We start from the raw sequence: 230,686 nt of genomic DNA on the forward strand, positions 1-230,686 counted from the left end.
AAAAAAGCGCCCTAAAGGCGCTTTTTTGCTATCTGCGATATTAATGATTCGAACCTGCCGCAGGTTCGGGTCGAACGAAGTGAGACAACGGAGCCGCTTGCGGCGACGGCCCGAAGGGCGAGCGAAGCGAGTCATCCTGCACGACCCACCAATGCAAAAAAGCGCCCTAAAGGCGCTTTTTTGCTATCTGCGATATTAATGATTCGAACCTGCCGCAGGTTCGGGTCGAACGAAGTGAGACAACGGAGCCGCTTGCGGCGACGGCCCGAAGGGCGAGCGAAGCGAGTCATCCTGCACGACCCACCAATGCAAAAAAGCGCCCTAAAGGCGCTTTTTTGCTATCTGCGATATTAATGATTCGAACCTGCCGCAGGTTCGGGTCGAACGAAGTGAGACAACGGAGCCGCTTGCGGCGACGGCCCGAAGGGCGAGCGAAGCGAGTCATCCTGCACGACCCACCAATGCAAAAAAGCGCCCTAAAGGCGCTTTTTTGCTATCTGAAGCAGCGTAAACCGATCAGAAGCGGTAACCCACGCCCACGTTAAAGCCGTTGATTGAGCGGCTGCCTTCCAGATCCGCATTCGTGCCTTCATAGCCGACGTTAACCGAGAAGTTTTCCACCGGGTTAAAAATCACCCCTGCGCCATAAGCAAATGAGGTGGATTTCTCAGAAATGCTGTCGCGTCCCACATAGCCGTCACCGGCATTATGCCAGGTGGTATTGCCTTCCGCTTTTGAACGCGCCACGCCGCCCAGCGCATACAGAGAAACATACTCATTGATGCGGTAAGCCGGGCCGACCAGCAGGGAATAATATTTGGCTTCGACGTGGTTTTGAACATAGTCAGAGGCGAGATAATAATTCTGGTCATCATCGCCTTTCATATAAGTGAAAGATCCCAGGAAGCTTACTGGCGAATCAAATTCATAACGGTACTGAACATTAACGCCACGGATGTTTTTAAAATCCTCTACTTTACTTTGCGCGTAACCTACTGAAACAGTGTGGTTATCCGCCAGTGCCGCGCCACTTGCCATCCCGCCCGCGAGTAAAATCGCCAGAGATACCTTTTTCATTGTTGTTAATCCTTTTAGTTTTCCGTTCATATTTTTCCCTGGATGAGCCGATCCGATACTCAGTAAAATATGCCACCTCATCCTGGGCGGCTAAAATTGTTACTTTTATGTTTAAATGTTTAAACACAGAACATTCTTAAAGGGCTTGAAATCGCCTTTTCAGGCATCCCCAAATATGGTGGGTAACAAAATAAACCCGCCATCGCTCTGAAAAATGGCTGATTTTCATACTGGCGCATTTTCCCCACGACTTTTGCCGCACGATCGGCTATCTTGTTTAGCATATAAAACAATCCTGCCATTTTATGCGGGAATCAGGCTTTGTAACCGCTAAATGGTTCAGCCAGCAAAACGAGATTGCATGATGAGCGTAATGTTTAGACCCGAAGATGCCATTTACCCGTTTCCGCCTAAGCCACGCCCTTTAAGCGGTGACGAAAAGATTTTCTATAAAGAGAAAATCAAACGCCTGCTAAAAGAGCGCGACGCGGTAATGGTGGCCCATTACTACACCGACCCGGAAATCCAGGCGCTGGCGGAAGAGACCGGCGGCTGCATTTCGGATTCGCTGGAAATGGCGCGCTTTGGCGCAAATCATCAAGCCTCCACGTTGCTGGTCGCCGGCGTACGTTTTATGGGGGAAACCGCCAAAATCCTCAGCCCGGAAAAAACCATTCTGATGCCGACACTTCAGGCCGAATGCTCGCTGGATCTTGGCTGCCCGATTGAGGAATTTAGCGCGTTCTGCGATGCGCACCCCGATCGCACCGTGGTGGTGTATGCCAATACCTCTGCCGCCGTGAAAGCGCGCGCCGACTGGGTGGTAACGTCCAGCATCGCGGTAGAGTTAATTGAGCATCTCGACAGCCTCGGCGAAAAAATCATTTGGGCGCCGGATCGCCATCTCGGCAACTACGTTCAGAAGCAGACCGGCGCAGATGTACTGTGCTGGCAGGGTGCGTGTATCGTTCACGATGAGTTTAAAACTCAGGCGCTGGCGCGCATGAAAGCACTTTATCCGCAGGCTGCGGTGCTGGTTCACCCGGAGTCACCGCAGGCGATTGTCGATATGGCTGATGCGGTGGGCTCAACCAGCCAGCTTATCGCCGCTGCCAAAACGCTGCCGCATCCGCAGCTCATCGTCGCGACCGATCGCGGCATTTTTTACAAAATGCAGCAGGCCTGCCCGGAAAAAGAGCTGCTGGAAGCGCCGACGGCGGGAGAGGGGGCAACCTGTCGTAGTTGCGCCCATTGCCCGTGGATGGCGATGAACGGCCTGCAAGCCATCGCTGAAGGGTTGGAAGCGGGCGGAAGCGCCCACGAGATCCATGTGGATGCCGCGCTGCGGGAAGGAGCATTAGTGCCGCTTAACCGCATGTTGGATTTTGCGGCTACACTTCGTCGTTAATACCAAATAACGAACGTCGCGTAACACACTACGCTCTGGGGAGAATATGGACTTTTTTAGCGTGCAGAATATCCTGGTTCACATTCCAATTGGGACCGGCGGTTATTCTCTGTCATGGATCGAAGCGATTGGCACTATTGCCGGGCTGCTGTGCATCTGGCTGGCGAGCCTGGAAAAAATCATCAACTACTTCTTCGGGCTGATTAACGTCACGCTGTTCGCGGTGATTTTCTTCCAGATCCAGCTGTACGCCAGCCTGCTGCTGCAACTTTTCTTCTTCGTTGCCAACATTTACGGCTGGTATGCCTGGTCGCGGCAAACGAACAACAACGAAGCGCTGCTGAAAATCCGCTGGCTGCCAATGCCGAAAGCCATGGGCTGGTTAGCCGCCTGTGTGGTAGCAATTGGTTTGATGACCGTGTATATCGATCCGGTGTTTGGATTCCTGACCCGGGTTGCGGTTTCGATCATGCAGGCGCTGGGCCTGAACGTGACCCAACCGGAACTCCAGCCGGACGCCTTCCCGTTCTGGGATTCCTGCATGATGGTGCTGTCGATTGTGGCGATGATCCTGATGACCCGCAAATACGTTGAAAACTGGCTGCTGTGGGTCATTATCAACGTTATCAGCGTCGTGATTTTCGCGTTGCAGGGTGTACTGGCGATGTCGCTGGAATACCTGATCCTGACGTTTATCGCGTTGAATGGCAGCCGGATGTGGATTAAATCGGCCCGCGAGCATGGCTCACGGGCGCTGAATTAATGATGATGGTGATGCGCGTCAGGCGTTGACTGGTAAAGATGGCAATCCGGCCCGTTGCAGGGCTGGTATTCCATCTGCACCGTGGCGTGTTCCACGTGGTATTCATGCTCAAGGAAGTAATGGATGCGGCCTAACAGCGCGTCATGATCGTGGGGCGGGATCACCTGAACGTGCAGCGTCATGACCGGTTTTTCTCCCACCAGCCAGATATGTATATGATGTACGTCGCGTACTTCAGGAATCGAACGGCTAAGGTTGCGCTTCAGCGCTGCGATATCCAGCGCTTTCGGCGCGCCTTCCAGCAGTTCATTCACGCTTTCCTTAAGCAATCGCCATGCGCTGCGCAAAACCAGGCAGGAAACCAGCACCGATAAAATCGGGTCGACAGGCGTCCAGCCGGTCCACAGGATCACCAGCGCGGCAATAATCGCGCCCACTGAACCCAGCAAATCCCCCAGCACATGCAGTGCCGCAGCGCGGACGTTCATGTTTTTCTCTTCACTGCCCCGGTGCAGTATCCAGAACGCCAGAAGATTGGCAAACAGCCCCGCGACGGCGATGACCATCATCGTTTTCCCGGCTACCGGTTGCGGATGCCAGAAACGCACAAACGCCTCGTACACGATCAGTACAGTGATCAGCACCAGCGCGATGGCATTGATAAACGCGGCAAGCGTCGTCAGGCGCAGCCAGCCAAAAGTATGCTGGTTATTCGGTGGACGACGGGCGAAATACACGGCAAGAAAGGCAAACAGCAGCGCGGCGGCATCGGTGAGCATATGTCCGGCATCAGCGAGCAGGGCCAGGGAGCCGGAAATCAAACCACCGATGACTTCCAGCACCATAAACGCCGCGGTAACGACAAAGGCGGTCAACAGCCTTTTGCTGTTACCGTTATTTTCGGAAGCGGGTGAATGAGAATGCGAGTGTGAGTGGGCCATAGCTACCTGATTTCTTGTTAGCATCCATGAATGATCAGGTTAAGTTACCAAAAATAAAGGAGAGCGAAAGCTCTCCTTTGTCTCATTCACTATTAATTAGTGAGTGGTACCGTCAGTGTTAGGGTTGACGTTGTCGCCACCCTGACCGGTTTCGACTTTGTCGTTGATGTCAGGACATTTACCGTCCTTACACTGGGTATTTTTATGGATCTCATCGGCTGAATTTGGGCCGGTGGACGTGGCACTGTTGGTGTTGCTGGTGTCAGGATGCAGCATGGTGCCGCCTGTGCCAGTACCGGTGGTGCCAGTGCCGGAAGTCCCCATATTGGTGCCAGTGGTCCCTGAGTTGCTCATGTTTTTATTGCCGGTATTGATGTCATTGCTATCAACACCTTTCGGAGCGATGTTTTGGTTCGCTTCCGGTGTGCCTACTCCTGCGCTGGCAGCGGCGTTGGCCGGGCCGTTATTATCAGTGGAGTTGGCGTTAGTTTCTGCGGCTAACGCCGCGCCACTGGCTAAAGAGAGCGTTGCGCTAAGAATTAATGCAGTCAGTTTGTTCATCGTCATGCTCCTGTTTTAGTCATCGTGCTGGAAAGTTTTCTTCCAACGTTACGTCAGATTGTGCTGGCAATAATCTGAAGCTAAGTTAAAAAATTTGCAGCCAAGGCATAAGTCAGCATGCAATTTCGTAAAAAAGCAAAAACAGAGTGGTTACAAGTAAAAATTGTAGACTCGATCGCGCTTTTCGCTACTTTCTGGCGTTTATTAGGTCATTTCCAGGAATTTTCTGCCCGAAGTGTAAAAGCGCGTTTACACTTCGAACGCGACGAGATAGATTGGAGGGATTGCACTTACTCGAAATTGTTGGGCCCCACTGGAAAGATCATGAATTATCAGAACGACGACTTACGAATCAACACCATCAATGAATTATTACCCCCTGTAGCGCTGTTAGAGAAGTTTCCCGCCACGGAAAAAGCGGCTGAAACCGTTTCTCAGTCACGCCAGGCCATTCATCAGATCCTGAAAGGCCAGGACGATCGCCTGCTGGTGGTGATTGGTCCGTGCTCGATTCACGATCCTAAAGCCGCAAAAGAATACGCCGCTCGTCTGCTGAACCTACGCGAAAGCCTTAAAGGTGAGCTGGAAGTGGTCATGCGCGTTTATTTTGAAAAACCGCGTACCACGGTGGGCTGGAAAGGGCTGATTAACGATCCGCATATGGATAACTCTTTCCAGATCAATGACGGCCTGCGTATCGCCCGTAAACTGCTGCTGGACATCAACGACTCAGGCTTACCGGCTGCCGGCGAATTCCTCGACATGATCACCCCGCAATACGTTGCCGATCTGATGAGCTGGGGCGCCATTGGCGCGCGCACCACCGAATCTCAGGTACACCGCGAGCTGGCGTCGGGTCTTTCCTGCCCGGTGGGGTTCAAAAACGGCACTGACGGCACCATCAAAGTGGCGATCGACGCCATCAATGCCGCCAGCGCGCCGCACTGTTTCCTGTCTGTGACCAAATGGGGCCACTCGGCAATTGTGAACACTAGCGGTAACGGCGACTGCCACATCATTCTGCGCGGCGGCAAAGAGCCGAACTACAGCGCGGCGCATGTGGCTGAGGTAAAAACCGGCCTGACTAAAGCGGGCATAACGCCGCAGGTGATGATCGATTTCAGCCATGCCAACTCCAGCAAGCAGTTCCACAAGCAGATGGAAGTGGGTACAGACGTCTGCAATCAGATTGCTAACGGTGAAAAAGCGATTATGGGCGTGATGATTGAAAGCCATCTGGTAGAAGGTAATCAGAGCCTGGAAAGCGGCGAGCCGCTGGTTTATGGCAAGAGCGTGACCGACGCCTGCATCGGCTGGGATGACACCGAAACCCTGCTGAACCAACTGGCCGCAGCGGTGAAAGCGCGTCGCGGATAAGCGAAGCGCGGAAATAAAAAAGGCGTGGTTGCTACCACGCCTTTTTTGTATTCAGTAGCGGATTACTTCGCTTTACCCTGGTTAGCAACGGCAGCGGCTTTCGCAGCGATCTCGTCAGCGTTACCCAGGTAGTAGTGTTTAATCGGTTTGAAGTTTTCATCGAACTCATACACCAACGGCACGCCGGTCGGGATGTTCAATTCAAGAATTTCGTCTTCGCCCATGTTGTCGAGGTATTTCACCAGCGCACGCAGGGAGTTGCCGTGTGCCGCGATAATCACGCGCTCACCGCTTTTCAGGCGTGGCAAAATGGTTTCGTTCCAGTAGGGAATGACGCGGTCGATGGTCAGCGCCAGGCTTTCGGTCAGCGGCAGCTCTTTCTCGGTCAGTTTCGCGTAACGCGGATCGTGGCCTGGATAACGTTCGTCGTCACGGGTCAGTTCCGGCGGGGTTACCGCAAAGCCGCGACGCCACTGTTTCACCTGCTCGTCGCCGTATTTTTCTGCGGTTTCTGCTTTGTTCAGGCCTTGCAGCGCACCGTAATGACGCTCGTTCAGTTTCCAGGATTTCTCAACCGGCAACCACGCCTGATCCAGCTCATCCAGTACATTCCACAGAGTATGGATGGCACGTTTCAGCACGGAGGTATAAGCAAAATCAAAGCTGAAGCCTTCTTCTTTCAGCAGTTTGCCCGCCGCTTTCGCTTCGCCAACGCCTTTTTCAGACAGGTCAACGTCGTACCAACCGGTGAAGCGGTTTTCGTTGTTCCACTGACTTTCACCGTGACGAACCAGTACCAGCTTAGTTACAGCCATAGATTTACTCCTGGGTTAAATGATAACGATAATCATTATATTGCCGTGTTTGCGACAGCGGCAACGCTAATTCTCTAACATAGCGAAAATAGCGGCGGAGTGTAAGGCGGATGTGACGTCAGGGTTATGATTTTGTCTCGCAAAGAACAGAATATCAGCGATATGGCGAAAAAAAGCCCTCCGGGTTTGGAGGGCTCAGCGGTTATTGCGCCCTGAACTGATAAATCGTGACGCTGCGGTACTCTTCGCCGGGGCGCAGAACGCAGTCCGGCTGCGGCCATTCCGGGTGGTTTGGGCTATCCGGCAGGAATTCACTTTCCAGCGCCAGGCCTTGCCAGGCGGAATAATTCCCTTGCTCGCGCGCCGGCGTGCCGTCGAGGAAATTCCCGGAATAAAACTGCAAAGCCGGGGCGGTGGTATACACCGTCATTTGCAGCTTTTCATCACTTGACCAGAGATGCGCCGCTGGGTGGGACAGGTCGCCTTTGGCCTGCAATAAAAACGCGTGATCGTAGCCTTTGACCTGCTGCTGATCGGCATCGCTCATAAACGCCTGGGCGATAACTTTCGGCTGGCGGAAATCAAAACTGGTCAGCGCGACTTTGGTGAGATCGCGTGTCGGAATGCCCATGCTGTCTACCGGCAGATACGCGTCGGCAAACAGTTGCAGGCGATGATTGCGCACATCGCCCTGCGCGCCATCCAGGTTGAAATAGGCGTGATTAGTCAGGTTTACCGGGCAGGGCTTATCCACCGTGGCGCGGTATTCAATCACCAGTTGGTTTTCCTGCGTCAGGGTGTAGTGCGCCCAGGCGCGCGCTTCGCCAGGGAAACCCTGATCACCATCCGGGGAGGTAAGGGTATACACCACTTCCGATTCATTCTTGCGCTCGATCAGCCAGCGGCGTTTATCAAAACCTTCCGGCCCGCCATGCAGCTGGTTCTCGCCCTGGCTTGGGGTCAGCGTGACGGTTTCACCCTCCAGGGTAAAGGTCGATTTGGCTATACGGTTGGCGTAGCGGCCAATGCTGGCACCTAAAAACGCGGTCTGGTTTTGCCACTCTTCCGGGGAAGGGCAGCCCAGCAGGGTCTCACGCACCGTACCGTCGCTCATCGGCACCCGCGCGGACAGCAGCGTCGCGCCCCAGTCCATTAATGTCACCACCATTCCCGCGCTGTTACGCAGGGTGGTAAGCCGATAAGGCAGCCCGTCAGGGGCGAGCGCCGTGGTTTCTCTTAACACTGTCCGGCTCCTTCTGAGGCTTTGCACACATAAAAGGTTTCTTTGATGCCTGTTTTCGCTTCGTATTGATTGGCTACCGCCTCTTTAACCGCAGGCACTAACGCTTCCGGCATCAGGGCCACGATGCAGCCGCCGAAGCCGCCGCCGGTCATACGCACGCCGCCTTCGTCGCCGATCTCCGCTTTAACGATATCTACCAGGGTGTCGATCTGCGGCACGGTGATTTCGAAATCGTCACGCATCGAGGCGTGGGATTCCGCCATCAGCACGCCCATTCGTTTCAGGTCGCCGCGCGCCAGTGCGTCTGCGGCTTCAACAGTACGGGCGTTTTCGGTCAGTACGTGACGCACACGTTTCGCAACAACCGGGTCCAGCTCATTCGCCACCGCGTTAAATTGCTCAATCTTCACATCGCGCAGCGCTTTTTGGGTGAAGAAGCGCGCGCCGGTTTCGCACTGCTCGCGGCGGGTATTGTATTCGCTGCCCACCAGAGTACGTTTGAAATTACTGTTGATGATCACCACCGCCACGCCTTCCGGCATCGGCACCGCTTTGGTGCCCAGAGAACGGCAGTCGATCAGCAGGGCATGATCTTTTTTACCCAGCGCGGAAATCAGCTGATCCATGATGCCGCAGTTACAGCCAACAAACTGGTTTTCCGCTTCCTGGCCGTTAAGGGCGATTTGCGCGCCATCCAGCGGCAGGTGATAAAGCTGCTGGAACACGGTGCCCACCGCCACTTCCAGCGAAGCCGATGAACTTAAACCCGCGCCCTGCGGCACATTGCCGCTGACCACCAGGTCCGCCCCGCCAAAACTGCGGTCACGCTGTTGCAGGTGCTTCACCACGCCGCGCACATAGTTCGACCACTGTTGAGAATCATGGCTGAGGATCGGCGCATCCAGAGAAAATTCGTCGATTTGGTTGTCATAATCGGCGGCAATCACCCGCACCGTGCGGTCATCCCGCGCCGCGCAGCTAATCACGGTTTGATAATCAATGGCGCAAGGCAGCACAAAACCGTCGTTATAGTCGGTGTGCTCGCCGATCAGGTTGACGCGCCCCGGTGCCTGAAGGGTATGGGTTGCAGGGTAGCCGAACGCATCAGCAAACAGAGATTGGGTTTTATCTTTCAGACTCATTATTAAACTCCGGACTCGCGAAAGTGAATGTCGCTTACCGCACGCAGGCGCTCGGCAGCTTGCTCAGCGGTTAAATCACGCTGGGTTTCGGCCAGCATTTCATAGCCCACCATAAATTTACGCACCGTGGCGGAACGCAGCAGCGGCGGGTAGAAATGGGCATGCAACTGCCAGGGCGTGGGGTCGTCTTCGGTAAACGGTGCGCCATGCCACCCCATAGAATAGGGGAAGGAGCACTGGAACAGGTTGTCATAGCGGCTGGTGAGTTTCTTCAGCGCCAGCGCCAGGTCGCGGCGCTGTTCGTCGCTCAGTTCGGTAATACGCGTGACGTGCGCTTTTGGCAGCAGCAGCGTTTCAAACGGCCAGGCCGCCCAGTAAGGTACCACCGCCAGCCAGTGCTCAGTTTCAACCACCGTACGGCTACCGTCCGCCTGTTCACGCTGAACGTAGTCCACCAGCATCGCACGGCCTTGCTCGGCGAAATACTCACGGTGAAGCTTATCTTCCCGCGCCGCTTCGTTCGGCAGGAAGCTATTCGCCCAGACCTGGCCATGCGGATGCGGGTTGGAGCAGCCCATCGCCGCGCCTTTGTTCTCAAATACCTGCACCCACGGGTAGGTTTTACCCAGTTCTTCGGTTTGCGCCTGCCAGGTGCTGACCACTTCTTCCAGCGCAGGCAGCGTCATTTCCGGCAGCGTTTTGCTGTGATCCGGTGAGAAGCAAATTACCCGGCTAGTGCCGCGCGCGCTTTCCAGCCGCATCAGCGGATCCTGGCTTTGCGGCGCGTCCGGCGTGTCGGTCATCAGCGCCGCAAAATCGTTGGTAAAGACGTACGTGCTGGTGTAATCCGGATTTTTATCGCCTGTGACCCGGACGTTACCGGGGCACAGGAAACAGTCGGGATCGTGGGACGGCAGCAGCGTGCTGGATGGCGTCTCCTGCGCGCCCTGCCACGGGCGCTTGGCGCGGTGCGGCGACACCAGGATCCATTGACCGCTCAGCGGGTTATAACGGCGATGTGGATGATCGACCGGGTTAAACTTTTCCATCTGCGTTCCTTAATCTGCATAGCCCTGGGGATGGCGCGACTGCCAGCGCCAGGTATCCTGTGCCATTTCATCCAGCGTGCGCGTCACGCGCCAGTTCAGCTCTTTGTCTGCTTTGCTGGCATCGGCCCAGTAGGCCGGGAGATCGCCGTCACGGCGCGGCGCAAAGTGATAATTCACCGGCTTGCCACAGGCTTTGCTGAAGGCGTTGACCACGTCCAGCACGCTGCTGCCGACGCCCGCGCCGAGGTTGTAAATATGCACGCCCGGTTTGCCCGCCAGTTGCTGCATCGCGGCGACGTGGCCGTCGGCCAGATCCATCACGTGGATATAATCGCGCACGCCGGTGCCGTCTTCGGTCGGATAGTCGTTGCCGAAAATCGCCAGCGAATCGCGGCGGCCCACCGCCACCTGGGCGATGTACGGCATCAAGTTATTCGGGATGCCCTGTGGATCTTCGCCCATATCCCCTGACGGATGCGCGCCGACCGGATTGAAGTAGCGCAGCAGCGCGATGCTCCATTGCGGATTGGCTTTCTGAAGGTCGGTAAGTATTTGCTCGACCATCAGCTTGCTCTTGCCATACGGGCTTTGCGGTGTGCCGGTCGGGAAGCTTTCAACATAGGGGATTTTCGGCTGGTCGCCGTACACCGTGGCAGAAGAACTGAAAATGAAATTGGTTACGTTAGCGGCGCGCATGGCGGAAATCAGGCGCAGCGTGCCGTTGACGTTGTTATCGTAATATTCGAGTGGCTTAGCGACGGATTCGCCCACGGCTTTCAGACCGGCAAAATGGATCACGGTATCAATGGCGTGGTCGTGGAGGATTTCGGTCAGCAGGCTTTCATTGCGGATATCCCCTTCGATAAACATTGGCTGTTTGCCGCCCAGGGTTTCAATAACCGGTAACACGCTGCGTTTACTGTTGCAGAGATTATCAAGGATGATGACGTCATGGCCATTTTGCAGCAGTTGCACGCAGGTATGACTGCCTATGTAACCGCTACCACCTGTTACTAAAACTCTCATATTTGGCTCCATTACGCTTATGGTATGTGTTAACCATAGCATAACAGACCGCGGTAAACTGTGATATCGGATAAAATAGTGGAATCGTTTACACTAAAATATCATGCGGATTCATTCCGTTAATAAATGATTTTAAAACAGGGGATTAGCCGTTGATAGATGCGGCTAGTCTGAAAAGGGGGCGCAAACCCCCTGTAGCGGCTATTTCAGTGTGTCGAATTGATAACGGTAGATTTCACCGTCCGGCATGAAAGTCAGGCGATGGGTAATACAGTCCGGCGCGTCTTCTGCATGGTGTGAAACAAACAGCAGCTGCGTTGCGCCTTCGCCGATCAGGACATCGACAAAGCGCCTTATCAGCTGGCGGTTGAGCGGGTCCAGCCCCTGTAACGGCTCATCGAGGATCAGCAAGGTGGGGTGCTTGACCAGCGCACGGGCGATCAGGGCCAGCCGCTGTTGCCCCCAGGAGAGGCTCTGGAATGGCGCATCGGCCACTTTATCGCTGATGCCAAGAATATCCAGCCACTGGCGGGTGAGTTTGTGCTGGCGGTCCGACACAGCCTGGTAGATCCCAATCGAATCAAAATAGCCGGACAGGATCACATTGCGCACCGTGGTGCTGACCCGGTAATCAAGATGCAAACTGCTGCTGACATAGCCGATATGCTTTTTGATATCCCAGATGGTTTCGCCGCTGCCGCGACGGCGGCCAAACAGCGTTAAATCATTGCTGTAGCCCTGAGGGTGATCGCCGGTGATCAGGCTTAGCAAGGTGGATTTCCCCGCACCGTTCGGCCCGACGATTTGCCAGTGCTCGCCGGGATTCACCGTCCAGCTCAGCTTATGCAGAATAGGGCGATCGTTATACGACACCACGCCATCGCGCAGGATAATACGCGGGGCGTCAGGGGCCAGCGTCACCGGCGTGGCCACATCCGGCTCAGGAAGGGTGGTACCCGCCAGTTTTTCGCTGTGCGCCAGTTGGGCGATCAGCGCCTGCTCGAGCAACTGCGCTTTGTTGCCCACTTCTGTCAATATGCAGTCCGCCAGCACCCCGGCGTTTTGCACAAACGCCGGGATCTCATCAAAGCGGTTTAACACCAACGCCAGGGTATGGCCTTCCTGACTTAACTGGCCCAGCAGTTGGGCAAGCTGTTCCCGGGAGTTCACGTCCAGGCCATCGAAAGGCTCATCGAGGATCAACAGATCGGGCCTGGGCATCAGCGCCTGGCACAACAAGGTTTTGCGGGTTTCACCGGTAGAGAGATATTTAAAGCGCCGTTCCAGCAAATGCGTAATGCCGAAGCGTTCCGCGAGCGCCTGGCAGCGGGCAGGATCGTGAATGTCTTCCTGAATGATTTGCGCGGTGGTGCGTCCGGTATCGTCTTCGCCAGGGCCCAGCAAATCGGTGTTATTGCGCTGCCACTCCTCGCTGACCAGCTTTTGTAGCTGCTCGAACGACAGCCGCACGATGCGCTGGAAACTGCATTCGCGCAGGCCTTTCAATAGCGGCAGCTCGCCGGAGAGCGCCTTTGCCAGCGCCGATTTACCGCTGCCGTTGGCCCCGACAAACGCCCAGCTTTCGCCAGCGCGTAGCGTGATATCGGCAAGCTGTAGGGTGCGGGTATCGCTAATGCGAAACGTGCCTTGCGAAATTTGCAATACTGACATGTGTTATCCCATTTTTTGCAGCAAATAAGCATCAGGGATACGTTGCGCGCCCGGAATTGTCAACCAGGCATTGTGTTTTAGCAGAGCGTGGCAACGATTAATGAATCGGCATTAAAATAGGCAATCACCTCAGCGCCTTCTTCCGGATTAAGCTCGGCTACCTGTTGCGCCGTCAGCGTGGCGCATACCCGTTGCCCACCCGCTACGGTCACCACCACTTCACTTTGGTCGTCAGCGTGTTCAACGGCGCCGATTGTGCCCGCGAGCTGATTGTCTGCGTTCGCAGCCTGCGCTGGATCGCGGGTAATTTGCACCCAGGGCGCTTTCAGCAGCACCAGCACTTCCCGGCCAGTCTCCAGCCCGAGACGTTGCGCGCTGCGGGCGGTAATCGCCGCGTTCAGGCGGGTTACGCCATCCGCCAGCAAAATGATGAGATGTTCTTGCACCGAATGACCCTCGCGGTGCGTCACGGTGCCAAACCACTGGTTGCGGGCGCTGGTTTGCAGAGAAAACCGAGAGATTGCCGCCAGCAGGCTGTCCAGCGGCAGGCTGTCGTCGCTCAGTACATCGAAGGCTTTTTGCTGGATTTGCCCCAGCAGATCGTAGAGCTGGATCAGGCGCTTGCCATACGTTGTCACCACTGCGCCGCCGCCGCCTTTGCCGCCGGTCGCCCGGTCCACCAGCGGTTGGTCGCTGAGCTGGTTCATCTCGTTAACGGCATCCCAGGCGCTCTTATAACTGATGTTGGCGAGCTTCGCGCCCTGGCTAATTGATCCGGTATGTTCTATTTGTTTAAGCAGCGCGATGCGTCGCGGGTCAGCAAACAGGCGTTGCTGGAGTTTAAGAGTAAGAAGAATTTCCGCTTGCATATCCGGCTCCGGGTAAAACGGCTATTGTGACTGAAAGCCCGACGGCGACGCAAATGGCACAAAAAGGAGAGTGCGTTTTTTATGAGGGACGTTAAAATAACGCTCCCTGTATTCTGGAGGCTACCATGTTCGAGTTGTTGAAAAGTCTGGTGTTTGCCGTAATCATGGTGCCCGTGGTGATGGCCATCATCCTGGGTTTGATTTATGGCCTGGGCGAAGTCTTTAACGTCTTCTCCACTATTGGTCACAAAGACCGCTCAAAGCAGCAGCACTGATTCCCCCCAACGCCCGGTTTATCCGGGCGTTTTCTCTCAAGTCCCTTCACATTTTGCCGATTAATGCTTTGATAATCTGATGTGCACCGTTATATTGCTGGCTACATAACGATGCTCAATGGAGAAGCACATGGCAAATAAATGGTTGAAACTGACGACGGGTATTGCACTGTCTCTGGGGCTGGCGACACAAGCGCTGGCGGCTGACGGAAAAATCACCGTGTTTGCAGCGGCGTCCCTGACCAACGCGATGCAGGACATTGCGGCCCAATATAAAAAAGAGAAGCAGGTGGAGGTGGTTTCCTCGTTTGCTTCGTCGTCGACCCTGGCGCGTCAGATTGAAGCGGGCGCACCGGCGGATCTGTTTATCTCCGCCGATCAGAAGTGGATGGACTACGCCAGCGATAAAAAATCCATCGACGCCGCCACTCGCGAAACGCTGCTGGGCAACAGCCTGGTGGTGGTTGCGCCAAAAGAGAGCAAGCAGGGCGATATTGCGATTAACGACAAAACCGACTGGCAGAGCCTGCTGAAAGGTGGCCGTCTGGCGGTGGGTGATCCTGAGCACGTCCCGGCTGGCATTTACGCCAAAGAAGCGCTGCAAAAGCTCGGCGCGTGGAATAACGTCAGCCCGAGCCTGGCCCCTGCGGAAGACGTGCGCGGCGCGCTGGCGCTGGTTGAGCGTAACGAAGCGCCGCTCGGCATCGTTTACGGCTCTGACGCGGTCGCCGGTAAAGGCGTTAAAGTGGTAGGCACCTTCCCGGAGAATTCCCACAAAAAAGTGGAATACCCCATGGCTATCATCGACGGGCATAATAACGCCCAGGTAAACGCATTTTACGATTACCTGAAAGGGCCGCAGGCAGCGGCAATCTTTAAACAATACGGATTTACCACTCACTAATGATGTTAACGGAACCCGAATGGCAGGCCGTGTTGCTGAGCCTCAAAGTCTCATCGATTGCAGTATTAATTAGTTTGCCCTTCGGGATCTTGTGTGCCTGGGTGCTGGTAAGATGCAGCTTCCCGGGCAAATCGCTGTTCGACAGCCTGATCCATCTGCCGCTGGTGCTCCCGCCCGTCGTGGTCGGGTATTTATTGCTGGTGGCGATGGGACGGCGCGGTTTTATCGGCCAATGGCTGTACGACTGGTTTGGACTGACGTTCGCCTTTAGCTGGCGCGGCGCGGTGCTGGCGGCGGGCGTGATGTCATTCCCGCTGATGGTACGCGCGATCCGCCTGGCGCTGGAAGCGGTAGATTTAAAACTTGAGCAGGCGGCGCGCACCCTCGGCGCGGGCCGCTGGCGGGTATTTTTCACTATCACGTTACCGCTGACTTTACCCGGCATTATTGCCGGTACCGTGCTGGCTTTTGCCCGTTCGCTCGGCGAGTTCGGCGCGACCATCACCTTTGTTTCCAACATCCCTGGCGAAACCCGCACCATTCCTTCCGCCATGTATACCCTGATCCAGACGCCGGGCGGTGAAAGCGCGGCGGCGCGGCTGTGCCTGATTTCCATCGTGCTGGCGGTGATGTCGCTGATGATCGCCGAATGGCTGGCCCGCATTAGCCGTAAGCGGATGGGGAACTGATTATGCTGGAACTTAACTTTCGCCAGACCCTGGGCTGCCACCACCTGAACGTCAACGAAACCCTGCCGGGCCAGGACGTGACGGCGATTTTCGGCGTTTCCGGCGCGGGCAAAACCTCGCTGATTAACGCCATCTGCGGGCTGACTCGCCCTGAATCCGGGCGGATTGTGCTTAACGACCGGGTATTGAGCGACGCGGAACAAAAAATATTTCTGCCGCCGGAAAAGCGCCGGGTCGGCTATGTATTTCAGGATGCGCGCCTTTTTCCGCACTATAAAGTGAGCGGCAATCTGCGCTACGGCATGGCAAAATCCATGGCCGGGCAGTTCGATAAGCTGGTGGCGCTGCTGGGCATTGAACAGCTTCTGGAGCGCTTGCCGGGCTCGCTGTCCGGCGGTGAAAAACAGCGGGTAGCGATTGGCCGCGCGCTGTTAACCGCACCGGAATTGCTGCTGCTGGACGAGCCGCTGGCCTCGCTGGATATCCCGCGCAAACGCGAACTGTTGGCCTATCTTCAGCGGCTGGCGCGGGAAATCCAGACGCCGATGCTCTATGTCAGCCACTCGCTGGAAGAGATTGTCCAGCTTGCTGATAACGTGCTGGTGCTGGATAACGGCAGCGTGAAAGCCTTCGGTAGCCTGGAGTCGGTGTGGGGCAGCGCGGTAATGCATCCGTGGCTGCCGCGCGAGCAGCAGAGCAGCGTGCTGAAAGTCAGCGTGCTGGAGCACCATCCCCATTACGCGATGACCGCCCTGGCGCTGGGCGATCAGCATATCTGGGTCAACCGCATTGATAAGCCGTTGCAGTCAACCTTGCGCATTCGCATTCAGGCGTCGGACGTGTCTTTAGTGCTGCAACCGCCGGTCAACAGCAGTATTCGCAACGTGTTGCGGGCCAAAGTGGTGAATTTGCTGGATGATGACGGGCAGGTGGAAGTGCAACTGGATGTTGGCACCCGGACGCTGTGGGCGCGCATCAGCCCCTGGGCGCGGGATGAATTGAGTATCAAACCGGGCCAGTGGCTGTACGCGCAGATTAAAAGCGTGTCGATTACCGCCTGATCACAGCAGATGCTGATAAATCGCTTCGGCGATACTCGGCTCGGTATTGAGGCCAATTACCGTGCTCACGCGATCTTTAATGGCCTGGTCGGCATTGCCCATCGCGATGCCGAGCCCGGCATGCTCCAGCATACTTAAGTCGTTATAGTTGTCGCCGAACGCGACCACGTCCTGCATGCTCATGCCCTGGGATCCCACCCATTCCGCCAGGCGGTTGCCTTTGCTGTTGCCCGCCAGCGCAACGTCTACCTGATCGTGCCATGACCATTCGCAGGCAAAGCCGAACTTTTCTTCGATATGCGCCACCACTTCATGCAGTCTGCCGAGATCGTGATCGGTGAGGGCGAATTTCCAGATAGCGTCGGCCTGCTGTGCCGCTTCACGCAGGGAAGGCACCTGCAAAAACACCGGACGCTGGTGTTCCGGTAAACTGCGCGCCCAGTTTTCGGTGCGTAACACGTGGCCGGTCGGCAACTGGTAAAGCATGGCGTTATCGACATACATCAGGCCATGAACCTGGTGTTGCTCCAGCACATCAATCAGTTGCTGGGCTGCAACGGCGGGCATGGGGTTGGAAGAAATGACATTTTTTGCATGATAATCATACAAATAAGTGCCATTACAACAAATAGCAGGTGTATCCAGCGCCAGCGCCTGATAAAAAGGATGGATGGCGACATGATGGCGACCGGTGACAATCAGCACCTGATAACCTGCTTCACGGGCGCGCTTTAGCGCCTCCAGCGATTCCGGCAAAATGGTCTTTTGCGGCGTGAGCAGGGTTCCGTCTAAATCAAGGGCGATGACACGATAACGCATGGGCAAATTCCCGTCAGGTATTGTTCAGAAAAGGTTCGGTTGATGGTACACCGCAACCGCCCAGGGTCAAAATCACCGTTTCGCCTTCGGCACATTGCGACAAAACACGCTACCCTTTTGAAGACTTAACGCTCACGTGAGGAAAGGAGTATTCATGAAACAAACCGTTTATACCGCCAGCCCGGAAAGCCAGCAGATCCACGTCTGGCGTCTTAACCCAACGGGCGAGCTCACGCTGTTGCAGGTGGTCGATGTGCCAGGCCAGGTGCAGCCGATGGTCATCAGCCCGGATAAGCGTTACCTCTACGTTGGCGTGCGCCCGGAATTTCGCGTCATCGCTTACCGCATCTCCCCGGACGAGGGCACATTAAACGTTGAAGCGGAAGCGTCACTGCCCGGTAGCCCGACCCATATTTCTACCGATCACCACGGCAAATTCCTGTTCAGCGGCTCCTACGGCGCAGGTTGTGTCAGCGTAACGCCGCTTAACGACGGCATTCCTGGCGAGGTGGTTGACGTGGTGGAAGGGCTGGACGGTTGCCACTCGGCGAACATTTCCCCGGATAACCGCACCCTGCTGGTGCCGGCGCTGAAACAGGACCGTATTTGCCTGTTCACCGTGAGCGATGATGGTAATCTCACCGCGCAAACCCCGCCGGAACTGACTACCGTAGAAGGCGCAGGCCCGCGCCATATGGCGTTCCATCCGAATCATCAGTTTGCCTACAGCGTAAACGAGCTGAACGGCACCGTAGACGTCTGGGCGCTACAGTCGCCGAACGGCAAAATTGAATGTATCCAGACGCTGGACATTATGCCGCCAGACTTTGCCGATACCCGCTGGGCGGCAGATATTCATATCACCCCGGATGGCCGCCACCTCTACACCTGCGACCGTACCGCCAGCATTGTGACGGTGTTCAGCGTATCCGAAGACGGCAGCGTGCTGGCGGTGGAAGGTTTCCACCCGACCGAAACCCAGCCGCGCGGTTTCAATATCGATCACAGCGGTAAATACCTGATCGCTGCCGGGCAAAAGTCGCACCATATTTCTGTGCATGCGATTGAAGGCGCGCAGGGGCTGCTGCGCGATGTCGGGCGCTATGCCGTGGGCCAGGGCCCGATGTGGGTAGTGATCGACGCGCGCTAAAGGCATAAAAAAAAGCGGACAGGCCTGTGGCGTGTCCGCTTGATAATCAGGCGCATTTATCATGCGCCTTTTTTGTTACTGTTTCGGCTCGGCAACCACCTGGCTACCCAGGCCGCGGTTGTTGAATTCCCACATGCGGTTGAAGTTGTTGTCATTCAACTCGCGCTGCAGTTTGTCATCCGCCATCGTGCCGGTGTTGCCCGCGAACGGACGTTTGGAACCCAGCGCATCGCCCCACGGCTTCGCTTTGTTAAAGCCTTCGTTAATCACGCTGTCGCGGATAACCACCTGACCGTTGGCCGTCTGGTTAGCGGTATAGCCGTTTTCAGACGCTTCGATATCCCATGCGCGGCCCAGTTGCGCCACGCCGTCGCCGTTCGCCACGAAGCGGCTGTTGGTCGCCAGGAAGCCGTACCAGATGTTCGGCTGAGTCGCCGGAGCAAACACGTAGCCTTCCTGCTGGGTACGGGAATTCACTACCCGGAATTCGGTGTTATCGAACACCACCGCGCCGCGACCGGCAACCAGATCCACGTCGCCTTCCACGTAGCTGTTAGTCACCAGCGTGCGGGTCTGGCGGTTGTTCACGATGCGGTTTTGCAGATCGCTGTTGGTCACAAAGAAGGTGTTCTGACGGCCCAGAATGTTCACCTTATCGATCTGCACTTTGTCGCCATCGCTACGCAGCGCCACCGCCTGGTGATTACCGGCATCCACGCTGTCGCCCAGATTGTTTTCGATAGTCAGATTATGCAGTTGCAGCCCGTTGTTCTGGGACCACACCACGGCGGAACACATCAGGCCAACCGTGGCCTCGCGGCGGTTCTGGCAGTTATCGAACATATACCAGGCCGGTTTGCCCGGCATGTATTTGCCTGACGGGTTAACCGTGTGACGCCAGGTCGCGCGATCCATTTCGGAATCCAGCGCCGCGCCAATTTTCACATCCGCCGGGTTTTCGCCCAGGCCGTACAGCGTCACGCTGCCGGACGCAGCAGGAATATACACGGTGCCTTCATAAGTGCCCGGCATAATCGCGATGTACTGACGGTTGCTGGTGTGCTTAATAATCGCCGCATCCACCGCCGCCTGAATGGAGGTGTGGGTCACGCCTGCGGTGCCTGCCGGGCCAACCACGAAGTCAGGCTGGGCGGGAACGGTGATTTTCGCTGGCGACCACGGAGCCGCGTTCGGGTCCATCGCGGAGAAATAACGCGCCGCGACGAAGTTCTGCGCTTCGTTAGCCGACAGGATCGGGCGAGAGGCGGTACCTGGCGCTACCTGCTCGGACGGACGCTGGTCCGGCGGCGTTGAGCTACAGGCGGTCAGTGTCACGCCAACGGCAAAAGCCAGCGCCAGACGAGAAACCGAAAATCTGTTCAAGGGATGCTCCTTGCTGAGTAAAAAAGGATGAGTGCTGAAATAGCCTGCTTTTTTAACCTAACTTGATTAAAACGGGAAGCTAAAGCGCGAAAAAGTTAATTTTATCCGCGCTTTCGTGAACTGTGAACGGCGGCGCGGTTGACAAGTTCTTAAGGTTGCCAATAAATGTATAGACAACCCATGACAAGCGATCATTATGACCTTATCCCTTCTTCCCGGTGATGTTATCTGGCGCAACGGCCGGATCGCGACGCTCAACCCGTCAGTCGATACGCCTTATGGCCTGCTGGAACAGCACGATCTCATCGTGCGTGGCGGCTCGATCCTGGCCGTCACGCCCGCGTTGCATAACCCCACTGGCGAAATCATCGACCTGCAAGGGCGGCTGGTCACGCCAGGGCTGATCGACTGCCATACCCATCTGGTCTACGGTGGTAACCGCGCCCAGGAGTGGGAACAGCGGTTGAACGGCGTTTCCTACCAGCAAATCAGCGCCCAGGGCGGCGGCATCAACGCCACCGTCAGCGCCACCCGCGCCGCGTCTGCCGAACAGTTGCAGTACACGGCGCAGCAGCGGCTGAATGCGCTAATGCGTGAAGGGGTGACGACGATTGAGGTGAAGTCGGGTTACGGCTTGAATCTGGAGGCCGAGCAGAAAATGCTGCAAGTGGCGCAACGGCTGGCGGCAGCCAACCCGGTTGAGATCAGCGCCACTCTGCTGGCGGCGCACGCCACGCCGCCGGAGTATAAAGGCGATCCCGACGGCTATATCGATCGCGTTTGCGAGACGATTTTGCCCGCGCTGTGGGAGCAAAAACTGTTCGACGCCGTAGATGCGTTTTGTGAAAACGTCGGTTTTAGCGTGGCGCAGACTGAACGGGTGTTCGCCGCCGCGCAGGCGCTGGGCATCCCGGTGAAAGGGCACGTTGAGCAGCTTTCTAATCTGGGCGGTGCGGCGCTGGTGGGCAAATACCACGGCCTGTCCGCCGATCATATTGAGTATCTGGATGAGCAGGGCGTAATGGCCCTCCAACTGGCGGGCACGGTGGCGGTGCTGCTGCCTGGCGCGTTTTACTTTCTGCGTGAAACCCAGCGCCCGCCGGTGGATCTGCTGCGCCAGCACAACGTGCCGATGGCGGTCGCTACCGATATCAATCCCGGCACCAGCCCGTTCGCCAGCCTGCATCTGGCGATGAACATGGCGTGCGTGCAGTTTGGCCTGACGCCGGAAGAGGCGTGGGCTGGCGTGACGCGCCATGCCGCAAGGGCTTTAGGAAAACAACACACTCACGGCCAACTTGCTGCCGGGTTCGTCGCCGACTTTATTGTCTGGGATGTCGAACAGCCGGTGGAAATGGTCTACGAACCCTGCCGCAATCCGCTGCACTGCCGGGTTTATCGCGGCGAGGCACAATTTTTAGAGGGGAAATCCCTGTGACGCTCTGGCAACCCGCTTCCGCCGCGCTATGGCAGGGGCGCAACGATCTGGCGGAAGCCGACAACGCGCTGCGCGTATTTCAAACCGTCCAACACCGCACGGTATTCGAACCTGAAGCCGAAGGCATCGCCCTGCTGGGCTTCGCCTGCGATGAAGGCGTAAAGCGCAATCACGGTCGGCCCGGCGCACAAAAGGGGCCAGATGTGTTACGCAGCGCGCTGGCGAACATGGCCAGCCATCGCGGCCACGACCGTCTGGTGGATCTGGGGAACATTCACGCTGAGCCGGATGCGCTCGAAGCCGCACAGGATGCCTTAAGCGACGCGGTAAAACGGTGCCAGCAAGCCGGGATGCGCACGCTGGTGTTCGGCGGCGGTCACGAAACCGCATTCGGCCACGGGCGCGGCGTGCTCGACGCCTGGCCCGACGCGCGCATCGCCATTATCAATATCGATGCCCATCTCGATTTACGCCGCGCCGCCCAGGCGACCTCCGGCACGCCGTTCCGCCAGTTGGCGCTGCACTGCGAGCAACAGGGGCGTGAGTTTAATTACACCTGTATCGGCGTTAATCCCGCTGCCAATACCCAGGCGCTGTTGGATGAAGCCGCCCGGCTTAACGTCAACATCATCCGGGACACGGACTGCCAGCGCCCGGAACAAACCCAGGCGGCGACGCAGATTGCCGCTCGGGTAGACTGGGCCGACAAACTCTATTTAACCGTCGATCTGGATGCGCTGCCAGGCTGGCAAATGCCTGCGGTATCGGCACCCGCCGGGCTCGGCATTCCGCTGGACAGACTGTTAACCCTGCTGGAACCGCTGTGTCGCAGCCCGAAGCTCCAGGCCGTCGACCTGGTAGAATTTAACCCGGAATTTGACCGCGACAGTCTCGGCGCAAAAGTGGCGGCGCGGCTGGCGTGGCAAATCGTCCACCAGTGGTCTGATGCTGACCATCACCCATAAGGAACCTGCTTTCGCTATGTTTTCATCTCAACCCCGACTGGCTGCGTCGCAGGAACCGGTGCCGTTTTACGAAAAAGTGAAACAGGCCATTAGCGGCAATATTCACGCCGGTGTCTGGAAGCCCCACGACCGCATTCCCTCCGAAGCGGAGCTGGTGCAGCAGTTTGGTTTCAGCCGCATGACCATCAACCGGGCGCTGCGCGAGCTGACCGATGAAGGGCTGCTGGTGCGTTTGCAAGGCGTTGGGACCTTCGTCGCCGAGCCCAAAGGCCAGTCGGCGCTGTTTGAAATCCGCAGCATTGCCGACGAAATTACCGCGCGTAACCATCACCACCGCAGCGAGGTGCTGTTGCTGGAACGGATTATCGCCGATACCCGTCAGGCGGCGGCGCTGGGCCTGGCGGAAGGTACGCCGGTGTTTCACTCGCTGCTGGTGCATTATGAAAACGACATACCGGTGCAAATTGAGGATCGGGTAGTGAATACCCACGCGGCCCCGGATTATCTGGCGCAGGATTTCACCCTCACCACGCCGCATGCCTATCTGTCGCAGGCCGCGCCGCTCACCGAAGGCGAGCATATCGTCGAGGCGGTGCGCGCCAGCCAGCAGGAGCGCGACTGGCTTGGCATTGATGCCGACGAGCCGTGCCTACTTATCCGCCGCCGCACCTGGTCGGTAAACCATATTGTCTCCCATGCGCGGCTGTTGTTCCCCGGTTCCCGCTACCGCCTGCAAGGGCGATTCATGTCCTGATGATGTAACCATTTTGTTAATTATGTGATGACCTGCACAGGGTCATCACACAAGTACGGCTAAGGTTTGAATTTGTCTATACAAGTATAGTCCTCTACATTCTGTCACCCTGTTTAAGGAGCTGGTCATGCAGCACGATAAATACCGCGAAGGTGAAATTCGCGCCCCACGAGGCACCACGTTGAATGCCAAAAGCTGGCTGACCGAAGCCCCGCTGCGCATGTTGATGAACAACCTCGATCCCGACGTCGCGGAAAACCCTCACGCGCTGGTGGTGTATGGCGGTATTGGTCGTGCGGCGCGTAACTGGGAATGCTATGACGCCATCGTGAAAGCGCTAAAAGAGCTGGAAGATGACCAGACCCTGTTGGTGCAGTCCGGCAAACCGGTGGGGGTGTTTACCACCCACAGCAACGCGCCGCGTGTGCTGATTGCCAACTCTAACCTGGTCCCGCGCTGGGCCTCCTGGGAACACTTCAACGAACTCGACGCTAAAGGTCTGGCGATGTACGGGCAAATGACCGCCGGTAGCTGGATCTACATCGGCAGCCAGGGCATTGTGCAGGGCACGTACGAAACCTTTGTTGAGGCCGGACGCCAGCACTACAACGGTAATTTGCAGGGCCGCTGGGTATTAACCGCCGGTCTGGGCGGCATGGGCGGCGCGCAGCCGCTGGCCGCGACCCTGGCGGGTGCCTGCTCGCTGACCATTGAATGCCAGCAAAGCCGTATCGATTTCCGCCTGCGCACCCGCTATGTGGATGAACAGGCCGATTCGCTTGACGACGCGCTGGCGCGTATCAAACGCTACACCGGCGAAGGCAAAGCGGTTTCTATCGCCCTGTGCGGCAACGCGGCGGAAATCCTGCCGGAACTGGTGGCTCGCGGCGTGCGCCCGGATATGGTGACCGACCAGACCAGCGCCCACGATCCGCTGCGCGGTTATCTGCCGGCGGGCTGGACGTGGGAAGCGTATCAGCAGGCTGGCACCCAGGAGCCGGAGCGGGTGATCAAGGCGGCGAAGCAGTCTATGGCGCAACATGTGGAAGCGATGCTGGCCTTCCATCAGCAGGGCGTCCCGACTTTCGACTACGGCAATAACCTGCGCCAGATGGCCAAAGAGAGCGGGGTAGAAAACGCGTTTGATTTCCCCGGTTTCGTCCCGGCGTTTATTCGCCCGCTGTTCTGTCGCGGCATCGGCCCGTTCCGCTGGGTGGCGCTGTCCGGCGACCCGGAGGATATCTATAAAACCGACGCCAAAGTTAAAGAACTGATCACCGACGATGTGCATCTTCATCGCTGGCTGGATATGGCCCGCGAACGCATCAGCTTCCAGGGCTTACCGGCGCGTATCTGCTGGGTCGGGCTGGAGTGGCGGCAGAAGCTCGGGCTGGCATTTAATGAAATGGTGCGCAGCGGCGAAGTCAGCGCGCCGATTGTCATTGGCCGCGACCATCTGGATTCCGGCTCGGTCGCCAGCCCCAACCGGGAAACCGAAGCCATGCGCGACGGTTCTGACGCGGTCTCCGACTGGCCGCTGCTTAACGCCCTGTTAAACACCGCCAGCGGCGCGACCTGGGTATCGCTGCACCACGGCGGCGGCGTGGGGATGGGCTTTTCGCAACACGCGGGCATGGTGATTGTCTGCGACGGCACCGACGAAGCCGCCCAGCGTATCGCCCGCGTCCTGCACAACGATCCGGCTACCGGCGTGATGCGCCATGCGGATGCGGGCTACCCGAGCGCCATTGACTGCGCTGTCGGGCAGGGCCTGAATTTACCGATGGTTCCGGCAACCCAGGAGAAAAAATAATGCGTACTCTTCGACTGACGCCGGGCCAACTGAGCCTGGCGGATCTGCGCCAGATTTACAGCGCGCCCGTTACGCTGGCGCTGGACGACGGCGCGTTTGACGACATCAACCGCAGCGTGCAGTGCGTTAACGATATTCTCGCCGAGGGCCGCACGGCGTACGGCATCAATACCGGTTTTGGCTTGCTGGCATCGACCCGCATCGCCAGCGAAGATCTGGAAAATCTCCAGCGTTCACTGGTGTTGTCCCATGCGGCGGGCGTGGGCGAGGCGCTGGACGATGCGCTGGTGCGCCTGATCATGGTGCTGAAGATCAACAGCCTGGCGCGCGGCTATTCCGGCATCCGGCTGGAGGTGATCCAGGCGCTACAGGCGCTGGTGAATGCTGAGGTCTACCCACGTATCCCGGCAAAAGGCTCGGTGGGCGCCAGCGGCGATTTGGCCCCGCTGGCGCATATGTCCCTGACGCTGTTAGGCGAAGGGCAGGCGCGGGTTAACGGCGAATGGCTGCCCGCAGTCGAGGCGCTCTCCAAAGCCGGATTAACGCCGATTACTCTGGCGGCGAAAGAGGGCCTGGCGCTGCTCAACGGCACCCAGGCGTCCACGGCATTCGCTCTGCGCGGCCTGTTCGAAGCCGAAGATTTGTTTGCCTCCGCGGTGGTCAGCGGCGCATTAACCACCGAAGCGGTGCTCGGCTCGCGCCGTCCGTTTGATGCTCGCATTCACGCGGTGCGCGGTCAGAAAGGGCAAATCGACAGTGCGGCGCTGTTCCGCCATGTGCTAACCGACGACAGTGACATCTCCCGGTCCCATCACAACTGTGAAAAAGTGCAGGACCCGTACTCGCTGCGCTGCCAGCCCCAGGTGATGGGCGCGTGCCTGACGCAAATGCGCCAGGCGGCGGAAGTGCTGCTGATAGAGGCCAACGCGGTATCCGATAACCCGCTGGTGTTTGCCGAGGAACAAGAGGTAATTTCCGGCGGCAATTTCCACGCCGAACCGGTGGCGATGGCCGCCGACAACCTGGCGCTGGCGCTGGCAGAAATCGGCGCGCTGTCTGAGCGGCGCATCGCGCTGATGATGGATAAACATATGTCGCAATTGCCGCCGTTCCTGGTGAAAAACGGCGGGGTCAATTCCGGGTTTATGATCGCTCAGGTTACCGCAGCGGCGCTGGCCAGCGAAAACAAAGCGCTGGCGCATCCGTCGAGCGTGGACAGCCTGCCGACCTCGGCGAACCAGGAGGATCACGTCTCAATGGCCCCCGCCGCCGGGCGTCGGCTGTGGGAGATGGCCAGCAACACCCGAGGCGTATTAGCAGTGGAGTGGCTGGCGGCCTGCCAGGGAATTGATTTGCGTGAGGGACTGAAATCCAGCCCGATTCTGGAAAAGGCGCGCCATATTCTGCGTGATAAAGTGACCTATTACGCTCAGGATCGCTACTTCGCGCCGGATATCGAAGCGGCCATAACCCTGCTGAGCCAGCGGCGGCTGGCGGCGTTACTGCCTGATTTCTTTTAAAGCTCACGGCGGCGCAAGGCCCTGTTTGTAAAGAGACAGATAGATTCTGCCGCTGTGGAAAAATCCGTAATCTCTCGGGATTACGGATTTTTATCTCACAGCACCAAATTGCCACTACGCTCTTGCGAAATTATTAAATAATCATATTCTGTCACATAATATTTCGAGTTAATCTGGCTTCTAAAATAAGTCGCTTTTAATATAGACTTTATCAAAATTGATAATATTGGATATGCTATGCCTTTACACGGAAAGTTAATATTAAATGGTGCCGATTACGCACCTTTTAACCTGTATGGTGTTGGGGTATTAATGGCGCGCTCGGGAAAAGGCGCTTACAGAAATAAAGGAGCTTGTGGCTCAGTCCCCCACGATGGTCCATTACCGCCAGGTAAATACTGGATCGTTGATCGTGGTGAAGGTAACTGGTTCTCCCAAAAGAAAGAAGAATTTCATGACGGAGTAAATAGACTTATTGGTAGACGGGATTTTGGTAAGTCGGATTGGTTTGCTTTATGGCGAGACGATTGGGGCATTGATGATTATACATGGGTTAAAGGCGTCATGAGAGGTAATTTCCGTTTGCATCCCGGGACTGTTTCAGAAGGTTGCATCACCATCGCCCATCATTCAGATTTCGCAATGATTCGTAATGCGCTGATGAATACTTCGCTAATACAAGTTCCTTGTATGCGCACTCTTATGGCGCGTGGCTGGGTTGAGGTGGTTGCTGATGGTTCAAACAATTGCCTGTAGCGTTATTAAGGTTTGTTACTTCATTATGTTACTCGTTATTATGGGGCATCTTTTCCCTCAATCTGAATTGTATATTGACAACGATATTGCAAGACAATTAGCCAGATTTATTAGCGGTGATATTAATGCGGAATCCGTTTACGATGCTTATTCATATATTGATTGGCTTATAATGTTAGCAATTATCACCCCTGTTTATATTTTGACGATGAAGTTAATCAGTAGAGTAAGGAGTAAATAAATGCCAATCCCACCCTATATGTGGCTAAAAGATGACGGCGGCGCGGATGTTAAAGGATCGGTAGACGTAAAAGACCGCGAAGGAAGCATTGAGATCATAGGAATGAGCCACGGTATTAATCTGCCTGTAGATAGCGCTACCGGAAAAATAACGGGAACACGCCAGCATTCATCAATGATGTTTGAAAAAGAAGTGGATAGCTCAACGCCTTATTTGTACAAGGCTGCGGCAACGGGGCAGACATTGAAAAGCGCGGAGATGCGTTTCTATCATATTAATGATGCAGGGCAGGAAGTTTGCTATTACACCGTATTAATGGAAAATGTCAGGGTGACTGGCGTTAACTGCGGTGTGCCAAATGTGAAGTTAGCTGGCAATGATAAAATGAACCATATTGAAAGTGTTAGCTTGCAGTATGAAAAATCACCTGGCGCATTGTAGATGGGAATATTCAGTATACGGATGCCTGGAACGAGCGCGCCACAGGGTAATATTATCGAAAAGCCGGCCACGCTTAAGGTAACCGGCTTTTTTTACGGAATATTTTAGCTGCTTTTTACACAGTAATAAGCGTTTTCCTACACGTAAATCGCCGTCAGCGAGGCGCTGCCCAGGCTATGAAAATGGACATTAAAGCCCACCATTGCGCCGCTGGCCTCTTCATCTACCTCAATTCGTTCCACATCCAGCGCATACACGGTGAAAATATAGCGGTGGGATTCGCCTTTCGGCGGAGCCGCGCCGCCGTAGCACGCGTTGCCGAAATCGGTGCGCGTCTGCACGGCGCCTTCCGGCAACGCCGCCTGGCCCGAACCCGACCCCTGGGGCAGCACCAGCGTATCCGCCGGTAAATTCGCCACCACCCAGTGCCACCAGCCGGAACCGGTCGGCGCGTCGGGATCGTAACAGGTCACCACAAAACTTTTGGTGCCCGGCGGGACGTCATCCCATGCCAGGTGCGGCGAAATATTATCGCCTTCGTATCCCATGCCGTTAAACACGTGGCGGAGCGGGAGCTTATCGCCATCCGTAATGTCCCGACTGAATAATTTCATAGGGGTTCCTTAAGCGGTTTTGAATGAAATTTCACTTCACGAAGTGTAGTGCATTCGGCCCGAGATCAGCGAAACAGCGTCGGGTCGTTAACAGCTTTCACCACGGCGACAGTTAACCGACTTAGCTGTTCTGGGCTAATCACATACGGCGGCATCAGATAAATCAGCCGGCCAAACGGCCTGATCCACACCCCGTGTTCAACAAAGAATTTCTGAAGCCGCGCCATATCAACCGGGGAGTGGGTCTCCACCACGCCAATTGCGCCCAGTATCCGCACATCCGCCACCTGCGGCGATTCCCGACAGGGGGCCAGCTCCGCGTTTAACTGCGCTTCAATCGCAGCGACCTGGCCGCGCCATGCGCCGGTTTCCAGGATTGCCAGGCTTTCTGCGGCTACCGCGCAGGCCAGCGGGTTGCCCATAAACGTCGGGCCGTGCATAAAACAACCTGCTGCGCCGTCGCTGATGGTGTTAGCGACGTGGCGTGTAGTGAGCGTGGCGGAGAGCGTCATGGTGCCGCCAGTAATGGCTTTACCGAGGCATAAAATATCCGGCGCGATACCCGCATGTTCACAGGCGAACAGTTTGCCGCTGCGGCCAAAGCCGGTGGCGATCTCATCGGCAATCAGCAGAATGCCTTCCCGGTCGCACATCTTGCGGATGCGCCGCAGCCATTCAGGATGGTAAAAGCGCATTCCGCCCGCGCCCTGAACGATCGGCTCAACGATAATGGCGGCGATGTCGTGGCGATGGGCCGCCATCAGCCGGGCGAACGGGGCGATATCCCGCTCGTCGAATTCCCCGTCGAAACGGCTGGATGGCGCCGGGGCAAACAGGTTTTCCGGCAGGTAGCCTTTCCACAAACTGTGCATTGAATTATCGGGATCGCACACCGACATCGCACCGAACGTGTCGCCATGATAGCCGTGGCGGAAGGTCAGAAAACGCTGGCGCGGTTCATCCTTTGCGTGCCAGTACTGCAACGCCATCTTCATTGCCACTTCTACCGCCACCGAACCTGAATCCGCCAGGAATACGCACTCCAGCGCGGCAGGCGTCATCTCAACCAGCTTGCGGCACAGCGCAATGGCGGAAGGATGCGTGATGCCGCCAAACATCACGTGCGACATCTGGTCAATCTGGCGCTTCATCGCCGCGTTCAGACGCGGATGGTTGTAGCCGTGGATCGCCGCCCACCAGGATGACATGCCGTCCACAAGCCGCTCGCCGCTCGCCAGCTCCAGTTCGCATCCGTCGGCCCGCACCACCGGATACACCGGCAGCGGCTGGGTCATCGAGGTGTACGGATGCCAAATATGCTGTTGGTCAAAGGCAAGGTCCTGTTGCGTTATCATGACTTGTAAACCATTTTAAAAAGAATTAGGTTTACGAGTATAAACCGAACCGATAAGAAGCAACACCCCTTTTGGAGAAGCAACATGGCTGATTCCCCTCGCTGGACACTGTCGCAAGTCACTGCATTATTTGAGAAACCGCTCCTCGATCTGCTGTTCGACGCGCAGACCGTCCATCGTCAGCATTTCGATCCGCGCCAGGTGCAGGTCAGTACGCTGCTGTCGATCAAAACCGGAGCCTGTCCGGAAGACTGCAAATATTGCCCGCAAAGCTCGCGCTACAAAACCGGCCTGGAAGCCGAAAAACTGATGGAAGTGGAACAGGTGCTGGACTCGGCGCGCAAAGCCAAAGCCGCGGGATCGACCCGTTTTTGCATGGGCGCGGCCTGGAAAAACCCCCACGAGCGCGATATGCCATATCTGGAGCAAATGGTGCAGGGCGTGAAATCAATGGGCCTGGAGGCCTGTATGACGCTCGGTACGCTGTCGGAGACGCAGGCACAGCGCCTGGCCTCGGCGGGGCTGGATTACTACAACCACAACCTCGACACCTCGCCGGAGTTTTACGGCAACATCATCACCACCCGCAGCTATCAGGAGCGTCTGGATACCCTGGATAAAGTACGTGACGCCGGGATCAAAGTCTGTTCCGGCGGCATCGTCGGGCTGGGGGAAACTGTCACCGATCGCGCCGGGTTATTACTGCAACTGGCGAATCTGCCCACCCCGCCGGAAAGCGTGCCAATCAACATGCTGGTGAAGGTGAAAGGTACGCCGCTGGCGGACAACGACGACGTCGACGCGTTTGATTTTATCCGCACCATCGCGGTGGCGCGCATCATGATGCCGAGCTCGTTTGTGCGTCTTTCCGCCGGGCGCGAGCAGATGAACGAGCAGACTCAGGCGATGTGCTTTATGGCGGGCGCCAACTCGATTTTCTACGGCTGCAAACTGCTGACCACGCCGAACCCGGAAGAGGACAAAGATCTGCAACTGTTCCGTAAGTTGGGGATTAACCCGGAGCAAACGGCGGTGCTGTTGGGGGATAACGAGCAGCAACAGCGGCTGGAAGCGCAGCTCCAGACGCCGGATACCGATGATTACTACAACGCGGCGGTGGTATGAGCTGGCAACAGCGCATCGCAGCCGCCCTTGACGAACGCCGGGCGGCGAACGCCTTTCGCACCCGCATGGTAGGGGAAAGCGACGCCACGGGGTTTATCCACCAGGGGCAGCGTTACCGCAATTTTTCCGGTAACGACTATCTGGGACTAAGCCGCCATCCGGCACTCGTTGAGGCCTGGCGGCAGGGCGCGCAGCGCTACGGCGTGGGCAGCGGCGGCTCCGGGCACGTGACAGGTTTTCATCAGGCGCACCACCAACTGGAACAAACCCTGGCGTCGTGGCTGGGCTATCCGCGCACGCTGTTGTTTATCTCCGGATTTTCGGCAAACCAGGCGGTGATTAGCGCGTTAATGCAAAAAGAGGATCGCATCGTCGCCGACCGGCTAAGCCACGCTTCGCTGCTGGAAGCCGCCAGCTTAAGCCCGGCGGACCTGCGCCGTTTTCACCACAATGATGTTGCTTCCCTGCAAACGTTGCTGGGCAAACCGCTTAGCGGCCAGCAACTGGTGGTCACGGAAGGCGTGTTCAGTATGGATGGCGACAGCGCGCCGCTGGCGGAAATCGCGGCGGCAAAGCGCAACGCGCTGTTGATGGTGGATGACGCCCACGGTATCGGCGTGGTGGGCGAGGGCGGGCGCGGTAGCTGTGCGGCGGCGAACGTCAAACCGGATATTCTGGTGGTGACCTTTGGCAAAGCCTTTGGCCTGAGCGGCGCGGCGGTGTTGTGCAGCGACAATCTGGCGGATTATTTATTGCAGTTCGCCCGCCACCTGATTTACAGCACCGCGATGCCCCCCGCCCAGGCGCATGCGCTGCAAACTGCGGTGGCGGTGATCCAGCAAGCGGATGCGCAGCGCGCCACGCTTTATCGCCATATCGCGCATTTTCGCCGTGAGATGGCGGCCATTCCGCTCCGGTTAGCCGATTCTGATACGGCTATTCAGCCCATTATCGTCGGCGATAATCAACGCACCCTGCAACTTGCCGCCAGCCTGCGCGAACGCGGTTTGTGGGTGACGGCCATTCGCCCGCCGACGGTGCCGGCAGGCAGTGCCCGGCTACGTATTACCCTGACGGCGGCCCATTCCGAAAGTGATATCGACACACTGCTGGAGGCGCTCCATGACGTCACTCGTGAATAAAACCGCCGTCGCCGCCGCCTTTAGCCGCGCTGCCGCGCATTATGACAAGCATGCAGCGTTTCAACGGGAAAGCGGCGAACGGCTCATGGGTTTGCTGGATCAGGCATCGTTTGCTCAGGTGCTTGATGCCGGTTGCGGCACCGGTTATTTCAGCCGCTACTGGCAGCAACGGGGCAGTTGCGTGACGGCGTTGGATCTGTCTGAGGAGATGCTGCGTACCGCTCAGGGGAATCAGGCGGCGCAGCGTTATCTCCAGGGAGATATTGAAAACCTGCCGCTGGCGTCAGAAAGCGTCGATTTAGCCTGGAGCAACCTGGCGGTGCAGTGGTGCAGCGATCTTGCCGGTGGGCTACGTGAACTGTGGCGCGTGACGCGCCCCGGCGGACGCATCGCCTTTACCACGTTGGTTGCCGGATCGCTCAACGAGCTACACCAGGCGTGGCGCGGGGTGGATGATGCCAGCCATGCAAATACTTTCTTACCCGTTGACGCGGTGCTGGACGCCTGTGCGCCGTTCCCACTGCACTGGCAGCTAAGCCCGCTGACGCTGCATTTTACCGACCCGCTCAGCGCCATGCAGTCCCTGAAGGGCATTGGCGCGACCCACCTGCACCACGGGCGTGAAAACCGGGTATTGACCCGCAGCCAGTTGCAACAACTGGCGCTGGCCTGGCCGCAGCAGAGCGGACGCTATCCCCTGACCTATCAACTTTTTTGTGGAGTAATAAGCCGTGAGTAAACGCTGGTTCGTCGCCGGAACCGACACCGAAGTGGGCAAAACCGTCGCCAGTTGCGCATTATTGCAGGCAGCCAACCGGGCGGGCTACCGCAGCGCCGGGTTTAAGCCCGTGGCGTCGGGCAGCGACATTACCCCTGAGGGCGTGCGCAACAGCGATGCGCTGGCGCTCCAGCGCAACAGTTCACTGGCGTTGGGGTATGACGAAGTCAATCCCTACGTGTTTGAGGAACCGACGTCGCCGCATCTGGTAAGCCGTTCTACGGGCGTGGCGATTGAACGCGCGGTGATGTCGCAGGGGCTGGCAGCGCTCGAACAAAGAGCCGACTGGGTGCAGGTTGAAGGCGCAGGCGGCTGGTTTACCCCGCTTGGCGAAACCTGGACCTTTGCCGACTGGGTGGTAGAAGAACAACTGCCAGTGATCCTGGTGGTGGGCGTTAAATTGGGCTGCATCAATCACGCCATGCTGACTGCCGCTGCCGTACAAGCTGCCGGGTTACGTTTAGCGGGCTGGATCGCCAACGACGTGACGCCGCCCGGCGCGCGTCATCAGGATTATTTAGCCTCGCTACAGGCGCGTATTCCTGCGCCGCTGCTCGGCGAAATTCCCTGGCTTAACGACCCGTTTACCCAGGATACAGGCCGTTTTCTGGATATTTTCCTGCTCGATTAACAGTGAATCAAGGGCAGCAGGCGCGGGTTATCGAGTTGCGCCACGCTGCCCTGCGCCACGCTTCTCCCTTTGTGCAGCAGGCAAAAACGCTCGGCCACTCGGCGGATAAACGACATCCGCTGCTCTACCATCAAAATCGACAGGCCGAACTCGCGGTTTAGCCGCAGTAACACATCCCCCAGCTTGTGAATAAACCCGGCGCTGTTGCCGCGCGTGGGTTCATCCAGAATCAATAATGCCGGCTGGATCACCAGTGCATTGGCCAGCGCCAGCCGCTGCTGGTTCTCATCGCTCAGCGCCGCGCCGCGCGTGTGGCGCAGCGGATACAGTTCGGGAAACAGCGTAAAGGTCGATTCAGGGATCGTTCCGTGGTTCTCTCCGGCGGCGCGCAGGGCGATGAGCAGGTTCTCTTCCACCGTTAACCCGGAAAAAATCCGCCGGTCGTGAGGCACGTAACCGATGCCCAGCGCGGCGCGCATATCGGCGCTGGCGTCAGTGAGCTGTTGCGGCGCAAATCCGGCATGTCGCCAGACGATAGTGCCGCTCTGGACTGGCAGATGCCCGGTAATGCAGTTTAGCAACGTGGTTTTTCCCATCCCCTGTGCGCCGGTAATGCAGATGCACTCCCCGGGGAGCATCTCCAGATCCACATTCCATAAAACATGGCGTTCGCCATAAAACTGATTCACTGAATGCAAACTCAACATAAATGCTCCTGGGTTGTACCGCGACGGATTCAGGAATACTGCAATTCCTCTGCCAGTGCGGCTGCGGATGAGCAGCGAGAAGTAAAATTAAGAATAAACTCACACATTCGGCGTATTCCTGCGCTTGCGGGTAATAGCGCAAGATAGCGCTGCACTTTAACAGTGCTTTAACATTCTCCGCTGGTGCAGCGGTGCGACCAGTAGCGGTACGGTTGCGCAACGGATCCGCCAGGCATGTCAGTTTTGGCAAAAAACCACCAAAATTAGCGATAAATTTTTTTTTACCCGACCGGCCCACCAAAAGCAGGGTTTGTCCTGGGCGGCGAGGCTTCAGGGCTGCACCCACTTATCCACTATTCCTGTGGATAACCTTGTGCATTAGAGTTAGAAAACTGGTGGGAAGCGAGAGAATACGCGGGTTGCGCATGAATTGGCGCGAAAGGCGGCTCATAAAAATTTAGTTTATTTTACAACAGATTATATAAAATCAATGGTTGTCAAAAAAGTGTCACGGGTTGCCACAAAACTTTCATTACCTTGCTTGACAAATGTTAAAAAACCGGTTCGTTTGGGGATAACCGGCTATTGCGCACCAATATATCCTGTTTATACTTTTGCCGGCGGTTGACCGCAAAATTTTGGTGTTAAATCAAGTGTATCCTGTACTGTGTTTTTATCCAGTCTTTTGCGTTGGCAAATTGACCGTGAGGGAGTAAAATTATCCATTCCCCCCGCAACGCGCCAGGTATCCAATGAGTAAACCGTTCAAACTCAATTCCGCTTTTACGCCCTCCGGTGACCAACCCGAGGCGATCCGCCGTCTGAAAGAGGGGCTTGAGGATGGCCTTGCCCATCAAACGCTGCTGGGGGTTACCGGCTCGGGGAAAACGTTCACCGTGGCGAATGTCATTGCCGATTTGCAGCGCCCAACCATGGTGCTGGCGCCCAACAAAACGCTGGCGGCACAGCTGTATGGCGAGATGAAAGAGTTCTTCCCGGATAACGCCGTAGAGTATTTCGTCTCGTACTACGATTACTACCAGCCTGAAGCCTACGTGCCGAGCTCAGACACCTTTATCGAGAAAGACGCCTCGGTGAACGAACACATTGAGCAGATGCGTTTATCCGCCACCAAAGCGCTATTAGAGCGCCGGGACGTGGTGGTGGTGGCATCGGTGTCCGCTATTTACGGTCTGGGCGACCCGGATCTGTATCTCAAGATGATGCTGCACCTCACCAACGGCATGATTATCGACCAGCGCGCCATTCTGCGCCGCCTGGCGGAGTTGCAGTACACCCGCAACGATCAGGCGTTCCAGCGCGGCACCTTCCGGGTGCGCGGCGAAGTGATCGACATCTTCCCGGCAGAATCGGATGACGTGGCGCTGCGCGTGGAGCTGTTCGATGAAGAAGTCGAGCGCCTGTCGCTGTTCGATCCGCTTACCGGCCAGGTTGAAGGGGTGATCCCACGTTTTACTATCTACCCGAAAACCCACTACGTGACGCCGCGCGAGCGCATTGTGCAGGCGATGGAAGAGATCAAAGTGGAACTGGCCGATCGCCGCAAGGTGCTGCTGGCCAACAATAAGCTGCTGGAAGAGCAGCGCCTGACCCAGCGTACCCAGTTCGATTTAGAGATGATGAACGAGCTGGGCTACTGCTCCGGCATCGAGAACTACTCGCGCTATCTGTCCGGGCGCGGTCCGGGCGAAGCGCCGCCGACCCTGTTTGACTACCTGCCTGCCGACGGCCTGCTGGTGGTGGACGAATCCCACGTCACTATTCCGCAAATCGGCGGGATGTACCGTGGCGACCGGGCGCGTAAAGAAACTCTGGTGGAGTACGGCTTCCGACTGCCGTCAGCGCTGGATAACCGCCCGATGAAGTTTGAAGAATTCGAAGCGCTGGCCCCGCAAACTATCTATGTCTCGGCCACGCCGGGCAATTATGAACTGGAAAAATCCGGTAGCGAGATTATTGACCAGGTGGTGCGCCCGACCGGGCTCCTCGATCCGGTTATCGAAGTGCGTCCGGTGGCGACCCAGGTGGACGATCTGCTGTCGGAAATCCGCAAGCGCGCCGCCATCAACGAGCGCGTACTGGTCACCACGCTGACTAAACGCATGGCGGAAGACCTTACCGAGTATCTCGAAGAGCACGGCGAGAAGGTGCGTTATCTGCACTCGGATATTGATACCGTGGAGCGTATGGAAATCATCCGCGACCTGCGTCTGGGCGAGTTTGACGTGCTGGTGGGCATCAACTTACTGCGTGAGGGCCTGGATATGCCGGAAGTGTCGCTGGTGGCGATTCTGGATGCCGATAAAGAGGGCTTCCTGCGTTCCGAGCGTTCGCTTATCCAGACCATTGGCCGCGCGGCGCGTAACGTTAACGGCAAGGCGATCCTGTACGGCGACAAGATCACCCCGTCAATGGCGAAAGCCATTGGCGAGACTGAGCGCCGTCGCGAGAAGCAGCAACGCTATAACGAAGAAAATGGCATTGTGCCGCAGGGGCTTAACAAGAAGGTGGTGGATATTCTGTCTCTGGGCAGCGGTCTCGCCAAAACCCGTAGTAAAGGGCGTGGTAAAACCCGCAGTGCTGCTGAGGTTGAAGCCGCGGAACTGGCGCTTACGCCAAAAGCGCTCCAGCAGAAAATCCATCAGCTGGAAGCACAGATGCTGCAACATGCGCAGAATCTGGAGTTCGAAGAGGCTGCCGCAATCCGCGACCAGTTGCATCAGCTGCGCGAACTGTTTATCGCTGCCTCCTGATACGCCGGTTATCCCATCTTCTGGACCACTTTATCCAGTGCCGCCCGCAGCAAATGCCTGTCGTGGCGGTAGGGGATATCTTCCGCTTCCAGCGGCTCCTGAATAATCACCTTCTCTGTTAGCCCGGAAATATCGACTTTCGGGCCGACCACCACCGCATCCACCAGTGGTTTCCCGACGTAGCGTTCCATAATGGCCAATTTTTCTGGTATCGACAGTTGCGCAGCGGGAACGCTCAGTTCACGGGCTAAATTGCCGATATACACCACCGGGGCGGGGGTGCGTCTCAGCGCCTGGGCGAGATCGGGCAGTAACAGCAGCGGCATCAGGCTGGTGTAAAAGCTGCCGGGCCCCATCAGGATCAAATCCGCTTCACCAATCGCCTGTAACGCTTCGCGGGTTGCCGGGGCGTTGGGGTAGAGCGACAGTTGCTGCGGCGGCTCGCGCAGTTGATCAATATTCACTTCACCATAAACATCATGCCCATCGGCGTCGGTCGCCATTAAATCCACCGGTTGCTCAGACATGGGGATTAAAAACGCGTCTACTTTCAGCAGGTTTCTTATTAAATTAATCGCTTCTAAGGGCCTGACGCTTAAGTGATCTAACGCCTTTAACATCAGATTTCCGAGGTTATGACCGGATAATTCACCGTTACCGCCAAAACGGTACTCAAACATTGCGGAAGCAACGCTCGGCTCGGTAATTAACTGGTTTAAACAGTTACGCATATCGCCCCAGGCTATACCCCCTTCGGAGCGGCGGATACGGCCGGTCGATCCCCCGTTATCGGTAGTGGTGACGATGCCGGTCAGGCGTGAACCCAGGGAGGAGAGCGAAGACATCACACGGCCTAAACCATGCCCGCCGCCGAGCGCCACCACCCGGTCCAAATCCGCTAAGGTGCGATTACGCATAGATGTTCCTTCATTCTGTTGATAAGCAATACGTTAGCTCAATCCATAAAAAAGACGAACCTTGCGGATTAAAATGATGCATGTCAAAACAAAACCGTCAGTTTTACGTATTCTGTAACGAAATCGCAGAATAACATCGTTATATACAATTTTATACAGCGAAATTGAACATGGCAGGGGCGTTTAATCCACGCTACTATGCCATTAACCCGCTTCATAATGTGAAGCATACACTCAAGCCTCTTTGCCTACGTCGATGATAGGGCAGTTTGGCCGTGACAAACGTCACCAGGGTGCAGAAAGAAATGCCTGCATCTCCCGTATCTGGAAAGGTGTACATGGTCTCTCAACTTACCGATGCCTTCGCGCGTAAGTTTTTTTACTTACGTTTGTCGATTACCGATGTGTGTAACTTCCGTTGCACCTACTGCCTGCCGGATGGCTACAAACCTGCCGGGCACACCAATAAAAGCTTCCTCAGCGTGGAAGAGATCCGCCGCGTGGCGCGCGCGTTCGCCAATATGGGCACCGAGAAAGTGCGCCTGACCGGCGGTGAACCGTCTTTACGCCGCGACTTCACTGACATCATCGCCGCTATCCGTGAAAACGATAATATTCGCCAGATTGCCGTGACCACTAACGGCTACCGGTTAGCGCGCGACGTCGTCGCCTGGCGCGATGCCGGGCTAACGGCAATCAACGTCAGCGTAGACAGCCTTGACGCGCGCCAGTTTCATGCCATCACCGGCCAGGATAAATTCCATCAGGTGATGGAAGGCATCGACGCCGCCTTTGACGCGGGTTTCAGCAAAGTTAAAGTGAATACCGTGCTGATGCGCGACGTAAATCACCATCAGCTCGACACCTTCCTCAACTGGATCCAACCGCGCCCCATCCAATTACGCTTTATCGAGCTGATGGAAACCGGCGAGGGCAGCGACCTGTTCAGAAAACACCATATCTCCGGCATGACGTTGCGCGAAGAGCTGTTAAAACGCGGTTGGATCCACCAGATCCGCCAGCGCAGCGACGGCCCGGCCCAGGTGTTCTGCCACCCGGATTACGCGGGCGAAATTGGCCTGATCATGCCCTACGAGAAAGATTTCTGCGCCAGTTGCAACCGGCTGCGCGTCTCGTCGCTGGGTAAACTGCACTTATGCCTGTTTGGCGAAGGCGGCGTGGATCTGCGTGATTTGCTGGAAGAAGATAACCAGCAGGCGGCGCTGGAAGCCCGTATCGCCGAGGCGCTGCACCATAAAAAACAGACGCATTTCCTGCATCAGGGAAATACCGGGATCACTCAGAATCTGTCATATATCGGCGGCTAAGCCGGTCTTCAGGAGAACACTATGAGCCAGGTGAGCGCAGAATTCATTGCGACGCGTATCGCTATTCTTACCGTTTCCAGCCGTCGCGGCGAAGAGGACGATACTTCGGGCCACTATTTACGCGATGCGGCACACGATGCCGGGCACCATATCGTGGATAAAGCGATTGTTAAAGAGAACCGCTACGCCATCAGAGCCCAGGTTTCCACCTGGATTGCCGATGACAATGTGCAGGTGGTGCTGATTAATGGTGGTACCGGTTTTACCGACGGCGACCAGGTGCCGGAAGCGCTGCTGCCGCTGTTCGATCGCGAAGTGGAAGGCTATGGCGAACTGTTCCGGATGCTCTCCTTTGAAGAGATCGGCACTGCGATGATGCAGTCCCGCGCGGTGGCGGGCATCGCCAACCGCACCCTGATTTTCGCGATGCCGGGTTCAACGCGCGCCTGCCAGACCGCCTGGGAACATATTATCTCCGGCCAACTGGACGCCCGTAACCGCCCCTGCAACTTCCACCCTCATTTGAAGAAATAACCATGTCGCAACTTACTCATCTTAACGCCGCTGGCGAAGCCCATATGGTGGATGTTAGCGCCAAAGCGGAAACCGTGCGGGAAGCGCGCGCCGAAGCCTTTGTCACCCTGCGCGCCGACACGCTCGCCATGATCGTCGACGGCAGCCACCATAAAGGCGATGTGTTCGCCACGGCGCGTATCGCCGGCATTCAGGCCGCGAAACGCACCTGGGAACTGATCCCGCTGTGCCATCCGCTGCTGCTCAGCAAAGTGGAAGTGCAGCTTGAAGCCGAACCGGAACACAATCGCGTGCGCATCGAAGCGGTGTGCCGCCTGAGCGGCAAAACCGGCGTGGAGATGGAAGCGCTGACGGCGGCGTCAGTGGCGGCGTTGACCATTTATGACATGTGCAAAGCGGTGCAAAAAGACATGGTAATCGGCCCGGTGCGTTTACTGGCGAAAAGCGGCGGTAAATCCGGCGATTTCAGCGTGGAGGAGTGATGATTAACGTTCTGTTTTTTGCTCAGGTGCGGGAACTGGTCGGCTGCGACCGGCTGGAAATCGCGGAAGCCTTCCCGACGGTGGAATCGCTGCGTCAGCATCTGGAAAGCCGGGGAGAGCGCTGGGAGCTGGCGCTGGAATCCGGCAAACTGCTGGCGGCGGTGAATCAGACGCTGGTGGCTTTCGACCATCCGCTGAGCGAAGGCGATGAAGTGGCCTTTTTCCCGCCAGTCACCGGAGGCTGAAATGCAGGACACTAAAATTCGCGTGGGCCACGAGGGCTTTAACGTTGGCGACGAATACCAGTGGCTGGCGGCCTGTGATGAAGACGGCGCGGTAGTCACCTTTACCGGTAAAGTACGCAACCATAATCTGGGCGACAGCGTTAGCGCGTTAACCCTCGAACATTATCCGGGCATGACCGAAAAAGCGCTGGCGGAAATCGTCGCAGAAGCCCGTGAGCGCTGGCCGCTACAGCGCGTCTCGGTTGTCCATCGCATTGGTGAACTGTGGCCCGGCGACGAAATTGTTTTTGTCGGCGTAACGGGCGCGCATCGCAGCCAGGCCTTTGAGGCGGCGCAATTTATTATGGATTATCTGAAAACACGCGCGCCGTTCTGGAAGCGTGAAGCCACGCCGGAAGGCGACCGCTGGGTAGAATCCCGCGACAGCGACCATCAGGCGGCGGAGCGCTGGTAAGACGGTTTTTCCAGGATCTGTTACCCTTTAGGTAAGGTACTTAGCCAAAGGAGGCATCATGGATAGATTTGAACGTCCCGAACAAACCATCGTTCAACAGACCCGCACAGGGTTACAAACTTTTATGGCCCAGGTTTATGGTTGGATGACCTGCGGCCTGTTACTGACCGCATTTATCGCCTGGTACGCCGCCAACACGCCTGCGGTAATGATGTTTGTGTTTCAAAGCCAGATTACCTTTTTTGGTTTGATCATCGCCCAGCTCGCGCTGGTGTTTATCCTGTCGGGTTTAGTGCATAAGATGAGCGGCGCGCTGGCGACTACGCTGTTTATGCTCTATTCGGCGCTCACCGGCCTGACGATGGCGAGTATCTTCCTGGTCTACACTTCCAGCTCCATTGCCAGCACTTTTGTGGTGGCAGGCGGGATGTTTGGCGTGATGAGTCTGTATGGCTACACCACCAAACGCGACCTGAGCGGTTTCGGCAATATGCTGTTTATGGCGCTGATCGGGATTATTATTGCCTCGCTGGTTAACTTCTGGTTGAAGAGCGAAGCGCTGATGTGGGTAGTGACCTATATCGGTGTGATCGTGTTTGTCGGGCTGACGGCATATGATACCCAGAAGCTGAAAAACATCGGCCAGCAAATTGACATATCCCATCGCGAGAATCTGCGCAAATATTCAATTCTCGGCGCGCTGACGTTGTATCTGGACTTTATTAACCTGTTCCTGATGCTGCTGCGTATCTTTGGCAACCGGCGCTAAACTTATAAAAAAAACCGCATCGGCTCTCAACCTGATGCGGTTTTTTTTATTCTCGTACTGTCAACTCGTCCCCATCTTCTGCTCATTCTTCGCGCGTAATTTCTTAGCGCGGCTCTCCAGCCACAGATAGCAAATCAGCGCCAGCAGTAGCGGGATAAAGAAATAGAGCACACGATAGGCCAGCAGGGCGGCGATGATTTTCCCCTGGCTGGTGTGTTCCCCCGCCAGCAGCGCGATAAATACCGCTTCCAGAACGCCAATCCCCGCAGGAATGTGGACAATCGCCCCGGCAATACTGCTCACCAGCAACACGCCCAGCACGAAGAAATAATTCACGTCCTGGCCGAGCAGGATCCAGATAATCGCCCCCATCGCCATCCAGTTCAGGCTGGAAATCCCCATTTGCATCAGCGCGAAACGCCAGCCGGGCAGCACCAGTTTCTGGCCTTTAATGGTGACATGACGGCGTTTAGCGAAGGCGCAGGCCCAGAGATAGACCGCGCTCAGCACCAGCAGCACCGCGCCGATAATACGCAGCGTGCTGTCTTCGATATACCAGTGCGAGGGCAGTTCCACCACGCCAAAGCTGAAAATCACCCCGCCGAGGAGCACATAGCCCAGCCAGTTGGTGGTAATGCTCAGGGAAAAGATGCGCGTGATAGTGGCGCTGGGCAGCCCTAACCGGGAATAGAGCCGGTAACGCATCCCGATGCCGCCCACCCAGGTGCTGAGCGTCAGGTTAAAGGCATAGCAGATAAACGACACCAGCATCACCTGGCGCTTCGCCAGCTTATGCCCGCAGTAAAGCCGCCCAAGCAGATCATAGCAGCCGTAAACCAGATAGCTGACAATCACCAGCGCCAGCGCGGTCAGCAGCGCGGTGTGGTTATAGTTGCGGATGACTTTCCACACTTCCTCCCAGTCGACATTGCGCGCATACACCACCAGCAGCACCGCGACCGCAATAAAGAAAACCCAGGTGAGGATCTTTTTGGCTTTACGCCACTTCGGATGAGATTTCGCCATGTTGTGTCCTTAAGCCTTATCCGTGGTTTCAACCCGATCCTGGGTTTCAATTTCGGGCTGTACGGGCGGCTTTACCTGGGAAAGCCGCGGAGTATGCGCGGGCAACCAGCCCACCAGCGCAGGGAAATGACGCAGGAAGTGGAACGCCAGCACGCTCTTGGTCAGGTTCCACCAGGTGCGTTTCGGCACCATCGTTTCATCAACCTGGCGGCACTCTTCGGTGATCAAGCGGGTGAGGTTTTCATACAGTGTCTGGTTGAAATTGCGGTCGTGAATTAACACGTTGGCTTCCAGATTCAGCGACAGGCTCAGCGGATCGAGGTTGCTGGAGCCCACTGTCGCCCAGTGGTCGTCCATCACCGCCACTTTGCCGTGTAGCGGGCGCGTCAGGTATTCGTACACCTCCACGCCGCCTTTTAGCAGATAGTTGTACAGCAGCCGCGCGCCGACCCGCACAATCGGCATATCCGGTTCGCCCTGTACGATTAAACGCACCTTCACGCCGCGCCGCGCCGCATTACGCATGGCGTGCAGCAGCCGGTAGCCGGGGAAAAAGTAGGCGTTGGCGATAATCACTTCCTGACGGGCATTGGCCAGCATTTTCAGGTAATGGCGTTCAATATCATCGCGGTGCTCTTCGTTATCGCGCCAGATAAACAGGGCCTGTGCTTCACCCGGCGTGGCGTTATCGCTGGCACGGGTGCGTCGACGCCACCAGCGGCGCGGCGTTTCATTTTCCGGCAGATTAGATATGACAAACTGGCGAATATCCTCTACCACGGGCCCTTCGATACGCACCGAATAGTCCTGTTTGGCTTCCGGGCCGTAGTCGATCATGTGTTCAGCGGAGTAGTTGATCCCGCCGACAAAGGCGATGCGATCGTCGATCAGCACGATCTTGCGGTGCATCCGGCGGAACAAATTGGTGCGCATCCCGAAAATCTTCGGGCGCGGATCGTAATAGCGGAAGATCACGCCCGCCGTAGTCAGTTCGGTAACAAACTCATCGCTCAGATCCGGCGAACCGTAGCCATCAAGCAGCACTTCCACGTTAACGCCGCGCGTTGCCGCCGCCAGTATCGCGCGGTGTAATTGTCGCCCGACGTTGTCTTCGAACCAGATAAAAGTCTCTAAGTAAACCTTATGCTGCGCCTCTTCGATGGCGCTAAACACAGCGGGGAAAAACATGTCGCCGTTTTCCAGTAACTCAATCTGATTACCATCACGCCAGTTGGTTTTCATAAATGGATCTCCACTGCCAAAGGGGCATGATCGGAAAGGTGTCGCCATTCACGCAGCGGTAACGCGGTTGGGCTGCTGGCCGAGGCATTTTTGACATAAATGCGATCGAGGCGTAGCAGCGGCATCACCGCCGGGAAGGTACGTGCCGGACGGCCTCTGGCGCGGGTAAACACCTCATCAAGCCCGGCTTTTGTTTTAAGAATAGTGTTGGCTTTTTGACGCCAGTCGTTAAAATCGCCCGCCACCACGATAGGCTCGCCGCCGGGCAGGCTGTTGACCAGATCGCACAGCATTTCAAGCTGGTCATGGCGATGCGCTTCCTGGAGGCCAAGATGAACGCAGATCACGTGCAGCGTTTTATTCACTTCGGCCAGATTAATACGGCAGTGCAGTAGCCCGCGTTTCTCATGACCGTTGTGCGAGACATCGAGATTTTCATATTCATTAATGGGAAAGCGCGACAGCACCGCGTTGCCGTGATGCCCTTCGGGATAAACCGCGTTGCGCCCATAGGCGTAATCGTTCCACATGGTGTCGGCGATAAATTCGTAGTGGGTGGTATCCGGCCAGTTTTCGAAGTGCAGCGGATGCACTTCATGGGCGCCCATCACCTCCTGAAGACAAACGATATCGGCTGAAACGGTGCGCACGGCGTCACGCAGCTCCGGCAAAATAAAGCGCCGGTTCAATGCGGTAAAACCTTTGTGTGTATTGATTGTGAGCAGTTTGAATGAAAATGCAGCAGTCTTACTGGCCATGTTCCCCCTGCCTGTGTTTTTCCAATGAAAATAAAGTGTAGTCTTAGTCACAAAAAGGTGCGGGGTTACGGAATTTTCCGTAAAGTGCGGTACTCTCAGTTACAGCGAGAAATTCCGAAGGAGAGAATTCATGAAGTGGCAACAACGTATTCGTGTTGCAACCGGCCTTAGCTGCTGGCAGATCGTGCTGCATTTGGCCGTTATCGCGCTCCTGGTGATGGGATGGATGAGCGGCGCGCTGGTGAAAGTGGGCATTGGTTTATGCCTGCTTTACGGCGTAACGGTAGTAATGATGTTCGCCCTGCAACGCGTCCACCAAGGGCGTCTGCGCGAACTGGGCGACTTCCTTGAAGAGCTCACCACCACCTGGTATTTCGGCAATGCGATTATCGCGCTGTGGTTGCTGTCGCGCATCGTGCACAACAACCTGATCCTGGCGGTCGCCGGGCTCGCCATTCTTGCTGGCCCGGCATTAGTGTCGCTGCTGGCGAAAGAGCGTAAACCGCGTTTAAGCGATCTTTCTTCTAAACATAGCGTACGCCGCTGACCCCGTCGTGGCCGCGATCACCAGTAGCGGCCACAAACTCCCCCAAACAATATCGAAACTGGCATCCTTCAGGTAAATCTGCTTGGTGATATCGGTGAAATGCCGAATCGGGTTCACCCAGGTCAGGTTTTGCAGCCACACCGGCATGTTCTCTACCGGCGACACATACCCCGACAGCAGTATCGCGGGCATCATAAAGACAAACACCCCGATAAACGCCTGCTGCTGGGTTGAGCAGAGCGAGGAAATCAGCAATCCGAAGCCGACCAGCGACAGGCCGTAAATCAGCATGGTGAAATAGAACAGGCTGAGCGAGCCGGAGAACGGAATATCGTAGCCCCAAATCCCCACGCCCAACACGATGCTGGCCTGGAACGTCGCCACGATCAGCGCCGGGACCGCTTTACCGACAAAAATCTGCCAGGTCGCCAGCGGCGAAACTAATAGCTGATCCAGCGTGCCCTGTTCCCGTTCGCGCGCCACCGACAGCGACGTCACAATCATCACCCCGATGGTGGTGATCATGGCGATCAGCGATGGCACCACGAACCACTTGTAATCCAGATTCGGGTTGTACCAGTTGCGCACCACCAGTTCGCTGTTGTTCGGCTTTGGTTTGCCATCCATCAGATCCTGCTGGTACTCCTTCACTATCTGCTGAATATAGTTGGCAGCAATCTGGGCGCTGTTGGAGTTACGCCCGTCGAGAATTAATTGCAGCGGGGCGGTTTCAAAGGTATCCAGCTTGCGCGAAAAGTCGGCCGGAAAGCGGATCAGCAACAGCACTTTCTGGGTATCGATAGTGGGGCGGATCTCCGCCGAGCTCTTCAGCAGGGTGATATGGCTGAACGCGGTGGCCTTAGCGAAGCGCTGGGTCAGCTCAACGGAGTGTTTGCCGTTGTCCTCGTTATAAATCGCGATGCTGGCGTTGGTGACTTCCAGGGTGGCGGCGAACGGGAACAGCAGCACCTGGATCACCACCGGTAAAATCAGAATGGCGCGGGTTTGCGGTTCGCGCAGCAGCGACTGTAGCTCTTTGCGGATCAGCGTCCAGAGACGATGTAGCATTTCAATCTCCCTAGTCCAGCCGACGTTTGGTTTTCAGCCACGTCAGGCCGATAAACATCACGGCGGAAGCAATCAAAAACAGCACATTAACGATCAGCACCGCCGGAATGGTGCCGGCCAGGAACAGGCTTTGTAGCGTAGTGACGAAATAGCGCGCCGGAATAATGTAGGTCACGGCGCGGATCACCGCAGGCATACTGTCGATCTGGAAAATAAAACCCGACAACATCACCGACGGCAAAAACGCGGCGTTCAGCGCCACTTGGGCGGCGTTAAACTGGTTGCGGGTAATCGTGGAGATCAACAGCCCCATGCCGAGCGTACTGAGCAAAAACAGGCTGGTGATAAAAAACAGCAGCCACAGCGAGCCGCGATACGGCACGCCAAGAATAAATACCGACACCAGCATGCACAGCAGCATCGCCAGCATACCGAGGAAGTAATAGGGGATTAACTTGCACAGCAGCAGCTCGCTGCGCGTCACTTCGGTGGAGAGTAGCGCCTCCATGGTGCCGCGCTCCCATTCGCGGGCCACCACCAGCGAGGTTAAAATCGCGCCGATCACCGTCATGATAATGGTCACCGCGCCGGGGATAATAAAGTGCTGGCTAATCGCGGCGGGATTAAACCAGTAGCGCGTCTGCACGTCGATCAGCGGCTCGAAGCTTTGGCCATTATCCTCCGCGCGCTGCATCTGCCAGATTTGCCAGATGCCTTCGATATACCCCTGCACAAAATTGGCGGTGTTAGGCTCACTGCCGTCGGTGATCACCTGAACCGGCGCGGTGTCGCCGCTGCGCGCCATCCGCTGGTCGAAATCCACCGGGATCACCACGATGCCGCGCACTTTCCCGGCCTGCATCCGCTGGATTAAATCCTGCCGGTCAGTGCTGATTTTCGGGTCAATAAACGGCGAGGCGCTGATGGTATGGGCAAAGTCCAGCGCCTCAGCGCTCTGCTGTTCCAGCAGAATCCCCACCCGCAGGCGGCTGGAGTCGAGGTTGATGCCGTAACCGAAAATAAACAGCAGCAGCAGCGGGATCACCACCGCAATCAGCCAACTGCTGGGGTCGCGAATAATTTGCCGCGTCTCTTTGACGCACAGCGCCCGCACGCGCCGCCAGGAGAGGTGCGAACTCATGATTCATGCTCCTTATCCCATTGCTGGATCAGCGTAATAAACGCGTGCTCCATGGTGGGGTCCGGGTGGTCATCGTCGGCGGTTTTTTGCTTCAGGTCATCCGGCGTGCCGCTGGCAATCAGCTTGCCGCGATACACCAGCCCGATGCGGTCACAGTATTCCGCCTCATCCATAAAGTGGGTAGTGACCATCACTGTGACGCCTTTTTCCACCATGCTGTTGATATGCAGCCAGAATTCGCGACGGGTTAGCGGGTCGACGCCGGAGGTGGGTTCATCAAGAAACAGAATATCCGGCTCATGCATGAGCGCGCAGGCCAGCGCCAGCCGCTGCTTATAGCCCAGCGGCAGGGAATCGGTGGGCTGGTTGAAAATAGCTTTAAGGCTGAACGCCTCGCTCATGCGGCTGATTTTGTCGTTCTGGGCGCTGCCGCGCAGCCCGTAGACGCCAGAGAAAAAGCGCAGGTTCTGCTCTACCGTCAGGTTGCCGTATAGCGAAAACTTCTGGGCCATATAGCCCAGATGCTGGCGGGCCTTGCCGGAGCCGGTTTTTAAATCCATATCCAGCACCAGCGCTTTGCCCGATGTCGGCACCAGCAGGCCGCACATCATTTTAAAGGTGGTGGATTTGCCCGCGCCGTTTGGGCCGAGCAGGCCGAAAATCTCTCCGCGCTGCACGGTAAAGTTCACGTCATCGGTAGCGGCAAAATCACCGAATTTTTTGGTGAGCGACCGCGCTTCAATCACCGTTTCGCCGGGTGTACCTTCCACGGTATGCAGGATCGCACCGAGGGGCGATTCGTTGGTGGACGCGCCGCCCAGCAGGTCAATAAAGGCATCCTCAAAACGCGGCGCGGTTTCGTTAACCTCGATGTCCGCCAGTTCCTGTTGCTGGCGCAGGGTATCGGCGCTGGCGTCCTTGCGGAGGATCAGGCGCACCGAACGGCCCTGGATCATCCCATCACTGACGGCATGGGTTTTCAGCGCCTTCTGCAATAGTTGACGGTTGTTCAGGGAAGGGCTGGTCGCCAGCACGCTGCGCCCGGCCATTTGCCGGGTCAGGGCTTTCGGCTCGCCCTGGTACAGCAGCTCGCCTTCGTTCATTAACAAGACTTCCCGGCACTGTTCCGCTTCATCCAGATAAGAGGTGCTCCACAGGATCAGCATCCCTTCACCCGCCAGTTCATGAACCATTTGCCACAGCTCGCGGCGCGAAATCGGGTCAACGCCGACGCCGGGTTCATCCAGCAGCAGGACTTTCGGCTGGCCGACCAGGGTGCAGGCCAGACCGAGCTTTTGCTTCATCCCTCCGGAGAGTTTGCCTGCCAGACGATCGGTAAACGGGCCCAGGGCGGTGAACTCCAGTAGCCGCTCGAAGGTGGTGCGGCGCGTTTCCCCTGTGACGCTGCGCAAATCGGCATACAGATTGAGGTTCTCCATCACGGTGAGATCTTCATACAGGCCGAATTTTTGCGGCATATAGCCCAAAATAGCGTGTAGCGCCCGGTCGTCATTGACCGGATCGAGACCGTTAACCCGCGCCGCGCCGTCGTCCGGGCGCAGCAGTCCCGCCAGCATCCGCATCAGCGTGGTTTTGCCCGCGCCGTCCGGCCCGACTAAACCCGTGACCGCGCCCGCGCGGATCTCACTATGCAGGCTGGCGACCGCCGGTTTATCCATGCCGGGGAAGCGTTTCATCAGCCCGTCCAGGCGGATGATGCCGTCTTCAGCGCTCATTGCGCGCCTCGTTATCAAACTGCACGGTGACAGGCATGCCCTGACGCAGCGAGGTGTCGGCATCGGTAACGATAATCCGCAGGCGGTACACCAGGTCGGTACGCAGATCCGGGGTTTCCACGGTTTTTGGGGTAAATTCCGCCGTCGGCGAGACAAACCCGATCTGGCCTTTATACGGACGATCCGGGCGGCCATCGGTATACAGCAGCACCTGCTGGCCCGGCTTCGCTTCACCGAGGTGGCTTTCATCAATATAGGCGCGCACCCACACCGGATGGGTAAGGGAAAGGGTAAACACGGTGCCGCCTGCGTTCAGCATGGTGCCAGGCTCTACGGCGCGGGTCAGGATGGTGCCGTCAGAGGGGGACAGCAGGGTGGTATCCTGCAAATCCAGCGTTGACTGCGCCAGTTGCGCCTGCGCCTGTTCCAGCGCAGCCTTCGCCTGGGCAATTTCCTGCGGGCGGTTCCCGGCTTTGAACTGGCTCAGCTTATCCTGAGCCGCCTTCAGGTTCGCCACCGCCTGGTCGCGGGACGAACGGGCGTTTTCCAGGTCATTAGCGGAAATGGTGCGGCTTTTCCACAGCCCCTGCTGGCGGTTATAGAAATTCTGGGCGTAGTCGGCGGCGGCCTGGGATTGTTTCACTGCCGCCGCCGCCTGGGCGATTTCTTCCGAACGGTAACCGTCCATGACCAAATCGTATTTGGCCTGCGCCGCCGCCACGTTGGCTTGCGCCTGGCGCAGCGCGTTTTCATAGGGCGCTTTATCAATCAGCCCCAGCGTTGCGCCCGCTTTCACCGCATCGCCTTCATCGACATTCAGGCTGGCAAGACGCCCGCCCACCCGAAAACTCAAATTCACGGTACGGATATCGACGTTGCCATACAGGGTCAGCGCCCCATCCTGACGGCTCTGATACCACTTCCAGCCGCCAAAACAGGCCGCCAGCACCAGCACGACGATAACCACTAACAGTACCGGTTTTTTGTTTTTCATTAATCGCCACTCCTTACAGATAAGCCCTGCAAAATAAAATCAATATGGCTGGAAACCACCTGATGAATGCATTCACTTTTTTGCGGGTCGAACGCCGTCCAGCCGGTACGCACCAGAATGGTTTCGCGCCCCAGGCGGAAGGCGAGGATTTCGCCGATCAGCGCATGGGTGTGCAAAATGGTGGTGACATCGCCCGGATCGCGCCCGGTATAGCTGGCGACCAGGTGGGTGAGGTGGGTGTGCAGCGGCTCAATCACCTTGTCATGAATGAGCTGATAGGCCGGGGTCGGGGAAAGCTGCTCGCGTGAGATAAATTTGCTCAGATTCAACGTCTCATCGGCGGTCATCAGCGTGACCATATGGCGGCTGGCGTCGTCGATCAAACGGCGGATGTCGGCTTTGTCCGGCTTCGGCTGGGCTAAGATTAACTGGGCGGCTTCGGCGTGGGCCTGAAATTGGCTGCCGATAAAATCCGCCAGCGCCTGGGCGCAGGCGAGGTACAAATCCTCTTTTGAGCCAAAATAATAGGTAATGGCCGCGATGTTTTGCCCGGCGGCGGCGGCAATATCCCGCGTCGTGGCGTGCAAACCGTATTCGCCGAACTGAGCCGTAGCGGCCTGGATGAGCTGGCTTTTGGCGTGTTCGCCCCGGCTGGTCAACGGACTGGTGATGTTAATCATCACTGTCACCCATAAAGTTAATCAATCGATTGATTGACTTTATGGTTAAACGTTGAGCTTGTCCAGTCGGGGAGTGAAAATGAAACCGGCAGCAGGGCGACAATTTATGCGCCACGTCACAAAAACTGCTACACTCCGCCCCCTTATGACATTGTGGTTTTGTCTCTGATTAGTGATAACTCCCCCTGAAACTACACCTTATCGGGTCGGGGCGAGTCTGGAGTTGTTATGTCTTTTGATTCGCTTGGTTTGAACCCTGATATTTTACGTGCCGTGACCGAACAGGGTTACACCGAACCTACCCCGATTCAACGCCAGGCTATCCCTGTGGTATTGCAGGGGCGCGACCTGATGGCCAGCGCACAAACCGGCACCGGCAAAACCGCCGGTTTTACCTTGCCGCTGTTACAGTTACTGACTGATAAAGCGCATCAGGCCAAGGGCAACCGTCCGGTGCGCGCGTTGATTTTAACCCCGACCCGCGAACTGGCGGCCCAGGTGGGCGAGAACGTCCGCGAGTACAGTCAATATCTGAATATCCGTTCGCTGGTGGTATTCGGTGGCGTGAGCATCAACCCGCAGATGATGAAACTGCGCGGCGGCGTGGATGTGCTGATTGCCACCCCTGGCCGTCTGCTCGATCTGGAACACCAGAACGCCGTTAAGCTCGACAAAGTAGAGATTTTGGTGCTCGACGAAGCGGACCGGATGCTCGATATGGGCTTTATCCACGATATCCGCCGCGTGCTGGCGAAGCTGCCGCCGCGCCGCCAGAACCTGCTGTTCTCTGCGACCTTCTCTGACGACATTAAATCGCTGGCGGAAAAACTGCTGCATAACCCGGCGGAAGTAGAAGTGGCGCGCCGCAACACCGCGTCCGAGCAGATCACCCAGTACGTTCACTTTGTGGATAAAAAACGCAAGCGTGAGCTGCTGTCACAGATGATCGGCAAAGAAAACTGGCAGCAGGTGCTGGTATTTACCCGTACCAAGCACGGTGCCAACCATCTGGCGGAGCAGTTGAATAAAGACGGCATCCGCAGCGCCGCCATTCACGGCAACAAGAGCCAGGGCGCGCGTACCCGTGCGTTAGCTGATTTTAAATCCGGCGATCTGCGTGTGCTGGTAGCGACCGATATCGCTGCGCGCGGCCTGGATATTGAAGAACTGCCGCACGTAGTGAACTATGAGCTGCCGAACGTACCGGAAGATTATGTGCACCGCATTGGCCGTACTGGCCGCGCTGCTGCGACCGGTCAGGCGCTGTCGCTGGTGTGCGTCGACGAGCATAAACTGCTGCGCGACATTGAACGTTTGCTGAAGCGCGAAGTACCGCGTATGGCGATCCCAGGTTTTGAACCGGACCCGAGCATCCCGGCAGAGCCGATCCAGAATGGTCGCGACAGCCGTGGCGGCGGTCGTGGTCGTGGTCAGGCACCGCGCGGCGGCCAGTCTTCCGGTCGCGGCCAGCAGCAGGGCCAGCGCCGTAGCGAAGGCGGTGCGCCGAAAGGCGATCGCCGTACCGGTGGCGATGCCGCGAAAGGCGAAAAACCGTCGCGCCGTCTCGGCGATGCGGCAAAACCGGCAGGCGACCGTCCGCGCCGTCCGCGCCCGAGAAAACCGGCCAGCGCGCAGTAACATCAAATGGGAGCCCACGTGGCTCCCTTGTTATTTCTGCGCGGCGTCTCGCGTAACCGCGGGCTTTTGCTTTGCGGCAGCGGGATGAAGATGTCACAATAGTGGCTGTTTATACAGTATTTATGGTTCTGCTATGGCGTTATCCAGCGCACAAAAAACGCAAATCGCAGCGTGGTACAAGGCGTTGCAACTGCAAATCCCCGACTTTATTCCCCGTGCCCCGCAGCGGCAGATGATTGCGGAAGTCGCCAAAACCCTGGCGGGGGATGAAGGGCGGCATCTGGCGATTGAAGCGCCCACCGGCGTGGGGAAAACCCTGTCGTACCTGATCCCCGGTATCGCCATTGCCCGCGATGAACAAAAAACGCTGGTGGTGAGCACCGCCAACGTCGCGTTGCAGGACCAGATCTTCAGCAAGGATTTGCCGCTGCTGAAAAAAATCATCCCGGATTTGCGCTTTACCGCCGCGTTTGGCCGGGGGCGCTACGTCTGCCCGCGCAACCTCAGCGCGCTGGCCAGCACCGAACCTTCCCAGCAGGATTTACTGGCGTTTCTCGATGACGAACTGACGCCTAACAGCCAGGAAGAACAGAAGTTCTGCGCTACGCTGAAAACCGAACTCGACAGCTATAAATGGGATGGCCTGCGCGATCACAGCCACAAGGCCATTGACGACGACCTATGGCGGCGGTTAAGCACCGATAAAGCCAGCTGCCTGAACCGCAACTGCCATTACTACCGCGAATGCCCGTTTTTTGTGGCGCGCCGGGAGATCCAGGAAGCGGAAGTGGTGGTGGCTAACCACGCGCTGGTGATGGCGGCGTTGGAGAGCGAATCGGTATTGCCGGAGCCAAAGAACCTGCTGCTGGTGCTGGATGAAGGCCATCACTTGCCGGATGTGGCGCGCGATGCGCTGGAGATGAGCGCGGAAATCACCGCGCCCTGGTATCGGCTACAGCTTGACCTGTTCTGTAAGTTAATCGCCACCTGTCTGGAACAGTTCCGCCCGAAAACCACGCCGCCGCTGGCGACGCCGGAGCGGCTGAACGCCCATTGCGAAGAGCTTTATGAGCATATCGCTTCGCTGAATAACATCCTCAATCTTTATCTGCCACCGTCCCAGGCGGCGGAGCACCGCTTCGCAATGGGCGAGCTGCCAACGGAGATTATGGAGATTTGCCAGCGGCTGGCGAAGCTCACCGAGCAACTGCGCGGCCTGGCGGAGCTGTTTTTAAACGATCTCAGCGAGAAAACTGCCAGCCACGACGCGGTGCGCCTGCATCGGGTGCTGTTGCAAATGAACCGCGCGCTGGGCATGTTTGAGAGCCAGAGCAAACTGTGGCGGCTGTCGGCAATGGCGCAGGCCTCCGGCGCGCCAGTCACCAAATGGGCGACCCGCGAGGTGCGCGAAGGCCAGCTGCATCTGTTCTTCCACTGCGTGGGAATACGGGTCAGCGATCAACTGGAGAAACTGCTGTGGCGCAGCGTGCCGCATATTGTGGTGACCTCCGCCACCCTGCGTTCCCTGAACAGCTTTTCGCGCCTCCAGGAGATGAGCGGCCTGAAAGACAAAGCGGGGGATCGCTTTGTGGCGCTGGACTCGCCGTTTAATCACGTCGAGCAGGGCAAAATTATCATCCCCCAGATGCACTATGAACCGCTTATCGATAATGAAGAGCAGCATCTGGCAGAGATGGCGGCGTTTTTCCGTCAGGAAGTCGAGAGCAAAAAGCATCTCGGTATGTTGGTGCTGTTTGCCAGCGGGCGCGCCATGCTGCGTTTTCTCGACCATGTTGCTGACCTGCGGCTGTTACTGCTGGTACAGGGCGATAAACCGCGTTCCCGGCTGATCCAACTGCACCGCCAGCGGGTGGAAAACGGCGAGCGCAGTGTGCTGATTGGTCTGCAATCCTTCGCTGAAGGCCTGGATTTAAAAGGCGATCTGCTGACTCAGGTGCATATTCATAAAATTGCCTTCCCGCCCATCGACAGCCCGGTGGTGATCACCGAAGGGGAGTGGCTGAAAAGCCTGAACCGCTATCCGTTTGAAGTACAGAGCCTGCCGAGTGCGTCCTTTAACCTGATCCAACAGGTAGGGCGCCTGATCCGCAGCCATGAATGCCGGGGCGAAGTGATCATTTACGATAAGCGGCTGCTGACCAAAAATTACGGCAAACGGCTGCTGGGTGCGCTACCGGTATTCCCGATTGAACGGCCTGAGGTGCCAGGGGTGAAGCCCCTGAAACCCGCAGCGGACAAAGCGCGGCGGACCAAAGGCGGGGCGTACAGTCGGCGGCGGCGCGCCGGTAAATAGCTTTCTCTGGTATAACGATAAGAAATCAGGCACTAATAGTGATTTGGTGTCCTCAACCCATCGCGAGGAGAACTGTCGTGGACTACCGCAAAATTATTAAAGAAGTCGGACGGGGCAAAAATCACGCCCGGGATCTGGATCGCGAGACTGCCCGCGAGCTGTATAGCGCGATGCTGAACGGCGAAGTGCCTGACCTGGAAATGGGCGGCATCCTGATCGCGCTGCGTATTAAAGGCGAAGGCGAGGCGGAAATGCTCGGCTTTTATGAAGCGATGCAGCAGCAAACCATCCAGTTGACGCCGCCGGTTGCTAAACCAATGCCGATAGTCATCCCCAGCTACAACGGCGCGCGCAAACAGGCCAACCTGACGCCGCTTTTGGCCGTTTTGCTGAATAAACTCGGTTTCCCGGTGGTGGTGCATGGCGTGAGCGAAGATCCGACGCGCGTTCTGACACAAACTATTTTTGAGCTAATGGGTATTGAGCCGACGCTCCATACCGGACAGGCGCAGGCCAAACTTGAAGGCCATCATCCGGTATTTATTCCGGTAAGCGCCCTGTGCCCGCCGCTGGAAAACCAGCTAAATATGCGCTGGCGGATGGGGGTGCGTAACAGCGCCCATACGCTGGCGAAACTGGCGACACCGTTCGCTGAAGACGCGGCGCTGCGCCTGTCGAGCGTGTCGCATCCTGAGTACATCACCCGAGTGGCGAAATTTTTCAGCGATATCGGCGGGCGCGGCCTGTTGATGCACGGCACCGAAGGGGAAGTGTATGCCAACCCGCAGGGCTGCCCGCAAATCAACCTGATTGATGGCCAGGGCGTGCAGATAGTGACTGAACGCCAGAGCGTACAGGGAGAGGAGCCGATTACGCTCCCGGCGGCGAAAGATCCAGAAACCACCGCGCGCTGGATTGAGCGCTGCATCGCGGGGAGCGAACCGGTTCCGGCGGCAATTAAACGCCAGCTCGCCTGCTGCCTGGTGGCGACCGGTGAAGCGCAGACTCTCGATGACGCGCTGGTGCGCGTCGCGCAAAGCTATTAATCCGCGTCCAGCCCGTCATCATGACGGGCTTTTTACTTATCGACCTCGAGCGCGGTAAAACAGAAATTCTCGCCGTCAAACAGCCCCTGGCTGGTGAGCTTCAGCGCCGGGATCACCGGCAGCGACAAAAATCCCATCTGAATAAACGGCTCGTCGAGTATCACGCCGCACTGCCGACAGGCGGTTTTTAAGCGATCGATTTGCTGCGCCAGCTCATCCGCCGTGTTGGTACTCATCAATCCGGCGATGGGTAACGGGAGATGGCTGACGACCGCCCCGTGCTGCGCCACGCACAGCCCGCCGCCGTCGTGAATGACCTGATTCACTGCGCAAGCCATATCAAACGGGTTACGGCCAATCACCACCAGATTATGGCTGTCGTGACTGACCGTCGAGGCCAGCGCGCCGTCGCGTAAGCCAAAGCCCATCAGCAGGCCCAGCGCGGCAGGGGTTTGGTGACCGTAACGCTCCAGCACGGCGATATAGCAGATATCATCCCGATCGAAGGCGCTTTCCGACCACTGATACTCCCGTGCATGGGTAATTAGCTCATTGGGAATGGCTTCAATGGCCCGGTAACGCGCGCCTGGCGTAAGCCTGAGTGTGAGTTCTGTAGGCGTAACCGTTGCCCGTTGTACCGTATTGCCCAGCGGCGGCGCGGAACGGTTTAATCGCGCTGCTTCATTTGCCTGCAATAGCTGCCCGCAAACCGGTTTACCTTTCACAAATACGCTCTGCACATTGACCTGACGGGCATCGCTGAGCAACACAATATCCGCCTGTTTGCCGGGGGCGATCAGGCCCAGATGTTTAAAACCAAAATGACGCGCGGGCGACCAGGATGCCACACGGTACGCCACATGCAGCGGCACGTTGTGCTGATTGATTAACCGACGGATCAGCGCGTCAATATGGCCCTCGTGGGCGATTTCCCACGGGTTGCGATCGTCGGTGCACAACATGCACTGTGGGCTATTGAACGCTGAAATTAATGGTGCAAGGGCGTTAAGATTGCGGGCGGCGGACCCTTCGCGGATCATTAACCCCATACCGGCGGCCAGTTTCTCGCGGCCCTCCGCCAGGGTGTGGCTTTCATGGCAGTTTTCGATGCCTGCGGCGACATAGGCGTTAAGCGCTTTGCCCGATACGCCGGGGCAGTGGCCGTCCAGAGTGAGAGGGCGAAAGGCGTCCAGCTTAGCGAGAATGGCGTCATTCCCCTGGATCACGCCCGGATAATCCATCATTTCACCCAGCCCGGTAATCAGCGGATGGTCGCGCCATTTTTCCATTTCGCCGAGCGGGAATTCCGCGCCGTTAATATCGCTGCCCGCCAGCGCCGGAACACAGGAGCTCACCTGGATGTACTGGTTTTGCTGGGCCTTTTCCGCGCAGCGTACAAACCATTCGAAACCGGCTTCCCCCATTACGTTGACGATTTCATGGGGATCGCACACCAGCGTAGTAAGCCCGCGCGGCAGGGTGGCGGATTCGAATGTGACGGGCGTCATCATGCTCGATTCAATATGCAGATGGGCGTCGATAAAACCGGGCACCGCCACGGCGTTTTGAGCGTCGATGCGCCGCAGGGCAGGCGCATCCCGATAGTCGGGCCCGATACCGGCGATGGTTTTGCCTTTGATCGCTATCGGCCCTGGCAGAATGCCGCCGTTGATTAAATCGAGAACGGCGACATTATCAATAATATAATCCGCTGCAAGTTCACCCCGCGCCACGGCTAATACTTCCTGCAACGCTTCACGGGTAATTGCATGAAATCCAGAAATTAAATTTGCATTCATTTATTTTCTCATTTTGATTTTATTAAAATGATACGGTCATGATCATTTTTAATTGGCCGGTTAATTTTAGTTTAGCGAGAGAACAGCAATCAGGTTGTGATTAATATCACTGAATAAACACAGATGAATGGATTACAAATAAGCGCAGCGCTGCAAATAATAAACGCTAATCCATCATCTCTTTTGGGATATAAAAAATGAATAATACGCTGGATGAAATTAAACACGCCGAATCCGGTGGGCTGGCTGGTTATTTTAAATTTAACCAGCATGGCACCACGGCGCGCACCGAAATCATTGCAGGATTTACCACCTTTCTGACGATGGTCTATATCGTGTTTGTAAACCCGCAAATTTTGGGCGCAGCCCAGATGGACACCAAAGTGGTGTTCGTCACCACCTGCCTGATTGCCGGCGTTGGCAGCATTGCCATGGGGTTCATTGCTAACCTTCCGGTGGCGCTGGCTCCGGCGATGGGGCTTAACGCATTTTTCGCCTTCGTGGTGGTGGGTGCAATCGGCGTAAGTTGGCAGGTAGGGATGGGGGCGATTTTTTGGGGAGCGGTCGGGTTGTTTTTATTAACGCTGTTCCGGGTCCGCTACTGGATGATTGCCAATATTCCCATCAGCTTACGTATCGGCATCACCAGCGGAATAGGGCTGTTTATCGCCATGATGGGGTTGAAAAACGCGGGGGTAATCGTCGCTAATAAAGATACCCTGGTAGCGATTGGCGATCTCAGTTCCCACGGCGTGTTATTAGGTATTGCCGGGTTCTTTATTATTGCAGTCCTGTCGTCACGTAATTTTCATGCGGCGGTGCTGGTCTCAATCGTCATTACTTCACTGTGCGGGCTATTTTTTGGCGACGTCCATTTCAGTGGTATTTATTCCGTGCCGCCCAGCGTGATGAGCGTGATGGGGCAGGTGGATTTATCCGGCGCGTTATCTCTCGATCTGGCAGGGATTATTTTCTCATTCATGTTGATTAACTTATTTGATTCCTCGGGAACGTTAATTGGCGTAACGGATAAAGCCGGTTTAATCGACAGCGAAGGCAAATTCCCGAATATGAATAAAGCGCTGTACGTTGATAGCTTAAGCTCGGTCGCCGGGGCGTTTATCGGTACCTCATCAGTGACTGCCTATATTGAAAGCACCTCAGGTGTAGCGGTGGGAGGCAGAACCGGGTTAACCGCCGTGGTGGTCGGCGCGCTGTTTTTACTGGTGATGTTCTTTTCGCCGCTGGCGGAAATGGTGCCGGGTTACGCCACCGCCGGCGCGCTGATCTTTGTTGGCGTATTAATGACCGCCAGCCTTGCGCGCGTTGACTGGAATGACTATACCGAATCGGTGCCGACTTTTATCACGACCGTGATGATGCCGTTCAGTTTTTCAATTACCGAAGGGATCGCGTTGGGGTTTATGAGCTATTGCGTGATGAAGGTGTTCACCGGACGCTGGCGGGAGCTGAACTTATGCGTGGTGGTCGTCGCGCTGTTGTTTGCCCTGAAAATCGCGTTTATCGATTAAAAAAAAAAGCCCGTCCAGGGCCGGACGGGCAAACAAGGGTAACAGCAGAGTCAAAGATTGAGGGTAATAAGTCAGAAGCCTGAATTATTTGTAGATAACCGCAGTACCGCTGATTTTGTTGTTGGTGTTCGCAGAGGTAATGGCGTAGCTGGTGGCGCCCGCAGCTTCTGCTTTAGCAGCCAGTTTCGCTTCCAGGCCATCCAGGGTCATTGCGCCGTCAGCAGAAACCACGCCAATTTTGTTTAAACCGCTGGTATCAGCCGGGTTGATGGATTGCGCAGCGAAAGCACCGAAAGATAAAGTAGAAAAAATCAGAGCGGCAGCAGCATATTTAGTGGTTTTCATCAGATATTCCTCGTAAGTTATTCTGTAAATGTGACGTTGTTCCGTCGATGTGATAAGTATCACGGTTTTTTACGAGAGAGAAAATCTAAACAAATTGACGGCGTCGTTCTAAAAATTTGAACATCTGATAATATATTGATTTATATAAAATATTGTCTGTAAATTGTCCCTTTTATCTCAGCGATTCGTCATTGGCACTCAAGAGGGCATTAATTGCCAATATCTTTTCAAATATTGGTGCGCTGAATAGCAATCGCTTGCCTGGCTGTATAAAAAAAGCCCGCTACGTCGTCGGGCTTAGGCGGAAGGGACATTGCTCTGAAATCGACAGGTGCGGGTGATTTCAGAGCTAACTGCATTCACGGAGACGCTAAGGCAAGCGACGTAGCGGGCTGCGGGAAAGTTATTTGTAAATCGTGGCGGTGCCAAACATGGTGTTATCACCGCTGGCGGAATTAACGATGTACCCTTTCGCTCCCTCTTCACGGGCTTTCTCAGCCAGTTTATCTTCCAGATCGCTGAGGTCACGCGCGCCGCTTGCCGAAACGGTACCGGCCGGGCGGAGTTGATTTGAGCTACTGTCCAGCATGACAGGCGCAGCGTGCGTCACAAAGGCGAAAGAAGAAAGGGCAAGGGCGGTGGATAACGCGAGCAATTTTTTCATAATTACATCCTCTGGGGTGTCACAGCGCTGATTTAATGATTCAGCTTTTTAAGTGTAGGAGGCTAATTATGTGATACAACGCAAAAAATTGACGGTCTTGTGCTTATTTTTTGAACAACATATCTTGACGAAGCATGACACTACGATGAAATTTAACCCCATGATTTTAAGTCTCTTTTTTCGGTTTATCCCGCGTACTCGGTGAAACGCACCGTCAGTGTGCAATTTTCTTTCGCGAACTTTGCATTTTCTGAACGTTGACGCGGCGGTTATGCGCCCATTCCGCACTTTTTCGCCACCCGGAGCGGGAAAATAGTGCGGCGATATTTACCCTGGGCCAGCGAGCGGGTATTGTACGCGCCCACCAGGGAGAAACATGATGACGACCAAACCCGGCCTGCACCCGCGCAACCGCCACCAAAACCGTTATGACTTTACCGCTCTGCAACAGGCAAGCCCTGCGCTGACGGCGTTTGTGCGCCGCTCGCCCGCCGGGGAGCCGACGATTGATTTTGCCGATCCGCTGGCGGTCAAAGCGCTTAACCGGGCGCTGCTGGCCCATCATTATCAGGTCAAAAACTGGGACATCCCTGACGGCTTTCTCTGCCCGCCCGTGCCGGGGCGTGCGGATTATGTGCATCATCTGGCGGATTTGCTGGCGCAAAGCAACAACGGCGTGGTGCCGCGTGATGCCACAGTGCTCGACATCGGGGTTGGCGCAAACTGCATTTATCCGCTGATTGGTCATCATGAATACGGCTGGCGATTCACCGGCAGCGAAGTAAATGACGAGGCGTTAAAAAGCGCGAATGCGATTATTCTCGCCAATCCTGGGTTGAATAAAGCCATTCGCCTGCGCCGCCAGAAAACGCCGGGGACGATCCTTAACGGCATCATCCATAAAAATGAGTTTTACGATGCCACGATGTGTAACCCGCCGTTCCATGATTCCCAGGCGACCGCGGCGGCCAGCAGCGAGCGTAAACGCCGCAATCTGGGGCTTAATGACAACCCGCAACTGAATTTCGGCGGTCAGCAGCAGGAGTTGTGGTGCGAAGGCGGAGAAGTGGCATTTATCACAACGCTTATCCAGGAAAGCAAAACTTTTGCCCGCCAGGTGATGTGGTTTACCACCCTGGTGTCGAAAGGGGACAATCTGCCGGGGCTGTATCGCGTACTGCAACAGGTGGGCGTGGAAAAAGTGGTGAAGGTAGAAATGGCGCAGGGGCAAAAACAGAGCCGTTTTATCGCCTGGACTTTCCAGAATGACGCCCAACGTTCCCGCCGGGCGTCGTCCGTTTCCCGCTAATTAAACCGTAGGGTTAGCAGGCGGCAAGGCGCTGCCTGCCGCCGCATCACTGTTAATCGCCGTCGCATCGGGCCCTGGCTGCATCACTTGTACCGTCTGCACTGGCGGGCGTATCCCGGCTTTATCAAAGTGTTTTTTCACCATGCTGTCGAGCGCAAACCGCACCGTCCACTGCTTCAGCGGCTGGGTGGTGAAGGTCACGCGGAGAGTAAACGCGGTATTGGTCAAGCCGACGATCCCGGCAAATGACGGCTGACCAATCACCAGCGGGCGAATATCATCGTTTTCCAGCACCTCTTCCACCGCATCGCGCAGAGCCCGGTTGGCCTTTTCAGCGTCCTCGCCACGATCGACATCATAGTTGGCGACAAACGAGCCAATCCCGCGCACAAAGTTAGCGAAGGTGGTAATCGATGACCACGGGATAATATGGTAGGCCCCGGTATCCTGGCGCACCCCGACGGAGCGAATCGACATCCGCTCCACGGTGCCGGTAATCGGCCCGATTGTGACCAAATCGCCGGTATTCATCCCATTTTCAAACTGGATAAAGATCCCGGTAATAATATCCTTCACCAGCGTTTGCGAACCGAACGACACCGCCAGCCCCAGCGCGCCCGCGCCCGCCAGCAGCGGCGCGATATTCACGCCGATTTCCGACAGCACAATCATTATGGTGATAGTGCTGATCACCACCGCCAGGGCGTTACGAAACAGGGTCAACAAGGTGCGGGTACGGGCGCTGGGCATCGGGCGGCCATGAATATCCGACGACAGCCGGTTTTCGATAAGGCTTGCCAGAATGGTCCAGCCCACGGCGGAGAAGAACAGGATCAGCAGGATGCGGATCAGGATATCGACGGTTTTCTCGCCGGGGCCCTGGGTGAGCCATCGCCACATATCAAACAATCCCCAGGCGTTGAGCAGCAACAGCATCGCCACGACGACCGTCAGAATACGCGCCAGTTTTAATGACGCTGACAGCCAGCCGTTAATGCGTTTTTGCAGTTCCGGGTAGTTGCGCTGCACCTCTGGCGACAGAGTGATGCGTTTAGCGATCCAACGCGACAGCATACCGGAGATAAATGCCGCCACGCTGATAATCGCCAGGCTTTTCAGCGTGGCACCCATCATAAACTTCAGGCTGTTGCCCGGATCGAACAGCGAAAAAAACATCAGCACAATAAAGTAGGCGCTGGCGATCCAGTGCCAGACCAGCGCAAAGGCGCGGATAAACAGACTAAAAAACGCCAGCGAACGATCCGCCAGATGAATCAAATCATCCTGAATAAGGCGTTTATTTTTAAAGATCAACATCAGCGCCCAAACCGTGATGGTCAGCATGATCGCCACGTTAGCCAGCGCGCCCGCCTGCACATTGATCTGGTTCGAGATAATCGGCACCGCCACCAGCAGACCGTAGCCGATCAGGCTGCTCAGTGCGCTCAGGCGCAAATTCCAGTAGCGGGCGCTTTCATCATTGATATTAAACGGGCGCAGTTGGGGAAAGCGCGGGCAGAAAATCAGTCTCAGGATGGCCTTAAAGAATTCGATTAACGCAAAAGCGTTGAGGAATAAACCTTGCTGACGCGCGATAGTGCGGTTCCCGGCGTTCATCACATCGCTAAGGATTTGCCCGACGAACAGGGTTAGCGACAGCAGCGCCAGGTCGATAATAAACGCGCCGATAATCATCAACGGTAAATGGAACCAACTGCTGCGGTCACGATTTCTGCGCCGTCCCCAGTCGCCCATTTTGCGGTACAGCGGGCTGACGGTCATCCGTACCAGCCAGTAAAACGCGAACACCGCCATCGCCAGGCCGATAAAGTGAGTAAACGCATTGATAAAGGTTTGCTGGTTAAAGGCTTTGTGCGGCGAGCCGGTGATATTGCGATGCAACTGGGCGAAACGCGACGCCAGTTCACCGCCATAATGGCGAGTGATATCGGTGACGTTTTCCAGAACTGTTTTCTCTTCTTCCTCAATCGGCGGCGGTGTGAGCGTGGGAACGGGGTCCGGTGGCGGCGTGGCGGCTACCTGGCGCAGCTGATCGATAAGCTCAGCGCGTGACTGCTCGTTATCCAGCACATCGGCCAGCGCGCCGTAGGCGGCTTTCTTTTCAGCCAAATCGGGTTCAGGAGCAGGCGTATCGGTTTTGGTTTCGGTGGTTGCTGTCGCGCCCACCGCTGCGGCGGGTAGCGAAACGGCCTGTAAGGGGGCGCACACCAGCATCAGCATCAGCAAAAAAATTCGCGACACAGGCTCCTCCGGATTGAGAAAGTGACACAAAAAACCTAAGTATAGTGTCCGGGACGGGCCTGGCTTGAAATGGGGATTAATCCGGGGTAATAAAAAACCCCTCGCTTGAGGGGGTTAGTATCAGGAGACGTGCTGCAAAAATTCCTGCAGACGTTGGCTGGGCGGGTTCTCGATCAGCGTCTGCGGATTGCCGTCTTCAGCGATCCGGCCTTTATCGATAAAGATCAGACGTGAGGCCACTTTTTCAGCAAAGCCGATTTCGTGGGTCACGATCACCATCGTCATGCCTTCTTCTGCCAGATCCTGCATCACTTTTAATACTTCGTGGCGCAGTTCCGGGTCGAGTGCCGAGGTCGGCTCATCAAACAGCATCATTTTCGGTTTTACCGCCAGCGCACGGGCAATCGCCACGCGCTGCTGCTGGCCGCCAGACAGCTCGGAAGGGTAGTGGTGCGCACGCTCCGCAAGCCCCACTTTCGCCAGCAGCGACTGGGCCAGTTTCTCTGCTTCCGCTTTCGACGCGCCGCGCACTCGCAGCGGGCCGAACATCACGTTCTCAAGGGCGGTCAGATGCGGGAACAGATAAAACTGCTGGAACACCATGCCCGCTTCCTGGCGGATCAGGCGTTCATCGACTTTCGGGTCGTTAACTTTCAGCCCGTCGACAATCAAATCGCCGCTGGTGATCTCTTCCAGTTTGTTGATGCAGCGCAGCAGGGTCGATTTACCGGAGCCGGACGGCCCGATAATCACCACCACTTCACCTTGGGTAATGTGTAAATCGATATTGTGCAGCACCTGGGTTGCGCCAAAGTGCTTGGAAACGTTTTTAAATTCAATCACAGGATTTTCATCCTTCTTTCAAGACGACGCAGTACGAAACTCAACACCAGGGTGATGATCAGATAGAACACCGCAACGGCGCTCCAGATTTCCAGCGCGCGGAAGTTACCGGCGATGATTTCCTGGCCCTGGCGGGTTAGTTCGGCAACGCCGATAACAATAAACAGCGAGGTATCTTTGATGCTGATAATCCACTGGTTGCCCAGCGGCGGCAGCATACGGCGTAGCGCCAGCGGTAAAATCACGTGGCGAATGGTTTCACGACGCGACAGCCCGAGCGCCAGGCCTGCTTCCTTAAATCCTTTATGGATAGACAGCACCGCGCCACGGGTGATTTCCGCAATATATGCGCCGGAGTTAATCATGATGGTCACCACCGCCGCGCTGAACGGGTCGATGCGCAGATCGCTAAACGCCATGGGCAGGGCGAAGTAGATAAACATCACCTGCACCACAATGGGCGTGCCGCGAATCACTTCAATAAACACCAGGGCGATGTGGTTGGCGATCCAGCCACCGTAAGTGCGGGCGAAGCCTGCAACCAGGCCGATAATCAGGCCGCCAATCAGACCGAGGATCGAAATCCACAAGGTCATTTTGGCGCCTTCAATCAGGAGGGGAATGGCGGGCCAGATGGCGCTCCAGTCAAACTGCATGATGATATCCTGTGTACCGTGGTTCAAAATGAGAGGGGCGAATGGTCGCCCCTCAGAGTCGCGCCAACGAATCGACGCTGTTATTAAGTCTACGTTTTATTATTTTGGTTCAGTGCCGAACCATTTTTTATAAATTTCGTTATAGGTGCCGTTGTCGCGCAGGGTTTTCAGCGCGCCGTTCACTTTCTCACGCAGTTCGTCGCTGCCTTTCGGGAACGCGATACCGTACTGTTGTGCTTCCAGTGAGTCACCTACCGCTTTGAACTGGCCGTTGCCTGCGGTTTTGATGAAGTAAAGAATGTTCGGGGTATCGTGCAGTACCGCGTCAGCCCGGTTAGTGCCGAGTTCCATGTACGCGTTGTCGATGTTCGGGAACTGGCGCAGGTCTTTGGTTTTGATGTTCGCTTTCGCGTAATCAACAGAACCGGTGCCGCCCTTCACCGCCACCACTTTACCGTCCAGATCTTTCACGCTTTTCACGTCGTTGTTGTTGGCTTTCACCATCACCAGCAGACCGCTTTTGTAGTAGCCGTCAGAGAAATCGATCGCTTTTTTACGCTCGTCAGTGATCGTGATGCCCGCCAGCGCCAGGTCGACGTTTTTGGTTTGCAGAGCCGGGATAATGCCGCTGAAATCCATCGGTTTCAGTTCATAGTCCAGCTTCAGTTCTTTCGCAACGGCTGCCCAAAGGTCCACGTCAAAGCCCACATACTTATCGCCTTGCTTGAATTCAAAGGGAACGAATGCGGTATCGGTCGCCACGACCAATTTTTTATCAGCAGCCTGAGAAGAGACGGCGAAAGCCAGGGTAAGTGCAGCAAGTGACACTTTCAAAATCGACTTCATAGCTTTTCCTTTTTTAAATCCACGGGACGATCCCCAGCGAGACAGCCTTAGTATGAAAAATTCGTGCCAACATTACAACCTGCTGTTTTGAAAGGAGTTCAAAAAGTCGCCTTGCACAATAAACGTGGCAATGCGCCCGCATTGCACCATTTTGGTGCTCCATAAAGGTGCAGTCGCAGGCCGTAACGTTGAGAACTTCTATTAAGCGGTCAATTTGCCCAGAAAACAATCTTTCATTAACGATTGTGTGAGGTGATTATTACAAAAAAATAACGTTTGGCCGGGAATGCCGGGAGAGGGGTGCGCTAAAACGGTGCAAAAGCCCCCTCGTAAGAGAGGGGGTGGAATAAGAAAAACGTCTGGCTTATTCGATGTTGGATTCAATAAACCACAGGAATTTATCCAGGTCACGTGATGCTGCGGTAAAAATGTCAGCGGTGTCTTCGTCTTTGGCTTCTTCAATAGCTTTACGCACGTCGTTAGCCACTACCGCGTAGCGATCGGCCAGCTCTTTCAGGTGGTCCTGCACGCTGTGAATGTCCAGCGGATAACTTTTCAGTGCAGTTTTGCTATTGATAACCTGGGTAGTCCCCAGGGCAACGCCACCCAGCTGTACGGCACGTTCTGCGATGGTGTCGAGGTGATCGGTCAGCGCTGTGCGGAAGCCATCAAGCATTTCATGAACGCCGATAAAGTTTGCGCCGCGCATGTTCCAGTGGGCCTGTTTGGTGATTAACGACAGGTCAATAAACTGGACTAACTGGCGGTTTAGCAACTCAATAGTCGCTTTCTTATCGCTATCTGCCACATCGTTGCGGGTATATAGCAGATTAGAAGTTTTCGTTTTAACCAATTTAGCGGTACTCATAATCTCATATCCTCTTGATGTTATGTCCCAATTGAATTACCGGAAATAAGTATAGCACCGGGTTTGGAGTCTGCTGTTTTGAATATACCTATCAGTCAAATAGCGAGAGACGCATTGAAGGTTGCGATTTCTTTAAAATCAGCTAGTTAGTTGGTTTTATAAAGTTTGGATATAAGACGTAAATAAATATATAGCTGCCGGATAATTATTCTCAGTCGCAATCAGAGCCGTAAACACAATATTGCCTCAAAAAAACTAAGATTATTCCGCACCCTAATTTAACGGTGCGGAAGAGGAGCAATTAATTTATATCGACACTTTTTATCTGCGGTTCACGCTTGATGGTAAGCGTGGAACCAATAGAGGCAATAACGATTGAACACAGCGCCAGTAGCTGTGTCCCGGTCAGGGTCTCGCCAAGGAAAATCATCCCGGAAAATGCGGCTAGCGCGGGCTCCATGCTCATTAAAGTGCCGAAGGTGCGGGTAGGGAGACGCGTCAGGGCCACCATTTCAAGCGAGTAAGGAAGGGCGGTCGACAGAATTGCGACCCCGATCCCCAGCGGTAGCAATGACCAGTGCCACAACGCTTCGCCTGCCTGCCAGGCACCAATCGGCACAAAGACAATGGCGGCGATTAACGAGCCCAGCGCGACGGTGGCCGGGCCGTGGTCTGCTCCGGCGCGCTGGCCGGTAACGATATATAACGCCCAGCAGGCACCGGCACCTAAAGCACAGGCTGCACCCAGCGGATCGACGTGCGCAACGTCCTGGCCGAGTGGCAGCAGAAACCACATTCCCAGCACCGCCAGGATCACCCAGATAAAATCCACCGCGCGGCGCGAGGAAAACAGCGCCAGCGCCAGCGGACCCGTGAACTCCAGCGCGACGGCAATCCCCAGCGGAACGGTGCGAATAGACAAATAGAACAGGTAATTCATCCCGCCTAACGCCAGGCCATACATTAATAATGGGATGCGTTGTTCAGGCGTAAAGCGCAACCGCCATGGCTTAAAAATGATGATAAGAATAAGGGTTCCCAGCGCCAGGCGCAGCGCCGTAACGCCCGGCGCACCCACCAGCGGGAAAAGCGTTTTAGCCAGAGAGGCGCCGCTCTGAATCGAAATCATGGCGATGAGTAGGGTTACAACCGGAACCCAGATAGGGGTCTTACGGGACAACGTTGGCATCCTGCACCTGTCAGTTTGTGTCAGCTCTCAGTAAAGCTGGCAGTGTAATGTAAATAATGCGTAATGGTTGAGGGTTTGTTGAAAAAAAACCAAGAGCTCAGCCTTAGAATGTAGGGATATCGATAGGAAAAGCTACAGAATGTTTTAAGAATTATCTGGATGTCTGGTAGATTCTTTGGGGCCCATAATGAGGCGGTTACGTTAACTAATTGTTTTATTAGTGAGATACCGGGGAGTGGAAATGTTCTGTTACATGACGGAGTGCTTAGACAATCCGAATCGCAAAGAGTTTCCCATATAATTTTGGTATATTTAATACTTTAGTTTTACTTGAAGCACATTTGAGGTGGTTATGAAAAAAATTGCATGTCTTTCAGCACTGGCTTGTGTTCTGGCCGTTTCCGTTGGTACAGCTAGCGCCGCAACCAGCACCGTGACCGGTGGTTATGCTCAGAGTGATTATCAGGGCGTAATGAACAAAGCTAACGGTTTCAACCTGAAATATCGTTACGAAAATGACACCCCGCTGGGTTACATCGGTTCTTTCACCTATACCGAGAAAGACCGTTCAGACAGCGATGCTTACCGTAAAGGTCAGTACTATGGCATCACCGCAGGCCCGGCTTACCGTCTGAACGACTGGGCGAGCATCTACGGCGTTGTCGGTGTTGGCTACGGTAAATACCAGGATCGTAACTACACCACCGCTGACAACAACACCAGCGACTACGGTTTCTCTTACGGTGCAGGTATGCAGTTCAACCCGATGGAAAACGTTGCACTGGACGTGTCCTACGAGCAGAGCCGCATCCGTAACGTTGATGTTGGCACCTGGATCGCAGGCGTGGGTTACCGCTTCTAATCACTTCGGTGATAATAAAAAATCCGCCTTCTGGGCGGATTTTTTTTGCCTGCTAAAGACGCTCAGCGGGTGCGCGTCTCAAACACATCCGTACCTAAGTGATCGTAGTCGACTTTATTGAGTTTGAAATTAGTGATGAATACCGGCCCGGCCTTCTGTTCTGATATGAACGTGTAACGGCTGGAAATTTCTTTGGTTTTTATTCCCGTCCACTGCGAGAAAAACGCCAGGAAATCATTGGCGCTGCGGCGCGCTTTAATCCGCCGATGCGCTTTGTCATCGCTGGACAGCACCATAAACGGGACCTGGAAATTCTGTTGGAACTGGTCGTCGTGGGCCAGATACTGCACCTCTTTGCCGCGCTCTTTAAACGCCAGACCGTGGTCGGAGAAATAGACCATTGAGAAACTTTTGCCGCTGTTCTGAAGTTGGCCGTAGAGTTGCTTCAATAACTCATCGGTTTGCGTCACGGTGTAGAGATAGCAGGACGTTTCTTTCGACTGTACGAAATCCGCGTATTTCCCCTGGGTCCGATCGCAGGCCTGCGGGTGCGAGCCCATCAGATGCAGAACAATCAGCTGCGGCTGGGTGCGCTCGGTTTCCAGCACCTGGGCTGTCATCTTCAGTAGCGCTTCATCACGGGTATTTTTATCCGCTTCGAAGTCACCGTTTTTCAGGAAATGCACTTCGTCGGCGCGTTTAGCGATGCTGGCGATGGCGGTATCGTATTCACCGATTTGCCCCTGGTTGGAAAACCACCAGGTCTGAAAGCCGGCGCGGTTGGCTAGGGTAACAACGTTATCCTGGAACTGTGGTTTGCCATCTACCACGCGGTTTAACGTCAATCCCAGCGATTTTTGGGTAGAGCCGCTGGCAGCAATGTAATCAGTGAATAGAGTGCCGTTGACTGAACTGGCGAACGGGCTGTTATTCCAGTGGCCGCCGAAAGCGCCTACCGCGTCGCGCCGTACGCTTTCGCCAATCACCACCACGTAGGTGTGGTACTTCGGCTTAACCGCCAGCACATTCCAGGAGTCTTTAATTTGCGACAACTGCGCCATGCGTTGTTGTTCATCAATGACTTCCTGATTATTAACGACCACGTCTTTAACGAAGCGAAACACCGGATACCCGGTGTCTTTCAGTTTGAACACGCCGCCCCAGGCGAGGTTCTGCAAGGGTGTAACAAACACCGCCGCTACGCTAATAGCCAGGCACAAACTGTCGAAATGCCGCCAGGATGTGGGTTTGGCAAGCGGTTTGCGGCGCAGCGCAATGACCCCAAGCGCGAAAATAAATACTGACACCAGGTAGCTGTACCACGGGAAGATGGTCAGGATCTCGGTGGACTCTTCCATATTGGTCGAGTGCATCGCCAGCAGGGTGTTGAAATTCGGCGCGCCATAGGCCTGGCCGAAGGGATAATACATTGCTGCCACCAGCGAACAGGTGCCAATCAGGACTTTTTGCCCAACCGGCATTGCCCGCCACAGCAGTAATAAGATGCAGGTAAACGCCACCGCATACAGCAGGCTGAACGGATACCCCAGCGCGTAATTAATCAGCAGGGATTGCAGGAAATAGAAAGCCATCCACGGATCGGGCATGAATCCACGGGCGGTTAAGGAATTTTTCAGCGTTACATTCATATCGCAACTTCAACAAAACGCCATGCGTGAACCCTGGCGTTAAGGGTATGAGAGCCTGCCTGAGAGCTGGATAGAAGAGGGCGTGACCGCATCTGCGAGCCGCTTTGATTGCAGGGCTGCAAGAAGATAGAGCCTTGTCATAAGAAGATCAACTGGCGCTAACGGTTTGTTTTGCGAGACAGATTACAAAATAACTAAACGACAGGGAGTAAAGCCGATACGGCAACAAAGGGGGCAATAAATTAGACAAAAATTTTTACAAAATGATGACAGTTCCCTCATAAGGGATGCTGCCAGATAACAGCCTGACGCCGTTATTTGGCAGGAGATTTTGGTGCAGGGCGCTTGAAATAATCACAGAGTAAATCAATCAGCAGCAAGCGAACCTGGAAAGGGGAGTGGCTAAACACGGATATGCACCTCTTAAATTCGTTCATGGGCTACCTCCTCGATTCCGACATCGGTAAATCCATCACTGATGCGAATACATACAGATATAGCATAGGCTATATTCTATAGCTATGGCTAATTCGTTAATTTTTTGTGCTGGCGAGGCTGTGGTTTACAATGAGCGTTACGATCGAGAAAACCGTATCGCGCCACAGTAACGAGGAAGCACAATGAGTCGTCGCGCAGGTAAGCAAAGCAGTAAAAAAGTGACGCAAATGGTCAATGTCGAAGAGCATGTTGAAGGGTTTCGCCAGGTTCGCGAAGCCCACCGCCGTGAACTTATTGATGATTATGTCGAATTAATCTCGGATCTTATCCGGGAAGTGGGGGAGGCCCGCCAGGTGGATATGGCGGCGCGATTAGGCGTATCGCAGCCAACGGTGGCGAAAATGCTCAAGCGGCTGGCAACGGTCGGATTGATTGAGCAGATCCCCTGGCGTGGGGTGTTTTTAACACCGGAAGGGGAAAAACTCGCCCAGGCGAGCCGCGAACGGCACCACATCGTCGAGCAATTTTTGCTGAATATCGGCGTTAGCCCGGATACCGCCCGGCGTGATGCCGAAGGCATGGAACATCACGTCAGTGAAGAGACCCTCGGGGTATTCCAGCGTTTCAATGAACAACACGGTCAGGGACACTAAATGCTGCGGCAATTTTTCCGTCCTTTTTTACGCGACCGTTTCTTACACCTTCTATTACTGATTGGCCTGATTGTTAGCTTTTTTGTTCCCTTTACCCCATCGCGTTGGCCTGAGGTGATTGACTGGCACACCCTTATTACCCTGAGCGGATTAATGATGCTGACCAAGGGCGTCGAGCTCAGCGGTTATTTTGATGTGCTGGGACGACGCATGGTGAAAGGCTTTGCCAGCGAGCGCCAGTTAGCCATGTTTATGGTCTTCGGCGCGGCGCTGCTTTCTACCTTTTTAACCAATGATGTGGCGCTATTTATCGTGGTGCCGCTAACCATCACCCTGAAAAAGCTGTGTGGCATACCGGTCACCCGGCTGATCATTTTCGAAGCGCTGGCCGTCAACGCCGGTTCACTGTTAACCCCTATCGGCAACCCGCAAAATATTTTGCTGTGGGGGCGCTCAGGCATGTCCTTTGCGGGGTTTATCTGGCAGATGCTGCCGCTCGGCGCGGTACTGGTGCTTAGCCTGCTGGTGCTGTGCGGGTTCTTTTTCCCGGCAAAGGCGCTGCATTACCAGGCGCGTGAGCAGCAGCACGCCTGGAAGCCGCGCCTGGTGTGGAGTTGCCTGGTACTGTACCTGGTGTTTCTGGCTTCGCTGGAGTTTCACGTCGAGCGCTGGGGGCTATTGCTGGTGGCGGTGGGCTTTTTGATCATGGCGCGCAACGTGCTGGTGAACATCGACTGGAGCCTGCTACTGGTGTTTATCGTGATGTTTATCGATGTGCATCTATTAATCCAGCTACCGGCGCTGCGCGATAACCTGCCTGCGGTGACGCAATTCTCTTCCGGTGGGCTATTTTTGCTCGGCGTCGGGCTGTCGCAGTTTATCAGCAATGTGCCCTCCACCATTCTGCTGCTGAACTATGTTCCTCCGTCGATGCTGCTGGCCTATGCGGTCAATATCGGCGGGTTTGGCCTGCTGCCGGGCTCGCTGGCGAACCTGATCGCACTGCGGATGGCGGGGGATCGCCGTATCTGGTGGCGCTTCCATATTTGGTCATTGCCGCTGCTGGCGTGGGGGATGCTGGTAGGATGGGGGTTACTAAATCTGATGTGCTAACGCAGGGCATAAAAAGAGCGGCTGATAAGCCGCTCTTTTTGGTTCCAGACCGATTAGTTCAAACGTACCGGCATACCGGAACGGTTTTGCAGCGCTTGTTCAACGATGCTCTGGTCGGAATCCGGCTGGGTGGTCACCGTCTGAACCGCCTGGGTCAACGTGATTGGCACCACTTCGTTATTCTCAATCTGCGCTTCGCTGGTGGAGAGCGGGTTGTGAACCTCGATATAACGGCTGCCGTCCGGCTCAACGGTGGCTTTCACCGGCTCGTTGATAAACTGAACGCGAGTCCCGACCGGCACGTTCTCAAACAGGAATTTGATGTCGTCGTTACGCAGACGCACACAGCCGTGGCTCACGCGCAGGCCGATACCGAAATCGGCATTGGTGCCGTGGATGGCATACAGACGGCCAATATACAGGGCATACAGGCCCATCGGGTTATCCGGGCCAGCCGGAACTACTGCCGGAAGCGGCTCGCCCGCAGCAGCGTATTCGGCATGCATCTTGGCGGTTGGCGTCCAGGTCGGGCCCGCTTTCTTACGTTCCACTTTGGTGATCCAGTTGATCGGGGTGTCTTTACCCAACTGGCCGATACCGATCGGCAGAACGATCACGGTATTGGAGCCTTTCGGGTAGTAATACAGACGCATTTCGGCACTGTTGATGACAATCCCTTCATGCGGGGTATCCGGCAGGATCAGTTGCTGTGGGATATTTAAAATCGTACCGCCTTTAGGCAGGTAAGGGTCCACGCCAGGGTTGGCTTCCGTCATATTGGAAAAACCCATCTGGTACTGCGCGGCGAAATATTCCAGCGGCTCGGTGTTGCCTTCTGGGATCGTGATGACCTGGTTTTGCCCGACAACACGGCTGCCGTCAGTCGGCAAAGGGTAGGTCACAGCATTGGCGGTTTTGCAAAAACCGATCACAGCGAAAGCTGCTACTAAAAGCGTGCGTAATTTCATGTTCATCTTGTGCAGTGTAGTCGAGCCTTTCTCGGCGGTAGATTAACGATTTCGGGGCGCATTATAGGTGGATTATTGCGCGCTGGGAAATCAGATGTGGATGATATCACGTTTTTTTACTTACCCTGCTAAGCATAGCCTGGCGGTTGCGGGGCGATTTAAATTCGGACTTATGGCATAATGCGGCGTTTATCACAATTTCTTGCAGGATATCGTCGTGTTAGTTACCAGCAACGTCACTATGCAGTTTGGCAGTAAGCCGCTGTTTGAAAATATTTCCGTCAAATTTGGCGGCGGCAACCGTTACGGCCTGATTGGCGCCAACGGTAGCGGAAAATCCACGTTTATGAAAATCCTCGGCGGGGATCTGGAACCGTCACTGGGCAACGTTTCTCTCGATCCTAACGAGCGTATCGGTAAGCTGCGCCAGGATCAGTTCGCCTTTGAAGAGTTTACCGTGTTGGATACGGTGATCATGGGGCACGGCGAGCTGTGGGAAGTGAAGCAGGAACGTGACCGCATCTATTCTCTGCCAGAAATGAGCGAGGAAGACGGCTATAAAGTGGCCGACCTGGAAGTTCTTTATGGCGAGATGGACGGTTACTCCGCCGAAGCCCGCGCCGGTGAACTGCTGCTGGGTGTCGGTATCCCGGTTGAACAGCATTACGGCCCGATGAGCGAAGTTGCCCCTGGCTGGAAACTGCGTGTGTTGCTGGCTCAGGCGCTGTTTGCCGACCCGGACATTCTGCTGCTCGATGAACCCACCAACAACCTGGACATCGATACCATTCGCTGGCTGGAGCAGGTGCTGAACGAGCGTAACAGCACCATGATCATCATTTCGCACGACCGGCACTTCCTGAATATGGTGTGCACCCACATGGCGGATCTGGATTATGGCGAACTGCGCGTGTATCCGGGCAACTATGATGAGTACATGACGGCGGCGACTCAGGCTCGCGAGCGCCTGCTGGCGGACAACGCCAAGAAGAAAGCCCAGATTGCCGATCTGCAATCGTTCGTGAGCCGCTTTAGCGCCAACGCCTCTAAATCTCGCCAGGCGACCTCGCGCGCCCGTCAGATTGACAAAATCAAGCTGGAAGAAGTGAAAGCCTCCAGCCGTCAGAACCCGTTCATTCGCTTCGAACAAGACAAGAAGCTGTTCCGTAACGCGCTGGAAGTAGAAGCGTTGACCAAAGGTTTCGACCAGGGCCCGCTGTTTAAGCAAGTTAACCTGCTGATGGAAGTCGGGGAAAAACTGGCAGTTCTGGGGACCAACGGCGTGGGTAAATCGACCCTGCTGAAAACTCTGGTGGGCGAACTGGAGCCGGATCACGGCACCCTCAAATGGTCGGAAAACGCGCGTATTGGCTATTACGCTCAGGACCACGCCGCAGAATTCGACAACGATCTGACGGTATTCGACTGGATGAGCCAGTGGAAGCAGGAAGGTGATGATGAGCAGGCGGTGCGCAGCATCCTTGGCCGTCTGCTGTTCAGCCAGGACGATATCAAAAAACCGGCTAAGGTGCTGTCCGGTGGTGAGAAGGGCCGTATGCTGTTCGGCAAGCTGATGATGGAAAAACCGAATATTCTGGTGATGGACGAACCGACCAACCACCTGGATATGGAATCCATCGAATCCCTGAACGCCGCGCTGGAAATGTACCAGGGCACGTTGATTTTCGTTTCTCACGACCGTGAGTTTGTTAGCTCGCTGGCAACCCGCGTGATTGAGATTACACCGCAGAAAGTGATCGACTTCTCTGGCGGCTATGAAGAGTATCTGCGTAGCAAAGGTATTGAGAGTTAATCTGATTGCTGGCCTGCCCGCGCAGGCCAGCACATCCCCGTTATGACGCCTCGACAGGCTGCCGGGCGTAAATCATCACCTTCTGAACGCGATGGTTATCCACTTCCAGCGTCTTAATCACGTAATCTCCCACTTCAACTTCTTCACCTTCGGCGGGCACCCGTTGCAGGTACTCCATCAGTAGCCCGGCGATGGTGTGGTATTCCCGCTTGTCATCCAGCGGCAGCGGCACAAACTGCACCAGATCTTCCAGTGGCATATGCCCGTTAGCGGTCCAGGTGCCGTCCTGGTTACGCTGGATATCGTGGCGAGCGTCGATCTCTTCCACCTCGTTAGGCAGGTTCCCGGCGATAGTTTCCATCACATCGCTGAGCGTCACCAGCCCTTCAATAGAACCAAACTCATCCACTACAAAGGCGAAATGGGTGCGGGCGTTGCGGAACTGCTCCAGCGCGTGCAGCAGTTGCAGGGTTTCCGGGAACACCAGCGGCTGTTTCACCAGCGCGCCCAAATCGAGCGGTTTCCCCGACAGGGACTGCTGAAGCAGGTCGAGGATATGCACCACGCCCAAAATCTCATCGTCTTCCGTCACCACCACGCGGGTGTGCTGATTGCGGTCCAGCAGCAAGCGGATTTGCTCTTCCGGGGCGTTGATGTCGATATGCTCAATATCATGGCGTGAAGTCATGATGCTGCTGACGCTGCGCTGGTTAAGGTTTAGCACCCGGCCAATCATCAGCCGCTCCTGACGGTTAAACACTGGCACATTCGCAGCGTCGGCCACCAGCGAGGCGGTTTGCGCGTCCAGTTCGGCTTTCTCGTGTTTACCGCTGATCAGATGCATAACGGCTTCGGCGGTGCGCTGGCGCAGCGACATGTTGGCCGACAGGAACCGGCGACGGTTAAACATCGCTAGCTGGTTCAGGCACTCGATCATGATGGAGAAACCAATCGCCGCGTACAGATAACCTTTCGGAATCGCGAAACCGAAACCGTCGGCAATCAGGCTAAAGCCAATCATTAACAGGAAGCTCAGGCACAGGATCACAATCGTCGGATGGTTATTGACGAAGCGCGTCAGCGCTTTGCTGGCTAACAGCATCAGCGAAATGGCGATCACCACGGCGGCCATCATCACGCCTAAATGGTCGACCATGCCGACGGCAGTAATGACTGAATCGAGCGAGAAAATGGCGTCAAGAATGACGATCTGCGCCACCACTGCCCAGAACTTCGCCCCGCGCCGCTGAGTGGGGTTTTCGTGGTCTTTGCCTTCCAGCCGCTCGTTAAGCTCTACGGTGGCCTTAAACAGCAAGAACAGACCGCCAAACAGCATAATCAAGTCGCGGGCGCTGAAGCCGTGGCCGTACAACACCACCAGCGGGCGGGTTAACGTTACCAGCCATGAGATTGATGCCAGCAGGCCCAGGCGCATTACCATCGCGAGGATCAGGCCAGTGATGCGCGCTCTGTCGCGCAGCCCCGGCGGCAGCTTCTCCGCAAGGATGGCGATAAACACCAGGTTATCGATACCCAGTACCAGTTCAAGCACCACCAGGGTGGTTAACCCCGCCCATATTGATGGATCGGCAATCCATTCCATAGAAAAACTATTACCTGTAGTGAAACCCTGTCGAACCCGCGTATGAAAGGGACGTCTGGCCGAAGAAGTCAGCGTCACCCACTTCATGCTGAGGGAGACGGGAAAATGAAAGATAAACAGATCATGGGTAATGACGCCGAAAATTGCAATGCGAAGGGTGGTATTTAGCTGAACGCATTTTAACCTTGGCGATCAATTATTGGTCATTGAGTCTGAAAAACTATAAGTATTTAAGTTACCTGGCAAATTAATATGGTTAAATATCTTAATCAGAATTTTCCTTGAAAATAATTTACATGTGAGAGTAACCCTAAGGAAATTCTTAATGAGAACTCTGCAAAAAAAAGAAATTTTAAATTAATCCGGCCTGAAGAAAATCCTAAATTAACCGTTGATTACTTTTATTACCGCTCCAATTAATCTTAAAATAATAGGGCAAGCGGCTATTTTCTTGCCTGCCAAAATGAATGCTGCCAAAATCGTTGCCTGCCATAGTTGTCAAGCAGGGTAATATTCTTATTATCCCTGGCATCTTAACAATAAAATAAAAACTTCGCTGATTTGAGATAAATCTGTAATAGCGGCGTCATTATATTACCCCAAGTTTTACAGTGAGTTGGTAGCTGAAAGCCAGGGGCGGTAGCATGGTTCATGGTTCGTTTTCAGGCGTTGGTCGTATTGTTGAATAACCTAATCACCAAAATCTTTTAGGAATGATTCCCTATATTTTCATATTGAAAAACGCGCAAGGTTTAATGGGCTTGTTTGACGACGTTTTATTTATGCGATCGGAATTATTACTCTGCCAAAGTGAAAATAATCAATGACCAAATCGAGATTGAAATTGATGCCATTATTGGTGTCGGTCGCCTTAATGAGTGGGTGCACGGTGTTACCCGGCAGTAATATGTCGACAATGGGTAAAGATGTGATCCGCCAGCAGGATGCCGACTTTGACCTGGATAAAATGGTCAACGTCTACCCGCTGACGCCGAGGCTGGTTGAGCAATTGCGTGCGCGCCCAAACGTCGCGCAGCCGAATATGTCCCTTGACCAGGAAATCGCCCAGTACCAGTACCGCGTCGGGCCGGGGGATGTGCTAAACGTCACCGTCTGGGACCACCCCGAACTCACCACGCCTGCCGGCCAGTACCGCAGCTCCAGCGACGCCGGCAACTGGGTTCAGCCTGATGGCACGATGTTCTATCCCTATATCGGTAAAGTGCACGTTGCGGGTAAATCTCTGTCTGAAATCCGTAGTGATATTACCGGCCGTTTAGCGCAGTACATCGCTGATCCGCAGGTGGACGTTAATATTGCCGCGTTCCGTTCGCAGAAAGCGTACATCTCAGGCCAGGTGAACAAATCGGGCCAGCAGCCAATTACCAACGTACCACTGACGGTGCTGGACGCCATCAATGCCGCAGGCGGCCTGACGGAAAATGCCGACTGGCGCAACGTCGTGTTGACCCATAACGGCAAAGAGCAGCGACTCTCTTTACAGGCGCTGATGCAGAACGGCGATCTCAGCCAGAACCATTTGCTGTATCCGGGCGATATTTTGTTCGTGCCGCGTAATGACGATCTGAAAGTGTTCGTGATGGGTGAAGTGAAGAAACAGTCCACGCTCAAAATGGACTTCAGCGGCATGACGCTGACCGAAGCGCTCGGCCAGGCGGAAGGCATCGATATGACCACCTCCAACGCCAGCGGTATCTTTGTGATCCGTCCGCTGAAAGGCAAGGGCAGCGCCAACGGCAAGATCGCCAATATCTACCAGCTCGATATGTCCGATGCCACCTCGCTGGTGATGTCGACGGAATTCCGCCTCCAGCCGTATGACGTGGTGTATGTCACTACCGCGCCGGTCGCGCGCTGGAACCGCCTGATCAACCAATTGCTGCCGACCATCAGTGGCGTCCGTTATATGACGGACACGGCCAGCGATATCCACAACTGGTAACCGTTATGTTCAACAAAATTCTTGTGGTGTGCGTGGGGAATATTTGCCGTTCCCCCACGGCAGAGCGGCTACTGAAACACTATCTGCCGGCGTTAACGGTCGCGTCCGCCGGGCTTGGCGCACTGGTGGGCCGAGAGGCGGACGAACGCGCCGCGAGCGTCGCCTCTGCCCATGCGCTTTCACTTGATGGCCACCGCGCCCGGCAGGTAACCGGCGCGATGTGCCGCGATTACGATCTGATCCTCGCCATGGAAAAGCGCCATATCACGCGGCTGTGCGATATGGCGCCGGAGATGCGCGGCAAAGTGATGCTGTTTGGTCACTGGGATGAAGAACGCGATATCCCCGATCCGTATCGTAAAAGCGCTGAGGCATTCGAGGCGGTTTACACGATGCTGGATGATTCCGCCCAGCGTTGGGCGCAGGCACTGAAAACTCAGCAGGGATAACCATGACAGCAAAAATGAATGCCTCCGCCGCGACCGAGGGCAATGATGAAATTGATATCGGGCGTTTGATTGGCACCGTGATCGAAGCCCGCTGGTGGGTATTGGGCATCACCGCCGTGTTCGCACTGCTCGCGGCGGTGTACGCGATGTTCGCCACGCCAATCTACAGCGCTGACGCGCTAGTGCAAATTGAACAAAACACCGGCAATTCCATCGTGCAGGACATCAACAGCGCGCTTTCGGATAAACCGCCTGCATCGGATGCCGAGATCCAATTGATTCAGTCGCGGCTGGTGCTGGGCAAAACCGTTGACGATCTCAACCTCGATATCGCCGTCCAGAAAAACAGCTTCCCGCTGTTTGGCGCGGGCTGGGATCGCCTGATGGGCCGCCAGAACGATACGGTAGCGGTCGATACTTTTACGCTCCCCGCCGGAATGGCGAAAACGACATTTACGCTAGAAGTCCTGGGGCCGCAGCAGTACCAGCTCACCAGCGATGACGGATATAGCGCCCAGGGGAAAGTTGGCGAGCTGCTAAATAAGCAGGGCGTAACCCTTCTGGTTAAAGCGATTAAGGCGCAGACCGGGAGTGCGTTTACGGTCACCAAATACTCCACGCTCGGCATGATCAACCAGTTGAAGAACAACCTGACGGTCACCGAAAATGGTAAAGATACCGGGGTATTGAGCCTGACCTTTACCGGCGAAGACCGGGATCAAATCCGCGCGATTTTAAACAGCATCACCCGCAACTATCTGGAACAAAACATCGAGCGCAAATCCGAAGAGGCGTCAAAAAGCCTGGCATTCCTGGCGAAGCAGTTGCCGGAAGTGCGCGCCCGGCTGGACGAGGCGGAAAATAAACTCAACGCCTATCGCCAGAAAAAAGATTCCGTCGATCTGCCGCTGGAAGCCAAAGCGGTGCTGGATTCGATGGTTAATATCGATGCGCAGTTGAATGAGTTGACCTTTAAAGAGGCGGAAATCTCCAAGCTTTATACCAAAGCGCACCCGGCTTACCGCACGCTGCTGGAAAAACGCCGCGCGCTGGAAGACGAAAAAGGGCGGCTGAATAACCGCGTCACCGCGATGCCGGAAACCCAGCAGGAAATCGTGCGTTTGACCCGCGATGTCGAATCCGGCCAACAGGTGTATATGCAGTTGCTGAATAAACAGCAGGAGCTGAAAATCACCGAGGCCAGCACCGTTGGCGACGTGCGCATCGTTGATGCGGCCATCGCCCAGCCTGGCGTACTGGCACCGAAAAAAGGGTTGATCATTCTCGGCAGCATTCTGCTGGGCCTGTTGCTGTCGATTGTCGGGGTGCTGCTGCGCTCGCTGTTCAATCGCGGTATTGAAAGCCCGCAGGTGCTGGAAGAGTCAGGCATCAGCGTGTACGCCAGCATTCCGCTGTCGGAATGGCAGAAAGCCCGCGATAGCGTCAAAACCATCAAGGGCGTGAAGCGCTTTAAGCAGAGCCAACTGCTGGCGGTGGGCAATCCAACGGATCTGGCTATCGAAGCGATCCGCAGTCTGCGCACCAGCCTTCATTTCGCCATGATGCAGGCCAATAACAATGTGCTGATGTTAACCGGCGTCAGCCCGTCAATTGGCAAAACCTTCGTCTGCGCCAACCTGGCGGCGGTGATCAGCCAGACCGACAAGCGGGTACTGTTGATCGACTGTGATATGCGTAAGGGCTATACCCACGAACTGCTGGGCACCAACAACGTCAACGGCCTGTCGGATGTGCTGGCCGGGCAGGGCGATATCGCTTCCTGCGCGAGACCGACTTCAATTGCCGGGTTCGATCTGGTACCGCGCGGCCAGGTGCCGCCCAACCCGTCCGAATTGTTGATGAGCGAGCGTTTTGGCGCACTGATCGCGTGGGCCAGTAAAAACTACGATCTGGTGCTCATCGATACGCCGCCAATCCTGGCGGTGACCGATGCCGCGATTGCCGGACGCCATGCCGGAACCACCCTGATGGTGGCGCGTTACGCCGTCAACACCCTGAAAGAAGTGGAAACCAGCCTGAGCCGCTTTGAACAAAACGGTATCGCAGTGAAAGGGGTGATCCTTAACTCCATCTTCCGCCGCGCGACTGGCTATCAGGACTACGGCTATTACGAGTACGAATACCAGTCGGACAGTAAATAACCCGCGCCCCGGTTCGCGCCGGGGGCATTTCGTCATCAACGTCTTTTGACGCCAGGGGAATGAAGCATGGCACACGCGCAACGGCCTTTAATTTCAATCTATATGCCGACATGGAACCGCCAGCAGCTGGCGATCCGCGCCATCAAATCGGTACTGCGCCAGGATTACGACCATTGGGAAATGATTGTCGTGGACGACTGTTCCGCTTCCTGGCAGCAGTTGAGCGAGTTTGTCGAGCAGCTTAACGACCCGCGCGTCAGTTATGTGCGCAATGAAATCAATAGCGGTGCCTGTGCGGTGCGCAATCAGGCGATCCAGCAGGCCAGAGGCGAATTTATTACCGGGATCGATGATGACGATGAATGGACGCCGGAGCGCCTGTCGATTTTTTTGCGCGACGCCCATCGCCTGAATGACCATGCATTTCTCTACGCCAACGATTATGTCTGCGAAGGGGAAATTTATACTCAGCCGGCCAGCCTGCCGCTGTACCCCAAATCGCCGTGGTCGAGAAAGCTGTTTTACAAACGCAACATCATCGGTAACCAGGTATTCAGTTGGGCGTGGCGTTTTAAAGCGTCGCTGTTCGATACCTCGCTGGCAGCGGCCCAGGATTACGACATCTTTTTACGTATGGTGCTGCGCTACGGTGAGCCGTGGAAAGTCGAGGCTGCCACGCAAATTCTCCATATCAACCACGGTGAAATGCAGATCACCAAATCGGCGAAGCAGTTTTCCGGCTACTTCCAGTTTTACCGCAAACACAAAGGGATTTTTGACCGGGCCAGCAAAAAGTATCAGTTGTTTACCCTGTACCAGATCCGCAATAAGCCCATGAACTGGCGCACCTGCCTGACGCTGCTGTCGCTGCGCAATACCAAACGGCTGGCTTACAGCCTGCGGGGGAAATAATGCTGCTGGAAGATTGCCGCGCCAACAGCTGGAGCCTGCGCCCGTGCTGCATGGTCTTAGCCTATCGCATCGCGCATTTCTGCTCGGTATGGCGTAAGAAAAACGTCATCAATAATCTCTGGGCCGCGCCGGTGCTGGTGCTGTACCGGATGATGACCGAATGCCTGTTCGGCTATGAAATCCAGGCGGCGGCGACCATTGGACGGCGCTTCACCATTCATCACGGTTACGCGGTGGTGATTAACAAAAACGTGGTAGCGGGGGATGACTTTGTGATCCGCCACGGCGTGACCATCGGTAATCGCGGCGGCGACAGCCTGGCCTGCCCGGTGATTGGCAACGGCGTGGAACTGGGCGCAAATGCTATTTTGATCGGCGATATCACCATTGGTCATTACGCCACTATCGGCGCGGGCAGCGTGGTGATGGACAGCGTGCCGGATAACGCGCTGGTGACGGGTGAAAAAGCCCGCGTGAAGGTAATCAAATGAATATTGTGCAATTTAATGTGCGCCTCGCTGAAGGCGGCGCGGCGGGTGTGGCGCTGGATCTGCATCAGCGCGCCTTGCAGCAGGGGCTGACGTCCCGGTTTGTCTACGGTTACGGCAAAGGCGGCAAGAAAAGCGTCAGCCATCAACAGTACGCCCAGGTCGAAAAGCACACCCCGCGCCTGACGTCGGTCGCCAATATCGCGCTGTTCCGGTTTTTTAACCGCGATCTGTTCGGCAACCTGGATGGGTTATACCGCAAGGTGACCCGTACCAGCGGACCGGTGGTGCTGCATTTTCACGTGCTGCACAGCTACTGGCTTAACCTGGAACAGGTGGTGGAATTCGCCGAGCGGGTCACCGCCCATAAGCCGGATGTCCGGCTGGTCTGGACGCTGCACGATCACTGGAGCGTCACCGGGCGTTGCGCGTTTCTTGACGGGTGCGATGGCTGGACCAGCGGCTGCGGCAAATGCCCGACGCTCACCAACTATCCACCGGTAAAAGTCGACCGTGCGCATCAGCAAATCGGTGCTAAGCGCTTTCTGTTCCGCAAGATGCTGGCGCTCGGCTGCCTGTTTATCTCACCCAGCCAGCATGTCGCCCAGGCGTTCAACCAGGTGTATGGCGCAGGCCGCTGCCAGATTATTAATAACGGTATCGATGTCGCCACCGAATCTATCCTCGCCGAGTTGCCGCCACCGCCGTCGTCCCGCGGCACGCCGAAAATTGCCGTGGTGGCCCATGACCTGCGCTATGACGGGAAAACCCGCCAGCAGCTGGTGCGCGATATCGTGGCGTTGGGGGATCAGGTAGAAGTCCATACCTTCGGGAAATTCTCACCGTTTGACGGCCCAAATGTGGTGAACCACGGTTTTCTCACGGATAAACAGCAATTGATGGGCGAGCTGAACCAGATGGATGCATTGCTGTTTAGCTCCCGGGTAGATAACTACCCGCTGATCCTGTGCGAAGCCTTGTCCATCGGCGTGCCGGTCATCGCCACTCACAGCGATGCGGCGCGGGAAGTGCTGGAAAAAACCGGCGGTCGCACGGTGGATGAGCAGGAAGCCATCGCGCTGGCGCAGCAAAACCGCGCGCACATCGCCCAGGCGATTTTCGGGGTGTCTCTCGAGGCGTTTCAAGCCGTCAGTCGCAAGGCTTACAGCGGCAAACAGATGCTGGAGGAGTATGTCTCGTTCTATCAGAGTCTGTAGCTATCTCTTGCTGCCGCTGATTTATCTGCTGGTCAACGTCAAGCTGCTGCAACTGGGCGAAAGCTTTCCCATTACGGTGGTGACGTTTTTGCCGGTACTGCTGTTGCTCTACGTCGAGCGCATCAACCTTAAGAAGCTGATGATCGCGCTGGGGCTGGGGGCAGGGCTGACAATATTCAACTATCTGTTTGGCCAGTCGCTGGACGCCTCGAAATACGTCACGTCGACCATGCTGTTTGTTTACATCGTCATTATTATCGGCATGACCTGGAGCATTCGCTTTAAGACCCTGTCGCCGCGTAACTACCGCAAAGTGCTGCGGCTGTTTTATCTGGTGACGGGCATTATCGTCGCCATCGCCTGTGTGGAAATGGCGCAGATAATGTTGAGTGGCGGCAGTTCGTTGATGGAAGCTATTTCAAAATACCTCATCTACAGCAACAGCTATGTGATGAACTTTATTAAGTTTGGCGGCCGACGAACCACTGCGCTCTATTTCGAACCGGCGTTCTTCGCTCTGGCCTTAATCTCAATTTGGCTGTGTATTAAACAGTTTGGCATCAAAACGCCGAAAGCCGATGCAATGATTTTGCTGGGTATTATTCTTTCAGGTTCGTTTTCCGGCGTAATGACCTTTATCCTGTTTTATTTGCTGGAGTGGGCATTCAAATACCTTAACAAAAACGCACTGCGTAAAAAGTTGCCGCTGGCAATTATTTCGTTAGCGGCGTTTATGGTCGGTTTGATTTTTGCCTTTCCCTATATCGCGACCCGTATCGGCGATTTAGGTACAGAAGGTTCATCTTCGTATTATCGAATTATTGGCCCGCTGGTGATGGTCGGTTATTCATTAACCCATATTGACGGGGTAGTCCGTTTCGGTTCGCTTTACGAATATGTTGCGTCATTCGGAATCTTTAACGGTGCGGACGTCGGCAAAACCATAGACAATGGCCTGTATCTGTTAATTATTTATTTTTCGTGGCTGGCGATTATTTTAACGGGTTGGTATTTGTGGAAAGTGGGCAAAATGATAGCGCATGCCTTTGGCGATAATCCTAATTTCCGGGTGCAGCTATGGTTATTTACCCCAATATCCCTGTTTTTCACCGGCTCGATATTTAGCCCTGAATATGCCTTTTTGATTGTCTGCCCTTTTATTTTACGCAAGGCCATCGGGCAGTCCCAATAGCAGGAGAAATAACAATGCGATTAAGCGTCATTACGGTGGCCTGGAAAAATCTTGCCGGGGTGGAGAAAACATGGCGATCGCTGGCGTATCTGGCGGCCGATCAGAATATCGATTTTGAATGGATTGTGGTGGATGGCGGTTCCAGAGACGGTACTGAGGAATTTCTGAAAAGCCTCGATGGACAATATCAATTACGTTATGTCAGCGAAAAAGATAATGGCATTTATGACGCCATGAATAAGGGCATTCAGCTTGCCAGCGGCGATTATGCCCTGTTCCTGAACTCCGGCGATGTATTCCATCCCGACGTGGCGCAGTTCGTACGCCAACTGGCAGAGATACCTGCGCACAAACCGGCGATGGTGATTGGCGATGCGCTGCTGGACTTCGGTAATGGCCATAAAACCCGCCGCAGCGCCAAGCAGGGCTGGTACATCTATCACAGCTTGCCCGCCAGCCATCAGGCAATATTTTTCCCGATGCAGGGATTAAAATTACACCCTTACGATCTGCAATATAAAGTGTCGTCAGATTATGCTTTAGCGGCAAAATTATATAAAGCCGGATATCCCTTTAAGCGCCTTGAAGGTTTGGTGTCGGAGTTTTCCATGGGCGGCGTTTCCACCTCCAATAATCTGGAGTTGTGCCAGGATGCTAAAAATGTTCAACGCGCTATTTTAGGCGTACCTGGCTTTTGGGCTGAGCTGTCTTACCGGTTAAGAATACGTAACACCGGTAAAACAAAAGCGCTATATCAAAAAAGTTAATCTTATTTAATTAATCTGCGATTAATTTTACGCTCTTATCAGGGCGGGGGCATTTGCATTGTTATTTTTAAAGTCTCCGCGCGTTATTGAATTAAAACATAAGGACATCCGATGCAAGAATTAAGAGGATTCTCGGTTCCAAAAAATTTCCGCGGCGGGCATCCTGTTAAAGTTCAATTATGGTGGGCAGTGCAGAAAACCCTATTTGCCTGGTCTCCGCAAATAGCGTATCGCTGGCGCACATTTTTATTAAGGTTATTCGGTGCAAAAATAGGTAAAGGGGTGGTGATTCGCCCTTCGGTAAAAATAACCTATCCGTGGAAATTAACGCTGGGCGATTATGCCTGGGTCGGCGACGATGCGGTGTTATATACGCTTGGCAATATTACTATCGGTGCCAATGCGGTGATTTCCCAGAAAAGTTATTTATGCACCGGCAGCCATGATTATTTGAGCGCGCATTTCGATATTTATGCCAAACCGATTGTGATTGGCGAGAAATGCTGGCTGGCGACCGATGTGTTTGTCGCACCCGGCGTTTCGATTGGTGAAGGCACCGTCGTCGGTGCGCGGAGCAGCGTATTTAAATCCTTACCCGGCAATGTGATTTGTCGCGGTAATCCGGCGAAAATTATTCGCGAGCGTGTAAACAGCAGTCTGGCAAGTTAAACCAGGCCCGATTTAAACAGAGGAAAAATAAATCATGAGTAAAGTGGCTCTTATTACGGGTGTAACCGGACAAGATGGTTCTTACCTGGCCGAACTGTTGTTGGAGAAAGGTTACGAAGTTCACGGCATTAAGCGCCGCGCCTCTTCATTCAATACCGAACGTGTGGATCATATTTATCAGGATCCGCATACCAGCAACCCGAAATTCCATCTGCACTATGGCGATTTAACGGATACCTCTAACTTGACGCGCATTCTGCAGGAAGTACAGCCGGATGAAGTCTACAACCTCGGGGCCATGAGCCACGTGGCGGTCTCCTTTGAATCACCGGAATACACCGCCGATGTGGATGCGATGGGTACGCTGCGCCTGTTAGAAGCGATCCGTTTCCTGGGACTGGAAAAGAAAACGCGCTTCTACCAGGCATCGACCTCTGAACTGTATGGCCTGGTGCAGGAGATCCCGCAGAAAGAGACCACGCCGTTCTATCCGCGCTCTCCGTATGCCGTCGCCAAACTTTATGCCTACTGGATCACCGTGAACTACCGCGAATCTTATGGCATGTACGCCTGCAACGGCATTTTGTTTAACCACGAATCCCCGCGCCGTGGCGAAACCTTCGTGACCCGCAAGATCACCCGCGCTATTGCCAACATCGCCCAGGGCCTCGAATCCTGCCTGTACCTCGGCAACATGGATTCCCTGCGCGACTGGGGCCACGCCAAAGACTACGTGAAAATGCAGTGGATGATGCTGCAACAGGAGCAGCCGGACGATTTCGTGATTGCCACCGGCGTACAGTATTCGGTGCGTGAATTCGTGGAGATGGCCGCCGCGCAACTGGGTATCAAACTGCGTTTTGAAGGTAAGGGCGTGGAAGAGAAAGGCATTGTGGTGTCGGTGACCGGCCATGATGCGCCAGGCGTGAAGCCGGGCGATGTGATTATCGCCGTCGATCCGCGTTATTTCCGCCCGGCGGAAGTGGAAACCCTGCTGGGCGACCCGACCAAAGCGCACGAGAAATTGGGCTGGAAGCCGGAGACCACGCTTCAAGAGATGGTTTCTGAAATGGTTGCGAAAGATCTGGAAGCCGCTAAGAAGCACTCGTTGCTGAAATCCCATGGCTATGAGGTCGCCATCGCGCTGGAGTCCTGATGATGAAAAAACAGCGTATTTTTGTCGCGGGCCATCAGGGGATGGTGGGCTCCGCCCTGGTTCGCCAGCTCAGCCAGCGTAACGATGTTGAACTGGTGCTGCGCACCCGTCAGCAACTGGATTTACTCGACAGCCACGCCGTTGACGCGTTTTTCGCCAGCGCAGCGCTCGATCAGGTTTACCTTGCCGCCGCCAAAGTGGGCGGCATTGAGGCCAACAACCGTTATCCGGCGGACTTCATTTATCAAAATATGATGATGGAGAGCAACGTTATCCACGCAGCGCATACCCACGGCGTGAATAAGCTGCTGTTCCTCGGCTCGTCCTGCATCTATCCAAAGTTGGCGAATCAGCCGATGAAGGAAAGTGAACTGTTGCAGGGAACCCTGGAGCCGACCAACGAGCCTTACGCCATTGCCAAAATCGCAGGCATCAAACTGTGCGAATCCTATAACCGCCAGTATGGCCGCGATTACCGCTCGGTGATGCCGACCAATTTATATGGGCCGAACGATAACTTTCACCCCAGCAATTCTCATGTGATCCCGGCGCTGCTGCGCCGTTTCCATGAGGCGACCGTCAGCAACGCGCCGGATGTCGTGGTGTGGGGCAGCGGCACGCCGATGCGCGAATTCCTGCACGTGGATGATATGGCCGCCGCCAGCATTCACGTGATGGAACTGGCGAAAGAAGTCTGGGAAGAGAATACCGAACCGATGCTGTCGCACATTAACGTCGGCACCGGCGTAGATTGCACCATCCGTGAGCTGGCGCAAACCCTGGCGCAGGTGACCGGCTATCGCGGACGGGTGGTGTTTGATGCCACTAAACCCGACGGCACACCGCGCAAATTGCTGGATGTGACGCGGCTGCACAGCCTCGGCTGGTTCCATGAAGTGTCGCTGGAGCAGGGGCTTGCCAGCACCTATCAATGGTTCCTTGAAAACCAGCAGCGGTTCCGGGGGTAGTCATGTATCTCAGCCATGAGGATTTTGCCACGGTGGTGCGTTCAACCCCGCTTCTCTCGCTGGATTTGATCGTAGAGAACCAGAATGGCGAGTTTTTAGTGGGCAAACGCACTAACCGTCCGGCGCAGGGCTACTGGTTTGTACCGGGCGGGCGCGTCCAGAAAGATGAAACGCTTGACCAGGCCTTTGAACGCCTGACCCTGGCCGAGTTGGGGCAGGGTTTTCGCCAGAGCGATGCGCAGTTTTATGGCGTCTGGCAGCACTTTTATCAGGACAGCTTCGCGGGCGAGGGGTTTACCACCCATTACGTGGTGCTGGGATTTCGCCTGCGGGTTTCGGCTGACCAACTGGCGCTGCCGGACGAGCAGCACGACGCGTATTGCTGGCTGAAACCCGCCACGCTGATTGCCGATGAGCAGGTGCATCGCAATACTCGCGCCTACTTCGACGCCGCATTGCAGGCCGGAGTACCGGGATTATGAAAATTCTGGTGTACGGCATCAATTACTCCCCGGAATTAACCGGTATCGGTAAATACACCGGCGAGATGGTGGAGTGGATGACGCGCCAGGGGCATGACGTGCGCGTCATTACCGCGCCACCGTACTACCCGGCGTGGCAGGTCGGTGAAAACTATTCTTCCTGGCGCTGGCGTAAGGAAACCGGGGCTGCCACGGTCTGGCGCTGCCCGCTGTATGTGCCAAAGCAGCCTTCCACGGTGAAGCGTCTGGTTCATCTGGGTAGCTTCGCGCTCAGTTCGCTGTTCCCGTTGCTCTCCCAGCGTAGCTGGAAGCCGGACCGCATTATCGGCGTGGTGCCGACGCTGTTCTGTACGCCGGGTATGCGCCTGCTGGCAAAACTCTCCGGCGCTAAGACGCTGCTGCATATTCAGGATTATGAAGTGGACGCCATGCTGGGGCTCGGTATGGCGGGCGGCAAACGCGGCAGGGTGGCGAAGCTGGCGGCGGCGTTCGAGCGTAGCGGTTTGCTGGGTGTGGATAACGTCTCGACCATTTCCCGTTCGATGATCAACAAAGCCACCGAGAAAGGTGTGCCGCCTGAGCGCACCATTTTCTTTCCTAACTGGTCGGAAGTCGCGCGTTTTCGCGATGTGCCTGCCGCTGACGTGGCGGCACTGCGTGAACGTCTGGCATTGCCGGCGGATAAAAAGATTGTGCTCTACTCCGGCAACATCGGGGAAAAGCAGGGGCTGGAGAACCTGATCGCGGTAGCGGATCGCGCCCGCTCGCAGCCGTGGCTGTTCTTGATTGTCGGGCAGGGCGGCGGTAAAGCGCGGTTAGAGGCGCTGGCCGCTCAGCGCGGTCTCACTAACGTGCAGTTTATGCCGTTACAGCCCTATGAGGATTTACCGGCGCTGCTGGCGCTGGCCGACTGCCATCTGGTGATCCAGCGCCGGGGCGCGGCGGACGCAGTATTACCCTCGAAGTTAACCAATATTCTGGCAGTGGGCGGCAACGCGGTGATCACCGCCGAACCGAACACCGAACTGGGCCAGCTTTGCCTGATTACGCCGGGCATCGCGGTTTGCGTGGAGCCGGAATCGGTGGATGCGCTGGAGCGGGGCATTGTTAGCGCGCTGATGATGCCGAAAACAAACACGGTGGCACGTGAATATGCCGAACGCACGCTCGAAAAAGAGAACGTGCTGAGCCAATTTATTGCCGATATTGGAGTTAAGCCATGAGTCAATCCACGCTCTTTCCCGTCATTATGGCGGGTGGTTCCGGCAGCCGCCTGTGGCCGCTTTCCCGCGTGCTGTATCCGAAACAGTTCCTCTGCCTGCAAGGGGAGCTGACGATGTTACAGGCCACGATTTGCCGGCTCGACGGCGTGCAGTGTGAAAGCCCAGTGGTGATCTGCAATGAACAGCACCGTTTTATCGTCGCCGAACAGTTACGCAAACTGAATAAACTGACCGAAAACATCATTCTTGAACCTGCCGGGCGCAATACCGCGCCCGCTATCGCCCTTGCAGCGCTGGCGGCGAAACGGCGCAATCCCGATAGCGATCCGCTGATGCTGGTGCTGGCTGCCGACCACGTTATTGACAATGAAGAGGCGTTTCGCGCCGCAGTACACGCGGCCATGCCGTTTGCCATACAGGGCAAGCTGGTGACTTTCGGTATCGTCCCGGATCAGCCGGAAACCGGCTATGGCTATATTCGCCGTGGCGAACTGATCAACCCTGGCGCGGCGGCCGATGCCGTGGCGTTTACCGTCGCCCAGTTTGTTGAAAAACCGGACCTGGATACGGCGCAGCGTTACGTCACCAGCGGTGAATATTACTGGAACAGCGGCATGTTTATCTTCCGCGCAGGTCGCTACCTGGAAGAGTTGGCCAAATATCGTCCTGATATTCTCAGCGCCTGCGAAAACGCCATGAATGTGATGGATCCTGACCTCGATTTTATCCGCGTGGATGAAGAGGCATTTCTGGCCTGTCCGGAAGAGTCCATCGACTATGCGGTTATGGAACGCACCGCCGACGCGGTGGTGGTGCCGATGGATGCCGGATGGAGCGACGTTGGGTCCTGGTCCTCGCTGTGGGAGATCAGCAATCGTACGCCGGAAGGCAATGTGCACCACGGCGATGTGATCAGCCATCAAACCGAGAACAGCTATGTGTATGCCGAGTCCGGGCTGGTCACCACGGTGGGGGTGAAAGATCTGATAGTGGTACAAACCAAAGACGCCGTGCTGATCGCCGACCGTAATCAGGTTCAGGATGTGAAAAAAGTGGTGGAGCAAATCAAAGCCGATGGCCGCCACGAGCACCATATTCACCGCGAAGTCTACCGCCCGTGGGGCAAATATGACTCCATCGACGAGGGCGAGCGCTACCAGGTGAAGCGCATCAGCGTGAAACCGGGTGAAGGGCTGTCTTTGCAGATGCATCATCATCGCGCCGAGCACTGGATCGTGGTGGCGGGCACCGCCAAAGTCACCATCAATGACGAGATCAAACTGCTCGGTGAGAATGAGTCAATCTACATTCCGCTTGGGGCGACCCATTGCCTGGAAAATCCGGGGAAAATTCCTCTCGACCTGATTGAAGTGCGATCGGGTTCCTATCTGGAAGAGGATGACGTGGTGCGTTTCGAGGATCGCTACGGGCGCGTCTAAGCCCTGACTTACCGATAAAAAATTATGGCCGTGTACCGGCCAGGGCTGACTGTTGCCTGAAAACGAGGTCATTATGGAAAAATTAACCTGTTTTAAAGCCTACGACATTCGCGGAAAACTGGATGTCGAGTTGAATGAAGAGATAGCGGCCCGCATTGGCCGCGCCTTTGGCGAGTATCTGAAACCCAAAACCGTGGTGGTGGGCGGTGATGCGCGTCTCACCAGCGAGCCGCTTAAGCTGGCGCTGGCCAGCGGCTTGCAGGACGCGGGCGTTGACGTGCTGGATATCGGCATGGCCGGAACGGAAGAGATTTACTTCGCTACCTTCCACTTAAACGTGGGTGGCGGGATTGAAGTCACCGCCAGCCACAACCCCATCGACTACAACGGTATGAAACTGGTGCGCGAAGGCGCACGCCCCGTTAGCGGCGACACCGGGCTGCGCGATATTCAGCGCCTCGCCGAAGCGAACGACTTTCCGCCGGTGCAGCCTGAGGCGCGCGGCAGCTATCAGAAAATCGATATTCGCGCGGCTTATATCGACCATCTGCTGACCTACGTTGACACAAAAAACTTCCAGCCGCGCACGCTGGTGATTAATTCAGGCAACGGGGCCGCGGGACCGGTGATCGATGCGCTGGAAGCACGTCTACAGGCGCTGAGTATTCCGCTGCGTTTTATCAAAGTGCATAACACCCCGGACGGCCATTTCCCGAACGGCATCCCCAACCCATTACTGCCCGAGTGCCGCGCCGATACCCGCGATGCGGTAATGAAACACGGCGCAGACATGGGCATTGCCTTTGACGGCGATTTCGACCGCTGCTTCCTGTTTGATGAGACCGGGCGGTTTATCGAAGGCTATTACATCGTCGGCCTGCTGGCCCAGGCATTCCTTGAAAAACACCCTGGCGCAAAAGTGATCCACGATCCGCGTCTGTCGTGGAATACGGTGGACGTGGTCACCGAAGCGGGCGGTACGCCGGTGATGTCGAAAACCGGCCATGCGTTTATCAAAGAAAGGATGCGTGCCGAAGACGCCATCTACGGCGGCGAAATGAGCGCCCATCACTACTTCCGCGATTTTGCCTATTGCGACAGCGGCATGATCCCCTGGCTGTTGGTCACTGAGCTGCTGTGCACCAGCGGTCAATCGCTCTCTCAACTGGTGAGCGACCGCATGGCGGCGTTCCCGGCCAGCGGTGAAATCAACAACACCCTGGATGAACCTGCCAGCGCTATCGCGCGCGTGAAAGCGTACTTTGCGGCGCGCGCGCTGGAAGTCGACCACACCGATGGGATCAGCATGTCGTTCGCCGACTGGCGCTTCAACCTGCGTAGCTCCAATACCGAGCCGGTGGTGCGTCTGAACGTGGAGTCGCGCGGCGATGCGGCGCTGATGCAGGCGCGGACACGGGATATTTTGGCCTTGCTGAAAGCGGAAGGCTGAGAACAGGAGCAAGGGCAGGCAGGGAAGATCGTCGATCCAACCCTGCCTGCGCTCCACCTCATTTCAGCGCGTAAGCGCGATTGACAGGACCAACGATGACAACTCTAAAAAAGCGCGAGCGAGCTAAAACAAATGCATCGTTAATCTCAATGGTGCAGCGGTTTTCTGATATCGCCATTATGTTTGGCGGGTTATGGCTAATCTGCCAGTTAAACGGGTTACCGTTTTTATACATGTACTTACTGATCGCGTTGTTGACGCTGGCGGTATTCCAGATGATCGGTGGGATCACGGATTTTTACCGCTCCTGGCGCGGCGTGAAGATCACCACCGAACTGATTCTTTTGTTGCAAAACTGGACGTTAAGCCTGGTATTTAGTGCCGGGCTGCTGGCTTTTAACGAAGATTTTGATAACCAGTTTGTCGTGTGGTTTGCCTGGTATCTGCTCTCGACGGTGGGGCTGGTTGTCTGCCGTTCCTGCATCCGCTTCGGCGCAGGCTGGCTGCGCAATCGCGGCTATAACACCCGTCGGGTGGCGATTGCCGGGACAATGCCGGTCGGTATGGAGCTGGTGCAAAGTTTCCAGAATGAGCCCTGGCTCGGTTTTGAAGTGGCCGGTGTGTATCACGATCCGCAACCGGGGGGCGTACCGCAACACTGGGCCGGCAATCTGGAACAGCTAGTGGACGATGCCAAAGCCGGCAAAATTCACAATATCTATATCGCCATGGCGATGAGCGATGAAGCGTGTATCAAACAACTGGTGCGCAAGCTTTCCGACACCACCTGCTCGGTGATGCTGATCCCGGACGTGTTTACCTTCAACATCCTGCATTCGCGTACCGATGAGGTCAATGGCGTGCCAGTGGTGCCACTGTTCGATACGCCGCTGAATGGCATTAACCGTTTGTTGAAGCGGGCGGAGGATATCGTGCTCGCCTCGCTGATCCTGCTGCTGATCTCGCCAGTGCTGTGCGGTATCGCCCTGGCGGTGAAACTGACCTCAAAAGGCCCGGTGATTTTCCGCCAGACCCGCTACGGCATGGACGGTAAGCCGATCATGGTATGGAAATTCCGCTCCATGAAGGTGATGGAGAATGCCGCCGTCGTGACCCAGGCCACCCAGAACGATCCGCGCGTCACCCCGGTGGGTAACTTCCTGCGCCGCACGTCGCTGGACGAACTCCCGCAGTTTATCAACGTGTTGACCGGCAGTATGTCCATCGTCGGGCCGCGCCCGCACGCCGTGGCCCATAACGAGCAGTATCGCGAGCTGATTGAGGGTTACATGCTGCGCCATAAAGTTAAACCGGGGATCACCGGCTGGGCGCAAATCAACGGCTGGCGCGGTGAAACAGACACGCTGGAGAAAATGGAAAAGCGTATCGAGTTCGACCTGGAATATATCCGCGAATGGAGCCTGTGGTTCGATATCCGCATTGTTTTTCTCACTGTTTTTAAAGGCTTCGTGAATAAAGCCGCGTACTAAGGAAAGTCCATGAACCTGAGAGAAAAAACCATTAGCGGGGCCAAGTGGTCTGCAATGTCCACCGTCGCCATTATCGCCCTGGGCTTGATCCAGATGACATTGCTGGCACGGCTGATGAATGAGCATCAGTTTGGCCTGCTGACGATATCGCTGGTGATTATCGCGCTGGCGGATACGCTGTCGGATTTTGGCATCGCCAACTCCATTATTCAGCGTAAAAACATCAGCAATCTCGAGCTGTCGACGCTTTACTGGCTAAACGTCGGCCTCGGGTGGGCCGTGTGTGTGGGCGTATTCCTGCTCAGCGACACCCTGGCGACGCTGCTGCGCAACCCCGATCTGGCACCGCTGATTAAAACACTGTCGCTGGCGTTTATCGTGATCCCTCATGGCCAGCAGTACCGCGCGCTGATGCAGAAAGAGCTTGAGTTCAATAAAATCGGGCTGATTGAAACCTGCGCGGTGCTGTCGGGTTTTGGCGTCACCACGATTGGCGCCTGGTTCTGGCCCAACGCCATGATGGCGATTATCGGTTATCTGGTAAATACCCTGGTCCGCACGGCGCTGTTTGGTTTTGTAGGGCGCAATATTTACCGTCCTGGTTTTAAGTTCTCTCTACGTACCGTGGTACCCAACCTCAAATTCGGGGCCTGGCTTACCGCCGACAGTCTGGTTAACTATCTCAATACCAATCTCTCGACCCTGGTGCTGGCGCGTATTTTGGGCGCGGCGGCGGCAGGGGGCTTTAACCTGGCCTGGAATCTGGCGGTGGTTCCGCCGGCGAAGCTGAACCCGATTATTACCCGGGTGCTGTTTCCCGCTTTTGCCAAAATGCAGGGTGATACCGTTCGGCTGCGGGTCAATTTTTATAAGCTGATTTCTCTGGTAGGAATTATTAATTTCCCGGCGCTGTTGGGGCTGCTGGTGGTGGCCGACAAGGCTGTGCCGCTGCTGTTCGGCGAAAAATGGGTAGACATTGTTCCGGTATTACAACTGCTGTGCGTGGTGGGATTATTACGTGCGGTGGGCAACCCGGTCGGCTCGCTGCTGATGGCGACATCGCGTGTCGATTTAAGCTTTAAATTCAACGTGTTTAAGACTTTTTTGTTTATCCCGGCGATTATTGTCGGCGGGCAGATGTACGGCGTTATCGGCGTAACGCTGGGTTTTCTGACGATACAGATCTTCAACGTGTTCCTGACCTATTTTGTCCTGCTCAAACCCGTACTGGGTCCAGGCTACCGGCAGTATCTGCAAAGCCTGTGGCTGCCGTTTCGCCTGGTTATTCCCACCGTTGCGGCAAGTTACCTGACGGGTATCTTGCTCGATCCTGACTGGCAACCTGTCATGGTGCTTGCTGCGCAAATTACTGCGGGCATCGTGGCCTATGCGTTGACCCTCGCGCTTTCCCGCCATCCCCTGGTTCTTGAGGTAAAACGACCGTTTTGCCGCAATAAAACACTCAAAGTGCTGCTGCGTGCTGGTTGACGTCTGGCCTGCATACAACCCCATTAAGAGGTCATTATGAAATTATTGATTCTTGGCAATCATACTTGTGGAAACCGTGGCGACAGCGCAATCCTGCGTGGCCTCGTGGATGCCATTACCCAGCTTTCGCCTGACGCGGATGTCGACGTCATGAGCCGCTACCCGGTGAGTTCCGCATGGCTGTTGGATCGCCCGGTACTGAACGACCCCTTGCATCAGCAGATGAAGCGCCATAATAAAGCGACGGGACTGATGGGTAAGGTAAAAAAGGTGCTGCGACGTCGTTATCAGCACCAGGTATTACTGTCAAAAGCCTCGGGCGATGGACAACTTCGCAACGTTGCCATTCCCCAGGGGTTCTTAAACTTTGTGAAGCAACTGGCGCAGTACGACGCGATTATCCAGGTTGGCGGATCGTTTTTTGTCGATCTTTACGGAACGCCGCAGTTTGAGCACGCGCTGTGTACTTTTATGGCGAATAAGCCGCTGTTTATTGTCGGCCACAGTGTTGGCCCTTTTCACGAGCCGCAATTTAATCAGCTCGCCAATTATGTGTTCGGGCAGTGCGACGCGCTGATCCTGCGTGAAAAAGTGTCTCTGGCGCTGATGGAACAAAGCCAGATCGACAGGCAAAAAGTCGAGCAGGGCGTGGATACCGCCTGGCTGGTCGCGCCTCATGACGAGAAATTTGTCGCCAGCTATGCGGTACGGCACTGGCTCGGGATCGCAGCACAGCAAAAAACCGTCGCCATCACGCTGCGTGATTTAGCGCCCTTCGATAAACGGCTTGGCACCTCGCAGGAAGCCTATGAAAAGGCCTTTGCCGGGATCGTCAACCGACTGATTGATTCCGGGTATCAGGTGCTGGCGCTGTCAACCTGTACCGGTATCGACAGCTATAACAAAGATGACCGGATGGTAGCGCTGAAATTGCGCGCCCTGATCACCGACACGTCGCGCTACCACGTAGTAATGGATGAACTGAACGACCTTGAGATGGGCAAATTGCTTGCGGCCTGTGAACTGACTGTTGGCACTCGCCTGCATTCGGCGATTATCTCCATGAATTTCGGCACGCCAGCCATCGCCATTAATTACGAGCATAAGTCGGCAGGCATTATGCAGCAATTAGGGTTGCCGGAAATGGCGGTGGATATCTGCCAGTTACTTGATGGCTCACTGGAGGGGCTGGTGGCCGATACGTTAGGCCAGTTGCCGGCAATCAACACCCGTCTTGAAAGCGCCGTGGCCGCTGAACGCGTCCGGGGGATTGCTATGGTGCAATCGGTGCTGGCGCGCATTGGAGAAAGAACATGAAGGTCGGTTTTTTCTTGCTCAAATTCCCGGTGGCATCGGAAACCTTTGTACTCAACCAGATCGTCGGCTTTATCGAGATGGGCTATGAGGTAGAGATCGTCGCTATCCATAAAGGGGATTTGCAACATACCCATGCGGCATTTGAGCGCTATCAACTGGCGAACAAAACGACCTGGCTGCTGGATGAACCTGACGGCAAGCTTAATAAGCTGAAATATCGCGCTTTCGAGACTGTAAAAGGGCTGCATCGTCCGGCGGTGTGGCGGGCCATGAATATGGCGCGTTACGGTGAGGAAGCCCGCAACCTGATCTTATCCGCTATCTGTGCAGGCTCTCAGGGCCATCGGGCGGATGTGTTTATCGCCCATTTCGGCCCGGCGGGCGTCACGGCCGCTAAGTTGCGCGAACTGGGGCTGATTAAGGGGAAAATTGCCACGGTTTTTCACGGTATCGACGTCTCGCATCGGCAGGTGCTTGAGCATTACACCCCGGAGTATCAAAAATTGTTTAAACGCGGCGACATGATGCTGCCGATTAGCGAACTCTGGGCGGGCAGGCTGACGGCGATGGGCTGCCCGGCAGAAAAAATCGCCGTGTCGCGTATGGGCGTGGACATGGAAAACTTTACGCTGCGTCCGGCTAAAGCGCCGGGTTCGCCGCTACAGATTATTTCCGTGGCGCGGCTAACGGAAAAGAAAGGACTGCACGTGGCGATCGAAGCCTGCCGGCAGTTGAAGGCGCGCGGTGTACCTTTTCGCTATCACATCCTGGGGATTGGCCCCTGGGAACGCAGACTACGTACCCTGATCGAGCAATATCAGCTTGAAGATGACATCGTCATGCCGGGTTTTAAGCCCAGCCATGAGGTAAAAGCGATGCTGAATGACGCCGATCTGTTTTTATTACCTTCGGTAACTGGCACCGATGGCGATATGGAAGGCATCCCGGTGGCGCTAATGGAGGCGATGGCGGTAGGCATACCGGTTATCTCGACCTTCCACAGCGGCATTCCGGAACTGATAGACAGCGAACAGTCCGGTTGGCTGGTGCCGGAAAACAACGCGCAGGCTCTGGCCGACGCGCTTGAGCGTGTCGCCGGCCTCAATGAAACACAGCTCGAACCGCTGCGATTGCGCGCGCGTCAGAAGGTTGAAAGCACGTTTAACCAGCACGTTATTGATAAACGACTGGCGGGCTTACTCCAGACGCTGTAATCACGTTGAGGATTTATGGGCAACGATAAGACCTTTTCACGACGCACCCTTCTGAAAGCCACTGGCTCTGTGGCGCTTCTCCCCCTTCTACATTGTCCTGCGGTCCTGGCGCTTGAGAGCGCCAGGACCGCGAATGTTCAGGACTATTTCCATAGCGACTGGCCGGATGCGTTCAGACGCGCTTTTGAGGCCGCGCCCGTGGTCGAAATCCCGAAGAACGTGGTTTGCGACAACGTCAACAGTGCCATATTCATGCCTGAAGGAAGGACACTGGTTGTCCGGGGGCGTATTGACGGTAATGGCAATGGACGCTTTGTTTTAGCAGATAATTGCCATGTTAGCGGCGAGATGAGCGGGGAAATCCATAATGTCATTCTTGATATTCGTGGGTCCGATTGCAGTATTAGCCAACTCAGCATGAGCGGATTCGCGCCGGTCGCGCTGGTTTTTATCGGCAAACGCGCCCCAAAAACCATGCGCAATCTCACCATCGACAAACTCACCATACAGGATGCGAATTACGGCATTCTGCGACAAGGCTTCCACAACCAACTTGAAAACGTGCAGATCACGAACGGGCATTTCAGCCGCTTACAGGGCGATGCTATTGAATGGAATGTCGCCATCAACGATCGTGATTTGTTGATTTCCGACCATGTTATTGAGGACATCAATTGTACCAATGGCAAAACTAACTGGGGGATAGGAATCGGGCTGGCGGGTAGCACTTACGATAACGACTATCCCGAAAGCCAGGCGGTGAAGCACTTTGTGGTTGCGAACATCACCGGCAAAAATTGCCGTCAATTAGTCCATGTTGAGAACGGCAAACATTTTATTATTCGTAACGTCACGGCGAACAATATTACGCCAGAATTCAGTAAGAATGCCGGGATTGATAACGCCACGGTAGCGATATACGGCTGCGATAATTTTACAATTGATAATATTAATATGACTAATAGTGCAGGGATGTTAATTGGCTATGGAGTAGTACGAGGGAAATATTTGTCGATACCACAGAACCTTAGGTTAAATAATGTCCTGCTGGATAATCGAAAAAGCGCAATGAAATTACGCGGGATCCAAATCTCTTCAGGTAATGCGGTCTCTTTCGTCTCAATTACCCGCCTGAAACTCCTGTCCGCATCGCTGGAGATGCATAACCAGCCCCAGCACCTTTTTTTGCACGATATCAGCATCATGCAGGATGCAAGCCGGGGAGCGGCCCTTAAGCTACACTTTGACTTGCGAAAAGATGTCCGCGGGCGCTTTATGGCGCGCGACGAAACGTTAATTTCACTGCGCAATATTACCGCTGTGAATAAAAATGGACAGAGTTCGGTCGATATTGATCGCATCGATCAAAAATATATCCATGTTTCTGCGCTAAATTTCTCTCTTCCCGATAAATCAACGAAGCGTTAACGACGATGATTTTGCGATTAATCCTGGAGGCAATCGCCCATTTAGCGGGTTTTTCTCGTTTTATGCGGGAGAGGGGAGAGGTAGAATTGGCCCCTGGTTTCGGTTAACAAAACGTGCTGGCGTCGGGGCGCGAAAAGACTATAATTCATCGACCATTTTGAGGTGGGATTGATAATGATTAATTTGAAAGCAGTAATTCCGGTTGCCGGCCTGGGCATGCACATGTTGCCTGCCACCAAAGCGATTCCGAAAGAGATGCTTCCTATCGTCGATAAGCCAATGATTCAATACATCGTCGACGAAATCGTGGCTGCGGGTATCAAAGAGATCGTGCTGGTGACACACTCTTCTAAAAACGCGGTTGAAAACCACTTCGATACTTCTTATGAACTCGAAGCCCTGCTGGAGCAGCGTGTTAAGCGCCAGCTGTTGGCTGAAGTAAAATCTATTTGTCCGCCGGGCGTGACCATTATGAACGTCCGCCAGGCGCAGCCGCTGGGCTTGGGGCACTCTATCCTTTGCGCTCAACCTGTAGTCGGTAATAATCCGTTTGTGGTGGTGTTGCCGGATATTGTGCTGGATGACGCCTCCGCCGATCCGCTACGCTATAATCTTGCCGCGATGGTTGCTCGCTTTCAGGAAACCGGTCGCAGCCAGGTGCTGGCGAAACGTATGGAAGGCGACCTCTCTGAATATTCTGTTATTACTACTCAGGAACCGCTGGATACGGAAGGTAAAGTCGCGCGTATCGTCGACTTTATCGAAAAACCGGATCAGCCGCAGACGCTGGCATCTGATGTGATGGCGGTAGGGCGTTATGTACTTTCTGCGGATATCTGGGCTGAACTTGAACGGACTGAACCCGGTGCATGGGGACGTGTACAGCTGACTGATGCGATTGCCGCATTGAACAAAAATCAACCGGTTGAAGCCATGTTGATGACAGGCGAAAGCTACGACTGTGGTAAGAAAATGGGTTACATGCAGGCGTTTGTGAATTATGGTCTGCGTAATCTCAAGGAAGGTCAAAAATTTAGGGAAAGCATTAAGAAGATGCTGTCATAATCAGCATTCTTCGTTTAAAAGAGAGCGGTTGCAGATCATTTTAGCTGCAGCCGTTCGTTATTTAAACGATTCTAGTAAAGGTTTGGCTTAATTGTCGAAAGATCAACAGCTAAGTTTTGAATTTGATTTTATGCCGATATTAGAAGTATTTATGGTCCTTAAATGAAATCTGTCATATCTCTGCAAAAAAATGTTCTATCCTATCGCTGTCACTTTTCAGCAGGTGCAGTGCACTTCGTAAAAAATTCCTGACTCTCATTTTCCTCGTCGCGTTTACGCACCAGTGGGGATGATTCGCCAGTAACTTTTACCAAGAGTACTAACAAACAACGAAGCCGTACGCGCTCTGGTTGCGAAAGCCAGGGGCGGTAGCGTACCTAATTACTAACATTGGTGTTATGAGTTTCTCTCTGTCATCAATACGTTATTTCACACAGGTTGAGTAATGTTATGAAGATTCTGGTTACAGGTGGAGCGGGTTTCATCGGTTCCGCTGTAGTACGTAATATTATTAATAATACTAATGATGAAGTTCTGGTTGTTGATAGCCTGACTTATGCCGGGAACCTGGAGTCGCTGGCTTCCGTTAAGAATAGCCCGCGTTATAACTTCTCCCAGACTGATATCACCGATAATGCCAAAATCAACGACTTATTTACCGCTTTTGAGCCAGACATCGTGATGCATCTGGCGGCGGAAAGCCACGTAGACCGCTCGATTGACGGTCCTGCCGCGTTTATTCATACCAATGTTATCGGTACTTTTGTCCTTCTCGATGCCGCTCGTCAGTATTACTCATGCTTAAGCGCTGACAAAAAAGCGGGCTTTCGCTTCCATCACATCTCTACCGATGAGGTCTATGGCGACCTCCACGGTACCGACGATCTCTTTACTGAAGATACACCATACGCGCCGAGCAGCCCTTATTCTGCCTCGAAAGCGTCGAGCGACCATCTGGTGCGCGCGTGGAACCGAACCTACGGGCTGCCAACCGTTTTGACCAACTGTTCAAATAACTATGGTCCTTACCACTTCCCGGAAAAATTGATCCCGCTAATTATTTTGAATGCCCTGGCGGGTAAGCCGTTGCCGGTATATGGCGATGGTTCGCAAATCCGTGACTGGCTGTATGTAGAAGACCATGCACGAGCGCTTTACAAAGTGGCGACCGAAGGCAAGATTGGCGAAACGTACAATATTGGCGGTCACAACGAGCGCAAGAATATTGATGTTGTGAAAACGATTTGCGGCATTCTTGATGGAATCATCACCGACAAACCAAATGGCATCGCAAGCTTTGCTGATTTGATTACCTTTGTTACCGACCGTCCCGGCCACGATATGCGCTACGCTATTGACGCATCCAAAATTAAGAATGATTTGGGCTGGGTTCCTGAAGAAACCTTTGAAACAGGAATCGAGAAAACCGTTCACTGGTATCTTGATAATAAACAATGGTGGCAGCGCGTGCTGGACGGTTCCTATGCCGGCGAGCGTTTAGGCTTAACAAACTGAGATAAAAATATGAAAGGTATTGTATTGGCTGGCGGCTCTGGAACGCGTCTCTACCCCATCACTCAAGGGGTATCAAAACAACTGCTGCCTGTTTACGATAAGCCGATGATATATTATCCAATCTCTGTATTAATGCTGTCAGGGATCAAAGATATTCTTATCATCACAACGCCAGAAGATATGCCAGCATTTAAACGTTTGCTGGGTACAGGTGAGCAGTTTGGTATTAATCTTTCCTGGGCCGTTCAGCCATCGCCGGACGGATTAGCGCAGGCATTTATTATTGGCGAAGAGTTCATAAATAATGAGCCATGCGCGCTGGTGCTGGGTGACAACGTTTATTTTGGTCAAAGCTTCGGCAAGAAATTAGAAACTGCCGCGCAACTTACATCGGGTGCCACAGTGTTTGGCTATCAGGTGTTAGATCCTGAGCGTTTTGGCGTCGTGGAATTTGATGCTAACTATAAAGCGCTGTCTATCGAAGAGAAGCCTGCAAAACCAAAATCGCATTGGGCGGTAACGGGCCTTTATTTTTATGACAATAAAGTCGTGGAAATGGCGAAACAGGTGAAACCCTCTGCCCGTGGCGAGCTGGAAATAACCACCCTGAACCAAATGTATTTAGAGCGTGGAGAACTCCAGGTTGAATTGCTGGGCCGCGGCTTCGCATGGCTGGATACCGGCACGCATGATAGCCTGGTGGAAGCCTCTCAGTTTATTCATACCATCGAAAAACGCCAGGGAATGAAGGTAGCCTGCCTTGAAGAAATCGCATTTAGAAAAGGCTGGTTAACCAGAGAGCAGGTTGCAGAGCAGGCTAAGTTACTGCAAAAGACTGAGTATGGGCGTTACTTAAATATCTTACTGGATGAACCAGTTTCTAAATAGCCGTGGTTTGATGAGATGAAAATTTTACTGATAGGTAAGAATGGTCAGGTTGGCTGGGAATTACAGCGTGCCTTATCGACGTTGGGCGAGGTGGTTGCTGTCGATTATTTCGATACCCATTTATGTGGCGATTTAACCGATCTTGAAGGTATTGCTCGGACGATCCAAACCGTTCATCCGGATGTCGTAGTGAATGCAGCCGCGCATACTGCCGTTGATAAAGCAGAAAGCGAACCCGCGCTTTCTCGTTTAATGAATGCTGACAGCGTGGCCATAATTGCTAAAGAAACGGCAAGTCTCGGTGCGTTGCTCATCCATTATTCAACCGACTATGTGTTTGATGGAAAAGGGACTCACTATCGAAATGAAGATGAGCAAACCGGTCCGCTTAACGTATATGGTGAGACAAAATTTGCCGGTGAAGAAGCCATTCGGAGTGCAAACCCTCGCCACTTTATTTTTCGCACCAGTTGGGTCTATGCCACGCGCGGCGCGAATTTTGCAAAAACTATGCTTAAATTAGCGCGCGAAAGAGATGCACTTTCGATTATTAACGATCAATTCGGCGCACCAACAGGTGCAGAGCTATTGGCGGATTGCACTGCTCATGCGATCCGTTTTGAAAAGAACGATCAAACCAAATATGGCACTTACCATCTTGTCGCGAGTGGGGAAACAACGTGGTTTGATTATGCCTCGTTTGTTTTTGAGGTTGCCCGTGAAAACGGCGAATCACTGAAAATTGAAAAACTCACGGGGGTTCCGACCTCGTCTTATCCTACACCAGCAAAACGTCCTCATAACTCAAGGCTTAGCAACGATAAATTTCAGCAAGCCTTTGATTTGATTCTTCCTGACTGGAAAACGGGCGTAAAGCGTGTAGTTATTGAAGTATTAGGTAAATAAGCAGAGACTCGCAATGAATATTATTCGTACAGAAATCCCTGATGTACTCATTTTTGAACCGAAAGTGTTCGGCGATCCCAGAGGTTTCTTTTTTGAGAGCTTCAATAAAAAAATCTTTGATGATGCGGTAAACAGAAACGTAGAGTTTGTTCAGGACAATCATTCACTCTCAGCGAAAGGCGTATTGCGCGGTCTTCATTATCAATTGGCGCCTTATGCACAAGGCAAGTTGGTTCGTTGCATTGAGGGTGAGGTATTCGACGTAGCAGTGGATATTCGTGATGGTTCGCCAACCTATGGCAAGTGGGTGGGTGTGAATCTTAGTGCAGAAAATCACCGTCAGTTATGGATCCCGGAAGGTTTTGCGCATGGTTTTCTTACATTGAGTGAACGCGCTCAGTTTGTCTATAAAACAACGAATTATTATCATCCGCAAAGTGACCGTGGAATAATCTGGAACGATCAGGATATTAATATTACATGGCCATCAATTAATATTCCGATTAATCTTTCTGAGAAAGATAAAGTTCAGCCTACATTAAAAAATATCATTAAATTATAATATGTTAAATCATAATACTTCACCATTTTATATTCTTAAGTCGTTAAAATCGAACTTCGCATTACTAAAGAGTTTAATTGCGAGAGATATAAACTCAAAATACAATGGCTCTTATATTGGAGTACTATGGTCCATTATCACACCAATAGTTATGTTGGCCATTTATACTTTTGTTTTTAGCGTTGTATTTAAAGCAAAATGGGGTATTAACAGCAACTCAAAAACCGAATTTGCACTGGTCCTGTTTGCAGGGATGATTATTTTTAACCTTTTTTCCGAATGCATTGCCAGATCGACATCCTTAATATTGCAAAATGCAAACTACGTTAAGAAGGTCGTATTTCCATTAGAAATTCTGGTGCCAGTGTGTTTAGGAAGTGCATTATTTAATTTTTTCATTAGCTTTTGTGTCTGGCTAATCGCATATGTAGTTTTTTTTGGTGCGCCTCATCTCAGCATGTTGCTTTTCCCACTAATCTTATTACCCTTTCTTTTCTTTGTCTTGGGTTTAAGTTGGTTTTTAAGCGCATTAAGCGTTTATGTAAGGGATATCGCACAATTTATTAATTTAATCATTACTGTTTTACTGTTTATGTCACCTGTTTTTTACCCTGTCACAGCGTTGCCCGAAAACTATCGTCATTATTTATTTATAAATCCGCTGACTTATTTCGTTGAGTCATTCAGGGCAGTGATTTTCTTTGGGCAGGGTGTTGATCAATTCTTACCTTATTGCTATTTAGCCTCACTCTTTGTTTTATGGTTTGGGTTCTATTTCTTCCAAAAGACACGAAAAGGATTTGCTGATGTCATCTGAATATGCCATTAAAGTTGAAAATATAAGCAAGTGCTATCATGTCTATGACAAACCGGTAAATCGTTTAAAACAAATGTTTTCAGGCGCTCAGGGAAAATATTACAAAGAGTTTTGGGCTCTTAAAAATATTTCGTTTGAGGTTAAAAAAGGTGAAACGGTTGGGATTGTTGGTAAAAATGGTAGCGGTAAATCGACATTATTGCAGATTATTTGCGGTACATTGAATCCCACATCAGGTTCAGTGGCAACCAATGGCCGGATTGCAGCGTTACTGGAACTAGGTTCAGGTTTTAACCCGGATTTTACGGGTAGGGACAACGTTTATCTTAATGCTACTCTGTTGGGATTATCAAAAACTGAGATTGACGAGAAATTTCAGAGCATCGTGGAATTTGCAGATATCGGCGAGTTTATCGATCAGCCTGTTAAAACCTACTCCAGCGGTATGATGGTTCGTTTAGCCTTTGCGGTTCAGGCCCAAATTGAGCCAGAAATCCTTATTGTTGACGAAGCGCTGGCAGTTGGCGATGCAAAATTCCAGGCCAGATGTTTTGAAAGGCTGAAACAACTCAAAGAAAGCGGGACCAGCATATTGCTCGTTACTCACTCAACTGAGCAAATTGTCACGCATTGTTCAAAGGCTGTTTTGATCGACAGCGGTGTGGTTAAAGATATTGGTAAGCCACGCGATGTGACCAACCATTATTTAGATTTGCTGTTTGGTAAAACCAAAAAAACGGCTAATAGTGATAATTCTGGAAAAGAAATTAAACAGATCGATATCGTTGAAAGTGAAGAGGGTATCAGCGTATCAGAAGATGTCTTTTTATCACGTCCGGTATCTAACCACCTGAGTTATCGATGGGGAGATAAAAAAGCCCTAATTCTCGATTATATTTTAACTGATGGCGAAAATATTTATCCTGCAACAGTAAAATCTGGGGCCCGGTTGACGCTTTCAGTATCAATAAAATTCATCGAAACTATTTTCAGACCAATCCTTGGCTTCACGGTTAAAAATAAAGAAGGTGTGACCGTCTACGGAAGCAATTCTGAGTTACTTGAATTCCAGGATATTCAACACGCAGGCAATAAAGATTCTGTTGAAATTATTCGCATGGAATTTATCTGTAATCTTGCACCGGGCGATTATTTTATATCCCTTGGTGTAGCCAGCAAAGCTTCGGAAGATGTTGAGCCTCACGATAGACGATACGATGCTATCCATATCTATGTCGAGCCAGACAAAAAAATGTTTGGCCTATCAAATATGCACTTGAAAATGAACAAGACCGAAAGGAATGGCTAATTCCATGAGCAATTTATTCGACGCAAAAAAATATGTTTTTGATGATGAATCAGGCGTATATAAAAATCCTAATTATCAAAGCATAAAGTATAGTGATGGCGATCAGATTGAGGAAAATATTTATTCCATCATCACCAGTGTAAAAGATGTTTCTGTACTCTCAGACGAATTAAAAAAGCACTGTACCGATTGGCCGACTATCTATCATCTTGGTTCTCAACGTTCAAATATCCTACGCCCATTTGCCAAAAAATTGAGCAATGTTGATGTTCTGGAAATTGGCGCTGGTTGCGGGGCTATCACGCGTTATCTGGGGGAATGCGGAGCAAATGTTCTGGCCCTTGAAGGATCAATCAGACGTGCGCGTATTGCTCGTTCGCGCACCCGTGATTTGAACAATATAACGTTATTAGCGGAGAAGTTTTCTGACTTTCAGACTGAATCAAAGTTTGATGTCATTACCTTAATTGGTGTTCTTGAATATGCGAATTTATTTACTGATTCAGTAAACCCAGCAAAAACAATGCTGGAAACTATTCGGCAAATGCTCAAGCCTGATGGTATTCTGATTATCGCTATCGAAAATCAATTAGGTTTAAAATATTTTGCTGGGTCGCCAGAGGATCATGTCTGGAGAATTATGTATGGTATCGAAGGTCGATATACAAAAACTGATCCTGAAACGTTTGGCAAAGACGCTATTACTCGTTTAATCAAGAGTGCTGGTTTTAGTTCACAGAAGTTTTTTGCTCCCTTCCCAGATTATAAAACCCCTAATTCAATTGTTTGTGAATCGGCCTATGATGTTGCAGGATTTAATGCATCAGCCTTTGCATCAGAAAATGCATTAAAAGATTATCAGCTTCCCAATTATCTCTTTTTCTCGCAAGAAAAAGCCTGGAAAGTGATTCATGATAATAATCTTGCTATGGATTTGTCTAATTCATTTTTGATTGTTGCCGGTCCGGATAGCATAGTCGATAGCGTTATTGATCAGGAAGCAATTGCGTTTCATTATAGTACCGCAAGAAGTAGAAGGTTTTGCAAACAAAGTATTTTCAATACAAACGATAATAACTCAATTGAAGTTATCACCGAACGTATGGTCCCAAACGGGCAGCAAATCGAACAGGTTGATAACTTAATTAACCAAATCTCTCCCATTACATCGTACATTAGCGGTCAGTCTTTGAACGATCGTATTTCTGAAATCGTTTCTAAAGACTATTGGCAGTTAGATGATTTTATATCTATTCTAAAAGATTATATCGTTTATATTATTAAACTCCATTCTTTTAATGAGTATGAATATTCACCAGAATTTCTTAAAAATGAAGTGGATGGCGCGTTAATTGATTGCATTCCTCAAAACATAATATGTGATAATAAATCTGGATGGCAATTAATCGATCAAGAGTGGAAATATATTGGCAATATTTCTTTAAAATGGTTGCTGTTTAGAGTTTTACTGATAACCATCCAGTCTAATACCCGATTTGGTTATAATGAGCATGTGAACGATCTTAACCGACATCAGTTTGTGAAACTATGCTTTAATGCTCTTGAATATAATATTTCAGATGAAGAGCTCGATACGCTAGGTATTTTTGAAGCGGACTTACAAAGTCAGGTTACCAGTATTGATAAAGAAAAATTGCAAAGTTGGTATTCAACACAATTAATTAAAACTCGTCCATTGATTGAAGACGTAATGCAATTAAAAAATAACCATGCTAACCTGCTACATGAAAATGATACTTTTAAACATGAACTTGATTCTTTAAAACTCGAAATAGATACATTAAAAGAAGAATTAGAAGATAGACACTTGTTTATTGCTGGTTTAACTAACAATTTAAACGATAAATGTACTTCTTTTGATGATCTTTCATTAGAGAAAGAAGAGCAGCAAAGTGGCATCTATGCTCTTTATAATGAAATTGAGCATTTGCGTTTGAATGAGCAACTATTAAAAGCATCATTGAGTTGGAAAGTCACGTCTCCACTAAGAAGTGTGCGAACGGCTATAAAAAAAGTTAAATCCTACGCCTCTAACAAATTATATAGTAGCCCTAATAGTAAATTAAATTATGTTATTATCCGTGGCTATAAAGGCGTACGTAGGCACGGTGTAATCAAATCAGTTCCTCTTTCAGTAAAAACTGCCTGGACTTTATCAAATAACTACTTACGTAAAGTTAATAAGAATAAGCTTTATGCTCGAAGAATTGATGAGATTGAACAACTCATAAAAAATGAGAAAAATTTCATAGATTTATTTCATGTTCCTATGGGATGGAATACTCCTTTATTCCAACGTTTTCAACATCTCTCGCTTCAGTCTGCACAATTAGGCGGGCTGGCGCTTTATGGGGGACATATTCAGGTAGATAAAGATCTGTTTGTATATGATAAAACTAAGGATGATGTTTATGTTTTCGATGCGTTGGACGCCATTATTAACCAACGCATCAAAGAAGCCCTGAACGCTAACAAAGCAGCAGTAAAAGTCGTTAGGGTTCAATCCATTGATATGGCAACTTCGATCGATGAACTGATCAAGTTCCAGGAAATCGGCTGTAAGGTCGTATACGAATACATTGATGAAATTAGCGAAGAGATTATCGGTACTTTCCCAGAGTTTGTAGTAGAGCGTCACAAATGGATTCTGAGCAATGAATCGATTTATGTCGTTGCGACAGCAACGAAGTTGTACGAAGAAGTAGCAACCTATAGAAACACAAATATGCTGCTCTCTACTAATGGTGTTGATATAGGTCATTGGCATACCACACCTAAGTCAGTACCGAGCGATCTTGCTAATATTATTACTAAAGGCAAAACAATTATTGGTTATCATGGTGCTCTTGCTAAGTGGATTGATTACGAATTACTAAATAAGATTGCCGCTAACGATAATTATATTTTATTACTGATTGGCTATGAGCATGATAGCTCAATGAGAGAAAGTGGATTACTGGAACGAGAAAACGTATATTTTCTTGGAAGTAAATCTTATTTTGAACTTCCGCAGTATGCTTATTATTATGATATCGGCATTCTTCCATTTAAAAAATATAAGCTTACCGAGTCTGTCTCACCGGTGAAACTATTCGAGTACATGGCGTTAGGTAAACCTATTGTAACCACTGATCTTGTTGAATGTCTCAAATATGAAAGTTGCTTAATTGCTGAAGCTGAAGATCATGAGGCATTTGTAGCAAATCTTGCAAAAGCGGTAACGTTAAAGAGTAATGCTGAATATCAACTTACTTTACAAAATGAAGCGGTTGAAAACTCATGGCAGTCTAAAACCGTCGATTACTTGCAGTTAGTTGGTATTCACGTTAATAATGTTGTAAACAAGGGGTAATAAATGAAGTCTAAGCTTTATCAAACTATTAAGCATATTTATTGGCAATTGCCATTCAGTGATGATAAAAAAGAGGCTTTCATCGGGAGCATCAGAAGAAGAATGCGCAATGCAGTAAAAGATGATAGCGACATTACCCCTAATGACCGAATCGCACTTAAAGATGCTTATATTAAGCAGGTGCTTGATTCTGCAAAGCCTGAATCTGAAGAATATGTAGCAGAAACAGAGGCTGAATATGTGCGTCAAGATACCGATGCTAAAGTCATTGCATATTATCTTACTCAATTTCATCCTAATAAAGAAAATGATGAATGGTGGGGGAAAGGTGTTACCGAATGGAATAACGTCTGCCGCGCTAAGCCGCAATTTGTTGGTCATTCTCAGCCAAGATTGCCGGGTGAATTAGGTTTTTACGATCTCCGTTTAAAAGAGAATATGTTAAGGCAAGTCGAGCTTGCTAAAAAGTATGGGGTTTATGGATTCTCCTTTTATTATTATTGGTTTGATGGCGCTCGTTTATTAGAGCAACCTCTTGATTTATTCATGGATAACCCAGACATTGATATACCTTTTTCTCTGTGTTGGGCTAATGAATCCTGGACTCGCCGTTTTGATGGGACTTGCGGTGAAATTTTAATGAAGCAAAGCGATAGCGTAGAAAGCTACAAGGCATTCATTGAAAGCACGATCAGATACATGCAGGATCCTCGATACATTAAAGTTGCAGGTAAACCTGTGCTTACGGTTTATCGCCCTTCCTTTATCCCAGACTGCAAAAATGTTCTTCAACATTGGCGTGAAAAGTGCCGTGAAGCAGGGATAGGCGATATCCACATCATTGGTGTTAAAGAACATACCTGGGATCAGGACCTTATTTCTTTAGGTTTCGATGCACAAAGTGAATTCCACCCTGGTACGGTATTTAAGCACTGCAAAGACATCACCACCGAAATTGACTTTATCCAGCCGAAATTTGAAGGCCTTGTTTTAGATTATAAAGATATTGTGGTTGAGAAAAAGTATTTCAAATATAACCATAATAAACTTTATCGAGCCGTTATGCCAATGTGGGACAACACCGCACGGCGTAACAATAAGGGTATGATTTTCCAAAATTCATCACCCGCTTTGTATAAGCAATGGCTTGAAGATGTCATTACAGAATCTTACCATCGTGACGATCTTGAAGATAACCTGATTTTCATTAATGCCTGGAACGAATGGGGTGAAGGTGCCTATCTGGAACCAGACCGTGAATATGGTTATGCCTTCTTACAAGCCACCAAAGATGCGGTTGAATCTAGTCGCAAATAGGATTAGCGAGATATCATATGAAAATAATGTGTGTTATTGGCACTAGACCTGAAGCAATAAAAATGGCGCCGGTAGTTAATGCCTTTAAAAATTGTGATGATTTTGAGGTTTGTGTATTAGCCACAGCCCAGCACCGAGATCTTCTTGATCAGGCTTTTTCGTTATTTGATATCAAAGCTGACTATGATCTCAATATCATGCAGCCAGGCCAGACTTTACCTGAACTGACGTCCAGGCTGATTGTAGGCATTGATAAGATCCTTACGGAAGCAAAGCCTGACTTAGTTATTGGCCAGGGTGATACCACAACGGTGTTTGTCACAGCATTAGCCTGTTTCTATCAGAAAATTCCTTTCGCCCATCTTGAAGCTGGATTGAGAACTCACGATCTCTATTCACCATTTCCTGAGGAAGCGAACAGGATACTAGCAGGTAATCTTGCCTGCCTGCATTTTGCTCCAACCGATGTTTCGAAAAATAACCTTCTTCGTGAAGCAATGAATCCTGAACAAATTTTTGTAACAGGTAATACCGTTATCGATGCTTTGTTGGCCACTGCGCAAAAAGATTTTCCATTGGAAGTAGATATCCCTGAAAATAAACGCATGGTACTCGTTACCTCGCACCGGCGCGAAAATTTTGGGCAACCTATTATCAATACATGTCAGGCTATACTTGAGCTGGTCAATAAATATGATGATATTTGTGTTGTATTCCCGGTGCATCCAAACCCAAATATCCGTAGTGTGGTTGATCAATATCTGCTTAACCATGATCGCATCAAACTGGTTTCTCCGTTCGATTATGGTCCTTTCGTCTCCGCGATGAAAAAAGCCTATATCATTTTGACGGACTCTGGTGGCGTTCAGGAAGAGGCTCCGGCGTTAGGTAAACCCGTTCTTGTTTTACGAAGAGATACCGAACGGCCTGAAGCGGTGACTGAAGGTGTGGTTAAATTAATCGGCACCGAGAAGGAAGATATTATTAACGAGGCGTCAATTCTTCTTGATAATGTTGATGCTTACCGCGCAATGGCTAAAGGTGCTTCACCTTACGGTGACGGGAAATCAAGCGAGAGAATTGTTCAGATAGTTCGTGCGTATTTTGAACAGGTTAAAAGTTGAAACTCGTTTATTTGTCTCCTGTCCCCTGGGCGAGCATGAGTCAAAGACCGCACTATTTTATCCAGCATGCATTGCATGCTGGAATTAGTGAGGTGCTTTGGATTAATCCTTATCCTGGACGCCTTCCTGGCTTGCAGGATTTTGTCCCGGGTAGACATGCTGAAGAGCCATCAGGTCGTCTCAAACTCGCTCATCTGCATATCGAGTCCGTACGGCCAATCTTTCCTGTAGAACCCTTTCACCATCTGTTTAAGCTTATTAATTATAAAACTCTGAAGCAAACGATTGAAAAAATTGTCGATTTCAAAGACGAAAAAACGATAATTGCTATTGGTAAACCTAGCCTATTAGCAATCGAGCTTTGTAAAAAACAGTTATGGCACCAAATTATATTTGATGCTATGGATAATTATCCTGCATTTTTTACCGGTCATTCTTCTAAAAGTATGCTTAAGAATGAAGAGGTCATTGCAGATTTAGCTGATATCATTATTTGCACTAGCCACCCTTTACAGGGAAAATTCTCTCAGAATGCCTCAAAAGTGCATTTATGCCTTAATGCTTGTACCCCTGGATTCGCGTTAAAGAGAAATAATGATATAGACCTTTCTAAGGATGCTTTGACGTTTGGCTATGTTGGTACGATTGCCAGTTGGTTTGACTGGGACTGGGTTATTGAGCTGGCAAGTTTACATCCATCGCATAAAATTCGACTGGTAGGCCCTTTAAAAACATTAAAGCCAAAGGAGCTACCTGCAAATATTTTCTTTGAAAAGGCGATTTCTCATGACGATGTCCCAGAGTTTTTAGCAGAGATAGACGTTGGGCTTATCCCTTTCAAAAAGAATTCGATTACCCACTATGTTGATCCAATAAAATATTATGAGTACCGTTCGAATGGATTACCCGTGCTTTCGACTCCGTTTGGAGAGATGAGCTGGCATCATGCTGAACTCGAAAGCAGCAATACTCTTTGTCCATTTGAGGTGCCCAAGCATTCGCTTTATTTTGGCCCGTCCGATACCCATCATATAACCTGGGATATGCGATTTGCTGAATTATTTAAAAATAGCATAATGAAATTGGTATAAGTGATCTGAATGAACAAAGCAGCAGAATTAACAATTTCTTTGGTTGTCTATAAACCATTACTGGAACAACTGAGTGAGACATTACAAAGCTTAGCGCTGAGTTTATCGCATGTAAGTATCTCTTATCATGTTTTCATTATTGATAACACTCCAGAAAACGAATTATCTGCTGTCAATCAAGAGTTTTTGGCTGGTTTTTTTAATCCCAGCACCTTTACATATATTCGGCAGAAAACCAATATAGGATTTGGCAAAGCTCATAACTATACACTAGGGTTAAATTCTAAATTTCACTTAGTATTAAATCCAGATTTAACCATGAGCAAAGATGCGCTTGAGAAATCTATTGAATACCTTTCAAAAAATACTAATTGCGGTCTGTTAACACCGCATGTAACTTGGTCAGACGGTAAAGTGCAGCGTCTGTGCAAAAAATATCCTTCTGTATTTATTTTATTACTTCGTGGTTTTGCTCCACAGAGTATTAAGCGCTTTTTTAAATCTAAGCTTAATGACTATGAAATGGTGAATGAGATAGACAACCATTCTGTATACATAAACCCGCCGATGGTGAGTGGCTGCTTTATGTTTTTTAGGACAGATATATGGAATAAATGCGCTGGTTTCGATGAGCGCTACTTTCTTTATTTTGAAGATTTTGATCTAAGTATTAGAGTTAAAAAATTCTGTGATATTGCTTATGTACCGCAGGTCAGTATTATCCATCATGGCGGGTTTGCTGCGCGAAAAGGTATTAAACATATACTCCTGTTTTTTAAATCAATGATACTTTTTTTTAATATACATCATTGGAATTGGTTTAAATAATATATAAATTGATAAATAATGATGTTAATTATGGTTGTATATAGATTAATTTGCTACCACATTGCCAGTCATTTATGCCCACGATAACTGGACTATTAATTGTGATTTTAAAAGAATTTGGATGTTTTTTGGGTGCGTTTACAAGTTATATTTTAATTTGAAATATATTTTATCAGTTTTCCTTTATTCGATCCGCGAGCTTATCGTAACCCTATTAATAGGGTATTTAGTTTGTGTTATTTTATTAAACTGAAGTGTTTCCTTTGAATGCAATTAAAACCCAAAGTTGATTGAGTGTGGTGGTTACATACACAGCATGATAATGATAGCCCTAAATTATTTAATGTTAACAACCAGATATTATTAAGCTCTTATATTTTTTTGCAATTATGTTAATTTTCAGTTTAGTTTTCGTATTATCTGGTTTATTTTAGACTCTTATAAACACCTGACAGGAGTACATAATGTCCAAGCAACAGATCGGCGTTGTTGGTATGGCAGTAATGGGGCGTAACCTTGCGCTGAACATCGAAAGCCGTGGCTATACCGTATCCATTTTCAACCGCTCCCGTGAAAAAACCGAAGAAGTCGTTGCCGAAAACCCGGGCAAAAAATTGGTACCTTACTATACCGTTCAGGAGTTCGTTGAGTCTCTGGAAACGCCGCGTCGCATCCTGTTGATGGTTAAAGCGGGTGAAGGTACTGATAAAGCAATTGAATCCCTCAAACCTTATCTGGATAAAGGCGACGTCATCATCGATGGCGGTAACACCTTCTTCCACGATACCATTCGTCGTAACCGTGAACTGTCCGCTGAAGGCTTTAACTTTATCGGTACCGGGGTTTCCGGTGGTGAAGAAGGGGCCCTCAAAGGTCCTTCCATTATGCCTGGCGGCCAGAAAGAAGCGTATGAGCTGGTTGCACCTATCCTGAAACAAATTGCAGCCGTTGCGGAAGATGGCGAACCGTGCGTGACTTATATTGGCGCTGATGGCGCAGGCCACTATGTGAAGATGGTTCATAACGGCATCGAGTACGGCGATATGCAGCTTATCGCCGAAGCATACTCCCTGCTCAAGCATGGCCTGAACCTTTCTAACCCGGAACTGGCAGAAACCTTTACCGAGTGGAACAAAGGTGAATTGAGCAGCTACCTTATCGACATCACTAAAGACATCTTCACAAAAAAAGATGAAGACGGTATCTATCTGGTCGATGTGATCCTGGATGAAGCAGCTAACAAAGGCACCGGTAAATGGACCAGCCAGAGCTCTCTGGATCTTGGAGAGCCGCTGTCCCTGATCACTGAGTCTGTATTCGCACGTTATATCTCTTCCCTCAAAGAGCAACGCGTTGCGGCATCCAAAGTGCTGAGTGGTCCAGACGCCAAGCCGTTTACAGGCGACAAAGCAGAGTTCATCGAAAAAGTTCGCCGCGCACTGTACCTCGGCAAAATTGTTTCTTATGCTCAGGGCTTCTCTCAGCTGCGTGCTGCCTCTGAAGAAAACAACTGGAATCTGAACTACGGTGAGATCGCAAAAATCTTCCGTGCCGGTTGCATTATTCGTGCTCAGTTCCTGCAGAAAATCACCGACGCTTATGCAGAAAATCCGTCTATCGCTAACTTGCTGTTAGCGCCGTATTTCAAAAAAGCAGCGGACGATTATCAGCAAGCACTGCGTGATGTGGTCGCTTATGCCGTTCAGAATGGTATCCCGACACCAACCTTCTCAGCCGCTATCGCATACTACGACAGCTACCGTGCTGCCGTGTTGCCTGCTAACCTGATTCAGGCGCAGCGTGACTACTTTGGTGCGCATACCTATAAGCGTACCGATAAAGAAGGCGTGTTTCATACTGAATGGCTTGAATAAACAAGCTTCGTAAAATTAAGCCATTTCATCTTGAAATGGCTTTTTTATCTGATTATTTTAAGCACCTATCTCTAAAAGATGACGCATACTATTATTTCATTGCGTGTTTGATAATTTTGTTCGTTGGAGATTTAATGGAATGCCGGAATTTACAAGGGCAACTATAAATCATAAACTTGCTGTAGTCATTCCGAGTTATAAAGTAAAAAAACATATACTTTCCGTTATTTCTAGTATTGGTCCGGAAGTTGATAAAATCTATGTTATTGATGATCATTGTCCCGAGAAAAGTGGACTATATGTAGAAGAGCACTGTAACGACCCACGCGTTAGTACTCTTTTTCATAATATTAATCAGGGGGTTGGTGGCGCTGTAATAACTGGTTATCAGGCTGCAATTAAAGATGACATAGATATTGTTATCAAAATTGATGGCGATGGGCAGATGGACCCCACATTGATTATGGATTTTGTGAGGCCTATTATTGATGGCGAGGCTGATTATACTAAAGGAAATCGCTTTTTTAATCTTGAAAAAATCAAGGTCATGCCTAAGATTCGCTTGTTTGGCAATGCAGTTTTGTCATTAATAACAAAATTATCTTCTGGCTACTGGAATCTTTTTGACCCAACAAATGGATTTACTGCGGTTCATACCTCGGTTATTAAAAATTTACCGCTTAATAAGTTGAGCAAGCGTTATTTTTTTGAAACAGATATGCTTTTCAGACTTAATATATTACGTGCAGTTGTTATCGATATACCTATGGATGCTAAGTATGGCGATGAAGTCAGTAACCTAAAAATTTCTAAAATTCTCAAAGAATTTACCATTAAGCACATTTGCAATTTCTCAAAAAGAATTTTCTATAATTATTACTTAAGAGATATGTCTTTAGCATCGATTGAGTTACCTGTGGGCTTATTTTTCATTTTGTTTGGCGCTATCTTTGGGATTTATAAATGGAGCGATTCCTTAAATTATGGCTTAGCGTCAACGCCCGGTACAGTCATGTTGTCTGCTCTTCCTGTTATGCTTGGATTGCAACTTGTTCTCGCATTCTTAGCCTATGATATCAATTCCGTACCTGATAAAGTCTACCATCGCTTAAGAAATATTCACCGCCAACGTCATTGAGAGATAACTATATGATCAAAGAAGATAAAGCATGGCTTGAATACCGAGAGCGATTTGCTTCGGTTTATGATGAATCTAACTATTCAAGCTCGCTTCAAATGAAGGTGATGCATGCCAGTCATAAACTTATTGAAAAGCCGTTTAATTCAAATGCATTTTTTCAAAATGTGTTAGAGGTTGGGGCGGGCACTGGCGAACACCTGAATTTTGTAAATCATAAATTTGACAGTTATACGCTTAGTGACATGGATTCAAAGACGTTAGAAGTGGCTAGCAATAAATTAGCAAATCATCCTTTATTTGAGCAGATAAAATTTGAAACGCAGGTTGGCGAGCAGTTGAGTTATCCGGATTCAACATTCGATCGCATTATTGCTTCACATGTTTTAGAACATATTTATAAACCTCATTTAGCGATTAAAGAGTGGGCGCGCGTTCTCAAGGATGGAGGTACTCTTTCTATTCTGATTCCTACCGATCCAGGAGTGGCATGGCGACTGGGGCGTCACTTTGGTCCGCGCAAACGCGCGATTGCGCAGGGTATCGCTTATGATTATGTGATGGCGAGGGAGCATGTGAATTCTTGTAATAACCTAATTGCCATTCTTAAACACTATTTTCATTCCTCACAGGAAGCATGGTGGCCTTTTCCGGTACCTTCCATTGATTTGAATTTATTTTATGCATTTCACGCTACTGTTAAAAAAAGCGATTTCATATAATGATTTATATATATGCAATAATTTGCGTCATAGGTATTGCAATTGGTCAAATTCTTTTTAAATTAAGCTCCATAAGTTTAGCCTCTACTGGTAGCCTATTTACTCCTAAGGTCTTACTGCCACTCAGCGTAGCGGTATTTCTCTATGGGCTAACAACGGTAGGCTGGGTGTGGATACTTAAATATATTGAGCTTGGAAAGATATATCCAATCATGGCTTTATCTTTTGCAATTGTTCCAATAGGTGCATATTTCATTTTTAATGAACGATTTAATCTTCAGTACGGAATTGGAATTTTGTTAATCATTTCAGGTATTATTCTTTCAACAAACAGATGAGTGATTAGTAGCACGTTACGGGTTCTTACAATTATAAGAGTATTAATAATGGCACTGATGAGATCTATTTTATCTGTCTTCATTGTATTTTTTGCTGGATGGACAATTGCTATTCAGTTCTCAGTGTTATCGTCTCTCAATTTAAAATATGCCATCTACCTTGGAACCGGGCTGATAATTTTATCTTTAGCCATGTATGCTCTGATAGCGTTCAAAGATAAAGTCATTGAGAGCACGGTTATCAACAATTTGCCTGGCAAAGAAACTACTATTGGCACTTCGACTCAACACCTCTCTCATTTAAAATTATTTATAATAATTACTACACCTTTTACTATTTGTATCTCATGGATGCTATTTTGGACATTATTAACCCTTGTTTTAGTGCATTCTTTTCTTTCTAAGAAAACGCTTACCCATTATTCTGAGTATGAATATATTAAATCCATTAAACGAGTTGAAGTGCTGGCTTTCATTACTGTTGTGATATTCTCAGTACTGATAGCCTTAATGGTGTCAAGGAGCGATCTTGATGATTCCTTCTATGTTGCAGTGGCAGCATTTCATTCTTCGCATCCAATGCACAGTATTTTGTCTTCGGACCCAATGCTAGGTGAACCATCTTTACCTCTCATTTTCCCCAGTTATCGTTTTGCTTCCTTTGAAATGCTAATCGGCGCGTTAGGCTATTTATTCCATTGGCCCGCAATGGATTTTTATTACATTTATCTGTTACCTTTTTGGGTATTTTTGGCTATTACCGCTTTTTTTTTATTAGCGCGACAGTATACCGCCCGCTACTGGTGTGTAGCTGGGGTTATCACTTTTTTGTTAATTATCCTGCTCGGCGAGATGCCGCGTTCTTCCGCTAACTTTTCATTTGTCAGGCTATTTCAAGGAAAGGCTGTTTACTGCTCTGTAATTGTGCCCGCCATTTTTTATTATGCCTCTCGTTTCTTTTCACCTACAGGAACTCGCACCGATTTATTCATACTTTACTGCTGCCCGGTAGCGGCTATTGGCTTGACTAATTTCGGGATGCTTGCCGCGCCGTTAGCATTTATCACTGCTATTGCTATGAATTTATATTTATATGGTTTTAATAAAAAGAAAGCTGCTTTGATTGTTATTGCGTTGTGTATACCGGTTCCTTATCTTATTACAGTTGCCCTGGAATCAAACAGCTCCATAATAATGGATTATGCTGTTGAAAGCCCTGAAGTTATTTTCATTTCGATTTTTGGAAAAAGCCAGGTCTATTTAGTTTCTTTTCTGATATTAGCTGGCTCAATTTTGGTAAAGGATAAGAAACTGGCTTCATTTATTATCGTGCCGTCATTGATATTTTTTGGGTTTTATTTGAATCCGCTGGTGACTCCTCTATTGGCAAAATATCTTACAACCCCACCTGTATATTGGCGTACGATTTGGACATTTCCTGTATTGAGTGTCCTGGCGCTAATAATCATTGTATTGTTTAGCCCGAAGTTGCGTATAGGAATATCAAGGCTACAGAAAACGCTTTTGTTTAGTGTTTTTACGGGATTAATTATATATTCTCTTCCCCAAAATACTTTACGAGCTGCAAACAATGACGGCCAGTTTTCATTTGCATCCTGGAAGATTAAAAGCCAGCATCTTCTGGTATCTCAGCAGAGCATTCAGGCCTACCCAAATAAGGGAGTATTGTTAGCGCCTGAAGAAATCTCGGGGGTTATTTCCCGTTTCGAGAATCATCCGCCATTAATTGGAACGCGTTTCTTTTACTTTGATATGCTGAAAACGCCTGAAACTGCGAACAGTGAGAAATGGGAATACCGTAAACTTTTATTCAGCTTTGTTGCGGCTAGCCCAACCGAACCAGAGAAATTAAAGACAGCATTGAGAGATATGAACATTTCAGTCATTGTTAAACAAAGCTATGTTCAAAACCCTTCAGAAGTTAATTTTTTGCATGACCTGGGATATCACCTTGTCAGAACTGAAAGCGGCTATAATATCTGGCAATTAAAATAAATTCTCTATCATGATAGGAATTATCACTGAACGAGGGCATCCTCGCTTCAGTGATAATTTTTACATCCTACTACTTATGCCTTCCCCGCAAATTCTCAATCACCGCCCCTAAATCCAGCTCCTGATCCTGTAGCAGCACCATCAAGTGATACATCAAATCAGACGCTTCATTCGTCAGCTCTTCGCGGTCGTTCACCGTCGCAGCCAGCGCGGTTTCCACGCCTTCTTCCCCAACTTTCTGCGCGATACGCTTAGTCCCGCTGGCATACAGCTTCGCAGTATACGAGCTGGCCGGATCCGCATATTTCCGTTCCGCCAGCAGCTGTTCCAGCTGATACAGAAAATGCCACTGGTGATGCACATCGCCAAAGCAGCTTGACGTTCCCTTGTGGCAGGTCGGGCCGATGGGATTCGCCAGCACCAGCAGGGTGTCGTTGTCGCAGTCCGGCGTAATGCTCACCACGTTGAGGAAGTTTCCCGAAGTTTCGCCTTTGGTCCATAAACGCTGTTTGGTGCGTGAATAAAACGTCACTTTTCCGGACTGTTGAGTCTTTTCCAGCGCTTCGCCGTTCATATATCCCAGCATCAGCACTTCGCCGGACACGGCATGTTGCACTACAACCGGCAGCAAACCGCCGGTTTTTTCAAAATCCAGTTGCTCAGTTAACATACCCGAATCTCCACTCCCTGTAGCGCCAGGAACGCCTTTAGTTCATTGATATTAATAACTTGCTTATGGAATACCGACGCGGCCAGCGCGCCATCCACGTCAGCATCGCGGAAGGCTTCTAAGAAGTGCTCCATAGTGCCTGCGCCGCCGGAGGCGATCATCGGTACATGGCAAACGTCACGGACTTTTTTCAGTTGCACCAGATCATAGCCGTTACGCACGCCGTCCTGGTTCATCATATTCAGTACGATTTCACCCGCGCCGCGCTTTTGCACTTCCTGTACCCAATCCAGCGTTTCCCATTGGGTGACGCGGGTGCGGCTTTCATCGCCGGTGTATTGATTAACGTGATACTTGCCGGTTTGCTCATCAAACCAGGTATCAATGCCTACCACGATGCACTGCACGCCGAAGCGATCCGCCAGGCGGGTAATCAGTTCGGGGTCAGCCAGGGCAGGGGAGTTAATGGAAATCTTATCCGCGCCGAAGGAGAGGATCTGTGCCGCATCTTCCGGGGTTTTGATCCCGCCCGCCACGCAGAAGGGAATATCGATCACTTCCGCGACGCGCGACACCCAGCTCTTATCGACCACGCGGCCATCGCTTGAAGCAGTGATATCGTAGAACACCAGTTCGTCCGCGCCTTCTTCGGCGTAGCGTTTTGCCAGCGGAACGATATCGCCAATGATCTCATGGTTGCGAAACTGCACGCCTTTCACGACCTGGCCGTCACGCACGTCCAGGCAGGGGATTATCCGTTTTGCCAGCATTGTACAGCCTCCGCGACGGTGAATTTGCCTTCCAGCAGCGCGCGTCCGACGATCACGCCTTTAACACCGCTGCCTTTTAATGCCTCAATATCTTCGATGCCACCAATCCCGCCAGAAGCCTGAAAGGCGACGGATGGGAAGCGGGCACACACTTCTTTATACAGCTCGACGTTAGAGCCTTTTAACGTGCCGTCCTTTGAAATATCAGTACACAGCACATGCTTTAAGCCGACCGGCAGGAACGCATCCACCAGTTCTTCCAGCGTCACGCCGGAATTCTCCTGCCAGCCGCTTACCGCCACTTGTTTCGCGCCGTTTTCGTCAATGCGTACATCCAGCGCCAGCACCAGGTGTTCTGCGCCAAAACGCGCAAACCAGCCTTTGACCCGTTCAGGAGATTTCACCGCGGTGGAACCGACGACCACACGCGTTGCTCCCGCGTCCAGCAGCGCCGCGACATCCTCTTCAGTACGCACGCCGCCACCAACCTGTACCGGCACGCTGACGCCCGCCAGTAACGTTTTCAGTAGCGGGATCTGGCGTTTTGCCGGATCTTTCGCCCCGGTCAGGTCGACAAGGTGCAGCACTTCGGCCCCTTCCGCCTGATACGCCTGTAAGCGCGGCAGCGGGTCGTTGCCGTAATTGCGCTGCTGGCCGTAATCGCCCTGATGCAGGCGTACCACCGTGCCGTCAATCAAATCTAAAGCTGGGATAATCATTCACATCTCCAGGAAATTTTTCAGCAGCTGCGCACCCGCGGCACCCGAACGTTCAGGGTGAAATTGCACGCCGTAGAAATTGTCTTTCTGTACCGCCGCAGTAAACGGCTCGCCATAGTTGCACTGCGCGATGGTGTAAGCATTCACCGGCATAGCGTAACTGTGGACGAAATAGAAATAGGCACCGTCCTCAATGCCGTTAAACAGGCGATTGCCCGCTTTCGGGTAGACGCGGTTCCAGCCCATATGCGGCAGCGGCAGGCCGAAATCGGTCATTTTTGGCACCGCTTCGTCGATAATCCCGAGGGTTTCCACACCCTGGCTTTCTTCGCTGCGTGAGCCGAGCAGTTGCATCCCGAGGCAGATCCCCAGCACCGGCTGGGTGCAGGCTTTGATCAGGTCGATCAACTCACGCTCGCGCAGCTGATCCATCGCGGCCTGCGCGGTGCCGACGCCCGGCAGAAAAAGCTTGTCGGCACGCAGCACCACATCGGCGTCGCGGCTGACCTGCGGCTCATAGCCGAGGTGTTGGATCGCCCATTTCACTGACGACAGGTTGGCGCATCCGGTATCGAGAATCACCACGTCCATTACAGCACTCCTTTCGACGACGGAAGCGTATCGCCTTCCACGCGGATCGCCTGGCGCAGGGTGCGGCCAAAGGCTTTAAACAGGCTTTCCACGCGATGGTGATCGTTTTTACCCTTGGTTTTCAGGTGCAGGGTCACGCCCATGGTGTAAGAGAGCGAACGGAAAAAGTGCTCGACCATTTCAGTGCTCAGATCGCCAACGCGCTGGAAGGTGAAATCCGCTTTGTATTCGAGGTGTGGACGGCCGGAAATATCCAGCGCGCAGCGCGCCAGGCATTCGTCCATCGGCAGCACAAAACCGAAACGTGCGATGCCGCGCTTGTCGCCCAGCGCCAGTTTCAGCGCTTCGCCCAGCGCCAGGCCGGTATCTTCGACAGTGTGGTGATCGTCAATATACAGATCGCCTTTCACCGTGATATTCATGCGAAAACCGCCGTGCGTGGCAATTTGGTCCAGCATATGGTCGAAGAAGCCGACGCCAGTGTGGATTTTGCTGCCGCCTTCACGGTCCAGCCACACTTCCACCTCAATCTGGGTCTCTTTGGTGTTGCGCTCGACGCGGGCGTAGCGGTCGCGGCGGGTCAGTTGCTCGGCGATTTTCGCCCAGCCCAGTTCATCGCGGTGGTAGCGCAGGCCGGTGATGCCCATATTTTCCGCCAGTTCGATGTCGGTCGCCCGGTCGCCAATCACATAGCTGTTAGCGCGATCCAGCGCGTCTTCCGCCAGGTATGCCGTCACCAGTTGGGTTTTCGGCTTACGGCAGTCGCAGTTGTCCGCTGGCAAGTGCGGACAAATCAGCACCTCGTCGAAATTCACGCCCTGGGAGGTAAAAATCTGCATCATCAGATTGTGCGGGCCGTCGAAATCATCCTGCGGAAAGCTGGATGTGCCGAGTCCGTCCTGGTTCGTGATCATCACCAGCTTGTAACCCGCGTCCTGTAGCTTGCGCAACTGCGGGATCACGTCCGGCTCCAGCGCCAGCTTGTTAAAACGGTCGACCTGAAAATCTTCCGGCGGTTCTGAAATCAAGGTGCCATCACGGTCAATAAAGAGGATCTTCTGACTCATACTTACTCCGTGGCCGCGAGGCCGGGTTGTTCCTGCAGCGCGTCGATCACGCGCTGGCACTCTTCACGGGTGCCGACGGTTACGCGCAGGCAGTTGCTTAATGTTGGTTGTTTGTTCTGATCGCGTAAGATAATGCCCTGATCCCACAGGGATTTAAACACCGCGCTCGACGTAGAAATGCGCGCCAGCACGTAGTTAGTTTCACTGTCAAACACGTTCTCAACGCAGGCGACCTTTTTCAGCTCGCTCATCAAAAACTGGCGATTAACGAGGATTTCTGCCACACGCTCACGCATCGCCACGATGCCCTGCGGGCTCAGCGCCTGGGCCGCGATATCCGCGACCGGCGTGGAGAGCGGGTAGGGGGCGATCACTTTGAGCAGCAGGCCGATAATCTCTTCATTCGCCAGGGTAAAGCCGCAGCGTAACCCGGCCAGCGCGAAGGCTTTGGAGAGGGTACGCAGCACCACCAGGTTCGGGTATTCGTCCAGCCAGGCGGCCAGCGTTGCCTGTGGGCAGAATTCAATATAGGCCTCATCGGCCACCACGATGGCTTTTCCGCGCGTCATTTCTAATAAAACGCGAATATCCTGCGGATTAATCAACTGCCCGGTCGGATTATTGGGGCTACAGACAAATACCACTTTCACGCCATCGAGCTTTTCGGCAATCGCCGGAAGGTCGAGCTGCCAGCCGTCAATCGCCTGCACGGTGCGGCACTCCACGCCGAGGGTTTCGGCGCTGACGCTGTACATGCCATAGGTTGGCGGGCAATACAGCACCGCATCTTTCCCCGGCTCACAAAACGCGCGGATCAGCAGTTCAATACCTTCGTCGGCACCCCGGCTGACCAGTACCTGTTCCGGCTTCACGCCCGCGTATTGCGCATAGCGCTCGATTACCAATTTTGGCTGGCATTCAGGATAGCGATTTAACGTTTGCGCGGTGAGCTGAAACTCTACCGGCGTCGGGTATTCGTTGGCATTCAGCCAGACATCGCCGTTACCCCCCAGGCGACGCGCAGATTGATACGGCGTCAGATTGCGAACGTTTTCACGGGCTAACTCGGCAATGCTCATGGCTTCTCCTTAAGTGCGGCGACGCGCAGGGTGACAGCATTTTTGTGGGCGGTAAGTTGTTCAGCGGCGGCCAGGGTTTCAATGGTCTGCGCCAGCGCACTGAAACCGGCAGGCGTCAGCTCCTGGACCGTCATGCGCTTCTGAAAATCCGCCAGTCCCAGGCTTGAGCAGGTGGCGGTATAACCGTAGGTCGGCAATACGTGGTTAGTACCGGAGGCGTAATCGCCAGCCGATTCCGGTGACCAGTCGCCGAGGAATACCGAACCGGCGCTGGTAATGTCGTCAACCAGTTCGCGGGCGTTGCGGGTCTGAATAATTAGGTGCTCAGGGCCGTACTGGTTAGAGATCGCCACGCACTGCGCCAAATCGCGCGCCACAATCAGGCGGCTTTCTGCCAGCGCCTGGCGTGCGGTTTCCGCGCGCGGCAGTTCTGACAACTGACGATCGACCGCTTCAGCCACTGCCTGCGCCATCGCGCTGTCCGGCGTTAGCAGGATCACCTGCGAATCGGGGCCGTGTTCCGCCTGGGACAGCAAATCCGAGGCCACGAAATCCGGGGTCGCGCCGCTGTCGGCGATCACCAGCACTTCAGACGGCCCGGCGGGCATATCAATCGCCGCGCCATCCAGCCGCTGGCTGACCTGTCGTTTAGCTTCGGTCACAAACGCATTGCCCGGCCCGAAGATTTTATCCACTTTCGGCACGCTCCCAGTGCCAAACGCCATCGCCGCGATGGCCTGAGCGCCGCCCACCTGGTAAACCTGCTGTACCCCGCACAGACGTGCCGCGTACAGAATTTCATCAGCAATCGGCGGCGGAGAGCAGAGCACCACTTTTTTACAGCCCGCGATGCGCGCCGGGGTGGCCAGCATCAGCACGGTTGAAAACAGCGGCGCGGAGCCGCCGGGAATATACAGGCCCACCGAGGCGATAGGGCGCGTCACCTGCTGGCAGCGCACGCCGGGTTGGGTTTCGATATCCACCGCGGGCAACACTTGTGCCCGATGGAAAGTGTCGATATTGGCGACGGCCACCGCCATCGCCTGTTTAATCTCATCGCCAAGACGCGCCACGGCGGCGTCGATCTCCGCTTCGCTAACCGCCAGCGCATCCATAGTGGTTTTATCGAACCGGGCGCTGTACTCACGCAGCGCGCTATCGCCGTTGGCGCTGACGTTAGTCAGGATCTCGCTTACCGTGCGGGCGATGCTCTCTGACGCAGATACCGCCGGGCGGGTCAACAGCGCCTGTTGCGCCTGGGCGTCGCAGTCGTTCCAGTTGATCGGGGTATTAAAGGCCATGGCGTTACTCCATCATCTTCTCAATTGGTAATACCAAAATCGAACTGGCGCCCAGCGATTTCAGTTTTTCCATGGTTTCCCAGAACAGGGTTTCGCTGCTTACCATGTGCATCGCCACGCGCTGCTGATCGCCCGCCAGCGGCAGAATGGTCGGGCGTTCCGCGCCCGGCAGCAGGGCGATCACTTCGTCGAGACGCTCGGTCGGCGCGTGCAGCATGATGTATTTAGATTCACGGGCCTGGATCACGCCCTGGATACGGGTCAGCAGTTTGTCGATCAGTTGCTGTTTGGCGTCCGGCATTTCGCCGTCGCGCTGGATCAGGCAGGCTTTAGAGCGGTAAATCACTTCGGTCTCACGCAGGCCGTTGGCTTCCAGGGTCGCGCCAGTAGAAACCAGATCGCAGATAGCGTCCGCCAGGCCTACGCGCGGGGCAACTTCGACAGAACCGTTCAGCAAGCAGGATTTGAACTGAACGCCTTTTTGATCGAGGTAACGCTTGAGCAGGTGCGGATAGGAGGTGGCGATACGCTTGCCGTTCAGGCCTTGCGGGCCGTCCCACGGCTCGTCGACCGGCGCAGCGATGGAAAGACGGCAACCGCCGAAATCCAGGCGGCGCAGGGTGAAATAGCGCGGATCTTCCCCTTGGGCGCGGCGGTTCAGCAGTTCTTCTTCCAGCACGTTTTCGCCGATGATGCCGAGATCCACCACGCCATCCATCACCAGGCCGGGAATATCGTCATCGCGCACGCGCAGAATATCGATCGGCATGTTTTCGGCAAGAGCGATCAGGCGCTGGGTGTGGAGATTAATTTTTATGCCGCAGCGCGCGAGCAATTCGCGTGAATCATCACTTAAACGCCCGGATTTCTGAATAGCTATGCGTAAACGGTTGGTGTCGGTCATCTTCTCTTTTCCTCGTGAACCCTGAATTGTGTTGTGCGTTATCTGTTTTACTACACCGGATTACCCTGAACGTCGGGGTAAAAAAAAGCCCCCGGAAGACGATCTTCCGGGGGCTTTCTCTTGCGTTCTGCACCTCTGGAAGATCTCACTGTCTTCCAGCACACATCGCCTGAAAGACTAGTCAGGGTGATGGTGATGATGGTGGTGTTTAAACTGAACGCGCGTCATAAAATTCTCTGATGAATGATTATTCAAACTCTGGCATTAACCCTAAACCAGATAAGCCTGACCTGGCAAGCCCTTTTTTCATCAATCGTCGTTTCGTATTCAACAGGTGAATTGTCAGCAGGTTATGGCTGGCGTAGCCTACACTGCACAATGTGGGATGCACGTTGCGTTTTCAGCTAAAACGACGGCGGCATAGCAGAAAGGGAACAGAGGAGGGGGTATGAAAAAGGTTGCGATTGTCGGGTTAGGCTGGCTGGGAATGCCGCTGGCACTGGCGTTAAACGCGCGCGGCTGGCAGGTAACGGGAAGCAAAACCACTTTTGACGGTGTGGAGGCGGCGCGGATGTGCGGCGTTGAGGCTTTCCAGTTGCAGTTAACCCCGGCGCTGGTCTGCGATACCGATAACCTCGACGCCTTGCTCGATGTTGATGCCTTAGTACTGACGCTACCGGCCCGGCGTACCGGCGGTAACGGCGAATTTTACCTCCAGGCGGTACAGGAAATTGTCGACAGCGCCCTGGCGCATAACATCCCGCGCATCATTTTTACCAGTTCCACCTCGGTGTATGGCGATGGCGAAGGCACCTACAAAGAGACCTCGCCGCGCAATCCGCAAACCGAAAGCGGCAGAGTGCTAAAAGAACTGGAGGACTGGCTGCACAATTTGCCGGGCACGTCGGTAGACATTCTGCGGCTCGCGGGCCTGGTCGGGCCGGGGCGTCATCCGGGGCGGTTCTTCGCGGGCAAAAGCGGCCCGAACGGCAACCACGGGGTCAATCTGGTACATCTGGAAGACGTTGTCGCTGCGATTACCTTGCTGCTTCAGGCTCCAAAAGGCGGGCACGTCTATAATATATGTGCGCCACGTCATCCGACCCGCGCAGAATTTTACCCGGTGATGGCCCGCCAGCTCGGACTTGAGCCGCCGCATTTCAGCGACAGCGCCCAGCCGGGGAAAGGCAAATTAATTGACGGAAACCGAATCTGTAATGAGCTCGGCTTTGAATACCAGTATCCTGACCCGTTAGTGATGCCGATGGAGTAACCATCCAGCACGGGTTATCAGGCGCAACGCAGGGGGCGCATATGAAACCATTGTTGGATGTTCTCATTATTCTGGATGCCCTCGATAAAGAGGGCAGTTTCGCTGCCGCTGCGACCAAACTCTACAAGACACCTTCCGCACTGAGTTATACCGTCCACAAGCTGGAAAACGACCTGAAAATCACGCTTCTTGACCGCAGCGGCCACCGGGCGAAGTTCACCCGTACCGGCCAGATGCTGCTTGAGCGGGGACGGGAAGTGCTGCATACCGTGCGTGAGCTGGAAAAACAGGCGGTTAAATTGCATCAGGGTTGGGAAAAAGAGCTGCGCATCGGCGTCGATGATGCTTTTCCTTTTTCACTTCTGGCACCGCTTATTGAAAAGTTCTTCGCCAACTGCAACGTCACGCGACTGAAGTTTGTGAACGGCGTCCAGGGCGGCTCCTGGGACGCGTTAACGCAGGGGCATGCCGACCTGATTATTGGCGCCTTGCATCCTCCTCCCACCCTGAGCGGTTTTGGTTACGAAATGCTCGGAAAACTGGAGAGCGTGTTTGTCGTTGCCGCGCATCATGCCTTAGCACACTCCCCGGAGCCCTTAAACCGCCGGGATATTAAGCGGCACCGAACGGCGGTGATCGGAGATGGCCGTCCGGCGTTATCGTCTGCCACTATGGTGCTGGATGAGCAAGATGTGATTACGGTATTCGATTTTAAAACCAAGCTGGAACTGCAAATCAGCGGCCTCGCCTGTGGCTATTTACCGCGCTTTATGGTGCAACGATATTTTGATTCCGGCGCGTTAATCGAAAAACGCGTCATACCTGAACTGGGGGCGGTTTCGGTATGGTTGGGCTGGAACGAGCAGACTGAAGGATTAGCCTGCGGCTGGTGGCGGGAAAACATTCTCGCCAGCCCGGAAATCATGGCGCTGTATGCCCCCCAGTCGGAACCCGTTTGAGCATATCGTGCGCAGTTAAAAAGAAATGCGTGATGAGGCTCTCAACGTCTTGTCTTTGCAATCCAAAATGGGCAAAATACGCCGCCTGCAAAAATTAAAGCTAACCGACGTTAAGAGCGTCGGTTATTTTTTTGCAACAAACACGTCATTCAAATCAAAGAGGCCGGGCTTCGTACCGGATAGATACTTACTAAAAATCGACAGTTGTTGTCGCTGAGGAAACCAAAAAATGGGGCAATTTTTTGCTTTTGCGACGGCGTTCGCCGTAATGGGGGATGACCATGTCGCATAACGCTACTCCAAAGACCTCTCGCGTGGAATTACGTAAAACGCTTACGTTGATTCCGGTTGTCATGATGGGCCTTGCCTATATGCAGCCGATGACGCTGTTTGATACGTTCGGTATCGTATCGGGCCTCACTGACGGTCACGTCGCAACGGCTTACGCCTTTGCGCTGGTCGCTATCCTGTTTACCGCACTGAGCTACGGTAAACTGGTTAAGCGCTTCCCGTCCGCTGGCTCGGCCTACACTTATGCCCAGAAATCCATCAGCCCGACCGTTGGCTTTATGGTGGGTTGGTCATCTCTGCTGGACTACTTGTTCATGCCGATGATCAACATCCTGCTGGCAAAAATTTACTTTGAAGCACTGGTGCCTTCCGTTCCGTCATGGATTTTCGTGGTGGCGCTGGTGGCCTTTATGACCATCTCAAACCTGCGCAGCATCAAGAGCGTGGCGAACTTCAACACCCTGATTGTTATTTTGCAGATGGGTATTGTGGCGGTGATCATTGGTCTGATCGTCTACGGCGTGGCGCACGGCGAAGGCGCGGGTACGCTGACCAGCACCCGTCCTTTCTGGAGCGAAGGCGCACACGTTGTGCCGATGATTACCGGCGCGACCATCCTGTGCTTCTCGTTCCTGGGCTTCGACGGCATCAGCTCGCTGTCTGAAGAAACCAAAGACGCGGAGCGCGTGATCCCGAAAGCCATTTTCCTGACGGCGCTGATCGGCGGCCTGATCTTTATCTGCGCGTCCTATTTCCTGCAACTCTATTTCCCGGACATCTCGCGCTTTAAAGATCCTGACGCGTCCCAGCCGGAAATCATGCTGTACGTGGCGGGTAAAACCTTCCAGTTCGGCGTACTGGTGTTCTCCACCATTACCGTGCTGGCTTCCGGTATGGCGGCGCACGCGGGCGTTTCTCGCCTGATGTACGTGATGGGCCGCGACGGCGTGTTCCCGCGCAGCTTCTTTGGCTATGTGCACCCGAAATGGCGCACCCCGGCGTGGAACGTGCTGCTGGTTGGCGCAATTGCCCTGCTGGCGATTAACTTCGACCTGGTTACTGCGACCGCGCTGATTAACTTCGGTGCGCTGGTGGCGTTCACCTTCGTTAACCTGTCGGTGATTTCCCAGTTCTGGATCCGCGAGAAGCGCAACAAAACGCTGAAAGACCACTTCAACTATCTGGTGCTGCCGGTCTGTGGCGCGCTGACCGTAGGCGCGCTGTGGATCAACCTGGAAGAGAGCTCTATGGTACTGGGCCTGATTTGGGCGGGCATTGGCCTGGTCTATCTGGCTTGCGTGACCAAAAGCTTCCGCAACCCGGTTCCGCAGTACGAAGATATCGCCCAGTAATGCGAAAACGAAAAAGGCTCCCGAGGGAGCCTTTTTTATGGTCTGGGTCCAACTTACAACACGTCCTGAACATACTGATACAGCGCCCGCAACAGCGCGATTTTCTCTTTATCCCCTTCATACTGCCCGTACAGCATTTCCAGCTCCTGGGCATAGCGTTGCAAATATTCCGGCGTAAAGCGCGCCTGGCGATGGCGCAACCAGCGCTGCTGCTCTTCATGGTCCAGGGTGCCAGGGAAGTTACGCGCCCGGTAGTTAAACAGCAATTTCTCGATGCGCTTATCCACAAAGCTGATATCCAGCGCCGGCAGGTTTTGCGGTTCGGTTTGCAGAATAATACGCATCCCGGCGCGATCGGCATCGCTGAAGAAACCGTTATACAGCTGGGCATCCACATCCTCAGACGGCACAAACGGCTCGGCATCGGCGTACAGTGCCACCACTTTCTCGCGCACGTCAGGGCGCTCGCGCAGGATTTTCAGGTTATCCAGGCAACGCTGACGGTTGATGCCCAATCTGTCGGCATCTTCCGGGCGCAGCGTATTGGCCTGCGCCAGCACCGGGCACTTGTTCAGATGAACCAGCTTAACGGGCACCGCCGCATCGTCGCCCAGGTCGGTTTTGGCGGTGTACAGCCGTTCACGCAGCGCATCAGTGTCAAGCGCCAGCAGCGGGGTCATATCTCCTGCCAAATCCACCATAATCACCGCATTGCGATTTTCCGGGTGCCACGCCAGCGGCGCAATCCAACTGGTATTACCGCGAAACGCGCCGAACATACCGGAAACATGCACCAACGGTTTCATCTGCGGGATATCAATCAGCGTTGCCAGCTTTTGTTTATTGCGATAGCTAAAAAGATAGTCATACAGCCGCGGCTGCTGGGTTTTCACCAATTTTGCCATCGCGATGGTGGCATACACATCGGCCATCGCGTCATGCGCGTTGGCGTGCTCAATGCCGTTGGCCACGGTGAGATGCTCAAGGCGAAAGCTCGGCAGGCCTTCGTCGTTTTCCGGCCAGTTGATGCCTTCCGGGCGCAGGGCGTAGCAAGCGCGCATCACGTCCAGCAAATCCCAGCGCGAATTCTGGTTTTGCCAGCTCCAGGCGTACGGATCGTAAAAGTTGCGGTAAAAAATATTGCGCGTCACTTCATCATCAAAACGCACATTGTTGTAACCCACCACGCAGGTATTCGGCACGGTGAATAAATCATGGATGCGCTTAGCAAATTCGGCTTCGCTGGTGCCGCGCGCCGCCGCGATCTGGGGCGTGATGCCGGTAATCAGCACCGCTTCCGGCTGCGGCAGATAGTCATCGGCGGGTTTGCAATAAAACACCTCAGGTTCGCCGATAATATTGAAATCCATATCGGTACGTATCGCGGCGAACTGCGCGGGTCGATCCAGTGCCGGGCGGGTACCGAAGGTTTCATAGTCGTGGAAAAGAAAAGTCGGCTGTGCTGTGGAATCAGTCACCGGTCACCATCCTGAAGGGGTCAAAAACTGGCGTTTATGGTAAACGATTGGCCGTCCATTCAGAAGAAAATCACGGTGGTTTTTCACGCTACCGGATACGTATTACTCCGAGAAATGTGTTGTCTGTCATATTTCTTTGCAATTAATGAATGCGTTTACATACGAAGTTCCGTAAAACAGGCGCGGACAAAAAAACACAAACGAGGATATGCTGTTGAAAACCCGCCTGATTGCCGCTTCTTTGCTCGCTTTTCTTGGTGCTAACGCCAGTGCAGCACCCACTTTTGCTGTCACGCCCGTTCCCCCTCAGGTTCAGGCGGGGGCATGGGTACTGATGGATTACACTACCGGTCAGATTTTAACGGCAGGCAATGAGCATCAGCAGCGCAACCCGGCAAGCCTTACCAAACTGATGACCGGCTATGTGGTGGATCGCGCCATCGACAGCCACCGCATCACGCCTGATGATGTGGTTACCGTGGGCGCGGACGCGTCGGCCTACGGCAACCCGGTTTTTGCCGGTTCGTCGCTGATGTTTTTAAAAGCCGGGGATCGCGTCACGGTCCACGATCTGAGCCGGGGATTGATTGTTGATTCCGGCAACGACGCTTGCGTGGCGCTGGCGGATTACATCGCGGGCGGCGAAGCGCCGTTTGTCAAAATGATGAACGACTACGCCCACCGGCTTAACCTGCGCGACACCCACTTCGAAACCGTCCACGGCCTTGACGCGCCGGGCCAGCACAGCTCCGCGTATGACCTGGCGGTGCTGTCGCGCGCCATCATCCACGGTGAACCGGCTTTTTACCATATGTACAGCGAGCGCAGCCTCACCTGGAACGGCATCACCCAGCAAAACCGTAACGGCCTGCTGTGGGACAAAAGCCTGAGCGTGGACGGCCTGAAAACCGGGCACACCTCCGGTGCCGGGTTTAACCTGATCGCCTCCAGCGTGGACGGGCAGCGGCGGTTAATTGCCGTGGTGATGGGCGCGGATAGCCCGAAAGCGCGGGAAGAACAGGCGCGTAAGCTACTGCACTGGGGGCAAAACCAGTTCGATACCGTGCAGATCCTGCATAAAGGCAAAAAAGTCGGCACCGAGCGTATCTGGTACGGCGATGTCGAAAACGTCGACGTGGGCACCGATCGTGATTTCTGGCTCAGTCTGCCCAAATCCGAAGTGGCGAATATCAAAGCCAAATACGTACTGGATAAGCCGGAGCTTGAAGCACCGCTGGCGGCGCAACAGCGGGTGGGCGAAATCGAACTGTATGACCGCGATAAGCTGGTGGCCCACTGGCCGCTGGTGACGCTTAAGGCGGTTGAAAAAGGCGGCATATTCTCGCGCTTTAGTGATTACCTGCACCATAAACTTTAATGGTTTAACAGGGGCTTACCCCGTCGTTCTCCGAAACAGTCTTTTACGAGAGTGCGCTCACAAATTAAGCAATCTATGCTTTAGAGCGCCAGTACAGAACGTATAATACTGTTTGCATATACAGTTATTTCACAGCGAGGAACGATCATGGATTATCAGATTCAACACGCAGAAACTCGTCGCATCGCCGGGTTTCATTTAGTTGGCCCCTGGGATAAAACCGTCCCACAGGGTTTTGAGCAACTGGTGATGTGGGTGGACAGCAATAAGATTCAGCCGCTGGAGTGGATTGCCGTTTATTACGATAACCCGGATAGCGTGCCCGCAGAGAAACTGCGCTGCGATACTGCGGTAACCGTGCCTGAAAATTTCGCTATCCCCGCCAACAGTGAAGGCGTTATGGCAACCGAAGTGGCGGGCGGGCAATACGCCGTAGCCCAGGCGCGTGTTGAACATCACGATTTTGAAACGCCCTGGCGGCTGTTTTTCAATAGCCTGCTTGAAGATGTGAAATACCAGATTGCCCCCAAACCCTGTTTTGAAATCTACCTCAACGATGGGGCGAAAGACGGCTACTGGGACATCAACATGTTCGTTCCGGTTGAACCTAAACACGAATAATCAACCCCGGCCTTGCCTTGCAGGCCGGGCTTTACGCCGCCGTTATTGGCCACAATAACGGCGCGTTTACCCCGATGTGTTGATGCCAGGCGGCGAAATCCCGGTACAATGCGGTTTTTTTCATGCGGAGAGCCGGTGTGCGTCCTGATAAATCATTAAGCCCTTTCGAAATCCGGCTCTATCGTCATTACCGCCTGGTGCACGGCGTACGCATCGCGCTGGCCTTTACGTTGACTTTTTTACTGGTCCGCCTGCTGAATGTGCCGGAAGGCACCTGGCCGCTGATTACGCTCGTGGTGGTGATGGGTCCGATCTCGTTTTGGGGCAACGTGGTGCCGCGTGCCTTTGAACGCATCGGCGGGACGATTTTTGGCGCATCGGTGGGGTTAATCGCCCTGAAGCTGGAGCTGATTTCCCTGCCGATTATGCTGCTGTGGTGTGCGCTGGCGATGTTTATCTGCGGTTATCTCACTCTCGGGAAACGGCCCTATCAGGCGCTGCTTATCGGCATTACGCTTTCTGTCGTGGTGGGTGCCCCGGCGGGGGATCTGCAAATCGCCCTGTGGCGCAGCGGCGACGTGATTTTAGGGTCACTGCTGGCAATGCTGTTTACCAGCATCTATCCCCAGCGCGCGTTTATCCACTGGCGCATCCAGATGGCGACGTTCGCGCATACGTTTACCCGGCTCTCCCAGGCAGGGTTTTCGCCAAACCTGGTGGAGCGTCCCCGGCTTGATAAGTCGCTACACGCCATGCTGAGCGACGTGGTGAAAATGCGCGCGCTGATTGTCCCTGCCAGCAAAGAAACCCACATTCAGAAATCGGTGTTTGAAGCGATCCAGACCGTCAGCCGCAATTTGGTTTGTACGCTTGAACTCCAGCTCAACGCCCACTGGGCGACGCGCGAAAGCCATTTTGTAATGATCAACGCCCATACCCTGCGCGAAACTCAGCAGATGACCCACAACACCCTGGCGGCGCTGTCGAAAGCCCTGTATGAAGGCAATCCGTCGCCGGTCGCCGCCAATAACGCCAGGCTGGCGGAAATTGTCGGCGAATTACGCGAGATAATGCGCCAGGATGAGGGCAACGCACTGCATGAAACCTCAATTCACGGTTATGTCTGGTTAAGCCTGGAACTGGCGCGCCAGTTAGCGCTGTTATCGCACTTGATCTGCCGGGCATTGCGTAAATAAAAACCATACGAAACAGCGTGGATATATTGCTGGTTTCGATTCAGCAGGAATTCAGCGTATTATTAGGGTAGGGTATTAACCGTTGTCATGCGCAGCCGTTGCCGGTTATGTTTGACGCAGCGGCTTGTGAACGAATCAGAGTCTCAATTATCAGGGGTGTAAATATGGAAAATGGCAAACCTTCATTCCAGGACGTTCTGGAGTTCGTACGTTTGTTCCGTCGTAAAAACAAACTGCAACGCGAAATTCAGGATGTAGAGAAGAAGATCCGTGACAACCAGAAACGCGTGCTGCTGCTCGACAACCTGAGCGATTACATCAAGCCAGGCATGAGTATTGAAGCCATTCAGGGCATCATCGCCAGCATGAAAACCGACTACGAAGACCGCGTGGATGACTACATCATCAAAAACGCCGAACTGTCTAAAGAACGTCGCGAGATCTCCAAAAAGCTCAAAGTGATGGGCGAGCTGAAAGCACCTGAAATTAAAGAATGATTTAACAAGACGGCGGCACTGATTATTCATGCCGCCGTTTTTCATTCTGCTTAAGTCAACCCGGGCCGATCCCACGGCTCCGGTTAACTGAAACCCAACTTCTTTTACTTACTTATCATTGGCGCGACGGGAAATCCTGATGACCCTTTTCATCTGGTGGGCAGCCTGGCTGCTCGATTGTTGGCTTGGCGATCCGCAACACTGGCCGCATCCCATCCGCGTAATCGGCAATGTTATTAATTTTGTGCAACGCGCCATTCGCCGCGTCTCTCGCAGCGATCGCGCCCTGATGCTGGGCGGCGCGCTGCTGTGGATCATCGTTGTGGGTGCCACATGGGCGCTGTCGTGGGGCATTCTGGCGCTGGCCTACAGGCTGCACGCATGGCTCGGCGTGGCGGTAGAAATCTGGATGATCTACACCCTGCTGGCCGGGCGCTGTCTTGGCGATGCCGCGCGCGAGGTTGAAAAACCACTGCGGGCAGGCGATTTAATGCAGAGCCGCGAAAAACTCTCCTGGATTGTCGGGCGCGATACGTCCCAGCTTCAACCGCCGCAAATCACCCGTGCGGTGGTGGAAACCGTGGCTGAAAACAGCGTTGATGGCGTGATTGCGCCGCTGTTTTTTCTGCTGCTCGGCGGCGCGCCACTCGCATTGGCCTATAAAGCGGTCAACACCCTCGACTCGATGGTGGGTTATAAACACCAAAAGTACCGGGCGATTGGTATGGTCTCGGCGCGTATCGACGACATCGCCAATTTTATTCCGGCGCGTTTAAGCTGGCTGCTGCTGGCGCTGGCGGCAAAACTCTGCGGCAATGACGCTTCATCGGCGCTGCGTATCGGCTGGCGCGACAGGCGCAACCACAGCAGCCCCAATTGCGCCTGGCCGGAAGGCACGGTAGCTGGCGCGCTGGGGATCCGGCTCGGCGGGCCGAACGATTACTTTGGCGAACGGGTAGAGAAACCCTGGATCGGCGAGGCGACCCGCGAAATAAGCGTCGACGACATCCCCGCGACCATTCGCCTGATGAATGTTGCGTCACTGCTGGCGCTGCTGTTATTCAGCCTGCTATTCGTCATGTTTTAACTTTTCTGGTACCACGGAGAAAAAATGATACGGACTTTTTTTGCCACTCTCGCGTTTATGAGCCGTCTGCCGGTGCCTTACCGGTGGTCGCAGGGGCTGGAGTTGGAACAGTATTCACGCGGTATCGTGTTGTTCCCGTGGGTGGGCATGGTGCTCGGCACGATTGCCGCGGGCGTGTTTATGCTGCTGGTCCCCTGGTGCGGCACGCCGCTTGCCGCGCTGTTTTACGTACTGGCGCTGGCAGCGCTGACCGGCGGCTTTCATCTGGATGGCCTGGCGGATACCTGCGACGGGCTGTTTTCTGCCCGCACCCGTGAAAGAAAGCTGGAGATCATGCGCGACAGCCGCCTCGGCACTCACGGCGGGCTGGGGCTGATTTTCGTACTGCTGGCGAAAGTACTGGTAGTAAACGAACTGGCGCTGCGCGGCTTTTCGATGCTGCCGGTACTGATTCTGGCAAGCGTGGTGGGGCGCGGCGCGGTGGTGCTGCTGATGTACCGCCAGCGCTACGCCCGCGATAACGGCCTCGGCAATATTTTCATCGGCAAAGTGACCCTCGCGCAAACTGCCATCACGCTGGTGACCAGCGCGGTGCTGTGCCTGGTTCTGCTGCCTGGCAGCGGCCTGCTGGCCTGGTTGATCGCGACACTCGCCATTGCGCTGATCGGCATGGCGATTAAACGCACCCTGCGCGGTCAGACCGGAGACACACTTGGCGCAGCCATTGAGCTTGGCGAAGTCCTCTTTCTTATTGCCCTTTTATAACGAGCACACACATGCAAACACTGGCCTCACTGATTAACGCGATCCCCCCTCTTGACGAAAATGCCATGCGCCAGGCGCAAACCCATCTTGATGGCCTGCTGAAGCCGCCGGGAAGCCTGGGCCGTCTGGAAAGCCTGGCGGTGCAACTGGCCGGTATGCCGGGTTTTTACGGGAAACCGCAGGAGGCCAAAAAAGCCATTATGGTGATGTGCGCCGATCACGGCGTTTATGATGAGCAGGTCACCCTTTCGCCTAAAGCGGTTACCGCTATTCAGGCGATGAATATGCTGCGCAACAATACCGGCGTATGCGTACTGGCGAAGCAGGCGGGCGCAGATGTGCATGTCATCGATATCGGCATCGACAGCGATCCGCTGCCGGGCATTTTCAGTCTGAAGGTGGCGCGCGGCAGCGGCAATATCGCTCGGGAGCCCGCGATGTCGCGCCAGGTGGCGAATGCATTGCTGGCGAGCGTGATCGCCCATACCTGCGAACTGGCGGAGCGGGGCGTAAAAGTGTTTGGCGTGGGTGAGCTGGGTATGGCGAATACTACCCCGGCGGCGGCGATGGTCAGCGTGCTGGCCGATGCGTCACCCGCGGATGTCGTCGGGCTTGGGGCTAACTTCCCGCCGGAGAAAATCGCTCATAAAGTGACGGTGGTGCAACAGGCGATTACCGTCAACCAGCCGGATGCCAGTGACGGGGTCGATGTGCTGGCAAAAGTCGGCGGCTATGATTTATTAGGCATGACCGGGACGATCCTCGGCGCGGCGCGCTGCGGTTTGCCGGTGGTGCTGGACGGCTTCCTCTCCTACGCGGCTGCGCTGGCGGCCTGCAAAATCGCCCCGGCGGCACGACCTTATCTGATCCCGTCGCATTTCTCGGCGGAAAAAGGCGCGACGGTTGCGCTAAACGCGCTGGGACTCGAGCCGTATCTGCATATGGGGATGCGTCTTGGCGAGGGCAGCGGTGCGGCGCTGGCGATGCATCTGGTGGATGCCGCTTGCGCGATTTATACCGAAATGGGCAGCCTGGCAGAAAGTAATATCCAGCTTTAACCTACTCGCGCCACAGCAGATCGTGATAAATCGCCGTCAACACGCCATCCGGGGCAAACTGTTTTTTGATCCACTGGGTCACTTGCACCGTTGCGGCGTGTTGCGTCGCCAGCAGCATCCGTGAATCCTGACGCGGGTTGTGAATCGTTTTGGTCACCAGCAGCCCATGTTCTTTGGGCTCTTTCACCATATAGGCCGGTAAAAAGCCGATGCCTTCACCTAAGATCTGGCACTGGCATTTGGTATTGAAGTCCGGCACCAGAATCGCTTCCTGCCCGTGCAGCAGCCAGCCGACCTTTTTATTGATGGTATGGGCGGTGTCTTCCACCATGATATTCGGGTAAAGCCGCAGCTGGCTTTCGGTGATCGGCTCCGGCATCAGCGCCAGCGGGTGGGTCGGCGCGATAGCGAACTCCCAGCGCACCGCGCCAATTTCGGTGTAATCAATGCCGCCGCCATCAAGCAGCGTATCGGGCGCGCCAATGGCGATATTGGCCTGATTATTAATAATTGAATCCTACACGCCGTTATAGACCTCGGTGGTCACGGTGATCTGGCAGGTCGGGAACTGCTTTTTCAGAGTTTGCAACAGCCTGGCGGTATGGCGCGGTGTGTAAAGCAACTGGTTGATGCAAATCCGCACCCTGGCCTCAATGCCCTGGGAAATAGTATCGATACCGCGTTTAATGGCGTGAAAGTCATTCAACAAATCGATGGCTTTGCGATAAAAGTAAAACCCCGATTCGGTCAGCTCAATGCTGCGGGTATTACGCGCAAACAGCACCACATCGAGATAGGTTTCAATGCGCTTGATGGTATAGCTCACCGCCGATGTCGTCACGCCCAGCTCATCTGCGGCCTTGCTGAAACTGGCGTAGCGGGCAGCCATGGTAAACGTATGCAGGTTTTCTTCGGTAAAGATGGAATTCATGGCCGTTTTCCTTTTTCAGTGGCGCGTTACCAGTTTTGAATACAATTTAACACTGTTGTTACAATAAACCTGCCTGGCTTCACGTTTTGAGCATTTGATGACAACGCTTCTCATCAGTGCCCTCAAAAACCGGCCTTTAGCCTCCCATTTACGCGCTCAAAATGTGAGCGCGGCACGCTTAAACGGTGCGCTGCCGCACACAAAAGCCCGATTATTAAAAATTATTCAACAATCTATCCCCTTCCGATGAATGCATTTCAAACGGATGTTATTCCCCATGCAGTGTTGCTATTCTCAGAATCAGTTAGCATCCAATGATTAACCAGCGCGAAATTACTCTATTTCCCCTGGCCCTGACGGGGAGAACCCTATGTCTCAGCATGAACTGATTAGCGAATTTTTACTTGCCGCGCAGCAGGGCGATATCACTGCCCTTAAATCCTGTCTGGATAACGGTGTTGATATTAACTGCACCAACCGCCAGGGCAGAACGGCAATTACCCTTGCCAGCCTGAATAAACACTACGAGGCGGTCTCGTATTTACTTTCTGAAGGCGCGGATATTGATAAGCAGGACGAAACGCGTGATTGACCACTGGTCGCCGTTTGGCCTCGGCGACATGCTGGAAAAAGCCAATCTTTACATCCAGCGCTATATTCGCCCCACTGAATTTACCCTGTTGCGCTCGCTGGCGATCGCCACCGGGGACGTGCTACCGCTGGATGATAAAGGCCAGCGCGCCTGGCCGAAGGCGCAGGATGAAGCCAGTTTTGTGCTGGTGGCGGCGTCCTGTTCGGCAGAAGCGGTGGCGCGGATTTCACCCCGCGCGGCTACCTTTCACCTGGGAAGTCTGGTGTGGGGAAATGTCACGAAAGCCTGAAGCAAGCCGCCGTCGCAAGACGGCGGTGTCGCGTTAAATCACGCCGCTCTGTTGCAAAATCCCTTTTATCTGGCTTTTCATCTCGTCCGTCAGCGGGGAGGCGGGAGGCAGACTGTTGCAGGAAATATCCAGCCCGGTGAGCTGAAGCGCATATTTAATGGCGTTGTAGAACGGCAGATCGATGCCGTACAGCGGCGGGATCAGCGACAGGCGCTGCTGGAGTTCCACCGCTTTGGCGTAATCCTGCTCGCGCCAGGCTTTAAGAATGCCGCAGGTCAGCTGGGGCGCAAAGTTAGCGCTGGCCGGAATACAGCCGTCGCCGCCTAAAATCAACGTACCAAACAGATATTCATCATAACCAGCGAACACCGCGAAATCCGGTCGTACCGGTTTTACCGCCGCCAGGGTTTCGCGGATATGCGACAGCGTGTCCACGGTATCTTTTAGCCCGACAATGTTCGGGCAGGTTTTTGCCAGCTCGACAATCACCGATACCGGCAGCGGCTGCCCGGTCAGGGCCGGGAAGTTATACAGCAGTACCGGCAGTTCCAGTGCCGTGCTGATGCGCTGATAGTGGGCAATCAGATTGCTTTCGCTGAGCGGATTATAGAACGGGTTGATTGCCACTACACCGTCAGCCCCGCAGCGCTGGGCGTGTAATCCCAGCTCAATCGCCTGTTGGGTGCCAGAATGCCCAATGCCGATCAGTACCGGTTTACGTCCCGCCACCTGCTTAATACAAAATTCTGCAATTTCCTGGCGCAGCGCGTCGGACATATGAGCGAATTCCCCGGCGCTGCCGAGAAAAAATAGCCCGTCGATATCGCTGGCGACCAGCCGTTCAATGAGCCGTGCCTGCTGTTGTGGTGAAAAGCGGCCTTCATCGTCGAAAAGGGTGGCAACCGGAGGGATAACGCCGTGAAACAGTGGGGTACTCATCATCAGGACTCCTGCGTTAAAGGGCAAAAGGTAAAGGCGAGCAAGGCTTGTAGTTATCAGTTCCCATCAAAAGTGTATGTGGCGCATCAGAGGGTGCAAGCCCCAATTGCAATCTCTGGAATGTGTGTCTCTTTTTTTCAGAACCTTGTTTCACTTTAAGCGTCATTGCCGATTTGGTTGCATTAATGTTGCTGTAATGTATCCATTTGGTGATTTAAAGCACAATTCTGGACGCGGTTTGTGGATCGCTGCGTTTTTAAGCGTATACCTTTTTCATCCATATCATGGATTATATGTCCACAATGTGAACAAAGAGGGCGATATGAGTGACAACACAATGACCAGCGATGCAGAAACCCTGCGCCGAATGCCGTACCAGTTTGACCAACCGAAAGAGATGATCCCGGATCTGGTGGTGCCGGGCGCGATCCCGACCGACGAGCGGATCTGGGTGCCGCAGGCGGACAATGTCTGGTTCCGTCCCTTGTGCCTGAGCCGCTCGGGCGGGTACTGGATGAACCTGCTGCGGGTACGTAAATCCGGCGTGTTAAGCCGCCACCGCCATCCGGGGCCGGTGCATGCGTTCGTGCTGAAAGGCCGCTGGCGCTATCTTGAGCACGACTGGGAAGCCACCGAAGGCGCTTATGCGTTCGAACCGCCGGGAGAAACCCATACCCTGGTAGTGGATGAAGGTGTGGAAGAGATGATCACCCTGTTCCAGGTGCACGGCTGTATGTATTACGTCGATCCCTGGGGTAATCACGCCGGATTCGAAGATGTGTTCACCAAAATCGATATGTGCCGCAAGCACTACGCCGAATGTGGCCTGGGTGCGGACTACGTCGACCAGTTCATCCGATAGCTGTCTGTCCTTTCACCTGCACATAATAATTAAAGAGACATCGCTATGACTTCTGTCCCTAAAACTCAACGCGTGGCGCGCATTCAGTTAGTTGCGATCCTGTTTCTGACTATTGCCGGCGTCATCAACTATATCGACCGCAGCGCGCTCTCCATCGCAAATACCACCATCCGCGAAGAGATGCATATTACGCCCACCGAGATGGGCTGGCTGCTGTCGGCATTTTCCCTGGCTTATGCCTTTTCCCAGCTTCCTGTGGGGGCGCTGCTCGATCGCTTCGGCGCGCGCATGATGCTGGGTTTCGGCATGTTTTTCTGGTCGGTGGCCCAGGCTGCTTGCGGGATGGTCAACTCCTTGAGTACGTTTCTGGTTTCCCGCGCCGTACTGGGCGTGGCGGAAGCGCCGCTGTTCCCGGCGGGCGCGAAGGTGATCAGCGAATGGTACAACCTGAAAGAGCGCGGTACACCCACCGGGATCTTCGTCGCCTCCAGCTGTATCGGCCCCTGCATCGCGCCGCCGCTGTTAACGGTAATTATGCTCACCGTCGGCTGGCGCTGGATGTTTATCATCACCGGCATACTCGGCGTCATGCTGGCTATCGGCTGGTATCTGATTTACCGCAACCGTAACGAAGTGACACTAACCCAGGAAGATAAACAGTACCTCGACGCGGGCGAGCGTTTTACCGATACCGAGAAGAAAATCACCGGACGCGAGTGGCGCGGGCTGTTCACGCACGCGACGACCTGGGGGATGCTGCTCGGATTTATGGGCGTGATCTATATGGTCTGGCTGTACCTGACCTGGCTGCCGGGCTATCTGGAACATGCGCGCGGATTATCGCTGGCGCGTACCGGCTGGGTGGTGGCGATCCCGTACATTTTCGGCATGGTTGGCATGGTGGTTGCCGGGCGGGTGGTGGATATCTTAGCCAACCGCGGCATCAGCGTGATCAACAGCCGTAAGTGGCCGGTATGCCTGGGTCTGCTGGGCGGCGCGGCATTTACCGTTCCGGCGATCTTCACCACCAGCACCACGCTGGCGGTGGGTTATATCTGCCTGGCGATGTTCTTTATCAACCTGGCGAGCGCGGCCTGCTGGACCATGGCGACGGTAATTGTGCCCAAGCGCCAGGTGGCGTCCCTCGGCAGTATCCAGAACTGCGGTGGCTATTTCGGCGGTTCTCTCGCGCCCATTATTACCGGCGCTATCGTTGAGCGTACCGGGGTATATGACAACGCGCTGCTGGTCAGCGCCGGGATCGCCGTGCTGGCTGCCGCCGTTTACTTCGTTTTAGTCAAAAAACCGCTGCCGGATGACAGTGCCGTTACCGATATTCACCACGAGGCCAATAATTATGACGTTTCACGCTGAGCTTTTCGCCGGTAAAACTGCGCTGGTCACCGGAGGGACCTCCGGGATCGGCGCAGGTATCGCCACCATGCTGTCGCAGTTGGGGGCCAGCGTCATCGCCGCCGGGGTCAACAGCGAGTGCAACAACCTGCCGCGCGGCATCACGGTTCGCGAGCTGGATGTGCGCAACACCACACAGATCCAGCATATTGTTGATGATCTCCCCCGGCTTGATATCCTCATCAACTGCGCCGGGGTGATTAAGCGCGGCGCCGAGCATCAGATTGATACTTTTGAAGACGTCATTGATATCAACCTGAACGGCACGCTGCGCTGCTGCGCCATAGCCCGGCCTAAGCTTGCGCAAAGCGCGGGCTGCATTGTGAATACCGCTTCGATGCTGAGCTTCTTTGGCGGCGGGCTGGTGCCCGGTTACAGCGCCAGTAAAGGTGGCGTGATGCAGCTGACCAAATCCCTGGCAATTGCTTATGCCGACGAGCAGATCCGCGTTAACGCGATCGCCCCCGGCTGGATTGCCACCCCATTAACCCAGGCGTTGCAGGATGATGCTGAACGCGCCGGGCCGATCCTGTCGCGTACCCCGCTAAAACGCTGGGGTACGCCGGAGGATGTGGCCCAGGCCGTTACCTTCCTGTGCAGCCCGGCGGCATCCTTTATTACCGGCACAATTCTGGCCGTGGATGGAGGATACCTGACCGTATAACCCGAAAAGAGACGATGGAAAACACGCACGCTGTACCCGGAACTGCCGCATTTCAGAAGTTTATGCGGGCGTTGCAGGCCGTATCGGAAACCCCAGGCCAACTGAATATCAGCGGCCTGGCAAAGCAGCTTGGCATGCCGCGCCCCACCGTGCACCGCATTGTCGAGGCGCTGGTGGTGGAAGGGATGCTCAGATACGACAACGACACCCTGAACCTCGGGCCGCGCCTGGTGAGCCTTGCCTGGCGCAGCCTGGAGACCCACGATCTGCGGCAGATCGCCAGACCGCATATTGAGCAGTTGCGCGACCGGCTGGATGAAACCGTCCACCTCGCCATCCCCGATGGCCTGGAAATGGTTTACATCGATAAGCTGGAAGCCAATCGCACAGTGCGGATGGCCTCGCGGATCGGGACCCGCGTGAGTCTGTTTTCCAGTTCTGTTGGGAAAGCGTGGCTGGCGGCGCACAGCGCCGGGCAGGTCGAGCAGATGTTGGCGAAAATTACCCCGACGTCTTTCACGCAGCATACGATCACTGACCGGGCGGGCATCACTGAAGAGATCAATCGCACCCGCGAACGTGGCTATTCGCAGGATATTCAGGAAAACGAACTGGATATCTGCTGCTACGGAAGTGCGATTGTTAACAGCGGCCAGCAGGCGGTGGGGTGTATCAGCGTGAGTATGCCAACTTACCGGTTCGACGCCTTGCAGGCCGATGACGCCATCGGTGCGATCCGCGCCTGCGTGGCGGCCATCCAGAAGCAACTGGTGTAGCCCGCTTTTCCGTATTTTGCTGACGGCAAATCCCGGAGAAGAACATGCATGTGAATAATGGTTTTCCGCAATACGATTTTTCTGGCCGCGTGGTGGCGGTGACCGGCGCGGCGCGCGGTATTGGCGAGGCGATAAGCGCCCGCTTTCAGCAGGCGGGCGCGCAGGTCTGGATGCTGGATGTGGATTATCCCGCCCGCGACGGCTTTCAACTGCCGCTGGATATCATCCAACCGGCCTCACTGGCAGCAGCGCGCGAGGCGATCCTGCAAACCAGCGGCAGGCTGGACACGTTGGTCCACTGTGCCGGTTTCGCGGGCCCGACGATGCCGCTGATTGATTACGATCCGGCTATCTGGCGGCAAATTGTCGACGTTAATCTGAACGGCACATTTGAGGTATGTCGAACCTTTGTTCCGGCGTTGCTGGCCCAGCCGCAGAGTTGGCTGGTGAATCTGGCGTCGCTGGCGGGCAAAGAGGGTACGCCGAACGCGTCGGCCTACAGCGCGGCGAAAGCGGGGGTGATCGCCCTGACAAAATCCCTCGCCAAAGAACATGCGCAAAGCGGCTTGCGGGTAAACTGCATCGCGCCCGCCGCGATTGAAACGCCGCTATTGGCCCAGATGGCGCCTGAGCATGTGGCGACCATGATTGCTAAATCACCCCAGGGGCGGTTAGGCACCGTGGAAGAAGTGGCGGAAATGGCGATGTGGCTCAGTTCCGCCGCGTGTACCTTCAACAGCGGGGCGGCGTTTGACTTGTCCGGCGGAAGGGCGACCGGCTAAATAAAATTTTGCTGCTGTCACCTGCCGGGGACTTACGCCTTAATAGCAGGTGACATTTCTCTCTATTGATATTTGCCAGTTTTACTGGATATTTTTTGCAGTAAGAATTCGTCTTGCGCCCAAATAATGGTCCTGCCAAAAATCGCCGTCAAAATGGCTAATACGAATATTTAAACCCGTACGCGGTGCTTCAATAAAATCGCCCTCGCCGAGATATACCCCCACATGATCGGCATGTTCGCCCTGAGAGTGAATAGCAAAGAAGATTAAGTCTCCGCGCTTGAGGTCATTTTTGGCAACCGGGTGCGCGTGTTTATCGTGATACATTTCATTAGCGGTACGCGGAAGCCTGGACAGCAAATGTTGGTTATAAGCAAAAAAGACCAGGCCACTGCAATCGAACCCCCGTGCAGGCGAGGCTCCGCCCCAGACATACGGCTTACCAAGCTGGTCTTGCAGCCGCTTCACGACCTTTTCCGTGGTGTCACGCAGGTGGTCGCTATAAAAACTCTCAGCGCTGTCTGCCAGATGGTTCTGGTGGGTATGCTCTGACGTATAAGGGCCCGCAAGCCATTGGGAATATCCATTCATTCCATCCCACTCCGGGTTATAGGCAAAGGAGGAGGGAATAACATGACGCGTTCCGTTGTTTTTTTTATCTTTTACCTTATTTGTTTTCCGCGACTTTATTGTTTTTGTGCGCTTATTTACCCGTGACCGCGTTTGATAGGTTTTTTCAGTATGTGTTTTTAATATCGACGTTGATTTATGAGCCGCATAGGTTTGCTGGCAGAGAAAAGTAAAAATTAACAGCAGAGCGAGCGAAATCTTTTTACGCAGCATAGTTAACCATAAAAGGGGGTGATGTCTGGTGGTGAAATATTGCTGAAAAAAATAATAGCACGCCACGATGCGGTGATTTTTTACGTGTTCTGTATTGAATGTGTAGCGTTATTAAACCCACTGCCATCGTAAAAATTGCGTTATAGCTTCCACGATTTATTGCAGTTTTGCTGAGGAAGGCCCATTCCCTGGAATCAAACTCGACGTGTCTAAAAATCATCAGTGATTTTTCATTTAACCCGCCCCATCATGCGCATTATCGCTTTACACCTATATAGGTTTGAATCTATATTGATAAGGAGGTCATGTGTGGTTAATCGCTACGACAGACAGGTTTGATGACTGGTTAAGCGTGCAGAATGATACCGACCGTGCCAGCGTACTTGCTGCAATGATGGTGCTGGAAGATAAGGGGCCGGGATTAGCGCGGCCGTATGCCGATACGGTTCATGGATCGCGTTTCAGTAATATGAAAGAGCTGCGCGTGCAGAGTCGGGGCGATCCCATTCGCGTGTTGTTTGCCTTCGATCCTTCCCGTACTGGCATTCTGCTGTGTGCGGGTAATAAGGTCGGCAATGACAAGCGCTTCTATGATGAGATGATCCCTATCGCCGACCATGAATTCAGCGAATATTTGAACCAATTTTACGACGAGGAGTAATGCAATGGGCAGAACGCTGGAACAGCTGCTTGCGGATGAAAAGCCTGAGGTCGTCGCCGAAGCGCGGGCGATGGCCACGGAGATCCTGCTCAATATCCACCTTGCGGAACTGCGCGAAAAAGTGAAGAAAACCCAGGTGGAGATGGCGCAGGCGCTGGGCATTAAACAGCCGACTGTAGCAGGGATGGAAAAGCCGGGGCGCGATTTAAAACTCTCTTCGCTGAAGCGCTATGTGGAAGCGGCGGGCGGTAAGCTGCGGCTGGATGTGGAATTGCCTGACGGTTCGCACTACGGATTTGTGCTGTAAACGCGCCGGCTTTAGAAAGCAAAAAAGCAGATGTCTTGCGACATCTGCTTTTTCAAATTTGGCTCCTCTGACTGGGATCGCCTTTGCCATTAACTGGCTGATTGGTAAGCTAAAGTAAAATTTCTTGGTTGTCAAGACCACCAGAATGACCACCTTTTTACTACTGACTTTTCCTCCCGTCATGCAAGCCAAGTACAATGAACCAGCATATCATCTATACCATATCTGCCTGCATATCCAGACGTAGCTCAGCGGTGAGATATGAACCAATTCGAAGCAAATCAATCAGCAGCAGACATGAATTTTTAACCATATAAAAATATGGGATTAAGTTTCTGACATTTGCATAATGTCAGGTAAAATACGCACTTAACTACCATCACAATAGTGATTGAGCGTAGCATAATAAGTGTCCGTACCACCTTTCGAATTCAAGCCGCCCCAGAAAGTATTTCACATAGCCCTCTATTGTTGTGTCTGGTGCGTTAAACGTCCATACCTGATTTTCAAAATGCAGTTGTGCCAGAAGGAATTGAAGATATGCAGTCCGAACAAAATCACAACTCCCGACATCTTCCATTACCACAAAGTGTCAGAGAAGCCATTACCGCAGCAAGAAAACAGGCCGGTACGTTTTACGCTTTTACCGAAGCAGATACACCACTACTGATTCAATCCCAGGATGGTACGGCGAGCGGTAAAAGCTATAACGTTTTTGCTCAATACATCGAAAGCGTAAATCCAGCAATCAACCCTGGCAATAGTCATCGCAATCTGGTGTTTATCACACCGTTGAAATCACAAATTGACATCCCGGAACAACTCATCGCTCGCGCCCGAGATAAGAAGATTGAATTGTTACCTTATCTTTCGCAAGGGGATGTCGCAGATCTTGGTTTTACGTCATGGGTCAAATCTCCTGAAGGGAAAACACCTACAAACCGGGAACGTTATCGTCGCTGGATCAAGCAAGCCAACGAATTGATGTCGGGTGAAATTCAGCTTATTTTTCAACGTCTGAAAGCTGAAGTTGATGCACGTAATAGTTTGGAAGTACGTCTGGAAACAGAGATTAAAGTGGGGGCAACGTTTGAACAAAAACGTCTGGAGGATGAGTTACGTCTCAATAGTTTTCATTTAGCCGGCCGCTTACAGGAAGCGACTGTGGCGATGCTTAATGCCCTGAATCAGGATCTGGCGGCTTTACTTGATGGGGAGGCGACTAACCCTCGATATGCACTGGCGACGGAAATGGTTAAACATCTTTTCCCGTTTCAGATTGCACTGTATCGCCGATGTATCCTGTTGGCCACGACGAAAAAGTTCGATGGCAGTGTGCTGTTACTGAAACGCGATAAAGAAGGCGGCTATCACCGGAGTTCACAAAACCTGGACCACGTTCTGGGTCAGAAAAAAAGCCTCAAAGTGAATCCGTTAGGCGAGATTGCTAACCAGACTAATCCACAGCGAATTGAGAGCTTAAAAGAGCAATATTGGATAACCGACGAAGACTCACCTTTTGCACAACGTGATATTCGTTTTACATTAGTTCTGGACGAAGAGCACGAAGCCTACCGTATCTTCCAGCAGAATGTTTGCCAGACATTAATGAACGACGATCAGCAACTTCCTTCGTTACTGGCAATTTTACATCGTGTACTGGAATATGTGGATGAATGTTCTTCAGATGAAAGAGCGCCAGGGTATACCCCTCTGAAAAATTATGTCGATGAGATCAACAAAGCCTTATTACAATGTGATTTACGACCAGATTTCGATCTTAAGAAGCTGACCAGACTCTTTAGAAATAGTTTGCTTGATATCGTCGTCGATAGCCGTAATGCTGAGCAGGTTATCGCGTTAATTGGTAATATTTTCAGTTATCAGATTCAGCGATTTTACCGTGAGTCAGATCTTCGTCGTATTCATTTACGTAGTCACGGGCGTCACTCATACACTGAAGTCTATGTTTCTGAAGATGAAAAAAAAGTTCCAGATGAATTTACCTTATATGAACTGTATCAGACACTGACCGCTCTATTATTAGCCTCTGCTCGGCTGGAAACACCCAAACATGTCTGCGATTTGCTGGCACAGCAGGAGATGGCAAATCAGAATAACCCATTATCAGTTTTCATTCGTAAAGCCCAAAGCATTAAAGGAGATATAGATCATTTATCTTCCAGTGAGCCTCAGAAAGAACAGTTGATAGATGACTTTTTTACCTATTTTCAACCCAAAACATTGTTTTCCCTTTCGCCACGTGAACAGGTAAGAATTGAGGCTGAACAACTGAGGGGATGGGTATTACTCAAATTTCGGATGGAGTTAATTAAGGAGTTACCCGAAATAGCATTATTACGTGTGCTTTATAATACACGTAATACTATTATTTTACTGTCAGCTACAGCAGGATTTCCTGCAACGTATAATGGGCAGTACAGCCGCCCGTTTCTGGATAAATACGCCCGTGACTTGAACTATCGCATCAGGCAGCGGGATGTTGATTCTGCTTCGCCCCTGTCGGCGATCCGCGATAACAGAAACCTTCACCGCCCTGTAGCGCTGGAGGTATTTGACGATCAGGTACTGGAGTTTTTACCACAAAACGAGGAGCCTGAGTTCAGGAATGCATATCGTTTCTGGCTCAAAATGCTCGAACCATACTCTACATCAGTTCAGTTTAATCGCTATCATAAACGAGAGTTTCATCGTCAGTTACAGAGTATGTTACTTGCGGCCTATACTGGCCGGCACATTTTATGTATTGGGATCAGTAGCCGTTTTTTTGCGATTATCGGGAATTTTCTTCGTGCCAATAAGTTAAGTGCAAATCCCTATCGTGGGGTTGCTATTCTTGACAATGAAACACGTCGGGGGAATGATTTACCTCGTGTATTTGAAATCACTCCTTTTGCTGAGCGGCATAGATTGCGTGTCGTCATGTTTGATTCAAAACTCAACCGGGAAGATCCGGTAAGAGACTATCTGCAAATTGATCACCAAAACTTAGCAATATGCATGGTTTCCCACTTCCAGGGGGCTGGCACAGGGCTTAATTACTATGTCACTTATCCGGTACCGTCAGAACCTACAGGAGCAGATTCAGAGCAAATCGACTTCGATGAATTAGCAATGGTCTGCGGTAGCTACTGGAGTCAGATTAATGCAACTCCATCGCGAAACACGCTGGAAAATTATATTACCTTACTCAAGCATTATGCTCATGGAAGTGTGCCTCGTCAGGTTGGTGATTTCGATACGGATCTAGTTGATTCTGATGCTGCCCAATTGCTGGATACTGAACATACCGTCGAGCTTCATAAAATTGCAATGCAAACTATTGGCCGTACAGAACGGCGTGATGCCCAAATGAATGGGGTTATTCGTTTACCTTCTGGTGTTCATCATAATGCATTGTGTGTTTTTCGGGATTTGGATCGTCACCCAAATGCACAATCGTTACTTGCTTCCCTGAGTCTGCATAACCACCTATGGTTCAAACGCTCAAAAAAGGATTTATTAAAAGCCAGCTTTTCTTCCGATAGTCAACGTAGCGAATTTGAAATTAAAGTTGCTAAAGCAATAGATATGTATAGCGACTTTGAAGCTGAACTGAAAAATAAAATTCTGCCACTGGCAAGGCAAGGTGATCGAGATGCAATTGAGTTAAATGAAGCATTACGTCACCGGGACAGTTTTACCGATCCTCAGTCATATATAAAGCGTCTTAAACGCAACGTGATTATTAAGAAAAATGCTTACCTTAGCGACTGTGTAAGCCATTTTTATCTGGAGCGTACTGCCGATTGGAAAAGTGTAATACTGGCTAAAACCTTAGATGGTTATGGATTAACAGATATTTCAGCTGGAGCAAATCCATACAAACCGGAATATTGTTTACCCCAATATCATGAAGCCATGGCTGAAGAGTCATCCGGAACTGAACAGCGTATTTTTGCGAAGATTCTGGGATTAGATGCCAAGCCTTTACAACAATACATCCCCATTCCTTCATTGATGCCACTTCTAATTGGCAATATTGGTGAATGGCAATTACATCTTGTGCTCCAGGAAATGAATATTACGCCCATTCCATCACAAGAGCTATCACACTATCTGGATAGTCATTGTTATGAGTTGTTTGATGTGTATTGCATTAACAAGAACCGAATTGTTGCAATCGATGTAAAAAACTGGCGAATGCAAGGAAATAACCGTCAATTAGCGAAAAAAATGCATAATAACTCATTGGGAAAAGTCAGTGAGTTGCAGAAAATAGTTGCAGCAAAAACACAGTTTGATGGTGTTGACGTCGTTTATCTTAATACCCGATATGCTTTAAACAGCCTCAACATTCGTGCCGAACACTCTAACCATAAGGGCATCTGCTATTATAACCTTTTTAAAAATATTTCATCTTATGAAAAAGATAATGGCAAAAATCCTTATGATGCAAAAATAAAATCAGAATTAAGAATAAATCAATACTTACTTAATATTTTAGGAGTGAATTATGACTGATGTAACTGATAGTCTACAGCATAATGAAACGGATGTTGTGATGGCTGCCGAATGGGACCTTCAGCCTCCAGATTATGCACCTAAAGCACGAACACAGCTCTTTGATATTCATGATGCTGCAGATGTAATGTTGGAAAAACTTCTGCAATTACCCTCGACAAATGATTGGGGAATTGATGCTATCTGTATCACTAAGGTAAAAGAATACTCCATGAAATGGGATGATTTTTTTATTGAATTGCACAGAGAAATTCAAAATATATTATCGTTAAAATTGGGAGTGAAGAATAACAGGGAGTTCCAGTATCAAACGTTAAAAAAAGCAAACAACTATCTAGTGATGTTTCTTTCACCAGATGCCCGTCCGTATTATCAATGGATTAATGAAGTAAAAATAAAGGGCTTTGATCAATATAAAATTTCTCAAACTGTGCTCGGGCTGCGTCTGAAACTACATTTTTTAGATAATGCCGGAAAGTATTTTGATGTGAGTCATGGGGCTTATAATAGCGAAATTTTTCTGGGTGCCGTCGTACAAAAAGAAGAACCAGACAAGAGAGGAAACTATTACGTCGATGCATTGCAAAGTGACCTCTTTTACAGCCCGGATTATGGCGACCTCACTTTTACCCTGAAAGGGGTCTGCTTCAGAGCTAAAGCGGAAGAGCTTGGTGTACTCAGCGATTATGGTCGGATTCTGATTAAGGGTAAAAAATCATTGCAGTTGTTTGAGAAAGTAGATGGTAGAAAATACCGGAAAATGCCCTATATGCGTTTTGCCAGTAAAGCTTATTCTGGCTGCAAAAATCATGCAGAAAATCTGGTTCAAAACGTGCTCGGTGATATACTGGCTCAGGCTGACATCGCTTTTTCACCACGTGTTTTTTGTGCAACCCACAGTCAGTTAGACTTTTTAACGACCAATATCAAAGCACTTCAACGCCCGTTAGTTATTATAGACAATCTTGATAATGGCGAAGAACCAGAAGCGCACCAACGATTTATTCACTATCTGAAAAAAGAATTAGGTGCAGTAGATATAATTTCACCTCAGGAACTTATTGATCTTGATAGAAATATTAACTATCTGGTGCTTAATCAGTCTAAAAAAATAAATGGGTCCAGCATTTCCCTTGGTGAAGATACCTTTTTAAACTCTACCTGGCAGGCACTGAATGAGGCAAAAGCGGGTAAAAAAGATCTGTTAGATTATTATTCAAGGCTAAAAGTGGATTTCATCCTTGATTTTGAGAAAAATTATCAGCGAGTCTTTCAGGGATGTAATATTGAAGCCATAGAGCAGAATAAAAAAGACCCTGTTACCCAAGTGGTTAAAAAAGTTCTTAATCCTGTATCTGTCGCTAAGTTGGAAATGATCCGCAGCGAACTCTGGCTAAAAGAAGCTGTGCTGGTGAGAAAGAAACTTACCGGTTTTAGCATTAACGATGGTGAGTACATTCTTGTCTCAATTCGGTGCTCCTCTTCCGGAAACAGAAGAGGGAATGATTTTTATGGCGTTGCTACACCCGTCGTATTCAGCCATGGCGTAATGAACATCGCAGAGCCAAAAATGTATACAAATGAGGTGGATTTCCGTAATAATGTTCCGGGGATGAATATCAACTGTATTGATAAATTGCGTGATGATAATTTCTATCTTGTTGATACAATAAATCAGGTTGTGATTAAGCGATACAATACTGTTCGCATTCCGAGATTATTAGGTTCTTCGGAACGTTGTTCTCTTCAGGTAGCAGAAGAGAATCATGATAAAATTAATAAATTCGGTGCGGCGGATAAAACATGTTTGCCTTACTACTTAACGCCGAAACCTAAAAGTCATGCTGTCAGTCAGTATCAACAACTCTTTATTGAAAAACGAGGCAATGAGGCATTACTTTTTTGTACTAAAAGCAACCAGCCCAACCAGATTATGGACAGGGCAACCTTAGTTTATAATTTGGTGGCGACAACATTTGACGGTAAAGAGGTTGATGTGATGACGCAACCAGCAACTGAATTACTGTTGCGAACTTTAACTTACGATACCACCCGTTATAATGAAGTCAGTCAGACATCTCTTCTGGAAAAGATATCGCGTTTGATGCTGCATAACTAATTTTATCAGCTTTTAACGTGGGTTATTCTTGATCAGGCCATGTGTTATGGCCTGAATATTTTTAAACCAGATAATATCGAACCTGTTCGTTCACTGAATCAACTCCGGCAACCTATAAAGCAAACGCCTGGCAGATGGCCAGCCTGCATCCATAAAAATATCCAGACTTTCTATCAAACAGGTACGTCGGTGTTCTTCTTCAAAAATGATTTTATAGTCGGCAAGAAACACCCCCATCATTTTTACCAGCTGTTCCATTCCCATATGTTCGTTCTGGAAACCAAACCTTGTTCCGTGACGTAATGCATGGGCCATTAGATCAAAACATTTTGCAGGATCGACAGGAACAAGCGTTTCCAGCAGTTCCAGAAGGTTGTAAATAGTGTGTGGCGTGCTGCAATCACCAATGCGCCGCATGTGCAGTTCAGTTTCGTTTAGAAATCTCTTAAGCTCTTCTTTTTCTAATGGTTTCTCAGGATTATGTTTCCCTTCACAAACAAAGCGAAGTTGCAGACATGCTCCGTCTATAATTGCAAAACAGCGTCTTACGTCTTCCAGTTCAATCTCTGTCAGATCGGTGCGGGGTGAAGACTCTTCCAGTTTTTTTCCGGCAGCATCAATAATGCTATAGGCTATATCTAACGCCCGTCGTCTGATTCCAATGTCCTTCGGTGTACTCTGTTCGGCAAAGCCAAGAACGAATCCATCCCTTAATGTAAATAAAATTTGTTTAAGTTCATGGCTATAAATAGTGGGATCGACAATCCAGCATTGAAGAATATCATATGCTTCCCTGATTTCATGGACTCCCCAGAGAATTGCCAGATCGATGCTAACTATCTTGCGAATACGGTGCTGACGTTCAGGATCGTTACTAAAACGTCCCAGCAGTTTCTGGATGAGACAGAAAGAACGCGTCGGGTCGGTATATAGCAGACGTCTAATTCCATCCCCAACCATATGCTCTATTATGCCGGTATTGATTTCCTGCTCCACGCGTTCATTCAGGTAATGCCATACGCTATCCGGAGCAATATCCCACAACCTTAACAGGCGTGTTGATGCCTGAAGGCGAACGGCCGGGTGAGGGTCAATCAACATCCTTTCGATATCAGGTTTCAGTCGATCATACAGATCGGGACGTAAAGGAATTACATCCAGAAAAATTCGTGCAGCATCAATCCTCGGTGAAGGAGAGCCCCAGCTAACGCTGTTGGCAAAATTATCCTCGGTATCTTCGTTGACAGTTGGAGATATTGCGCGAGAAGTCATATGCAATAAGTCCAAAAAATGAGGGGTCAGTTCATCTACCTGGTTGTCATTGGCAGGTGGTAATAATTTCTGATCAACAGCCGCAGCGCAGGCCCGAACAATAACATCCTCTGCGGTTGTGCGCACATAGGTATGAATATTTGCAGCATTGAGTTGTTCACGAAGCGGCTCGAGAATGCTAAAAACATCTTCCAGTGATAATTCAGAGGAGAGTGTATTATTTGTTGTTAACCCCAGTGCAGCTTTCGCTGTTTTGACAGCACTGATAACCATGGCATTGGCTGGCTCATTTTGATCCAGACCTTCTATAAAATCATAAGGTATACCCGTGCTAACGTTGACCGGAGAAATATCGAAAAGCCTTTTATTGCCTGATATTTCATCATCCCCCTGCGTATTTTTCAGAAAGTCTCGGGCGGCTTCAGTAGAAAGATTATCTGATCCAATCGCGTTGAAAAGGCGATATAACAGTCGTTTCTTTGCTTCTTCCGGGTAAATATAGCCAGAGAAATTATAATGGAATGCTGCATTTTCCAGCATTTGCCGTTCCTCCACTGGACGCCGGGCAATTCCTTTGCTGACCAAATCGATAGCATCTTTACGAGTATCTTCGTTCTGGATAAACGCTTCCTGCGCTGCAATGGGCCAGAGAAAATCAACCAGGCTATCATTACGTTCATTTGCCGCCAGAAACAGCCTGGCCCAGAAGATTGCCAGTGAGGCTTTTTGACGAATAAGTTCTGCGAGAACTAACACGTCTGGTTCAGTCGCGCTTTTCAAATGCTGAAATAGTTTCTTAACCAGTACTTCTCCGTCATGCGCGTGTTCGCCTGTAGGATTGTACGCCCAGATGTGGCTGCGATCGGCCCTAAGAGAGATATCATTCCCGGAAATGGATAAATGCATCACAGGGGAATCAATAGGATGGCGCCGGGCAACGTATCCATTTAAAGCGTTGACGGCAGCATCAACAGCCTGCTCGGGATGTTGTTCGAGAAAATGGGAGAAAAACTCACCGAGTGAATAACGAGCCGATTCATAGTCCTGTCGGGCATTTGATCTCAAAGGCAGAATTCGGCTGTTCCCAAGCGTAGTTTCCCGTTCTTCGGTGACATCGTAGCTGTAGACAAACTCGAATACCCTGGCGACAAACTCAGGCGCACGATCTGCGATTTTATTGATGTTATAACAGAGTACGGGAATTTCCTCTGAACCAAAATGCTGGAGACGTTTGACGGAAATAATTTGCTCCAGTAAACGGCAAGATGCATCAACATCGGTATTGATAGTATCTGCAACGAGAGGTATAGCACTTCTGACAAAATAGCCCGGCTCACTCTGCTTAAGGCCATAAGAAAGCACGGCGCGGCAGGCTGTACCCAGAATATTGCGTAGATCAGGATCAGTCACCTGCTTAGTAAGCGGATGCAGCAAAAATCGCAACGTCTCCGCGACTTTATTGATGTCAGGCGTTAAAGCAGAGACCAGGTATACCCATGGAAGCAGAGCCACTTCTTTTTCATCTTCAAACCGAATTGCCAGCGCGCCGCAGAGATGACTGAGCGTGGAAATAACGTTCTGATCGTCCATTGCCACACGTTTAGCGAGCCAGAGCAGGTCGTTTTGTGCAACAGGATATTCAGCCGCAATTCGGCCTGTCGAACTACGGATAATGGGATCGCCATCGCCATCATTAACCAGATGACTTACTGCTTGCCAGAAACCGTGATGATCTTCGTTATAATCCCAGATTTCCTGGAGCACAAAACCCAGTGCGGGAGAAAGCATCAACCCCTGAGCCTGCTGTTTAGGGAAACGCAAGGTTCCCGCAATGAGTGCGTCAGGATCGAATGATATTTTTGCCGCAGCATAGTCAAAGAGCAGATGATGACGAAACTGTACCCAGCGATCGTTAGCCTCCCTGACGACAACGCCTTCACGAGAGAGTGTATCAATCATATCAGCATCTGCGCCCGTCAACAGGGATGGAGCCCTGAGTGAACGAGTGGCAATCATATGATCAACCAGAGCCTTAAGACACTGCCGGGCGTTCAGCCCATGTTTCTCAACGCGATACTGCCAGTAGAGTTTTAATAATTCGCTCTGGGATGAAATACGACTCAGATTAATATCCGCATATTGCGAAACCAGGTCAGCCAGCAATCGTGTATTAAATGGTACTTTTGCTAAATCGTGAAGCCTGTCAGAAGCCTGCTTAAGTGCTGCTGTCAGCGCCGAAGATTGTTCCAGTAACTGGCTGAATTCGCTATCTGACCAGCGTGGAATAACAATATGGCGAACCGAAGAAAACTGCGTATCGGCACGTTCCGCTACTGGAAGATGACCTTTAAACAGATCGCGAAGCTTCACCCCCATACGCAAATCGAAACTGCGAATAGAGGCAATAACATGCCATCGCCCCTTTTGATTCAGTACCTGTTCAATCAGGGGACGAAAAACGGCCTCACCTTTACCCCCACGGATCGCATCCAGGGCATCAATAATCAGCCAGCCGTGAGACGTACCATCCCATGCTTCAAGCACTTCAGTCAGGCAATGATCTAGCCGGAGTTCACGGCTCAGTCCTTCGAGTGACTCAACCGAATAGTGATCAACTGCCAGTTCAAGAACATCGTCCCCACGATTGCGCAGGCTACGGGCCAGCGCATTTAGTACGCCGCTTTTACCGGCTCCGGGTTCACCAATAATTAATAGCGAGCCGGACTGCACAGCCTGCTCAACCGCATCCTGGCATTCCCTGCGCAAGGTAACCGGCTGGCCGGAGGGATTATCGATGGTTTCATACTGCTGTAAGACATTGGCAACATGTTGAGAGTGGCGGATAAGTTGATGAATATCCGCCTGATATTGTGGCGGTGCTGCCAGTTTAATCCCTTTTCCTGCCAGCATGTTACGTAATAATAATGCATCACAGCCATCGCGTCGGGACATCATCTCCCCACAGGCGGTGACAAGAATACTCAGGGCTGCTGCTGAGTCGGTTTCTCTGGCAAGGCTGCGACTAAGTCGCATCTGAAGTGTTGATGCGATATTTGCAACATCAACAACGTGAACGACAATCAGACGGGCAAGTTCGACTAACAGATTTGATGGCCGGGGCTCCGTGGTAATCCGGCCCCACGCGGTGGACACACAATGTTCGAAAATATCAGACGCTAATTTCTGTTTCCTGTTCATAGCTCCGCGGCCTTGCTGGGAAAGATGGCGTAACGCGGCGGAAAGATCGGTCCGAACAGTCGCTGATGCTTTGATGCTTACGGCTAAAATCAGCCGATCTTTCTCCGGCGATAGAGGGCGGTTCCACTCCAGAGAACCATCACCATCCCGACAGGTTAGCCAGTGTCGGACGAACTGTTCAATTGTCCGGTAAAAAGGGCTCTTTTCATTGTTTGAAAGTGGGACGGTTGTTTTTGCCTGAATTGCGAGAAATCCGCCCACAGACGTTGCCACAAGAATATCATCAACTGGCGCTTCAGTTTCGAAACGAAGCCGAACAGGTGCTGCATCACCCAGTACCAATGAAGGATCCAACGGATCATTACTCATGATCTGAGCGGCGAAAAACGCGCCTAGTTGTTGTTGAAAGACAATACCGCTGCTGGTTGCCGCGCCACCACCGTTTGAGGGGCCGCTCAGATTCGTATCAGACAAGTTCCACCTTCATATCATGAATTCCGTGTTGGCGTTTATTTTACGGACAGACGATTTGTAAAACAAAGAGATAAAAATACAGTACCCGTGTAAAACCATCTTTGTGACAATGGCATTTCAAATGTGGGCTCTTGCCGCCCACCGCCAAACGCAGTATCATTCCTCCGTACCTGCAAAATCAGGTGCCGGGATTGGTCTCCCGGATATACTTTGTTGGCGACATATTGACGCGCCTGCGTCTTTTTTTATGTCGCGAGTCTGGCTCAGAAAGCGATAAACTTTTCGCTTTCATACTTCTATGGTGGGCTGGGCGGGGGCACCGCAAGGTGCGCCGGTTGCCAACAAAGCCGGTAAGACCAACTCCGTCCAGTCCACCACCCATAAGATTGGTCTCTTAGGTGGTGGGTTTATTGACTTTTTGTTGGAGGCTGCCCCTATGGCTACGATCCCCACCCAGATACACCCGTTACTTTCCGTTCCCTTCAATGCCGCCACGGATTTCACCGTACTGGCCGACCACTGCGACCGCTTCGCCGAAACCCTGCTTGAAAACGACGACCCGACGCTGCGGCTGGCGCTCTGCGGACGGCTTGCCGCCTGCCTCGCGATGCTGCGGCCCACGTTGAACGACCCCATCCCGCCCCACCTGATCGAAAGCTTGACCGTTGATACCCTTCCTGCCAGTTATCCTCGCTTTGAACCCGGTTCCGAATTACTTTGTGACTATTCGCTTACGCTGACACAGCTTCTGACGGGGCGGGCGTTGCTGCCGAAAATGGAACGAACGCTGACCGGATTACTGTGTGAATTGGTCTGGTATTTCGCCGCCGAACTCAAAGCCCCGCGCTGGCTGCGCACCGCCGAGGGCGTGACCTTTATCGACGAGGTGGCGGCATGATGCAACAGGACTGGCATCCCGCCGACATTATTGCCGCGTTGAAAAAGCGCGGGACGTCGCTGGCAGCGGTTTCCCGTAACGCCGGGCTGGCGTCCTCCACGCTGGCTAATGCGCTTACCCGCTGCTGGCCCAAAGGCGAAAGATTCATTGCTGAAGCGTTAGATGTTGCGCCTGAGGACATCTGGCCATCGCGCTACCGTAAATCAGAATATCGATAAGGTAAACAGATCCTCCCGATCTTCTGCCTGCCCTTGCGGGTGGGAGATCGAGAGAACGCCAGTGACGCGCGGCAACTCAGCATCTAATCAAATCAACGGGAAATGTTTTTCAGGCAAAAACAGTTTCCTCTTTCTGCGCCAGTTACATTCGAATAATTTCCCCCATGCAACGAATGGCCCTCCGGGCTGCCCTTACGCTTCATGACCTGCAAGAAGCGGCCTGATTTCAGGCTGGTCGTCCCGTTACCGACAATACCTTTGAAAATGTCGGACTGCGTTGCAGTTAAGGTCACTCTTCACACTGCGTTAATACCTGAACTGGTTTTTCGGTACAGGTCGTAAAACGGTGAATGTCTTGCATGTTATTCACTGAAAGACCCGAATGCGTCTTCATCTTTGTAGTAATGACGCATGAATCCCTCATCCCATCACTTCATAATCCGCTTTATAGCTTTACATCTATATAGCATTTAACCTATATTAATTGGGGGGTCCCGTGTGGACAATTAAAACAACGGATACGTTTGATCGCTGGTTTGCCTCGCTCAACGATACCGACAGGGTCAGCGTGCTTGCAGCACTGCTGGTCCTGCGGGAAAAGGGGCCGGGTTTGTCCAGACCTTATGCCGATACGGTCAGAGGTTCCCGCTACTGCAACATGAAAGAGCTACGTATTCAGAGTCGGGGCGATCCGATACGGGCGTTTTTCGCTTTTGATCCGACCCGTACCGGCATTGTGCTTTGTGCCGGAAATAAGGTCGGCAATGAAAAACGTTTTTACGATGAGATGCTCCCTGTTGCTGACAGGGAATTCACGAACTGGCTGAACACATTAAAAGAGAAGGAGTAACGCGATGGGCAGAACGCTGGAACAGCTTATTGCGGATGAAAAACCTGAAGTCGTGGCCGAAGCTCAGGCGATGGCGACGGACATCCTGCTCAACATTCACCTTGCCGAACTGCGTGAGAAAGTACAGAAAACGCAGGTGGAGATGGCACAAGCGCTGGGCATCAGGCAACCTACCGTTGCAGGAATGGAAAAACCAGGGCGCGATCTGAAGCTTTCCACTCTCAAACGCTACGTTGAAGCGACTGGCGGTAAGCTACGTCTTGATGTTGAACTGCCGGATGGTTCTCACTACGGATTTGTACTGTAAACACTGACGCTCCCTGAACCGGAGCGTCAACCCCTTCATGACGGACAGTGGCCTGCATTGCCGAAGGCTTTGCTGCCGCGTGGCTGTAAAACTGCACCAACGATAAATTTTCAGACACTGCACCAGACCAGTGCGTCACTTTAACCGCGCAAAGCGGGAAAGTGACGCACGCAGCCTTTTCGACCTGCACCAGAAAACTCAACTGCACCGGCCCATTGCTGGATTCTGACACTGCCTTTTCAGGCCATTTTACCCATAAGGAGAACATGAACCGATACCGAGGCGGATCTGGACGATCCGGGGATAACCCGCGCAAGCGGGCGGCTGCTCTGAGAGCACAACCGAAGCCCCACAACACCTCAACGGCTGCCGCCCCGGCGCTCAGGTATCGTTCGCAGCCCCGACAAAAAAACAGGGGCTATCGGCCTGTGCGCCGGGGAAAGCAGTATCAGTTTTGGATTTTTGGGGAATGAGTTTGCGGCAATCATGAAAGGGGAAAAATGTGGGAATACTGGAGCAGGAAATGAAGCGGCTTGCGCAGCAGGCAGGCGGTAGCCATAAGACCGTTCACGACCGTATTAAGCTGGCGCAGCGGTTTTGTGAACGTCTGGTACTGGCGCAGAATGTGCAGATCCGCCGGGTGGAGCAGCTTAAGGTGCGGCATATAGAAGGTTATGTCCGTGAACGGCTGGCGCAGGGCATTGCAAAGCGTTCCCTGCAAAATGAGATGGCGGCGGTACGTTGCATTCTGAAACAGGCTGGGCGTAACAGGCTGGCGCAGAGTGAGCGGCTGAACAACCGTTCTCTTGGTCTGTCTGGCGCATCCCGTAACGGTACAAAGCAGGCTATTACGCCGGAGCACTATCGTGACGTGCTGGAGACGGCGCGCGTAAAAGATCCGGGGCTGGCGGCAGCGCTTGAGCTCTCAAGGCTGATGGGATTACGTTCGCAGGAGACGGTGCAGAGCGTACAGTCGCTGAAAACGTGGCGACAGGCGCTGGAACGTGGTGACACCCGCTTAACCGTGGTTTTCGGCACCAAAGGCGGACGGCCCCGCGAGACGATTATTCTTGATACTGCCGCTGTCAGAAAAGCGCTGGATAATGCGCTGGCAGTGGCAGAAGATCGACACGGCAGGCTGATAGATAAGCCGGATCTGAAAAGCGCGATGAAATACTGGCACAGTCAGGCGTCACGTCTCGGCTTGACGGGCGCATATTCCCCGCACTCGTTGCGCTATGCGTGGGCGCAGGATGCGATCCGTCATTATCTGGCGCAGGGATTTTGTGAGAAAGAGGCGCTGGCAATGACGGCGATGGATTTGGGGCACGGCGACGGGCGCGGGCGGTATGTGGCGCAGGTTTACGGGCGAAAGGATAGTGCTGATTGATAGCCTAAGGCTTGCAATATGGTGTTATTCATCGGTTTTAACCCCAAATTATTTGCCCCCAAATAATTTGGGGTGGTTTCCTATTAATCTCGGGGGTATTAATCGGTTTTTATACAAAAAATTTTGGGGGCAAAATTTTTTGTATGCTTTCCTCTTAATAACAATCCTTCTGAACGGTATGGCCTATTAATATGCTTCTGATGCAGCATTTCGGTATTTTTTCTGGTGAGTGCGCCAGCAGAAGGAAAAAGGCCAGATAAAGGTAAAGGGTGATTAAGGGTAACTGCGCCAGACCGGAAAAGGCCAAAAGGCTGAAAGGGCCTTAACTCTGACGCAGTTCGATATTTATCCGATAATATCTGGCGCAGTCCTGACATAGACAGGCGACGGCAGACTGGTGCTGGCAAATGGTGACATTGAACTGGTGCAGATATGATGTATCGGGGAATCGGTTTCTGGTGCAGATTATCTGGCAGCTATCGCCTGAAATTATTCACTGTGAATAATTTTCGTTATTTGCCTATTGATTCGTAATATATTGATAGGGTTACGTACAAAATTATTCGAGTCGAATAATTTTGTACGCTTTCCGATTAATAACCCAAAAATTGAAGGCAAATCCTTTCAATGCAAAAAGCAGATCCGGATTCAATCAGGATCTGCTTTTTCATTTTTAATAAATCATACTGCTACTGACTCAGGCCGCTTTATGTCGCCGCGCATAAATATAGGGCGCAACGTACCCCTCGCGGCTCACGTCCAGATAGTCTGACCACCACTGCATCATGGCTTTACGGGCATCGAGGTGTTCTGCGCGGTGGATATATGCCGCCCGCACGCTGTTGCGTTCCTGATGGCTCATCTGCCGCTCCACGGCATCACGCGACCAGAGTTCAGATTCCACCAGTGCGCTACAGGCCATTGCCCGGAAGCCATGCCCGCAGACGTCGGTTTTGGTATCGTAACCCATCAGGCGCAAGGCCCGGTTAATGGTATTTTCACTCATCGGCTTATACGGGTTATGGTCGCCGGGAAAGACCAACTCCAGATGGCCGGAGATTTCCTGTATTTGCTTCAGAATAGTAATAGCCTGCCGGGACAATGGCACAATATGCGGAGTACGCATCTTAGCGCCACGACCTGAAAAACGAACTTTGTCGATTGCCTCGCGAGTGGCGGGAATGGTCCAGATTTTATGTCTGAAATCTATCTCGCTCCAGCGGGCAAAGCGCAGTTCGCTGGAACGGATAAACAGATGCAAAGTCAGCGTTACCGCCAGTTGTGTTAACTGTCGCCCCTGTTGATAGTCACCGATACGCTCCAGCAGTTCAGGCAACCGCTCCAGCGGCAGGGCGGGATAGTGATTTTTAACCGGCGGTGCTGTGACACCTTCCAGATGCTGCGCCGGGTTGTTTTCGGTCAGTCCCTGCTGAACGGCGTAGCGCATGATGCTGCAGAGTTGCTGCCGGGTTCGGGACGCGACTTCCAGAAAGCCTTTATCCTCGATAACTTTCAGCAACGCCGTGAAATGCTGCGTTTTCAGCAGAGTGACGGGCAGATGACCAATCGCCGGAAAGATATGATTTTTCATACTGGCAAGGATGCGCTCTGCATAGTCAGCCGACCACTTTTTGTTGGTTTTGTGCCATGCCACCGCAATGGCCTCAAAGCATTTTTCCGGTGACGCGGCGGCTTTTTCAGTCATGCGCTGTTGTGCTGGATTGATATTCTGCGCCAGCAGTTTACGGATACCGTCGCGCTGTTGGCGGGCGTCGGAAAGCGAGACCTGCGGATAGGCACCTAATGCAATACGGGATTCTTTTCGGTTGAAGCGATATTTGAGATACCAGAGGCGTGAACCGCCCGGATTGACAAGCAGATACAGACCATGAGAATCGGTCAGTTTAAAGGGTTTACCAGAAGGCTTGATACTACGGATTTTCGCGTCGGACAGGGACATATGGTGGTCACTCCATTATCGAACTGAAATGACCCCAAATCAGACCACCAATTTCGCCGGATGCGCAGGGAAAACCAGATACGCATCGGGAAAGATTTCCATGCTAACTTATTGAATCCTAAACGAATAGGGACTTATAAGCACGCCTGAAAACAGGAATTTGGCTCCTCTGACTGGACTCGAACCAGTGACATACGGATTAACAGTCCGCCGTTCTACCGACTGAACTACAGAGGAATCGTGTGGAGGCTTATCTTAGCGGGGGAAAACTTTTTGTCAAACCTCATTTCCCTCTATGCAAGCCGACTGACCACTTTGACGTCACTTCGCTGAAAATGCCAACAAAAAATGTGGAAATACTTTGCAGTAACGTCGTTCCTCACTCATCATTGAAAAGTTGTTTTACTTTTCTGATGGATTCACCTTGAGCTTATCCACTTCGCTACGGCGCACGCTGTCGCGTACGCACTGGCACGGCCGTAGAAAAAGTTATCGCACCCTTTACTGGCGGGAAATTATGCCGCTGGCGGTGCCGATCTTCATAGAAAACACCTGTGTACTGTTGATGGGCGTGCTCAGCACTTTCCTGGTGAGTTGGCTGGGCAAAGAGGCGATGGCGGGCGTTGGTCTTGCCGACAGCTTCAATATGGTGATCCTGGCGTTTTTCGCGGCTATCGATTTAGGGACGACGGTTGTTGTTGCCTTTAGCCTCGGCAAGCGCGACCCCAAACGCGCTAGAGCCGCAGCGCGTCAGTCGTTGATTCTGATGACCCTCGTGGCGGTAGTGCTGGCGGCGGTGATCCACTATTTCGGCGAGCAGATAATTAACGTGGTGGCGGGTGAAGCTTCCGGCCAGGTTAAAGAGCTGGCGCTGAACTATTTGCAACTGACGGTCTGGAGCTACCCGGCGGCGGCAATCACGCTGATCGGCAGCGGGGCGTTGCGCGGGGCAGGGAACACTAAAATCCCGTTGCTGATAAACGGCGGGATGAACATCCTGAACATTATGATCAGCAGCGTGCTGATCTACGGCCTGTTTTCCTGGGACGGGCTTGGGTTTACCGGCGCAGGTCTGGGGCTCACGCTGTCACGCTATATTGGCGCGCTGGGTATTATTTACGTGCTGATGATCGGCTTTAACCCGGCGCTCAAAATCACGCTGCGCAGCTATTTCACCCGTCTCGATATTTCCATTCTGCGTGAAGTGCTGGGGATTGGCGTGCCGGCCAGCGTCGAATCGGTGCTGTTTAACGGCGGTAAATTGCTCACCCAGATGTTTGTTGCCGGAATGGGCACCAACGTGATTGCCGGTAACTTTATCGCTTTCTCCGTGGCGGCGCTGATTAACCTGCCGGGTAACGCGCTCGGCTCAGCCTCAACGATTATTGTCGGCAAACGCCTCGGTAAAGGGCAGATAAGCCAGGCGGAATTACAACTGCGCCATATTTTCTGGATCTCAACCCTCGGCTTAACCGCCATCGCCTGGCTGAGCGCGCCGTTTGCCGGGCTTATCGCCTCGTTCTATACCCACGAGCAAGATGTTATCCAGGTGGTTAAACACCTGCTGTGGCTGAACGCGCTATTTATGCCAATTTGGGCGGCGGCGTGGGTGCTTCCCGCCGGGCTGAAAGGGGCGCGTGACGCCCGTTTCGCCATGTGGGTGACCATGCTGGGCATGTGGGGCTGCCGGGTAATTGCCGGTTACGTGCTCGGAATTATGCTCGGCATGGGGGTCATTGGGGTCTGGCTCGGTATGTTCCTCGACTGGGCAGTGCGTGGGGTTTTCTTCTACTGGCGTATGGTTAGCGGACGCTGGTTGCAGAAATATCCACGCATCAAAAAGACCGCCGTTACGCGCCAGGCTGCGGGGCTGGCTGACGACGGTTAGCCAGCATTGCCACCACAAAAAGCAGGCTGAACACCAGCACGATCGTTGGAGCGGGGGCGCTGTCGAGATAAAACGATAGCCAGATCCCGCTCAACGACGCGAAAATCGCCACACCAACCGCCACCAGTAACATCGCGCCAAAAGTGCGGGCAATCAAAAAGGCAATCGCGCCGGGCGCTATCAGTATCGCGATGGCGAGAATAATCCCTACCGCTTTTAGCGAGGCGACAATCGTCAGCGCCAGCAAGACTAACAACCCGTAATGCAGCAACGTCGAGCGTAATCCTACGGCCTGGGCCTGTACCGGGTCGAAAGAATGCAGTACCAGATCGCGCCACTTCACGGCGATCACCCCGACGGTAAGTAACGTCACCAGCGCGGTATCACGGATGTCGCTGCCGCTGATGCCCAGCATGTCGCCAAACAGAATGTGGTCGAGATGCACCTCCGGCTGGAGCCAGACGTACAACACCAGCCCGAAGCCAAACATCCCGGAAAACACGATGCCCATTGCCGTATCGTGGCGGATGCGGCTGTTGTCTTTTAGATAGCCGGTCGCCAGCGCGCACAGCATCCCCGCAACAAATGCGCCGGGGGCAAACGGCAGACCGAGCATCCAGGCAATCACCACACCGGGAAATACCGCGTGGCTCATGGCATCGCCCATCAGCGCCCAGCCTTTAAGTACTAAAAAGCAGGATAACAGGGCGCAGGGTATGGCGATCAGCACTGAAATAATCAGCGCGTTAACCATAAAATCGAAGCCCAGCGGGGCCATGATCCACTCAACCATGTCGCACCTCCGGGCGGGTCATCCGCCGTCTACGGGCGGCTATTACGCCGTGCTGTGGGGCAAAGAAAAACGCCAGTACAAACAGCAGGGTTTGCAGGGTGACGATAATACCGCCCGTCGCCCCGTCGAGATAATAGCTGAGCCAGGCACCGAAGAAGCTGGTCAGGCTGCCGAGCGCCACGGCAATAATAATCAAACGGGGAAACCGGTCAGTGAACAGCCACGCCGTCGCGCCGGGGGTGACGACAAGGGAGATCACCAAGAACGCGCCGACGGTTTGCAGTGCCGCCACGGTGCAGGCCGACAGCAAGGTAAAGAACAGGCATTTCAGCAGCACCGGGTTGAGGCCAATGGCCCTGGCATGGGTTTCATCAAAAAACGTCACCAGCAGATCTTTCCACTTCACCAGTAAAATCAGCAGGGTAATGCCACTGATCGCTGACAGTTGGATGATGTCCGAGGGGGCGATGGTCAGTACGTTGCCCATCACGATCGACTGAATATTCACGGCGGTGGGATTGAGCGACACCATAAATAACCCGAGGGCGAAGAACGAAGAGAAGATCAGCCCAATGATCACGTCCTCGCGCAGCCGGGTGCGATGATTCAAAAACAGCATTGCGGCAGCCGCCAGCCCGCCAGAGAAAAACGCACCCAGCGAGAAGGGCAGGCCGAGCATCCATGCGCCCGCTACGCCCGGGACAATCGCATGGGAAAGCGCATCGCCAATCAGCGACCAGCCCTTAAGCATCAAATAGCAGGAGAGAAACGCGCAGACGCCGCCCACCAGCGCCGATACCCACATGGCGTTGACCATCCAGCCGTAGCTAAAGGGTTCAAGCAGCCACGTCATACCGCCTCCTGGCAGGTGGTGAACAGGTGACGGGATACGCCGCCGAACGCCCGTTCGATATTGGCGTGGGTAAAGGTGTCGGCGGTTTTCCCACAGGCCACTACGGTGGCGTTGATAAGCAACGTGTGATCGCAAAACGACGGCACGCTGGCAAGATTATGGGTGGAAACCAGTAGGGTACGGCCTTCGTCGCGTAGCTGGCCGAGCAGGGTGACGATCTGCTGTTCGGTTTTTACATCCACGCCGGTAAAAGGCTCATCCAGCAGGATCAACTGGCCGTTTTGCGCCAGCGCCCGCGCCAGGAATACCCGTTTTTTCTGGCCGCCGGAGAGTTCGCCGATTTGCCGCTGGCGTAAATGGCCCATATCCACCCGCGCCAGCGCCTGGTCGACGGCATGGCGATCGGCAGCAGACGGACGGCGAAGCCAACCCATATAGCCGTAGCGCCCCATCATGACCACGTCTTCCACCAGCACCGGAAAATTCCAGTCCACCTCTTCTGACTGCGGCACGTAGCTGACCAGGTTGTTGCCCAGCGCGGTTTTCACTGGCATGCCCAGCAGGGTAATGGTGCCGCGCGCCAGCGGCACCAGCCCCATGATGGCTTTAAACAAGGTAGATTTGCCCGCGCCGTTAACGCCCAGCAGCGCGGTAATACTGCCCTGCGGGAGTTGAAATGACGCGTCACGCAGCGCGGTGTGGCCGTTGCGCCAGGTGACCGTCGCCTGGTTAACCACCACGCCGGGCCCGTGGATAGCAATCTCTGGCGTTTGAACTCGCCTGAACGGAGAAATCATTTTGCTGCCCCCTCGCGGATGCCCGTCACGATGGTGTCCGTGGTCACCCGTAGTAAATCGATATAGGTGGGAACCGGGCCGTCGGCTTTGCTGAGCGAATCGACATACAAGACGCCGCCGTAATGCGCCCCGGTTTCACGGGCGACCTGGCGAGCTGGTTTATCGGAGACGGTGCTTTCGCTGAAAATTGTCGGGATATTCTCGCGCTTGAGGGTATCCACCACATTGCGCACCTGCTGCGGTGTGCCTTGCTGATCGGCATTAATCGGCCACAGATATAGCTCTTTCAGCCCCATATCCCGGGCCAGATAGGAAAATGCGCCTTCGCTTGTCACCAGCCAGCGCTGCTGCGGCGGCAACTGGTCAAGCTTTTGATGCAGTGGCGCAAGGGTGGCGGCGATTTTCTGCTTATAGCGCTCGGCATTGGCGCGGTAGGTGTTGGCATTAGCGGGATCGTGCTCAACAAACGCGTCGCGGATGTTATCGACATAGATCATTGCGTTATCAGGCGACATCCAGGCATGAGGATTGGGTTTACCCTGGTACGGCCCGTTGCCGATCGCCATCGGCGTGATGCCTTTGGTTACCACCACTTCCGGCACGCCTTTCAGATGCTGGTAAAACTTCTGAAACCACAGCTCCAGATTCATGCCGTTGGCGAGGATCAGCTTTGCGCCCTGGGCACGTTTAATATCGCCAGGCGTAGGTTGGTACTCATGAATTTCCGCGCCGGGCTTGGTAATCGATTCTACTTCGGCGGCATCTCCGGCCACGTTTTTTGCCATATCGGCAATGATAGTGAACGTGGTGACTGCTTTAAATTTTTCCTGCGCATTGGTCTGAAATGCCATCAACCCTGCTGCTAAAGCCACCAGGGTGAACGCACTGCGCCATTTTCCGGTTCCCATCATGCCCCTCTCCTGATTGATAATACATCGTTTATAGCACCTGCTATAAAACATAGCCTAAGCTATATAAGAGAGCAAATGATAATTATTATCATCAATAATCATGAATAATGGCAATTCAGATAACTTTTAGGACTGAAGAGAATGGGCGTTTCACACGAAGGTGGCTATAAGATCATACTTCTGTAACATTCAGTCATGTTTTGACAATCTATGCTTAAAGTTCTGACTCTATAAGGAACGCTATGCTTCGTTTAATACTGGTTTCATTTTTACTTCTGGTTTGCGCGCTGCGTGCGTCCTGGGCGACAACATATCCTTTGCCGCCCGAAGGCAGCCGCCTGGTGGGCAGCAATATCACCATCACGATACCGGAAGGCAACACCGAGCCGCTGGAGCACTTCGCGGCAATGTATGGGCTTGGGCTGAGCAATATGCTGGAGGCCAATCCGGGCGTGGACCCTTATCTGCCTAAACCGGGCAGCCAACTGATTATTCCCCAGCAGGTGATCCTGCCGGATACACCGCGTAAAGGTATTGTAGTGAACGGTGCCGAAATGCGGCTGTACTACTATCCGCCAGACAGCGGAACCGTGGTGGTGCTGCCAATTGGTATCGGCCAGGCAGGCAGGGAAACGCCGCGTAACTGGGTGACCAAAGTGGAGCGCAAGCAGGAAGCGCCATCATGGACGCCGACTGCTAATACCCGTCGCGAATACGCCAAAGAGGGCATCACGCTGCCGGCGTTTGTTCCGGCCGGGCCGGATAACCCGATGGGGCTGTATGCGATTTATATTGGCCGCCTGTACGCCATCCACGGCACCAATGCTAATTTCGGCATTGGTCTGCGGGTCAGCCAGGGGTGCATCCGCCTGCGTGATGATGACATCAAATTGCTGTTCGATAATGTCCCGGTGGGTACGCGTGTGCAGCTGATTGACCAGCCGGTGAAAACCACCCTTGAGCCGGATGGCACCCGCTGGCTGGAGGTGCACGAGCCGCTGTCGCGCAACCGGACAGAGTTTGAGTCGGATAAACGTGTGCCGATCACATTGACCGGGGCGCTGCGTAAAGAAGTGGAAAGCCCGGATGCCGAGGCGCAGATTGTTTCCGAAGCCCTGGAGCGCCGCTCGGGGATGCCGGTGCAAATTAATCATGCGATGGGCACCACGTTCTAATTCCCCCGCTTCGCGACCAAAACCAGGCTACCATGCCTGGTTTTTTTTGCTCATTTTATTGATGCCGCGTTTATCTTTCCACTGGTAAGATTATTTCATCGACCGATAACCACTCATCGCTGAGGTGTAAAAATGACGACCACTCAAATCATGATGCTGATTGCGCTGACCTGCTGGTCGGTTTACAAACAAACCCTTCGTACCGAAGTCAACGGTAAAGGCCGTTTTAAAATGGCGAAAATTTACGGCATTGTCGGCCTGGTGATCGGCGGTTTTTACCTGCCAACTGACGCCATCGCCTGGGCTACCGTGGTATTAAGTGTCGGTGCGAGTGCGCTGGTTGGCGTGATGCGTGGCAACCTGACTCGCCTGACCGTTGAGGACGGAAAAGTCTTCAGCCAGGGGAATACGTTGACAATTGGCTTATTCCTGGGGCTGGTGGCGTTTAAATTCCTGCTCGGCACCTGGCTTTACTTTAACCATCCGCAACCGCATAGCGGTTTTGGTGAAATCATCGTGCTGATCGCCATTATGATTGCCGTCCAGGCGCAGATTGTCTGGCTGCGGGCTCAGAAAGTCGTTGCGGGAGGAGTGCCGTCTGTTCAGTAATTTCCTTATCTGCCTGGCGGCGCAAAGCAATTACGGAAGCTGCGCCGCATTTTATTTATCTGATTCATCATAATTATTTCAACAGTTAAATCAGTTGCTTACTATGAGGCTTCACGCCTGGCTGCGTTAAGGAAATCTCAATGGAATTGATGACTAATTGTGCACTGCCCTCCTTAGATGTTATATTAAAATATAACTTCTGGAGGTTTAATATGTATACCACTCGCCTTAAAAAGGTCGGAGGATCTGTGATGCTTGCGGTGCCTCCCGCTGTGCTTAAAACGCTGGGTCTAACGACGGATAGTGAAGTCGGCATGACAATTGATAAGGGCTGCCTGATTATTGAGCCCCAGAAACGGCCCCGTTATTCACTTGAGGAATTGCTGGCGCAGTGTGATCCCAACGCTGATCTGAGCAAAGAGGATCGTGAATGGATTGATGCACCGCCGGTGGGTAAGGAGATCCTGTAATGGACAGAGGCGAAATCTGGCTCGTTTCACTTGATCCCGCTGCGGGTCATGAACAAAGCGGGAAACGCCCGGTGCTTATCGTATCTCCGGCATCGTTTAATACCTTTACCCGTCTTCCCGTTGTTGTTCCCGTTACCAGTGGCGGACAATTTGCCCGTGCAGCGGGTTTTACTGTTTCACTGGACGGGACCGGCACAAAAACCACGGGCGTCATTCGTTGTGACCAGCCCAGAACTATCGATATGCAAGCCAGGAGCGGCAAGCGTCTGGAACGTATCCCTGAGGATATCGTGAATGAAGTGCTGGCCAGACTGGAAGCTATTCTGAACTGATGCGTCAGGAAGGAAGCTAAAGCGGGAAATGGAAAAGCTTTAAAAGCTACAAAAGCAAAAAAGCAGATACCTTTCGATATCTGCTTTTCTAAATTTGGCTCCTCTGACTGGACTCGAACCAGTGACATACGGATTAACAGTCCGCCGTTCTACCGACTGAACTACAGAGGAATCGTGTGAACGGGGCGCATAGTATCGACCCGCAGAATGCTTGTCAAAGCCTGTTTTTGATTTTGAGTGCGTTTGCTGATTAATTCCACAACTTGCCGAAAATCCGGGTGAAATTCTTCACCCGGACCGGGACTAAAAGCTAGCGGAACGGCGGTTCGTTAAAGGTGCGCAGTTTGCGGGAGTGGAGCCTGTCGCCCTCGGCGCGCAGCAAATCTATCGCCCGGATGCCAATCTGTAAGTGCTCGGAAATGGCCCCTTCGTAAAACCGGTTCGCCTGGCCAGGCAGCTTGATTTCGCCATGCAGGGGTTTATCCGAAACGCACAGTAGCGTGCCGTAGGGCACCCGGAATCGATACCCCTGGGCGGCGATGGTGGCGCTTTCCATATCAATCGCTACGGCGCGGCTCAAGTTAAAGCGCAGGGCCGAGGCGCTGTAGCGCAGTTCCCAGTTGCGGTCGTCGGTGGTGACCACTGTGCCGGTACGCAGCCGCTGTTTGACTTCTTCACCCGGCATCCCGCTCACCTGTTTAGTGGCGTCGTACAACGCGCGCTGCACTTCGGCAATGCTCGGGATCGGGATGTCCGGCGGCAGCACCGCGTCCAGTACATGGTCATCGCGCAGATAGGCGTGTGCCAGCACGTAATCGCCAATCGCCTGGCTTTCACGCAGCCCGCCGCAGTGGCCGATCATCATCCAGACATCCGGGCGCAGTACCGCCAGATGATCGCAGATGGTTTTGGCATTGGACGGCCCAACGCCGATGTTCACCAGCGTAATCCCCTGGCCGTCCTGGGTAATCAAATGCCAGGCGGGCATCTGGTGTTTTTTCCAGGCCAGATCGGAAATCGCCTCTTCGGGCGCTTCGGTATCGGCGGTGATCCAGATGCCGCCCGCGCAGGAGAGCGCGATATACGGGCTGTCCGGGTCGAGGATCTGGCTGCAACCCCAGCGCACAAACTCATCCACATAGCGGGTGTAGTTAGTGAACAGCACAAACGGCTGAAAGTGCTCCACCGGCGTACCGGTGTAGTGGCGCAGCCGCGCCAGCGAGAAATCGACCCGGCGCGCGTCAAAATGCGACAGCGGGTAAAACTCGGTGGGGTGGAAAATGCCATCGGCGGTTTCATCGCCGATTTGTGCCAGTTCGGTGGTTGGGAAGTGGCGCGCCAGACCGGCGCTCATGGAGCGATCCAGCGTCAGCGCCGAACCATCAATCACATACGGGTAGGGGATCTCATGCGGCGACGGCGACACTTCGATGATCGCGCCGTAGTCGTGGTACAGAAGTTCCAGTTGCTCCGCCAGATAGGCGCGAAACAGCGCCGGGCGGGTAATGGTCGTGGTGTAACAGCCAGGATGGGTAAACCGGGCGTAGGCGCGGGTTTTTTTCGGATTAACCGCAGTGCCGTCCCAACTGACCTGCAGTTGCGGATAAACAAACAGCCCGCTGGCGCGGCGGGCGGTATCCGGTAATTGTCCTTCTGAAATGTACAGGCTGATGGCATCGCGCAGGGCGTTCACCGCCTGGTCGTAAAGGGCTTCCAGTTGATCCAGCGCCTGTTCTGGCGTCAGGCTTACTACGGCTTGGTTCATCTTCTCTCCTTATCCCGGCAAGCTGTCGGGTGCAACATTACCGATAGTATGTCACAGGAGTAATACAGTCGTGTGTTGAATAGCAACCTCGACAAAACTCAACCGTCTGAATGATTGCTACCCTGAACCGACTGTAAATGTTCAACAATCCGCATCGGACTGGTGATCTTCACCGCAAATTTGCACCAGCGAGGTGCGCAGCCTGACGGGCGTGCGGCTATGTTTAAGATTCTGGACGGTCCGGAAACCGCGCATCCCAGCCAGCCACGTGATGGCAAACTCATCTCTTTGATTGTTAATCAACCGGCCTGATTGACGCCGCCTGGCGTTGTCGAATGGCGAGGCGTCGGCAGAAAAAATTTTGCGATTTATTTCTGCCTGGCGAAGTTTTTGCTTAACCCTTACCAGCCGCTCGCGGCCCGCTCGAAAGCCAGTGTATTGACGAAGTCAGTGATTTTTCCCGCGCCAGCGTTGGCGCCGTGTCTGAACAGTGCGAGGAATATCCGAATGTCTTTGAAAATAAAACAATTACCGCTGCATGTTGCCATCGTCGGTTGCTTAACCACGGCGTTTTATGCCCAGGCGGATATCAAAATCGGCGTGGCGGGGCCTTTTACCGGCCCGAACGCCACTTACGGGGCGCAATACTGGAAGGGCGCGACCCAGGCGGCGGAAGATATCAACGCCGCTGGCGGCATCAAAGGCGAAAAAATCGTGCTGGTGCAGGGGGATGACGCCTGTGAACCCAAACAGGCGGTAGCGGTAGCCAACCGCATGGTAGATGAATCCAAAGTTTCGGCGGTGGTCGGTCACTTCTGTTCTTCTTCCACCATGCCCGCGTCCGAAGTGTATGACGAGGCGGGCGTACTGACCATTACGCCGGGCTCCACCAACCCGCAGGTGACCGAGCGCGGCATGAAGGGCATGTTCCGCATGTGCGGGCGCGACGACCAGCAGGGCGTGGTGGCGGCCAACTACATGCTGGACACCCTGAAAGCGAAGAAAATCGCCATCATTCACGATAAAGACACCTATGGACAGGGCCTCGCCGATGCCACCAAAGCGGCGCTGGCAAAACGCGGCACCAAAGAGGTGCTGTATGAAGGGCTGTCGCGCGGGGAGAAAGACTTTAACGCGCTGGTGACCAAAATCGGCTCGCTGAAACCCGACGTGGTCTACTTCGGCGGCTGCCACCCGGAAGCCGGCCCGCTGGTACGCCAGATGCGCGAGCAGGGTGTGCAGGCGAAATTCTTCTCCGGCGATTGCGTAGTGACTGAAGAGATGGTGACCGCAGCGGGCGGCCCGCAGTTTACCAACGGCGTGCTGATGACCTTCGGCAACGATCCGCGCACTATCCCGGCGGGTAAAACCGTCATCGAAAAATTCCGTGCCAGCGGTTTTGAACCGGAAGGCTACACCCTGTATGCCTACGCCTCGATCCAGGCCATTGCCGCTGCCTATAACGGTGCCGGGAAAGACAACGAAAAAGCCAGTGAATGGTTGAAATCGAATACCGTGGACACGGTGATGGGCCCCAAATCCTGGGACGGCAAGGGCGACCTGAAAGTCTCGGATTATGTGGTTTATCAGTGGGATGACAAAGGCAAATACAAACAGCTGTAATTTGCCGCCCCGTCCGTTTTGCCGCCAGGTAAAACGCCGCGACACTGAAAGCTGCCCGGCTAACGGGCAGCCTTCTCACTGGCGAGAGTGTTGATATGGATGCATTTTTTCTTCAACAGCTGATCAACGGGCTGACGTTAGGCGCTGTCTACGGTTTGATCGCCATCGGCTACACCATGGTGTACGGCATTATCGGGATGATCAATTTCGCCCACGGCGAAGTCTATATGATCTCGGCTTACCTCTGCGCTATTGGGCTGGCGCTGCTCGCCAGCTTCGGCATTCAGTCCTTCCCGTTGCTGATTTTCGGCACGCTGATTTTCACCGTCGCCGTTACCGCCGTATATGGCTGGGCGATTGAGCGAATTGCCTACCGGCCACTGCGCAACTCCACCCGGCTGGCGCCGCTGATTTCCGCCATCGGCATGTCGTTAATTCTGCAAAACTACGTTCAGCTAAGCCAGGGGCCGAATCAGCAGGGCATTCCGACATTGTTGAGCGGCGTGCTGCGCTTTCACGTTGACGATGGCGTGGTGCAAATCACCCTGACCAAAATCTTTATCCTGGTGGCGGCGGTGGGGGGGATGGGAGTGCTGACGTGGATCATCCAGTTTACCCGGCTGGGACGGATTTGCCGCGCCACCCAGCAGGACCGGCGGATGGCGTCAATCCTCGGCATCAATACCAACCGGGTGATCTCGCTGGTGTTTGTGATTGGCGCGTCGATGGCCGGGCTGGCCGGCGTCCTGGTCACCATGAACTACGGCACCTTTGACTTCTACGCCGGTTTTATCATCGGCATTAAAGCCTTTACCGCCGCGGTGCTGGGCGGGATTGGCTCGCTGCCCGGCGCGATGCTCGGGGGCCTGCTGTTGGGCGTCGCCGAAGCGCAGTTTGCCGGGCTGGTGAACTCCGATTACAAAGACGTGTTTTCGTTTTCCCTGCTGGTGGTGATCCTGATTTTCCGTCCGCAAGGGTTGTTGGGCCGTCCCGTGGTCGCGAAGGTTTAAGGGGTAAACGATGATAGATGCGGCATTGAAGCCAGGAATCGATATTAAAAAATGCCTGCTGGATACGGTGCTGGCCGGGCTGTGCGCGCTGGTGGTATTTGGGCCGATTGTCGGGGTTGTGCTGCGCGGCTACAGCTATACGCTGTCGCCGGATCGCGTGGCGTTACTGGTGGCGGCTGTCATGGCGGGGCGCTTTATCCTCAGCCTGGCGCTGCAAACCTCGCGGGGACGTAAACTGGTGCGCACGTTTGAAAGCGCGGACGATGGCGTTTATGTTCGCCCGGTAGATTACAAATCGCCGCTGCGCTGGGCGATCCCGCTGCTCATGGTCGTCGCACTGCTGTTCCCGTTTGTTGCTACCAAATACCTGCTCACCGTGGCGATCCTCGGGCTGATTTACGTGCTGCTTGGGTTAGGACTAAATATTGTGGTGGGCCTGGCGGGGCTGCTGGACCTGGGATACGTGGCGTTTTACGCCATCGGCGCTTACGGGCTGGCGCTGGGCTACCAGTATCTGGGGCTGGGATTTTGGGTGATGCTGCCGTTAGGCGCGCTTCTCGCTGCGCTGGCCGGGGCGCTGCTCGGCTTTCCTGTGCTGCGTATGCATGGGGATTATCTGGCGATTGTTACCCTGGGTTTCGGGGAAATCATCCGGCTGGTGCTCAACAACTGGCTGAGCTTTACCGGCGGGCCAAACGGGATCTCCGTCCCCGCGCCGACCCTGTTCGGGCTGGAATTTTCCCGGCGCGCCAAAGACGGCGGCGTACCCTTTCATGAATTCTTCGGTATTTCTTATAACCCTAACCTGAAGTTTATTTTTATCTACGCGGTACTGGTTCTGGTGGTGCTGCTGGTGTTGTTTATCAAGCATCGCTTGACGCGGATGCCGATAGGCCGGGCCTGGGAGGCGCTGCGTGAAGATGAAATCGCCTGCCGCTCGCTGGGGCTCAACCATGTGCTGGTAAAACTCTCGGCCTTTATGCTGGGAGCGTCCACCGCCGGGATCGCCGGGGTGTTCTTCGCCACTTACCAGGGGTTTGTGAACCCGACATCCTTCACTTTTTTCGAATCGGCGTTAATCCTGGCGATTGTGGTGTTGGGCGGCATGGGCTCAACGCTCGGCGTGGTATTGGCCGCGTTTGTGCTGACCGTCGCGCCGGAACTGCTGAGAAGCTTTGCTGAATATCGCGTACTGCTGTTCGGCGTGTTGATGGTGGTAATGATGATCTGGCGGCCCCGTGGCCTGGTACGCACCAGCCGCGCTGGTTTTGCCACCCGCAAAGGAGTCGCGCCATGAGCGATAGCATCCTGCGAGTGGAACATCTGATGATGCATTTTGGCGGCATCAACGCGCTAAATGACGTCAATCTGGACGTAGAACGTGGTTCGATTACCGCGCTAATCGGCCCTAACGGCGCGGGGAAAACCACGGTTTTTAACTGCCTTACCGGGTTTTATCACGCTACCGGCGGGGCGATCCTGCTGAACACCCGAACGCCTACCGACATCATTGAGGTGCTGGGGCAAAAGCTGCGGCCTGATGATTTCCTGCATCCCCAGCGGCTCGGTTCGCGGCTCTACTACAAGATGTTTGGTGGCACCCATCTGGTGAACCGGGCAGGGCTGGCGCGTACTTTCCAGAATATCCGCTTGTTCCGCGAAATGTCGGTGGTGGAAAACCTGCTGGTGGCTCAGCACATGCTGGCGAACCGTAATCTGATCGCCGGAATTTTCAATACCGCCGCTTATCGCAAGGCCGAAAATCAGGCGCTGGACCGGGCGTTTTACTGGCTGGAAGTGGTGGAAATGGTGGATTGCGCTAACCGGCTGGCGGGCACGCTTTCCTACGGCCAGCAGCGCCGGCTGGAGATTGCCCGCGCCATGTGTACCGGGCCGGAGATGATCTGCCTTGACGAGCCCGCCGCCGGGCTTAACCCGGTGGAAACCCACGCCCTGAGCCGCATCTTACGGCTGCTGCGCCAGCAGCACGGCGTCACGGTGCTGTTGATTGAGCACGACATGGGTATGGTGATGGAGATTTCCGACCACGTCATCGTATTGGATCATGGCAACGTGATCGCTCGTGGCGCACCGCAGGAAATCCAGCACAACCCCAGCGTTATCGCCGCCTATCTGGGCGCAGAGGAAGAGGAGGTCACGGGATGAAACCGCTGCTGGAATTTCGCGATGTAGACGTGTTTTATGGGCCGATTCAGGCGCTAAAAGGCATTTCCCTGACGGTAAACGAGGGCGAAACCGTTTCGCTGATTGGCGCGAACGGCGCGGGTAAATCCACCCTGTTAATGTCAATTTTTGGCCAGCCGCGCATCGCCAGCGGGCAAATTCTTTACCGGGGTGAAGATATCAGCCATCGCTCCACGCATTTTATCGCCAGTAATGGCATCGCCCAGGCACCGGAAGGGCGGCGCATTTTCCCGGATATGACGGTAGAGGAAAACCTGCTGATGGGCGCAATCGCCATCGGCAACCGCTATCAGAAAGAAGATAAGGCGCGCATGTACCAGCTTTTCCCTCGGCTGGAGGAGCGGCGCAACCAGCGGGCAATGACGCTGTCCGGCGGCGAACAACAGATGCTGTCTATCGCCCGCGCGCTGATGAGCCGCCCCAAATTACTGTTGCTGGACGAGCCGAGCCTGGGGCTTGCGCCGCTGGTGGTGAAGCAGATTTTTCACATCCTGCGTGAATTGACCCAGCAGGGCGTGACGCTGTTTTTGGTAGAGCAAAACGCCAACCACGCGCTGAAGCTCTCTGACCGGGGGTATGTAATGACCAACGGAGAAATTCGGCTAAGCGGGAGCGGGGCGGAACTGCTGGTAAACCCGGAGGTGAGGAAAGCGTATTTGGGCGGGGTGTAAGAAAAAACCTTGCCGCCTGTTACTCCTGGAATACAGATTCCAGATCCAGCAAACAAACTGGACGGGCTACGCCTGCGTTTGCCAGGATGCGCTCACTGTGACTATCAGGAGAGGGAAACAAACATGGAAGGTCAATTAGTATTCTGCGCTGACGGCATACTGCGCTTTTGCTCAGACTATGATGACACCGCCGCCGTACCGCTACTCTCAATTCAAAACACGGTCGCCGAAGCCGATCCGTACTTCCTGCTCAGATATTTTCATCACCGGGTGATCGTCGAACAAGGAACCACACTGGCGAGTGTTTTCCTGGCGATTGAACCCTGGAAGGCGCTGTTAACGGCCTGGCTGGACCGGGATGTGGGCGCTTATATTGATGAAATCAAAAAGCCTTCCAGTTCGGCTTCCTGGGATCTTGAATGGGTGGGTATCGATCGCCGGACGTCGATTTATCGCGCTTATCAGCATCAGTCCAGGGAAGAAGCCGAGTCCCTTCAGGATTACTTTAATCGCGAGCAAACGCCGTCGCATGAGTTTGATATAGAGACCCAATGTGATGCCTCAGGGTTTATCAAAGGGAGTAAAGAGCGCTGGAGCATCAGTGAAAATATCCATCAGATTAAAAACCTGCCGGTCATTCTTTATGACAAACAAACGTTGATAACGGTGGGGAAGGAAGGGTTGCTCAACGACAGCGTAAGTGGCGTAAACAATGCCCTTCATAGCCGTTATATCTCCGGCGAAACCTCGTTTTCTTTTGCCGACGTAATGGAAGCGATTTTTATCAGCGGCCTGTTTTTCTACTCGCCGCAGTCAGCCACTGAAAACTATCAGGCGTTAGATGAAAGGCTGGATGCGTTTAAAGAGCAATGGGAGAGCGAACCGGATAACACAGCCGACGAAGAAAACGGGAATAAGACGCCAACAATTCAGGTTGCGGACGGCGCTTTTGATTCAATGGTTGACCATATTGAATCAGAAAAAGAAGACTGGCATTTGTTGAAAACATTATGCAAACAGAACAGCTCACTACCGGTCAGAATCGGCAAGATTATGCCCGCAACACCGCCGGAGGTGCGATTGTTCGGGGAACTGATTGATGAGGAGATGTGAGTACGCCTGATGCGGATGAGCAGTTGAAAACAAAAAGCCCGCATAAGTTTCCTTAAGCGGGCTTCTCTAAATTTGGCTCCTCTGACTGGACTCGAACCAGTGACATACGGATTAACAGTCCGCCGTTCTACCGACTGAACTACAGAGGAATCGTGTGAACGGGGCGCATGTTAGCGGCGACCGATCCGCTTGTCAAAGCCTGTTTCGCATAAAGCTTTTTGATTGCTGAATTATCCGTCAGCCTGGCGATCCCGACGCCGCACGCGCCAGTTTATATGCATAATCGTGATGAATATCAGTAGGCTGGTTGCTACGGTTATAAAACGCCATCGGCTTTCAGCGTAAACCTCGACAATGACCTGCCCGCAAATTTAGCCCGAAGTCGGTGATGGCGTAACAGAACAGACGCCCGGAATTGGTGCATTTCTACCTCTTATGGGGCAGAAGAAAAACAGTGTTCCATTCCAGATACGCGCCGAAAGATTAGTTTCTCTTATTATCCAGCAAGTTAAAGGCGTGGATCCTCCTGAGAAAAAACTGGCAAGCATATTGCAAAATCATTCTTGTCGGTTTGTTCATGTTATTTATCCAGGGGGGCCAGATGAACCTTAGACGCCTGAAGTATTTCGTAAAAATCGTGGATATCGGAAGCCTGACCCAGGCAGCTGAAGTGCTGCACATCGCTCAACCGGCGCTGAGCCAGCAGGTGGCAACGTTGGAAGGGGAGATGGATCAGCAACTGCTTATCCGCACCAAACGCGGCGTGACGCCAACCGAGGCCGGGAAAATTCTCTACGCCCATGCGCGAACCATTCTGCGCCAGTGCGAGCAAGCGCAACTGGCTGTAAATAATGTTGGGCACACATTAAGCGGCCATGTCTCGATTGGCCTGGCACCGGGAACCGCCGCTGCGGCAATTACTATGCCGCTGTTGCAGGCGGTTCGTAACGAGCTTCCGGATGTGCTGGTTTATCTTCAGGAAAACAGCGGCGCGCAGTTAAACGATAAACTGCTTGGCGGCCAACTGGATATGGCGGTGCTGTATGACCGCGCGCCGGTTGCCGGGATCGCCAGCCAGCCATTGCTGAAAGAAGAATTATTTCTGGTGGGCACCCGGGATTGCCCGGGGCCGCAGGTAGATTTAGCCAGCGTAGCAGAGATGAATTTATTCCTGCCGCGAGATTTTTGCGCAGTACGCAAACGCGTTGACGAAGCCTTTTCGCTGCGGCGTTTATCGGCCAAAATCATCGGCGAAATTGATTCAGTGTCGACGCTGACCGCCGCCATCGCCAGTGGTATGGGGGTGACAGTATTGCCAGAATCCGCTGCCCGTTCGCTGGCGCAATCGGCTAATGGCTGGACGGCGCGCATTACCAGCCCGGCGCTAAATTTACCGTTATCACTGAATGTTTCCGCGCATCTGGCGTTATCTCCACAGGCGCAGGCGGTAAAAGAAATTCTTATGTCGCTGATATCCCGCCCTGCCATGGAGAGCCGCGAACTGCTGCTGGTCAGCTAGTTCATATTCCAGAAAAGAATAAGTTGCTGGTTTTTATTATTTGTTATGCAGAAGCGCTGACTTTAACAATAGCGTTATATCAGAATGCTTCTGGGGACATTATGAATTTTCAGCAACTCAAAATTATCCGCGAGGCGGCGAAGCGGGATTACAACCTGACTGAAGTCGCCAGTATGCTCTACACCTCTCAATCCGGCGTCAGCCGCCATATTCGCGAACTGGAAGACGAGCTGGGTATTGAGATATTTATTCGGCGCGGTAAGCGTTTACTGGGCATGACAGAGCCGGGTAAAGCGCTACTGGTGATTGCCGAACGTATTCTTAATGAAGCCAGTAATGTCCGTAGGCTGGCGGATCTGTTTTCCAACGACACCAGCGGCATCCTGACCATCGCCACGACGCACACCCAGGCGCGTTACAGCTTGCCCGCAGTGATTAAATCTTTTCGCGCGCTGTTTCCTGAGGTGAGGCTGGAACTGATTCAGGGCACGCCACAGGAAATCGAAACCCTGCTGGAAAACGGGACGGCGGATATCGGCATCGCCAGTGAACGCCTGAGTAACGATCCGCTACTGGTGGCTTATCCGTGGTTTCGATGGTCGCACAGCCTGCTGGTGCCGGCAGAGCATCCGCTTTTACACGCCTCGCCATTAACGCTTGATGAACTGGGCCGCTGGCCGCTGATTACCTATCGACAGGGCATCACTGGCCGTTCGCGCATTGATGAAGCGTTCGCCCGCAAAGGCATCGTTCCTGATATCGTGCTGAGCGCACAGGATTCTGATGTCATTAAAACCTATGTCGAACTGGGCCTGGGGATTGGGATTGTGGCAGAGCAGGCGAGCGGCGAGCATGACAGCGGCCAACTGGTCAGGCTGGACGTGCGCCACCTGTTCGATGCCAATACCGTCTGGTTAGGGTTGAAACGCGGCCAGCTACAGCGTAATTACGTATGGCGTTTTATCGAGTTATGTAATTCGGCTTTGTCGGTTGACGAGATCAAACGTCAGGCGCTGGAAAGTGATGAAGTCGCGATTGATTACCAGATTTAAGGACTGGGCTGTTTAGACGGGCCAGACAACAAAAAGCCCGCTTAAGTTTCCTTAAGCGGGCTTTTCTAAATTTGGCTCCTCTGACTGGACTCGAACCAGTGACATACGGATTAACAGTCCGCCGTTCTACCGACTGAACTACAGAGGAATCGTGTGAACGGGTCGCATAGTAATAGCGGCCCTAATGTGTGTCAATGCAAAAATTAACGCCTTGATTCGATTGGCTGTTTTAACACCATTTCGTCGCGTTAATATACCTGAGCCGCCCAGTGATCCGTCTCGCCCGAATAAAGTCGTTTTAAAGGGTCCTGACCGTAAAACTGGCAGAAGCGCTGCCACAGCGAGGGAAACCGTGGTGCAAACAGCTGTGGTGCGCTGAAAAAGTATTCAGAGAGTACCGCGAAACATTCTGCCGGGTCCGTCGCGGCATAGGCGTCAATGCTGGTCGCGTTTTCGCCCACCAGGTCGATTTCATCCTGAATGTTGCTCATTGCCGCGTGGAGATCGTGCTCCCAACCCGCCACATCGCGCAGCGCGATAAAGGGCACGCCGCTGGCGCGGTCGCCATTGCGCATATCCAGCTTATGGGCGACTTCATGGACAATAAGATTGAAGCCTGAAACGTCAAAAGAGTCGTGGATATCCAGCCAGTTAAGAATAATCGGCCCCTGTTGCCAGCTTTGTCCGGATTGTACCGAACGCTGGTTATGTACCAGGCCGATATCGTCTTCCCATTCATCATCCACCACAAAGGGCGCCGGATAAATCAGCACTTCGTGGAAGCCATCGAGCCATTCAATTCCGAGTTCCATCACCGGCAGGCAAAACAGCAGGGCGATACGCGCGGATTTCAACTCGTCAAGTTCAAAACCCTGCAACGCCACCAGACGTTTTTGTTGAAGAAAACGCTCAGCCAGGCGGATCAGCTTTTGCTGCTCACCTGGAGTAAAGCCCGCCAGAACGGGAATAGTAAACGCATCATCCCACGGGAGAGGCGTCGTTGTGGTGGAGTCATTCGCTTTCCACGGCCACTTAATCATCTATCTGCTCGCAAAGTCGTCGTTTGAACAAAATTGAAAGGGCAAGGACTATTAAAATGCCAAATAACCTGGCATCATGGCAACCGTTCAAAACGGAGAGATGCCGGAGCGGCTGAACGGACCGGTCTCGAAAACCGGAGTAGGGGCAACTCTACCGGGGGTTCAAATCCCCCTCTCTCCGCCACTATTCAAACAGTTACCTCATTTTCTCGCAACGACCCCGGTCACACTTGCTGACCAGCAAATAGATTCTTTCATTTCATAAAATTCAAAAATCTAACCAACCAAACGCATTTCCCCCGGTCCTGAAGGTAATAAAAAACCTGAGCCGGTTACCCGGACTCAGGTTTGATCTTCTCATGCGTGACCCGATTTTCAGGGTCGTACACGGAATTAGAACTGATAAATCATGCCGATGCCGACAACGTCATCGGTGGAAATACCGTTGGCATTGTAGAAGCTATCGTCTTCATCCAGCAGGTTGATTTTGTAATCAACGTAGGTGGAGAAGTTTTTGTTGAAGTAGTAGTTCGCGCCAACGGAAACATATTTGACCAGATCCTGATCGTTGTTATCGTCGCTTTCGCCACCATTTTTAGCCAGGTCTTTACCTTTAGACTGCAGATAAGACACTTCCGGGCGCAGACCAAAATTGAACTGGTATTGTGCAGTCACTTCGAAGTTCTGAGTTTTGTTAGCGATATGACCGATGTTGTTGCCGTATGGGGTCATATTGCGGGTTTCAGAATACATCGCTGCCAGGTAAACGTCGTTCGCATCGTATTTCAGACCGAAGGTCCAGACATCAGCGTTTTCGCCGCCTGCGGTGCTGGCAACCTGCTGCTCGTTGGTGCGGTCAGAAGATGCGTATGCCGCACCTGCGTTGAAGCCCATGCCAAAGTCATACGTTGTGGAGATACCCCAACCGTCGCCGTTGTCTTTGCGCATATTGTCGCCGCTGCGGTTACCGGTGCCTTCCTGGTCAAACAGGCTATTTGAACCTTCGTTCGCGCCCTGGTATTGCAGCGAGAAGTTCCAGCCTTCAACCATGCCGAAGAAATCGGTGTTACGGTAGGTTGCCACACCGTTAGCACGGCCAACCATAAAGTTGTCGGTGTAGGTGTAAGAGTCGCCGCCGAACACAGGCAGCACATCGGTCCAGGCTTCGATGTCGTAAACAACGCCGTAGTTACGACCGTAGTCAAAGGAGCCGTATTCACCGAACTTCATCCCTGCAAAACCCAGGCGGGTCGCAGACTGGTTACCGCTGCTTTCAGTATCGTTCGCCTGAATGTTGTATTCCCACTGACCGAAACCGGTCAGATCGGACGTGATTTGGGTTTCGCCTTTGAAGCCTAAACGCACATAAGTTTGGTCGCCATCGCTGCCAGCATCGTCAGAAAACTGATGACGCGCGTCAACTTTGCCGTAGATGTCTAATTTATTGCCGTTTTTGTTATAAATTTCTGCCGCATTAGCCGCGCCAGCTGCTAAAAGCGCAGGAATAACAAATGCCAGTACTTTCCTATTCATTAGTGCTTCCTTATAACGTTCATTGAAAGACGCGTTTATATCCGAGCGAATAGTAACGGGATGCAGTGAGTTTTATTTCAGGATTATATGTAACCGGTTTTGTGTGAATATTTCAAAATAATAATAAAAAGAAAAACATAAGCAAAGAAAATGATTATGATTAAATAATAAAAACTAAAAATGTATTTATATCTTTGTTTTATAATGATATGCATAAATAATAACCATAAAAACATTAATTACTGATGATAATATATTATGTTTGTTTTCATCTTTAATGCTGGGGCGGAATTCTTAATTTAACAGATTTGTGCTTTTTTTATCATCACAAAAAGATATTTTAATCATGTGAGATTTTTAAATTATTTATTCTATGAATAAAAAATATTTTTATGTTGCATATTCGATTAAAATATATGCAAAAAATGAATGTAATATATTTTTACTTTCTAGTCTCTTTATGGACATTAAAAAGCGTCTTTTTTCAGTGAACTTATTGAGAGATAACAGACCAGAAATGTGATCGTGCATAAAGAGAAGTCAGAACTAATTTCACTTAGCCAATAAATGTGACTAAAATCATAGTTATTGGCGAGTTATTCACATTTACCCGGCCCCGCGAGGATTAAATCTTCCCCCCATAAGTGCTAGCATCGCGGAACACGCATTCAGGAGAGACCGCGATGACCCTTGATGACTGGCAAAGGCAATTTGAAGGCTACTTACCGCAGCATTTTAATGACGAAGACGGTGCCCATGACCTCGCGCACTTTCGCCGCGTATGGTCGACAGCACAGCGCATTATGGATGAACGCGCGACGCCGTTGACCGTCCTCGCCGCCTGCTACTTTCACGACATTGTGAATTTACCGAAAAACCATCCGGAACGTCATCTCGCTTCCCGCTATGCCGCAGAAAAAGCGCTCACGATCCTCGCCAGCGACTTCCCGGATTTCCCCGTGTCGCTGCACCCTGATATCGCTCACGCCATTGAGGCGCACAGCTTCAGCGCAGGTATTGCGCCGCAAACTATCGAGGCTAAGATCGTCCAGGACGCGGATCGTCTGGAAGCGCTGGGCGCGATTGGTCTGGCGCGGGTGTTCTATGTGTCCGGTCAGCTCGGACGCCCACTGTTTGACGCGAACGACCCCTTCGCACAGCAGCGCGAGCCTGATGATAAACGCTGGGCGCTGGATCACTTCCAAACCAAACTGCTCAAACTGCCTGCCTCCATGCAGACTGAAAAAGGGCGCGAACTGGCCCGTCAGAACGCCAATTATTTAGTGGAGTTTATGGCCAAACTGGGCGCGGAGTTACGCGGCGAACATCATCAGTATGATCAGGCGGTCATGCGTCAATTCGCGTTGTAACCCGGCGGCACCGGGTTTTGTGGTACTCTTAAGGCAATTCGTTCTGAATGGCTTATGTAATGCTGGAAAATCAATCTGCTATGGCGCAATGCGCGCCATCCGGGCACGGCGCGCCTGACTCGTCTGTCGCCATTTTGCGTAAACTGAGCGAGATCTACGACACCAAAACGGTATTGCAGGTGTTGAATGACGCAGGCGTTCAGAAATGGAACCGCACGCACCTCAAGCGAGAGCTGCAAGGGGAGACCGCCTGTCGGCTTCATCCGGCGGAGGTGCCCCGGATCGCCGCGCTATTGCCGCCGCCGCCCGCGCATCATCCGCACTATGCGTTCCGCTTTGTCGATCTGTTTGCCGGTATCGGCGGCATCCGCCGGGGTTTTGAATCCATCGGCGGGCAGTGCGTTTTTACCAGCGAGTGGAATAAACACGCGGTGCGCACCTATAAAGCCAACTGGTATTGCGATCCGCTTGCGCACACCTTTAATGAAGATATTCGCGACGTTACGTTAAGCCACCATGCCGATATCACCGATGATGCGGCGTTTGAGCATATCAATAACACCCTGCCGGACCACGATGTGCTGCTGGCAGGTTTTCCGTGCCAGCCGTTTTCCCTTGCGGGTGTGTCGAAGAAAAATGCCTTAGGCCGCGCTCATGGCTTTGCCTGCGATACGCAGGGCACGTTGTTTTTCGATGTGGCGCGGATTATTGCGGCTAAAAAGCCCGCAATTTTTGTGCTGGAAAACGTCAAAAACCTGAAAAGCCATGATAAGGGCAACACCTTTCGCATCATTATGCAAACCCTGGACGAGCTGGGTTACGAAGTGGCAAATGCCAGGGATGTCGGGCCTGACGATCCAAAAATCATCGATGGCAAAAACTTTTTGCCCCAGCACCGCGAGCGCATCGTGCTGGTGGGTTTCCGGCGCGATCTCAATCTTCATGAAGGCTTTACGCTGCGTGATGTCCATAAATTCTTTCCTGACCAGCGACCTGCGCTGGGTGAGCTGCTGGATACCACTGTCGACGCGCGCTACATCCTGAGCCCCATTTTGTGGAAGTACCTTTACCGCTATGCCAAAAAGCATCAGGCGAAGGGCAATGGATTTGGTTTCGGCATGGTTGACCCGCGCGATCCGTCCAGCGTGGCGCGCACGCTTTCGGCGCGTTACTACAAAGACGGCGCAGAAATCCTGGTCGATCGCGGATGGGATAAAGCATTGGGCGAAGCCGATTTCGATAACCCGGCCAACCAGTTGCAACGCCCGCGCCGCCTGACCCCACGTGAATGCGCACGGTTAATGGGTTTTGAATCGCCGAAGCAATATGATTTCCGCATTCCGGTGTCTGATACCCAGGCTTACCGGCAGTTTGGTAACTCGGTGGTGGTGCCGGTTTTTGCAGCGGTGGCTAAACTGCTTGAATCACGCATACTTCAGGCGGTGGCGCAACGTAAGGGGTAACGGATGGCGGATGTCCACAGCAAGGCGATACGCAGCAAAAACATGCGGGCGATTGCGACACGCGACACCGCCATTGAATTGCGTGTTGCGCCGTTACTCACCGCCGTGGGGTTTGACTGGCGCACGCAGGATGCCTCGCTCCCCGGAAAGCCTGATTTCGTGATTGAGGCGTACCGCTGCGTCATCTTTACCCACGGCTGCTTCTGGCATCATCACGACTGTTATCTGTTCAAAGTGCCCGCCACACGTACCGATTTCTGGATGACCAAAATCACCAGCAACGTAGAGCGGGATAAACGCGACGTTGAACAACTGCGAGCAGAAGGCTGGCGGGTGTTGATTATCTGGGAATGCGCCTTGCGTGGCCGGAGTAAACTCTCCGACGAGGCGCTGTGTGAGCGGTTGGAAGAGTGGGTATGCGGCGGCGATGGCCACGCCGAGATTGATATTCAGGGCATCCATGCCCTGTAGCGTTATTTTTCTACCGGGCAGGGCTTAACCACTGGCTTTCCCGGTGAAAGATATTTCCCCAGCGTCACCAGTACCACCGCGAAAATAATCACCCCCAGCGCCAGCCACTCGGTTGTCGACAGACTTTCTCCGCCGAAACGGGTGCCCAGCAGCACCGCCACTACCGGGTTAACGTAGGCGTAACTGGTCGCCACGGCGGGCGTTACGTTGCGGATCAGATACATATAGGCGTTGATCGCGATAAGCGAACCAAAAACCGCTAAGTAGCCCACGGCGAGGAAGCCGGAGAGATCGGGCATTGCCGTCAGTTTTTCGCCGGTCAACACCGAGGCCACCATCAGGACAATCCCGGCGGAAAGCATTTCAATCGCGCCTGCCATCATTCCGGTCGGTAATTCAATTCGCGATCCGTATACCGATCCAAAGGCCCAGCTCAGCGAGCCGATAAGGATAAGCAATGCGCCCCACGGGTTGCCGTTGAGGTTGCCGCCGCTGTTGAGCAGCACGATGCCGGCAAGGCCAATAGCGATCCCCATCCATTCAATCTTGCGGGTTTGAATGCCGAAAAAGCGGCTAAAAATCAGGGTAAATAGCGGAACGGTAGCGACCATCACGGCGGCAATTCCGGAAGGGACGTTTTGATGTTCAGCGACGGTCACAAAACCGTTGCCTACCGCCAGCAGCAGCACGCCGATGAGTGCGGCATTCAGCAGCGGGCGCATGGCGGGCAGTTTATGCCCGGTCGCCAGCAGCACCGCCAGCAGCAGCGAACCCGCCGCCAAAAAGCGCACCCCGGCCATCATAAACGGCGGCCAGCTTTTTACCCCAACGGCGATAGCAAAGTAGGTTGAACCCCAGATGATATATAACGCAAAGAGCGACCCCACCAGAGGCAACAGTTTTCCGAAACGCATACTCCCTCACGACTTGATTAAGAAAACACCAACGCGCCGATGCAGCACGTTGAAAAAGAAAAATAAAAGAGACGCTTCGCTGACGCGCTTGCGATTAACGGAGACGATCAATGAAGCATAACGGGCTTATAGTGAACGCGAAAACTATTACGCTGGCGAGCATTTTAATGTTCGCAGAGGGTTAAAAAAATGTTGACATAATTGACCCCTAAAAAGCGTCCCCGGCAAACGGGGCCGATCCGCTGATTTAATCGCCGGGCGTTGCGCCAATATTCCGATTGCCACTGAGTTTATTACCGCTCACATCGCTTTTGTTCCATACTTTGGGGCATTAAAACCATACAGAAGGATGTTAACTTTGGCCGGGAGTAGTTTATTAACGCTGTTAGATGATATCGCCACGCTGCTGGATGACGTATCAATGATGGGCAAGCTGGCGGCGAAAAAAACCGCCGGGGTACTGGGCGATGATTTGTCCCTGAACGCCCAACAAGTCTCCGGCGTGCGCGCCAATCGCGAGCTGCCCGTCGTCTGGAAAGTGGCGAAAGGCTCTTTTATCAACAAACTGATTCTGGTGCCGCTGGCCCTGATTATCAGCGCCTTCGCGCCCTGGGCCATCACACCGTTGTTAATGATCGGCGGGGCGTTTCTCTGTTACGAAGGGGTGGAAAAGGTGGTTCACTCCTGGCAGGCGCGCAAGCATAAAGAGACCCCTGAAGAGCGCCAGGCGCGGCTGGACGCCATCGCAGGTCAGGACCCGCTGGTGTATGAGCGCGATAAAGTGAAAGGCGCAATTCGCACCGACTTTATTCTCTCCGCCGAGATTGTGGCGATCACCCTGGGTATCGTGGCGGATGCGCCGCTGTTGAACCAGGTGCTGGTGTTATCCGGCATCGCTATTGTGGTCACCATCGGGGTTTACGGCATTGTCGGAATCATCGTTAAGCTGGACGATCTCGGTTTCTGGCTGGAAAAAAAATCGTCCGCCATTGCCCGTGCCGTGGGGAAAGGGCTACTGGTGACCGCACCCTGGCTGATGAAAGCGCTGTCGATTTTAGGCACCCTGGCGATGTTCCTGGTGGGTGGCGGTATTGTGGTACATGGTATTGGCCCGGTACATCACGCCATTGAGCACTGGGCAGAGCAGGGCGGTGGAATCGGGCAGGCGTTGCTACCGTTAGTGATGAACCTGGTGCTGGGTTTTATTATCGGCGCGGTAGTACTGACCTTGGTAAATATGATTTCCCGGCTGCGCGGTAAGCCCACCCATTAGGATTTTTCCGCAAAATACCTGCGCATACCAGGCAAAAATCACCATAATTGACTATGTTGTAAACGTTTCACACTGATTCAGGAGGCAGGTATGGTCTTTGTGGTCAGCGATGAAGTTAAACGCAAAAATGGTGGTCCGCGCATGGTGGTAACCGGTTATTCGAGCGGCATGGTGGAATGCCGCTGGTATGACGGGTTCGGTGTGCAGCGCGAAGCTTTTCGTGAAGATGAATTAACCGTGGGTAAATCCGCTTCACGTGAAGAAGACCATTGACCGCACGTCAGCAATGCACACACGTTGATAGTGAAGAGGGAAGCCGAAAGGTTTCCCTCTTTATTTTGTGCGCAGGCCACGCGCAGGCAGCGGTAAATTTAGGCGCAATTCTGACGGCGTACCTGCGGCATTATGCCAAACTCATTTTACATTCCGGCCTGTTTTCAGGGAGCGTTGCCTGTGTCGGTTAATGCCAAACAACACGCATGGCGATTAAAACACCCGATAAAAATCGTCAATATTTGCTTTCTGGTGGTGTTTCTCTGCTCCACTTTACTCACCTGGCGTGAAATCGTGGTGCTACAAAATGGCTGGACGGCCAGCCAGAAAAACCGTATTCAAAGCGTCGCTGCGGCGCTGGATCGCCATCTTCAGTACAGCGTGGATAAGCTGCAATTTTATCGCGCCGCCATGCAGCACGCCTTAAGCTCGCCCATTTCTACCAACCGCACCGATGCGGCACTGGACCTGTTCGCACAACAGCGCCAGTCCGGGGCGTGGCAAATCCGTCTTGATGCGCAGCGCGGCCTGCCGGTAAACGGCGTTTCCGACCAGCGTGTCCGGCAAAATCCGCTGCTCAACCGCGACGAGTCGCGGCTGGAAAGCGAACTGATTGCCGCGCTGGAGTTCGGCGCGATCTTACAACTGGCCGATCCCCAGCAGGATCGGCAACGCCGTACGTTTTATACCTCCCGCGCCGGTTTTTATCTCTCTAACACCCCGCAGGGTGCGTCTCAGGATATCGCCTCCCGGTATCACCGGTTAGTAACCCGGCCCTATTTCCACCGCCATACCCAGCGCAACAACCCTGACCGTGGGGTGCGCTGGACACATGCCAAAGAGGCAAATCGCCAGGAAGACCAGGTGATTACCGCCAGCCTGCCGCTGGATTATCAAAACCAGTGGTATGGCGTGCTGGCGATGGATTTTTCGCTGGGCACCATGAATGATTTTTTAAACGAAGCGATGTTTCGCCGCGAAAACGGCGAAATTTTACTGTTGGATAATCAGTTTCAGGTGATTGCTTCATCCGCAGATTCGGTGCCGGCTGAGACGGGTTTCACTCATCAGGAGCGCGACATCTTAGCCCACGAAATGGCGCGGCAGAACGAAGGCGTCGCGCGCATGGGCTCCCGCTACGTTAGCTGGGCGAAACTCAATTACTTCGATGGCGTTTTGATCAGGAGCTACACCCTTAAGCAGAGCCTGAACGGCGAGTTTGGCAGCATCTTGCTGGTGCTGGGCGTGTTGTGGATGCTGTTCTCATTGATGTTGTTAGGGTCGTGGTATGTGATACGCCGGATGGTGCGCAATATGTTCGCCATGCAGAAAACGCTCCAGTGGCGGCCTGGTATGATGCGCAAACCCACCTGTTTAATCGCGGCGCGTTTATCGAGCGGGCCAAACAGATTGCCCTGCGCTGTCAGCAACAGCAGTTGCCGTTCTGCGTGATCCAACTCGATCTCGATCATTTCAAGCGCATTAACGATACCTGGGGCCACCAGACCGGGGATAAAGCGCTCTCCCATGTTGCGAGCATTCTGCGTCAGTCGCTGCGCGGTGATGATATTGCCGGGCGCGTGGGCGGGGAAGAGTTTTGTATTGTGCTGCCGGGAACGTTACTGCCAGATGCCGTCGCCGTTGCTGAACGCATCCGCGAGCGGCTAGACGGCAAAGAAATTCTGGTGCGCCAACACGCGACTATTCGTATCAGCGCTTCGTTTGGGGTCAGTTGTGCGGTGCTGGAAAGCGATTACGATTTTGAACACCTGCAATCCATTGCCGACCGGCGGTTGTATCAGGCAAAGCAGACGGGTCGCAATCGCGTCTGTTCATCGGACTGAGGAGCCCAGAAAATAATCCAGTCCCTCGCACCAGCCTGCCGGGCCGTATGCCTGAGTGCGGTAAACGCGCTGCGGGGTATCGTTTTTTAACACCACCGGCTGCTTACTGTAGCCCTGCACGACCACCGCATAATCCGCCACGTCAAGCATGGTTACGTCGTTAGGGCTATCGCCGATGGCAATGGTGCCAGGGCGTACGCCTTCTCGGTGGCGGTACTGGTCGATCAGCCAGGTTAATGCCGAGCCTTTCCCGCCACGCTGGTCCAGCACGTGCCAGAAATGACCGCCTTCCATCATGCATAACCCCAGATTATTGAGATCTTCGCTGAAGGCCGCTAAACGTTCATCGCTGTCACGCCAGATCAGCGTTTGCGATGCTTCCTGCAGTTTGGCCAGGGCAATCATTTTTGGCGGCAGGCCCGTGATTTCGCCGATCGTGTGGTCATCCAGATCATCATAAGTGGTAAATTTATACCTCTGTGACTGGCGCAGTTCCTCCAGTACCTTACGAATCGATTCGTGCGTGTCGCCATTGATTAAGCGCGGATAGTCGGGGTGATCGTCCCACTCTTCATTCAGATGGATGACGGCACCGTTCTCCGCGATAAACGCTTCACCTTGCAGGCCCAGTTCATTCTGAATCGCGATGGTTTCTGCGGCGGTTTTGCTACTGCACAGAATGACAGGGATATTTTGCTCACGCAGTTTATCCAACATCGGAAGCGCGGCTGCCCAGTGCCGGGTATGGCTGTCAATCAGGCAACCATCGAGGTCGGAAACAATCAGCAGCGGCTCTGTCAATGAAGGCATAAGCAATCCTTAATAATAATCTCACTTAAACCAGGGTTATCCGGCGGCTTAGGAATACTCCCAATCACAGTCAGGTTATCTCCCTGGACGCGTCACTTCGTTCTCTGCCAGGCCCCGGTGGCTAAGGGGTGCAAGACATTTATCAAATAAATTCCACATTAGTACACATTTATGACGTGAATATATTCTTGTCATGCAAAATAATTGCCTATATGGTGGGTGTCGCATCAGATTTCCTGGTGTAACGAATTTTACTTCTTCTTGCTCAGCAAGTTTTATCCCGGCGCCCCCGCCGGGATATTTTTATCTAGCGGTTCAGCTCGCTGACCGAAAAATCATGAATGTCCAGCTCAAACGCCTCAGCAAGTTCAGAATAAGTATGGTAATCATGCCCGTTGACGCTGACCCGCTGTGTGTCATCCCCATCATCAACCGGGCGAACTTCGCTTTCGCTGAGCTGGTTAATGGCGGCGAGCAGGGCATCAACGTCAATCTCGACTTCGCGATGGTCAGCATCGCTAAACTCTTTCACTGTTTTCATCGGCAGTACCTCGCGCTGTAAGCCTGCCTTAAGTGTAGTCGATAGAGAAAATGGGCTACGGTCTGGGTAAGCTCGTGCCAGAAAATGAGAACTGTTCTAAACTGCCACTATCAATACGGGAGGAGAAGTTATGAACATTAACGATCGGGTCACGGTGAAAACGGATGGGGGTCCGCGTCGGCCCGGTGTGGTATTGGCGGTAGAGCCATTTAACGAAGGCACCATGTATCTGGTGTCACTGGAGGACTATCCGATGGGGATCTGGTTCTTTAACGAGAAAGATCATCCTGATGGAGTTTTTGTTGAAAAGGTCGATTAATATCCAGGCAACATAAGTTAATCCATCTCCAGCGTGGCCAGAGATGGGTTACTGTTTAACGCATATTGACGAATATCCCACTGGTCACGTTGTCTGCCAACCGCACAACGTGATAAATAACCTGTTTGTTATGGGTTTTAATTTTGCGTTTGATATTGCCTTTATGCGATGAAACGGTTTTCGCTTTAATATTCATCTGATCGGATATTTGGATCGTTCCCTGGCCCGACATCCACATTCGCAACATACTTGATTCCGTTCGGCTTAAAGAAAGCGTTGGTAATGCGATATTTCCTAAACACTGCGCCGCGTTAGTCAGATAATTCCCTAATAATTCATCCAGCGATTCTGGCTTAATCGATTTTGAACTAATTAATAAGTTTTTTCTTACCCGTAAATACTCGTCAAAATGAAGATTGGCTATGGCCATAAACACAATAAATAATGTTCCGGGATGTTGATTAATGATCTGCCTGATGCGTTGACTGCTTTCGGCGTCATGGATAAAGCAATCCTCATTAATAAACACCACGTGCGGCTGCGTTAACCGGCACTGCTTCTCAAGGCTCTCAACATCATTCACTTGGGTTATTTTTCTTTTCCGTACACCCCGACTGGCTAAATAACCGATTAACCCCAGTCTGGTATAACTGCATAAATCCATGATGATCGTTGACATGGTATACCCTCACTCATCGCGTTATCCGTTAAAACACAACGAATCCATTACCCCGCCTGTTCATTCTGCTGTCGAAAAATATTCACACGTCTGAAATATTTCACTGGGTTACCAGATGCAGAAACACATGAATATTCAGGCGCCATCACTATCCCGTAAAGCACACCGTAATTTGCCAGGAAAGGTCTTAAAGTAAATCAAATGTAAAGTAATGTGAGAATGCTAAAAGCTTATATCCCGCGCCAGCGTTATGCTGGTGGATGTTATTTAACAACTGTTTTAGGAATTACCTCAGGATGACAGTACAAATATTAAGGAGAAGGTGTGGCCGGAATCTCACCCAAAATATCGCTTAATAAGGAAAAGATCTCACTGAATAAATGTTCACAGAACGGCGCGATTAATGGCATCAGGGCAATAATTACTACCATTCCGATAGACAGAGTAAGCGGGAAGCCAATGACAAACACTGAAAGCTGCGGCGACATACGGTTTAATAAACCGAGCGCGAGGTTCAGGGTCAACAATAACGTCACCATCGGCAACGCCAGCATCAGGCCATTAAGGAAGATTAGCCCGCCGGATTTCGCCAGCGCATAAAAGGCGTTGGTGTTAAGCGGGTTGCCATTAATCGGCAGGGTGTGGAAGGTATCTACCAGCATTGAGATCAGCCATAAATGGCCGTTAAGGCTTAAAAACAACAGCATTGCCAGCATATCGAGAAACCGCGCCAGCACCGGCATATTCAGCTTGCTGCCGGGGTCGAAGAACGTCGCGAAAGAGAGCCCCATTTGCAGGCCGATAATTTCACCGGCCGTACGCACCGCAGCAAAAGCGAACTGCATGGTAAAACCGAGCGCAATGCCGATCAGGATTTGCTGCATGGCCAGCCAGAAGCCTTCCACGGAGAAAATGGTGACATCGCTGGCGGGAATGGTGGGGGCGACAATCCAGGTGATCATAAACGCCAGGCCAATCTTAACGCGTTTGCTGATTACCCGTTCGCCGAGGATTGGCGCGGTAGAGACCAGCGCCAGCACGCGCAGCAGCGGCCAAAAGTAGAGGCTAAGCCAGTGAAGCCATTGGTCGCTGGTGATTTGCAGCATCGAGTTAACCGATGATATACGGCAGATTGCTGAACAGGGTGCGGACGTAATCCAGCAGCAGGTTGAGCATCCACGGGCCTGCCACCACAATCGCCACGAACACCGCCAAAATTTTCGGAATGAACGACAGCGTCATTTCGTTAATCTGGGTGGCGGCTTGCAGAATACTGATGATAAGGCCGGTGACTAGCGCCACCAGCAGCAGCGGGGCAGCCAGCGCGAGCGCCACTTTCATGGCCTCGGTGCCCATCATCATGACCGATTCTGGCGTCATCGGCGTTCTCCGTTAACTGTAAAAGCTTTGCGCAAGGGAACCCACCAGCAGCTGCCAGCCGTCGACCAGCACAAACAGCATCAGCTTAAAGGGCAGGGCGATGGTAGCGGGCGGCACCATCATCATCCCCAGCGCCATCAGCACGCTGGCGATCACCAGGTCAATAATCAGGAACGGGATAAACACTGTAAAACCAATCTGGAACGCGGTTTTCAGCTCGCTGGTGACGTAGGCGGGCAGCAGAATACGCATCGGCACCGCTTCCGGCCCTTCCAGCGAAGGAATATTCGCCAGGCGGGCGAACAGCGCCAGATCGGCCTGACGGGTCTGGCGCAGCATAAATTCGCGCAGCGGCTGAGCGCCTTTTTCCAGCGCCACATCCATCGTGATTTGGTTTTCGCTGAACGGCTTATAGGCGTCGGTGTAAATCTTATCCAACACCGGCGACATAATAAAAAAGGTCAGAAACAGCGCCAGCCCGAGCAGCACCTGGTTGGGCGGGGCAGAGGGCGTGCCCAGCGCATTTCGCAGCAGGCCGAACACGATGATGATGCGGGTAAAGCTGGTCATCATCAGCAAAATGGCGGGTAAAAAGGTCAGCGAGGTGATAAACACCAGCGTCTGCACCGGCAGCGACCAGCTTTGGCCGCCGTTGGCCAGCGGCTGGCTGACAATGCCCGGCAGTTGCGCCATGGCAGGCGTCGCCGCCAGGCCAAGCATAAGAAGCAATAAAGAGAGGCGACGCATCAACGTTTACCGTTACGAGAAAGCAAATTTTTCATCAGGTTTTGAAACTCGGCGGGCTGTGATGGCGTAACCGCCGTTTCTGCCGGAGCCGGAGGCAGGGTATGCAGATGGGTGATCTGCGACGCCGTGACCCCCAGCACCAGCCGGGCGTCTTCCACTTCCACCACCACGATGCGCTCGCGGGTGCCGAGGCTGACGCTGCTGCGCAGTTTCACATCCCGGCTCAGCCCGCTTTTGGCGCTGAAACCAAAGCGCTTCGCCAGCCATCCTGCCAGTAAAATCAGTAGGATAATCACGGCCAGCGCGCCGCTGACCTGCATCAGCGACGATCCAGCCTGCGGCATCGCTTGCGGCGCGGCGACGGTAGACGTCTGGGTAGTCATTTAGCGGCTCAGACGACGCATACGTTCGGACGGCGTGATGATATCGGTAATGCGCACGCCGTATTTATCGGCGACCACCACCACTTCACCCTGGGCAATCAGATAGCCATTGATCAGAATATCCAGCGGCTCACCGGCAAGACCTTCCAGCGCCACTACCGAACCCTGGGTCAGGCGCAGCAGCTCTTTGATGGTCATGCGGGTGCGGCCCAGCTCTACGGTCAGCTTGACCGGGATATCCATAATCAAATCGATATCCTGAAGCGTCCCGCTGACGTCGCCGCCTTCCAGCGCGCGGAACACGCTGTCCGCACTGCTTTTGGTCGCGGTTTTCTGCTCACTCATTGCTTCAGCCCACAGATCGTCCACGGAGCCGTTATCGTCGGACGGATTGTTAATGTCACTCATTTGGGCTGTTCCTCATTCAGCGAATGTAAAATCGGGTTGATCAGATGTTCAACGCGCAGTGCGTACTGGCCGTTTACCGTTCCGTACTGGCTGGTCAGTACCGGTACGCCATCCACATGGGCAATAATGCGATCCGGTTTTTCGATGGGCAGCACATCGCCCGGTTTTAATTTGAGAATATTCGACAGGCGCATCGAGATATCCGCGAAGTTCGCCACCAGCTCCAGCTCCGAATGCTGCACCTGGCGCACCAGGTTCTCACGCCAGTTCTGATCTTCATGGCGGGAGTTTTCCAGCGGCGGGTTAACCAGCAGCTCGCGCAGCGGCTCGATCATGCTGAACGGCAGGCAGATATTAAACTCGCCGGTCAGGTTGCCGATTTCCACATGGAACGGCGTATTCACCACGATATCGTTGGGCGAGGTGGTGATATTGGTAAATTTCACCTGCATCTCGGAACGAACGTATTCCACTTCCAGCGGGTTAATCGCTTTCCACGCGTCGCTGTACGATTCCAGCGCCAGCTTCAGCATGCGCATAATCACGCGCTGTTCGGTATGGGTGAATTCGCGGCCTTCCACTTTGGTAGGGAAGCGCCCGTCGCCGCCGAACAGGTTATCCACGGCGATAAACACCAGACTTGGCGAAAACACAAACAGCCCGGTACCGCGCAGCGGTTTTAAGTGGATCAGGTTCAGGTTGGTCGGCACCGGCAGGTTGCGGGCAAACTCGTGATAGGGCTGAATGCGGATCGCGCCCACGGTGATATCCGGGCTACGGCGCAGCAGGTTAAACAGCCCCATGCGGAACTGACGAGCAAAACGCTCGTTGATGATCTCCAGCGCCTGGAGACGCTCGCGCACCACCCGGCGTTGGGTATTAGGATCGTAAGGGCGAATATCGCTATCGCCGACGCCGACCTTTTTTTGTTCAACGTTGTCGTCACTATCGCCGTTCAACAACGCGTCAATTTCGGCCTGTGAAAGAATACTGTCGCCCATGGGTTTACCGCAGAATAAAAGCTGTGTACAGCACGTCGGTCACGACCTGCTTCGGTTGGCCTGCTACCAGCGGCTGGGCAAGCGTCTCTTTGATGGCTTCGACCAGCTTCTGTTTTCCTTCGTCGGTAGCGAGTTGCTCCGCGTTCTGACGGGAGAACAGCAGCAGTAAACGGCTGCGGATTTCCGGCAGATAGTCACTCAGACGCTGGCGCGTACCCTCGTCTTTCAGACGCAGCGTGATGCCGATATACAGCACCCGGTCGGCGTCGCCGAGGTTAACCGTAAACGTATCCAGAGCATAAAATACCGGTGCCGGCGGCGGTTCAGGCTCCGCTTTTACCGGGGTTTCTGGCGTTTGCTGCATCCGCCAGTAGCTGTACCCTGCGGTGGCGCAGGCAGCGAGAGTAATGAGCACCAGTAACGGGATCCAGATGGAGCGTTTACGGCTTTTAGTGATTGCGCTGTCAGTCATCTGACCGTGTTTCCTCTATCAGTACTGCATAGTGGCTGATTATCCCGTGTCTGCGGGCGGTTAAAGCCTGGAAAAGACGTGAATATTCACGCTACCTCAGGCGTTAGGCAAAGATATCCACCGCGTTATCGCCACGGGCGATGCGTTGCAGGCTGGCAGGGGCCGCCACGCTCTCTTCGCCGCTACCGGCAAAACTGAACTGACTGCCGCGTGAGCCGCCCTGTTGTGGCTGCCCTTGTTGCTGTTGTTGCCCGGCAAAACTTTCGCTGCTGATATCGCTCTGCCCAAGCTGAATGCCGCTTTCGGCAAGCTGGGTACGCAGCGTCGGCAACGCGGCTTCCAGCGCGGCGCGCACGTGGCTGTGCGGCGACACGAACTGCATCTGCGCCAGGTTGTCGTCAATTTTCAGCGAGATATGCACCTGGCCCAGATCTTCCGGGTTGAGGCGCAACTCGGCGCTCTGTTGCCCGTTACGGGTCATCAGAGTGACCTGCTGGCTAAACGCGTGCTGCCACTCGGCGGTGCCTAACTGGGCATTCAGCACGGCGGTATGCGGCGTGGCGATGGCGGCAGTGGTCGGCGTGGTGGTCGCCGTGGCGCTGCTCACCAGCGGTTGCAGGGCAGACGGCGTAGTCGGGCTGCTGGCGTTGGCATCGTTAAACAGTTTGTCGGCATTGCTGGCTGCCTGTACCGCCTCGTGCTGCGGCGCGACGGCAGCGGTCGGCTGAGCCTGACCGTTTACGTTCTGGGTTTCAGGGCGCGTTTTTCCGTCGCTCTTGACATCTGCGCGCGCATCACCCGTCAGCGCTTTGGCGAGGTTACTGGTCACAGTAGCCATGTTCGCGGTTGATGTGGCCTGGCTCTCTACGTTATTCAGCGTGGCCGTCTGCTGATGCGGCAGCATAGCGAACAGGGCGCTTAACGCCGCCATATCCTGTTCGTTGAGCTGTTTATCCTCCGCAAGGCTGTGAATTTTATCGGCCACGCGGGCAACGGTAGCGGTGTCATCAGCCTGGCCGTCAATCGGGGCGTTCAGCCCGGCCAGCATCGCGTCGAGCAGGGTTTTGGCGTCTGTATCTTCGGTAAGCTCACCGGGCTTCAGCGCCAGCTTTGGCGTGCCGCCCGCCAGCGCGTCGAGGTCTACCGTCTTGCCGTCGCCCAGACCAGGCATCGCCTGGCTTAACAGCGCCAGAAAGGTTTCGCCGTTCGGAGCGGTTTTATCGGAACCCGCCAGCCCGGCGACGTCGCCCTCGGGGGACACTGAAATTTTAGGTAATGTAATCATTCGCTTTTCCGAAATGACGCGCGTTGCGCAAACTCATCCATACGTTTTTGATCGAGCCGGTTCTCCGCCAGTAGCGCGGCGCTGGCCTGTCGATCGGAAAGCGTCTGCCATGCCTGCAAACGCTGCTTTTTCTCTTTCCAGAAACCTAATGCCTGGTCGACTTTCGAATTCCACTGCATTAGCTGCTGCCGGTGCTGTTCAATGGCTTTTTCCAGGGTCTGGATAAACTGCTGGTAGTTTTGCCAGCGGGTACTGGCGATACCCTGGCTCATATCCTGGTTAAGGTTGTCGCGGTACTCGTGCTGATAATCGATCAGCATATTGAGCTGATCCTGAGCCTGCTGGCACCCCCGCCGCATTTCACCCAACCGCAAAGCGGCATCATCGACTTCTTTCTCCGCAAGATCTTTTAAGGTGTTAAGCGCATTGCTCTGACTCATCGTTACCTCACTGACGCTTCGTTACACCGTCGGGAAGATCAGCTCCAGTGCCTGTAGTGAATTCTCGACGTCGGCACGCTCGAAAATGCCCTGTTGTAAAAATGCCTCAAGCTGCGGCCAGAGCGCGATGGCCTTATCCAGTAACGGATCGCTGCCTTTGGCGTACGCCCCCACGCTCACCAGATCGCGGTTGCGTTGAAAACTCGACAGTAACTGCTTAAACATCCGCACCCGGGCGTAATGCTGCTCGGTGATCAGCGCCGTCATGGCGCGGCTGATAGACGCTTCAATATCAATTGCCGGATAGTGGCCCGCTTCCGCCAGGCGGCGCGACAGCACAATGTGGCCGTCGAGGATCGCGCGCGCCGAGTCGGCAATTGGGTCCTGCTGGTCATCACCTTCGGTCAATACGGTATAAAAGGCGGTAATCGAGCCGCCGCCGGTGATGCCGTTGCCCGCGCGTTCCACCAGCGCCGGAAGCTTGGCGAACACCGATGGCGGATAGCCTTTGGTGGCAGGCGGTTCGCCAATCGCCAGCGCGATTTCACGCTGGGCCATGGCGTAGCGGGTCAGGGAATCCATAATCAGCAGCACGTGCTGGCCGCGATCGCGGAAATCTTCGGCGATGCGCGTGGCATAGGCCGCGCCCTGCATACGCAGCAGGGGAGAGACATCGGCCGGGGCGGCGATCACCACCGAGCGGGCGCGCCCCTCGGGGCCGAGAATGTTTTCGATAAAGTCTTTTACTTCGCGGCCACGTTCGCCGATCAGGCCGACCACAATCACGTCCGCCTGGGTGTAACGGGCCATCATGCCTAACAGCACGCTTTTGCCGACGCCAGAACCGGCGAACAGGCCCATACGCTGCCCGCGACCAACGGTGAGCAGGGCGTTGATTGGGCGCACGCCCACGTCCAACACGTCTTCAATCGGGGTACGTTGTAACGGGTTGAACGGCGGGGTGATCAGCGCGCCGGTGCAGTCGGTTTCCGGCGCGGGCAGGCCGTCGAGCGGTTTACCGCCGCCGTCCAGCACACGGCCCAACAGTTCCGGGCCCAGCGGCAGCTGTTTGCCGCTTTGCAGGTTGTCGCCCACCGCGTGCCGGGCGTAGACCCGCGCGCCAGGCAAAATCCCTTCCACTTCTTCCAGCGGCATCAGAAACAGCTTCTGGCCGTTAAAGCCCACCACTTCGCTCTCCACTTCCTGGGTCTGGCTGCCGTTCTGGCGCTCAATAATGCAGGTCGCTCCCAGCGGCAATTGCAGGCCGGTGGCTTCCAGTACCAGGCCCGTGGCGCGAGTCAGTCGCCCGTAACGGCGCACCGGCGGCAACTGGGCGATTTTGGCTTCGAAGGCGTCGAGCGACGCCAGCCAGCGGGTAAGCCGGGCGGTCATTACACGACCCCAGGTGCTGCGAGGCGGCAGAGTTCTTGCCAGCGGGTGGCGACGCTGGCGTCAAGATCGCCTTCGTCAGCCGAGACTTTACAGCCGCCGGGGTGCAGCGTCGGGTCACCGCGCAGCCGCCAGCCGTGCAGGCTGAGCGTTGCGCCGAGCATCTCTTCCACACGTTGTAAATCATCCGGGTGCACGCGCAGTTGCGGTTTGCCGCTGAACAGCGGTTCCTGCTGCAATAACATCTGGATCTGTTTAATCAGGGCGTTGTTATCAACCCCGGCGGACTGGCCGATCACCTGACGCGCGGCCTCCAGCGCCATCTGCATCAGACGGGACGCAATGACGCTGTCGAGGGCGTCAAGGGTATTCTGGAATTCGCTCACCAGAAGCTGCATCCGGGCATGCACCGGGGCCTGCTGGTTGCGGGCTTCTGCCATGCCCTGTTCGACACCTTTGTGAAAACCTTCCTGGCGGCCCTGTTCAAACCCCTGGACGCGGCCTTCGGCGACGCCTGCGTTATAGCCCTGTTCATGGGCCTGGGTTTGCAGCATCGCCAGTTGCTGTTGCAGATGCTGTTCCTGCTGGGCGGCGGTGAGCTCAGTATTGGGCTCTACCGCTTCCGGTATCACGAAATCCGCTGTTGGCGGGGCGAGATCGTCAGGCAGCCAGCGCTGCCAGGCCGGTTGGTTAGACATAGGTATCCTCGCCGCTGCCAATCACCATCTCGCCGGTTTCCGCCAGACGGCGCACAATCAGCAGAATGGCCTTCTGCTCGTTCTCCACCTGGGAGAGGCGCACCGGGCCACGGTTGGCCAGGTCGTCGCGCAGAATATCTGCCGCACGCTGGGACATATTGCGCAGGAACTTCTCGCGCAGCGGCTGTTCGGCGCCTTTGAGCGCCACCAGCAGCGATTCGGAATCCACTTCCTGCAACAGGCGCTGGATACTGCGGTCGTCCACTTCCACCAGGTTTTCGAACAGGAACATCTCGTCGATAATTTTCTGCGCCAGATCGCCGTCGAACTCGCGTACCGCAGTAATAACCGCTTCTTCCTGCTGAGTTTTCATCAGGTTGATAATCTCGGCTGCGGTTCTTACGCCGCCCATTTTGCTGCGCTTGAGGTTCTGGCCGTCGAGCAGGTTGTTGAGCACTTCGGTCAGTTCCGCCAGCGCGGCTGGCTGGACGCCGCCGAAGGTGGCGATACGCAGCATCACATCGTGACGCAGGCGCTCGTCAAACAGGGCCAGAATATCCGCCGCCTGGCCGCGTTTGAGGTGCACCAGGATGGTGGCGATAATCTGCGGATGCTCGTCGCGGATAAGGTCGGCGGCGCTCTGCGGCTCCATAAAGTTGAGCGTTTCCATTCCCGAGGTGGTCTCTTTGGTATCGAGAATATCCTCCAGCAGGCTGGCGGCGCGCTCTTCGCCCAGCGCTTTGATCAACACCGAACGCAGGTAGTCGTTGGCGTTGACGCTCAGTGCGGCGAACTGTTCGGCTTCCTGTTCAAACTCCGCCAGCACGTCGGTCAACTGCTTATTGGAGATTTGGCGCACGTTGGCCATCGCGGCGCTCAGGTGTTGCACTTCGCGCGGGGAGAGGTGTTTGAACACCTCCGCCGCCCGGTCTTCGCCGATGGTCATCAGCAAAATGGCGCTTTTGTCGGTACCGCTCAGTTCACTCATATTTCGTTACTCATCCACTGGCGAATGACCAGCGCGACCACGCGCGGATCGTTATCTGACATTTCACGGATACGCTGGCTCATCACTTCGGCGCTCAGGCGCTGAGTGGTGCGACGTTGTTGGGTTTGCTCGTCGCGGGTCAGGCGCACTTCTACTGCGTCTTCCATCTCTTTCTGCTGACGAGCCACTTCATGGACGGCTTTGGTCTCTTCGGCGCGGCGCTGTAACTGCGGACGTACCGCTTTACGCCACAGCAGCCAGGCGACAATCAGGACAATCAGCCAGCGGCCTGCGGACATCAGTTGGTCGATAAAGCTCTGCTGTTGCCAGAACGGCAGTTCGCCGCCGGTTTCCAGCGTCTCGGTGAACGGCGAGTTCACCACGTTCAACGTGTCGCCGCGCGTTTCGGTAAAGCCCATCGCCTCACGGGTCAGATCTTCGATCTGCTTCATCTGATCGTTGGTCAGCGGCAGAGGCTTGCCGTCCGGCAGGGTGCGATAGTTCACCACCACCGCCACGGACAAACGCTGGACATCGCCGGTGTTCATTTTGGTATGGCGAATGGTGCGATCGACTTCGTAGTTGGTGGTTTCATCGCGCTGGGTGTTGCGCGGCACGGTACTGTTGTTATTGGCAGTTTGGGTACGCTGGCCGTTGTTCTGCGCGTTTTGCGGGTTTTGCGCCGCAGGCGCATCGATAGGCGCGTTATTCGCTGGCGCAGGTTGGTTAGACAGCGCGCCCGGCACGCCGCCCGGCAAACCGCTGCCGATTTGCTCATTGCTGTTTAGCTGACGCGAACGGATGGCTGCCTGGCTCGGATCGTTATTCGGGCGGTACTGCTCTTCGGTTTGCTCTTTGCTGGCGAAATCGATCTGCGCGGTCACCTGGGCATGAACGTTGCCGTTGCCGACGATAGGACCGAGGATAGCTTCGATACGGCGTTGGACGCGGCCTTCAACGTCGGCGGCGTATTTTAGCTGCGCATCGTTCAGATCGCGTCCGGCGGTACTGGACGGGGTCAACAAGTGACCGCCCTGATCGACCAGGGTCACGTTGCCCGGCGGCAGACCGGCTACCGCGCTGGAGACCATATGCACCACGGCGGTAATTTGCCCTTCATCCAGCGCGCGGCCCGGTTCCAGATTCACCGTCACGGAAGCGGAAGGGGCTTTTTGCTCGCGGACAAACAGTGACGGTTTTGGCATGGCAAGGTGTACGCGGGCGCTTTTCACCGGGCCTAAGGTTTCGATGGTGCGCGACAGTTCACCTTCCAGCGCGCGCTGGTAGTTCACCTGCTCGCTGAACTGGCTGATGCCGAATTTTTCCTGGTCAAGCAATTCAAACCCGACCGCGCCGCCTTTCGGCAGGCCGAGCCCGGCCATCTTCAGGCGCAGTTCATGCACGTTATCCGCCGGCACCAGGATTGCGCCGCCGTTTTCAGAGAAACGGTACGGGACATTCATTTGGGTGAGCTGGGTAACGATGGCGCCGCCATCTTTTTCGCTGAGATTACTGTACAGAACCCGGTAATCGGGGGTTTTCGCCCACAGGACCAGGGCCACGATAATAGCGACCGCAGCCGCGCCGGCCACCATCAACGGAATACGAGGATTTGAACGCAGGCGGGTTAACCATTCGTTGGCTTTATTTGCTGGCGCCTGAGCTTGAGCAGCGGAATTCATCGCGCACCTCTACGCTCAGCGTGGACAACAATTTCGGTGTTATGAAGCAAAACGGACTCCCGGGTGCAACGTGCACAATAACTTCCACAATGATGGCGCTGCCATTATTTGGCTTTCCGGGAATTTCGATGAACCAAATAGATGAGATTTTAGTGTCTATTTAACGCCTTTATCTCATTGACAAGATGCTAACCTCCGTCTACTTGAAATGATCCAGGGGAGTGTCATGTCCATTCAGGGGATTGAAGGCGTCGTTCAGCAGTTGCAGGCCACCCTGCTGTCTGCGCGCAACACGCCGGTACAACCGCAGCCCGCCGTCAGCTTCGCCGGCGAACTTCAGGCCGCGTTGGGTCGCATCAGCGATACCCAGAACGCCGCCCGCGCTCAGGCGAACCAGTTTTCACTCGGCGCGCCAGGCGTTTCGCTTAACGATGTGATGGTCGATTTGCAGAAATCATCGGTTTCGTTGCAAATGGGGATTCAGGTGCGGAATAAACTGGTGTCGGCCTACCAGGACGTGATGAATATGCAGGTGTAGTGCGGGAAGGCCATTGCTGGCCTTCTGTGCGTTAACCGTTTATTCCACATACCGCGGTGCCGGAACACCAGTCCGCGAGGCGGCAAACACCGCTAACCGCGCCTCTTCGTAGCGTTCCCACAGCGCCATATCATGCAGTGGCGGGATCGTGATGCTTTCCCCCTGCGCCAGCCCGGCAAGCGCGGCGTCGACCATATCTTCAGTGCTCATCACCGTGCCTTCGGGCAGTTGCGCATGGGCAATCCCGGAGTGTCCCCATATTTCCGTAGCGGTAATGGACGGCATCACCACCTGGATCCGCACACCGCTTTGGGCAAATTCTGCCTGTAAACCGCGCGAGAAATTTAACACGTAGGCTTTGGTGCCGCTGTAGAGCGCGGTTTCGCCACGGGCGTGAATCGAAAGCGTCGAGGCGATGTTGATAATCGTCCCGGCGTTACGCGCTTTAAAACGCGGCAGTACCGCCAGCGACAGACGGGTGAGGGCAGTGATATTCAGGGTAATGATGTCCTGATGCGCCTGGGCGCTGCTGTCAAGGAACGACGCCATCTGCGCCGCACCGGCGTTATTCACCAGCAAGGTGATGGCGTCATCTTCACGCAATACCTTTTCTACCGCCTCGATACCTGACTCCCGGCTGAGATCTGCGATCGCAGGGGTTACGTTGACGGCATAGCGCTCCGCCAACTGTGCCGCCAGCGCTTGCAGCCGTTCGGCGCGACGCGCTACCAATATCAGATTATACCCCTGGGCCGCCAGCCGCTCGGCGTATACCGCGCCGATACCGGATGACGCGCCAGTAATTACTGCTGTCGAAGATGCGCTGCTCATGGTTGACTCCTCGGAATTAAGTTGCATATTGAAACTAAATTAACTGTAGATAATTTGGTTTTATTATGCAACCAATTAGCGCGCTATTTTTTTAACCAAAAGGGCGTTTATATTTTAGCGGGCCGGCAACTTAGGTTGGACTTCGGCGGGTTCCAGTTTGCGGCCATCATCGGCGATCAGCTCCAGGCGGCGCAGCGGTTTGCGATGGGTGGTGTCCACCAGCACGCCAGGCGTTTCGTCAGCATCAAACAGAAAATCATTCCCCCACTGGGATAGCGCCACCAGAACCGTTTGCAGCGCGAGGCCCTTTTCTGTTAAGACATACTCCTGCCAGGCACTGCCGTCGGAGGCGGGTTGCAAACGCAGGATCTCTTCGTCCACCAGTTGCTTAAGGCGCACGGTGAGCATATTTTTGGCGATGCCGAGGCTTTTTTGAAATTCACTAAAGCGGGTGATGCCGCGTAGCGCATCGCGTACAATCAGCAGCGACCACCAGTCGCCGATGATATCCAGCGACCGGGCAACCGGGCAGGTGGTGTTAGCCATACGGGTCCGTTTCATCGCTTCTCCTTAAAAAAAACGCTATATGGTTTCATTATAAAACTTATCCGCCGGAATGCCTAACCTGTCATAAATCCGTCATTTTGCGATCCGCTCGCCGGGGCGTTGGTTTTTTTTCTGCCACACTCGTTGCTGGAATAAACGTCCTGAGGAACCTGGCATGAATAAAAAAATACTCGCAATGGCGCTGGCCTCTGCCGTGCTCTTACCCACTCTGGCGCAGGCGCAGACCGCACCGGAGGGTTATCAGCTCCAGCAGGTTTTACTGATGAGCCGTCATAACTTACGCGCGCCGCTTGCCAATAACGGCAGCGTACTTGAACAATCCACCGCGCAAAAATGGCCAGAGTGGGATGTCCCCGGCGGGCAGCTCACCACCAAAGGTGGCGTGCTGGAAGTGTATATGGGCCACTATTTCCGCGAGTGGTTTGCCCAACAGGGGCTGGTAACGAAGGGCGAATGCCCGGCGAACGAGCGGGTCTATGCTTACGCTAACAGCCTGCAACGCACCGTCGCTACCGCGCAGTTCTTTATTACCGGCGCGTTTCCGGGCTGCGATATTCCAGTTCATCATCAGGAAAAAATGGGCACTATGGACCCCACCTTCAATCCGGTGATCACCAACACCTCGCCAGAATTCCAACAGGCGGCGCTGAAAGCAATGGAAACCCAGCGTAGTGAATATCAACTCAATGAAAGCTATACATTGCTCGAAGAGATCACGGGTTATGACGACTCGCCCTCCTGCAAACAGAAACAGGTGTGTGACTTAACGGCGGTGAAAGATACCTTTAGCGCCAAACCCACCGAGGAGCCGGGCGTGAGTGGGCCGTTGAAAGTGGGTAACTCGCTGGTCGATGCCTTTACGCTCCAGTATTACGAAGGCTTTCCCGTGGATGAGGTGGCCTGGGGACAGATCAAAACCGATAAACAGTGGAGCGTATTGTCGAAGCTGAAAAACGGCTATCAGGATACGCTGTTCACTTCGCCGGAGGTGGCGCGCAACGTGGCCGCACCGCTGGTGAAATACATTCAGAAAGCGCTGGTGACCGAGAAGCAGGGTCCTGCCGTGACGGTGCTGGTGGGTCATGATTCGAATATCGCTTCGCTGCTGACGGCGCTGGATTTCAAACCGTACCAGCTTACCCACCAGTACGAGCGCACGCCTATTGGCGGCAAAATTATGTTCCAGCGCTGGCACGACAGCAAAACCAACCGCGATTTGATGAAGGTGGAATACGTGTATCAGAGTAGCGATCAGTTGCGCGACGCCACGCCGCTCAATCTGGAAAGCCCGCCGCAGCGCGTGACGCTGCAACTTAACGGCTGCCCAACCGACAGCGAGGGTTTTTGTCCGTGGGATAAATTTACCGGTGTGTTAGAAGAGGCGGTGAAATAAAACATTGCCCCCGCCGGGCGGCGGGGGCGTTAACTCAGACGTTTTTCCGTTCGATGGTTTGCTCGCCCCAGAACAGGGCGTCTTTATCGGTTTTTTTAAAGGCGCGGATCAGCACTTCATCATTGCCTTCTTCCCAAATTTTCTCCGCCAGTTTTTCGTCATAGTCCGCCACTTCAAAAATGGCTTCAGCAATTTCCGGCGAGGTATTTCTCAGACTGGCCCATTCACCCACGTGATGAGCTTTCGATTGTTGATTTGGCATCAATATTCTCCTGTACCTTTAGCCTTTGAGTTTGACCGCCAGGCTGGCGACGTGTTGGCCCTGATAACGGGCAATAGATAACTCTTCTTCGCTGGGTTGACGCGAGCCGTCGCCGCCCGCAATGGTGGTAGCGCCGTACGGCGTGCCGCCGCGCACCTGTGAAATATCAAACAGTTCTTTGGTACCGTAACCGATGGGCACAATCACCATGCCGTGATGCGCCAGGGTAGTCCAGGTTGAAGTGATAGTTTGTTCCTGGCCGCCGCCGGTGCCAGTGGAGCTAAACACACTGGCGATTTTTCCGTACAGCGCGCCGGATGCCCACAGTCCGCCGGTCTGGTCCCAGAAGGTGCGCATCTGGCCTGACATATTGCCGAACCGGGTGGGGGTGCCGACGATAATCGCGTCATAATTCACCAGCTCCTGGACGGTGGCTTCCGGCGTGGTTTGCGCTTTACCGCCTGCTTTGGCGAAGACGTCAGGCGGCATGGTTTCGGGAACGCGTTTCACTTCCACATCAACGCCTTCAACGCCCCGCGCGCCTTCCGCTACGGCCTGTGCCAGGGTCTCGATATGTCCATACATTGAGTAGTAAAGCACTAAAATCTTCGCCATCTTCAGTCACTCCTGAGTTCAACATCTTGTTCGCAACGCCAGGTTGCCCTCTTTTAAAGATATGACGTTGCGCCAGGAGTGCAAATTTCCCAGGCTTTTGCTTGATGTATAGCAACTTAGACAACGTTGCCGCTCTGTTGCATTCTTTCACATATAAAACCTACCAATTTTGGTACTGATTAGAGCTATTTATAGATAATGGTGGTTAATAATCATCCAATTGATGGATTACATGTTGCTAAATGTTACACAAAAATGATCTGCTTACCCGTGTGGTCTAGGCTTTAACTCACGCGGCAAACGAAATGTCTCTCTTGTCACCCGCGGGTAATGAGGCTGTTTTTTTATCAAAACTGTATAAAGACTAATGTTTCGCTTACCGGAGGTAAGATATGGCAAACCATCGTGGTGGTTCTGGCAACTTTGCAGAAGATCGTGAAAGAGCATCAGAAGCTGGCCGTAAAGGCGGCCAGGCAAGCGGCGGGAACTTTAAAAATGACCCGCAACGTGCATCAGAAGCCGGTAAAAAAGGGGGCAAAAATAGCCATGGCGGCAACCGTGGTAGTGAATAAATACCTGATGTAGCAAGTTGTTGTCGATAAATCACCTTATCCCTTTTGGTGATGACCCCGCATCGCCGCCGGCTTCGCCCGGCGGTTTCGTTTTTAAGCGTTGCGCCAGGGCTTAATCCATCGCAAACTTGAGAGCTGTCACACTTTCTGGTGCTCTCATGTCCTCGCTACGCCAACGCTATCAATTTTCCGTTAAGCCACAGGAAGCTTTGCTGATCCTGATTACCCTGTTCTGGGGCGGGACTTTTCTTGCCGTCCAGTATGCGGTGACCCTCAGCGATCCGTTCTTCTTCGTGGGGCTACGGTTTGCCACGGCGGCATTGGCGGTTGGCCTGCTTTCGGTTAAATCCCTGCGTGGGCTGACGCGCCTGGAGCTGAAGGCGGGCGTGTCGATCGGCATGGCTATTGCGCTCGGCTACAGCCTGCAAACCTGGGGGCTGCAAATCATTCCCAGCAGTAAATCCGCATTTATTACCGCCATGTATGTGCCACTGGTGCCGTTGTTACAGTGGCTGTGCCTGGGCAGAATGCCGGGGCTGATGTCGTGGATTGGCGTGGTGCTGGCGTTTATCGGCCTGGTGTTCCTTGCCGGGCCGGACGGCAACCTGCTGGCGATGGGCCAGGGCGAAATCATTACCCTGATTGGCGCGGTGGCGATTGCCGCCGAAATCATTCTGATCAGCGCCTGGGCCGGCAAAGTGGATATCAAGCGCGTCACGGTGGTGCAACTGGCTACGGCCTCGCTGGTTTCCTTTATGATGATGACCCCGGCCGGGGAGCGCGTTCCGCCGTTTTCCACCGGGTTGCTGGTAGTGGCGTTGGGATTAGGCATCTTTAGCGCCATTATTCAGGTCACCATGAACTGGGCCCAGCGCAGCGTGTCGCCGACACGGGCCACGGTGATTTACACCGGCGAGCCGGTATGGGCCGGGATCTTTGGTCGGATGGCCGGGGAACGCCTGCCCGCCATTGCCCTGCTGGGCGGTGCCTGCATCGTGCTCGGCGTGCTGGTCAGCGAATTAAAGCTCAGAAAAAAACCGGCCAGTGAGCAGGCCGTAAAACAAACGGAAGGATAACCCACGCATGACGCAGGGAAAGAAACCCGCCGGTAAACGTTCAAAGGCGGTGGCGGCGAAGCGGGAGGCCATTTTACAGGCAGGCCTCAGCCAGTTTTCAAAATATGGCGTTCACGGCGCGACGCTGGAGCAAATCGCCGAGTGCGCAGGGGTATCGAAAACCAATCTGCTCTACTATTTCCCCTCCAAAGACGCGCTTTATATTGAGGTGCTGAAACAGATCCTGTCGATATGGCTGGCACCGCTGAGGGCGTTTCGCAGCGATCTCGAACCGCTGACCGCCATTAGTGAATACATCCGCTTAAAAATGGACGTGTCCCGGGACCACCCCGAAGCCTCCCGGCTGTTTTGTATGGAGATGCTCCAGGGCGCGCCATTATTGATGGGTGAACTGTCCGGGGACGTCAAACCACTGGTGGAGGAGAAATCGGCGATTGTCGCCGGGTGGGTGGCGCAGGGGAAACTGGCGCAGGTTGATCCCAATCACCTGATCTTGATGATTTGGGCGACAACCCAGCATTACGCGGATTTTTCGGTTCAGGTCGAAGCGGTAACCGGCGCCACCTTACAGGATGACGCCTTCTTCCAGCAAACGGTGGACAACGTCCAGCGCATGATTATCGAGGGCATTCGCCCCCGTTAACTGGCCGGGGGAAGCGGGCAGCTTAAATCGCCTTCTTCACACTGCAACAGCGAGTCAAGGTACGCGGTGCGTTCGCGGGTTTTATCCGCCAGGCATTGGCTAAAGATCATCGGCTGAATGCTGCCGCCTTCGACGCCAGAAGCGATGAAGTTGCAGTCGGCGTCACGCACTTTGATCCACGCATTTTGTGACTGTTTCAGTAAATCCTGCTGCTCTTTGCTGGCGCGGGTAAACACCTTTTTATAGGCCGCGTTCAGCTCGCCATCCGCTTTTTTATATTCTTCTCCGGCACACTGATTTAACTCCATCTGCGTGGCGGCCTTTTCACAATCCTGGGCCAGCGCCGCTGATGACATCAGCAGCGCAATCACCGTTAATCCCATTCGTTTCATGATCGATCCCCAAAAAAAAGCTCCTGAACGGAGCTTTTAGGGTAGCGAAGCGTTAGCCGATTGTCATCAGGCTGGCGTTGCCGCCTGCCGCCGCGGTGTTAACGCTGAGCGAGCGTTCAATCCACAGCCGCTCCAGCAGCAGATTGGTTTCGCCACGGGCAAAGCCCTGTACCGAAACAATCGCGCCGTCGCGGGCCGCCACGTTTTCACACAGGGTGCGCAACTGGTCGGAATCGCCATGATAGATAACCGCGTCAAAATGCTGGCTCATCAGCGAATCCGCACCTGCGAAGTCGATGCGCTGGGCAACGGCAGAAGGCAGTTTACCGGCCAGTTCGCGATGCAGTTTATCTTCCGGCCACAGCGCCCGGCTGGCGCTGCTGGTGACGGCGGCAAGCTGCACCAGGGCGTCATCTTCGTTATCCGCCAGGCACAGCACCCGTTCGCGCGGCAGCAGGGTATAGGTGTTGCGCTCGCCGGTCGGCCCTGGCAGTACGCGCTGTACCCCGGTTTGCGCCTGCTGGCCAAACGACTCGCATACCGCTTTCAGCGCCGGACGGTTAGCGGCCCACTGGGTTAGCGCCTCGTGCGGTTGCAGCAGCGCGGTGCGCAACTGGCTGTCCACCGGCAGGCTGTTGTTGCGGTTGAAGGTGGTGGTCACCGCGTTCTCCGGGCGATTCGCCAGCAGACGGTACAGATACAGCGGGCCACCCGCTTTCGGACCGGTGCCGGACAGGCCTTCGCCGCCGAACGGCTGCACGCCGACCACGGCGCCAACCATATTGCGGTTAACGTACATATTGCCAACGCTGGCGCTGCCGATGACCTGGGCGATGGTTTCATCGATACGGGTGTGAACCCCCAGCGTCAGGCCATAGCCTGCGGCATTGATCTGCTCGATCAGCGCATCGAGGTTATTGCGGTTGTAACGCACCACGTGCAGTACCGGGCCGAACACCTCTTTTTGCAGTTCATCGAAACGCTCAAGTTCAATCAGGGTTGGCTTGACGAAGGTGCCGCTTTGCCATTCGCGGGCATCGGCTTGATGCTCGCGTACCGCCTGGAATACCGGACGGCCTTTGGCGCGCATCGCCTGAATGTGATTCTCAATGTTTTCTTTGGCTTCGGCGTCAATCACCGGGCCGATATCGGTGGTCATGCGCTCCGGGTTGCCCATGCGGCATTCCGCCATTGCGCCGCGCAGCATGGTCAGGGTGTGGTCGGCAACATCATCCTGCAAACACAGCACACGCAATGCCGAGCAGCGCTGTCCGGCGCTGTCGAATGCCGAGGAAACCACGTCCACCACCACCTGTTCGGTCAGGGCGGAAGAATCGACGATCATGGCGTTCATCCCGCCGGTTTCGGCAATCAGCGGCGTCGGGCGGCCCTGCGGATCGAGACGGGTCGCGATATTGCGCTGTAACAGCGTCGCCACTTCGGTGGAGCCGGTAAACATCACGCCGCGCACCCGCTCATCGCCGGTCAACTGCGCGCCAACGGTTTCGCCACGCCCTGGCAATAACTGCACCACGCCTGCCGGTACGCCCGCATCCAGTAGAATGCGTACGCCCAGGGCGGCAATCAGCGGGGTTTGCTCAGCAGGTTTCGCCAGCACACTGTTACCCGCCGCCAGTGCGGCAGCTACCTGGCCGGTGAAGATCGCCAGCGGGAAGTTCCACGGGCTGATACACACTACCGGGCCAAGCGGGCGATGGGTTTCATTATCAAAATCGTCACGTACCTGGCCCGCGTAATAACGCAGGAAGTCTACCGCTTCGCGCACTTCGGCGATGGCGTTGCTGAAGGTTTTACCCGCTTCGCGCACCAGCACGCCGATAAGCGTTTGCATCTGGTCTTCCATCAATACCGCGGCGCGTTCCAGGATGGCGGCACGCTCCTGCGGCGGGGTGGCGAACCAGATTGGCGCGTTATTTACCGCGCTTTGCAGCGCCTGGCTGACTTCTTGCTCTGTGGCTTCACGGGTATAGCCGACAATGTCCAGCGGTTCCGCCGGGTTAATCACCGGGGTCATCTCCCCGTCGCGCGTGGCCTCTTCGAGGATCGGCTGCGCCAGCCATTTCTGGGTGGCGCTATTCAGCAATGCCGAAGAGAGCGACGCCAGACGATGTTCGTTAGCCAGATCCAGCCCGGCAGAGTTAGCGCGGCCATTGCCGTAGAGATCTACCGGACGCGGGATTTTCGGATGCGGCAGGCCGGGAATGCCTTCCTGGGCCGCCAGTTTTTCCACTGCGGTGACAGGGCAGGCGACCAGCTCATCCAGCGGCAGCGTGGTGTCGGCGATGCGGTTAACAAACGAGGTATTTGCGCCGTTTTCCAGCAGGCGGCGTACCAGGTACGCCAGCAGCGTTTCGTGAGTCCCTACCGGGGCGTAAATGCGGCACGGACGGTTGAGTTTGCCATCAGCCACTTTGCCCACCACCTGTTCGTACAGCGGTTCGCCCATGCCGTGCAGGCACTGGAACTCGTACTGGCCCGGATAGTAGTTCTGCCCGGCCAGATGATAAATGGCCGACAGGGTGTGAGCGTTGTGGGTGGCGAACTGCGGGTAAATCAGGTTCGGCACCGCCAGCAGTTTTTTGGCGCAGGCGAGGTAGGACACGTCGGTATACACCTTGCGGGTATACACCGGGTAGCCTTCCAGCCCTTCCACCTGGGCGCGTTTGATTTCGCTGTCCCAGTACGCGCCTTTCACCAGGCGGATCATCAGCCGGCGGCGGCTGCGGGTCGCCAGGTCGATCAGGTAGTCGATCACAAACGGGCAGCGCTTCATGTACGCCTGGATCACGAAACCGATGCCGTTCCAGCCCGCCAGTTCCGGCTCAAAGCACAGCTTCTCCAGCAGATCGAGGGAGATCTCCAGACGATCGGCTTCTTCAGCGTCGATGTTAATCCCGATATCATACTGGCGCGCCAGCAGGGTCAGAGATTTCAGGCGCGGATAGAGTTCTTCCATCACACGGTCATACTGGGCGCGGCTGTAGCGTGGGTGCAGCGCCGACAGCTTGATGGAGATCCCCGGCCCTTCATAAATGCCGCGACCGTTGGAGGCTTTACCAATGGCGTGGATCGCCTGCTGGTAAGAGACCATATAGGCCTGGGCATCGGCGGCGGTCAGCGCGGCTTCGCCGAGCATATCGTAAGAGTAACGGAAGCCTTTCTCTTCCAGCTTACGGGCGTTGGCCAGCGCTTCGGCAATGGTTTCCCCGGTGACAAACTGCTCGCCCATCAGGCGCATTGCCATATCCACGCCTTTGCGGATCAGCGGTTCGCCGCTCTTGCCGATAATCCGGTTCAGGGAGCGCGACAGGCTGGCTTCGTTATGGGTGGAGACCAGACGCCCGGTAAACAGCAAGCCCCAGGTGGCGGCGTTAACAAACAGCGACGGGCTGCGGCCAATGTGGGACTGCCAGTTGCCGTTGCTGATTTTGTCGCGAATGAGCGCGTCTCGGGTCGCTTTATCGGGAATACGCAGCAGGGCTTCCGCCAGGCACATCAGCGCGACGCCTTCCTGGGAGGAGAGGGAGAATTCTTGCAACAGGCTTTGCACCATGCCAGCGCGGCCAGTGGCGGTTTTTTGATTACGCAGTTTATCCGCCAGTTTCCATGCCAGTTGATGAGTCTGGCTGGACATGTCCGGCGTTAAGCGCGCCTGCTCAAGCAGCATCGGCACGGCGTCCGTCTCCGGGCGACGCCATGCGGCGGTGATCGCGGCACGGTTTACCGACTGCGGCAGGATCTGTTCAGCAAATTCCAGGAACGGCTGATGGTTTTCTTCGCCCGCCGCGCTGAGCGCTTCTTCGCTCTCATTAGCCGCGCCCGCCAGCAGGGCAGGCAACTCTGGCAGGGCATCGTTATTTTCCAGCCGTTCAAGGTAATTAAAGATGGCCTGCTTAATCAGCCAGTGGGGCGTGCGATCAATTTTCGATGCGGCAGATTTAATGCGCTCCCGCGTCGCGTCATCCAGTTTAACGCCCATGGTGGTGGTGCCCATGTTGTTAACTCCCATGTTTAATTTTTGCTGTTTTGTAATCAAGTACCGGCAATATCCATCATGTTGCAACTTTGTGCAACCGTGTTAAATGTGACCTGAGTAGCAAGCCAAAAAATGAATGAATTGTTAAATAAGAAAACACGATGATCGAAAACACAATCGACGCGGTAGCCTAATAAATACGGCCTGGTTAACACTTTTGCCGGGTGCAACCACCCAAAAGCGTGAGCGAGTGCAACCTCTGAAAAAGACGCGCAGTTTCTGGGGTGAATTTGTTGTGAATGAGGTGTTAAATCGATTGTGAATGAAAACCGCTTACGGCAGGATACTGCTCCTTAAAGAGCGACGATAACCAAGCTGCTGCGTTCCGGCGGCGAACAAACGTACGGGTTACACCGTCCGTGATCCCATTTGGAGAGATTTTGCATGACGACAAGCACACCGATGGTGGTGACTTTCCTGATTTATATCTTTGGCATGATAATGATAGGGTTTATCGCCTGGCGTTCGACCAAAAATTTTGACGACTATATCCTCGGCGGACGCCGTCTCGGCAGCCTGGTCACCGCGCTGTCCGCAGGGGCATCGGACATGTCCGGCTGGCTGTTAATGGGGTTACCCGGCGCGATTTTTATCGCCGGTATCTCGGAAAGCTGGATTGCCATCGGCCTGACCGTCGGCGCCTGGATCAACTGGAAGCTGGTGGCCGGGCGTTTGCGCGTACACACCGAATACAACAATAATGCCTTAACGTTACCGGATTATTTCACCGGGCGTTTTGAGGATAACAGCCGCGTACTGCGCATTATTTCTGCGGTGGTCATTCTGGTGTTCTTCACCATCTATTGCGCATCGGGTATTGTGGCAGGCGCGCGCTTGTTCGAAAGCACCTTCGGCATGAGCTACGAAACGGCGCTGTGGGCCGGGGCGGCAGCGACCATCCTGTATACCTTTATCGGTGGTTTCCTGGCGGTGAGCTGGACCGATACCGTGCAGGCCAGCCTGATGATTTTCGCGCTGATCCTGACCCCGGTTATCGTAATTTTCGCGGTAGGCGGTTTGGGCGATTCGATGGAAGTGATCAAACAGAAGAGTATCGAAAACGTTGATATGCTGAAAGGGCTGAACCTCGTCGCGATTATTTCCCTGATGGGCTGGGGCCTGGGCTACTTCGGCCAGCCGCACATTCTGGCGCGCTTTATGGCGGCCGATTCCCACCACACCATCGTTAACGCGCGCCGCATCAGCATGACCTGGATGATCCTGTGCCTGGCGGGCGCGGTCGCGGTGGGCTTCTTCGGCATCGCCTACTTCACCAATAACCCGGCGCTGGCCACTTCGGTTAACCAGAACAGCGAGCGCGTGTTCATTGAGCTGGCGCAAATCCTGTTCAACCCGTGGATCGCCGGTATCCTGCTGTCGGCTATCCTGGCGGCAGTGATGTCCACCCTGAGCTGCCAACTGCTGGTGTGCTCCAGCGCGATCACCGAAGACCTGTACAAAGCCTTCTTCCGTAAAAACGCCAGCCAGCGTGAACTGGTATGGATTGGCCGTTTAATGGTGCTGGTGGTGGCGCTGGTGGCGATTGCCCTGGCGGCAAACCCGGAAAACCGTGTGCTCGGCCTGGTGAGCTACGCATGGGCGGGCTTCGGCGCGGCGTTTGGTCCGGTGGTGCTGTTGTCGGTCATGTGGTCGCGTATGACCCGCAACGGCGCACTGGTGGGGATGATTATCGGTGCGGTAACGGTTATCGTCTGGAAACAGTTCGCCTGGTTTAACCTGTACGAAATTATCCCAGGCTTTATCTTCGCCAGCATCGGTATTGTGGTGGTGAGCCTGATGGGCAAAGCCCCGTCTAAAACCATGATTGAACGTTTTGAAAAAGCGGACGATGTGTACCATTCACCCGCGCCGTCAAAACTTCAGGCGCAGTAATCGATTTAACATCATACTGAAACAGCCAGCCGGGGTTTCCCGGCTGGCTGTTTCAGCAATAAAAGCGTGATCAACAGGCCATCCCGGCGCTCATGTTTTCATTTACTCACGAATAATCCATAATTTTTTTATATGACTATCCAGTTGAAATAAATCTGTAAAATTTCCCTGTCATAACTGTCACATCAGTAAGATTGTAGAATCGTTGTAGATAAGTAAAAAATTTGTTGTAGTTATGCTAATTTTTAGTGTAGAGATTGTGTGTGCGGTAGTTCCCGGTTGTGAACCTGGATTCACTATGGAGATCGCGAATGACAGCGTCCTGTCATGGACAAACCACATTGCAACGTTTTACATCCTCACCGGGTGAGCCTTCTCCCGGTAACGCTTTCTTCACCATCAATATTCCCACTTTCGCGCTTTTTACCGATGTTATTGATGCGGCGGTTTTCCGGCGTATCACTCTAACCGGCAGTCTATGGCTTAAAAGGAAGCCAAACCTCATATGTTCGTGCGCATCAACGCGCGCCTCAGGGCGCTGCGTAATATGTAAACCAACTATTCAAGGTGCCATCCATGGGAAGACAAAAAGCAGTGATCAAAGCTCGTCGCGAAGCAAAACGTGTGCTGAGACGCGACTCACGGAGTCATAAACAACGTGAAGAAGAATCGGTCACCTCGCTTGTGCAAATGAGTGGTGTTGAAGCTATTGGCATGGCGCGGGACAGCCGCGACGCCTCGCCGATAGTGGCGCGCACCGACGCGCAGGAAAGTTATCTCAACGCCATTGAGAACAAAAAGCTGATATTCGCCACCGGCGAAGCCGGATGCGGCAAGACGTTTATCAGTGCGGCGAAAGCCGCGGAGGCCCTGATACATAAGGATGTCGACAGGATTATCGTGACCCGCCCGGTATTACAGGCCGACGAAGACCTCGGCTTTTTGCCCGGCGACATCTCCGAAAAGTTTGCCCCTTACTTCCGCCCCGTTTATGACGTGCTGGTGAAGCGGCTGGGTGCATCCTTCATGCAGTACTGCCTGCGCCCGGAGATTGGTAAGGTCGAGATCGCGCCCTTTGCCTATATGCGCGGTCGTACCTTTGAGAATGCGGTGGTGATTCTGGACGAGGCTCAGAACGTCACGGCGGCCCAAATGAAAATGTTTTTAACCCGCCTCGGGGAAAACGTCACGGTGATCGTTAATGGCGATATTACCCAGTGTGATTTGCCATCCGGTGTTCGCTCAGGGCTGAGCGATGCGCTTGAACGTTTTGAAGATGACGAAATGATTAGCGTAGTGCGCTTCGGCAAAGACGACTGCGTGCGTTCGGCTCTGTGCCAGCGCACGCTGCGCGCCTACGGTTAACCTTTCACTTTTACCAACAAACCCGCGCTTGCGCGGGTTTGCTGTTTTTAGCGATCAGAACAGGGCGGAGACCAGCAGGTAGCTGGCTACGCAGGCGCAGCTCACGCCAATCAGGCCTGGGATGATAAAGCTGTGGTTAAGAATGTACTTACCGATGCGGGTGGTGCCGGAACGGTCAAAACCGATACAGGCCAGGTCGCTCGGATAGGTCGGCAGAATAAAGTAGCCATAAGACGCCGGGAAGAACGCAATCAGCATTTTTGGCTCCACGCCGAGCATTAAGCCCATCGGGGCTACCGCCGTTAAGGCTGCCGCCTGGCTGTTCACCAGTTTGGAGACCAGAAACAGCACCAGCGCGTAGGTCCACGGGTGGCTTTTCACCACGCCCTCCAGCGCCATTTTTAGTTCATCGAGGTGCGCCTGGAAGAAGGTGTCGCTCATCCATGCCACACCGAATACCGAGAAAATCGCCACCATGCCCGCTTTGAATACCGCGCCGTTAGAAATGGCTGCCGGATTCACTTTACAGACGATCAGCATCACCGCACCGGCGATCAGCATCATCATCTGGATCACCAGGTTCATCGAAAGCGGCTTCATTACGCCTTTCACTTCAAAGGCCGGACGCAGATCCTGCATCGCGCCGAGCAGCACCACCACTAAAATCCCGGCGAAGAAAATCCAGGTGGACCACCAGGCCTGTTTCGGGAACACCTGATTCATCAGGGTTTCGGTAGAGCCGAAGATAAACTCACGCTGTTTCGGATCTTTGATTTTTTCCTGGAACTCCTGGTCATCTTCGAGGTTTTTGCCGCGGCGCAGGCTCCACAGCGCGGCAATCAGCACGCCAAACAGCGAGGCTGGCACCGACACCGCCAGAATTTCCAGAATGCCGAACGCCTGGCCAACGCCGTGGTTCGCCGCGATGATCGACACCAGCGACACCACCGCAACTGAAACCGGAGACGCGGTGATGGCCATTTGTGAAGCGATGGACGCAACGGCCATTGGGCGTTCCGGTCGGATGCCTTTTTTCAGGGCGATATCAGCGATAATCGGGAACATGGTGTAGACCACATGCCCGGTGCCGCACAGGAAGGTGAGGGTCCATGTGGTGAACGGCGCCAGCAGGGTGATGTGTTGTGGGTGACGGCGCAGCAGTTTTTCCGCAAATTGCATCATCACATTCAGCCCGCCCGCCGTTTGCAGCGTGGCGGCACAGCCGATGACGGCAAGAATTGTCAGCATCACCTCGACCGGTGGTTTTCCGGGCTCAAGGCCAAATATAAAGGTCAGAATAAATAAACCAATGCCGCTGATAAGACCCAGCCCCATGCCACCGAAGCGGGTGCCCACCAGCAGGCAGAGAATAATAACGATAAACTCAATGGTGATCATAACAATCCTTGAAGGTTAATTGGGTGAATCGCTAAAGCATTACAAAATGTAAGAGTAATCATTGAGAGGTAGATCTTATTTGCACAAAGAAGGGAAAAATCTGGCTATTAATTACTTTTTCTTAACATTAACTGGCAGGTTTAATAACCTGGCTGGCAGGGAGGAATATACGGAGATATATCCACTAAATTAGCATAGCGCCATAAATAATAGCGCAGACAAAATGAAAGCTATTTCGTCAATATATATTGGCGTTGTTGGTTGAATAATAATGGTAAGAGATAGTGAATATCAAAACATTATCAGCATAAACGTCCGTTTCTGATCTAAACCGGGTTTTTGCTAAGGAGGCATATAGCCTCCTCAGTGGAAAATGTTGATCAGTGATAAAGATCGATAACGCCCACTAAATGCTTGTCGGTCTGTTCCATGCTGGTGCCCGCCTTCCTGGCGCTGCGCACCTCGTCAAGGATCACTTGTAGCAGCGTGCCGTCCACCAGTTCTTCATCTTTAAACTTCCTCAGAAAGCTGATTGCCGCTGTGTCGTTAGCCGCGCGGGCTTCATCCGTCAGGGTCGCCAGCGCCTTAATACGTAGCTGGTAATCGTTGACGGTATGTTCAAACAGATCTTCCAGAGAAGCGAAATTACCGTATTTGGCGTGTTGTTCCTGGAGCACCGGCGTCGCGCCGCTCTGCTTAATATAGTCGAACATGCGCATCATTTGGGTCACGGTATTTTGCGCCTGGTGCCGTAGAAACAGCGCGGTGCCATTGAGGCTATGTTCGCTACACCATTCGCTAAGCTGGAGATACAAATTGGAAGTGTAAAACTCATGATTCATCTGAGCATTTAGTTTTTGTACCATTCCGCTAGTAATCATAGGATTTCCTTATTTCTTTATGTAACTGAAAGCTGTATACCGACGAAGACGCCGCAGAAAACCTATTTTATTCACGTTGTGAGTGGCGGTTAATACAGCATCGCGATAATGATTTTCGGCGGGGACGTCCTCGATATTTATTAGCATACGCTCACTATCTCATTATTCTATGCCGCTATTCTGTGATGTTGTTTCGATATTAGAACCGCCATGATGAAGATTATTTGTGCAGTAAATCAGTAATAGTCCGATATTGCGGGCACGCAGCAGGCATGCATCTGGTAAATGAATCATGAAATTATATAAATCACTGAAATGATTTTTTTCATTTTTTCCCGTTTTATGAATTTAGGGGAGCTATGAAGCTTAACATCGGCCTGACTCTGCAAATACCGTCTCTGGCGAAAAAATGTGCAAGGATTGTCGAGCTGTGAATATGGATTATTTGGTTGTTGTCAGTTTATTTGTCATACATATCAGCCAGATTTTATGTTCTTTATCGCTAAATGTATGCACTGTTTTACTGTAATTCTGCGATGTGATTTTGCTCTCCTATGGATAATCAATTTCCCGCTAAAACTATCTCCAGCAATAGCACGTTGATTCCCCAAAAAGCTAATGCGTTGTTTTAAAGCCTTTTAGTAAAGATTTTAATGATTCATTACCCTGCAAAAAGAAAACTAAAGCTGGAGTTGCTCATGCACAAATTTACTAAAGCTCTGGCAGCCATCGGTCTGGCTGCCGTTATGTCACAATCCGCTATCGCAGAAACCATGAAACTGGGTTTTCTGGTGAAGCAACCGGAAGAGCCGTGGTTCCAGACCGAATGGAAATTCGCTGATAAAGCGGGCAAAGATTTAGGTTTTGAAGTAATCAAAATCGCTGTGCCAGACGGTGAAAAAACCCTTAACGCCATCGACAGCCTTGCGGCCAGCGGCGCGAAAGGTTTTGTGATTTGTACACCTGACCCAAAACTGGGCTCGGCGATTGTGGCGAAAGCCCGTGGCTATGACATGAAAGTCATCGCGGTGGATGACCAGTTCGTTAACGCCAAAGGTAAGCCGATGGATACCGTTCCGCTGGTGATGATGGCAGCGACCAAAATTGGCGAACGCCAGGGCCAGGAACTGTATAAAGAGATGCAAAAACGCGGCTGGGATGTGAAAGAGACCGCCGTGATGGCCATCACCGCTAACGAACTGGATACCGCGCGCCGTCGTACCGGCGGTTCCATGGACGCGCTGAAAGCCGCCGGATTCCCGGAAAAGCAAATCTACCAGGTTCCGACCAAGTCTAACGATATCCCGGGCGCTTTCGACGCCGCTAACTCTATGCTGGTTCAGCATCCGGAAGTGAAACACTGGCTGATCGTCGGTATGAACGATAACACCGTGCTGGGCGGCGTACGCGCCACTGAAGGCCAGGGCTTTAAAGCCCCGGACGTGATCGGTATCGGCATCAACGGCGTTGACGCGGTGAGCGAACTGTCCAAAGCGCAGGCGACCGGCTTCTACGGTTCTCTGCTGCCAAGCCCGGACGTACACGGCTATAAATCCAGCGAAATGCTCTACAACTGGGTGACCAAAGGCGCTGAGCCAGCGAAATTCACCGAGGTGACCGACGTAGTGCTGATTACGCGCGACAACTTCAAAGAAGAACTCGCGAAAAAAGGTTTAGGCGGTAAGTAATGTCGTTGGGCGAGCGCCGCAGGTGCGCTCGCCTTTTAGGTGGTTTGTGGAGGCGTTATGCAGCAATCAACACCCTGGCTCTCATTTCGCGGCATCGGGAAAACCTTCCCGGGCGTGAAAGCGTTATCAGATATCAGTTTTGACTGCCATGCCGGGCAGGTTCATGCGCTGATGGGCGAAAACGGCGCGGGGAAATCGACCCTGTTAAAAATTCTCAGCGGCAACTATACCCCGACCACGGGCACCATCGCCCTGAAAGGCCAGGAGGTGTCGTTTACCGATACCAACCAGGCGCTTAACGCGGGCGTGGCGATCATCTACCAGGAACTGCACCTGGTGCCGGAAATGACCGTGGCCGAGAACATTTATCTGGGCCAGATCCCCCACAAAATGGGTTTTGTGAACCGGTCATTGTTGAACTACGAAGCCAAACTGCAGCTTGAACATTTAGGGTTGGATATCGATCCGCAAACGCCGCTCAAATACCTGTCTATCGGGCAGTGGCAGATGGTCGAAATCGCCAAAGCGCTGGCGCGCAACGCCAAAATTATCGCCTTTGACGAACCCACCAGCTCGCTGTCGGCGCGTGAAATCGAAAACTTATTCCGGGTGATCCGCGAACTGCGTAACGAAGGGCGCGTGATCCTGTATGTGTCTCACCGTATGGAAGAGATCTTCGCCCTCAGCGATGCCATCACGGTGTTTAAAGATGGCCGCTACGTCTGCACCTTCGATGATATGCAACAGGTCAACCACGACAAACTGGTACAGGCGATGGTCGGACGCGAAATCGGCGATATCTACGGCTGGAAACCGCGTGAATACGGGCCGGAACGTCTGCGTCTGGAAAACGTGAAAGCGCCAGGGGTGCGTACGCCCATCTCCCTGTCGGTACGCAGCGGTGAAATCGTCGGCCTGTTTGGCCTGGTCGGGGCAGGGCGTAGCGAACTGATGAAAGGCATGTTCGGCGGCACCCGCATTACTGACGGGCAAATTTTTATCGACGGCCAGCCGGTGGCTATCCGTGCACCTGGCGACGCGATCCGCTCTGGCATGATGCTGTGCCCGGAAGACCGCAAAGCGGACGGCATTATTCCGGTGCACTCGGTGCAGGACAATATCAACATCAGCGCGCGGCGCAAGCATATCAGCGCCGGTTGCCTGATTAACAACGGCTGGGAGGCGCAAAACGCCCAGCACCATATTAAATCTCTCAATATCAAAACGCCGACGGCCGGGCAGCTGATCATGAACCTGTCCGGGGGCAACCAGCAGAAGGCGATTTTAGGCCGCTGGCTGTCGGAAGAGATGAAAGTCATTTTGCTTGATGAGCCAACACGCGGGATCGACGTGGGGGCGAAGCACGAAATTTATAACGTTATCTATGCGCTGGCGGCGCAGGGCGTGGCGGTGCTGTTCGCCTCCAGCGACCTGCCAGAAGTGCTCGGGGTGGCTGACCGCATCATTGTGATGCGTGAAGGGGAAGTCGCCGGGGAGTTACTGCATAACGAGGCCTGCGAACAAGACGCGTTAAGCCTTGCGATGCCAAAAATCAGCCAGGCTGTCGCCTGATACAGGAGAGTTTATGTCTGCTTTAACCACATCCGGTGCGCCAAAGTCATCGCTGACCCTCGGTCGTATCTGGGACCAGTACGGTATGCTGGTCGTGTTTGCCGTGTTGTTTATCGCCTGTGCGATTTTTGTGCCCAACTTCGCCACCTTTATCAATATGAAGGGGCTGGGGCTGGCGATCTCCATGTCCGGCATGGTGGCCTGCGGGATGCTGTTCTGCCTGGCGTCCGGGGACTTTGACCTGTCGGTGGCGTCGGTCATCGCCTGCGCCGGGGTAACGACGGCGGTGGTCATCAATATGACCGAAAGCCTGTGGATCGGCGTATTTGCCGGTCTGGCGCTCGGTATGCTCAGCGGCTTTGTGAACGGTTTCGTTATCGCCAAACTGAAAATCAATGCCCTGATCACCACGCTTGCCACCATGCAGATCGTGCGCGGCCTGGCGTACATTATCTCTGACGGTAAAGCGGTTGGGATTGAAGACGAAAGCTTCTTTACCCTGGGTTACGCCAACTGGCTGGGCCTGCCTGCGCCGATTTGGCTGACCGTGGCTTGCCTGATTATTTTTGGCTTTCTGCTGAATAAAACCACCTTTGGCCGTAACACCCTGGCGATTGGCGGTAACGAAGAGGCGGCACGTCTCGCTGGCGTACCGGTAGTGCGCACTAAAATCATTATTTTCGTGCTGTCCGGCCTGGTTTCCGCAGCCGCGGGGATCATCCTGGCCTCCCGTATGACCAGCGGCCAGCCGATGACTTCTATCGGTTATGAGCTAATTGTTATCTCGGCCTGCGTATTGGGTGGGGTTTCGCTGAAAGGCGGTATCGGTAAAATTTCTTACGTAGTCGCCGGTATTCTGATCCTCGGCACCGTGGAAAATGCCATGAACCTGCTGAATATCTCGCCGTTCGCCCAGTATGTGGTGCGTGGTTTGATTCTGCTGGCGGCGGTGATTTTCGACCGCTACAAACAGAAAGCTAAACGCACGGTGTAATGTTTTTTCACAAAAAACATCGCGATTTTTCGCAAGATTCATTCGTAATAATTATTGATTGCCGACCCTCATGGGTCGGCTTTTTTTTGGCGTTTTTCAGACTAATCCAGCGCTGACAAGCCTTACAGGCCCGTCAGGGAGATGGCGAGCCTCGTCACACTGTCTATACTTACATGGCTATTGATAATGGCAGGTAACTGTTTGGTTGCCTTTTGACTGTGTAAGGAGGAAACCACTGGTGGCTACTGAACTCTCTCTACCACCCCTGAATAACGGAAACCTGGCTTTTTTCTTTGACCTCGATGGTACGCTGGCAGAAATCCAACCTCATCCCGATCTGGTTCACATACCGACCGACGTGCGTGCCCTCCTGGAAAAGCTATCCGGTCTTCATAATGGGGCGCTGGCGTTGATTTCGGGACGTTCTATGGCTGAGCTCGACAAGCTGGCCGCACCGCATCGTTTCCCTG

At 53.4% G+C, this 230,686-nt stretch carries 213 protein-coding genes, 5 tRNA genes, 3 other RNA genes, 4 pseudogenes, 1 riboswitch and 1 other annotated feature (1 of these 227 cut by a window edge); of the genes and pseudogenes, 136 read left to right on the plus strand and 89 right to left on the minus strand.

The annotated features are described in order from the left end of the window. Window positions 1–29: 29 nt before the first annotated feature. The 3 genes from RT120_RS06560 (at window position 30) to RT120_RS06570 (ending at window position 461) form a co-directional block, all read left to right on the plus strand. Window positions 30–151, plus strand: a non-coding RNA gene (locus RT120_RS06560) — RtT sRNA. A 33-nt stretch (window positions 152–184) separates the two neighbouring features. Next, window positions 185–306, plus strand: a non-coding RNA gene (locus tag RT120_RS06565) — RtT sRNA. Between the two features lie 33 nt (window positions 307–339). Further along, window positions 340–461, plus strand: a non-coding RNA gene (locus tag RT120_RS06570) — RtT sRNA. 55 nt (window positions 462–516) lie between these two features. Here the strand turns inward: RT120_RS06570 and RT120_RS06575 are convergent. After that, a complete protein-coding gene (locus RT120_RS06575; protein WP_312980951.1) occupies window positions 517–1,077 on the minus strand; it encodes an Ail/Lom family outer membrane beta-barrel protein in 561 nt (186 codons plus the stop codon). A 119-nt stretch (window positions 1,078–1,196) separates the two neighbouring features. Further along, window positions 1,197–1,361, minus strand: coding sequence for a hypothetical protein (locus RT120_RS06580; protein ID WP_312980954.1), 165 nt, complete (start codon window positions 1,359–1,361; stop codon window positions 1,197–1,199). A gap of 80 nt (window positions 1,362–1,441) precedes the next feature. Between RT120_RS06580 and nadA the strand changes: the two genes are divergently transcribed. Both nadA and pnuC read left to right on the plus strand, forming a co-directional pair. Then, the gene (nadA, locus tag RT120_RS06585) at window positions 1,442–2,485 is read left to right on the plus strand and encodes a quinolinate synthase NadA (RefSeq protein WP_312981496.1); all 1,044 of its coding nucleotides are present in this window, start codon (window positions 1,442–1,444) and stop codon (window positions 2,483–2,485) included. A 46-nt stretch (window positions 2,486–2,531) separates the two neighbouring features. Further along, a complete protein-coding gene (gene pnuC / locus RT120_RS06590; protein WP_312980957.1) occupies window positions 2,532–3,248 on the plus strand; it encodes a nicotinamide riboside transporter PnuC in 717 nt (238 codons plus the stop codon). Here the strand turns inward: pnuC and zitB are convergent. Continuing rightward, window positions 3,245–4,189, minus strand: coding sequence for a CDF family zinc transporter ZitB (gene zitB, locus RT120_RS06595; RefSeq protein WP_312980960.1), 945 nt, complete (start codon window positions 4,187–4,189; stop codon window positions 3,245–3,247). The genes pnuC and zitB overlap by 4 nt on opposite strands. Before the next feature lie 96 nt (window positions 4,190–4,285). Continuing rightward, entirely contained in the window at window positions 4,286–4,756 is a 471-nt protein-coding gene (locus RT120_RS06600) for a protein YbgS (RefSeq protein WP_312980963.1), read from the minus strand. Window positions 4,757–5,074: 318 nt separating this feature from the next. On the opposite strand from RT120_RS06600, the gene aroG reads away from it, so the two are divergent. Further along, window positions 5,075–6,127: a 3-deoxy-7-phosphoheptulonate synthase AroG gene (aroG, locus tag RT120_RS06605; protein ID WP_312980966.1), complete on the plus strand. Its 1,053-nt coding sequence runs from the start codon at window positions 5,075–5,077 to the stop codon at window positions 6,125–6,127. A 62-nt stretch (window positions 6,128–6,189) separates the two neighbouring features. Here aroG and gpmA read toward each other — a convergent pair whose 3' ends face one another. The 7 genes from gpmA to modE all read right to left on the minus strand — a co-directional run bounded on the left by gpmA (window position 6,190) and on the right by modE (window position 13,942). Continuing rightward, window positions 6,190–6,942: a 2,3-diphosphoglycerate-dependent phosphoglycerate mutase gene (gpmA, locus tag RT120_RS06610; RefSeq protein ID WP_125292487.1), complete on the minus strand. Its 753-nt coding sequence runs from the start codon at window positions 6,940–6,942 to the stop codon at window positions 6,190–6,192. A gap of 202 nt (window positions 6,943–7,144) precedes the next feature. Continuing rightward, the gene (galM, locus tag RT120_RS06615) at window positions 7,145–8,185 is read right to left on the minus strand and encodes a galactose-1-epimerase (protein ID WP_312980969.1); all 1,041 of its coding nucleotides are present in this window, start codon (window positions 8,183–8,185) and stop codon (window positions 7,145–7,147) included. Beyond that, window positions 8,179–9,327 carry a galactokinase gene (galK, locus tag RT120_RS06620; protein ID WP_312980972.1) on the minus strand — a complete coding sequence of 383 codons (1,149 nt, stop codon included), beginning with the start codon at window positions 9,325–9,327 and terminating at the stop codon, window positions 8,179–8,181. Before galK ends, galM begins: the two co-directional genes overlap by 7 nt. Window positions 9,328–9,329: 2 nt before the next feature. Next, on the minus strand, window positions 9,330–10,376 hold the full coding sequence (gene galT / locus RT120_RS06625; protein ID WP_312980975.1) for a galactose-1-phosphate uridylyltransferase: 1,047 nt from the start codon (window positions 10,374–10,376) through the stop codon (window positions 9,330–9,332). Window positions 10,377–10,385: 9 nt separating this feature from the next. Further along, entirely contained in the window at window positions 10,386–11,402 is a 1,017-nt protein-coding gene (gene galE, locus RT120_RS06630) for a UDP-glucose 4-epimerase GalE (protein WP_144129023.1), read from the minus strand. Window positions 11,403–11,603: 201 nt separating this feature from the next. After that, the gene (gene modF / locus RT120_RS06635; RefSeq protein WP_312980978.1) at window positions 11,604–13,073 is read right to left on the minus strand and encodes a molybdate ABC transporter ATP-binding protein ModF; all 1,470 of its coding nucleotides are present in this window, start codon (window positions 13,071–13,073) and stop codon (window positions 11,604–11,606) included. A gap of 77 nt (window positions 13,074–13,150) precedes the next feature. Continuing rightward, window positions 13,151–13,942 carry a molybdenum-dependent transcriptional regulator gene (modE, locus tag RT120_RS06640; protein ID WP_312980981.1) on the minus strand — a complete coding sequence of 264 codons (792 nt, stop codon included), beginning with the start codon at window positions 13,940–13,942 and terminating at the stop codon, window positions 13,151–13,153. A gap of 125 nt (window positions 13,943–14,067) precedes the next feature. Between modE and RT120_RS06645 the strand changes: the two genes are divergently transcribed. The 4 genes from RT120_RS06645 to modC all read left to right on the plus strand — a co-directional run bounded on the left by RT120_RS06645 (window position 14,068) and on the right by modC (window position 16,871). After that, window positions 14,068–14,217 carry an AcrZ family multidrug efflux pump-associated protein gene (locus RT120_RS06645; RefSeq protein ID WP_125292480.1) on the plus strand — a complete coding sequence of 50 codons (150 nt, stop codon included), beginning with the start codon at window positions 14,068–14,070 and terminating at the stop codon, window positions 14,215–14,217. Between the two features lie 130 nt (window positions 14,218–14,347). Beyond that, a complete protein-coding gene (gene modA, locus RT120_RS06650; RefSeq protein ID WP_312980984.1) occupies window positions 14,348–15,121 on the plus strand; it encodes a molybdate ABC transporter substrate-binding protein in 774 nt (257 codons plus the stop codon). After that, window positions 15,121–15,810 carry a molybdate ABC transporter permease subunit gene (gene modB, locus RT120_RS06655; protein WP_312980987.1) on the plus strand — a complete coding sequence of 230 codons (690 nt, stop codon included), beginning with the start codon at window positions 15,121–15,123 and terminating at the stop codon, window positions 15,808–15,810. Before modA ends, modB begins: the two co-directional genes overlap by 1 nt. 2 nt (window positions 15,811–15,812) lie before the next feature. Continuing rightward, a complete protein-coding gene (modC, locus tag RT120_RS06660; RefSeq protein WP_312980990.1) occupies window positions 15,813–16,871 on the plus strand; it encodes a molybdenum ABC transporter ATP-binding protein ModC in 1,059 nt (352 codons plus the stop codon). Here modC and RT120_RS06665 read toward each other — a convergent pair whose 3' ends face one another. After that, window positions 16,872–17,690 (minus strand): pyridoxal phosphatase, encoded by an 819-nt coding sequence (locus RT120_RS06665; RefSeq protein WP_312980993.1) that lies wholly within the window; start codon window positions 17,688–17,690, stop codon window positions 16,872–16,874. 154 nt (window positions 17,691–17,844) lie between these two features. Between RT120_RS06665 and pgl the strand changes: the two genes are divergently transcribed. Next, entirely contained in the window at window positions 17,845–18,840 is a 996-nt protein-coding gene (pgl, locus tag RT120_RS06670) for a 6-phosphogluconolactonase (protein WP_312980995.1), read from the plus strand. Between the two features lie 75 nt (window positions 18,841–18,915). Here the strand turns inward: pgl and RT120_RS06675 are convergent, their stop codons facing one another. Continuing rightward, on the minus strand, window positions 18,916–20,223 hold the full coding sequence (locus tag RT120_RS06675; RefSeq protein WP_312980997.1) for a putative acyl-CoA thioester hydrolase: 1,308 nt from the start codon (window positions 20,221–20,223) through the stop codon (window positions 18,916–18,918). A 196-nt stretch (window positions 20,224–20,419) separates the two neighbouring features. Between RT120_RS06675 and hutI the strand changes: the two genes are divergently transcribed. From hutI to RT120_RS06710, 7 genes and pseudogenes are all read left to right on the plus strand, one after another. Continuing rightward, entirely contained in the window at window positions 20,420–21,661 is a 1,242-nt protein-coding gene (gene hutI / locus RT120_RS06680; RefSeq protein ID WP_312981000.1) for an imidazolonepropionase, read from the plus strand. Beyond that, a complete protein-coding gene (gene hutG / locus RT120_RS06685; RefSeq protein ID WP_312981002.1) occupies window positions 21,658–22,626 on the plus strand; it encodes a formimidoylglutamase in 969 nt (322 codons plus the stop codon). Before hutI ends, hutG begins: the two co-directional genes overlap by 4 nt. Window positions 22,627–22,642: 16 nt before the next feature. After that, window positions 22,643–23,380, plus strand: a complete 738-nt coding sequence (locus RT120_RS06690; protein WP_312981004.1) for a histidine utilization repressor — start codon at window positions 22,643–22,645, stop codon at window positions 23,378–23,380. A 127-nt stretch (window positions 23,381–23,507) separates the two neighbouring features. Further along, window positions 23,508–25,193 (plus strand): urocanate hydratase, encoded by a 1,686-nt coding sequence (gene hutU, locus RT120_RS06695; RefSeq protein WP_312981006.1) that lies wholly within the window; start codon window positions 23,508–23,510, stop codon window positions 25,191–25,193. Continuing rightward, on the plus strand, window positions 25,193–26,713 hold the full coding sequence (hutH, locus tag RT120_RS06700) for a histidine ammonia-lyase (RefSeq protein ID WP_312981009.1): 1,521 nt from the start codon (window positions 25,193–25,195) through the stop codon (window positions 26,711–26,713). Before hutU ends, hutH begins: the two co-directional genes overlap by 1 nt. A 237-nt stretch (window positions 26,714–26,950) precedes the next feature. Continuing rightward, window positions 26,951–27,469 (plus strand): DUF2778 domain-containing protein, encoded by a 519-nt coding sequence (locus tag RT120_RS06705; protein WP_312981012.1) that lies wholly within the window; start codon window positions 26,951–26,953, stop codon window positions 27,467–27,469. Window positions 27,470–27,710: 241 nt separating this feature from the next. Continuing rightward, window positions 27,711–28,201, plus strand: a pseudogene (locus RT120_RS06710) (Hcp family type VI secretion system effector). Between the two features lie 87 nt (window positions 28,202–28,288). Here RT120_RS06710 and RT120_RS06715 read toward each other — a convergent pair. Both RT120_RS06715 and bioA read right to left on the minus strand, forming a co-directional pair. Then, a complete protein-coding gene (locus tag RT120_RS06715) occupies window positions 28,289–28,765 on the minus strand; it encodes a kinase inhibitor (RefSeq protein ID WP_312981015.1) in 477 nt (158 codons plus the stop codon). Between the two features lie 65 nt (window positions 28,766–28,830). Next, complete coding sequence (bioA, locus tag RT120_RS06720) at window positions 28,831–30,120, minus strand: adenosylmethionine--8-amino-7-oxononanoate transaminase (RefSeq protein ID WP_312981017.1); 1,290 nt, start codon at window positions 30,118–30,120, stop codon at window positions 28,831–28,833. A gap of 84 nt (window positions 30,121–30,204) precedes the next feature. Between bioA and bioB the strand changes: the two genes are divergently transcribed. Genes bioB through bioD form a run of 4 tightly spaced genes read left to right on the plus strand, consistent with a single transcriptional unit; the run spans window position 30,205 to window position 33,796 of the window. Then, window positions 30,205–31,245, plus strand: coding sequence for a biotin synthase BioB (gene bioB, locus RT120_RS06725; RefSeq protein ID WP_312981020.1), 1,041 nt, complete (start codon window positions 30,205–30,207; stop codon window positions 31,243–31,245). Next, window positions 31,242–32,387, plus strand: coding sequence for an 8-amino-7-oxononanoate synthase (gene bioF, locus RT120_RS06730; protein ID WP_312981022.1), 1,146 nt, complete (start codon window positions 31,242–31,244; stop codon window positions 32,385–32,387). Before bioB ends, bioF begins: the two co-directional genes overlap by 4 nt. Beyond that, entirely contained in the window at window positions 32,368–33,126 is a 759-nt protein-coding gene (gene bioC / locus RT120_RS06735) for a malonyl-ACP O-methyltransferase BioC (RefSeq protein ID WP_312981025.1), read from the plus strand. Before bioF ends, bioC begins: the two co-directional genes overlap by 20 nt. Further along, on the plus strand, window positions 33,119–33,796 hold the full coding sequence (bioD, locus tag RT120_RS06740; protein ID WP_312981027.1) for a dethiobiotin synthase: 678 nt from the start codon (window positions 33,119–33,121) through the stop codon (window positions 33,794–33,796). The genes bioC and bioD overlap by 8 nt, the downstream gene beginning before the upstream one ends. Here the strand turns inward: bioD and RT120_RS06745 are convergent. Next, window positions 33,793–34,503: an ATP-binding cassette domain-containing protein gene (locus RT120_RS06745; protein WP_312981030.1), complete on the minus strand. Its 711-nt coding sequence runs from the start codon at window positions 34,501–34,503 to the stop codon at window positions 33,793–33,795. The genes bioD and RT120_RS06745 overlap by 4 nt on opposite strands. A 752-nt stretch (window positions 34,504–35,255) precedes the next feature. Between RT120_RS06745 and uvrB the strand changes: the two genes are divergently transcribed. Then, a complete protein-coding gene (gene uvrB / locus RT120_RS06750; protein WP_312981033.1) occupies window positions 35,256–37,277 on the plus strand; it encodes an excinuclease ABC subunit UvrB in 2,022 nt (673 codons plus the stop codon). An 8-nt stretch (window positions 37,278–37,285) separates the two neighbouring features. Here uvrB and yvcK read toward each other — a convergent pair whose 3' ends face one another. Then, window positions 37,286–38,194, minus strand: a complete 909-nt coding sequence (gene yvcK, locus RT120_RS06755) for a uridine diphosphate-N-acetylglucosamine-binding protein YvcK (protein ID WP_312981035.1) — start codon at window positions 38,192–38,194, stop codon at window positions 37,286–37,288. A 219-nt stretch (window positions 38,195–38,413) separates the two neighbouring features. Beyond that, window positions 38,414–38,545, plus strand: a riboswitch (molybdenum cofactor riboswitch). Between yvcK and moaA the strand changes: the two genes are divergently transcribed. The 6 genes from moaA (at window position 38,533) to RT120_RS06785 (ending at window position 42,006) form a co-directional block, all read left to right on the plus strand. Then, window positions 38,533–39,522 (plus strand): GTP 3',8-cyclase MoaA, encoded by a 990-nt coding sequence (moaA, locus tag RT120_RS06760; protein WP_312981038.1) that lies wholly within the window; start codon window positions 38,533–38,535, stop codon window positions 39,520–39,522. (Overlaps the previous riboswitch by 13 nt.) Window positions 39,523–39,543: 21 nt before the next feature. Continuing rightward, the gene (gene moaB, locus RT120_RS06765; protein WP_312981040.1) at window positions 39,544–40,056 is read left to right on the plus strand and encodes a molybdenum cofactor biosynthesis protein B; all 513 of its coding nucleotides are present in this window, start codon (window positions 39,544–39,546) and stop codon (window positions 40,054–40,056) included. Window positions 40,057–40,058: 2 nt separating this feature from the next. Then, on the plus strand, window positions 40,059–40,538 hold the full coding sequence (gene moaC, locus RT120_RS06770; protein WP_312981043.1) for a cyclic pyranopterin monophosphate synthase MoaC: 480 nt from the start codon (window positions 40,059–40,061) through the stop codon (window positions 40,536–40,538). Further along, window positions 40,538–40,783: a molybdopterin synthase sulfur carrier subunit gene (gene moaD / locus RT120_RS06775; RefSeq protein ID WP_312981046.1), complete on the plus strand. Its 246-nt coding sequence runs from the start codon at window positions 40,538–40,540 to the stop codon at window positions 40,781–40,783. Before moaC ends, moaD begins: the two co-directional genes overlap by 1 nt. Window position 40,784: 1 nt before the next feature. Beyond that, complete coding sequence (moaE, locus tag RT120_RS06780) at window positions 40,785–41,237, plus strand: molybdopterin synthase catalytic subunit MoaE (protein WP_312981049.1); 453 nt, start codon at window positions 40,785–40,787, stop codon at window positions 41,235–41,237. Between the two features lie 58 nt (window positions 41,238–41,295). Further along, window positions 41,296–42,006 carry a Bax inhibitor-1/YccA family protein gene (locus RT120_RS06785; protein ID WP_312981052.1) on the plus strand — a complete coding sequence of 237 codons (711 nt, stop codon included), beginning with the start codon at window positions 41,296–41,298 and terminating at the stop codon, window positions 42,004–42,006. A gap of 60 nt (window positions 42,007–42,066) precedes the next feature. On the opposite strand, the gene RT120_RS06790 is transcribed toward RT120_RS06785, so the two are convergent. Genes RT120_RS06790 through RT120_RS06800 form a run of 3 tightly spaced genes read right to left on the minus strand, consistent with a single transcriptional unit; the run spans window position 42,067 to window position 45,032 of the window. After that, window positions 42,067–43,032 carry a YbhN family protein gene (locus tag RT120_RS06790; protein ID WP_312981055.1) on the minus strand — a complete coding sequence of 322 codons (966 nt, stop codon included), beginning with the start codon at window positions 43,030–43,032 and terminating at the stop codon, window positions 42,067–42,069. Window positions 43,033–43,041: 9 nt separating this feature from the next. Beyond that, the gene (gene clsB, locus RT120_RS06795) at window positions 43,042–44,274 is read right to left on the minus strand and encodes a cardiolipin synthase ClsB (RefSeq protein ID WP_312981058.1); all 1,233 of its coding nucleotides are present in this window, start codon (window positions 44,272–44,274) and stop codon (window positions 43,042–43,044) included. Next, entirely contained in the window at window positions 44,271–45,032 is a 762-nt protein-coding gene (locus tag RT120_RS06800) for an endonuclease/exonuclease/phosphatase family protein (protein ID WP_312981060.1), read from the minus strand. The genes clsB and RT120_RS06800 overlap by 4 nt, the downstream gene beginning before the upstream one ends. 130 nt (window positions 45,033–45,162) lie before the next feature. Between RT120_RS06800 and RT120_RS06805 the strand changes: the two genes are divergently transcribed. After that, on the plus strand, window positions 45,163–45,579 hold the full coding sequence (locus RT120_RS06805) for a YbhQ family protein (RefSeq protein WP_312981063.1): 417 nt from the start codon (window positions 45,163–45,165) through the stop codon (window positions 45,577–45,579). On the opposite strand, the gene RT120_RS06810 is transcribed toward RT120_RS06805, so the two are convergent. The 5 genes from RT120_RS06810 to cecR are packed head-to-tail and all read right to left on the minus strand — an operon-like array spanning window position 45,541 to window position 51,198. After that, the gene (locus RT120_RS06810; protein WP_312981065.1) at window positions 45,541–46,647 is read right to left on the minus strand and encodes an ABC transporter permease; all 1,107 of its coding nucleotides are present in this window, start codon (window positions 46,645–46,647) and stop codon (window positions 45,541–45,543) included. The genes RT120_RS06805 and RT120_RS06810 overlap by 39 nt on opposite strands. A 10-nt stretch (window positions 46,648–46,657) precedes the next feature. Further along, window positions 46,658–47,788, minus strand: coding sequence for an ABC transporter permease (locus RT120_RS06815; protein WP_409515030.1), 1,131 nt, complete (start codon window positions 47,786–47,788; stop codon window positions 46,658–46,660). Continuing rightward, entirely contained in the window at window positions 47,785–49,524 is a 1,740-nt protein-coding gene (locus tag RT120_RS06820; protein ID WP_312981067.1) for an ATP-binding cassette domain-containing protein, read from the minus strand. Before RT120_RS06820 ends, RT120_RS06815 begins: the two co-directional genes overlap by 4 nt. Beyond that, window positions 49,514–50,518: a secretion protein HlyD gene (hlyD, locus tag RT120_RS06825; RefSeq protein WP_312981069.1), complete on the minus strand. Its 1,005-nt coding sequence runs from the start codon at window positions 50,516–50,518 to the stop codon at window positions 49,514–49,516. Before hlyD ends, RT120_RS06820 begins: the two co-directional genes overlap by 11 nt. After that, on the minus strand, window positions 50,518–51,198 hold the full coding sequence (cecR, locus tag RT120_RS06830; protein ID WP_409515031.1) for a transcriptional regulator CecR: 681 nt from the start codon (window positions 51,196–51,198) through the stop codon (window positions 50,518–50,520). The genes hlyD and cecR overlap by 1 nt, the downstream gene beginning before the upstream one ends. A 228-nt stretch (window positions 51,199–51,426) precedes the next feature. Between cecR and rhlE the strand changes: the two genes are divergently transcribed. The 3 genes from rhlE (at window position 51,427) to ybiB (ending at window position 56,196) form a co-directional block, all read left to right on the plus strand. Next, window positions 51,427–52,836, plus strand: a complete 1,410-nt coding sequence (gene rhlE / locus RT120_RS06835; RefSeq protein WP_312981071.1) for an ATP-dependent RNA helicase RhlE — start codon at window positions 51,427–51,429, stop codon at window positions 52,834–52,836. 133 nt (window positions 52,837–52,969) lie between these two features. Further along, a complete protein-coding gene (gene dinG / locus RT120_RS06840) occupies window positions 52,970–55,150 on the plus strand; it encodes an ATP-dependent DNA helicase DinG (protein ID WP_312981073.1) in 2,181 nt (726 codons plus the stop codon). Window positions 55,151–55,227: 77 nt separating this feature from the next. Next, complete coding sequence (ybiB, locus tag RT120_RS06845) at window positions 55,228–56,196, plus strand: DNA-binding protein YbiB (protein ID WP_312981076.1); 969 nt, start codon at window positions 55,228–55,230, stop codon at window positions 56,194–56,196. Window positions 56,197–56,228: 32 nt separating this feature from the next. On the opposite strand, the gene adeD is transcribed toward ybiB, so the two are convergent. Then, on the minus strand, window positions 56,229–57,995 hold the full coding sequence (gene adeD / locus RT120_RS06850; RefSeq protein ID WP_312981079.1) for an adenine deaminase: 1,767 nt from the start codon (window positions 57,993–57,995) through the stop codon (window positions 56,229–56,231). Window positions 57,996–58,192: 197 nt separating this feature from the next. Between adeD and RT120_RS06855 the strand changes: the two genes are divergently transcribed. Beyond that, window positions 58,193–59,527 (plus strand): NCS2 family permease, encoded by a 1,335-nt coding sequence (locus RT120_RS06855; protein WP_312981081.1) that lies wholly within the window; start codon window positions 58,193–58,195, stop codon window positions 59,525–59,527. Between the two features lie 84 nt (window positions 59,528–59,611). On the opposite strand, the gene ybiJ is transcribed toward RT120_RS06855, so the two are convergent. Together ybiJ and mcbA are read right to left on the minus strand one after the other, a co-directional pair. Beyond that, the gene (ybiJ, locus tag RT120_RS06860) at window positions 59,612–59,872 is read right to left on the minus strand and encodes a DUF1471 family protein YbiJ (protein WP_312981083.1); all 261 of its coding nucleotides are present in this window, start codon (window positions 59,870–59,872) and stop codon (window positions 59,612–59,614) included. Window positions 59,873–60,275: 403 nt separating this feature from the next. After that, entirely contained in the window at window positions 60,276–60,536 is a 261-nt protein-coding gene (gene mcbA / locus RT120_RS06865) for a DUF1471 family periplasmic protein McbA (RefSeq protein WP_125292439.1), read from the minus strand. Between the two features lie 376 nt (window positions 60,537–60,912). On the opposite strand from mcbA, the gene rlmF reads away from it, so the two are divergent. Next, window positions 60,913–61,845: a 23S rRNA (adenine(1618)-N(6))-methyltransferase RlmF gene (gene rlmF, locus RT120_RS06870; protein WP_312981086.1), complete on the plus strand. Its 933-nt coding sequence runs from the start codon at window positions 60,913–60,915 to the stop codon at window positions 61,843–61,845. Here rlmF and ybiO read toward each other — a convergent pair whose 3' ends face one another. The 6 genes from ybiO to rhtA form a co-directional block, all read right to left on the minus strand. After that, on the minus strand, window positions 61,846–64,107 hold the full coding sequence (gene ybiO / locus RT120_RS06875) for a mechanosensitive channel protein (protein WP_312981089.1): 2,262 nt from the start codon (window positions 64,105–64,107) through the stop codon (window positions 61,846–61,848). A gap of 120 nt (window positions 64,108–64,227) precedes the next feature. Then, the gene (glnQ, locus tag RT120_RS06880; protein ID WP_183170842.1) at window positions 64,228–64,950 is read right to left on the minus strand and encodes a glutamine ABC transporter ATP-binding protein GlnQ; all 723 of its coding nucleotides are present in this window, start codon (window positions 64,948–64,950) and stop codon (window positions 64,228–64,230) included. Next, window positions 64,947–65,606, minus strand: coding sequence for a glutamine ABC transporter permease GlnP (glnP, locus tag RT120_RS06885; protein ID WP_312981091.1), 660 nt, complete (start codon window positions 65,604–65,606; stop codon window positions 64,947–64,949). The genes glnQ and glnP overlap by 4 nt, the downstream gene beginning before the upstream one ends. A 99-nt stretch (window positions 65,607–65,705) precedes the next feature. Then, entirely contained in the window at window positions 65,706–66,452 is a 747-nt protein-coding gene (glnH, locus tag RT120_RS06890; RefSeq protein ID WP_312981094.1) for a glutamine ABC transporter substrate-binding protein GlnH, read from the minus strand. Between the two features lie 364 nt (window positions 66,453–66,816). Beyond that, window positions 66,817–67,320: a DNA starvation/stationary phase protection protein Dps gene (dps, locus tag RT120_RS06895; RefSeq protein WP_125292434.1), complete on the minus strand. Its 504-nt coding sequence runs from the start codon at window positions 67,318–67,320 to the stop codon at window positions 66,817–66,819. Window positions 67,321–67,621: 301 nt separating this feature from the next. Then, entirely contained in the window at window positions 67,622–68,509 is an 888-nt protein-coding gene (gene rhtA / locus RT120_RS06900) for a threonine/homoserine exporter RhtA (protein WP_312981097.1), read from the minus strand. A 352-nt stretch (window positions 68,510–68,861) separates the two neighbouring features. Here rhtA and ompX point away from each other — a divergent pair, with 352 nt between their 5' ends. Then, entirely contained in the window at window positions 68,862–69,371 is a 510-nt protein-coding gene (gene ompX / locus RT120_RS06905) for an outer membrane protein OmpX (RefSeq protein ID WP_125292432.1), read from the plus strand. Window positions 69,372–69,433: 62 nt separating this feature from the next. Here ompX and RT120_RS06910 read toward each other — a convergent pair whose 3' ends face one another. Both RT120_RS06910 and mntS read right to left on the minus strand, forming a co-directional pair. Beyond that, on the minus strand, window positions 69,434–71,020 hold the full coding sequence (locus RT120_RS06910; protein WP_312981099.1) for a phosphoethanolamine transferase: 1,587 nt from the start codon (window positions 71,018–71,020) through the stop codon (window positions 69,434–69,436). A 314-nt stretch (window positions 71,021–71,334) separates the two neighbouring features. Continuing rightward, window positions 71,335–71,457 carry a manganase accumulation protein MntS gene (gene mntS / locus RT120_RS06915; RefSeq protein WP_409515032.1) on the minus strand — a complete coding sequence of 41 codons (123 nt, stop codon included), beginning with the start codon at window positions 71,455–71,457 and terminating at the stop codon, window positions 71,335–71,337. 183 nt (window positions 71,458–71,640) lie between these two features. Between mntS and mntR the strand changes: the two genes are divergently transcribed. Both mntR and RT120_RS06925 read left to right on the plus strand, forming a co-directional pair. Beyond that, on the plus strand, window positions 71,641–72,111 hold the full coding sequence (gene mntR / locus RT120_RS06920; RefSeq protein ID WP_312981102.1) for a manganese-binding transcriptional regulator MntR: 471 nt from the start codon (window positions 71,641–71,643) through the stop codon (window positions 72,109–72,111). Continuing rightward, window positions 72,112–73,224: an SLC13 family permease gene (locus RT120_RS06925; protein WP_312981105.1), complete on the plus strand. Its 1,113-nt coding sequence runs from the start codon at window positions 72,112–72,114 to the stop codon at window positions 73,222–73,224. It abuts the gene before it with no gap. Window positions 73,225–73,277: 53 nt separating this feature from the next. Here RT120_RS06925 and ldtB read toward each other — a convergent pair whose 3' ends face one another. Beyond that, on the minus strand, window positions 73,278–74,198 hold the full coding sequence (gene ldtB / locus RT120_RS06930) for a L,D-transpeptidase (RefSeq protein WP_312981107.1): 921 nt from the start codon (window positions 74,196–74,198) through the stop codon (window positions 73,278–73,280). A gap of 211 nt (window positions 74,199–74,409) precedes the next feature. On the opposite strand from ldtB, the gene RT120_RS06935 reads away from it, so the two are divergent. Next, a complete protein-coding gene (locus RT120_RS06935) occupies window positions 74,410–76,005 on the plus strand; it encodes an ABC-F family ATPase (RefSeq protein ID WP_312981109.1) in 1,596 nt (531 codons plus the stop codon). Window positions 76,006–76,045: 40 nt separating this feature from the next. Here the strand turns inward: RT120_RS06935 and RT120_RS06940 are convergent, their stop codons facing one another. Continuing rightward, on the minus strand, window positions 76,046–77,608 hold the full coding sequence (locus RT120_RS06940) for a TerC family protein (protein WP_312981112.1): 1,563 nt from the start codon (window positions 77,606–77,608) through the stop codon (window positions 76,046–76,048). Between the two features lie 823 nt (window positions 77,609–78,431). On the opposite strand from RT120_RS06940, the gene RT120_RS06945 reads away from it, so the two are divergent. The 37 genes from RT120_RS06945 (at window position 78,432) to RT120_RS07125 (ending at window position 121,965) form a co-directional block, all read left to right on the plus strand. Continuing rightward, entirely contained in the window at window positions 78,432–79,571 is a 1,140-nt protein-coding gene (locus RT120_RS06945; RefSeq protein WP_312981115.1) for a polysaccharide export protein, read from the plus strand. 5 nt (window positions 79,572–79,576) lie between these two features. Continuing rightward, complete coding sequence (gene wzb, locus RT120_RS06950) at window positions 79,577–80,020, plus strand: low molecular weight protein-tyrosine-phosphatase Wzb (RefSeq protein WP_312981117.1); 444 nt, start codon at window positions 79,577–79,579, stop codon at window positions 80,018–80,020. Window positions 80,021–80,022: 2 nt separating this feature from the next. Then, window positions 80,023–82,182 (plus strand): tyrosine-protein kinase Wzc, encoded by a 2,160-nt coding sequence (wzc, locus tag RT120_RS06955; protein ID WP_312981119.1) that lies wholly within the window; start codon window positions 80,023–80,025, stop codon window positions 82,180–82,182. A gap of 66 nt (window positions 82,183–82,248) precedes the next feature. Continuing rightward, entirely contained in the window at window positions 82,249–83,094 is an 846-nt protein-coding gene (gene wcaA / locus RT120_RS06960) for a colanic acid biosynthesis glycosyltransferase WcaA (protein ID WP_312981121.1), read from the plus strand. A 2-nt stretch (window positions 83,095–83,096) separates the two neighbouring features. Next, window positions 83,097–83,585, plus strand: a complete 489-nt coding sequence (gene wcaB / locus RT120_RS06965; RefSeq protein ID WP_312981502.1) for a colanic acid biosynthesis acetyltransferase WcaB — start codon at window positions 83,097–83,099, stop codon at window positions 83,583–83,585. Beyond that, complete coding sequence (gene wcaC / locus RT120_RS06970) at window positions 83,582–84,799, plus strand: colanic acid biosynthesis glycosyltransferase WcaC (protein ID WP_312981123.1); 1,218 nt, start codon at window positions 83,582–83,584, stop codon at window positions 84,797–84,799. The genes wcaB and wcaC overlap by 4 nt, the downstream gene beginning before the upstream one ends. Continuing rightward, complete coding sequence (wcaD, locus tag RT120_RS06975) at window positions 84,774–85,991, plus strand: colanic acid polymerase WcaD (RefSeq protein WP_312981126.1); 1,218 nt, start codon at window positions 84,774–84,776, stop codon at window positions 85,989–85,991. Before wcaC ends, wcaD begins: the two co-directional genes overlap by 26 nt. Before the next feature lie 14 nt (window positions 85,992–86,005). Then, window positions 86,006–86,758 (plus strand): colanic acid biosynthesis glycosyltransferase WcaE, encoded by a 753-nt coding sequence (gene wcaE / locus RT120_RS06980; RefSeq protein ID WP_312981128.1) that lies wholly within the window; start codon window positions 86,006–86,008, stop codon window positions 86,756–86,758. A 111-nt stretch (window positions 86,759–86,869) separates the two neighbouring features. After that, on the plus strand, window positions 86,870–87,427 hold the full coding sequence (gene wcaF / locus RT120_RS06985) for a colanic acid biosynthesis acetyltransferase WcaF (RefSeq protein ID WP_312981131.1): 558 nt from the start codon (window positions 86,870–86,872) through the stop codon (window positions 87,425–87,427). 34 nt (window positions 87,428–87,461) lie between these two features. Next, window positions 87,462–88,583, plus strand: coding sequence for a GDP-mannose 4,6-dehydratase (gmd, locus tag RT120_RS06990; RefSeq protein ID WP_312981134.1), 1,122 nt, complete (start codon window positions 87,462–87,464; stop codon window positions 88,581–88,583). Between the two features lie 2 nt (window positions 88,584–88,585). Then, window positions 88,586–89,551 carry a GDP-L-fucose synthase gene (locus tag RT120_RS06995; RefSeq protein WP_312981503.1) on the plus strand — a complete coding sequence of 322 codons (966 nt, stop codon included), beginning with the start codon at window positions 88,586–88,588 and terminating at the stop codon, window positions 89,549–89,551. Window positions 89,552–89,553: 2 nt separating this feature from the next. Further along, window positions 89,554–90,033, plus strand: a complete 480-nt coding sequence (locus RT120_RS07000) for a GDP-mannose mannosyl hydrolase (protein WP_312981136.1) — start codon at window positions 89,554–89,556, stop codon at window positions 90,031–90,033. Further along, window positions 90,030–91,256 carry a colanic acid biosynthesis fucosyltransferase WcaI gene (gene wcaI / locus RT120_RS07005; RefSeq protein ID WP_312981140.1) on the plus strand — a complete coding sequence of 409 codons (1,227 nt, stop codon included), beginning with the start codon at window positions 90,030–90,032 and terminating at the stop codon, window positions 91,254–91,256. The genes RT120_RS07000 and wcaI overlap by 4 nt, the downstream gene beginning before the upstream one ends. Then, window positions 91,253–92,695 carry a mannose-1-phosphate guanyltransferase gene (gene cpsB / locus RT120_RS07010; RefSeq protein WP_312981145.1) on the plus strand — a complete coding sequence of 481 codons (1,443 nt, stop codon included), beginning with the start codon at window positions 91,253–91,255 and terminating at the stop codon, window positions 92,693–92,695. Before wcaI ends, cpsB begins: the two co-directional genes overlap by 4 nt. A gap of 73 nt (window positions 92,696–92,768) precedes the next feature. Continuing rightward, a complete protein-coding gene (cpsG, locus tag RT120_RS07015) occupies window positions 92,769–94,145 on the plus strand; it encodes a phosphomannomutase CpsG (RefSeq protein ID WP_312981148.1) in 1,377 nt (458 codons plus the stop codon). 95 nt (window positions 94,146–94,240) lie between these two features. Beyond that, entirely contained in the window at window positions 94,241–95,635 is a 1,395-nt protein-coding gene (gene wcaJ / locus RT120_RS07020; RefSeq protein ID WP_312981151.1) for an undecaprenyl-phosphate glucose phosphotransferase, read from the plus strand. 9 nt (window positions 95,636–95,644) lie between these two features. Further along, window positions 95,645–97,123 carry an MOP flippase family protein gene (locus tag RT120_RS07025; RefSeq protein WP_312981154.1) on the plus strand — a complete coding sequence of 493 codons (1,479 nt, stop codon included), beginning with the start codon at window positions 95,645–95,647 and terminating at the stop codon, window positions 97,121–97,123. Between the two features lie 36 nt (window positions 97,124–97,159). Further along, a complete protein-coding gene (gene wcaK / locus RT120_RS07030) occupies window positions 97,160–98,440 on the plus strand; it encodes a colanic acid biosynthesis pyruvyl transferase WcaK (protein WP_312981157.1) in 1,281 nt (426 codons plus the stop codon). Continuing rightward, entirely contained in the window at window positions 98,437–99,654 is a 1,218-nt protein-coding gene (gene wcaL, locus RT120_RS07035) for a colanic acid biosynthesis glycosyltransferase WcaL (RefSeq protein WP_312981160.1), read from the plus strand. Before wcaK ends, wcaL begins: the two co-directional genes overlap by 4 nt. A 15-nt stretch (window positions 99,655–99,669) precedes the next feature. Beyond that, window positions 99,670–101,082 carry a colanic acid biosynthesis protein WcaM gene (gene wcaM / locus RT120_RS07040; protein WP_312981162.1) on the plus strand — a complete coding sequence of 471 codons (1,413 nt, stop codon included), beginning with the start codon at window positions 99,670–99,672 and terminating at the stop codon, window positions 101,080–101,082. A 174-nt stretch (window positions 101,083–101,256) separates the two neighbouring features. Beyond that, window positions 101,257–102,147 (plus strand): UTP--glucose-1-phosphate uridylyltransferase GalF, encoded by an 891-nt coding sequence (gene galF / locus RT120_RS07045; RefSeq protein WP_312981163.1) that lies wholly within the window; start codon window positions 101,257–101,259, stop codon window positions 102,145–102,147. Between the two features lie 450 nt (window positions 102,148–102,597). Further along, the gene (gene rfbB, locus RT120_RS07050; RefSeq protein ID WP_312981166.1) at window positions 102,598–103,662 is read left to right on the plus strand and encodes a dTDP-glucose 4,6-dehydratase; all 1,065 of its coding nucleotides are present in this window, start codon (window positions 102,598–102,600) and stop codon (window positions 103,660–103,662) included. A 9-nt stretch (window positions 103,663–103,671) separates the two neighbouring features. Further along, window positions 103,672–104,550, plus strand: a complete 879-nt coding sequence (rfbA, locus tag RT120_RS07055) for a glucose-1-phosphate thymidylyltransferase RfbA (protein WP_312981168.1) — start codon at window positions 103,672–103,674, stop codon at window positions 104,548–104,550. Window positions 104,551–104,565: 15 nt separating this feature from the next. Continuing rightward, window positions 104,566–105,456 carry a dTDP-4-dehydrorhamnose reductase gene (rfbD, locus tag RT120_RS07060; protein WP_312981171.1) on the plus strand — a complete coding sequence of 297 codons (891 nt, stop codon included), beginning with the start codon at window positions 104,566–104,568 and terminating at the stop codon, window positions 105,454–105,456. Window positions 105,457–105,469: 13 nt separating this feature from the next. Continuing rightward, complete coding sequence (gene rfbC, locus RT120_RS07065; protein ID WP_312981174.1) at window positions 105,470–106,018, plus strand: dTDP-4-dehydrorhamnose 3,5-epimerase; 549 nt, start codon at window positions 105,470–105,472, stop codon at window positions 106,016–106,018. A 1-nt stretch (window position 106,019) separates the two neighbouring features. After that, complete coding sequence (locus tag RT120_RS07070) at window positions 106,020–106,835, plus strand: ABC transporter permease (protein ID WP_312981177.1); 816 nt, start codon at window positions 106,020–106,022, stop codon at window positions 106,833–106,835. Beyond that, window positions 106,825–108,144 (plus strand): ABC transporter ATP-binding protein, encoded by a 1,320-nt coding sequence (locus RT120_RS07075; protein WP_312981183.1) that lies wholly within the window; start codon window positions 106,825–106,827, stop codon window positions 108,142–108,144. Before RT120_RS07070 ends, RT120_RS07075 begins: the two co-directional genes overlap by 11 nt. 4 nt (window positions 108,145–108,148) lie before the next feature. Then, window positions 108,149–111,517, plus strand: a complete 3,369-nt coding sequence (locus RT120_RS07080; protein WP_312981186.1) for a methyltransferase — start codon at window positions 108,149–108,151, stop codon at window positions 111,515–111,517. Window positions 111,518–111,520: 3 nt separating this feature from the next. Further along, window positions 111,521–112,834 carry a glycoside hydrolase family 99-like domain-containing protein gene (locus RT120_RS07085; protein WP_312981189.1) on the plus strand — a complete coding sequence of 438 codons (1,314 nt, stop codon included), beginning with the start codon at window positions 111,521–111,523 and terminating at the stop codon, window positions 112,832–112,834. Window positions 112,835–112,851: 17 nt separating this feature from the next. Continuing rightward, window positions 112,852–113,958, plus strand: a complete 1,107-nt coding sequence (gene wecB / locus RT120_RS07090; RefSeq protein ID WP_312981192.1) for a non-hydrolyzing UDP-N-acetylglucosamine 2-epimerase — start codon at window positions 112,852–112,854, stop codon at window positions 113,956–113,958. Window positions 113,959–113,993: 35 nt separating this feature from the next. After that, entirely contained in the window at window positions 113,994–115,049 is a 1,056-nt protein-coding gene (locus RT120_RS07095; RefSeq protein WP_312981194.1) for a glycosyltransferase, read from the plus strand. A 9-nt stretch (window positions 115,050–115,058) separates the two neighbouring features. Beyond that, on the plus strand, window positions 115,059–115,877 hold the full coding sequence (locus RT120_RS07100; protein ID WP_312981201.1) for a glycosyltransferase: 819 nt from the start codon (window positions 115,059–115,061) through the stop codon (window positions 115,875–115,877). Window positions 115,878–116,341: 464 nt separating this feature from the next. Further along, entirely contained in the window at window positions 116,342–117,751 is a 1,410-nt protein-coding gene (gndA, locus tag RT120_RS07105) for an NADP-dependent phosphogluconate dehydrogenase (RefSeq protein WP_312981210.1), read from the plus strand. Between the two features lie 139 nt (window positions 117,752–117,890). Then, entirely contained in the window at window positions 117,891–118,889 is a 999-nt protein-coding gene (locus tag RT120_RS07110) for a glycosyltransferase (protein WP_312981213.1), read from the plus strand. Between the two features lie 11 nt (window positions 118,890–118,900). After that, window positions 118,901–119,611 carry a class I SAM-dependent methyltransferase gene (locus tag RT120_RS07115; protein ID WP_312981215.1) on the plus strand — a complete coding sequence of 237 codons (711 nt, stop codon included), beginning with the start codon at window positions 118,901–118,903 and terminating at the stop codon, window positions 119,609–119,611. After that, the gene (locus tag RT120_RS07120) at window positions 119,611–119,949 is read left to right on the plus strand and encodes an EamA family transporter (protein WP_312981217.1); all 339 of its coding nucleotides are present in this window, start codon (window positions 119,611–119,613) and stop codon (window positions 119,947–119,949) included. The genes RT120_RS07115 and RT120_RS07120 overlap by 1 nt, the downstream gene beginning before the upstream one ends. Before the next feature lie 48 nt (window positions 119,950–119,997). Then, the gene (locus RT120_RS07125) at window positions 119,998–121,965 is read left to right on the plus strand and encodes a DUF6077 domain-containing protein (protein ID WP_312981219.1); all 1,968 of its coding nucleotides are present in this window, start codon (window positions 119,998–120,000) and stop codon (window positions 121,963–121,965) included. 70 nt (window positions 121,966–122,035) lie between these two features. Here the strand turns inward: RT120_RS07125 and hisIE are convergent, their stop codons facing one another. From hisIE to hisL, 9 genes are all read right to left on the minus strand, one after another. Further along, window positions 122,036–122,635 carry a bifunctional phosphoribosyl-AMP cyclohydrolase/phosphoribosyl-ATP diphosphatase HisIE gene (hisIE, locus tag RT120_RS07130; RefSeq protein ID WP_312981223.1) on the minus strand — a complete coding sequence of 200 codons (600 nt, stop codon included), beginning with the start codon at window positions 122,633–122,635 and terminating at the stop codon, window positions 122,036–122,038. Further along, entirely contained in the window at window positions 122,629–123,405 is a 777-nt protein-coding gene (gene hisF, locus RT120_RS07135; protein ID WP_312981225.1) for an imidazole glycerol phosphate synthase subunit HisF, read from the minus strand. The genes hisIE and hisF overlap by 7 nt, the downstream gene beginning before the upstream one ends. Next, window positions 123,387–124,124, minus strand: a complete 738-nt coding sequence (gene hisA, locus RT120_RS07140) for a 1-(5-phosphoribosyl)-5-[(5-phosphoribosylamino)methylideneamino]imidazole-4-carboxamide isomerase (protein ID WP_312981228.1) — start codon at window positions 124,122–124,124, stop codon at window positions 123,387–123,389. The genes hisF and hisA overlap by 19 nt, the downstream gene beginning before the upstream one ends. Then, a complete protein-coding gene (gene hisH, locus RT120_RS07145) occupies window positions 124,125–124,715 on the minus strand; it encodes an imidazole glycerol phosphate synthase subunit HisH (RefSeq protein ID WP_312981230.1) in 591 nt (196 codons plus the stop codon). Continuing rightward, window positions 124,715–125,782, minus strand: a complete 1,068-nt coding sequence (gene hisB / locus RT120_RS07150; protein ID WP_312981233.1) for a bifunctional histidinol-phosphatase/imidazoleglycerol-phosphate dehydratase HisB — start codon at window positions 125,780–125,782, stop codon at window positions 124,715–124,717. Before hisB ends, hisH begins: the two co-directional genes overlap by 1 nt. A 2-nt stretch (window positions 125,783–125,784) precedes the next feature. Next, window positions 125,785–126,861 (minus strand): histidinol-phosphate transaminase, encoded by a 1,077-nt coding sequence (gene hisC / locus RT120_RS07155; RefSeq protein WP_312981236.1) that lies wholly within the window; start codon window positions 126,859–126,861, stop codon window positions 125,785–125,787. Beyond that, entirely contained in the window at window positions 126,858–128,162 is a 1,305-nt protein-coding gene (hisD, locus tag RT120_RS07160; RefSeq protein WP_312981239.1) for a histidinol dehydrogenase, read from the minus strand. The genes hisC and hisD overlap by 4 nt, the downstream gene beginning before the upstream one ends. Window positions 128,163–128,166: 4 nt before the next feature. Next, window positions 128,167–129,066 (minus strand): ATP phosphoribosyltransferase, encoded by a 900-nt coding sequence (hisG, locus tag RT120_RS07165; protein WP_312981241.1) that lies wholly within the window; start codon window positions 129,064–129,066, stop codon window positions 128,167–128,169. 79 nt (window positions 129,067–129,145) lie between these two features. Continuing rightward, window positions 129,146–129,268, minus strand: a sequence feature (His leader region). Beyond that, window positions 129,244–129,294, minus strand: a complete 51-nt coding sequence (hisL, locus tag RT120_RS07170) for a his operon leader peptide (RefSeq protein ID WP_001364200.1) — start codon at window positions 129,292–129,294, stop codon at window positions 129,244–129,246. (Overlaps the previous feature by 25 nt.) A gap of 220 nt (window positions 129,295–129,514) precedes the next feature. Between hisL and RT120_RS07175 the strand changes: the two genes are divergently transcribed. The 4 genes from RT120_RS07175 (at window position 129,515) to RT120_RS07185 (ending at window position 132,941) form a co-directional block, all read left to right on the plus strand. Continuing rightward, a complete protein-coding gene (locus tag RT120_RS07175) occupies window positions 129,515–130,339 on the plus strand; it encodes an SDR family oxidoreductase (RefSeq protein ID WP_312981244.1) in 825 nt (274 codons plus the stop codon). 41 nt (window positions 130,340–130,380) lie between these two features. After that, on the plus strand, window positions 130,381–131,298 hold the full coding sequence (locus RT120_RS07180; RefSeq protein WP_312981247.1) for a LysR substrate-binding domain-containing protein: 918 nt from the start codon (window positions 130,381–130,383) through the stop codon (window positions 131,296–131,298). 229 nt (window positions 131,299–131,527) lie between these two features. Further along, the gene (gene yoeI, locus RT120_RS21750) at window positions 131,528–131,590 is read left to right on the plus strand and encodes a membrane protein YoeI (RefSeq protein WP_125292509.1); all 63 of its coding nucleotides are present in this window, start codon (window positions 131,528–131,530) and stop codon (window positions 131,588–131,590) included. Further along, window positions 131,580–132,941 (plus strand): APC family permease, encoded by a 1,362-nt coding sequence (locus RT120_RS07185; protein WP_312981250.1) that lies wholly within the window; start codon window positions 131,580–131,582, stop codon window positions 132,939–132,941. Before yoeI ends, RT120_RS07185 begins: the two co-directional genes overlap by 11 nt. A 53-nt stretch (window positions 132,942–132,994) precedes the next feature. Here the strand turns inward: RT120_RS07185 and sbcB are convergent, their stop codons facing one another. After that, window positions 132,995–134,419, minus strand: a complete 1,425-nt coding sequence (sbcB, locus tag RT120_RS07190) for an exodeoxyribonuclease I (protein ID WP_312981252.1) — start codon at window positions 134,417–134,419, stop codon at window positions 132,995–132,997. Window positions 134,420–134,633: 214 nt separating this feature from the next. Here sbcB and dacD point away from each other — a divergent pair, with 214 nt between their 5' ends. The 7 genes from dacD (at window position 134,634) to cobT (ending at window position 141,021) form a co-directional block, all read left to right on the plus strand. Next, window positions 134,634–135,797: a serine-type D-Ala-D-Ala carboxypeptidase DacD gene (dacD, locus tag RT120_RS07195; protein WP_312981506.1), complete on the plus strand. Its 1,164-nt coding sequence runs from the start codon at window positions 134,634–134,636 to the stop codon at window positions 135,795–135,797. Window positions 135,798–135,944: 147 nt separating this feature from the next. Then, the gene (sbmC, locus tag RT120_RS07200; RefSeq protein ID WP_312981255.1) at window positions 135,945–136,418 is read left to right on the plus strand and encodes a DNA gyrase inhibitor SbmC; all 474 of its coding nucleotides are present in this window, start codon (window positions 135,945–135,947) and stop codon (window positions 136,416–136,418) included. Between the two features lie 137 nt (window positions 136,419–136,555). Beyond that, window positions 136,556–137,614: an FUSC family protein gene (locus tag RT120_RS07205; protein ID WP_312981257.1), complete on the plus strand. Its 1,059-nt coding sequence runs from the start codon at window positions 136,556–136,558 to the stop codon at window positions 137,612–137,614. A 164-nt stretch (window positions 137,615–137,778) separates the two neighbouring features. Beyond that, window positions 137,779–138,111 (plus strand): DUF496 family protein, encoded by a 333-nt coding sequence (locus tag RT120_RS07210; protein ID WP_312981260.1) that lies wholly within the window; start codon window positions 137,779–137,781, stop codon window positions 138,109–138,111. Window positions 138,112–138,250: 139 nt separating this feature from the next. Continuing rightward, on the plus strand, window positions 138,251–139,198 hold the full coding sequence (gene cbiB, locus RT120_RS07215) for an adenosylcobinamide-phosphate synthase CbiB (protein ID WP_312981262.1): 948 nt from the start codon (window positions 138,251–138,253) through the stop codon (window positions 139,196–139,198). Between the two features lie 24 nt (window positions 139,199–139,222). After that, complete coding sequence (gene cobS / locus RT120_RS07220) at window positions 139,223–139,963, plus strand: adenosylcobinamide-GDP ribazoletransferase (protein WP_312981264.1); 741 nt, start codon at window positions 139,223–139,225, stop codon at window positions 139,961–139,963. A gap of 11 nt (window positions 139,964–139,974) precedes the next feature. Continuing rightward, a complete protein-coding gene (gene cobT / locus RT120_RS07225; protein WP_312981266.1) occupies window positions 139,975–141,021 on the plus strand; it encodes a nicotinate-nucleotide--dimethylbenzimidazole phosphoribosyltransferase in 1,047 nt (348 codons plus the stop codon). Window position 141,022: 1 nt separating this feature from the next. Here cobT and RT120_RS07230 read toward each other — a convergent pair. Next, window positions 141,023–141,952 (minus strand): annotated as a pseudogene (locus tag RT120_RS07230) (LysR substrate-binding domain-containing protein). A gap of 370 nt (window positions 141,953–142,322) precedes the next feature. Between RT120_RS07230 and RT120_RS07235 the strand changes: the two are divergent. Beyond that, window positions 142,323–142,535, plus strand: a pseudogene (locus tag RT120_RS07235) (ankyrin repeat domain-containing protein); the annotation flags it as partial. Further along, window positions 142,528–142,833: pseudogene (locus tag RT120_RS07240) on the plus strand (deaminase); the annotation flags it as partial. The pseudogenes RT120_RS07235 and RT120_RS07240, both read left to right, overlap by 8 nt. Before the next feature lie 33 nt (window positions 142,834–142,866). On the opposite strand, the gene RT120_RS07245 reads toward RT120_RS07240, so the two are convergent. After that, on the minus strand, window positions 142,867–143,775 hold the full coding sequence (locus RT120_RS07245) for a dihydrodipicolinate synthase family protein (RefSeq protein WP_312981268.1): 909 nt from the start codon (window positions 143,773–143,775) through the stop codon (window positions 142,867–142,869). 319 nt (window positions 143,776–144,094) lie between these two features. On the opposite strand from RT120_RS07245, the gene RT120_RS07250 reads away from it, so the two are divergent. From RT120_RS07250 to RT120_RS07270, 5 genes are read left to right on the plus strand one after another with little or no spacing between them, the layout of a single operon-like run. Further along, window positions 144,095–144,634 (plus strand): 2,4'-dihydroxyacetophenone dioxygenase family protein, encoded by a 540-nt coding sequence (locus RT120_RS07250; protein ID WP_312981271.1) that lies wholly within the window; start codon window positions 144,095–144,097, stop codon window positions 144,632–144,634. A 45-nt stretch (window positions 144,635–144,679) separates the two neighbouring features. Further along, the gene (locus tag RT120_RS07255; protein WP_312981274.1) at window positions 144,680–146,008 is read left to right on the plus strand and encodes an MFS transporter; all 1,329 of its coding nucleotides are present in this window, start codon (window positions 144,680–144,682) and stop codon (window positions 146,006–146,008) included. Further along, the gene (locus RT120_RS07260) at window positions 145,992–146,711 is read left to right on the plus strand and encodes an SDR family NAD(P)-dependent oxidoreductase (protein ID WP_312981277.1); all 720 of its coding nucleotides are present in this window, start codon (window positions 145,992–145,994) and stop codon (window positions 146,709–146,711) included. The genes RT120_RS07255 and RT120_RS07260 overlap by 17 nt, the downstream gene beginning before the upstream one ends. A 14-nt stretch (window positions 146,712–146,725) precedes the next feature. Next, window positions 146,726–147,487, plus strand: coding sequence for an IclR family transcriptional regulator (locus tag RT120_RS07265; RefSeq protein ID WP_312981279.1), 762 nt, complete (start codon window positions 146,726–146,728; stop codon window positions 147,485–147,487). Window positions 147,488–147,531: 44 nt separating this feature from the next. Then, window positions 147,532–148,269 (plus strand): SDR family NAD(P)-dependent oxidoreductase, encoded by a 738-nt coding sequence (locus tag RT120_RS07270; RefSeq protein ID WP_312981282.1) that lies wholly within the window; start codon window positions 147,532–147,534, stop codon window positions 148,267–148,269. Between the two features lie 81 nt (window positions 148,270–148,350). Here the strand turns inward: RT120_RS07270 and RT120_RS07275 are convergent, their stop codons facing one another. Next, on the minus strand, window positions 148,351–149,112 hold the full coding sequence (locus RT120_RS07275; protein WP_312981284.1) for an NlpC/P60 family protein: 762 nt from the start codon (window positions 149,110–149,112) through the stop codon (window positions 148,351–148,353). A 307-nt stretch (window positions 149,113–149,419) separates the two neighbouring features. On the opposite strand from RT120_RS07275, the gene RT120_RS07280 reads away from it, so the two are divergent. The 4 genes from RT120_RS07280 to RT120_RS07295 all read left to right on the plus strand — a co-directional run bounded on the left by RT120_RS07280 (window position 149,420) and on the right by RT120_RS07295 (window position 156,723). Further along, window positions 149,420–149,773, plus strand: coding sequence for a type II toxin-antitoxin system RelE/ParE family toxin (locus RT120_RS07280; protein ID WP_312981286.1), 354 nt, complete (start codon window positions 149,420–149,422; stop codon window positions 149,771–149,773). Window positions 149,774–149,777: 4 nt separating this feature from the next. Then, entirely contained in the window at window positions 149,778–150,080 is a 303-nt protein-coding gene (locus RT120_RS07285) for a helix-turn-helix domain-containing protein (RefSeq protein ID WP_183170758.1), read from the plus strand. Between the two features lie 540 nt (window positions 150,081–150,620). Then, window positions 150,621–154,604 carry a hypothetical protein gene (locus RT120_RS07290; protein ID WP_312981290.1) on the plus strand — a complete coding sequence of 1,328 codons (3,984 nt, stop codon included), beginning with the start codon at window positions 150,621–150,623 and terminating at the stop codon, window positions 154,602–154,604. Further along, window positions 154,597–156,723, plus strand: coding sequence for a hypothetical protein (locus RT120_RS07295; protein ID WP_312981293.1), 2,127 nt, complete (start codon window positions 154,597–154,599; stop codon window positions 156,721–156,723). Before RT120_RS07290 ends, RT120_RS07295 begins: the two co-directional genes overlap by 8 nt. A 90-nt stretch (window positions 156,724–156,813) precedes the next feature. Here RT120_RS07295 and RT120_RS07300 read toward each other — a convergent pair whose 3' ends face one another. Continuing rightward, window positions 156,814–161,667, minus strand: coding sequence for an ATP-binding protein (locus RT120_RS07300; RefSeq protein ID WP_312981295.1), 4,854 nt, complete (start codon window positions 161,665–161,667; stop codon window positions 156,814–156,816). A 298-nt stretch (window positions 161,668–161,965) separates the two neighbouring features. Between RT120_RS07300 and RT120_RS07305 the strand changes: the two genes are divergently transcribed. The 5 genes from RT120_RS07305 (at window position 161,966) to RT120_RS07325 (ending at window position 165,330) form a co-directional block, all read left to right on the plus strand. After that, window positions 161,966–162,565: an ash family protein gene (locus RT120_RS07305; RefSeq protein WP_312981298.1), complete on the plus strand. Its 600-nt coding sequence runs from the start codon at window positions 161,966–161,968 to the stop codon at window positions 162,563–162,565. After that, complete coding sequence (locus tag RT120_RS07310; protein ID WP_312981301.1) at window positions 162,562–162,783, plus strand: helix-turn-helix transcriptional regulator; 222 nt, start codon at window positions 162,562–162,564, stop codon at window positions 162,781–162,783. Before RT120_RS07305 ends, RT120_RS07310 begins: the two co-directional genes overlap by 4 nt. A gap of 496 nt (window positions 162,784–163,279) precedes the next feature. Further along, on the plus strand, window positions 163,280–163,633 hold the full coding sequence (locus tag RT120_RS07315; protein WP_312981303.1) for a type II toxin-antitoxin system RelE/ParE family toxin: 354 nt from the start codon (window positions 163,280–163,282) through the stop codon (window positions 163,631–163,633). Window positions 163,634–163,637: 4 nt separating this feature from the next. Continuing rightward, on the plus strand, window positions 163,638–163,940 hold the full coding sequence (locus RT120_RS07320) for a helix-turn-helix domain-containing protein (protein ID WP_000533827.1): 303 nt from the start codon (window positions 163,638–163,640) through the stop codon (window positions 163,938–163,940). Window positions 163,941–164,442: 502 nt separating this feature from the next. Then, window positions 164,443–165,330, plus strand: a complete 888-nt coding sequence (locus RT120_RS07325) for an integrase domain-containing protein (protein WP_312981306.1) — start codon at window positions 164,443–164,445, stop codon at window positions 165,328–165,330. Window positions 165,331–166,027: 697 nt separating this feature from the next. Here RT120_RS07325 and RT120_RS07330 read toward each other — a convergent pair. Both RT120_RS07330 and RT120_RS07335 read right to left on the minus strand, forming a co-directional pair. Next, window positions 166,028–167,290 carry a tyrosine-type recombinase/integrase gene (locus RT120_RS07330; RefSeq protein ID WP_312981309.1) on the minus strand — a complete coding sequence of 421 codons (1,263 nt, stop codon included), beginning with the start codon at window positions 167,288–167,290 and terminating at the stop codon, window positions 166,028–166,030. Between the two features lie 161 nt (window positions 167,291–167,451). Continuing rightward, a tRNA-Asn gene (locus tag RT120_RS07335) sits at window positions 167,452–167,527 on the minus strand. A gap of 187 nt (window positions 167,528–167,714) precedes the next feature. Here RT120_RS07335 and RT120_RS07340 point away from each other — a divergent pair. Further along, a complete protein-coding gene (locus tag RT120_RS07340; RefSeq protein WP_312981318.1) occupies window positions 167,715–169,178 on the plus strand; it encodes an EmmdR/YeeO family multidrug/toxin efflux MATE transporter in 1,464 nt (487 codons plus the stop codon). On the opposite strand, the gene RT120_RS07345 is transcribed toward RT120_RS07340, so the two are convergent. The 4 genes from RT120_RS07345 to RT120_RS07360 are packed head-to-tail and all read right to left on the minus strand — an operon-like array spanning window position 169,141 to window position 172,529. Then, window positions 169,141–169,971, minus strand: a complete 831-nt coding sequence (locus tag RT120_RS07345) for a metal ABC transporter permease (protein ID WP_312981320.1) — start codon at window positions 169,969–169,971, stop codon at window positions 169,141–169,143. The two genes, RT120_RS07340 and RT120_RS07345, sit on opposite strands and share 38 nt — an antisense overlap. Continuing rightward, on the minus strand, window positions 169,964–170,824 hold the full coding sequence (locus RT120_RS07350; protein WP_312981323.1) for a metal ABC transporter permease: 861 nt from the start codon (window positions 170,822–170,824) through the stop codon (window positions 169,964–169,966). Before RT120_RS07350 ends, RT120_RS07345 begins: the two co-directional genes overlap by 8 nt. Further along, complete coding sequence (locus RT120_RS07355; RefSeq protein WP_312981325.1) at window positions 170,821–171,621, minus strand: manganese/iron ABC transporter ATP-binding protein; 801 nt, start codon at window positions 171,619–171,621, stop codon at window positions 170,821–170,823. Before RT120_RS07355 ends, RT120_RS07350 begins: the two co-directional genes overlap by 4 nt. Next, window positions 171,618–172,529: a metal ABC transporter substrate-binding protein gene (locus RT120_RS07360; RefSeq protein ID WP_312981508.1), complete on the minus strand. Its 912-nt coding sequence runs from the start codon at window positions 172,527–172,529 to the stop codon at window positions 171,618–171,620. Before RT120_RS07360 ends, RT120_RS07355 begins: the two co-directional genes overlap by 4 nt. Window positions 172,530–172,774: 245 nt before the next feature. Between RT120_RS07360 and ldtA the strand changes: the two genes are divergently transcribed. The 4 genes from ldtA (at window position 172,775) to RT120_RS07380 (ending at window position 175,118) form a co-directional block, all read left to right on the plus strand. Then, window positions 172,775–173,707: a L,D-transpeptidase gene (gene ldtA, locus RT120_RS07365; RefSeq protein WP_312981328.1), complete on the plus strand. Its 933-nt coding sequence runs from the start codon at window positions 172,775–172,777 to the stop codon at window positions 173,705–173,707. A 132-nt stretch (window positions 173,708–173,839) separates the two neighbouring features. After that, a complete protein-coding gene (locus RT120_RS07370) occupies window positions 173,840–174,316 on the plus strand; it encodes a hypothetical protein (protein WP_312981331.1) in 477 nt (158 codons plus the stop codon). A 212-nt stretch (window positions 174,317–174,528) separates the two neighbouring features. Then, a complete protein-coding gene (locus tag RT120_RS07375) occupies window positions 174,529–174,786 on the plus strand; it encodes an AbrB/MazE/SpoVT family DNA-binding domain-containing protein (protein WP_312981510.1) in 258 nt (85 codons plus the stop codon). Continuing rightward, window positions 174,786–175,118, plus strand: coding sequence for a type II toxin-antitoxin system PemK/MazF family toxin (locus tag RT120_RS07380; protein WP_312981334.1), 333 nt, complete (start codon window positions 174,786–174,788; stop codon window positions 175,116–175,118). The genes RT120_RS07375 and RT120_RS07380 overlap by 1 nt, the downstream gene beginning before the upstream one ends. 95 nt (window positions 175,119–175,213) lie before the next feature. Here the strand turns inward: RT120_RS07380 and RT120_RS07385 are convergent. After that, window positions 175,214–175,289, minus strand: a tRNA-Asn gene (locus RT120_RS07385). Between the two features lie 139 nt (window positions 175,290–175,428). Further along, a complete protein-coding gene (locus RT120_RS07390) occupies window positions 175,429–176,883 on the minus strand; it encodes an AMP nucleosidase (RefSeq protein WP_312981337.1) in 1,455 nt (484 codons plus the stop codon). A 507-nt stretch (window positions 176,884–177,390) separates the two neighbouring features. Between RT120_RS07390 and RT120_RS07395 the strand changes: the two genes are divergently transcribed. The 6 genes from RT120_RS07395 (at window position 177,391) to RT120_RS07420 (ending at window position 183,505) form a co-directional block, all read left to right on the plus strand. Further along, window positions 177,391–178,506: a branched-chain amino acid ABC transporter substrate-binding protein gene (locus RT120_RS07395; RefSeq protein WP_312981340.1), complete on the plus strand. Its 1,116-nt coding sequence runs from the start codon at window positions 177,391–177,393 to the stop codon at window positions 178,504–178,506. A 95-nt stretch (window positions 178,507–178,601) separates the two neighbouring features. Further along, window positions 178,602–179,516, plus strand: coding sequence for an ABC transporter permease subunit (locus RT120_RS07400; RefSeq protein ID WP_312981342.1), 915 nt, complete (start codon window positions 178,602–178,604; stop codon window positions 179,514–179,516). A gap of 10 nt (window positions 179,517–179,526) precedes the next feature. Continuing rightward, on the plus strand, window positions 179,527–180,813 hold the full coding sequence (gene livM, locus RT120_RS07405) for a high-affinity branched-chain amino acid ABC transporter permease LivM (RefSeq protein WP_312981344.1): 1,287 nt from the start codon (window positions 179,527–179,529) through the stop codon (window positions 180,811–180,813). Then, on the plus strand, window positions 180,810–181,682 hold the full coding sequence (locus tag RT120_RS07410) for an ATP-binding cassette domain-containing protein (protein WP_312981347.1): 873 nt from the start codon (window positions 180,810–180,812) through the stop codon (window positions 181,680–181,682). The genes livM and RT120_RS07410 overlap by 4 nt, the downstream gene beginning before the upstream one ends. Continuing rightward, window positions 181,679–182,392: an ABC transporter ATP-binding protein gene (locus RT120_RS07415; RefSeq protein ID WP_312981349.1), complete on the plus strand. Its 714-nt coding sequence runs from the start codon at window positions 181,679–181,681 to the stop codon at window positions 182,390–182,392. Before RT120_RS07410 ends, RT120_RS07415 begins: the two co-directional genes overlap by 4 nt. Window positions 182,393–182,515: 123 nt before the next feature. Continuing rightward, window positions 182,516–183,505 carry a hypothetical protein gene (locus RT120_RS07420; protein WP_312981512.1) on the plus strand — a complete coding sequence of 330 codons (990 nt, stop codon included), beginning with the start codon at window positions 182,516–182,518 and terminating at the stop codon, window positions 183,503–183,505. Between the two features lie 73 nt (window positions 183,506–183,578). Here the strand turns inward: RT120_RS07420 and RT120_RS07425 are convergent. Then, window positions 183,579–183,654, minus strand: a tRNA-Asn gene (locus RT120_RS07425). Between the two features lie 452 nt (window positions 183,655–184,106). Here RT120_RS07425 and nac point away from each other — a divergent pair. Then, the gene (nac, locus tag RT120_RS07430; protein WP_312981352.1) at window positions 184,107–185,024 is read left to right on the plus strand and encodes a nitrogen assimilation transcriptional regulator NAC; all 918 of its coding nucleotides are present in this window, start codon (window positions 184,107–184,109) and stop codon (window positions 185,022–185,024) included. Window positions 185,025–185,125: 101 nt separating this feature from the next. Next, window positions 185,126–186,076: an HTH-type transcriptional regulator Cbl gene (gene cbl / locus RT120_RS07435; RefSeq protein WP_312981355.1), complete on the plus strand. Its 951-nt coding sequence runs from the start codon at window positions 185,126–185,128 to the stop codon at window positions 186,074–186,076. 72 nt (window positions 186,077–186,148) lie between these two features. Here cbl and RT120_RS07440 read toward each other — a convergent pair. Continuing rightward, a tRNA-Asn gene (locus RT120_RS07440) sits at window positions 186,149–186,224 on the minus strand. 100 nt (window positions 186,225–186,324) lie between these two features. Further along, window positions 186,325–187,116, minus strand: a complete 792-nt coding sequence (gene mtfA, locus RT120_RS07445) for a DgsA anti-repressor MtfA (RefSeq protein ID WP_312981358.1) — start codon at window positions 187,114–187,116, stop codon at window positions 186,325–186,327. 94 nt (window positions 187,117–187,210) lie between these two features. Here mtfA and RT120_RS07450 point away from each other — a divergent pair. After that, window positions 187,211–187,300, plus strand: a tRNA-Ser gene (locus RT120_RS07450). Between the two features lie 209 nt (window positions 187,301–187,509). Here RT120_RS07450 and ompC read toward each other — a convergent pair. Then, the gene (gene ompC, locus RT120_RS07455) at window positions 187,510–188,649 is read right to left on the minus strand and encodes a porin OmpC (protein WP_312981361.1); all 1,140 of its coding nucleotides are present in this window, start codon (window positions 188,647–188,649) and stop codon (window positions 187,510–187,512) included. Between the two features lie 683 nt (window positions 188,650–189,332). On the opposite strand from ompC, the gene RT120_RS07460 reads away from it, so the two are divergent. From RT120_RS07460 to RT120_RS07470, 3 genes are read left to right on the plus strand one after another with little or no spacing between them, the layout of a single operon-like run. Then, a complete protein-coding gene (locus RT120_RS07460) occupies window positions 189,333–190,019 on the plus strand; it encodes a phosphohydrolase (protein WP_312981363.1) in 687 nt (228 codons plus the stop codon). Window positions 190,020–190,066: 47 nt separating this feature from the next. Next, entirely contained in the window at window positions 190,067–191,482 is a 1,416-nt protein-coding gene (locus RT120_RS07465) for a DNA cytosine methyltransferase (protein WP_312981365.1), read from the plus strand. 3 nt (window positions 191,483–191,485) lie between these two features. After that, window positions 191,486–191,953: a very short patch repair endonuclease gene (locus RT120_RS07470; RefSeq protein ID WP_312981368.1), complete on the plus strand. Its 468-nt coding sequence runs from the start codon at window positions 191,486–191,488 to the stop codon at window positions 191,951–191,953. 2 nt (window positions 191,954–191,955) lie between these two features. Here RT120_RS07470 and yedA read toward each other — a convergent pair whose 3' ends face one another. Beyond that, window positions 191,956–192,867, minus strand: a complete 912-nt coding sequence (gene yedA / locus RT120_RS07475) for a drug/metabolite exporter YedA (RefSeq protein WP_312981371.1) — start codon at window positions 192,865–192,867, stop codon at window positions 191,956–191,958. Between the two features lie 358 nt (window positions 192,868–193,225). Here yedA and RT120_RS07480 point away from each other — a divergent pair, with 358 nt between their 5' ends. The 4 genes from RT120_RS07480 (at window position 193,226) to RT120_RS07495 (ending at window position 196,257) form a co-directional block, all read left to right on the plus strand. Then, a complete protein-coding gene (locus RT120_RS07480; RefSeq protein ID WP_312981374.1) occupies window positions 193,226–194,140 on the plus strand; it encodes a DUF808 family protein in 915 nt (304 codons plus the stop codon). A 90-nt stretch (window positions 194,141–194,230) separates the two neighbouring features. After that, window positions 194,231–194,413 (plus strand): DUF2158 domain-containing protein, encoded by a 183-nt coding sequence (locus RT120_RS07485; RefSeq protein WP_312981375.1) that lies wholly within the window; start codon window positions 194,231–194,233, stop codon window positions 194,411–194,413. A gap of 180 nt (window positions 194,414–194,593) precedes the next feature. Beyond that, window positions 194,594–195,865, plus strand: a complete 1,272-nt coding sequence (gene dgcQ, locus RT120_RS07490; protein WP_312981378.1) for a cellulose biosynthesis regulator diguanylate cyclase DgcQ — start codon at window positions 194,594–194,596, stop codon at window positions 195,863–195,865. Next, complete coding sequence (locus tag RT120_RS07495) at window positions 195,754–196,257, plus strand: diguanylate cyclase (protein WP_312981380.1); 504 nt, start codon at window positions 195,754–195,756, stop codon at window positions 196,255–196,257. Before dgcQ ends, RT120_RS07495 begins: the two co-directional genes overlap by 112 nt. Here the strand turns inward: RT120_RS07495 and RT120_RS07500 are convergent. Both RT120_RS07500 and yodD read right to left on the minus strand, forming a co-directional pair. Next, entirely contained in the window at window positions 196,246–197,067 is an 822-nt protein-coding gene (locus RT120_RS07500) for a mannosyl-3-phosphoglycerate phosphatase-related protein (RefSeq protein ID WP_312981382.1), read from the minus strand. The two genes, RT120_RS07495 and RT120_RS07500, sit on opposite strands and share 12 nt — an antisense overlap. 307 nt (window positions 197,068–197,374) lie before the next feature. Continuing rightward, on the minus strand, window positions 197,375–197,608 hold the full coding sequence (gene yodD, locus RT120_RS07505) for a YodD family peroxide/acid resistance protein (protein ID WP_312981384.1): 234 nt from the start codon (window positions 197,606–197,608) through the stop codon (window positions 197,375–197,377). Between the two features lie 130 nt (window positions 197,609–197,738). On the opposite strand from yodD, the gene dsrB reads away from it, so the two are divergent. After that, on the plus strand, window positions 197,739–197,927 hold the full coding sequence (gene dsrB, locus RT120_RS07510; protein ID WP_312981386.1) for a protein DsrB: 189 nt from the start codon (window positions 197,739–197,741) through the stop codon (window positions 197,925–197,927). 55 nt (window positions 197,928–197,982) lie between these two features. Here dsrB and rcsA read toward each other — a convergent pair whose 3' ends face one another. The 14 genes from rcsA to fliF all read right to left on the minus strand — a co-directional run bounded on the left by rcsA (window position 197,983) and on the right by fliF (window position 209,479). Beyond that, a complete protein-coding gene (rcsA, locus tag RT120_RS07515; protein ID WP_312981388.1) occupies window positions 197,983–198,606 on the minus strand; it encodes a transcriptional regulator RcsA in 624 nt (207 codons plus the stop codon). A gap of 311 nt (window positions 198,607–198,917) precedes the next feature. Beyond that, on the minus strand, window positions 198,918–199,712 hold the full coding sequence (gene fliR, locus RT120_RS07520) for a flagellar biosynthetic protein FliR (protein WP_312981390.1): 795 nt from the start codon (window positions 199,710–199,712) through the stop codon (window positions 198,918–198,920). Window positions 199,713–199,716: 4 nt separating this feature from the next. Next, window positions 199,717–199,986, minus strand: coding sequence for a flagellar biosynthesis protein FliQ (fliQ, locus tag RT120_RS07525; RefSeq protein ID WP_002434937.1), 270 nt, complete (start codon window positions 199,984–199,986; stop codon window positions 199,717–199,719). 12 nt (window positions 199,987–199,998) lie between these two features. After that, window positions 199,999–200,733, minus strand: coding sequence for a flagellar type III secretion system pore protein FliP (gene fliP, locus RT120_RS07530; RefSeq protein WP_409515033.1), 735 nt, complete (start codon window positions 200,731–200,733; stop codon window positions 199,999–200,001). Next, on the minus strand, window positions 200,733–201,116 hold the full coding sequence (fliO, locus tag RT120_RS07535; protein WP_312981392.1) for a flagellar biosynthetic protein FliO: 384 nt from the start codon (window positions 201,114–201,116) through the stop codon (window positions 200,733–200,735). Before fliO ends, fliP begins: the two co-directional genes overlap by 1 nt. Next, window positions 201,117–201,524 carry a flagellar motor switch protein FliN gene (gene fliN / locus RT120_RS07540; RefSeq protein ID WP_183171836.1) on the minus strand — a complete coding sequence of 136 codons (408 nt, stop codon included), beginning with the start codon at window positions 201,522–201,524 and terminating at the stop codon, window positions 201,117–201,119. It lies immediately after the preceding gene. Then, window positions 201,521–202,525, minus strand: coding sequence for a flagellar motor switch protein FliM (gene fliM, locus RT120_RS07545; protein WP_312981395.1), 1,005 nt, complete (start codon window positions 202,523–202,525; stop codon window positions 201,521–201,523). The genes fliN and fliM overlap by 4 nt, the downstream gene beginning before the upstream one ends. Window positions 202,526–202,529: 4 nt before the next feature. After that, complete coding sequence (fliL, locus tag RT120_RS07550) at window positions 202,530–202,997, minus strand: flagellar basal body-associated protein FliL (RefSeq protein ID WP_312981397.1); 468 nt, start codon at window positions 202,995–202,997, stop codon at window positions 202,530–202,532. A gap of 103 nt (window positions 202,998–203,100) precedes the next feature. Continuing rightward, window positions 203,101–204,282, minus strand: a complete 1,182-nt coding sequence (locus tag RT120_RS07555; RefSeq protein ID WP_312981399.1) for a flagellar hook-length control protein FliK — start codon at window positions 204,280–204,282, stop codon at window positions 203,101–203,103. Next, entirely contained in the window at window positions 204,279–204,722 is a 444-nt protein-coding gene (fliJ, locus tag RT120_RS07560) for a flagellar export protein FliJ (protein WP_312981401.1), read from the minus strand. Before fliJ ends, RT120_RS07555 begins: the two co-directional genes overlap by 4 nt. Window positions 204,723–204,743: 21 nt before the next feature. Continuing rightward, window positions 204,744–206,114 (minus strand): flagellar protein export ATPase FliI, encoded by a 1,371-nt coding sequence (gene fliI, locus RT120_RS07565; protein ID WP_312981402.1) that lies wholly within the window; start codon window positions 206,112–206,114, stop codon window positions 204,744–204,746. Then, window positions 206,114–206,809: a flagellar assembly protein FliH gene (fliH, locus tag RT120_RS07570; RefSeq protein ID WP_312981410.1), complete on the minus strand. Its 696-nt coding sequence runs from the start codon at window positions 206,807–206,809 to the stop codon at window positions 206,114–206,116. Before fliH ends, fliI begins: the two co-directional genes overlap by 1 nt. Continuing rightward, the gene (gene fliG, locus RT120_RS07575; protein ID WP_312981419.1) at window positions 206,802–207,797 is read right to left on the minus strand and encodes a flagellar motor switch protein FliG; all 996 of its coding nucleotides are present in this window, start codon (window positions 207,795–207,797) and stop codon (window positions 206,802–206,804) included. The genes fliH and fliG overlap by 8 nt, the downstream gene beginning before the upstream one ends. Next, window positions 207,794–209,479, minus strand: a complete 1,686-nt coding sequence (gene fliF / locus RT120_RS07580) for a flagellar basal-body MS-ring/collar protein FliF (RefSeq protein WP_312981422.1) — start codon at window positions 209,477–209,479, stop codon at window positions 207,794–207,796. The genes fliG and fliF overlap by 4 nt, the downstream gene beginning before the upstream one ends. A 226-nt stretch (window positions 209,480–209,705) precedes the next feature. Here fliF and fliE point away from each other — a divergent pair, with 226 nt between their 5' ends. Then, window positions 209,706–210,017: a flagellar hook-basal body complex protein FliE gene (fliE, locus tag RT120_RS07585; protein WP_312981423.1), complete on the plus strand. Its 312-nt coding sequence runs from the start codon at window positions 209,706–209,708 to the stop codon at window positions 210,015–210,017. A 39-nt stretch (window positions 210,018–210,056) separates the two neighbouring features. Here fliE and RT120_RS07590 read toward each other — a convergent pair whose 3' ends face one another. Together RT120_RS07590 and RT120_RS07595 are read right to left on the minus strand one after the other, a co-directional pair. Then, the gene (locus RT120_RS07590) at window positions 210,057–210,848 is read right to left on the minus strand and encodes an SDR family oxidoreductase (RefSeq protein WP_312981427.1); all 792 of its coding nucleotides are present in this window, start codon (window positions 210,846–210,848) and stop codon (window positions 210,057–210,059) included. 114 nt (window positions 210,849–210,962) lie between these two features. Further along, window positions 210,963–211,409, minus strand: coding sequence for a helix-turn-helix domain-containing protein (locus tag RT120_RS07595; RefSeq protein WP_312981430.1), 447 nt, complete (start codon window positions 211,407–211,409; stop codon window positions 210,963–210,965). A gap of 160 nt (window positions 211,410–211,569) precedes the next feature. Here RT120_RS07595 and agp point away from each other — a divergent pair, with 160 nt between their 5' ends. Further along, entirely contained in the window at window positions 211,570–212,808 is a 1,239-nt protein-coding gene (gene agp, locus RT120_RS07600; protein WP_312981432.1) for a bifunctional glucose-1-phosphatase/inositol phosphatase, read from the plus strand. Window positions 212,809–212,842: 34 nt separating this feature from the next. Here the strand turns inward: agp and RT120_RS07605 are convergent, their stop codons facing one another. Together RT120_RS07605 and wrbA are read right to left on the minus strand one after the other, a co-directional pair. Beyond that, entirely contained in the window at window positions 212,843–213,070 is a 228-nt protein-coding gene (locus RT120_RS07605) for a YccJ family protein (protein WP_161661671.1), read from the minus strand. Between the two features lie 18 nt (window positions 213,071–213,088). Further along, window positions 213,089–213,685, minus strand: coding sequence for an NAD(P)H:quinone oxidoreductase (gene wrbA / locus RT120_RS07610; RefSeq protein WP_312981437.1), 597 nt, complete (start codon window positions 213,683–213,685; stop codon window positions 213,089–213,091). Window positions 213,686–214,077: 392 nt separating this feature from the next. On the opposite strand from wrbA, the gene RT120_RS07615 reads away from it, so the two are divergent. From RT120_RS07615 to rutR, 3 genes are all read left to right on the plus strand, one after another. After that, window positions 214,078–214,257 carry a general stress protein gene (locus RT120_RS07615; RefSeq protein ID WP_312981438.1) on the plus strand — a complete coding sequence of 60 codons (180 nt, stop codon included), beginning with the start codon at window positions 214,078–214,080 and terminating at the stop codon, window positions 214,255–214,257. A gap of 158 nt (window positions 214,258–214,415) precedes the next feature. Beyond that, window positions 214,416–215,333, plus strand: coding sequence for a DMT family transporter (locus RT120_RS07620; protein ID WP_312981439.1), 918 nt, complete (start codon window positions 214,416–214,418; stop codon window positions 215,331–215,333). Window positions 215,334–215,340: 7 nt separating this feature from the next. Then, a complete protein-coding gene (gene rutR / locus RT120_RS07625; RefSeq protein ID WP_312981441.1) occupies window positions 215,341–215,976 on the plus strand; it encodes an HTH-type transcriptional regulator RutR in 636 nt (211 codons plus the stop codon). Here the strand turns inward: rutR and RT120_RS07630 are convergent. Then, complete coding sequence (locus tag RT120_RS07630; protein ID WP_312981443.1) at window positions 215,973–216,368, minus strand: lysozyme inhibitor LprI family protein; 396 nt, start codon at window positions 216,366–216,368, stop codon at window positions 215,973–215,975. The two genes, rutR and RT120_RS07630, sit on opposite strands and share 4 nt — an antisense overlap. Window positions 216,369–216,420: 52 nt before the next feature. Continuing rightward, window positions 216,421–220,383, minus strand: a complete 3,963-nt coding sequence (gene putA / locus RT120_RS07635; protein WP_312981514.1) for a trifunctional transcriptional regulator/proline dehydrogenase/L-glutamate gamma-semialdehyde dehydrogenase — start codon at window positions 220,381–220,383, stop codon at window positions 216,421–216,423. A 426-nt stretch (window positions 220,384–220,809) separates the two neighbouring features. On the opposite strand from putA, the gene putP reads away from it, so the two are divergent. Together putP and phoH are read left to right on the plus strand one after the other, a co-directional pair. Beyond that, window positions 220,810–222,318, plus strand: coding sequence for a sodium/proline symporter PutP (putP, locus tag RT120_RS07640; protein ID WP_312981444.1), 1,509 nt, complete (start codon window positions 220,810–220,812; stop codon window positions 222,316–222,318). A 576-nt stretch (window positions 222,319–222,894) separates the two neighbouring features. Then, on the plus strand, window positions 222,895–223,683 hold the full coding sequence (gene phoH / locus RT120_RS07645) for a phosphate starvation-inducible protein PhoH (protein ID WP_183171858.1): 789 nt from the start codon (window positions 222,895–222,897) through the stop codon (window positions 223,681–223,683). Window positions 223,684–223,737: 54 nt separating this feature from the next. Here the strand turns inward: phoH and RT120_RS07650 are convergent, their stop codons facing one another. Continuing rightward, complete coding sequence (locus RT120_RS07650; RefSeq protein WP_312981445.1) at window positions 223,738–225,081, minus strand: anaerobic C4-dicarboxylate transporter; 1,344 nt, start codon at window positions 225,079–225,081, stop codon at window positions 223,738–223,740. A 380-nt stretch (window positions 225,082–225,461) separates the two neighbouring features. After that, window positions 225,462–225,962: a non-heme ferritin-like protein gene (locus tag RT120_RS07655; RefSeq protein WP_312981447.1), complete on the minus strand. Its 501-nt coding sequence runs from the start codon at window positions 225,960–225,962 to the stop codon at window positions 225,462–225,464. 698 nt (window positions 225,963–226,660) lie between these two features. Here RT120_RS07655 and araF point away from each other — a divergent pair. The 4 genes from araF to otsB all read left to right on the plus strand — a co-directional run. Beyond that, entirely contained in the window at window positions 226,661–227,650 is a 990-nt protein-coding gene (gene araF / locus RT120_RS07660; protein ID WP_312981450.1) for an arabinose ABC transporter substrate-binding protein AraF, read from the plus strand. Window positions 227,651–227,707: 57 nt separating this feature from the next. Then, window positions 227,708–229,222: an L-arabinose ABC transporter ATP-binding protein AraG gene (gene araG, locus RT120_RS07665; protein ID WP_312981452.1), complete on the plus strand. Its 1,515-nt coding sequence runs from the start codon at window positions 227,708–227,710 to the stop codon at window positions 229,220–229,222. Between the two features lie 13 nt (window positions 229,223–229,235). Continuing rightward, entirely contained in the window at window positions 229,236–230,216 is a 981-nt protein-coding gene (gene araH, locus RT120_RS07670; RefSeq protein ID WP_125292198.1) for an arabinose ABC transporter permease AraH, read from the plus strand. 238 nt (window positions 230,217–230,454) lie between these two features. Continuing rightward, window positions 230,455–230,686, plus strand: partial view of a trehalose-phosphatase gene (gene otsB / locus RT120_RS07675; RefSeq protein ID WP_312981454.1) — the 5' end (the start) only. 572 nt of this gene lie beyond the right edge of the window; only the first 232 of its 804 coding nucleotides appear in the window; its start codon is at window positions 230,455–230,457; its stop codon lies beyond the right edge, outside the window.

The sequence above is a fragment of the Atlantibacter sp. genome (assembly GCF_032062175.1).
GTDB lineage: Bacteria > Pseudomonadota > Gammaproteobacteria > Enterobacterales > Enterobacteriaceae > Atlantibacter.

What these genes read in the sequence shown, in the direction of transcription:
- RT120_RS06600 (WP_312980963.1), bottom strand. Translation starts at nt 4,756, where the DNA reads ATGACGATGAACAAACTGACTGCATTAATTCTTAGCGCAACGCTCTCT.
- RT120_RS07070 (WP_312981177.1), top strand. Translation starts at nt 106,020, where the DNA reads ATGTTAAATCATAATACTTCACCATTTTATATTCTTAAGTCGTTAAAA.
- aroG (WP_312980966.1), top strand. Translation starts at nt 5,075, where the DNA reads ATGAATTATCAGAACGACGACTTACGAATCAACACCATCAATGAATTA.
- modE (WP_312980981.1), bottom strand. Translation starts at nt 13,942, where the DNA reads ATGCAAGCGGAAATTCTTCTTACTCTTAAACTCCAGCAACGCCTGTTT.
- galE (WP_144129023.1), bottom strand. Translation starts at nt 11,402, where the DNA reads ATGAGAGTTTTAGTAACAGGTGGTAGCGGTTACATAGGCAGTCATACC.
- RT120_RS06815 (WP_409515030.1), bottom strand. Translation starts at nt 47,788, where the DNA reads ATGAGTTCGCACCTCTCCTGGCGGCGCGTGCGGGCGCTGTGCGTCAAA.
- hutI (WP_312981000.1), top strand. Translation starts at nt 20,420, where the DNA reads ATGACCTTATCCCTTCTTCCCGGTGATGTTATCTGGCGCAACGGCCGG.
- fliE (WP_312981423.1), top strand. Translation starts at nt 209,706, where the DNA reads ATGTCCATTCAGGGGATTGAAGGCGTCGTTCAGCAGTTGCAGGCCACC.
- RT120_RS06940 (WP_312981112.1), bottom strand. Translation starts at nt 77,608, where the DNA reads ATGGAATGGATTGCCGATCCATCAATATGGGCGGGGTTAACCACCCTG.
- wcaL (WP_312981160.1), top strand. Translation starts at nt 98,437, where the DNA reads ATGAAGGTCGGTTTTTTCTTGCTCAAATTCCCGGTGGCATCGGAAACC.
- RT120_RS07605 (WP_161661671.1), bottom strand. Translation starts at nt 213,070, where the DNA reads ATGCCAAATCAACAATCGAAAGCTCATCACGTGGGTGAATGGGCCAGT.
- RT120_RS07250 (WP_312981271.1), top strand. Translation starts at nt 144,095, where the DNA reads ATGAGTGACAACACAATGACCAGCGATGCAGAAACCCTGCGCCGAATG.
- RT120_RS07120 (WP_312981217.1), top strand. Translation starts at nt 119,611, where the DNA reads ATGATTTATATATATGCAATAATTTGCGTCATAGGTATTGCAATTGGT.
- RT120_RS07460 (WP_312981363.1), top strand. Translation starts at nt 189,333, where the DNA reads ATGACCCTTGATGACTGGCAAAGGCAATTTGAAGGCTACTTACCGCAG.
- RT120_RS07080 (WP_312981186.1), top strand. Translation starts at nt 108,149, where the DNA reads ATGAGCAATTTATTCGACGCAAAAAAATATGTTTTTGATGATGAATCA.
- RT120_RS07485 (WP_312981375.1), top strand. Translation starts at nt 194,231, where the DNA reads ATGGTCTTTGTGGTCAGCGATGAAGTTAAACGCAAAAATGGTGGTCCG.
- glnH (WP_312981094.1), bottom strand. Translation starts at nt 66,452, where the DNA reads ATGAAGTCGATTTTGAAAGTGTCACTTGCTGCACTTACCCTGGCTTTC.
- RT120_RS06910 (WP_312981099.1), bottom strand. Translation starts at nt 71,020, where the DNA reads ATGAATGTAACGCTGAAAAATTCCTTAACCGCCCGTGGATTCATGCCC.
- clsB (WP_312981058.1), bottom strand. Translation starts at nt 44,274, where the DNA reads ATGAAAACCAACTGGCGTGATGGTAATCAGATTGAGTTACTGGAAAAC.
- cbl (WP_312981355.1), top strand. Translation starts at nt 185,126, where the DNA reads ATGAATTTTCAGCAACTCAAAATTATCCGCGAGGCGGCGAAGCGGGAT.
- cpsG (WP_312981148.1), top strand. Translation starts at nt 92,769, where the DNA reads ATGGAAAAATTAACCTGTTTTAAAGCCTACGACATTCGCGGAAAACTG.
- pgl (WP_312980995.1), top strand. Translation starts at nt 17,845, where the DNA reads ATGAAACAAACCGTTTATACCGCCAGCCCGGAAAGCCAGCAGATCCAC.
- RT120_RS07410 (WP_312981347.1), top strand. Translation starts at nt 180,810, where the DNA reads ATGAGCGATAGCATCCTGCGAGTGGAACATCTGATGATGCATTTTGGC.
- bioC (WP_312981025.1), top strand. Translation starts at nt 32,368, where the DNA reads ATGACGTCACTCGTGAATAAAACCGCCGTCGCCGCCGCCTTTAGCCGC.
- RT120_RS06580 (WP_312980954.1), bottom strand. Translation starts at nt 1,361, where the DNA reads ATGCTAAACAAGATAGCCGATCGTGCGGCAAAAGTCGTGGGGAAAATG.
- livM (WP_312981344.1), top strand. Translation starts at nt 179,527, where the DNA reads ATGATAGATGCGGCATTGAAGCCAGGAATCGATATTAAAAAATGCCTG.
- modC (WP_312980990.1), top strand. Translation starts at nt 15,813, where the DNA reads ATGCTGGAACTTAACTTTCGCCAGACCCTGGGCTGCCACCACCTGAAC.
- gmd (WP_312981134.1), top strand. Translation starts at nt 87,462, where the DNA reads ATGAGTAAAGTGGCTCTTATTACGGGTGTAACCGGACAAGATGGTTCT.
- moaD (WP_312981046.1), top strand. Translation starts at nt 40,538, where the DNA reads ATGATTAACGTTCTGTTTTTTGCTCAGGTGCGGGAACTGGTCGGCTGC.
- wzc (WP_312981119.1), top strand. Translation starts at nt 80,023, where the DNA reads ATGACAGCAAAAATGAATGCCTCCGCCGCGACCGAGGGCAATGATGAA.
- nadA (WP_312981496.1), top strand. Translation starts at nt 1,442, where the DNA reads ATGAGCGTAATGTTTAGACCCGAAGATGCCATTTACCCGTTTCCGCCT.
- cobT (WP_312981266.1), top strand. Translation starts at nt 139,975, where the DNA reads ATGCAAACACTGGCCTCACTGATTAACGCGATCCCCCCTCTTGACGAA.
- ompC (WP_312981361.1), bottom strand. Translation starts at nt 188,649, where the DNA reads ATGAATAGGAAAGTACTGGCATTTGTTATTCCTGCGCTTTTAGCAGCT.
- sbmC (WP_312981255.1), top strand. Translation starts at nt 135,945, where the DNA reads ATGGATTATCAGATTCAACACGCAGAAACTCGTCGCATCGCCGGGTTT.
- RT120_RS07115 (WP_312981215.1), top strand. Translation starts at nt 118,901, where the DNA reads ATGATCAAAGAAGATAAAGCATGGCTTGAATACCGAGAGCGATTTGCT.
- hisC (WP_312981236.1), bottom strand. Translation starts at nt 126,861, where the DNA reads ATGAGCATTGCCGAGTTAGCCCGTGAAAACGTTCGCAATCTGACGCCG.
- RT120_RS07310 (WP_312981301.1), top strand. Translation starts at nt 162,562, where the DNA reads ATGATGCAACAGGACTGGCATCCCGCCGACATTATTGCCGCGTTGAAA.
- fliP (WP_409515033.1), bottom strand. Translation starts at nt 200,733, where the DNA reads ATGCGTCGCCTCTCTTTATTGCTTCTTATGCTTGGCCTGGCGGCGACG.
- mntR (WP_312981102.1), top strand. Translation starts at nt 71,641, where the DNA reads ATGAGTCGTCGCGCAGGTAAGCAAAGCAGTAAAAAAGTGACGCAAATG.
- wzb (WP_312981117.1), top strand. Translation starts at nt 79,577, where the DNA reads ATGTTCAACAAAATTCTTGTGGTGTGCGTGGGGAATATTTGCCGTTCC.
- rhlE (WP_312981071.1), top strand. Translation starts at nt 51,427, where the DNA reads ATGTCTTTTGATTCGCTTGGTTTGAACCCTGATATTTTACGTGCCGTG.
- glnP (WP_312981091.1), bottom strand. Translation starts at nt 65,606, where the DNA reads ATGCAGTTTGACTGGAGCGCCATCTGGCCCGCCATTCCCCTCCTGATT.
- bioF (WP_312981022.1), top strand. Translation starts at nt 31,242, where the DNA reads ATGAGCTGGCAACAGCGCATCGCAGCCGCCCTTGACGAACGCCGGGCG.
- rlmF (WP_312981086.1), top strand. Translation starts at nt 60,913, where the DNA reads ATGATGACGACCAAACCCGGCCTGCACCCGCGCAACCGCCACCAAAAC.
- RT120_RS07370 (WP_312981331.1), top strand. Translation starts at nt 173,840, where the DNA reads ATGACGACCACTCAAATCATGATGCTGATTGCGCTGACCTGCTGGTCG.
- fliN (WP_183171836.1), bottom strand. Translation starts at nt 201,524, where the DNA reads ATGAGTGACATTAACAATCCGTCCGACGATAACGGCTCCGTGGACGAT.
- hisG (WP_312981241.1), bottom strand. Translation starts at nt 129,066, where the DNA reads ATGACCGACACCAACCGTTTACGCATAGCTATTCAGAAATCCGGGCGT.
- RT120_RS07630 (WP_312981443.1), bottom strand. Translation starts at nt 216,368, where the DNA reads ATGAAACGAATGGGATTAACGGTGATTGCGCTGCTGATGTCATCAGCG.
- wcaM (WP_312981162.1), top strand. Translation starts at nt 99,670, where the DNA reads ATGGGCAACGATAAGACCTTTTCACGACGCACCCTTCTGAAAGCCACT.
- moaA (WP_312981038.1), top strand. Translation starts at nt 38,533, where the DNA reads ATGGTCTCTCAACTTACCGATGCCTTCGCGCGTAAGTTTTTTTACTTA.
- araH (WP_125292198.1), top strand. Translation starts at nt 229,236, where the DNA reads ATGTCTGCTTTAACCACATCCGGTGCGCCAAAGTCATCGCTGACCCTC.
- yedA (WP_312981371.1), bottom strand. Translation starts at nt 192,867, where the DNA reads ATGCGTTTCGGAAAACTGTTGCCTCTGGTGGGGTCGCTCTTTGCGTTA.
- cecR (WP_409515031.1), bottom strand. Translation starts at nt 51,198, where the DNA reads ATGATTAACATCACCAGTCCGTTGACCAGCCGGGGCGAACACGCCAAA.
- RT120_RS07185 (WP_312981250.1), top strand. Translation starts at nt 131,580, where the DNA reads ATGTCGCATAACGCTACTCCAAAGACCTCTCGCGTGGAATTACGTAAA.
- cobS (WP_312981264.1), top strand. Translation starts at nt 139,223, where the DNA reads ATGATACGGACTTTTTTTGCCACTCTCGCGTTTATGAGCCGTCTGCCG.
- RT120_RS07210 (WP_312981260.1), top strand. Translation starts at nt 137,779, where the DNA reads ATGGAAAATGGCAAACCTTCATTCCAGGACGTTCTGGAGTTCGTACGT.
- araF (WP_312981450.1), top strand. Translation starts at nt 226,661, where the DNA reads ATGCACAAATTTACTAAAGCTCTGGCAGCCATCGGTCTGGCTGCCGTT.
- ldtB (WP_312981107.1), bottom strand. Translation starts at nt 74,198, where the DNA reads ATGAACATGAAATTACGCACGCTTTTAGTAGCAGCTTTCGCTGTGATC.
- dinG (WP_312981073.1), top strand. Translation starts at nt 52,970, where the DNA reads ATGGCGTTATCCAGCGCACAAAAAACGCAAATCGCAGCGTGGTACAAG.
- wcaK (WP_312981157.1), top strand. Translation starts at nt 97,160, where the DNA reads ATGAAATTATTGATTCTTGGCAATCATACTTGTGGAAACCGTGGCGAC.
- wcaA (WP_312981121.1), top strand. Translation starts at nt 82,249, where the DNA reads ATGGCACACGCGCAACGGCCTTTAATTTCAATCTATATGCCGACATGG.
- RT120_RS06810 (WP_312981065.1), bottom strand. Translation starts at nt 46,647, where the DNA reads ATGCTACATCGTCTCTGGACGCTGATCCGCAAAGAGCTACAGTCGCTG.
- RT120_RS06575 (WP_312980951.1), bottom strand. Translation starts at nt 1,077, where the DNA reads ATGAAAAAGGTATCTCTGGCGATTTTACTCGCGGGCGGGATGGCAAGT.
- modB (WP_312980987.1), top strand. Translation starts at nt 15,121, where the DNA reads ATGATGTTAACGGAACCCGAATGGCAGGCCGTGTTGCTGAGCCTCAAA.
- RT120_RS07595 (WP_312981430.1), bottom strand. Translation starts at nt 211,409, where the DNA reads ATGAAACGGACCCGTATGGCTAACACCACCTGCCCGGTTGCCCGGTCG.
- RT120_RS07270 (WP_312981282.1), top strand. Translation starts at nt 147,532, where the DNA reads ATGCATGTGAATAATGGTTTTCCGCAATACGATTTTTCTGGCCGCGTG.
- RT120_RS07305 (WP_312981298.1), top strand. Translation starts at nt 161,966, where the DNA reads ATGGTGGGCTGGGCGGGGGCACCGCAAGGTGCGCCGGTTGCCAACAAA.
- hutH (WP_312981009.1), top strand. Translation starts at nt 25,193, where the DNA reads ATGCGTACTCTTCGACTGACGCCGGGCCAACTGAGCCTGGCGGATCTG.
- RT120_RS07100 (WP_312981201.1), top strand. Translation starts at nt 115,059, where the DNA reads ATGAACAAAGCAGCAGAATTAACAATTTCTTTGGTTGTCTATAAACCA.
- yodD (WP_312981384.1), bottom strand. Translation starts at nt 197,608, where the DNA reads ATGAAAACAGTGAAAGAGTTTAGCGATGCTGACCATCGCGAAGTCGAG.
- rfbA (WP_312981168.1), top strand. Translation starts at nt 103,672, where the DNA reads ATGAAAGGTATTGTATTGGCTGGCGGCTCTGGAACGCGTCTCTACCCC.
- fliG (WP_312981419.1), bottom strand. Translation starts at nt 207,797, where the DNA reads ATGAGTGAACTGAGCGGTACCGACAAAAGCGCCATTTTGCTGATGACC.
- RT120_RS06820 (WP_312981067.1), bottom strand. Translation starts at nt 49,524, where the DNA reads ATGAGCGCTGAAGACGGCATCATCCGCCTGGACGGGCTGATGAAACGC.
- mcbA (WP_125292439.1), bottom strand. Translation starts at nt 60,536, where the DNA reads ATGAAAAAATTGCTCGCGTTATCCACCGCCCTTGCCCTTTCTTCTTTC.
- fliM (WP_312981395.1), bottom strand. Translation starts at nt 202,525, where the DNA reads ATGGGCGACAGTATTCTTTCACAGGCCGAAATTGACGCGTTGTTGAAC.
- RT120_RS06645 (WP_125292480.1), top strand. Translation starts at nt 14,068, where the DNA reads ATGTTCGAGTTGTTGAAAAGTCTGGTGTTTGCCGTAATCATGGTGCCC.
- phoH (WP_183171858.1), top strand. Translation starts at nt 222,895, where the DNA reads ATGGGAAGACAAAAAGCAGTGATCAAAGCTCGTCGCGAAGCAAAACGT.
- hisF (WP_312981225.1), bottom strand. Translation starts at nt 123,405, where the DNA reads ATGCTGGCAAAACGGATAATCCCCTGCCTGGACGTGCGTGACGGCCAG.
- hlyD (WP_312981069.1), bottom strand. Translation starts at nt 50,518, where the DNA reads ATGAAAAACAAAAAACCGGTACTGTTAGTGGTTATCGTCGTGCTGGTG.
- RT120_RS07330 (WP_312981309.1), bottom strand. Translation starts at nt 167,290, where the DNA reads ATGTCCCTGTCCGACGCGAAAATCCGTAGTATCAAGCCTTCTGGTAAA.
- RT120_RS07320 (WP_000533827.1), top strand. Translation starts at nt 163,638, where the DNA reads ATGGGCAGAACGCTGGAACAGCTTATTGCGGATGAAAAACCTGAAGTC.
- RT120_RS07245 (WP_312981268.1), bottom strand. Translation starts at nt 143,775, where the DNA reads ATGATGAGTACCCCACTGTTTCACGGCGTTATCCCTCCGGTTGCCACC.
- modF (WP_312980978.1), bottom strand. Translation starts at nt 13,073, where the DNA reads ATGTCAGTATTGCAAATTTCGCAAGGCACGTTTCGCATTAGCGATACC.
- RT120_RS07500 (WP_312981382.1), bottom strand. Translation starts at nt 197,067, where the DNA reads ATGCCTTCATTGACAGAGCCGCTGCTGATTGTTTCCGACCTCGATGGT.
- bioA (WP_312981017.1), bottom strand. Translation starts at nt 30,120, where the DNA reads ATGATAACGCAACAGGACCTTGCCTTTGACCAACAGCATATTTGGCAT.
- araG (WP_312981452.1), top strand. Translation starts at nt 227,708, where the DNA reads ATGCAGCAATCAACACCCTGGCTCTCATTTCGCGGCATCGGGAAAACC.
- RT120_RS07420 (WP_312981512.1), top strand. Translation starts at nt 182,516, where the DNA reads ATGGAAGGTCAATTAGTATTCTGCGCTGACGGCATACTGCGCTTTTGC.
- RT120_RS07275 (WP_312981284.1), bottom strand. Translation starts at nt 149,112, where the DNA reads ATGCTGCGTAAAAAGATTTCGCTCGCTCTGCTGTTAATTTTTACTTTT.
- RT120_RS07655 (WP_312981447.1), bottom strand. Translation starts at nt 225,962, where the DNA reads ATGATTACTAGCGGAATGGTACAAAAACTAAATGCTCAGATGAATCAT.
- RT120_RS06785 (WP_312981052.1), top strand. Translation starts at nt 41,296, where the DNA reads ATGGATAGATTTGAACGTCCCGAACAAACCATCGTTCAACAGACCCGC.
- RT120_RS06925 (WP_312981105.1), top strand. Translation starts at nt 72,112, where the DNA reads ATGCTGCGGCAATTTTTCCGTCCTTTTTTACGCGACCGTTTCTTACAC.
- agp (WP_312981432.1), top strand. Translation starts at nt 211,570, where the DNA reads ATGAATAAAAAAATACTCGCAATGGCGCTGGCCTCTGCCGTGCTCTTA.
- fliH (WP_312981410.1), bottom strand. Translation starts at nt 206,809, where the DNA reads ATGTCTAACCAACCGGCCTGGCAGCGCTGGCTGCCTGACGATCTCGCC.
- rhtA (WP_312981097.1), bottom strand. Translation starts at nt 68,509, where the DNA reads ATGCCAACGTTGTCCCGTAAGACCCCTATCTGGGTTCCGGTTGTAACC.
- RT120_RS07290 (WP_312981290.1), top strand. Translation starts at nt 150,621, where the DNA reads ATGCAGTCCGAACAAAATCACAACTCCCGACATCTTCCATTACCACAA.
- wcaF (WP_312981131.1), top strand. Translation starts at nt 86,870, where the DNA reads ATGCAAGAATTAAGAGGATTCTCGGTTCCAAAAAATTTCCGCGGCGGG.
- RT120_RS07175 (WP_312981244.1), top strand. Translation starts at nt 129,515, where the DNA reads ATGAAAAAGGTTGCGATTGTCGGGTTAGGCTGGCTGGGAATGCCGCTG.
- uvrB (WP_312981033.1), top strand. Translation starts at nt 35,256, where the DNA reads ATGAGTAAACCGTTCAAACTCAATTCCGCTTTTACGCCCTCCGGTGAC.
- RT120_RS07390 (WP_312981337.1), bottom strand. Translation starts at nt 176,883, where the DNA reads ATGAACCAAGCCGTAGTAAGCCTGACGCCAGAACAGGCGCTGGATCAA.
- RT120_RS07355 (WP_312981325.1), bottom strand. Translation starts at nt 171,621, where the DNA reads ATGATTTCTCCGTTCAGGCGAGTTCAAACGCCAGAGATTGCTATCCAC.
- RT120_RS07590 (WP_312981427.1), bottom strand. Translation starts at nt 210,848, where the DNA reads ATGAGCAGCGCATCTTCGACAGCAGTAATTACTGGCGCGTCATCCGGT.
- RT120_RS07620 (WP_312981439.1), top strand. Translation starts at nt 214,416, where the DNA reads ATGTCCTCGCTACGCCAACGCTATCAATTTTCCGTTAAGCCACAGGAA.
- zitB (WP_312980960.1), bottom strand. Translation starts at nt 4,189, where the DNA reads ATGGCCCACTCACACTCGCATTCTCATTCACCCGCTTCCGAAAATAAC.
- hisH (WP_312981230.1), bottom strand. Translation starts at nt 124,715, where the DNA reads ATGGACGTGGTGATTCTCGATACCGGATGCGCCAACCTGTCGTCAGTG.
- fliL (WP_312981397.1), bottom strand. Translation starts at nt 202,997, where the DNA reads ATGACTGACAGCGCAATCACTAAAAGCCGTAAACGCTCCATCTGGATC.
- yvcK (WP_312981035.1), bottom strand. Translation starts at nt 38,194, where the DNA reads ATGCGTAATCGCACCTTAGCGGATTTGGACCGGGTGGTGGCGCTCGGC.
- RT120_RS07095 (WP_312981194.1), top strand. Translation starts at nt 113,994, where the DNA reads ATGAGTCAAAGACCGCACTATTTTATCCAGCATGCATTGCATGCTGGA.
- RT120_RS07395 (WP_312981340.1), top strand. Translation starts at nt 177,391, where the DNA reads ATGTCTTTGAAAATAAAACAATTACCGCTGCATGTTGCCATCGTCGGT.
- wcaD (WP_312981126.1), top strand. Translation starts at nt 84,774, where the DNA reads ATGTCTCGTTCTATCAGAGTCTGTAGCTATCTCTTGCTGCCGCTGATT.
- rfbD (WP_312981171.1), top strand. Translation starts at nt 104,566, where the DNA reads ATGAAAATTTTACTGATAGGTAAGAATGGTCAGGTTGGCTGGGAATTA.
- hutU (WP_312981006.1), top strand. Translation starts at nt 23,508, where the DNA reads ATGCAGCACGATAAATACCGCGAAGGTGAAATTCGCGCCCCACGAGGC.
- fliJ (WP_312981401.1), bottom strand. Translation starts at nt 204,722, where the DNA reads ATGAGTCAGAGCAATGCGCTTAACACCTTAAAAGATCTTGCGGAGAAA.
- RT120_RS07375 (WP_312981510.1), top strand. Translation starts at nt 174,529, where the DNA reads ATGTATACCACTCGCCTTAAAAAGGTCGGAGGATCTGTGATGCTTGCG.
- hisIE (WP_312981223.1), bottom strand. Translation starts at nt 122,635, where the DNA reads ATGTTAACTGAGCAACTGGATTTTGAAAAAACCGGCGGTTTGCTGCCG.
- RT120_RS07465 (WP_312981365.1), top strand. Translation starts at nt 190,067, where the DNA reads ATGGCTTATGTAATGCTGGAAAATCAATCTGCTATGGCGCAATGCGCG.
- RT120_RS07125 (WP_312981219.1), top strand. Translation starts at nt 119,998, where the DNA reads ATGGCACTGATGAGATCTATTTTATCTGTCTTCATTGTATTTTTTGCT.
- RT120_RS06745 (WP_312981030.1), bottom strand. Translation starts at nt 34,503, where the DNA reads ATGTTGAGTTTGCATTCAGTGAATCAGTTTTATGGCGAACGCCATGTT.
- RT120_RS06690 (WP_312981004.1), top strand. Translation starts at nt 22,643, where the DNA reads ATGTTTTCATCTCAACCCCGACTGGCTGCGTCGCAGGAACCGGTGCCG.
- RT120_RS06715 (WP_312981015.1), bottom strand. Translation starts at nt 28,765, where the DNA reads ATGAAATTATTCAGTCGGGACATTACGGATGGCGATAAGCTCCCGCTC.
- wcaJ (WP_312981151.1), top strand. Translation starts at nt 94,241, where the DNA reads ATGACAACTCTAAAAAAGCGCGAGCGAGCTAAAACAAATGCATCGTTA.
- hisD (WP_312981239.1), bottom strand. Translation starts at nt 128,162, where the DNA reads ATGGCCTTTAATACCCCGATCAACTGGAACGACTGCGACGCCCAGGCG.
- ldtA (WP_312981328.1), top strand. Translation starts at nt 172,775, where the DNA reads ATGCTTCGTTTAATACTGGTTTCATTTTTACTTCTGGTTTGCGCGCTG.
- RT120_RS07380 (WP_312981334.1), top strand. Translation starts at nt 174,786, where the DNA reads ATGGACAGAGGCGAAATCTGGCTCGTTTCACTTGATCCCGCTGCGGGT.
- fliO (WP_312981392.1), bottom strand. Translation starts at nt 201,116, where the DNA reads ATGACTACCCAGACGTCTACCGTCGCCGCGCCGCAAGCGATGCCGCAG.
- RT120_RS06665 (WP_312980993.1), bottom strand. Translation starts at nt 17,690, where the DNA reads ATGCGTTATCGTGTCATCGCCCTTGATTTAGACGGAACCCTGCTCACG.
- fliF (WP_312981422.1), bottom strand. Translation starts at nt 209,479, where the DNA reads ATGAATTCCGCTGCTCAAGCTCAGGCGCCAGCAAATAAAGCCAACGAA.
- wcaI (WP_312981140.1), top strand. Translation starts at nt 90,030, where the DNA reads ATGAAAATTCTGGTGTACGGCATCAATTACTCCCCGGAATTAACCGGT.
- RT120_RS07285 (WP_183170758.1), top strand. Translation starts at nt 149,778, where the DNA reads ATGGGCAGAACGCTGGAACAGCTGCTTGCGGATGAAAAGCCTGAGGTC.
- galK (WP_312980972.1), bottom strand. Translation starts at nt 9,327, where the DNA reads ATGAGTCTGAAAGATAAAACCCAATCTCTGTTTGCTGATGCGTTCGGC.
- fliR (WP_312981390.1), bottom strand. Translation starts at nt 199,712, where the DNA reads ATGCTGCAAATCACCAGCGACCAATGGCTTCACTGGCTTAGCCTCTAC.
- dsrB (WP_312981386.1), top strand. Translation starts at nt 197,739, where the DNA reads ATGAACATTAACGATCGGGTCACGGTGAAAACGGATGGGGGTCCGCGT.
- RT120_RS06855 (WP_312981081.1), top strand. Translation starts at nt 58,193, where the DNA reads ATGAATAATACGCTGGATGAAATTAAACACGCCGAATCCGGTGGGCTG.
- cbiB (WP_312981262.1), top strand. Translation starts at nt 138,251, where the DNA reads ATGACCCTTTTCATCTGGTGGGCAGCCTGGCTGCTCGATTGTTGGCTT.
- fliI (WP_312981402.1), bottom strand. Translation starts at nt 206,114, where the DNA reads ATGACCGCCCGGCTTACCCGCTGGCTGGCGTCGCTCGACGCCTTCGAA.
- mtfA (WP_312981358.1), bottom strand. Translation starts at nt 187,116, where the DNA reads ATGATTAAGTGGCCGTGGAAAGCGAATGACTCCACCACAACGACGCCT.
- RT120_RS07470 (WP_312981368.1), top strand. Translation starts at nt 191,486, where the DNA reads ATGGCGGATGTCCACAGCAAGGCGATACGCAGCAAAAACATGCGGGCG.
- RT120_RS07075 (WP_312981183.1), top strand. Translation starts at nt 106,825, where the DNA reads ATGTCATCTGAATATGCCATTAAAGTTGAAAATATAAGCAAGTGCTAT.
- moaC (WP_312981043.1), top strand. Translation starts at nt 40,059, where the DNA reads ATGTCGCAACTTACTCATCTTAACGCCGCTGGCGAAGCCCATATGGTG.
- RT120_RS07360 (WP_312981508.1), bottom strand. Translation starts at nt 172,529, where the DNA reads ATGGGAACCGGAAAATGGCGCAGTGCGTTCACCCTGGTGGCTTTAGCA.
- putP (WP_312981444.1), top strand. Translation starts at nt 220,810, where the DNA reads ATGACGACAAGCACACCGATGGTGGTGACTTTCCTGATTTATATCTTT.
- modA (WP_312980984.1), top strand. Translation starts at nt 14,348, where the DNA reads ATGGCAAATAAATGGTTGAAACTGACGACGGGTATTGCACTGTCTCTG.
- gndA (WP_312981210.1), top strand. Translation starts at nt 116,342, where the DNA reads ATGTCCAAGCAACAGATCGGCGTTGTTGGTATGGCAGTAATGGGGCGT.
- RT120_RS06995 (WP_312981503.1), top strand. Translation starts at nt 88,586, where the DNA reads ATGAAAAAACAGCGTATTTTTGTCGCGGGCCATCAGGGGATGGTGGGC.
- wecB (WP_312981192.1), top strand. Translation starts at nt 112,852, where the DNA reads ATGAAAATAATGTGTGTTATTGGCACTAGACCTGAAGCAATAAAAATG.
- pnuC (WP_312980957.1), top strand. Translation starts at nt 2,532, where the DNA reads ATGGACTTTTTTAGCGTGCAGAATATCCTGGTTCACATTCCAATTGGG.
- gpmA (WP_125292487.1), bottom strand. Translation starts at nt 6,942, where the DNA reads ATGGCTGTAACTAAGCTGGTACTGGTTCGTCACGGTGAAAGTCAGTGG.
- moaB (WP_312981040.1), top strand. Translation starts at nt 39,544, where the DNA reads ATGAGCCAGGTGAGCGCAGAATTCATTGCGACGCGTATCGCTATTCTT.
- RT120_RS07000 (WP_312981136.1), top strand. Translation starts at nt 89,554, where the DNA reads ATGTATCTCAGCCATGAGGATTTTGCCACGGTGGTGCGTTCAACCCCG.
- RT120_RS07255 (WP_312981274.1), top strand. Translation starts at nt 144,680, where the DNA reads ATGACTTCTGTCCCTAAAACTCAACGCGTGGCGCGCATTCAGTTAGTT.
- ompX (WP_125292432.1), top strand. Translation starts at nt 68,862, where the DNA reads ATGAAAAAAATTGCATGTCTTTCAGCACTGGCTTGTGTTCTGGCCGTT.
- galT (WP_312980975.1), bottom strand. Translation starts at nt 10,376, where the DNA reads ATGGAAAAGTTTAACCCGGTCGATCATCCACATCGCCGTTATAACCCG.
- RT120_RS06800 (WP_312981060.1), bottom strand. Translation starts at nt 45,032, where the DNA reads ATGGCCAGTAAGACTGCTGCATTTTCATTCAAACTGCTCACAATCAAT.
- dps (WP_125292434.1), bottom strand. Translation starts at nt 67,320, where the DNA reads ATGAGTACCGCTAAATTGGTTAAAACGAAAACTTCTAATCTGCTATAT.
- fliQ (WP_002434937.1), bottom strand. Translation starts at nt 199,986, where the DNA reads ATGACGCCAGAATCGGTCATGATGATGGGCACCGAGGCCATGAAAGTG.
- RT120_RS07260 (WP_312981277.1), top strand. Translation starts at nt 145,992, where the DNA reads ATGACGTTTCACGCTGAGCTTTTCGCCGGTAAAACTGCGCTGGTCACC.
- galF (WP_312981163.1), top strand. Translation starts at nt 101,257, where the DNA reads ATGATTAATTTGAAAGCAGTAATTCCGGTTGCCGGCCTGGGCATGCAC.
- RT120_RS07110 (WP_312981213.1), top strand. Translation starts at nt 117,891, where the DNA reads ATGCCGGAATTTACAAGGGCAACTATAAATCATAAACTTGCTGTAGTC.
- RT120_RS07615 (WP_312981438.1), top strand. Translation starts at nt 214,078, where the DNA reads ATGGCAAACCATCGTGGTGGTTCTGGCAACTTTGCAGAAGATCGTGAA.
- RT120_RS07555 (WP_312981399.1), bottom strand. Translation starts at nt 204,282, where the DNA reads ATGATTACATTACCTAAAATTTCAGTGTCCCCCGAGGGCGACGTCGCC.
- moaE (WP_312981049.1), top strand. Translation starts at nt 40,785, where the DNA reads ATGCAGGACACTAAAATTCGCGTGGGCCACGAGGGCTTTAACGTTGGC.
- putA (WP_312981514.1), bottom strand. Translation starts at nt 220,383, where the DNA reads ATGGGCACCACCACCATGGGCGTTAAACTGGATGACGCGACGCGGGAG.
- RT120_RS07650 (WP_312981445.1), bottom strand. Translation starts at nt 225,081, where the DNA reads ATGATCACCATTGAGTTTATCGTTATTATTCTCTGCCTGCTGGTGGGC.
- rfbB (WP_312981166.1), top strand. Translation starts at nt 102,598, where the DNA reads ATGAAGATTCTGGTTACAGGTGGAGCGGGTTTCATCGGTTCCGCTGTA.
- rfbC (WP_312981174.1), top strand. Translation starts at nt 105,470, where the DNA reads ATGAATATTATTCGTACAGAAATCCCTGATGTACTCATTTTTGAACCG.
- adeD (WP_312981079.1), bottom strand. Translation starts at nt 57,995, where the DNA reads ATGAATGCAAATTTAATTTCTGGATTTCATGCAATTACCCGTGAAGCG.
- RT120_RS07415 (WP_312981349.1), top strand. Translation starts at nt 181,679, where the DNA reads ATGAAACCGCTGCTGGAATTTCGCGATGTAGACGTGTTTTATGGGCCG.
- ybiJ (WP_312981083.1), bottom strand. Translation starts at nt 59,872, where the DNA reads ATGAAAACCACTAAATATGCTGCTGCCGCTCTGATTTTTTCTACTTTA.
- nac (WP_312981352.1), top strand. Translation starts at nt 184,107, where the DNA reads ATGAACCTTAGACGCCTGAAGTATTTCGTAAAAATCGTGGATATCGGA.
- RT120_RS07295 (WP_312981293.1), top strand. Translation starts at nt 154,597, where the DNA reads ATGACTGATGTAACTGATAGTCTACAGCATAATGAAACGGATGTTGTG.
- bioB (WP_312981020.1), top strand. Translation starts at nt 30,205, where the DNA reads ATGGCTGATTCCCCTCGCTGGACACTGTCGCAAGTCACTGCATTATTT.
- RT120_RS07265 (WP_312981279.1), top strand. Translation starts at nt 146,726, where the DNA reads ATGGAAAACACGCACGCTGTACCCGGAACTGCCGCATTTCAGAAGTTT.
- RT120_RS07350 (WP_312981323.1), bottom strand. Translation starts at nt 170,824, where the DNA reads ATGACGTGGCTGCTTGAACCCTTTAGCTACGGCTGGATGGTCAACGCC.
- wcaC (WP_312981123.1), top strand. Translation starts at nt 83,582, where the DNA reads ATGAATATTGTGCAATTTAATGTGCGCCTCGCTGAAGGCGGCGCGGCG.
- cpsB (WP_312981145.1), top strand. Translation starts at nt 91,253, where the DNA reads ATGAGTCAATCCACGCTCTTTCCCGTCATTATGGCGGGTGGTTCCGGC.
- wrbA (WP_312981437.1), bottom strand. Translation starts at nt 213,685, where the DNA reads ATGGCGAAGATTTTAGTGCTTTACTACTCAATGTATGGACATATCGAG.
- RT120_RS07180 (WP_312981247.1), top strand. Translation starts at nt 130,381, where the DNA reads ATGAAACCATTGTTGGATGTTCTCATTATTCTGGATGCCCTCGATAAA.
- RT120_RS07345 (WP_312981320.1), bottom strand. Translation starts at nt 169,971, where the DNA reads ATGGTTGAGTGGATCATGGCCCCGCTGGGCTTCGATTTTATGGTTAAC.
- RT120_RS07085 (WP_312981189.1), top strand. Translation starts at nt 111,521, where the DNA reads ATGAAGTCTAAGCTTTATCAAACTATTAAGCATATTTATTGGCAATTG.
- RT120_RS07400 (WP_312981342.1), top strand. Translation starts at nt 178,602, where the DNA reads ATGGATGCATTTTTTCTTCAACAGCTGATCAACGGGCTGACGTTAGGC.
- mntS (WP_409515032.1), bottom strand. Translation starts at nt 71,457, where the DNA reads ATGAACGAATTTAAGAGGTGCATATCCGTGTTTAGCCACTCCCCTTTC.
- RT120_RS07025 (WP_312981154.1), top strand. Translation starts at nt 95,645, where the DNA reads ATGAACCTGAGAGAAAAAACCATTAGCGGGGCCAAGTGGTCTGCAATG.
- hisA (WP_312981228.1), bottom strand. Translation starts at nt 124,124, where the DNA reads ATGATTATCCCAGCTTTAGATTTGATTGACGGCACGGTGGTACGCCTG.
- RT120_RS06945 (WP_312981115.1), top strand. Translation starts at nt 78,432, where the DNA reads ATGACCAAATCGAGATTGAAATTGATGCCATTATTGGTGTCGGTCGCC.
- hisB (WP_312981233.1), bottom strand. Translation starts at nt 125,782, where the DNA reads ATGAGTCAGAAGATCCTCTTTATTGACCGTGATGGCACCTTGATTTCA.
- RT120_RS06805 (WP_312981063.1), top strand. Translation starts at nt 45,163, where the DNA reads ATGAAGTGGCAACAACGTATTCGTGTTGCAACCGGCCTTAGCTGCTGG.
- rcsA (WP_312981388.1), bottom strand. Translation starts at nt 198,606, where the DNA reads ATGTCAACGATCATCATGGATTTATGCAGTTATACCAGACTGGGGTTA.
- wcaE (WP_312981128.1), top strand. Translation starts at nt 86,006, where the DNA reads ATGCGATTAAGCGTCATTACGGTGGCCTGGAAAAATCTTGCCGGGGTG.
- RT120_RS06790 (WP_312981055.1), bottom strand. Translation starts at nt 43,032, where the DNA reads ATGGCGAAATCTCATCCGAAGTGGCGTAAAGCCAAAAAGATCCTCACC.
- RT120_RS06705 (WP_312981012.1), top strand. Translation starts at nt 26,951, where the DNA reads ATGCCTTTACACGGAAAGTTAATATTAAATGGTGCCGATTACGCACCT.
- rutR (WP_312981441.1), top strand. Translation starts at nt 215,341, where the DNA reads ATGACGCAGGGAAAGAAACCCGCCGGTAAACGTTCAAAGGCGGTGGCG.